Raw genomic sequence first — 230,686 nt, forward strand, 5'->3', positions numbered from 1 at the left:
GAGTAGACTCTCCATCTGATTCCCCGATGTTTCAGCTTGCTGAAACGAGTTCACTTATTAGATTATCCCCAAGTATAAATAGAAAAGAACCGCCCATCAAGAAGTATTTCTCCTCAATCGGCGGTCAAATTCGTTTTATTTTTCTATATCAATTTCTACACCAGATTTAAATTCAATAGTTAGTTTGTCATCATAAACCGTTATTTTCTCTATAAGTCTCCTTACTAGTTGCTCATCATACTCCTCAAGGAGGGTGGATTGTTCATTTAGGAACTTTTCCATATCTTCTAGTCTTTGCTTGGAGCCTTTTTTGCCAGCTTCTTCTGCTAAAGCCTTATGTCTTTCCTCTCTGAGCCTGTAAATCTCATCGGCTATATCGTTATAATCCTCTTTGGAATTGGCCAGTCTCAAAAGGTCTTTTTGTAATTCCTCTAGCTTTTTATCTATCTCGGAAACAACATTATTGCCCGTTTCACTTATCACTGTTTCTATATTTTCCTTTAAGATAGTTAAAAAGCCATCCTTTTGCCCTATTAGTTTATTAATTGCCTCTACCGTAGCAATACCTATCATATCCTCCAGCACGGTTCGGGAATGACAAGTTAACCCTGTATTCTCAAGTCTACTGACGCATCTCCAAACAATCGATTTTTTACCTCGATTATTCCAATGAACTCTACGGTATATTTCGCCACACTCACCACAGAAGATAATTTGCGAAAATACATGATTTGAACTAAAGTTTCTTTTCTTTCCACTAGTACTTATATGTCCTCTACTTCTACGAACTAACTCTTCTTGTACCTGCATGAAAATTTCACGCGGGATAATGGCTTCATGGTTATTCTCTACATAATACTGAGGTACGATTCCGTTATTCACAACCCTCTTTTTTGTAAGAAAATCTACCGTATAAGTTTTTTGGAGCAATGCATCACCAATGTATTTTTCATTGCTTAATATTTTCCTTATAGTACTGGTATGCCACCTTTTTTTCCCCGCTCCCGTAAGTATGCCATCAGTTTCAAGTCCTTTTTTGATTTTATCCATACTGGAGCCTTCAAGATACTCTCGGTAAATCCTTTTAACAATTTCAGCTTCCTCCGGCACAATTACTAATCGCTTATTTTCATCTTTGGTATATCCTAAAAACCTAGAACAATTGACCATTACCTCTCCCTGTTGGTATCGGTATTGGTAACCAAGCTTTACATTCTGGCTTAGTGACTGGCTCTCTTGTTGCGCTAAGGATGCCATAATGGTAAGCATAATTTCACCTTTGGCATCCAGTGTATTGATATTTTCTTTCTCAAAATATACCGCAACATTTTTATCTTTAAGTTTTCTGATGTATTGTAGACAGTCCAAGGTATTTCTAGCAAATCGGCTTATTGATTTGGTAATAACCATATCAATTTTCCCAGCCATACACTCATCAATCATTCGATTAAATTCATCACGATTTTTTGTATTTGTACCGCTGATACCATCATCAGCAAAGATCCCTGCAAATTCCCACTCTGAATTTTTCTTAATAAATTCAGTATAATGTTCAATCTGCACTTCGTAACTACTAGCTTGTTCATCGCTGTCGGTAGAAACTCGACAATAAGCAGCAACCCGAAGTTTTGGTGTTTCATCTTCTTTTCGATTGTTGCCCATGCGTTTTATTGCAGGTATAATCATTACATTTTTACTAACTGCCATCTTACTGTCCCTCACTTTCTATTAAGCTATAAACATACTCCGCTTGTGTAAAAGGATTTGTATACTTCTGAATTACTTGTCCTATGGTAAACTTCTTAGAAATAGTAGGTTTGTCTTCTTTCTTGGGTTCAAAGATTCTACCTAGCTTTTTCGCTCTCTTTACCCTCTCTGCTTCTGCTTTTTCGTAGGTCTCTTTATCAATGATGGCAGGGTAATAACCATCACCAAGATAACGTTCGTTTCTTAGCATCCTTCCAGCAGTTCCATGATAAGCATCTATTCCAGCAGTCTTTGCTGCGACCGATAAAGAAAGGCCTGATAAGTATCCCCTATACAAACTCCTAACCTTTTCAGCTTTTTCTTCATCGATAACTGCTCTACCATTCTCTATCCTATAGCCGTAAGGCGTATGTGCCACTTTTCTCACATCCTTTCCCTTAGTGTGATTCCGCATTTTAAAATGAAACCTATCTCTACTCTTGAGAAGACAATTATTTTTTCAACATAATCATTAAAAAGTTGGTCGTTAAAGTCACTTAACATTTCAGCCTTATTTGTAAATTTTATTAAGTTACTGACTTCCTGCACCTTTGATAATTCTCCATTTAAGGCATGAATTAATGCTTCTTTTTGCTCCATATAGTTGTTTGCTTCCATTTGCAGTTCATTGTTTTCTCGATTAAAAAGGGCAGGTTCTAGATATCCCTTCGCCATAAGCTTTACAAGCAGTTCTCTCTGTTCCGCGTTTTTTTCAATTTGCTTCTCTAATTCCTGAATTCTTGAAAGGTTATCAGACTTGTTCATTCCACGTAAAGCCTCTAATAGTGGTTGTAGAATAAGTTTTCTGCCGAAAATCAGCTTATTCATCATCGTAACAAATGCCTTCTTTATATCCTCATCTCGAATAAACTGCATGGAACATTCTGTTATCTGCTTTAAGTGTTTGCTACAACACCAGGCTACGTATTTTCTTGCACCAGATGAATGAATTCGCCTTTTAAAGGTACTACCACATTCCGAGCAAATAATTTTTCCAGAGAAAGAATACCGGTTTTGGTATTTATTGTTACGCTTTTCTATGCCCTTTTCTTTTGCCCTTTGATTTAAGGCAGCTTCTACTGCTTCAAATACTTCATGGCTGATAATTGCCTCATGGTGATTTTCTATTAAATATTTATTTTTCTCACCATAATTGGTGCGCTTATTAAATCGGGAATCTGTATAAGTTTTTTGCAGTATAGCATCCCCAGTATATTTCTCATTTTTTAATATCCCTCGAATTGTAGTAGCAGTCCAACGAGCACCTCTTTTAGTAGGTATACCCATTTGATTAAGATCATCTGCAACTTTCTGTGTACCTTTGCCCGATAATACTTCTGCGAAAATATACTTCACGATTTCTGCCTGCTCAGGGTTTACCACCAAAGGTTGATTGACTTGTTCACACCGATAGGTAAAGGACAAAGGGGAATGATCGTCGCTCCACCGAAGACCGGTAAGACCACGATACTCAAAGAAATTGCCAACGGAATTGCAACTAACCATCCTGATACAATTAGAATCGTATTACTCATCAATGAACGACCTGAAGAAGTTACAGATATCAAAGAATCGGTAGATGCAAAGGTTATAGCAGCCCCGTTTGATATGCCTTCCGATAAGCAGATAAAAATTGCTGAACTTACGCTTGAAATGTGCAAAAGACTTGTTGAATATGGAAATCACGTTGTTGTGCTCCTTGATAGTCTTACACGACTTGGAAGGGTTTATAACATAACCGTTCCACCAAGTGGTAAACTGTTGACTGGTGGTGTTGATCCGGCTGCACTTTACAAACCCAAACATTTCTTCGGTGCTGCAAGAAACACAAGAGAAGGTGGAAGTTTAACCATCATCGCAACCGCACTCATAGAGACTGGATCGAAGATGGATGAAGTGATATTTGAAGAATTCAAAGGTACAGGTAATATGGAACTTGTGCTTTCAAGACAGCTTGCTAACAAAAGGATTTTCCCAGCCATCAATCTTGCACTTTCGGGTACAAGAAAAGAAGAATTATTGATTGGGCAAAACGAATTGAAGAAAGTGTGGATCCTTAGGCGTATGTTGAGCTCTATGTCTGAAGAAGAAGGTCTCAAACTCATACTTTCAAAATTGAAAGAAACGAAATCGAACGAAGAGTTCTTAGCTTTAATAGACGCCCAGAAAACAGTATAACAATACATTTTTTTCTTTGCTCACCTAAGTATAGGAGGAATTATCAATGAACCAAGAAGAGCTTAACAACGTGATATTGCGTAAGCGTAAATTAGCCTACGGAGTTCATGATGTCTGGATTAAAAATGATCTCATTGGTAGACAAGCTAAACCTGGTCAGTTTGTTATAGTGAGGATAAGTGAAAAAGGCGAACGCATACCTCTAACGATAGCCGAGTCCAATGGTGAAGCGTTCAGAATCGTTGTCAAAGCGGTTGGGAAATCCACATACGAACTGTGCTCGCTCAACGAAGGCGATATACTTTACGATGTAGTTGGACCACTCGGTAAGCCAAGTGAAATTAAGTATCATGGAAACGTACTAATAATCGGTGGTGGAGTTGGAATAGCCGCTATATTACCAATTGCAAAAGCGCTAAAAAGTGCAGGCAACAACATAACAGTTATAATTGGAGCAAGAACAATCCAAGATTTGATATTAAGAGATGAATTCACATTTGCCGATAAACTTTTACCAACAACAGACGATGGAAGTTTCGGATACAAAGGTAACGTGATAGATGCCATGAAAATCGAGCTTGAAAAAGAAAATTACAACGTAATTTGGTCGATAGGACCAGCTATCATGATGAAACTTTCAAGTGAAATTGCCACAAAATACAACATTCCCATTTGGGTTTCGTTGAATTCTATCATGATAGATGGTACTGGTATGTGTGGTGGTTGCCGAACGGTGATAAAAACTGATAATTCCGAAAAGATACAGTACGTATGCGTTGATGGACCAGAATTCGATGGTAGATACGTTGATTGGGATAGCTTCATCAAAAGGCTAAACCAATACAAAGAACAAGAAAAATTGGCTCTTGAAAGATATCTGAAAGAAGTTGGTGAACCTACATGGCTGTGAAAGACAGAGTCCACGTGCCAGAACAACCTGCTGAAATAAGAAAAACTAACTTTTTGGAAGTATCGCTCGGTTACACACCAGAATTGGCGCAACAGGAAGCCTCACGATGCTTACAATGTAAAATACCAACGTGTATATCCGGTTGTCCGGTCGGTATCGATATACCGGGCTTTATTAAAGAGATAGCTAAGGGTAATTTCGAAGGTTCGTATAAGATTTTAAAATCTTACAATTATCTGCCAGCAATATGTGGACGTGTATGTCCACAAGAGGTACAATGCGAGGGGTTATGCATTTTAAATAAAATTGGAAGATCAATCAACATAGGTGCACTTGAACGATTCGTCGCAGATTGGGCGGATGAAAACAACATCGAATACGAAAATGAAAATACTAAATTTCAATTCAACATAAGCAAAGCAAAAGATAAGAAAGTGGCTATAATCGGCTCTGGACCAGCCGGATTGACGGTTGCATCTGAACTTGGTAGATATGGTTTCACCGTGGATATATACGAAGCCCTGCACGAATTCGGCGGTGTATTGACGTACGGTATACCAGAATTCAGATTACCAAAATCGATAGTCAAAAAAGAAATTGCCGCACTTGAAAAACTCGATGTGCGATTTTTCAAGAATATACCAGTTGGATACGCTATATCCGTTAAGGAAATCCTCGAATCTTACGATGCCGTTTTCATCGGTGTCGGTGCTGGCACACCTAAATTTATGGGCATACCCGGAAGTGAGTTGAACGGTGTGTATTCTGCCAACGAATTTTTAACAAGGATAAACCTTATGAGAGCGTACAAATTCCCGGAGTACGATACACCTATACGAATCGGCAAAAAAGTGGCTGTAATCGGTGGTGGAAACACCGCAATGGATGCAGCAAGAAGTGCTCTAAGACTTGGTGCAGACGTCACTATAATATACCGTCGAACAGAAGCAGAAATGCCAGCGAGAAAAGCGGAAATCGAACATGCGAAAGAAGAGGGTGTTAAATTTTACACACTCGCAACACCTGTCAAGTACATCGGTGATGAAAATGGTAATTTGGTAGCTATCGAATGTATCAGGATGGAACTTGGCGCGCCTGATGAAAGTGGTAGAAGACGACCTGTTGAGATTCCAAACAGTAACTTTATCTTGGAAATGGATACAGTTATCGAAGCGATAGGTACTGAAGCGAATAAATTTCTGCTCAGTCAATTTCCAGATTTAAAGACAAACAAATACGGTTACATAATAACAGACGAATACGGTCAGACAAGTAATCCGAAAGTCTTCGCTGGAGGAGATATTGTAACAGGTTCAGCAACAGTTATCTTAGCCATGGGAGCTGGTAAAAAAGCTGCGCAAGGTATAATGAAATTCCTATCAGAAAACAGATGAAGGTGAAGATGATGTGATTTACATCGAAATACTATCTGCGATAATTGTTCTTCTAATACTCGTTGCAATAGTCTTATCAACTATCCCCATGCAAAGAAACATGCTTGAAGAAGCACTAAGGCAAGAGAAAGCCCAATTAAAAGCGGAAAATATCTTTTGGGAAACGATCGATGACACGGTTTTGAAAAACCTACCTGATACTTTTTCGATAAATTACCAAGTTGAAGTTGATGGCAACAAATACATCGTCACCATCAGTGCGGAAAAATTTCAAAGGCAAAAGTAATTGAGAAATGAACATCCCCCGGAAACACATTTAACTTCGTCGGGGGATTTTTTATATCTTATAGGTGATTTTATTTCTATTCAACGAATATGGTGTTACAGTATTGACTTTTTTTTTTTTGATATAATTAAAATAACTCTGCGCAGAGTAAATCGTGTTAAAAATTATTGATTCTTACAAGGAGGTATAACAGATGAATATTTTGAAAAGATTAATCAATGGTAATGTTCCACTTGGTGGTTGTATAAATAGAAGTCAAAGATGTGCGAGCATTGAGATTAGTAAAAAATAACCTAATGGTTTAATGTTACTAGACCCGGGTCTAATATTTTATTGGATCGAATTAGAAGACTTGAATTTCAGAATAAATAACTGAAATTCGAAATAGGGAGGAACCGAAATGAGTAGATTTGTTGTAAAAATTGATAAATATGATAAGATAATATATTATGATCTTTTAATGCGTGAAATTAAGATAGTAAATAAGAACTCATTGAACACAAAATTCGAAAGTTATGATTCAGATGAAAGAATTGCATTAATGAATTATATTAATAATAAGATAAAATATTCAAACGATACTTTGTCAATAACAGATGCAATTACCTATGATTGTAATTTAAGTTGTGTATATTGCATGCAAAATGGACCAAAAATAGACAAAACCCAACTGGAAATTGAAACTGTGAAGAAAGTGGAACTTTACAGAAAACTTCTCAGTATCTTCAATCCAAAATCATTTATTAGTTACATTTTTTGGCGGGGAACCTTCGCTAAAAATTGATTATTTGCAGCAGGTTCTTGAACAAATTGAATCTGAAGAAAAGTTTAAACAGTTTAATATAATATCAAATGGAAATTTTGTTTTTGATGATTTGTTTTCAATATTAAACCACAGAAAATTTGGAGTTATTCAGTTGACATTAGATGGTCCAAGAGAGCTCCATAATGCAAGACGTCCACGAAAAGATGGGGCAAGTAGTTGGGACAGAATAATGGATAACATGAGTAAAATATTTTGTTATTCAAATTCAACTGTGGTGATTCATACCGTTTTAGATGAGACAAACTCTAATTTTTATTACAAGAAGATGCTAGACGAGCTCGTTGAGATATTCGGAGTGAAAGTATTATCAGAAAGGGTTATTTTTAATATTGGTTTATTAACGAATCCAGAAAATGGTGGATTATCATTAAAAGGAATCAATATTTGTCAAAAAGAGTACGCCGAAAAATACGTTGAAGCAGTCAAATCTGTGATTAATTTTGGCTTTAGGATCATCGATTTTCTAAATGTTTGGCCTTGCACATACAAAAAAGAATCCGACCTTGTCTTAGCTCCGAATGGTGATGTATACAATTGTATTTCTGGAATTGGAGTAAGTAATTTCAAAATCGCAAATTACGAAGAGATAATGTCTAACGAAGAGATATTCATTAAAAAATATGCTAATTTCTTAGAATCCATTTCTCATGATAAAACTTGTATGAGTTGTACTTTTCTTCCAATTTGTGATGGTGGCTGTAAATACAACTCATTTTTAAAGCAAACTCCGAAAGATTGTTGGAAAGAATTTTTAGAAACATTGTATAGTTCAGATTTAATTGAATTATATGTATTAAATCAAGAAAGGGTGATCGTTCCTTGAGTCTTGTTTTATTGAAAGGTGTTAGTAAATCCTTTGGAGACCAAAGAGTGCTTGAAAATGTAAGTTTGAACATTTCAGAAGGTGAATTCACCGTATTGGTAGGTCCAAACGGCGCTGGTAAGAGTACGCTTTTGCGAATCATGGTAGGTTTACTTTTACCAGATGAAGGTGAAGTGAACATCTTAGGTTTTGACGTAAAAAAGCACTGGAAAAAACTCGCAAGGTATATCGGTGTTGTGCTTGCTAACGAAAGAAGTTTATATTGGAAGCTAACGGCTTGGGAAAACCTTGACATATTCGGTGGAATTTACAATGTTCCAAAAAAGAAGCGAATAGAACGTGCCGAAGAGTTACTTAACTTTTTTGGTTTATACGATGACAAAGATAAGCTCGTTGAAGATTATTCAACTGGAATGCGTAAGAAATTGTTACTTTGTAAAGCTTTAATTCATCAACCAAAGATTCTCTTCATAGATGAGATTTTGAATGGTCTCGATGTTAACGCCGTCATTCAGGTTAATTCTTTTTTAGAAAAGTCGAGCAAAGATGGTGTGACTGTCGTTATGGTAAGTCACATACTGCACAATTTGAGTGAGGATGCAAAGATAGTACTTCTGAAAAATGGAAAAATTGAGCTTATTTCAAGGTACGGTGATATTTTCGCAAGTAAAGATGTTTACAACCAGCTTTCTGAACTCTTTTTGCAATCTTCCGAATATGCTGAAAACGAATGAAGGTGAAGAACGTGCTGGATACTTTAAAAAGTGTGTTTATCTTAGCGATGAAAGACTTGAAAGTGCGTAGGAAGTACAAATTTGTCTGGATAAATATGGCGCTCACTCCATTTTTTATGATTGCACCGTACGTTTTCAGTGCAAAGATAACAACTCAGCAAGATATAGTAAACAACATACTTATTGGTACACTCCTTTGGTATTGGTTGAATCAATACTTTTTCGGTGTTGGTGATGGCTTTTCGGAAGAACGTATGGAAGGAACACTTGTAACAATTGTTTTATCACCGATTTCCACAGTTGCATTTTTATTTTCAAAAGCAATTGATACATTCATTATGAATTTGTACATAACACTTTTCACACTCTTGTTTTTTTGGTTGCTTGGCATAGATATTTATTTATCGTTCTATTTCTTTTTATTGTTACTTGTGAGTGGGCTTTATATTACTTTCTTTTCGATATTTTTTGCTGGTTTGAATCTTCTGTACAAACGCATCGGAACTTTAAATTATTCGATTCAGTACGGAATAGGTCTTCTATCTGGTATGGTAAATCCTGTTAGCAATTTCCCGTTCTATATTCGTATAGCAAGTTACTTACTGCCATTAACGTATTTAATCGAAGCTGGAAGGGTAATCTTAAACTCCAACGATGTTACGAAGTTTTTCTTTAATTTACTTACAGTGAGTATCATTAGTGTAGTGTATCTTGTTGTCGGTGTTGCGATGTTGAAAAAAGCAGAACACTTGATAAGGCAAAAAGGAGAATGGGAAGAATGGTAAGAGGTTTGTACTTGATTAAAGCACAATTTCTTTCGGCTAAAAGGTACAAGATAGATTTTTACGGTTCGTTCTTCGTGCCATTGCTCACAATAATTCCGTTATTATTCTTGTACTATCTTGGTAGTAAATCGAATATCGTAAAGTTTTTCTATGGGACATCGAATACAACGAATATCTTCGGTTACCTTGCGCTTGGTGCTGCCTACTGGAATTACGTTGAAATTCTGTGGGGAGTAATCTTCACATTGAGACGTTACATGAGAATAGGACAATTTGAAGAAATTTTCTTAACACCAGTGAGCGGACTTGAGTACATTCTATCTTGGAGTGTGTTCGGCATTTCAAGAGTAACCATAGAATCTGTACCTATATTAATACTTGCACTTTTGAGCAATTTATTGACAATAAAACCACTAAACTTGTTACTTTTTATATGTTCATTTGTTATTTCCATTATTGCATCGTTCGGATTTGTCTTCCTTTTCTTTGGGTTAACGTTACTTTTAAAGGACGCCGATGAACTGGTAAGCTTGGTAGGAAACGCTGCACCTTTGATAGGTGGGATGTTCTTTCCAGTGACCGTATTACCGAAGTTCTTACGTTACGTTTCGTACGTCTTTCCTTTTACGTGGGGCTTAGATTTATCAAGACATTTTCTGATGGGTACAAAAACGATTTTTGATTTGAAAAGTGAGTTTATGATTTTCACAGTGATATCTTTTCTCTATATTATCGCTGGTTACTTGAGTTACGTTATACTCCAACACAAAGCACGCCAAAAAGGAGTACATGGGTTTTAAAATGTTTGCAAAAATAAACCATCCCCAGAGACTATCAAACAATCTTTCCGGGGATGGTTTTGTTTTCATATGATCACATTATCTTTTTCACAGATTCTCGTTCGATTATTTTTGTGGGTAATATAACGTTTCTTGGTAATCTGAGATGTTTGTCAAGGATACGTTCTATCAAAAGTTGTGCTGCGGTTGTGCCCATCTCCCAGCGTGGTTGCATCACAGTTGTTAATCTCGGGTTTGTGTATTGTGCAAACGGTGCATCGTCGAAACCTATTATCGATACTTCGTCAGGTACCTTTATACCGTAATCTTTCAGTGCATCTATTGCGCCAAGAGCCGCCCAATCGTTTACGGCAAATATTGCGGTGAAGTTCAATCCGTATTTGTTTAGATGTTGTGTTACACTAACCCATCCATGCTCGGAGTTGTACCCACGGTGTTCACCAAGGTACACCTTTACTTCATCTTTCTTTGATATTTTATCGAGGAACTTGCGAATACCTTTTTCCCTGTCTTGCGCTGCTGGAGATAACTCAGGACCAGGGATAAACAATATATCTCTGTGTCCGTGGTCGTAAAGATATTTCATAGCCAGATAACCACCGGTTACGTTATCCACGTTGACCACATCGAAATCGATCTCATCAACTCGAAAGTCTATAACGACGATAGGTACACCACTTTTTTTGAATCTTTCTATCATCTTTTGACCTGCGAATAATTCACCCAGTATAATACCGTCGACTTTCCTGCGGAAATATTGGTCAAGTACATGCTTTTCTATATCGATTTCCCATTTTGGAAGAGCAAGCATGATGTCGAAATTCTTAGAATAAGCGTACTCTTCTATAGCCATAACTATATCGCTGTAATGGTAACCACGGATATCAGGCATGAGCACACCAATTGTATGCATCAATTTAGTTGTACTATCTTTAAAAGAGAACGAAGGTTTGTAATCTAACTTTTTCATAGCACTGAGTACCTTTTTTCTTGTTTCAGGAGATACCTTATCACTTCCGTTGAGTACTCGTGAGACGGTGGCTATCGAAACGTTGGCAAGTTTAGCCACTTCACGGATATTTGCCACAACTCCCACCTCTTTTGACTCATTTTAACTTGATTTTCCAGAGAGCTTCTCACTCATTTTCAAGCTTGTATACACGGACATAATCTACGTACATCCTTGCTGGGAATGGTGTTTCGAACGTTGGATATCCGGGCCAGTTACCACCAACTGCAAGGTTGAGTATGATGAAAAACGGTTGATCAAAGACCCAGAGTTTCTCTTGTTTCTCTAAAGATTCTCTCGAAACACGGTGATAGATTTTATCGTTAACGTACCACACAACCTCGTCTTCATTCCACATGATACCATAAACATAGAATTCATCAACGAAGGATTTGTCTTTCGTGGCATCAGCTTTAAAACTTTTCGATATGGCTTTACCACCGTTGTAACCAGGTCCGTGGATTGTACCGTACACCGTCCATTTATCATGACCCAAGAATTCAACGATATCTATCTCACCGCACATAGGCCAACCGACGTATCTGATGTTTGTACCAAGCATCCAAAATGCGGGCCACAGTCCTTTTCCATACGGGAATTTTATCCTCGCTTCCACTTTACCATACTGGACTGAAAATAACCCTTCAGTTTTTATTCTCGAAGATGTGTAATTGTAAGTACGATTACCATCTTTGACATCTTCCCTTCGTGCTTCGATTATCAACATCCCGTTTTCTATCTTAACGTTTTTTCCTTCTGTGTAATACTGAAGTTCGTTGTTTCCCCATCCGTTGTTATTTCCTATATCAAATCTCCATTTGTTTTTATCAAGCTCCTTACCATCAAACTCATCCGACCAGACCAATTTCCATTTTGGATCACTTATATTCATCACATTCACGCCGAGCGCCTCCGATATATTGCATGATGAAAAAAGATACAAAACGATAATCGAAGCAATTTTCAAAATATTTGAGAAATATTTAACTTTCATACTCTCTCTCCCTTCAGGATTTACAAATTCAAAGTACCCTTCAAACGTATGTCTCTCGATGATGCACCAACTCTAAACTCATAAATACCTTCTTCAACAACCCATTTTTCACCATCGAAAGAAGCAAGGTCACTGATTTGCACTGTTATCTTCACCTTTTGCATTTCTCCCGGAGCTAGCGTGTCTGTTTTAAAAAAGCCCTTGAGCTCTTGGTACGGTTTATCTATTTTCACCCTTGGTGCTCGAACGTAAAGTTGTGTTATCTCTTTTCCTGGGACGTTTCCAACGTTTTTGACATCGAAACAAACAACTATCGAAGAACCATCTTTGTACAGGTTCAAATTACTGTATTCAAACTTGGTGTACGAAAGTCCGAAACCAAATTCGAAACTTGGCTCGACTCTAAATGTATCGTAATATCTGTATCCAACGTATATTCCTTCGTCGTATGTAACGCTTGTAGGATTTTCCTTTGGCTCTCCAGGGAACGACCTTGACGGTACATCCTTGTAATCCTTCGGGAATGTTGTTGCTAATTTACCTGATGGATTAACCTTTCCTGAAATTACATCGGCAAATATTCTCCCAGCTTCTTGACCAGGTTGCCAAACCAGTAATATTCCGTCAGTTAACTCTTTCCAACTCTCAACTTCTATAGGAGAACCGATGTTGATGTTAATGATAAAATAAAAATGTACTGAAAGTGGAATATAAGGATGTACAAAATTGTACATTGATATGATATCCTTTCTCATAGTGAGGAGGGATATCAAATGCAGAACTTAACAGCACATTTAAACATGATAAGGGCGATGAAAATGAAACCTAACTTTTCAGAACTTGCAAGAATATATGGGATAGACAGAAGAACAGTAAAAAAGTATTATGAGGGTTATGAAGGAAAACCTAAGAATAGAAATAAACCAAGTAAATTGGACAAATACTATGATGAGATAAAATCAAAGCTTGCTATCAAAGGAGTTACAGTCAAGGGTGTTTATGAGTATTTAAAATCAAAAGATGAGACAATAGGAACATACTCAAATTTCAATAAGTATGTTAAGAAAAAAGGATTAAAGCCAGAGAAGAAAGTAAAAGGTCACCCAAGATTTGAGACAGATCCAGGTGAGCAAGCGCAAGTTGATTGGAAAGAGAATATAAAGCTTGTCTCAAGAAATGGAGAGGAGTTTGTTATTAATGTTCTTGATTTTAAATTAGGTTATTCAAGATATTGCTGCTTTGAGATAAACAGGACAAAAACTCAAGAAGAATTAATAGAAAGTCTAATAAGAATATTCAAAGATATAGGCGGAGTACCTAAAGAGATTTTATTTGACAATGCAGCAGCAGTTGTTGATATAACAGGTGAGAAAATTAAAGTAAATTCAAGATTTAAAAGTTTTGCAAAAGACTTTGGGTTTGAAGTGAAACTGTGCAAACCAAGACATTCGTACACAAAAGGAAAAGTTGAAGCAGCAAACAAGTTTATATATTGGATACTGCCATATCAGGGTGAATTTGAAACAGAAGAGGACTTAGCAAGGATAATAAAAGAGATAAACGCAAAGGTCAATATGCAGCCAAATCAAACAACTCAAGTCCCACCTGCTCTTCTGTTTCAAAAAGAAAAAGAGTATTTACAACCCTTGCCAGACAAAAGGTTAATAGAGAGTTACCTAAATTCCTACAAGTCAGTTAAAGTCCAAAAGGACTCTCTGATTTACTACAAGGGAAGTAAATACTCTGTTCCACCCGAATACATAGGAAAAACAGTCCAAGTAAAGGAGGTGGAAAACAAAATTTATATTTATTATAACACAAACCTGTTAAGGATACATGTTATTGATGAAAAAAGTATCAATTATCACGATGAAGATTACAAACAGCTAATGCTAATGAGAGTTGGTCAAAAAGAAGAGCTTAACAAGATATGTGAGGAGAACCTAAAGAAATTTGATAATCTGTTGAAAAACTAAAGAAAGGAGAAAATCTAAAAATGAGCAACTATGTGAAACTACTTAACAACTTAGAAGAGTTAGGTCTTCACAACATAAAGAATAACCTTGACAAATACTTAGATTTAGTGGCAAGCGGAGAAAAGAGTATGACAGATGCATTATATGAACTTAGTAATTTAGAGATAAAAGCCAAAGAAGAAAGGGCGATATTAGGATGTGTGAGGGTGGCAAATTTCCCATTTATAAAAGGTATAGAAGATTTTGATTTTTCATTTCAGCCAAGTATAAACAAGCAACAGATAATGGACTTAATGAGTTTGAGATTTTTAGAGGGTAATGAAAATATACTATTTGTCGGAACACCAGGGGTAGGGAAAACGCATCTAGCCACAGCAATAGGTATAGAGTGTGCAAAACGAAGGTATTCAACATATTTTATACATTTTCAAGAGTTAATAGCTCAGCTAAAAAAAGCACTGTTAGAGAACAGATTAGAGTACAGACTTAAGCATTTTTCGAAATACAAAGTTTTAATAATAGATGAGATAGGTTATTTGCCTATAGACAATGATGGAGCGAATTTATTTTTCCAGCTGATATCAAGCAGATATGAGAAGAGCAGCACAATAATAACAACTAATGTTGTATTCTCTGAATGGGGAGAGATATTTGGTGGAGCGACGATAGCAAATGCAATTTTGGATAGGCTACTCCATCATTCTTACGTGATTTTCATAAAAGGTCCTTCATACAGATTGCAGTCAAAAACAGTATATTTTAGCAACACAAACCAGCAAAACTAAGTTTATTTTTTGTACATTTTTATTTTCGATTTTTTGTTCATTTTGATATTGACATTTACATAGGCTCGCTCTCTTCGGAATGTGGGTTTTGATAATTATGTACATAGCGATGATATTCGCAGATTTCTTAGCTCCGTACAACCCGTTCCAACAAAATCTAAACCATTCGCTCAAAAAACCAACGACGGTTAAGATGAGTTACAAAGCTGGTGATTTCAAAGCTACACTTTCACCTTACGTTTTACCTGAGATAAGCTATATCGATATCGATTATTCCCAAAAGTTCAAACAACTCCTCTTTCCAAGTAGAATAAGGGTAAGACTAAAAGACGGGACAGAATTTGACATAATAGACAAGAATGTAGTAGAGGTAAAAGATGGAAAAATAATACCGAAATATTTGCCGAAAGGAAGGCAGTTATCAGAAAAGTTTGTAATAGCTGAAGGTATAAAGCTTGTGATAAACGACAAGAGAGATGCGCTCGTGAAAGATTTATACAGTGGGGAAGAAGAATGGAAAACGTTTAAGGAAGAAGAAGTAGAGAAAGACTTTTTGGTCTTTACGGTAGACGATGAAGCACTTGCGAAAGGTGAAGTAATTGTAGAGACGAGGTCAAGGACTGCGCGTTCAATAGTAGCTCAAAACGAAGCCTGGAGGATAGGCGTTTGGGCTACAGACGAGCAAGAAGCGATGGAGATAGTACAAGCGGTAAGGTTAGATTGGAAGCTTAAAGGGATAAAGTACATAGGAGAAGATGGAGAAGAGTATTATATAGACATGACTGAAGCAAAGGTAGTGAACTATGACTACAAGTATTACCCGGTGAAATGGTTTGTAAAAAGCTGGGGACCTGACAAAACAGATCCAGGAAGGGTAGGATATTTATTCTGGGTAATACCGCTGCATTATCACTTATTCGGAGTAGACAACTACGACAACAACGAATATGTAACGTTAAACATATTCGGTTCAGACAGATTTGGAAGAGACATGTGGAGTAGGATTATCTTTGCTTCAAGAATTTCTCTTTCGGTAGGATTTATAGGTCTTTCAATAACTATGCTATTAGCACTGTTCTTCGGCGGTATAGCCGGCTACTACGGTGGATGGCTTGACGAAGGTTTGATGAGATTTTCGGAAATATTGATGTCCATGCCGGGATTTTATCTTTTGCTACTTTTGAGATCAGTCTTACCTATCGATCTTCCAAGTTCGACAACGTATCTTTTGATTGTTTTTATACTGTCTTTCATAAGTTGGCCTGGAAGAGCGAGAACTGTCAGGGGCATGTTCTTAGCTGAAAGACAGAGGGAATACGTTGAAGCGGCGATCGCTCTGGGATATCCAGATATGAAAGTTATATGGTCTCATATAATCCCAAACCTTATGACTTACCTAATAGTCTCGGCAACACTTTCCATACCAGGATATATTTTAGGTGAGTCTGGACTTTCGTTCTTAGGACTTGGAATAAGGGAACCATCACCATCTTGGGGTAATATGATTTCCGCAGCTCAAGATGTTTACATTCTTACAAACGCTCCATGGCTGCTTATTCCTGGGGTATTTATCTTCTTTACAGTCCTTTGTTTCAACTTTGTTGGCGATGGTTTAAGAGATGCATTTGATCCAAGAACTTTAGGTTAATCATTTTTGGAGGTACGTATGATAAATATAAAGAATTTAACCATTGAATTTCCAGAAAAAGTACTTTTCAAAAACTTCAGTGCACTCGTTACTAAAGACGATAAGATAGGCTTAATGGGAAAAAATGGCAGTGGAAAAACCACTTTAATCAAAGCTTTGGTTGGAAAGTTTAAAGACTACAGCGGCGAAATAAACGTCTCAGGAAAGATCGTACTTTTAGATCAATTCAGAGAATTTACCGAAAAAACCCCGATCGATTACTATTTAAGTGTTTCAAAAACTCCTGAACAAGAAAGACTTTCAAGAAGTATTTTGAAAGGTTTTGGTTTTGAAGAGAAAGACTGGACGAGAGATATAAACACTTTCAGCGGTGGTGAAAAAACGAAGCTCCAAATCGGGAGACTTTTTTTGGAAGAACCTGATTTTTTGTTGTTAGACGAACCAACGAACTTTTTGGACCTCAAGAGTATAAATTTTCTCAAAAATTTGTTAAAAAATAGCAAAATTGGTTATATAATAATCTCACACGACAGAGACTTTCTAAGAGCTACTTGCAACAAATTTTGGGATATAAACAACGAAACTATATGGGTCTTTAACACCAATTTTGATAACTACCTAATTGAAAGAAAGAGAATAATTGAAACTCAAGAGAGACAGTACAAAAACATGGCAAAAGAGATAGAAAGACTTAAGAAGATCATCGATCAGTACAGAAAGTGGGGACGAGAAAAACTCATCAAACAGGCAAAGAGCAAAGAAAAAGTTCTTGAAAAAATGATGGAAGAACTCGAAAGTATGCCTGTCAAATACCTTGAAGAAGATGAGAAATACATTGAAATTCCGCAACCTGAAAAGACTGGATACATTGTACTGAAAGTTGAAAATCTTTCTTATCCGCCGTTACTTAAAGATGTCACTTTCACAGTCTTTGAAAAAGACAAGATAGGAATCGTTGGACCTAACGGTAGCGGTAAGACAACACTCTTAAAGATAATTTTGGGACTTATAAAAGCCTCTGGAAAATTGGAATTCGGGTACAACGTTAAACCAGCCTTTGTCGACCAATTTATTGAAAAGCTCGATCCCGAAAGCACTGTCTTTGACGAAATATTCGAAGAGATGCCAGATAAACCGGATTATGTAATTAGAGCCTACGCTGGTAGATTTGGATTTATCCACGAAGATGTCTTCAAACCTATCTCAACATTGAGTGGCGGTGAAAGACAAATCTTAGCTCTTTCAAAAGTCCTTTTACAAAAACCAAATGTTCTCATATTAGACGAACCAACAAATCATATGGATCTTCAAACCGTGGAAGCGCTTGAAAAAGCCCTAAAAGAATACCAAGGAAGCGTTATTTTGGTATCGCATGATTTGGAGCTTTTGAAAAACACTTGCAACAGGTTTTTGGTCATAGACAACAAACAACTATTTGAAGTTAGAGATTTTGAAGAACTCACGTTAAGGATTTACGATATACTGAATGAGAAAACTGTTCAAAAACAGCAAAAAGTACAAACTGACTTTGAAGAAAAAAAGAGAATAAAAAATACCTTGAAAAATCTAAGAACAAAACTTGAAGGACTTGAGAATGAAGAAAAATCGTTGTCAATTAAAATAGAAGAGATAAACAAAAACATGCATTCAGTTAGTGACTATCAAAAAGTTATGGATTTATTCAAAGAAAAAGAAGAGCTTGAAGAGAAAGCGCTTGAAATTCTCGAGGAGATTGAAAATACGAAAGAAAAAATTCTAGAACTTGAAAAATCTTTGGAGGAATAATTACAATGAGAATAACTATTTCAAACGAAATTGATAAAGAAATACTCAAAATCATGCTTTCGGAAGAAGAATTTCATAACTTTGCTCAGAGTAGATTTTTGCCTACTCAGAAGGTAGTGTTGAATTTTTACAATGATTCTGAGTACATCGGATTTGTTGAATTTGAAATAAAGAGTGCTAACAGGAACGGATACGTAACTTATCTTGTTCTTCCAGAGAATCGCGGTAAAGGTTACGGAAAAGAAATGCTCCGTAAAGCTGTTGATTTTGCTTTTTCAAATCTGAACCTTTTTAGAATTACTGCCGAAGTATACGAGTATAACAAAAGATCGATAGGGCTTTTAGAATCTTTAGGCTTTGAACTTGAAGGTAGACTTAGGAAAGCCAAGTATTACAACGGAAAGTACTGGGATATCTTGGTTTTCGGAAAACGAAGGGACAGCTGAGGGAAGGTGATAAACTTGGATCTAATAATAGGTGCACATATGCCGATAGGAAGAGGATTTTCAAAAGTTCCAGTTGAAAGCGTTGAGATAGGTGGAAATACATTTCAGATATTTCCTCATAATCCAAGGCAGTGGGTTCCAAAGCTGCCGGAGAAGGAAGATGTCAAAGAATACTTCAAAATGGTTGAAAAATACGAACTAAATCTCGACACTTTTTTGTGTCATGCTGGCTACTTAATAAACATCGCGAGTCCAAAAACGGATGTATGGGAAAAATCTGTTGAGCTTTTACTTATCGAAATGAATATATGTGCCGAGCTTGGCATAAAGTATCTTAACATACACCCAGGCAGTCATCTCGGAAACGGTGAAGACGTCGGGACCGAAAATATAGTTAAAGCATTAAATATAGTTATGGAAAAAGAAAAGACTGTCTACATAGCACTTGAGAACGTCACTAAAAAAGGCGGTAATATAGGTTACAATTATTACCAAATGAAAAAAATCATAGATTCTGTGAAATATCCTGAAAGAATTGCTCTCACGTTTGATACTTGTCACGGTTTCGATGCAGGTTACGATATAACTACAAAAGAAGGTGTTGAAAAACTTCTAAAAGAAATATCAGAAACCGTTGGGATTGAAAGGTTGAAATTCATACATTTGAACGACACGAAAGGTGAATTGGGCTCAAACAAAGACAGGCATGAAAACATTGGAAAAGGTTTCATAGGTAGAGAAGGGCTCAAGAACTTCCTATCTTTCAAAGAATTTTCTTCTCTACCGCTTTTGCTTGAAACACCTGGAGATAATCCAGAACACGCTCAAGATATTGCGATTGTTAAAGAGATATTTGAAAGTATAAAATCTTAGAAAGAGGGTGAAAAGTTTGAAACTTCGAGTTACTCTTGCACAGCTTAATCCAACAATCGGCGACTTCGAAGGCAACGTCCGCAAAGCATTTGAGGCGATAGACTTTGCGGAAGAAAACGAATCAGATATAGTCGTATTTCCGGAACTTTTCATTACCGGTTATCCACCCGAAGACTTGGTACTTAGAACTTCTTTTCTAAAGGCTAACTTAAACGCTTTAGAGAAAGTTGTTGAATATACAACAGGGAAAAATGTGACAGTTATAATCGGTTTTATTGACACCGCTGATGATGCCTACAACTCAGCTGCTGTTATAAAAAACGGACTTGTAATTGCAAAATACTACAAACAACTTCTCCCAAATTACAGTGTCTTTGACGAGCAGAGATATTTCAAAGCCGGGGATAAGGGACTCGTTCTAACATTTGGTTCCGTGAAAGTCGGTGTAAATATCTGTGAAGACATATGGTCGCCTATTGGACCTGTGAGTGAAGAGGTCTTCGGTGGTAAGGCGCAAGTAATCGTAAACCTTTCAGCTTCTCCATACTTCTCTGGAAAACCGCAACTAAGAAGAGAATATCTCACAAAGAAAGCATATGACCACCACTGTGCTATTGTTTACGTCAACACCGTAGGCGGACAGGACGAACTCGTTTTTGACGGTGGTAGTTTAGTGGTAGATCCTGCTGGTAATATCTTTGCTCAAGGGAAGGCTTTTGAAGAGGATATCTTCACAGTTGATATAGATGTTGAAGAATCGCTAAGAAGTGTTCTGCACGATCCAAGAAGAAGAGAGTTTGAACACAGAATAGATAAGTCAAGAATCGTGAATGTCGAAATTGGAAGCTTAAGAAAGAAAACAAAGAAGATTGCTGAGACTAAGTTTGAAAGAGAACTTGAAAACGAAGAAGAACTTTTCGAGGCTTTGAAACTCGCACTCAAAGATTACGTTCATAAAAATGGATTCAAAAAAGTGATATTAGGCTTGAGTGGTGGAATCGATTCGGCTCTGGTTGCAACTATAGCTAAAGAAAGTCTAGGAGCTGAGAATGTAAGAGTCTTACTAATGCCGTCGCAATTTTCAAGTGAATCGAGTGTTACCGATGCAATAAAATTATCGGAAAATCTCGGAATTAGGTACGATATAGTTCCTATTACCAAAGTTTTCGAAAGCTATCTCAATGTTTTAGAACGAGTTTTTGAAGGTAAACCGTTTGATATAACAGAAGAAAACTTGCAAGCGAGAATACGTGGAAACTATTTGATGGCGATGTCAAACAAATTTAATTACTTAGTTCTGACGACTGGAAACAAAAGCGAAATAGCTACCGGCTACAGCACATTGTACGGCGACAGTGCTGGAGGTTTTGCACTTATAAAAGACCTTTACAAAATTGACGTCTACAGAATCTGTAGGTGGTACAACAAAAAACACGGTGAGGTAATACCTGAAAACATACTTACAAAAGCTCCAAGTGCTGAACTTAGACCGAATCAAAAAGACCAAGACACATTACCACCTTACGAGATTTTAGATGAGATTTTAAAACTTTACATAGAAGAAGAATACAGTATAGAAGAGGTTGTCGAAAAAGGTTTCGATAGAAAGACTGTAGAATACGTTGCAAGACTTGTGAAAATAAACGAATACAAACGCAGACAGATGCCTATAGGACCAAAGCTGACAAAGCGCGGTTTTGGAAAAGACAGAAGAATGCCTATAACTAACAAATTCTTCGAGTAAAGGGGCGAAAACTTTTGAAAGACCTTAGCACAAGCGAGATGTATTTTGCCGAGCACTTCAAAACAGATGTTAAAAAGCTCTGGAACGCTTTGTACAACCCAAACGGTTGGGATCCTTGGTTCACTGATGAAATGAAAATAGATGAAAACGGAGATATATTTTTCAGATGGTTCAGATTAACGATAGTGTTAACTTGTAGTGATGAAAGAGTGTAATTGTGAAAGAATGCGATTGATATTGCCATTGTGCGTTTTCCAAAGATTCTTCACTACACAAAATCCTTGAATATATTTCGCTAAGTTCTTCGTATTCTTCAGCCCTCGCTTGAGTCGGAAAAAGTCTTTCAACAATGAAAACTTAGATTCACATTGATTGTTTTTACCGAGCGGTACCACTACGTGATTGATATTTCTGAACAACAGCTTTACTGCACTTTCATATGCACCAAGTCCATCAGTAATAAGTTCAATGTTTCTAGGTTTTGAATTACCAAAGAACTTCTCGAGCAATACTTTGACTTGTCCCATATCACGATACTTTGAGACATGCCAACAAAGAATTAAGTTAGTTTCGTGATCAACTAATAGCCAAACATAGTACTTTTGTTCTTTGAACACAAGAACAGTTTCATCAGCATGAACTGAGAAAACATTTTCGATGGTAAATGTTGGAAAAAGTACAGAGAATAAAGTACACAATTTAATAACCCATTTGTATATGGTGACATGAGATACTTTGATATTAAGAGAATGAGCAAGAGAGCGATAAGACATATTGTGTTTCATATACAAAACAAAAGCCTTTAAGACGAAAAAGATAGGGAAGCGGAAATATTTAAATTTCTCAGGAATAAGGGTGACTGGTTCGGGGAGGTTAAAAGGTACTCTATCTTTGGTACGACAAGCTCTACAACGGAAGACAACGAAAGAGCGACGGACTTTGTAAATTTGCATAGATTTACCACAAGAAGTGCATTTGGGATAAGGGAAAGGGAAGTTTTTGCGTTTTTGAGAATGGGAGAGTTTGAAAGAATGATGGCAGAGTTTGCAAAGGAATTGTTGGTTACCGTATTTGTCATGACCGTTTTTGTATAAGCTGGTGGAACCGCATTTTGGACAAGAGAGCGTTGAGTTGTTCATATCGGGATACCTCCTTTGTCGAGAGTTGGTTGGGGGGTGTCCCCTCTTTATAAGGATAATGCGGTTTTTGGAAAGTTTCAATACTTTTAGTTAACATTATCAGATTAACTGACGGGGAAGAGGTTACAGACAGAGGTAAAGTAATAGCAGTCGTCGAAGAAAGAATCTTTGAGTTTTACTGGTACGAATACGAAGACGGATTCAGAAGCAGAGTTGAATTTAAGCTCACTCCAGTCGACGACGAAATAACGCTTTTAGAAATTCGTGACAAAACTTTTGTCAAAGACGAAAGTGAACTTCACATACGATACGGTTGTGCCTACGGCTGGGGGCAGTTTGTATTACTCTTGAAAACTTATTTGGAAAAAGGTTTAGTATTAATATAAAAAGGAGTTGATGATATGAAAAAAGCGACCATAATAATCAACGGTAATTCGAAAGAGATTTTCTACATAACTGGAGATATTTTGATCGCAGTCGATGGAGGTGCAAACGAACTTAGAAAAAGAAAGATCTATCCTAACGTCGTAATAGGAGACATGGATTCTATCTCCGAAGGGCTTTTAAAAGAATATAAAGAGAAGGAAATTGAATGCATAGTATACCCTACAGAAAAAGATGAAACCGACTTGGAGCTTGCTATTCGATATGCAATTAGAAAAGGATTTGAAGAGGTTGAAATTATCAATTGGCTTGGCGAAAGAGTGGATATGCTTTTTGCGATGGTCGGAATTTTAGCTAAGTATTCTAAAGATATCAAAATAAAAGCGGTTTCGGAAAAAATAGAAGTCGGTGTAGTTTATTCTGAAGAAGTGCTTAAAGCTGTTTCTGGAGAAACTTGGTCTATTTTAGCTTTCCCTGAAGCAGAACTTGAAATAGAAGGTTTCAAATATCCGTTCAAAGGTAAGATGGTTATTGAAGATCCACTGGGAGTTAGCAATGAAGCTTTGGGTGAAAGAGTAAAAATTAACGTAAAAAAAGGTAAGGTGGTGTACTTTAGGTGGAAGAAAAAACCGTTGTAATACTCGGAGCAACAGGCTCAATAGGAACTCAAACTGTTGATGTGATAAAAAAGATCAGTGGCTTCAAAGTTACAGGAATTGCGTTTGGAAAAAATACCGAAATTGCAAAAAAGATAATGACAGAACTAAGCGTTGAAAATTATTATTCACCTACTGAGCTAGGTTTTGGAAGAAGGTTTACTTCATACGGTGATTTAGTTGCATATCTTGAACCTGATATCGTCGTTTCTGCTATTACAGGTTTTGAAGGTGTCAAAGCAACTTTAGCTTCTATACCATTTACAAAAAGACTTGCGCTTGCGACTAAAGAATCTTTAGTTTGCGCCGGCAGATTCGTCAAGAATTTATGTAAAAAATACGGAGTAGAATTGATACCGATAGATAGCGAACATTCGGCTATATTTCAGATTATCGAAAATTCTGTTGAAAAGATAGTCTTAACGGCTTCTGGAGGAGCTGTGAGAGATGTACCACTTGAGAAACTGAACTCTTTGAAGGCCGAGCAAGTTCTAAAGCATCCAACCTGGAATATGGGTGGAAGGATAACTGTTGATTCTGCAACGATGGTGAACAAGCTTTTCGAAGTCATTGAAGCCAACGAATTGTTCGGAGTTCCTTTTGAGAATATAGACGTAAAAATTAACCCATCAAGTTTTGTACACGGTTTAGTACTTCTAAAAGATGGTACAATAAAGATACACGCTGGAAAACCAGATATGAGAGTTCCAATTGCTTACGCACTCACTTACCCAGAAAGAAGGTACGAAAACGAAAAACCGAGAATTGAAGATTTTGATTTGAGGTTGTTAGATGTTGAAAAAGAAAGATATCCACTTTTTTATTTTGGTCTTCAATACGCAGATAGTTTAGAACATAGAATTGCTTTGAACGCGGCGGACGAAGTTGCGGTTGAAAAATTCTTAGCTGGAAAGATAGATTTCAAAGGAATCGAACTTGTTGTGAAAAGAGTGGTTGAAAATGTTGACAAAGATAACTTTAGAATCGATAATATAGAAGACGTATTCTTCTTAGACGAAATTTCAAGAAAGAAAGCGCTTGAGGAGGTTGAAAAAATTGCTAATAGTTAACATTATTTCCTTCTTGTTGGTCTTTATATTTATCGTTGTCGTCCACGAATTTGGACATTATTTGTTTGCAAGGTTTTTCGGGGTTAAAGTCCACGAATTCGCTATAGGTTTTGGACCTGCTATTTACAGAAAGAAAGGAAAAAACACTGACTTTCGTGTTAATGCGATACCACTTGGCGGATACGTAAGGCTGAAAGGTGAAGATCCCGCTGAAGAAGAGGATCCAGATTCTTTGTACGGAATTTCCGCATGGAAAAGGTTATTAGTCGTCTTAGCCGGGCCCGTATTCTCGATCCTTGCGGGGTACCTTCTTTTTGTATTCATAATAGGCACTTGGGGTTATTATCCCGCTGTAATAGATAGTTTTATCGAAGGTTCACCTGCAAAGATGGCTGGACTAAAGGAAGGGGATATGATCTTAAAGATCAATGGAAAGTACGTATTTGATAACTTTGATATAACCGAACAGATAAGAAAAGGTGAACCTGTCACTTTCGAAGTTCTCCGAGATGGAAGAATAGAAAAAATAACTGTTAAGCCTGTAATGAGTCAAGTTGAGTACTCTTTGTTGTTAGATGATTTTACCGGCGAACTCGGGAATGTAGTTATCCAAGCAGGGAACCAACCTTTTGGCGAAGATGCTTTAAAAGCGAATTTGAACAAATTTGTCTACTTCAAAACCGAAGTAGGTGAATTTGGCGGGGTTATAAACAGATATTCTGTGAGTCCGCAAAGGTACATGATAGGTTTTTACTACGGTTCAGTCAGTCCGAGGCTTGCAAAGGGTTATAGTATCTTCTCTAATGGCGATGTCTTAATTAAGGTAGAAGATATGGAAATAAGATCTTCAGTTGATATGATAGATCTTTACACAAGGCTCACTCTTAAAGATACTCAGATATACCTTGAGTTTAAGGAAAATAGGGTCAAAAAAGTTTTGAGACCTCTACCGGAAAGTTTAAGAGTGACTTACTTATCGAAAGGTCAAGAAAAAGTTGCTGTTTTACAGAAATCTGAGCTTATTAAAATGTTCTCAGAACCCGGACTTTTCGAAAATTTAGCTCAAAGATACAAGCCAAAAGGAATCCAGAAAATTTCACTGGCTATCGAGAGAACGAACAGACTGGCTTTCTACATTTGGAGAACGTTACCTAAAGCTTTCTTTGGTGGCAGTAAAGAAGAAGTTGCCGGTCCTATCGGAATGGTGCAGATAATTGGAGATGCCGCAAGAAGTGGACTTGAGACGATCTTAACTGTTGTCGCAATAATAACTATAAATTTAGGAATATTCAACCTCTTCCCACTTCCGGCGTTAGACGGTGGTAGAATAGTATTTGCGGCTATAGAGGTTATATCGAGAAGAAAGTTAAACAGAAACATCGAAAACTTAATACATACAATCGGATTCTTCCTGTTGTTAGCGTTTATAATATACATCTCATTTTTGGACGTAGGCAGGTTTTTGGGAAGATGAAAGACTATAGAAAAAAGCTGAAAAGAGATGTTAGAGTTGGAAAAATCGGTATAGGTGGGAATTTTCCGATAAGTATCCAGTCGATGACGAATACCGATACAAGAGATGTATCCGCAACCGTAAATCAAATAATAAAACTTGAGGAAGCCGGCTGTGAAATAGTAAGGGTTTCAACTCCAGATATCGAGAGTGCAAAAGCGATAAAGGCTATAAAAGAGCATGTGAATATACCAATTGTTGCGGATATACACTTTGACTACAAGATAGCAATCGAAGCTATCAAAAACGGTGCTGACAAAGTTAGGTTAAATCCCGGAAATATCGGTTCAGCTGAGAAAGTTTTGGAGGTCGTAAAAGTTGCAAAAGAGTACTGTGTACCAATAAGGGTTGGAGCTAACAGCGGTTCGATAAACAAAAAGTACGAACATTTGCCAAAAATTGACGCTTTAGTTGAATCGGCCCTAGATGAGGTTAGAATACTCGAAAAAGCAGGATTTTGCGACATAGTCATTTCGCTTAAAAGTTCTGACGTCTTAGAAACAGTGCAGGCAAACAGAAAGATCCACGCTCTAGTAGATTATCCCCTTCATATCGGAGTTACGGAAGCTGGAACACTTTACAATTCGCTGATAAAATCTTCGTCTGCCCTTGGAACGCTGTTACTTGAAGGAATAGGTGATACGATTAGAATATCAATAGCTGGTGACCCAATAAACGAGGTTATAACTGCAAAAAAGCTTTTGACATTTTTAAAGATTAGAAAAGGAGTAGATGTTGTAGCTTGTCCAACTTGCGCACGCACAAATTTTGATGTTGAAGAGGTGGCGCTAGAAGTTGAAAAGTTCCTCTCGAATATTGAAGAAGACATAACTGTTTCGGTTCTAGGATGCGTGGTTAACGGAGTTGGAGAAGCGAAAGATTCTGACGTCGGAATAGCTGGAGTTAAGGATGGTATTGCTGTCTTTTACAAAGGAGAGATAATAGGTACTTACCAAAAAGAGAAAGCTTTTGAGATTTTGAAAGAAAAGATTGAATTGATTATTAAAGAAAGAAGAGGTGATAAATGAGTGAATATTCTGGTTGTAAACGACGATGGAGTCACCGCTCCTGGTATACTATGTGCAGCAAGAACTTTGTCAGAAAAACACAACGTTGTAGTTGTTGCTCCTGAATCAGAACAAAGTGCGGTTGGACACGCTATAACTCTTAGACTTCCATTGTGGGTAAGAAAACTTGACATAAAAGAAAATTTTGAGATGTACGCTGTTTCTGGAACTCCTGCCGACTGCGTTAAAATAGGGCTAGATGTTGTCTACAAAGATAAAGGTATCGTTCCTGACCTTGTCGTTAGCGGTATTAACCGCGGTGAAAATTTGGGGACCGATGTTGTTTACTCAGGAACCGTAAGTGGAGCTCTTGAAGGTGCGATAGCTGGCGTACCATCAATAGCTATCTCAGTTGCAGACTTTGTGAATCCTATTTATGAAACTGCAGCCAAGTTTTTGGTGCAATTTTTAGAAGAATTCGATATACGCTTGATCCCAAGATTCAGTGCACTGAATATAAACGTACCTTCGATACCTTTTGAAGAGCTCAAAGGGTGGAAGTTAACAAGACAAAGTAAGAGAAGATACGAAGATTATTTTGAAAGAAGAGTTGATCCGTACGGAAAAGATTACTTTTGGATGTTAGGTGATATCGTTGAAGATGATCCAGATCCGAAAGCTGATTACAAAGCACTTAAGGAAGGATACGTTTCGGTTTCTCCTATAAACGTTTTCCTAACTGATGAAAATCTACTTGAAAAATTGGAGGGAAGTTACGGTGAAGGTAAGAATTTTAGGTGATCCAGTACTTAGAAAAAAGGCAAAAGAAGTAACAGATTTTAACGAAGTAAAAAAGATTTTAGAAGAATTTAAAACAACAATGTACACCGAAGATGGTGTTGGACTTGCAGCTCCGCAGGTTGGCATTTCGCTGAGATTTTTTGCTATGGATGACGGGAAAGGCTTTAAGGTGGTTGTTAATCCACAAATTCTCGAGCACTCAAACGAAAAGGAAGTAGGCGAAGAAGGTTGTTTAAGCCTTCCAGGAGTTTTTGCAGATGTTGAAAGGTACAAATGGATACGAGTTAAATACCAAACTGAAAACGGAGACTGGAAAGAAGAACTTCTTGAAGATTATTCGGCTCGTATATTCCAACACGAATACGATCATTTGGATGGAGTTTTATTTATAGACCACTTAAGTGCAAATGAGCGAAAAAAGATAGCTTTAGAGCTTAAGAGAGTTATGGAAGAATACAAGAAAACTAAGGAAGGGAAGGAAGTATGAAAAAGATTTTGAAAGAGTTTTCAGATTTTTTGAAACAGTACAACGTTATCGGTCTTGCTGTAGCTATCATCATCGGTGGAAAGCTGAACCAACTTGTAACATCTATTGTTAATGATTTTTTGATGCCAGTGATACTTCAACCTGCTTTGAAAGCGGCACACATAACAAATTTTGAAGAACTCAACTACAAAGGTATATATTACGGTAAAGTTTTAGGTTCGCTTATTGATTTCTTGATAGTAGCATTTTTGGTCTTTCTTCTTGTTAGAAGCTTAAATAAGTTCAAAGAGAACGCGGAGAAGCTAGCAAAGAAAATCAAGAAAGAAGAATAAAAAAGGACCCATTGAGGGTCCTTTTTTGTGATTTTACGGAGAATACTTTCTTATAAAGATATCTTTCATTCCCTGGTTTTCCCCTTCTAAATCTCCCCACGTTGTACCCACAACAATTATATTCTCTTTATCTAAAGCAACGCTTTGAGCTATGTCAGTTTCGGGTGTTCCAAATTGCTTTATCCAAACAGTTTTCCCAAATTGATCAAGTAATATTACGAACGCATCCTCGTATCCTTGATTTTTTCCCGCAAGATTCCCGGTTGTCCCTCCAACAATGAATATTTTTCCATCAGAGCTTAACACTATATCTAATGCACTATCTTGTCCCAGATATGATTCTGAAGAAGCGGAATAATTCGAATCTAACTGAACCCCAAAAACTATTTTTCCATTTTTATCTAATTTTACTATAATAATGTCAATATCGCGTGTACTTTCCTTCTTAGTAAAGAGAGAACCATTTGTGTATCCGGCAATATAAATATTTCCCGCAGTATCTAAAGCTATTCCGTGAGGTTCATCTAACTTATCAGTCCCGAACTGAGAAATCCAGATGAGGTTGCCAAAGGTATCTAACTTAGCGACAATAATATCCTGGGAACCGTTACTCTTTTCCCCCAAGACTCCCCAAGTATAGCCTGCAATGTATATGTTTCCTTGAGAATCAACCGCTATGTTAAAGATTTCATCGTAATACTCAGTACCAATCTGCCTCTTCCACACTATATTTCCATCTGGATCAAATTTACAAACGTAAGCATCCTTTGCCCCTTTATTCACACCTTCTAAGTTTCCCCAAGTGTATCCTGCAACGTATATATTATCAAATTTATCAACTGCAACAGAATTGGCTACCTCAGAAGATTTTGTTCCAAATTGTGTTGTCCAAATAACATTTCCATCTTTATCATATTTTCGGATGTAGGCGTCGACTAAACCATAACTTTCTTTTCCCAGTGTTTTATAGGTGTAGCCTACAACTATTATGTTATCATTGCTGTCAACTGCGACACCGTAGGCTTCGTCGTAATAATCACTACCAAATTGTCTTCCCCAAATAAGATTTCCTTCGAAATCAAACTTTCTCAAAAAAACGTCTTTTACTCCCATTTTGTTACTATCCAGGTTTCCTTTAACCGAACCAGCAATGATTATATTGTTTTGACTGTCTGTAGCTAAACCGCATACTTCATCTTCCGAATTACTTCCGAATTGTTTCGACCAAATGAGAGTACCCGACGGTAGTCTAACAACAACTTCCAAGTTAACTGTTTTTACTATGTTTCCGCCCGTGACTTTTAAAGTAATATTATAAACACCCACGTCTACGCTGTTATCTACTTTTACCGCAACTCTTTGAGTTACACTTTCTTTTCCAACGCTGAACGATGATGGTGTCAGCGTTATTCCAGATGGTGCTTTTTGAAGTTCCAATTTAACTGATCCTGTAAATCCTCCAGAAGGTACCACAGTCAAATTAAAAAACGAACTATTCCCTTGGGAAACAGTGATTTTAGAAGGGGACACAGAGACTGAAATACTCGGTTCAGGTGCTTTTGTCACCGTAAGTGAAATAGCTAATTTTTTTACAATATTACCGCTTGCTACTCTTAAAGTTAGCGAGTATTTTCCAGCAGAAACACTTTTTTCAACAGAAATGGTAATTGTCTGAGTTACGGTGCTTTTTTTTACACTGACAGTAGTTGGTTTCAAAGTTATTCCTTTTGGTGCATTAACAAGACTTAAAGTCACAGTACCGGTGAACTTATTTACAGGCGTTATAGTTAAACTTAAACTACCGCTTCCACCTTGTACAACCGAAAGAGTATTCGATTTTAGAGAAATATTAAAAGTTGGCGACTGTGGAAAAACAGCGACACTTAAACACAATATAAGTAACAACGTAAATATCAGTAATTGTTTCATCTTTTTCATCCTCGCTTTGGCCATCGCTTTCGATAATATTATACACTAAATTCTCCAAATTTTTACATCTTTCTTTGAACATGTCATAAAAAGATCTGTCATTTTTTTAACAATTCTATACTTGACAAAACATTAGACTTAGTGTAAACTAATTATACATTGATAAAAAACTCACAAGGAGGTTCAAGGTATGAAAATAGTTGTAATTGGTTGTACACATGCAGGAACTGCTTTTACAAAAACGGTCAAAGAACTTTATCCGGATGTTGAAGTGAAGATTTTTGAAAGGAATGACACCGTTTCTTTTCTGTCTTGCGGAATAGCTTTGCACATCCACGGAGTAGTTGAAGATGTGAATAAACTATTTTACGCTTCGGCTGATACTTTAAGGCAGTTGGGAGCGGATCCTTACATGAGAACAGAAGTCACTGCTGTTGACCTGGATTCAAAGAAAATAAAGTACAGAAAGCTCGATACTGGGGAAGAAGGAGAAGAGAGTTTTGACAAAATAATGATAACAACTGGTTCATGGCCGGTGATACCAAACGTACCGGGTGTCGACCTTGAAGGTATAAAACTCTCAAAGAATTTCTATCACGCAAAAGAAATAAAAGAGGCTTCAAAAAATGCAAAAAACATTGTTATAGTTGGTGCCGGACTTATAGGTGTAGAGCTGGCGGAGGCTTTCAGAGCAAATGGTAAAGAGGTTACCCTGATTGATCTTGAAAATAGAATACTTGCAAAATATTTGGACAAAGAATTCTCCGATGAAGTTGAAGATTTATTTGTTCAGAACGGTATCAAACTTGCACTTGGTGAAAGAGTTTTAGAGTTCAGCGGAAATGGAAAGGTTGAAAAGGTCGTAACTGACAAAAATGAGTATCCAGCAGATTTAGTGATACTTGCAACTGGATTTAGACCTGTTACGGAAATGTTTAAAGGCCAACTTGAGATGCTTCCTAACGGTGCGATAATTGTTGACAGTTCAATGCGAACAAGCAAAAAAGATGTTTTTGCAGCAGGAGATTGTGCGGCAGTCTATTTCACACCTGCGGGTAGATACGAATACATTCCACTGGCTACAAATGCGGTCAGAATGGGGACAATCGCTGCAATCAATCTTTTCGAAGATAGAATTAAATATCAGGGAACTCAAGGAACTTCAGGTGTTAAACTCTTTGGTTACAATATAGCAGCAACCGGCATTACTGAAAATTGGGCGAAAAGTTTAAAGTTAGAAGTTGATAACGTCACAATTACCGAAAGTACACGCCCTGAATTTATGCCAGTTTATAAACCTGTTACTTTGAAAATTGTGTACGATAAAAAATCTCACATTATTCTGGGTGCACAGCTTATATCCGAAGAAGACGTGACAGAAGCCATCAACACTCTTTCAATAGTTATCTCGAAAAAGATGACTTTAGAAGAACTTGCATTTTCAGACTTCTTCTTCCAACCATATTTCAACAAACCCTGGAACTTTGTAAACACAACAGCACTCGCCGGTTTAAAAAAATATATTTAACACAAATTCAGAAGGGCTTGGATAACCAAGCCCTTCTTTCACGAATTAACTGGATAAAATTTCCTATCTTTATACTCAATTTTTCTGTGTTTGTTAAACGAACTTATTGGGACTAAATATCCTACGATGCGAATAAACTCGTCAACTTTGTTATTGCCGCAAGTTGGACACTTTTCACCGTAGAACGCATGACCGTGTTTGCAAACACTTATCTTCGTGTTGAAAGCGAAATAAACAACTCCCATTTTTGCGATTAAGTTGAGTAAATTCCAAGACTGTTCTTCATCTTTGAAAGGAGAGTCTATATTAACGTGCAATATCGCTCCACCTGAAACCTTTTTGTCAAATCTTCCCGAGTATTTTATCCTATTGATCATATCGGAATCACTTGTCAATGGTAACCATTGATTTGAATAAACTTGATAATCAGTTCCGTAAAGAATCCTGTCTTTTTCAGCGAACGTTGCCGCAGCTTTTTCCGCTGGTATCTGCTCGACGTTAAAAGTAAAACCAAAAGCCTTTCTACCTTGTTTGTTAAGTTGACCTATTAAGTCCAATATCTCTTCTCCGAACATTTCGCCTTCAGGTGAATATTTAACACCGTCAGGACCGTATTCAACCATTCCTAGAATTTCAAGTGCTTCAAAAAATCCGTTTATACCAACCGTTCCGTATTGTCTGTTGAGGTCCATGAGACCCAGGTTGTAAAGTGGTAAAACTCCCTGTGAAATCCTGTCAGTTATTAAACTCCTTATCGCTGCTAAAACCTTTTGAACTAAAAGAACCTTTTCAGCTAATCTTTTCTTGAAATCTTCTTTACTTTTCGTTTCCAAGGCAATCCTTGGAAGGTTTATCGTTACAACTTTAAACGAGCCGATATTCAAATCGCTTCCACCTATCGAATTAACCATACCTTTTAATTCCGGCTCTTCACCAAAAGCTGAAAATTTAATATCTTTTGTTGAACTTGTGAGCCTGCAGCAAGAAGCAACTGCATCGATGCTATCACTTATGTAAAGATTCGTATCCTGCCACCTTAAATTTACTCGGTTTATAAACCTCGCGCTATCTTCATCAATAAACCTTCCATCTTTGTAAAGAAGTGATGCTGTAAGAACTGGGAATGTAAACATCTGTTTTTCACGTTCGCTGACTATCCACTCCCAATACCTCTTTTGAAGTTCTATTATCAACTCAGTATTTTCAACAATACTCTCTCCGTTCGGATAAGTTTCATTTTCGAAGATAGCTCTGATATAGTTTCTATCAAGATAAGTAAAGTTCGTGTACGGTGATTGTGTCCCTCTGATAGGCTGGTTTATTGAGTAGGTGAATATCTGGAAATGTTGCTCCAAATACTCTTTTTCTCTTTCAACAGGAATTACTCCGCTTTCTAAGTCTTTTTTGTAAAAGTACGCAAGCCAAACGAAAAAGTCCGGAAGCCCCACGGCACCAGATTGCTGGTTCGAAGCAAACATTACAAATTGTATAACGTGCTGTATGTACGAAGATAAATGTTTTGCAGGCGTTGATTTTATACTGTCAATAAAGAAAAGACCTTTTTCAACGATTGGTCTCAGAGAATAAGCGTAGCAGTAGGGAGCAAAAGCTGAATGGTGTGCATCGTGAAGATATATATCCCCGTACATCTGATATCTCAAAAAAGTTTTAGCGTCATCGATACCGAAGAGATTTTTCATTTTTTCATATATCGCATAAATTGAATAAAGTTTTGTTATTGGTTTCGAAACTTCGTTGAAATACGTGTAAACGTTCGTGCTTCTAACGTTCGCGTTAACATCTATGCTCGAATCAATAATGCCTTTGCTGAAGAAATGTTCAGTAAAAATAACCGGATCAAGTTGCCAAGTTAAGCCCTCAATTTCTCTGAAGGTCTCTGGAATCTTTTCGAATTCTTCTATAAAATCATCAGAAAATCTCCAAAACACAGCATTTCCCCCTTTCGATTTCTAAAAGTTCTGAAAGTTCTTCTTTTGTTATGTAAAGCTGATTTGACGATGCTGGAAATCCGCCTGTTTTCAAATTTATTTCAAAGCGTCCTAAGACGAATTCATCTACGTTTTCAATGTACTCAACTAATTCAACTAGATCTTTCGGTTCTCTCCAGCTGTAAAGAGTTGTGACAACTTTAGAACAGTACTTTTCTTTAAAGTATTTTGATAGCAGTCTGACGCATTCTCGGTTTCTTACCGAAAGCGGTTCTCCGCCTAAAAAAGTTAAGGATATTTTTTCGTATCCCGCCAGCAAAAATTGAACCTTTTCTTCGACTAAAGAAAGTATTTCATCATAGCGTTTCGAGAAAGATTCATCGAATTCCCAAGTATTCTGATTGTGGCACCCCACACACTTTGGGAAAGCGTCGCAACCTTGGAAGTATACACTGACGGAAGGATAAACCGGATGGTCTTGGAAAAGCACCTTTACAGTATTGACTAAGAAATTCATACACATCCCCCTCTAAAGTGTCTTAAAACCTAAGAAATCACAATATATAGTAATAACTTTAAAAATAGCACTATATATTGTATCACTTTTGTACGGAAAATGTCAAGCAAAAAAAGCCATCTTAAAGATGGCTTTTTTTGAAAAATATATTAGATTCCCTTAGGCACTTACTTCTTCAAACTCTTCAAAACCTCTTTGACAAACCTCATCACCGTCGCTTGCGTTTTTATCTATTGCCTTGGAGTTTAATATTATCTTCGCTGGTATTCCGACAGCGGTTGCGTTGTCTGGAACATCTTTCAAAACGACAGCGTTGGCACCAATTTTAACGTTGTTCCCAATTATTATCGGTCCAAGCAGTTTTGCCCCTGCACCTATTACAACGTTATTACCGACGGTAGGATGCCTTTTACCCTTGTCTTTTCCTGTTCCACCTAAAGTAACACCGTGATAAATAACCACGTTATTGCCAACTTCCGCAGTCTCCCCTATAACCACTCCCATACCGTGATCTATCAGTATTCTTTTTCCCAGCTTTGCACCCGGATGTATCTCTATACCTGTAAAGAAACGAACAACTTGGGAAATCAATCTGGCAAGGAAATAAAATTTCTTGTTGTACAAGAAATACGCTATTCTGTGCCAAAGAACCGCGTGAAAACCTGGATAAAGCAAGAGAACTTCAAGAGCGCTTTTCGCAGCTGGATCGTTTTCCATAATAAAGTTTATCTCTTCTTTGAAATAATTTAAAATCTTCCGCATATTAATCACCTCACACGTCAAAAACATTCATAGATAAATACTTGCTGCCTCCGTCAGGTAAAATAACGACAACTCTTTTACCTTTTCCAAGTTTTTCTGCAACTTTCAGTGCACCGACCATAGCCGCTCCAGAAGAAATACCCACGAACAATCCTTCTTCCTTCGCAAGTCTTCGAGTCATCTCGAAAGCTGATTCATCACTAACAGTTACGACTTCGTCAATAACATCTCTGTTGAGAATCTTTGGAATGAACCCGGGACCTATTCCTTGAATTTTGTGCGGACTGTGTGTTCCACCTGACAGAAGCGCAGACTTTTCAGGCTCTACAGCGACTATCTTCACACCTGGTACCTTTTCTTTGAGAACTTCACCAACACCTGTTATCGTTCCGCCAGTTCCAACCCCTGCTACAAAAGCATCGATCTTTCCGTCCATATCTCTGAGAATTTCTAGCGCTGTAGTTTCCCTATGTGCCAGCGGATTGTATTTATTTTCAAACTGCAGTGGCATAAAATACCCATTTTCTCGAGCAAGTTGCTCTGCTACACGAATAGCTCCGGTCATACCTTCACTTGCTGGAGTAAGTATAATCTCAGCTCCGTACGCCTTAAGAACTTGTCTTCTTTCAACGCTCATAGATTCGGGCATAACTATTATCAGCCTGTAACCTTTCGAAGCGCATACAAGCGCTAGCCCAATACCCGTGTTTCCACTTGTCGGTTCGATAACAGTCCCACCAGGCTGCAACAAACCTTCTTTCTCAGCTCCTTCAATCATATAAAGAGCTATCCTGTCTTTGATACTACCACCTGGGTTAAAGTACTCAAGTTTTGCGTAAACTTCGGCACAGTTTTCACAAGTAAGTTTACTTATTTTCACAATTGGCGTATTTCCTATAGTTTCATAAATTCTCTCGAAAACCATCTTAAATCCCCCTTTTAAGGTGTAACCTGACTTAGTCTATCCTAATTTATTATACAGCACAAATTTATTTTTGACAATAGGATACGTTAAAAATATCTCAAAACAGTGAGTATATGAAAGATAATGGAACTTATTTTCTGAATTTACAAAAAAGCGGTCAAAATACAACTTGTTGTGAACTTTATCACAATAAGTTATTGTGCTAGAATTATAATGTGAGAGTTGATTCAGTTTTTTCTTTGAATCGGGGTGAAAACTATGGACTGGAATTTTACTAAAGAACAAGAGATGGTCAGAAAAATCGTGAGAGATTTCGCAGAAAAAGAGATAAAACGGTATGCGAAGGTTATCGACGAGACTGAAGAGTTTCCTTGGGAAAATGTTAGAAAAATGGCGCAAGCGGAGATGTTTGGGATACCGTATCCGAAAGAATACGGTGGAGCTGGCGGAGATTACATAAGCTACATAATAACAGTTGAAGAGATTTCAAGAGCTTGTGCTTCGACGGGAGTTATCCTCTCAGCGCACACATCACTTGTGGGTTATCCACTCTATCAATACGGGACCGAGGAACAAAAAAGGAAGTATTTAATCCCCGTAAACAGAGGTGAAAAGCTTGGTGCATTTGCACTCACAGAACCGAACGCAGGTACAGATGCTGGAAATCAGCAGACGACTGCTGTTCTGAAAGGAGACCATTACGTTCTCAACGGTTCGAAAATATTTATAACCAACGGTGGAGTTGCGGATATCTATATCGTCTTTGCTATGACTGACAGATCAAAAGGGACGAAAGGAATAAGTGCGTTCATTGTTGAAAAAGGATTCCCAGGATTTTACATTGGTAAATACGAAAAAAAGATGGGAATTCGAGGTTCAAAAACGGCAGAACTTATCTTTGACGACTGTATAGTTCCAAAAGAAAACCTCCTCGGAAAAGAGGGAGACGGATTTAAGATAGCGATGTCGACACTCGATGGTGGAAGAATTGGAATAGCTGCTCAAGCTCTCGGAATAGCTCAAGCTGCTTTGGATGAAATTTTGAAATACGTAAAAGAAAGGCAGCAATTCGGAAGGCCAATAGGAAAATTCCAAGGACTCCAATGGTACATCGCTGAAATTGCAACAAAAGTCCAGGCTGCAAGGCATTTAGTCTACAACGCAGCGTGGCGGAAACAGAACAATTTGCCTTATTCAATGGAAGCTTCTATGGCAAAATTGTTTGCTTCGGAAACAGCTATGGAAGTTACAGTTAAGGCTGTTCAAATATTCGGTGGCTACGGCTATACAAAAGACTCAACGGTCGAAAGACTTATGAGAGATGCCAAGATAACAGAAATCTACGAAGGTACTTCCGAAGTTCAAAAGATGGTTATATCAGCTAACCTTTTAAAGATCTGAGGTGATAAGCTATGAACATAGTAGTTTTGATTAAGCAAGTTCCAAATACTGCAGAAATTAAGATAGATCCCGTTACCAAAAACCTCATAAGAGATGGTGTTCCGAGTATTATCAATCCCGAAGATAAGAACGCTCTTGAAGAAGCTTTAAGAATTAAGGAAAAATTCGGCGGAAAAGTTACGGTTGTTACTATGGGACCTGCTCAAGCTGAAGAAGCTTTAAGAGAAGCTTTAGCAATGGGAGCTGATGAAGCGGTTCTTTTATCAGACAGGTTTTTTGCAGGTGCGGATACCTACGCAACTGCAAAAACGCTTTCGGCTTTTCTAAAGACAGTAAGCTATGACCTTATTCTCTGCGGACGTCAAGCTATAGACGGCGATACCGCTCAAGTTGGTCCTCAAGTTGCGAACAAACTCGGAATTCCGCAAGTTACGTACGTCAAATATATAGAGATCGACGGTGATACAGTAACGGTAAAAAGAACACTGGAGGATGGATACGAATTAATAAAAGTGAAAATGCCCGTACTTTTAACCGTAACAAAAGAGCTAAATACCCCAAGATATCCAACTATTCGTGGTATCTTTGAAGCTTATCAAAAAACTATAAGAGTTGTAACAGCACAAGATCTTGGATTAAATCCTGAAGAGATAGGTTTAAAAGGTTCACCAACAAGGGTTGTAACAATTATAACTCCCGAACATCAAAGGGAAACTGAAATACTCACGGGCGGAACTAAGGAAGTTGTGAACCGACTTGCTGAGAAAGTCCTGTCAGCTCTAAAGTGATTTGAGGTGATAAATATGAGTAAAGATATTTGGATATTTGCCGAGCAAAGAAACGGAATTTTAATGAACTCAAGTCTTGAAATACTCGGAGAAGCGAAAAGACTTGCAGAAAAATCAGGTTCAAAAGCTTGCGCAGTTTTAATAGGTAATAACGTCTCGCAACTTTCGCAAGAGCTTATCAACCACGGTGCCGACATCGTTTATTTGATACAAGATCCTCTTCTAGAAAAATACTCAACGGATGGTTATTCAAAAGTTTTTGTAGACCTTGCTAAAGAATACCAACCGAATGTAATACTATTTTCAGCCACTCACATCGGTAGAGATCTGGCACCAAAGATAGCTTCTCAACTTCACACAGGGCTAACAGCTGACTGTACGAAACTTGATATAGACGAAGAAGGTAATTTACTCCAGACGCGTCCAGCTTTTGGTGGCAATATTTTAGCAACTATTAAATGTCCTGAAAAAAGACCGCAGATGGCAACTGTAAGACCGGGAGTTATGCAAAAATTACCGAAAGAAGAAAGAAAAGGCGAAATAATAGAGATAAAACCAAAGATATCAAAAGAAGACATTAGAATTGAAATTGTTGACGTTGTCAAAGAAATAGCCAACGCTGTTAAACTCGAAGAAGCCGAAGTAATCGTTTCAGGCGGACGAGGTCTTGGAGGTCCTGAAGGTTTCAAACTTCTTGAAAAACTTGCAAAGCTTTTAGGCGGTTGCGTCGGCGCTTCAAGAGCTGCTGTTGAAGCTGGTTGGATTTCTTACGACCACCAGATTGGCCAAACAGGAAAGACTGTGAGACCGAAGGTATATATTGCTTGCGGAATAAGCGGAGCGCTGCAACACGTTGCAGGGGATAGTGTTAACTTGTAGTGATGAAAGAGTGTAATTGTGAAAGAATGCGATTGATATTGCCATTGTGCGTTTTCCAAAGATTCTTCACTACACAAAATCCTTGAATATATTTCGCTAAGTTCTTCGTATTCTTCAGCCCTCGCTTGAGTCGGAAAAAGTCTTTCAACAATGAAAACTTAGATTCACATTGATTGTTTTTACCGAGCGGTACCACTACGTGATTGATATTTCTGAACAACAGCTTTACTGCACTTTCATATGCACCAAGTCCATCAGTAATAAGTTCAATGTTTCTAGGTTTTGAATTACCAAAGAACTTCTCGAGCAATACTTTGACTTGTCCCATATCACGATACTTTGAGACATGCCAACAAAGAATTAAGTTAGTTTCGTGATCAACTAATAGCCAAACATAGTACTTTTGTTCTTTGAACACAAGAACAGTTTCATCAGCATGAACTGAGAAAACATTTTCGATGGTAAATGTTGGAAAAAGTACAGAGAATAAAGTACACAATTTAATAACCCATTTGTATATGGTGACATGAGATACTTTGATATTAAGAGAATGAGCAAGAGAGCGATAAGACATATTGTGTTTCATATACAAAACGAAAGCCTTTAAGACGAAAAAGATAGGGAAGCGGAAGTATTTAAATTTCTCAGGAATAAGGGTGACTGGTTCGGGGAGGTTAAAAGGTACTCTATCTTTGGTACGACAAGCTCTACAACGGAAGACAACGAAAGAGCGACGGACTTTGTAAATTTGCATAGATTTACCACAAGAAGTGCATTTGGGATAAGGGAAAGGGAAGTTTTTGCGTTTTTGAGAATGGGAGAGTTTGAAAGAATGATGGCAGAGTTTGCAAAGGAATTGTTGGTTACCGTATTTGTCATGACCGTTTTTGTATAAGCTGGTGGAACCGCATTTTGGACAAGAGAGCGTTGAGTTGTTCATATCGGGATACCTCCTTTGTCGAGAGTTGGTTGGGGGGTGTCCCCTCTTTATAAGGATAATGCAGTTTTTGGAAAGTTTCAATACTTTTAGTTAACATTATCAGGAAAAGGAAAGGAGGGTTAACATGAAAAAATTGTTTTGGAAGGTATTGGTTTTGTTTTCGCTTTTGATAACATTAAGTTGTACTCAACAAACAACAAGTATTTCTGAATTTACAAGTATTTCTGAATTTAATATATCCATAAGTCCTGCAACCGATTTAACGATTTCTCAAGGAGGAAGCGAAAGCATAACGCTTACAGTAGAAAGAAGAAACTTCGATCAACCAATCATGTTAAGTTTAGAAGGTGCACCAAACGGGATAACTTTAAGTGCAACGAGTGTTGAAGGAAATGAGAAAACAAAACAGCTAACGATATCAGTATCATCAAGTGTGCCAGTTGGAACATATAACATGGAAATAAGGGCGAGTGGTGGTGAAATTACTAGAACAGCGAATATTACGGTTACAGTTGTGACTCCAGGACTTGCAAACAGCCCCTGGCCAATGTTTAGAGGAGATCCACAACACACAGGAAGGAGCAAATATATTGGATCACAAGTTGCAAACGTGAAATGGTATTATCAAACCAATAATAGAATTTTTTATTCTTCTCCAGCAATAGGCCCTGACGGAACAATATATATTGGATCAGATGACGGGAATCTCTACGCTATAAATCCCAATGGAACTTTAAAGTGGAAGTATACTACCATTATTCCTATCACCTCCTCTCCAGCGATAGGCTCAGACGGTACAATATATGTTGGATCATGCGACTATCTCTGCGCTCTAACTCCCAATGGAAGTTTAAAATGGAAGTATACTACCGATAGTTTGATCTTCATCTCCTCACCTGCGATAGGCTCTGACGGTACAATATATGTTGGATCAGAAGACGGAAATCTCTACGCTATAAATCCCAATGGAACTTTAAAATGGAAGTATACTACCGATGGTTTTATCCATTCTTCCCCAGCGATAGGCTCTGACGGTACAATATATGTTGGGTCACATGATGGAAATCTTTACGCTATAAATCCCAATGGAACTTTAAAATGGAAGTATACTACCGGTTATCCGATCTGGTCCTCTCCAGCGATAGGCTCTGACGGTACAATATATGTTGGATCATGGGACAAAAATCTCTACGCTATAAATCCCAATGGAAGTTTAAAATGGAAGTATCCTACCGGTGATGAGATCACCTCCTCCCCAGCGATAGGCTCAGACGGTACAATATATGTTGGATCAGTCGACGGAAATCTCTACGCTCTAAACCCAGATGGAACTTTAAAATGGAAATATAATACCTATGCTGCTATTCAATCCTCTCCAGCAATAGGCTCTGATGGTTCAATTTATTTTGGATCTTATTCACTTGTATTTGAATCAGGATACTTTTATTGCCTAAACCCAAGTGGAACTTTGAAATGGAAGACTTCTATAGGTTCATCTGGAACTTATTATGGAACCTATTCGTCGCCTGCAATAGGTGCAGATGGAACGGTATATATCGGTGCTTTAGATGGAAGACTATACGCAATTGGAGACTGAAACTTGAGGTGCAAAATTATTATTTGTATCACTTGAAAGAATTTGCTGAATCCTTCGGTGGAACACACCGAAGGATTTAATTTACACGTTTTGTTTCCTCCCCAAAATTCTTTTTGTTCTGCTGAAGAGTGTTACTAAACAAACGATCAGCAGTGCAACAACCGTTCCAAAACCAGCTCCTGTCATGTCGATTATAACATCGTTCAACGATGAACCGCGGTTGTAAAAAAGCTGGTTGTATTTGTCAAGATCTGCTTCCAGAAAGAGCTGAGAAAATAACTCTTTTGAGTTTGTGGGTTTCTTTAAGTGCGTAAAACAAGACAAGTGTAGTAAGAAACCCAAGTCCGAAATAGAGTCCAAAATGATTTTCTAAGAAGCATCTCAGTTGGAACGTATTCGGTCTTGAACCGCCAGTGTTTTAATTTTGTTTCTAAAGAGATAAACCATCTTGTGTTTGAAAAATCTACTATGCTGTCAATCTTTTTTAGTGTGCGGTAAACAAACCTTGCCTGGCATTGTAATTCTCGAAGACGAAACCCACGGTGTACCAGCAGTGTAATGTATGAAAAAAATAATTCGTTTGATTATTCACCAAACAAAAAGCGAGGAGAAATCCTCGCATTTTTGTTTTGAAAATCTTTCATGATCGGTTTTTGAATCGAAGATTTTGTGAATTTTTCGTAAACATTTTTGAAGATTTTTGAAATATGTTATAATATATGAAAGGAGTTTTTTCTTTGATTCAACGGTGGAATATCAAAACAACTTTACAAAAAGCAGTGGGATCAAAAAGAAAGTATCAACGCCCGTTAGAATTTTTTAATGATATTCGATTTCCGTCTTGAAAGTGCGTGTCAGACAGTATGGAAGGGAGGGGTAGTGAAAATTTATCAGAGCAAGAATATGGTTAGTCCTTGAGTACTTTCCAGCACAAAAGTTATTGGAATTTTGCTAGGAAAAGGAAAGGAGGGTTAACATGAAAAAATTGTTTTGGAAGGTATTGGTTTTGTTTTCGCTTTTGATAACATTAAGTTGTACTCAACAAACAACAGTTACAGTTGTGACTTCAGGACTTGCAAACAGCCCTTGGCCTATGTTTAGAGGAGATCCACAACACACAGGAAGGAGCAAATATATTGGATCGCAAGTTGCAAACGTGAAATGGTATTATCAAACCAATAATAGAATTTTTTATTCTTCTCCAGCAATAGGCCCTGACGGAACAATATATATTGGATCATCAGATATTGAATCATCAACCGCAAATCTCTACGCTATAAATCCCAATGGAACTTTAAAATGGAAGTATACTACTTTAGGTGATTCTATCTGGTCCTCTCCAGCGATAGGCTCTGACGGTACAATATATTTTGGAGCAGGTGACAACAATCTCTACGCTATAAATCCCAATGGAACTTTAAAATGGAAGTATACTACCGGTAGTGATATCTGGTCCTCTCCAGCGATAGGCTCAGACGGTACAATATATATTGGATCAGATGACAACAATCTCTACGCTATAAATCCCAATGGAACTTTAAAATGGAAGTATACTACCGGTGGTAATATCCACTCCTCTCCAGCGATAGGCTCTGACGGTACAATATATGTTGGGTCACATGATGGAAATCTTTACGCTATAAATCCCAATGGAACTTTAAAATGGAAGTATACTATCGATGATCTTATCGATTCTTCCCCAGCGATAGGCTCTGACGGTACAATATATGTTGGATCATGGGACGGAAATCTCTACGCTATAAATCCAGATGGAACTTTAAAGTGGGAGTATAATACACCCCTTATTCCTATCATCTCCTCCCCAGCGATAGGCTCTGACGGAACAATATATATTGGATCAGTAGACGGAACTCTCCACGCTATAAATCCCAATGGAAGTTTAAAATGGAAGTATACTACCGATGGTTTTATCGAGTCTTCCCCAGCGATAGGCTCAGACGGGGCAATTTATTTTGGATCATGGGATACTGGATCTGAATCAGGATACTTTTATTGCCTAAACCCAAATGGAAAATTGAAATGGAAGACTTCTATAGGTTATGGAACCTATTCGTCGCCTGCAATAGGTGCAGATGGAACGGTATATATCGGTGCTTTAGATGGAAGACTATACGCAATTGGAGACTGAAACTTGAGGTGCAAAATTATTATTTGTATCACTTGAAAGAATTTGCTGAATCCTTCGGTGGAACACACCGAAGGATTTAATTTATACGTTTTGTTTCCTCCCCAAAATTCTTTTTGTTCTGCTGAAGAGTGTTACTAAACAAACGATCAGCAGTGCAACAATCGTTCCAAAACCAGCTCCTGTCATGTCGATGATGACATCGTTCAACGATGAACCGCGGTTGTAAAAAAGCTGGTTGTATTTGTCAAGATCTGCTTCCAGAAAGAGCTGAGAAAATAACTCTTTTGAGTTTGTGGGTTTCTTTAAGTGCGTAAAACAAGACAAGTGTAGTAAGAAACCCAAGTCCGAAATAGAGTCCAAAATGATTTTCTAAGAAGCATCTCAGTTGGAACGTATTCGGTCTTGAACCGCCAGTGTTTTAATTTTGTTTCTAAAGAGATAAACCATCTTGTGTTTGAAAAATCTACTATGCTGTCAATCTTTTTTAGTGCGCGGTAAACAAACTTTGCCTGCCTTTCGGATTCTTGCGGAAGGCTTGATGAAAAGTAAAAAATCATGCCGATCCACAGAAGCACAGCTACAATTAAAACTGCGTACACAACGCTTCTAACCTTGACTTTCAATTTCATTTCCTCCTCGGTTCAGAAGCTCTACAAGTCTTTCGAAACTTGTTTTTAGATTTTTTTCGTCAAACGGAATATCTCTTTCCAAAGCGTATTCATATCTTACAAAAAGATTTGTGAAAAACTCGAAATCATCATTCTTAAATACTTCTAATAGCTCGTAAGGTGTTAGATGATCAAAGCTTTTAAAAAATTCTTTTCGAATGTAAAGATAAGCGTGCTTTACAAATTCAAGTCCTTCAAGCTGGAGTATCTCTTCAAAAGAAAAATCGGTTTTGAAAAACAACGGCGCTGCATCTTCATTTTCTTTTTCAACCAAAACCGTACTTTCACCACTTTCTAAAAGGATTTTAAAAAGCGGAATTAGAGAACATATAATCAAACATGTTCCAACTACGTTCAAAATCGTTATAAGTCTTGAATAGTTCCTTTGGGAAGCTAAATTTTTCTGGTTTTGAGCGTACCAAGTTACCGTTGCTTGTTTGGATATTATTTCTCTTTCAATTTGATCTGTTGAATTTGACTGATAGAGATTTGTTTGGTAATTAATTCTCGAGATCGTGAAAAGTATCGTGGAAAAAATAGTAACTGCAAAAATAATCAAAAGCCCCAACGCAGTTCCTTTTGTGAATTTTAGTTTAGCTTTGACAGCTGAAATCAGTATAAGAGCGAATGTTAGTAAAAGCTGGATGGAGAGAATTATTTCTCTTACCAAAAGATCTTTTCTTTCCTTTTCAGATATCTCAAGGTCGCTTGTTTGAAGTTCCCCAGTTCTTGCTTCATTTTGCGGCTTTTCTTGACGTTTTACCTCAACGTTGAGATTGTACTCTTCAGCAGGTTTTATTTCAGGAACTAGAGCAGGAGCTAATTTAAGAGTCGTTCCTGAAAGTGGGATCAAAAGTATTAAAGGGAGAATGTAGAGAATTTTTGAATCTCTAAAGTTTTTCAAAGCGTAAATTAAGAGAGTACCAGCTTGGAAAATAGGAAGATAAGTAAAATTATTGTTCAGTCCAGAGAGCGGTGTTGAAAGCAGAAGAATTGAAAAGATCAAAAACGGGGTATACTTGTTCTTTGCTCTTTTGTAAGTTAAAACAAAAATCAGACTTGCTGAAGCGAAAAAGTTTGACTGGATAGCTACAAAGACCGCATAACCCAAACTTAGAATAAAGGTTTCTATTTTGCTTTTCGTCTTAAAAATTCTAAAAAGCAAAGCGAAAGAAACTATTGATAGAAGATTGATTTTAGTTGAAAAAGAAAGAAAAGACAGTGCGATTATCAGGCCATCCAGCAGTATATCTACCATATTGCTTCGATCCCTTCTTGCAGAGCTGTATTTTCGTACCATATCTGAACTGAGATATGTTCCTGAGCTAAGATTTTTGCGTACTCGTAAGTTTTTCTGACTTCAAGTGGTAAGTCAAAATAGCTTTTAAACTTTCCTGTAACACTTTTTCTGTAGCCGTAGGGCATAAGCATAACTATCACTTTTCCGGAGTGCGATTTAAGCCTTATCAACTCTTCAACTTCTTCGACAGTTAAGTACATTCCTATCAGTATAACCGTATCCGCTGGTGTTAGAGAATCTTTTACACTTCCAAAAAAGTCTGAAGTAAGGTTTTGATTTTCTATCGTTCCTTGTGCAAGTGCTAAGGGTTCATAGTAAAGTGAAGGGTCTTTGAATCTGTAAGTGCTAACACCGTTTTTGTCTGAAATTGAAAGTTGGATAGGGATATGTTTGGCGCTTAAATAGTTCACAAGACCAGCTACTGCGCTGACAGCATCTTCTTCGTATTTTTTTCTTATACTTTCCCAAGCTTTTTTGGAATAAACCGCGCCGGAAAGATTAAGATCAAGGAGTACGAAAACCTTCGCACTTGAAGTGTATTCGTACTCCTTGACCATCAATTTATCAAATTTTGCAGATGCTTTCCAGTGGATTCTGTTGAGTGGTTCTGAATTGTATTCTCTAAGCTCTCGGATATACGAGATGTCTTCAAGTAACTTAAAATTACTTTTTTTATTGGGTGTCAGTTCAACAAAGCGTTCTTTTTCAAAGATAACCATTTCAGGTTTTGGCAAAACCAAAATGTTTGAGTCTATCTTGTGAACAAGAAAAAACTCGAATAATCCACTTTTTGAAAAGAATTTCAGCACAAAAGGTTCGATATTTTTTAGTCCGCGCGTTCCGAAAGAACTGGTAACCTCGTACGTTAATTTGCTCTTAGGTTCTAAGGAAAGGAGTTGATCTGGTTTTTTTAAAGAGCTTGGGAAATTGATTTTAACATTCAAAGGTTTTTCCGAATCGTTTTTGATCACAAACTTGACTGTGAAAGGTTCATTCGTAAAACACCTTGCATCAGCTTTCACACTTACCGAAACATTTTTGATTGATTTTTTCAGTAACGAATATTCATACCAAAAATACAAAACTACGGCATCAAGGAACCATACGTATTTATTGTAGACTATCAATGATAGAAAAACTGCAAAGATAGTTAGTACAAATATTAGAGGATTTATTTTCTCTCTTATCAAAGTCTTTCAGCTCCTGTTATTTTTCGTTATTCCCATTCGATAGTTGCTGGAGGTTTTGAAGTTATGTCGTACACGACTCTGTTTATACCCTTCACTTCGTTTATTATTCTCTTTGAAACGTGGTTTAAGAACTCATAAGGCAGTTTTGCCCAATCTGCCGTCATTCCATCTTCGCTTGTTACCGCTCTCAAAGCCAAAACGTTTTCGTACGTTCGATAATCCCCCATAACGCCAACACTTTTAACTGGAAGCAGTACAGCAAAAGCTTGCCATACTTTCTCGTAAAGATCCCATTTTTTCAATTCTTCGATGAATATGTAATCAGCTTCTTGGAGTGTTTTTACAGCTTCCTTTGTAACTTCTCCAATGATCCTTACGGCAAGTCCCGGACCGGGGAACGGATGTCGCTTCAGCATTTGCTCAGGAAGCCCAATAGTTCTTCCAAGTTGGCGCACCTCGTCTTTGAAAAGGTATCTGAGCGGTTCGATGATTTCAAAAGGTAAATTCTCAGGAAGACCACCGACGTTGTGGTGGGTTTTAATCTTTGCGGATGCTTTTCTTTCGGGAGCTTTACTTTCAATCACATCTGGATAGAGCGTACCTTGAGCTAAAAATTTTACTTCTTTAGCAAGTTTCCCGGCTTCGCTGTAAAAAACATCGATAAACGTATGCCCGATTCTTTTTCTTTTTTCTTCAGGATCTTCGACACCTTTTAGAACTTCAAAGAATCTCTCACTAGCATCGACGTAATGAACTTTTATTCCGAGTTTTGAGAAATTCTCAACGACTTCTTTACCTTCGTTTTTCCTCAGGAGACCTGTATCAACAAAGATTGGAATGAGGTTATCTCCGATAGCTTTGTGAAGAAGAAGGGCTACAACTGAAGAATCGACGCCGCCAGAGAGTCCTAAGATCACCTTTTCGTTCCCTATTCTTTCTTTTAGTTCTTTAATCATCTCTTCTGCGAATTTTTCCATCTTCCAATTTGGTTTTAGACCGGCAACCTCGATCAGGAAATTAATCAGAAGTTCTTTCCCGTACTTTGTGTGTACAACTTCCGGATGGAACTGAACACCGTAAATCTTCTTTTCTTTATGCCTTATCACCGCATTTTCGGTGTATTCACTCTTTGCTATCGTTTCAAAATCCTTCGGAAGATTTGTTACCCCATCAGAATGACTCATCCAAACGGTGAATTTTTTCGGAAGTCCCTTAAAGAAAGGATCGTCTTTAATAACTTCAAGCTCTGCAGGTCCAAATTCACGATGGTCTGATTTTTCAACGTTACCCCCGAGTTGGTAAGCCAAAGCTTGTAGTCCGTAACATATTCCGAGAATAGGAAGGTTGCTTTCAAGGACGTAGTTCGGTATCTTTGGAGCATCTACATCGTAGACACTGTTAGGACCGCCTGAAAGTATGTAAGCTAAAGGATTGAGTTTTTGGACTTGCTCGTAGCTTGCATCATAATCTACAAGTTCACTGTAAAAACCGATTTCTCGAACCCTTCTTACGATGAGTTGGGTATATTGTGAACCGAAATCTATTACAACAACTGTATTTCGTTCTTCCATATCACTTCGCTCCTACCAGTTTTTAAATTAAAGTTCTATTGATTCGCCCGGTTTCATTATTAGACATTCAACACCGAGCTCTTCGATCTTTTTCCTGAACAATTCAGCGTCCGCTTTGATTATATCCCACGTATTGTAGTGCATCGGAACAACTTTTTTAGGCTTGAACATTCTAACCGCTTCAAAACCATTTTCAATGTCCATAACGAAATTGCCACCGATAGGTATAAACGCAAGATCGATGTGCTTATCGCTCAAAAGTTCCATTTCCATAGTGAGTCCAGTGTCCCCGGCGTGGTAAATTCTTTTTCCCTTGTGTTCCAAAACAAAACCACATGGATTACCACCGTAAATAATTTGTTCTCCTTCAATAATGCTTGAGCCGTGTAGAGCGGGGAAGAGTTTTAGTTTTCCAAACGGAAAAACAAAACTTCCGCCAATGTGCATGGGATGTACTTTTATCCCTTTCTTTGCCAAAAAGTTTGAAAGTTCGTAGTTTGTGATAACTGTTGAACCGTCTTTTTTTGCTATCTTTTCTGTGTCTCCCAGATGGTCTCCGTGACCGTGGCTGACTAATATGTAGTCAATCTTCGGCAGGACGAAGTTTTTCGGAAACTGCGGGTTACCTTCGAGGAACGGATCGATGATTATGTTGTGTTCACCTGTTTCAATCAAAACAGCCGCATGTCCTAAAAATGTTATCTTCATAGTTTTCAACCCCCCACTTCTAAAGATAATGTTAACTAAAAGTATTGAAACTTTCCAAAAACTGCATTATCCTTATAAAGAGGGGACACCCCCCAACCAACTCTCGACAAAGGAGGTATCCCGATATGAACAACTCAACGCTCTCTTGTCCAAAATGCGGTTCCACCAGCTTATACAAAAACGGTCATGACAAATACGGTAACCAACAATTCCTTTGCAAACTCTGCCATCATTCTTTCAAACTCTCCCATTCTCAAAAACGCAAAAACTTCCCTTTCCCTTATCCCAAATGCACTTCTTGTGGTAAATCTATGCAAATTTACAAAGTCCGTCGCTCTTTCGTTGTCTTCCGTTGTAGAGCTTGTCGTACCAAAGATAGAGTACCTTTTAACCTCCCCGAACCAGTCACCCTTATTCCTGAGAAATTTAAATATTTCCGCTTCCCTATCTTTTTCGTCTTAAAGGCTTTTGTTTTGTATATGAAACACAATATGTCTTATCGCTCTCTTGCTCATTCTCTTAATATCAAAGTATCTCATGTCACCATATACAAATGGGTTATTAAATTGTGTACTTTATTCTCTGTACTTTTTCCAACATTTACCATCGAAAATGTTTTCTCAGTTCATGCTGATGAAACTGTTCTTGTGTTCAAAGAACAAAAGTACTATGTTTGGCTATTAGTTGATCACGAAACTAACTTAATTCTTTGTTGGCATGTCTCAAAGTATCGTGATATGGGACAAGTCAAAGTATTGCTCGAGAAGTTCTTTGGTAATTCAAAACCTAGAAACATTGAACTTATTACTGATGGACTTGGTGCATATGAAAGTGCAGTAAAGCTGTTGTTCAGAAATATCAATCACGTAGTGGTACCGCTCGGTAAAAACAATCAATGTGAATCTAAGTTTTCATTGTTGAAAGACTTTTTCCGACTCAAGCGAGGGCTGAAGAATACGAAGAACTTAGCGAAATATATTCAAGGATTTTGTGTAGTGAAGAATCTTTGGAAAACGCACAATGGCAATATCAATCGCATTCTTTCACAATTACACTCTTTCATCACTACAAGTTAACACTATCTTCGAATTTCAGTTATTTATTCTGAAATTCAAGTCTTCTAATTCGATCCAATAAAATATTAGACCCGGGTCTAGTAACATTAAACCATTAGGTTATTTTTTACTAATCTCAATGCTCGCACATCTTTGACTTCTATTTATACAACCACCAAGTGGAACATTACCATTGATTAATCTTTTCAAAATATTCATCTGTTATACCTCCTTGTAAGAATCAATAATTTTTAACACGATTTACTCTGCGCAGAGTTATTTTAATTATATCAAAAAAAAAAAAGTCAATACTGTAACACCATATTCGTTGAATAGAAATAAAATCACCTATAAGATATAAAAAATCCCCCGACGAAGTTAAATGTGTTTCCGGGGGATGTTCATTTCTCAATTACTTTTGCCTTTGAAATTTTTCCGCACTGATGGTGACGATGTATTTGTTGCCATCAACTTCAACTTGGTAATTTATCGAAAAAGTATCAGGTAGGTTTTTCAAAACCGTGTCATCGATCGTTTCCCAAAAGATATTTTCCGCTTTTAATTGGGCTTTCTCTTGCCTTAGTGCTTCTTCAAGCATGTTTCTTTGCATGGGGATAGTTGATAAGACTATTGCAACGAGTATTAGAAGAACAATTATCGCAGATAGTATTTCGATGTAAATCACATCATCTTCACCTTCATCTGTTTTCTGATAGGAATTTCATTATACCTTGCGCAGCTTTTTTACCAGCTCCCATGGCTAAGATAACTGTTGCTGAACCTGTTACAATATCTCCTCCAGCGAAGACTTTCGGATTACTTGTCTGACCGTATTCGTCTGTTATTATGTAACCGTATTTGTTTGTCTTTAAATCTGGAAATTGACTGAGCAGAAATTTATTCGCTTCAGTACCTATCGCTTCGATAACTGTATCCATTTCCAAGATAAAGTTACTGTTTGGAATCTCAACAGGTCGTCTTCTACCACTTTCATCAGGCGCGCCAAGTTCCATCCTGATACATTCGATAGCTACCAAATTACCATTTTCATCACCGATGTACTTGACAGGTGTTGCGAGTGTGTAAAATTTAACACCCTCTTCTTTCGCATGTTCGATTTCCGCTTTTCTCGCTGGCATTTCTGCTTCTGTTCGACGGTATATTATAGTGACGTCTGCACCAAGTCTTAGAGCACTTCTTGCTGCATCCATTGCGGTGTTTCCACCACCGATTACAGCCACTTTTTTGCCGATTCGTATAGGTGTATCGTACTCCGGGAATTTGTACGCTCTCATAAGGTTTATCCTTGTTAAAAATTCGTTGGCAGAATACACACCGTTCAACTCACTTCCGGGTATGCCCATAAATTTAGGTGTGCCAGCACCGACACCGATGAAAACGGCATCGTAAGATTCGAGGATTTCCTTAACGGATATAGCGTATCCAACTGGTATATTCTTGAAAAATCGCACATCGAGTTTTTCAAGTGCGGCAATTTCTTTTTTGACTATCGATTTTGGTAATCTGAATTCTGGTATACCGTACGTCAATACACCGCCGAATTCGTGCAGGGCTTCGTATATATCCACGGTGAAACCATATCTACCAAGTTCAGATGCAACCGTCAATCCGGCTGGTCCAGAGCCGATTATAGCCACTTTCTTATCTTTTGCTTTGCTTATGTTGAATTGAAATTTAGTATTTTCATTTTCGTATTCGATGTTGTTTTCATCCGCCCAATCTGCGACGAATCGTTCAAGTGCACCTATGTTGATTGATCTTCCAATTTTATTTAAAATGCATAACCCCTCGCATTGTACCTCTTGTGGACATACACGTCCACATATTGCTGGCAGATAATTGTAAGATTTTAAAATCTTATACGAACCTTCGAAATTACCCTTAGCTATCTCTTTAATAAAGCCCGGTATATCGATACCGACCGGACAACCGGATATACACGTTGGTATTTTACATTGTAAGCATCGTGAGGCTTCCTGTTGCGCCAATTCTGGTGTGTAACCGAGCGATACTTCCAAAAAGTTAGTTTTTCTTATTTCAGCAGGTTGTTCTGGCACGTGGACTCTGTCTTTCACAGCCATGTAGGTTCACCAACTTCTTTCAGATATCTTTCAAGAGCCAATTTTTCTTGTTCTTTGTATTGGTTTAGCCTTTTGATGAAGCTATCCCAATCAACGTATCTACCATCGAATTCTGGTCCATCAACGCATACGTACTGTATCTTTTCGGAATTATCAGTTTTTATCACCGTTCGGCAACCACCACACATACCAGTACCATCTATCATGATAGAATTCAACGAAACCCAAATGGGAATGTTGTATTTTGTGGCAATTTCACTTGAAAGTTTCATCATGATAGCTGGTCCTATCGACCAAATTACGTTGTAATTTTCTTTTTCAAGCTCGATTTTCATGGCATCTATCACGTTACCTTTGTATCCGAAACTTCCATCGTCTGTTGTTGGTAAAAGTTTATCGGCAAATGTGAATTCATCTCTTAATATCAAATCTTGGATTGTTCTTGCTCCAATTATAACTGTTATGTTGTTGCCTGCACTTTTTAGCGCTTTTGCAATTGGTAATATAGCGGCTATTCCAACTCCACCACCGATTATTAGTACGTTTCCATGATACTTAATTTCACTTGGCTTACCGAGTGGTCCAACTACATCGTAAAGTATATCGCCTTCGTTGAGCGAGCACAGTTCGTATGTGGATTTCCCAACCGCTTTGACAACGATTCTGAACGCTTCACCATTGGACTCGGCTATCGTTAGAGGTATGCGTTCGCCTTTTTCACTTATCCTCACTATAACAAACTGACCAGGTTTAGCTTGTCTACCAATGAGATCATTTTTAATCCAGACATCATGAACTCCGTAGGCTAATTTACGCTTACGCAATATCACGTTGTTAAGCTCTTCTTGGTTCATTGATAATTCCTCCTATACTTAGGTGAGCAAAGAAAAAAATGTATTGTTATACTGTTTTCTGGGCGTCTATTAAAGCTAAGAACTCTTCGTTCGATTTCGTTTCTTTCAATTTTGAAAGTATGAGTTTGAGACCTTCTTCTTCAGACATAGAGCTCAACATACGCCTAAGGATCCACACTTTCTTCAATTCGTTTTGCCCAATCAATAATTCTTCTTTTCTTGTACCCGAAAGTGCAAGATTGATGGCTGGGAAAATCCTTTTGTTAGCAAGCTGTCTTGAAAGCACAAGTTCCATATTACCTGTACCTTTGAATTCTTCAAATATCACTTCATCCATCTTCGATCCAGTCTCTATGAGTGCGGTTGCGATGATGGTTAAACTTCCACCTTCTCTTGTGTTTCTTGCAGCACCGAAGAAATGTTTGGGTTTGTAAAGTGCAGCCGGATCAACACCACCAGTCAACAGTTTACCACTTGGTGGAACGGTTATGTTATAAACCCTTCCAAGTCGTGTAAGACTATCAAGGAGCACAACAACGTGATTTCCATATTCAACAAGTCTTTTGCACATTTCAAGCGTAAGTTCAGCAATTTTTATCTGCTTATCGGAAGGCATATCAAACGGGGCTGCTATAACCTTTGCATCTACCGATTCTTTGATATCTGTAACTTCTTCAGGTCGTTCATCGATGAGTAATACGATTCTAATTGTATCAGGATGGTTAGTTGCAATTCCGTTGGCAATTTCTTTGAGTATCGTGGTCTTACCGGTCTTCGGTGGAGCGACGATCATTCCCCTTTGTCCTTTACCTATCGGTGTGAACAAGTCAATCAACCTTGTTGAGTAAGTATCTTTATGTGTCTCAAGGATATATCTTTCCTTCGGATAATCCGGTGTTAAGTTTTCAAAATTGACTCTTTCGTCTGCAAATTCGGGTGGTTTGTAATTTATCGCTTCGATTTTTATCATTGCATTGAATCGTTCGCCCTCTTTTGGTGGACGGATAACACCTGAGACGATATCACCAGTGTTCAGATTAAACTTCCTTATTTGAGACTGGGATACGTATATATCCTTTGGACCAGATAGCATAGTCTCAAGACTTCTAAGAAATCCATATCCATCAGGAGCAATTTCAAGCACACCTTCGCCGAAAAAGTAACCTTCCGATTTTGCCTTAGCTTCCAAGATTTCAAATATTAAATCTTGCTTTCTCATACTTGTGTAACGAGGAATATCGTATTTTCTTGCCAATTCATAGAGTTCTTTCATTGTCATTTCTTCAAGTTGTTTCATGCTTATACCTTCTGTCAAGTCAAATGCACCTCCAGTAGCTTACAAGCTACAATCGTTATTTTGTTCTAAATAATCTGTCACCGGCATCACCCAAACCAGGAAGGATATATCCATGGTCATTAAGTTCTCTATCGAGGGATGCCGTGTATATATCGACATCTGGATGGACCTTTTCGATAGCCTTCACACCTTCTGGGGAAGAGATGAGGGAGATAAACGTAATTTGCCTACCACCAAGTTCTTTAACTTTGGTTATCGCATCGATAGCCGATACACCTGTTGCAAGCATGGGATCGAGTATAAATATCTCACTTTTATCGTGGAGCTTCGGAGTTTTAAAGTAATAATCCACCGCTTGCAAAGTCTCAGGGTCTCTGTAAATACCGATATGCCCTACTGAAGCGTTCGGTAACAATTCAAGAATGCCATCGACCATACCCAATCCGGCTCTTAGAATAGGTATAATGACTATATCTTTATCGTTTATATAGTATCCTTTCGTCTTTTCAAATGGTGTTTCAACTTCCATTTCGTAAACTTGTATGTGCCTTGTTGCTTCGTAAGCAATGAGTAACGTTATTTCTCTTAGAAGTTCTCTGAATTCCTTTGGACCGGTTTCTTTCTTTCTCATCAATGTGAGCTTATGCTTTATTAAAGGATGATCTACTACGTTTAACACTTTTACCCCTCCACTTCGGTTAGTATTCCGAGCTCTTTCAACTGTTCTTCTATGTCGTATTGCATCAATTTTGGAATTATTAAATCAAGGTCACCGTCGAGTACAGCTTGCAGGTTGTATATCGTTAGGTTTATCCTGTGGTCTGTCACCCTGTTTTGTGGAAAGTTGTACGTTCTTATCTTTTCACTTCTTTCACCACTTCCGATTTGTGTCTTTCTCTGTGAGGAGAGTTTTTCATCTTGCTCTCTTCGTGCAAGTTCGTAAAGCTTTGACCTTAAGACCATCAACGCTTTTTCTTTATTCTGGTGCTGAGACCTTTCCGATTGACAAGTCACAACGATACCCGTTGGAATATGTGTAATCCTAATTGCTGATTCTGTTTTGTTAACGTACTGTCCTCCCGCTCCGGATGCTCTGTACGTATCAATCCTTATATCTTTTGGATCTATAAAGACATCGACATCTTTTGTTTCAGGTAAGACCGCCACAGTTGCAGTTGATGTATGTATCCTCCCACCGGATTCTGTGACAGGTATACGTTGTACTCTGTGAACACCTCTTTCATATTTCATGTAAGTTCCACTGTTTTTACCTTTGATTCTTACAACAACTTCTTTGTATCCGCCAAGGTCTGATTTACTTTCATCTATAATCTCAGTGTCCCAACCTTTTATTTCAGCATACCTTAAGTACATCCTCAGCAAATCACCGGCAAAGAGTGCCGCTTCTTCTCCACCCGTGCCAGCTCTTATCTCAAGGAACACATTTCTATCTCTGAATTCATCATCGGGAAGTAAAAGTGCGATTATCTCATTGGAAACTTTTTCTATTTTTAGATCAAGCTTTGCAATCTCATCTTCACTACCAGGTTCTTCTTTCCAAAGTTCCTTTTCATCGAGTAAATTAAAATACTCATTTATTAATTCATCGATTTCTTTGAACTTTGTAAAATCCGAAGAAACTTTAATCATCTCTTTAACATCCAGATTCTCCATCATCTTTTTTTCGAGTTCTTCGAGTGTTTTCTTTACCCAATCTTTTATGTTCTCCATCAAATTCCTGTCCATCCTATCTTCTTAGACACCTCCTCAGGATTACGAGCAAATGCTACGACACTTTCCTTTGATATTTCACCAGCAAAATAAGCTTTCAACAATGCATCATCAAATAATATATTTCCTTGCTTCTGGGCAGTTTGCATTATACTTTCTATCTGATGTATCTTACCTTCCCTGATAAGGTTCCTAACAGCTGTATTAGCGACCAAAACTTCTACTATAGGGACTAAACCACCGTTCTTTTTTGGAACGAGTCTTTGATATACAACACCAACGAGCGTATTTGCAAGTTGGAGAGATATCTGTTTTTGTTGATGAGCTGGGAAGACATCCACGATACGCTCAGGTGCTGTAGCAGCCGAATTAGTGTGAAGCGTTCCAAAAACTAAGTGCCCTGTTTCCGCGGCAGTTAGAGCCATCGAGATAGTCTCCAAGTCTCTCATTTCACCAACGAGTATGATATCCGGATCTTGCCTTAATGCGTATTTCAATGCATCGGCAAATTCTGTTAATGATAAAATAAAAATGTACTGAAAGTGGAATATAAGGATGTACAAAATTGTACATTGATATGATATCCTTTCTCATAGTGAGGAGGGATATCAAATGCAGAACTTAACAGCACATTTAAACATGATAAGGGCGATGAAAATGAAACCTAACTTTTCAGAACTTGCAAGAATATATGGGATAGACAGAAGAACAGTAAAAAAGTATTATGAGGGTTATGAAGGAAAACCTAAGAATAGAAATAAACCAAGTAAATTGGACAAATACTATGATGAGATAAAATCAAAGCTTGCTATCAAAGGAGTTACAGTCAAGGGTGTTTATGAGTATTTAAAATCAAAAGATGAGACAATAGGAACATACTCAAATTTCAATAAGTATGTTAAGAAAAAAGGATTAAAGCCAGAGAAGAAAGTAAAAGGTCACCCAAGATTTGAGACAGATCCAGGTGAGCAAGCGCAAGTTGATTGGAAAGAGAATATAAAGCTTGTCTCAAGAAATGGAGAGGAGTTTGTTATTAATGTTCTTGATTTTAAATTAGGTTATTCAAGATATTGCTGCTTTGAGATAAACAGGACAAAAACTCAAGAAGAATTAATAGAAAGTCTAATAAGAATATTCAAAGATATAGGCGGAGTACCTAAAGAGATTTTATTTGACAATGCAGCAGCAGTTGTTGATATAACAGGTGAGAAAATTAAAGTAAATTCAAGATTTAAAAGTTTTGCAAAAGACTTTGGGTTTGAAGTGAAACTGTGCAAACCAAGACATTCGTACACAAAAGGAAAAGTTGAAGCAGCAAACAAGTTTATAGATTGGATACTGCCATATCAGGGTGAATTTGAAACAGAAGAGGACTTAGCAAGGATAATAAAAGAGATAAACGCAAAGGTCAATATGCAGCCAAATCAAACAACTCAAGTCCCACCTGCTCTTCTGTTTCAAAAAGAAAAAGAGTATTTACAACCCTTGCCAGACAAAAGGTTAATAGAGAGTTACCTAAATTCCTACAAGTCAGTTAAAGTCCAAAAGGACTCTCTGATTTACTACAAGGGAAGTAAATACTCTGTTCCACCCGAATACATAGGAAAGACAGTCCAAGTAAAGGAGGTGGAAAACAAAATTTATATTTATTATAACACAAACCTGTTAAGGATACATGTTATTGATGAAAAAAGTATCAATTATCACGATGAAGATTACAAACAGCTAATGCTAATGAGAGTTGGTCAAAAAGAAGAGCTTAACAAGATATGTGAGGAGAACCTAAAGAAATTTGATAATCTGTTGAAAAACTAAAGAAAGGAGAAAATCTAAAAATGAGCAACTATGTGAAACTACTTAACAACTTAGAAGAGTTAGGTCTTCACAACATAAAGAATAATCTTGACAAATACTTAGATTTAGTGGCAAGCGGAGAAAAGAGTATGACAGATGCATTGTATGAACTTAGCAACTTAGAGATAAAAGCCAAAGAAGAAAGGGCTATATTAGGATGTGTGAGGGTAGCAAATTTCCCATTTATAAAAGGCATAGAAGATTTTGATTTTTCATTTCAGCCAAGTATAAACAAGCAACAGATAATGGACTTAATGAGTTTAAGATTTTTAGAGGGTAATGAAAATATACTATTTGTCGGAACACCAGGAGTAGGGAAAACGCATCTAGCCACAGCAATAGGTATAGAGTGTGCAAAACGAAGGTATTCAACATATTTTATACATTTTCAAGAGTTAATAGCTCAGCTAAAGAAAGCATTATTGGAGAACAGATTAGAGTACAGACTTAAGCATTTTTCGAAATACAAAGTTTTAATAATAGATGAGATAGGTTATTTGCCTATAGACAATGATGGAGCAAATTTATTTTTCCAGCTGATATCAAGCAGATATGAGAAGAGCAGCACAATAATAACAACTAATGTTGTATTTTCAGAGTGGGGAGAGATATTTGGTGGAGCGACGATAGCAAATGCAATTTTGGATAGGCTACTCCATCATTCTTACGTGATTTTCATAAAAGGTCCTTCATACAGATTGCAGTCAAAAACAGTATATTTTAGCAACACAAACCAGCAAAACTAAGTTTATTTTTTGTACATTTTTATTTTCGATTTTTTGTTCATTTTGATATTGACATTTACAGCACTCAATATGTCAAGAAAGCCTTTAATCTTGTGCAAGCAGGAAGATACTGGGCGAAAGATATAGAGATAGACATTCTTGGAAAAGATAATAACGGGAGGATATATGCTGGAGAAGTTAAATGGAGAAACAAAAAGGTTGGGTTGAAGGAATACATCGGCCTAAAGACAAAAGCCGACAAGCTACGAATACCCGTAGACTATTTCATACTCATTTCCAAGAGTGGATTTGAAGAAGACCTCTTCAAACTAAACGAGAATCTCTATCTAATAGAATTCACAAAAGAAAATGGATGGGTTGTTAGATTTTCTCCTGATTCATCGGCAGAACGATAGCAGAAACTCGGTACTATCAAACAAGCGCAAAAACATATAGACTTTTGTGATTTTCGTACTAATGTGGAAATCCACTTCCATTTTAGTCCGAGAATTTAGGAAGTCGACTTCCAGAATTCTCGGATTATGGTATAATTGTACCTGAGCTGTCGAATCCTCAAGGGAGATGAGAGCGATGAGGTTAATAAAACGAGAAATCGTAAAGGAATTAAGACAGCATTTGCAAAAGCCAGAGATAACGTTTCTCGTTGGACCAAGGCAAGCTGGGAAGACAACTATTCTCAGAATCTTAGAAAACGAGCTGAAAGCTCAGGGAAAGAAAACACTCTTCCTCAACCTCGATATCGAGGAAGATAAGATGCATTTCTCCTCTCAATCCAGCCTTCTAAAGAAGATAGAGCTCGAAATTGGCAAAGAAGGTTTCGTGTTTATCGATGAAATCCAACGAAAAGAAGATGCAGGTGTCTTTTTAAAGGGTATATACGACATGGGTCTACCGTATAAATTCATCGTTTCTGGCTCTGGAAGTGTGGAGCTCAAAGAGAGGCTTCACGAATCGCTCGCAGGTCGAAAGCGCTTGTTTGAGATATCTACGCTATCTTTCGAGGAATTTGTTAACTTCAAGACGGACTATAGATACGAGATGAACTTAGAGACATTCTTTGACTTAGAAAAAGCCAAAACTCTAAGTCTACTAAATGAGTATCTGCACTTTGGTGGATATCCAAGAGTTGTATTAGAAGACCAATTAAAGGAAAAAAGACTAACGATAAGCGAGATATACAGAAGCTATGTTGAAAAGGACATAACGTACCTGCTCCGCGTTGTGCGAATTGAAGAATTCACCACACTTGTAAGAATCTTAGCTTCTCTGTCAGGAAGAATGCTTAATCTAACAAACCTGTCTTCTGAGGCGGGAGTATCGTCGAAAACCGTAAAGCAATACCTATGGTATCTACAACAAACATACATAATAGACCTGATAACACCTTTTTCAACAAACCGAATTAAGGAATTAACAAAAGCACCGACTGCCTATTTCACAGACTTGGGCTTGAGAAACTACGCTGCAGGTGTTTTTGGAAACCTTGCTGATTTTGGTTTCGTCTTTCAAAACTTCGTTTATTTGAAGCTCAAAAGACTTTCTAAAGAGCATGATTTCACCGTGCACTTCTGGAGAACGAAAGATAATGCTGAGGTAGATTTCGTCCTCACGAAAGAAGACAAAATCATCCCAATTGAAGTCAAATACAAGAGCATTGAAGAGCCAGCTGCGACAAGAAGCTTGCAGAGCTTTATCAACAGATACGACCCTGAGAAGGCAATATTGGTAAACATCTTCGGAAGACGAACAGAAAGAATAAAAGATACTACGCTGGAGTTAGTTCCGTTCTACATGCTTGACAAGTTGATATCGGGGTTATTCTCCTAAGAGTTTCTTCACTGTCTCGACACCGTCGACAAGCTCGACAAATTCTGGACAGGCTCGACAATCGCATAAAATCAAATAGATACGCCTAATCTCTCTAAGATATCCACAGGCATGCTGAACCTTGTGGTGACAAGCGGGTCCACAACCTGAGAAATCTCCGTATTCCCAACTATGCTAAACAACATCACCAATTCTTCGGGACTAATATTCGTTCGGCTCATTACGAACTCAAACATATCGCCCACAGCTTCTTTCACAGCTTCATCGAGCGTCTTTGATGAGACCAATGTGAATACTATTCCCTCGGACACAACCATGGGGTTCTTTAAACTCAAGTTCTTTCGTACACGCACTACTGTTCGAACTTCTCCTGCGACTTCTATTCCAGTACCGCAAACCTCCCCATCGCCCATGAGCGCATGCAAATCACCAAGTGCAAGCAAACCACCTTTGACGGAAACTGGTAAAAACACCCTTGCACCTTTCTTTATGTACCTCGTGTCCAAATTCCCACCGTGCGAACCCGGCGTTCCGCAATTTATCGTCCCTTCCTTCGGTGCAACACCGATTACACCTACCATGGGTTCTATATCGAGCTCCAAATCGTTGAAAATAGCCTTCGAATTCTCAACCTTGACTATTTTTGTATAATACCCCTCGAACTTCCCTCCAAGCGGTCCGAGTCCTTTTCCCGTTGCCATCACACCTTGATTATTCACTTTTATATCCACTATCTGTATTTCCAGCACATCTCCCGGCTCTGCACCGTTCACAAAGACTGGACCAGTTGCTGGATTTACCTGGTTCCAGTCGAGGCTCTCAAGCTTATCTTCGCAAGTCTTTATCTGGTTGGAAAAACAATCAAGCGTTTCGAAAACAACCTCATCACCGCTATTTACAGAAACAGCAGGAGCATTATCCGGCGAAAATGCGAAAACCTTCTTTTGCGTATCTACAAAATGCCTCACACCCATCCCCCCTACTAAGATCACTCTACAGGATGCCCCAACACTTTTTCAAGCTCTTCTTTCAAAACCCTGTAGTCGGTCAAGTGTATTACTGAAAATCCCAACCTACTTGCCGTCTCGATATTGTCCTTCCTATCATCTATAAACAGCGAATGCATCGGCACAACACCGTAGCGCTCCATAAGCTCGTAGAAGATATCCTCATTCGGCTTTATCTTTTTCACGTGGCTCGATATGACCATACCGTCGAAATACTTAAAGAATTCAAACGTATTGTACACATGCTCAAACGCTTTGTAGCTGAAATTAGAAAGCACGAGCAGCCTGTATCCCATCTTTTTCAACACCGGCAACAGTTTGGCATTCTCCTCAATCGGTTTCAAAAGGCTGAGCACCGCACTCTTCATGTGGCGAATGTACTCGCCATACTCGGGGTATCTTTCCTCAACCATCTTCCAAAACTGGGCTTCTGAGATCTCTCCCTTATCCATCAAGTTCCACTCTTCAATCGAGAAAACCTTCTCCGTTAGCACCTTCGCAACTTCTTCGTCGAAGTGCTCTACCATGTACCCGTAAGGGTCCCAGTGAATCAAAACTCTCCCAAGGTCGAAAACAATCGTATCTATCTGTTTAGCCCCCATAATATCCAACCTCCCTCTGCTTTCTTGGATTACATTTTATCACATCTTCATGATATAATAAATTCCGTCGAATTTCTAATCATCTTAAAAGGAGAGAAAATAAATATGGCTGTTCTACCACTCGTTTCGGTAATTCTCCCAACTCTCAACGAAGAAAAAACAATCGAAAAGACAATAATTAGCTTTATCGAATCGGATTACCAAAATGTTGAACTCATAGTCGTCGACGGCATGAGCTCAGACAGAACGAGAGAAATAGTCGAAAGGCTCAAAGAAAAATACCCAAACAAAATAAGATTGCTTGAGAATTCCAAAAAATATACGCCATCCGGTATAAACATCGGCATCAAGAATGCAAACGGAAAGTACATTATGCTTGCAAGCGGACATGCGTCTTACTCAAAAAATTACATCTCTGCCTGTGTCCAAGCGCTTGAAAACAACGAATGCGACGTAGCAGGCGGGGTTATGGAAGTCTTGCCAAGAAGTAGCAACGTAAAAGCCGTTGCTATAAGCGAAATATTGAAACACCCATTCGGAATAGGCGGTGCGAAATATAGAACAAACAACCAGAAGAAAGAATACGTCGACACCGTTGCGTACGGCATATACAAAAGGGAAATCTTTGAAAAAGTAGGGCTTTTCAATGAAGAACTAATAAGAAACCAAGACATTGAATTCAACATCCGATTAAAAAACGCTGGCTACAAGATATTGCTCATTCCAGAAGCTCGAGCATATTACTATGCGAGGGACACATACACAAAACTATGGCAAAATAACTACTCAAACGGCTTTTGGGTAACCCACAGCTCCAAATTCGTCAAAAGGGCATATCGACCAAGACATTTAGTGCCGATGCTCTTTGTCTTGTATCTCATTTCTTTGCTCTTATTGCTCTTGCCAGTGAATAGAGTTCTGAAGTTTTTATACGCACTCCCTGCTTCTCTGTACCTGGCTCTGAGCATTTACTTCTCATCACAGGTTGCAATCAAGCACAAAAAGATTGCGCTCGTTCCTTATACATTCTTTTCATTCTTAGTTTTGCACATCTCATATGGCATCGGTTCGATAGTGGGAATCTTTAAGAATAGGAGATGAGAAAGATATGCAAAATTTCTTGAAATTCATTGTCGCATTCTCGTTATCTTTGATAATAACAGCAATCATCGTCGGGGTATACCTCAACACAAGGCTTGAAAAAATTAAATTCACAGACTTGTTCAGTCTCGAAGAAGTTTATGCCGCAAAAGATACGAACAACCCGACAGCTCCAAGCAACGAAAAATTTGCGGCTGTGCTCTTTGGTCTTGACGCAAGGCAAGAAGGAGAACACGCAAGGAGCGATACGATAATGGTATTGCTAATAGACCATGCTAATAAAAAAATAAAGCTTGCTTCGATAATGAGAGATCTGTACGTTAAAATCCCCGGATTTGACAAAAGAAAGATAAACAGTGCATACGAACTCGGCGGTCCGAAACTTGCACTTGCAACGCTTAACAAAACGTTCCAGTTATCTTTAACAAGATACGCTACCGTCGATTTTGAAGGGTTCGAAAAGATAATAGACGCCGTCGGTGGCGTTGAAATAGATGTTAAACCAGAAGAAGTTGAACATATAAACATAAACATGCGAGAGGTAAAAAATTTGCTTGGCGGAAAACTTCCTGAAGTCAAAAAGCCCGGCTTGCAAAAACTGAATGGGCGACAGGCTCTTGCATATGCAAGGATAAGATACGTTGGCAATGCTGACTACGAGCGCGTTCAACGCCAACAGAGAGTCCTCGAGCAGGTATTTGAAAAACTAAAAACCGCATCTGTTTCAACAAAACTAAGGATAATAAATTTGGTGCTTCCATATATAGAAACCAACATTCCAAAGTCAGAGCTCATCTCGCTCGGAAGCAGGAACTACTCAGCATACACTCTCGAAAGGTTCAGGGTGCCAATAAACGGTTCCTTCCAAGAAGGACATGCAGTGATAGATGGCGTGAACCAGTGGGTGTTTATAACCGATATACCGAAGAATACAAAAGCACTGCACGAATTTCTGGGAAAGTGAAAATCTCACCGTGATTTAAAATATTCTGGATACACCGCCCATCGTCCACCGATTTTTGTAGCAATAAGTGTTTTCCTTTCAATCATCTTTCTGATTGCATCAGGCGATTTGCCAATCATATTCGAAAAATCATCTATCTTCATAAGTTTTTCTTCGTTAACTTTGCAGATAATCCTATCGTATGACTCCATCAGCATAAACGCGATTATTTCTGCCAGTTCTTGGATATCTTCTTTGTCAAAGCGTTTTTCAATATCTCCGATTGAAAAATTCCTTGGTGAATCTTTAAGAATTTTTCTAAGCCCTTTTCTGCACTTTCAAGGGATTTGATGTACTTATCTCTATTTTCAGCATGTACAACCATTCCATATGCCCAGTTTCAACCGGTACGAGCCCGCATATACTTTTTCGCCATTCTAAGAGCTCTCGCAATACATTATTCATCTGAGAACAACACTTTCTTGTCCTGTTCTGAGACGCTACAAAATGATACTCTATTAAAATCAAATAAATAACAACATTTTAGAAAGTCAATGTTTGTCCAATTTCCGCCCAAAATCGCCAAACCGGACAACTATTCACACAACAATAATCAAAAGGATACGTCTTAGTTACCTATTCGATTACCGCCCTTATTATCCTCTCCGAAGCTTTTCCGTCTCCAAATGGATTTTTCAGCTCACCTGGTTGGAATTCCAAGGCTTTGTACATCGCGTTTAAGACACCATCCGTCTGCGTGCCTGCAAGAACACCGAAACCACTTTCAATGAGCTCTGGTCTTTCCGTTGTCTCCCTGCACACTACGACAAATTTTCCAAACGTAGGCGCTTCCTCTTGAATTCCCCCACTGTCTGTTGCGATGAACTTTGCACCTTTAAGCAAAGCTGTGAGCTGGACGTAGTCAACCGGTTCAGTCAACTTCGCATATTTACATCCGTCAAGTTCTGAGTATACAATCTCCCGCACTTTCGGATTTTTGTGAACAGGAAAGACAAGGTGTATCTTCTCGTTTTCAGCAAACTTTCTCAACGCTTTCAATATATTCCTCATTCTATCCCCTATGTTCTCCCTTCTGTGCAATGTAACTAAGAAATATTCACCATCATCAAAAATCTTCTTTCTTTCCGCATCCAAATCGAAATGCTCTACAACATACATCTGTGCATCTATAACCGTATTCCCCGTCACCAATATCCTGCTTTCATCAAAACCTTCCCTGAAAAGTGTCGCTCTTGACTTTTCCGTCGGTGCGAACATCTTCTCTGAAACTTGGTCAATCACCCTTCTGTTCATCTCTTCAGGGAACGGGTCGTACAAATCACCACTCCTCAACCCAGCCTCTATATGCCCCACCTTAACGCCTCTATTGAAAGCAGCAAGAGCTGCTGCCATAGCCGTTGTCGTATCACCTTGGACGAATATCCAGTCGTACTTTCGCTCATTCAAAAGCTCTTCAAAACCTTTGACAACTCTGTACATAACCTCGTTGAGCGTCTGATTTGCTGTCATTATGTTCATATCTATATCAGACTCAACACCGAATATCCCCTTCATCATGTCAACCATTTCTCTGTGCTGACCTGTGCAGATAAAATCCGCATCCACGCCAAGCTCCTTCGCTTTCAAATAGACCGTGGCAACCTTTATTATCTCAGGCCTCGTCCCAAACACTATCCCTATTCGCACAACTATCCCACCTTTACTACTAATCTTTCGAAATCTAAAATTATTCTACCATACAAAACTATCCGTTCAATTACTGAACCTCTTTCTTGCGTACTCTTCAAACACTGGGTCAACAATCTCGTACCTTCCCCTTCCGAGTTTTTCGACAATTCCATACTCTGAAAGCTTTCTCAACACCTTGCTCAGTGCAGATGAATTTGGAATATCGTAGCCTTCTAACGTACCGGAGGAAAATAGTTCGCCTGACTGTTCCGCAACTAACTTTAGCGCATTCTTAACATACTTGTACCCTAGTGTTTCGACCAAAATATCGTAATTGTACGACTCTTTCTCAACAATATTATTAAACGCATCTTCCACATCTTCAAAATCCACTTCTGCTTGAGTTCTGCTCCACAATTCGTACCCGAAAAGCTGCAAATAATACGGATGTCCCTTCGTTTTGGTATACACTTCTTTTGCTAAATCAGGAGAAATAACCTTTCCCGTTCTTCCAAACTGCCTCACAAGATACTCAACACAATCGTCTTCTGGCAACAGTGGATTCAAATCAACCTTCAGACAAGAATGGTACAATATGCCAGAGTTTTCAAAAAACAACTGCTCGAGCATGTGTTTGAAAGAACCAGAGAAAACAAAACCTACGTTTTCTGCAGATTGAATATAACTTCTCAAACTCTCCGCCAAATTCTTGTGGACGTTCTTGTACGCTTGGAATTCGTCCAAGACGATAACCAACCTCTCATTGAGCTCCCTCTGGACTCTGTTCAGTAGCTCATATAGTCCGCCGAGCAACATCTCATTATCAACTTCCTTAGAAAAAGAAACGCCGACAAAACCCAAATTGAACTGGATGCTGAAAGGCAGATTCTTCAGATAGTTCACAAAAAATGCCATCAAATCTTTCCGACGCAAAATCTCGAAAATCTGCTCAACTAAGGTATTAACAAGCCCTCTAACCGAATAAACTCCGAACAAATCAACGTAAAGACAACTAAACCCGCTCTCTACAGAAAATTTCTGCAAAAACCACGTCTTTCCAAACCTGCGAGGTGCGATAACCACAACATTATTCCCGCTCTTGACACCTTCGAGAAGATCACAGTATTCATCTACTCTATCAACAAAACTCTCCGGACTGTACGCCCTTCCGATTTTAAAAGGATTCATCAGCATTCCCTCCCGCTTAAACAAATTTCCAATAAGATGTATCCACATGTTAATAAACTTAAGTAGATACATATCTTTGGAATACGAATTCAACCTCCCTTGACACGGGAGAATTTTTTTTGCTATAATTAGTATACATTTGTATACATATTTGAAAACCCAACACCTCAAGAATAAAGAGAAAAAGAAAGCATAAAGCCGTGGGGGGATTAATGTGGAAATTGCCAAAAGTATTGAAGACTTAGAACCACAAGCAGCGGTTGACAACTGTGCAGAAAGCACAAGAAAGTGGCACGAAAAGGTTCTCAGCTATGCGCACCTTGTGCGCAGATGGACGAGCTATTTCTGGAAAATCAACAAAGCGTACCTATACTCATATGAAGATTTAGAACAGACCATATGGTACATACTAATGGTTGGATTGCAAGAATTCGACGGTAGGGGAGATGAGGAACAATTCCTTAACTGGTATATCAGAAACAAAATTGTTTCTGTAATCATGTACGGCAAAAAACCTCCAAAATGTGTACATTCACCATTCACACCTATAAGGTTCGACTACGTCTCGCCGGATGATTTAGCCGAAGTAAACGAACTATTTTACTCGGATTTGGATGGGGAATAAGAAAAGCATACTTAAGGAGAATGCCTCCGCAAAATTTTGCGGAGGCTTTTTTATTTGCCTTTATTTAAGCCGTTTTAGAAATCCGATATTTTGTTACATATTTATCAAGTGCGGAAATTCGCATACATAATATGTTTTTTGCACATCGTTGACAATTTTGTAATTTTAGTATATAATTAGTAACCGGTCCGCCTCTGCTCCTAAGAAAGGGGTGGTATTGATGAAAGTATGTATCATAGGAGGCGGTAATGGCGGTCAGGCGCTTGCTGGAGTACTTGCTTTAAGAGGATTTGATGTCTCATTGTACAACAGAAGTGAGCAAAGAATTGAAAGGATTATAAAAACCAAAAAAATTGAGTTGCAAGGTTCTATATCAGGCATAACTTATATTTCCTTCGCTACAACAGACCTAAGAGAAGCAATATCAGGCAGGCAGTTACTTTTGGTAGTGCTTCCCGCTTTTGCCCACAGAGAGATTGCCTTAAAGTTAGCCCCATATTTAGAAGACGGACAGATAATAATCTTGAACCCAGGCAGGACCGCTGGTGCTTTGGAGTTCTACACTGCTTTGAAGCAATTTGGTGTTGATAAAGACATCACAGTAGCAGAGGCTCAGACGTTCCTCTTCGCTTCACGCATAACCGGTCCGGGAGTTGTAAAGATATTTGGAGTTAAGAATGCCGTGCCAGTTGCCGCACTTCCCGCTCAGAAAAATACTATACTCAAAGATGCAATTGAAAAAGTGCTTCCGGAATTCAGAATTGTTCCAAACACGCTTCACACTTCTTTTGCAAACATAGGGGCTGTTTTCCATCCTGCAAGCGTCTTGCTGAACGCTGGATGGATTGAATCAACATCGGGTGATTTTGAATTTTACACAAACGGGATATCGCCGAGTGTAGCTAAAGTTTTACAGGCGATTGATGATGAAAGATGTGCGGTTGCCAAATCTTTTGGATTAGAAACCATGAGTGCACTCGAGTGGCTCAAATATGCTTACAGTGTGGAGGGGGAAGACCTATACGAAGCGTTGCAACTGAACAAAGCTTACAAGGGTATAAAGGCACCAAGTTCGATTGATAACCGCTACATACTCGAGGACGTGCCAATGAGCTTAGTGCCGATTTCAGAATTCGGCAAAGTTACAGGCGTTCGAACACCAACAATAGACACGATTATTTCATTAGCATCAGTAATGCTGGGACGTGATTTCAGAAAAGAGGGTCGCACGCTTGAAAAACTTGGACTTCTCGGCAAGAGTCCAGAAGAAGTTAAAAGGATCATGGAGGTGGGAATATGAGAATTTTGGGCGCTGCGATAGGAAGTTGCGTTCACAACGCCGGGTTATTCAACTTCCTCCGATTAGCAGAAGACAATGGGTACGAGACTATATATCTCGGTTCTGCAGTACCTCTGGAAGTCTTGGTGAAAGCTATAGAAGAAGAAAATCCGGATATAGTCGCGCTAAGTTACAGACTCGGCGCAGAACCATTGCGAAAACTCTTAAGAAAACTTGAAAAGATGCTCAAGAAAAGAAAATTGTTAGACAAACTATACATTTTCGGTGGGGCGTATGAAACTGGAAAGGTAGCTAAAGAATTCAGATTTATCAAGCACGTATTCGACGGAACTGAAGAGCTTGAAGACGTAGTCATGTTCCTGAGAGGAACCGTTCGTGCAGAGTTTTTGGATGTAACCTATCCACAAACCTTATCTGAACGTGTGAAGTTCAAAGCACCGTTCCCATTGATAAGGCATCACATAGGTTTGCAAACATTAGAAGAGACTGAGGAAGAAATCAGAAAACTTGCTGAATCGGGACAACTTGACATTATCTCAATTGCGCCTGATCAGAATTGTCAACAGTACTTTTTCGAACCTGAGAAGATGGACCCGGCACAAGATGGCGCTGGCGGTGTGCCAATAAGGAAAAGGGAAGATTTCGTGAGGCTGTACGAAGCGTCAAGAAGAGGTAATTATCCACTAGTACGCTGTTATTCAGGCACAACGCACTTGCTTGAATTCTCAAAATTACTGAAAGAGACTATTAACAACGCTTGGGCAGCTATACCATTGATGTGGTATAGTGACCTCGACAGGCGTTCAGACAGACCGCTTAGGGAAGCGATAAAAGAAAATATGAAAGCCATAAGGTGGAATGCAAAGCACGGCGTACCTGTTGAAATCAACGATCCGCACCAATGGGCTTTGAGATATGCTCACGATGCAGTCGAAGTTGCAATGACTTACATAACAGCTTTTGTAGCAAAAAAATTAGGCGTTAGAGACTATGTCCAGCAATTCATGCTCGAAACACCGAACGGTTATTCACCAAAAGGAGACCTTGCGAAAAACCTTGCTAAACGCGAGCTTATAGAACCGCTCCAAGACGAGAACTTCAAAATCTACAGAATGATTCGCACCGGTTTGATGTCGATGCCATCGGACCCGCACGCAGCGATGGCTCAACTCAGTGTTTCAATGTACTACGGTTGGGCATTAGAGCCTCACATAGTTCACGTTGTAGCTTACTCAGAAGCAATCCAGAGAGCCACAGCCAAAGAGATAATCGAAAGCGTGAAAATGGCAAAGCGTGCGATAAGCCTTGCGATGCGTGGCACACCTGACCCACTTGCCGACAGATGGGTCAGAAGAGAAAAGAACAGAATAATGCAAGAAGCGATGGCAATAATCGAAGCTATAAAAGAACTCAAAGGCGGAAGCGAAGATGCATTAGCCGACCCCGATACGCTTTATGAAGCAGTAAGACTTGGCATCTTAGACGCTCCTGCACTTAAGAGCTTCTCAGTCGCAAAAGGCGAAGTAAAAGTAAAGATTATCGACGGCATAGCCCGTTCTGTTGATGAATTCGGCAGGCCATTACCTGAAGAAGTCAGGCTTGAGAATATCCTTTCGGAGGTGGCTGACGTTGAAAATAGCGATAGCATATGACAAATCAAATCTCGACAACGAGCGCTGGAAGATGGTCCAATCAGTCTCTGAAGCGCTTTCAAAAAAATACGATGCAGAACCAGTCGCCTTTGAAGATAACTTCTGCGAAAAGGTAAAAAAATACGATGCCGTTTTCAACCTCTCAACGGCATACAAACAGATGCACGTACCCGCAATACTTGAAGTATTGAAAATCCCATTCACCGGCTCGTCAGCTGCCGCTCATGCACTGTGCATCGACAAGCTTAAAACCAAAATAATTCTCAAACACTTCGGCATTCCAACGCCTGACTTCATTTCAGTTGACTTAGATGAAGAAGTCCCTGAAATAGATTTTTATCCAGCAATCGTCAAACCGGTGAAAGAAGGGAGTGCAAAAGGCATATACGCCGATTCTGTTGTGCATAACCACGAAGAGTTGAAAGAAAAGGTTCTGAGAGTACACAAAGAGTTTGAACAACCAGCTTTGGTTGAACAATTTATCGAAGGAGACAGAGAATACAGCATAGGAATAGTCGGCAGTAAAGTCTTGCCAATACTCGAGATAGACTTCTCATCGCTACCGGAAGGGCTCGAAAGATTCTATTCACATCGTGTCAAACACGAATACGGAGAACAGACAACCTACATCTGCCCAGCGCAACTCACGGAAGAACTGAAAGCACAAATCGAACACTACGCATTGAAATCATTCAAAGTCCTCGGGCTTAGAAACTACGCTCGAATGGATTTAAGAGTAAAAGATGGCAAAATATACTTCTTGGAAGCAAACTCATTGCCAATGCTCACGCCAAACTATTCAGACATAATCAAAATGGCGCAGGCTGCAGGTTATACATACGACGAATTCATACTTACCATCTTCGAAGACGCGTTGAGAAAATAACTAAAGACAATTTTGAAAACACGGGCGCCCCCTCCTCCTTATCCTCCGCCCGTGTTTTTTAGTTAAATAGATTCTGACACGTGTCATCCTATACCAAAAAATCGTCTTTAACAAACCTTCCTTCTTCACTGTCATTGTAAAGAACCTGCCAATTCGAATTGGTAGGAATTTATAAAGTGGACTTTACAAAAACCAACCAAGTGTGATAACAGTCCTACAAAACCCGCCAATTTGTAGCATCAATAAATCCTCGAATCAAAACAATGCCTTTCCTAAGAATAGAAAAACGAGAGTATTCTTACCACAAATCGTGATGCATCATTGACACAAGATGATGCATCAGCCAACATAAATGATGCATCAATTTTGTATGGACAACCCACACTACATTGGTTTTGTCTGTCCTAATGATCAAGCTTTTTATTTCTACTTTTTCTCCCTAACCAAACAAAACACCAAGGATGCACTATGTAAGCACTCGTTGCGCAATTTTCGGCGTATTGACCTGTCCATAGGTCAAAAACTGCAAAACTTGACCTTTGCGCAGGTCATTTTTCACTGCCACTGTGAACCAGAAAAATCATTTCTGGCTTAGAAAATTTATAAATAAATAATCTTCAGCAATCGTTTCACGTTGAAACGATTTTTGCATAAAATCGTTCTATAACAAAACGAAAATCGAGAAAATTTATAAATTCTGTTCTGCAATGAAACGAAATCTTGGCAAATTCGTTCTGACGCAGAACGATTTACAATATGAGGACGAGCAAATTGAGAGGAACTTATAGGGGAAAACTTACTCTCAAATCGGTGGTGATGGAGGCTACAACCCGCTCAGGATGTTTTTAAGCTTTTCCAAAGCATCTTTCGATTCCCTAAGAAATGTCAAAATCACCCAGTCGTGGAACAAGCCGTCGTACTCGAAATAATTGCATAAAACCCGTTGTTCTCTAAGCTTATCTCTCAGCTTTCGTGCATCTGGATTGAGGATATCGTGTGTACCCGTGAATATACTCACCGGACAAAAGCCATGAAAATCTCCATAAATCGGGCTAACGTGCCAGTCTTTCAATTCCAGCCCAGAAGCGTACTGCTGAGCTGCTGCTTTCAAGCCCTTAACTGTTAGAATCACATCTTTGCTCTCTAAATTCGCAATCTCAGGATTCTCCATGCTCACATCAATCCAGGGCGAGAAGAGAACAATGTGTTCAGGCAATCTTCTATTCTCGTCTCTCAACTTTTGTGCAAATCCGAGCGCCAGTCCCCCGCCTGCCGAATCGCCGATGAAAACAAATTTTTTGCCTGAATATTTCTCGAGCAGCATTCCATAAAGCTTATCCACAAACTCGTAAGTTTCTCTCCACGTATTCTCAGGCGCAAGCGGATAATCCGGAACAACGACAAGTGCGTTCAACTTATCAACTAATTTTCCAACCAAATCCCAGTGCATTTTAGTTATATTGCCAACATACGCTCCACCATGCAAAAAAAGAACCACAGTACGTGGTTCTGAAATCTTCGGTGTAACTGCCCATACACAACCGGCCAAGCAGAGTAAATTCTTCTATGCTGAATTTTCTAAATAACTTCTTCATCGGCTTGGCAGGTTCCCTCTTCAACGAACCGTCAGCTATTCTCTTTTCAATGATATACTTAAATCTAAACGACCTTAGGAAAAACTGAATAGTTGATGTTTCAAAACTCGCCATAGTTTCAGTTACTCCTAATCTTTAAACACGAACTCTAAGAACTCTCCTTCCTTCTCTTCATCCCATACAAAAAGGTGCTTGCATTTCTCTACATTCTGCCTGTAATACTCATAGTTTTCAAACGCATCAAGTATCTTTTTCACCGAACCTTCCACATCACTTGGGTCAATCACAACACCAATTCCGTACTTCTCCACCAGTTTCACCATAGAGACGAACGTATTTTTGACTATTACTGGCGTTCCTGCAGCGATTGAATCGTAGAACTTATTTGGCAGCGAGAAGATGTCGTTCTTGTAAGTCTCATTTCCTGTAGTCGAGAAAGATATAAGGCTGAACATCGACTTTGAAAGCTCCATCATCATCTGCTCGTACGGCAGAAAGCTCGTGTATTCGTGCGGGATGTCTTTGAAAATGTCGGAATTAATACCAATGACCTTGAACTTGATTTCTAAATCATTCAGCTTTCTTAATATTTCTTTCTCTTTGGATATGCCTCTTTGAATCTTTCCCACAAAGACAATTTCCTTACGCTTCTCGGTCGGCTCAACTGATAAACTTGCGTAATTTGGAAGAACAAGTGCCGGTTTCCTGAATTCAACTTTTTCGAAGATGTCGCTCATCGTCTCTTCGGAAACGAAAATCAACTTGTCAGATAGCTCTATCTGCTTCTTGAAGAAGTTCCAAGCTATCTTTTCAATTATTCTCTTGGAAAATCCCGAAAGTGTCTTTAGAAAATTCTCTGGATGGTACTCATGGATATCAAATAAAACAAAATAACAGGAGGGCGCAATACATGAAGAAGCTATGTTTTGGCACTTTTGCAACAATTTTAAAGATTTGCATGGCAAAAAGAGTAACACAAAAGCAATTGTGCGGTACCATGCTGCTTTCTATTGCGCCTACTTATGATATTCGCAGCGATGATGGCACCGTTTCAGATTTGATATTAGGTAAAAAAAATCTTTCACCTGTTGTAACCGATGCTGCTCCGGATGTAGATGCTCGTGATATTTCGGTTTTCTTTAAGGAGAAAGTCCTCCCCATGTTGGATAGTAATAAAAATAGCCTAATAGTTCTTGCATTGAAGGACATCATTGCTTCTGATGACACAATCGAACCTGAAACAATTGTTGAGAAAGTAAATAACATGACAAAGGAGGATATTGTTACCTGTAATTCATTTGTTCTGGAAGACTTTCTTGCCGGAATATTTCTTTATACAGTACTTAATGTCGAAAACAGGAATTGTGAAAATAGTGTAAGAGAGATAACCGATGAGTACATACAATCCTTTGAAACTCAAAAGAAAAGCATTAAATTTATTACAACTTACAATAATTTTTCTATGGAAGCCGCTAATGAAGTTGCGATCGATGCTCGAGCTTTGGTGCTACTAGCTGAAACGGGCGGCAGATGCCAAAAGTGCGGTAGAATTCTTGGTATAAAAAAAGAAGGCAACGATATTAACTACGCTAAGATCGTTCGCCTTTCAGAAACTGACGATATTATTCTATGTGTTGACTGTGAACGCGAAATTCGAAATTTATCTGAAGAAGATAAATTGGCTTTATTATCCGACAAGCATGACTTAGAAATACTTGTTAAGGCAAGAGATGCCACATCAAGACATGAAATAGAAAAGCAAACTGAACAAGTACTTCGAGAAGTTGATCTAATGGATGTTACAGCCGATACACAACTCAAAATGGAACCTATTAAGGTTGAAAATAAAATTACTGAAAAACGCCTGAAAGAAAGAGTGCTTTTTGATGTTAGACGGTTTTATGAAGGAGTAAATGATACATTAGATCGGTTAGCCGGAGAAAATAAATTAAATGTGGATAGATTTGCTAAAAGTATTAAACGGATGTATGAAGATGCTAGTGAATCACAGATTTCACAAAGTGCTATTTACAACCTCCTTGTTGAGACATTATTTGAAAAGACCGGTCGTAAATACAGAGAGGCTTGTGAGATAATAATCTCCTACTTCGTGCAAAGGTGTGAGGTGTTCGATGAGATTACCAAATAAAGTAACATCATATTCAAACAGTATTATTGCGCTTTTTCCAGGTATTTTAGAAGCATTGTCACAGCAAGATATGTCCCCAAAAGAATTATTTGAACGAACCATGCCACGCCAAAAAAACATGGCTGATTTTCTAAGTGCTTTAGACTGCTTGTTTGCATTAGGCAGAATTAAACTAATTGAGGAAAAGAGGGTACTGCGCTATGTTAAAAGAGATACGATGCGATAAATTTGCTCCAAATCATCAAGTGATAAAACTTAATGAAGGATTAAACACGGTTTTGGGCAGTTCCAGCGGTACTAATGCAATAGGAAAATCAACATTTCTGTGGGTTATAGATTATGCATTCGGCGGTGACAGATACTACTCCATGTCGGATGATATAAAAAAGGAAATAGGCCCACATACCATCCATTTCACTTACGAGTTTGAAGGACAACCGTACTATTTTTATAGAAGTACTGAAGATACTAAAAATGTATATCGAAGTGATAAGGACGGACATTTTATTACAAAATTGACACTTGATGAATTTCGTAGCTTTCTATTTCAAGAATATAAAGTTGGTACCCCCTCTCTTACATTTTCAGATATAACTGAGCGTTTTTTCCGCATTTATGGGCGCGAAAATACGCTAGAAAAGTATCCATTACTTGTAAAACCTCGTGAACAAGATGAAAAGGCAGTCGATTTTTTATTAAAACTTTTTGGGCACTATGAAATTCTATCTGCGATTAAGAGCATGGAAGAAGAACTTGGGATTAAATTTTCGCAGCTCAAATATCGCCAACATCAGAGAGTGGATATAGAAAAAATCGAAACCAATCAAAAAATGATCGAGTCTTTAAAGAAAAGGCTTCAAAAATTAATGAAAAACAACGAAGAAGCACAATTAGCAGTTTTTGGGTTTGATACACATACATTCGAACAAATAACTGCAATTCAAAAAGAATTGAATAGTTTTATTCGCAAACGTAATCGCTTGCAATCGCAGCTTAATGCTATTACGAGCAATATAGCTGATAGCAAGGCCGAAATCGCAAGTGAATTTGATTCATTGTTACACTTTTTCCCAAATGCTAATATAGCAGCATTTGAAAAGATTGAATATTTTCATGAGAAAATTAGAGAAATTTTAGGCGAAGAGATGAATCAGGAAATTGAGCGTTTGCAGCAAATAATTGATCAATATGATAAAGAAATAAATCGCCTTAATAGAAAAATTAAAGAAACTGGCTTAGCTAAGGAAATGTCAGAGAGAATACTATCACAGTGTGTTAATGTGTCCAAAACAATTGATAGACTTGAAGAAGAAACGGCGGATTTAATTCATCAAAAAGAACTTCAAGAAGCTCGCATTGAAGCAGAGAGGAAATTAAAAGATCTGCTACTGCAACAAACCGAAATAATACAAGAAATACAAGATAACATTAACCTACGAATGAAAATGATTAACGACGTAGTAACTGAACAGCAGGAAATCGCCCCACTTTTGCAAATAACTCCTCAAAAGGAAATTATATTTGAAACACCCGGAAACACAAGTGAGGGAACCGCTTTCAAGAGCCTAGTTATATACGATTTAACTATACTTGAACTACGGCCAATCCCTGCACTTATCCATGACTCCAATATCCTTAAACGTATTGAGGATATACACTTAGAACATATATTGGAACGTTATCAATCCAGTAATCGCCAGGTTTTCATTGCGTTTGATAAAGCTGATTCTACAACTGAGAAAGCGCACAAGATTTTAGAAGAAACAGCAATCTTGCGATTATCAGATGGTAATGAACTATTTGGTCGTTCGTGGAGTAAATACGAATCGAATGATTAAATATTAGGAGGATGAAAAATATGGCTGCAATCAATGATTTACTACGTCAAATTCCTGACACTTCTTTGCGTGATCGATTAGAACAGGAATTTGCCCGCTTATCAAAAAATAAAAAATTTGGTCTTGTATTTGAAGAGCACATTCCTGAATGTACTCCTCTATATGATGTGCCCGTAAAACGTGGCTCGACGGTTGCTCTCAAAACAGGCCATATTAACGATTTGTATACGGTGTTAAAAATAGAAAAGGATATCGCCCTTTGCCGCAACAAAGCAACAGGTGATACTAGAAATATCCCAGTTTCGGAGTTGGTTTCAGTTGCTCAATTTGGAGAACCTATTTTTCCCATGCTTCAGCCAATTGCTGCTGTAGAGAATGCACCTGACAGTAATTTATGGCACACTATTATTGAAGCAGATAATTACCACGCACTCCAGTTATTAGAGTATTTATATCCAAAGAAAGTAGACTGCATTTATATAGATCCACCATACAATACCGGTGCTCGGGATTGGAAATATAATAATGATTATGTTGATTCCACTGATAATTGGCGTCATAGTAAATGGCTATCCATGATGCAGAAACGTTTAAAGATAGCAAAAAGAATACTTGCTGATGATGGTGTTTTGATTACTACAATAGATGACAATGAATATGCTCATCTATGGATTCTCCTTCATGAAATTTTTCCAAACCTAACTCATACCTGCATAACCATTCAGCATAATCCCGGCGGAACTCAGGGCAAAAAATTTTCTGTGACTCATGAATATGCAATATTTTCATATTCATCAGAAAGTACTATTTTTCGCAAGCAACATACTGGTGGAGATGTATATAATTTAAGACGTTGGGGAAGCACTTCAGGTCGCTACGAAGGTGCAACATGTTTTTATCCAGTAATTCTAGACTCTAACTATAACATCATCGGTTTTGGTGATTTACTCGATGAAGAGTTACACCATACAGCTCAAGTAGAATATAATGCAGATGGTACAATTTATGTTTGGCCAATTGATAAGAATGGCATTGAAAAGAAATGGTGATATGGACGTGATACCGTAGAATCAGTAAAAGATAGAATGTTTATTGAAAAAAGAGGAAATCGAATAGAAATTATTTTACGTAGAGAAAGCGAACCTCCAAAAACGGTTTGGACTGATCCTTTATATAATGCAGAAGCCCATGGTACAGATATGCTTAAAACCATAATTGGTGGCGGTTTTTCTTACCCAAAATCACTCTATGCTGTCCATGATGCATTGTTATTCGCTGTATCAGGAAAGAAAAATGCTTTAATTGTCGACTTTTTTGCTGGTAGTGGAACAACGCTCCATGCGGTAAATTTACTAAACGTAGAGGATAATGGTAACCGTCGTTGTATTTTAGTAACAAATAACGAAGTATCAGACGCAGAATCAAAAGCTTTACGCGAACAAGGATATCAACCTGGCGACCCAGAATGGGAAAAACATGGTATATGTCGCTCGGTTACTTGGCCTAGGATAAAATATAGTATCCTTGGAAAACGTGATGATGGCACTATCCTATCAGGAGAGTATTACACAAACCAAACAGTATCAAAAGAGGTAGAGCGTTCATTCTATCAGCTTGGCTTTATTGAGAATCCTACGGAACTAACAACTAATGCAAAAAAGCAGCTTGTTTCTTTGCTACGCGGTAAGGATGGAAAGTCGCAATTACCACAATCATTAGTCAAAGCAGATAGTAAATTCATTGTTTCGGATAAACATTCGGCGACGATCTTGTTTGATGTAAATGCTGTTAATGAATGGCTGGAAGCTTTAGAAGATCAAGACCACATCACAGACTTTTATATAGTGGTAAAATCTGCTGCCACTTTCAAGGAAATTAAAGCACGGGTATCAAACTTGCTCGGTCCAATGAATGTAACATTGCAAGTTAAACGTCCCATGAGCGATGGTTTTCCTGCAAATGTTGAGTATTTTAAACTAGGTTTTTTAGATAAAAACAGCGTATCACTAGGTCAACAATTCCGCGAAATATTACCATTGCTTTGGCTAAAATCCGGTGCTATCGGCCGGAGGCCAGAAATAAACAGCGATGAAGAACCAGATATGTTAATTCTTCCTCAAAACGGCTTTGCAGTTCTGGTTGATGAAACAAAATATGCCGAGTTTGCAAAAAAGATTTCAGAAGTAAATAATATTAAAGTGGTATATTTTGTAACAAACTCGGAGGAAGCTTTCCGCGAAATGACTGATGGCATAAAAATAAAAAATACATACCAACTATACCGCGATTACATTGATAACTTTGTGTTGGGAAGTAGGAGGGATTCATAAATGAGAGTTACTTTATTTCCATTTCAGGAAACGGCTCTTGCAGAATTGCATGAGAAAATTAATAAAGCTCATTTAATGTGGAGCGAAAAAGACCCTCAGGTAATATCGTTTTCCGCACCTACGGGTTCTGGAAAAACTATAATTATGACTGCACTTTTTGAAGAAATCCTATATGGAGGTTCAGATAATATCGGCGATCCGAATTCAGTGTTTGTTTGGCTTTCCGATTCGCCGGAACTTAACGAGCAAACGCGATTAAAAATTGAAAGCAAATCAGACAAAATTCGTGTACGGGACTTAGTAACTGTAGATTCAAACTTTGATGCCGAGTATTTGGAGGGTGGACGTATTTATTTTATTAACACACAAAAACTCGGTTCTGACAAGTTATTAACAACTAAGTCCGATACAAGGCAATATACAATTTGGGAAACACTCACAAATACAGCTAAACGCATTCCCAAACAGTTCTATGTGGTCATTGATGAAGCACATAGAGGGACTTATACCTCTGCTCAAGCAGAAAATAAAGCACAATCCATCATGCAAAAATTCATCAAAGGTAGCGAAGAAGACGGACTTTGTATTATGCCTTTAGTTATCGGCGTGACCGCAACACCCCAGAGATTTGATAACTTAATTGCTGGGACTACTTCGACAGTACAAAAAGTTATTGTTCCACCTGAACAAGTACGTGAATCGGGGCTTTTAAAGGACAGAATCATTATTCATTACCCAGATATCCAACTTGGTGCCGATATGACAATGTTCAAAGGTGCAGTCGAAAATTGGCTTAATAAATGTGCTCACTGGAAAGCTTACTGTGAACGTGAAAATGAGAAAATGGTAAACCCTATCCTTGTCGTCCAAGTTGAGGATGGTAATGAACGAGAAATAACCCGTACCGATTTAGGGATTTGCATCGATTTGTTGGAAGAGGCAATGGGACGCAAGTTATTGCCCGGTGAAGTGGTACATACCTTTAATGATTATGGTACGATCAAAGTGCGTGACGTTGAAATTCATCAAATTGAAGCTTCTAGAATCGAAGACGAAGAAAATGTGAAGGTTGTGTTCTTCAAAATGAACCTTTCCACAGGTTGGGACTGTCCTCGTGCTGAAACAATGATGTCATTTCGTAGCGAGCAGGACTATACCTACATAGCACAGCTTTTGGGGCGTATGATTCGCACTCCTTTGGCAAGAAGAATTGCCTCCGATGCTGAACTTAATAATGTAAGTCTGTTTCTTCCATACTTTGATAAAGATACAGTAAAAAATGTTGTTAATGCTCTACATGATAGTGAATCGGTTATGCCCACTGAAACTGGTACAAATAAAGAGCTTATAACACTCGGGCGCAACCTCGCTTATTCTGATGTGTTTGATTCAATGGATAAGCTCATTACATACCGCCTGGATTCATCCCGCAAGCAAGCACCGCCTTAAGTTATTAATACAGCTTTCTAGAGCATTAACAATGGATGGTATTGATTTGGAAGCACAAAAAGCCGTTAAAAATGCAGTTTTATCAAAAATGGACGAAGAAATTGCTCGCATAAAAGTAAGTGGTGACTTTGATGGTCGAGTTGCTTCAATCACTGGATTTGCTCTTAATACGCTAACATTTGACTATGGAGAAAATGCTTATTCATTTGATGAAGCTACACAAACCATGACTGTTACCGAATTTGACATTTCTCGACATTTTGAACAAGCTGGAAGGATATTGGGAGAAGGCTTACATAAGGAGTATTGGATTCGCCACAGTACCCGAGACCATATTGAAGTAAAGATTGAAGTCATTGTGCTTACAAGTGATACTGCTGCTATGGAGCGAATAAACGCCTTTGCAGAAGAGAAATTTATTAGTCTATATGAGAATAATAAACGCTCTATTGCAAGATTAAATGAGGCTCGAAAAAACATCTATGAAAGATTAATAAATGCTTCCGCTCAACCAATAGCTATTCCTTGGGTATTGCCAGATTCAATCGATTTTTCAGTTTCAGATAACAGTATAAAAATTGATCGACACCTCTATTGTTCTGAGGATGGAACATTCCAAGCATCACTAAACCCATGGGAAAAGGGAGTTATTGAAGAAGAACTAAAAAACGGTGCCGTTTGCTGGTTACGTAATCTTGATCGTAAAAAGTGGTCACTTGAAATCCCATATGAGGTCGGCGGTGTTATCACTTCTATGTTTCCTGATTTAGTGGTAGTGAGAGCTGATGCACAAGGTTACATTTTTGATATTCTAGAACCACACGACCCCAGCCGTAAGGACAATTATCCCAAGGCAGTTGGCCTAGCAAAATTCGCAGAGAAACATTGGGATAAATTTGGAAGAATTCAACTTATCCGGCAAAAGAAAGGATTAGACGGTCGTGAACATTTCTATAGACTTGATATGGCAAAAGTAGCTGTTAGAAATAAAGTTCGTGGCATTACATCAAACGAGGAACTTGATAGAATTTTTGATACGGATGCTGAGCGAGAAGATTAAATTATACATCCATCCTGTATCCTCAACCCCCTGTAAAAAAGGCGGTTATCTAATCTGGTAACTCAACTATTAATTTTCGGGACGGTTGATATGTTCCCTCAAGCAACAAAAATAAGGGTTTCCTGACATTGCCACATCCGGCATCGGCCTCGAGAAAAACTAAATGTCTGGAAACCCTTTATTTACAAGCTTTTCAGTTTTTTATTTCTCAACCTTTGACATCAATGTGACGCACTCAACGTGAAATACTTAGGCTATTTATGGAATAAGTCAATAAATCGTAAGATATCTTTATTTATCAATGTTTACTCGTCGTTTTTCTTTTCTATGTCATCTATGCTTACCTTTAAGAAAGTAGGCTATTTTGTTTTTATGCTTCAAAAGACCCTGTAAGCTAGGTTTTATCATTGAGAATATAATTGGACAATAACCACTTCTGGCCTGTTATTAATTCTTACAGGAATTATGCTGTTTCCAATACCACGACTGACAATCATCGTAGTATTGGCTTCATGATATTCTCCTGCATCATATTTTGGGAAAAACCCCTGATTTGGAGCAATAACGCCCCCTATAAAAGGAATTCTGAACTGCCCGCCATGTGCATGACCACTGAGAACTAAATCAATGTCATTTTTTACATATACTCCAAAGAATTCTGGTCTGTGCGACAATAAAATCTTGAACCCATCTTTTAAATTCATATTGTAAAGTTTAGCCTCTAGCATGCTCTCTTGAAGGTAAGGAGCCTGATCTGAAAAATCAGGATCGTCCAAACCAATCAGTTGAATGCTGTCTTTATCATTCGATATTGTAATCACCTCATCACGTAATACAGTGACACCTGCGTCGAGCAATTGTTCTTCCAGTTCATAGTAGATATCTCCAATCCATGCCTCATGGTTGCCTGTCACATAATAGCACGGAGAAATTTTTACCGCCTGTTGAATAAACTTTATTGCAATGTCTATGTCCATGTGATTTGAATCTACCAGATCACCAGTAATAACAATGATATCAGGATTCTCCTCTTTCAAGATTTTAATTGTTTTCGAATTATCCTCTCCAAATTCTGAATTATGCAAATCTGCAATCTGTGCAATCTTATATCCTTCAAATGCAACTGGCAAACGCTCCAAAGTTATCTTATAACGAGTGGTGCCTACTGTAAGATTACCCCAGACGGTTATAGCTCCAAAAACAGCCAATAAGATTAGAATTGTAATTATGATGATTCTTTTTGATTTATTATTATTTTTCATTTTTTTCAATCCAAATAACCTCCATAAATCCAAATTTGCTATTTTCTCTTAGAACTGTACTTTTTATTTTTTCTCTGGTTGCCATCTTCACCCTTTATAACATTACTTCTATTTGCCTTCTCAATCTGTACTGCCTTAAACTGTTCATCACTTATAATAGAAGGATTATTATCTTCAGAAATATAATGAGCTTCGTACTTCCCTGAATTTAATAGTCGAACTATTCCTATATATTTTTCATTACTTAACATTACATCAATTGTCCTTTTACTCCACTTATCTTTTCCAGTTGGGGATTTAATACCAAGCTTTTCTAACTCTTCAATTATTCCTATAATACTTTTGCCTTGAAGGTAAAAATCAAATATTAGCTGTACATTTTTAGCCTCTTCATCATCTATAATAAGACTGCCATCAACATCATTTTTATAGCCATAACATTTACGGTTATACAGCTTTGAAGTGCCTTGTGCCGCTCTTTGTTTAATACCCCATTTTATATTATCACTTCTAGATTCATTTTCCGCCTGTGCAATAGCTTCGATGATAGATATCATAAGGTCACTATCTGTATTTGCAGTATCTAGATCTTCTTGCTCAAATATTACACGAACTCCTAACGTTTTTAGTTGATTTAATGCTTCAAGTGTATCCACTGTATCTCTACCAAATCGGCTAATACTCTTAGTGAGTATTATATCTAGATTATGGGAGTTGCAATCTTCAAGCATACGAGAGAACTCTTTGCGAGAAGAACCGGTTTTCCCAGAGGCAATATCCATATAAACATCAACAAGTAACCATTGAGGCGTGGCCGCAGTTACCCTTGTAAGGGCAGATACTTGAGCAGTAAGGCTTTTCAATTGTTCAAAACTATTACTACTGACCCGGCAGTAAATACCTACTCTTTTCTCTCGTTTTGGAGGTTTAGGTGGTATAAAATGAACTTTTGGGTTTTTAGACATGTTCTACCTCCAAATTAATATTTTTTATAAACAATCAACATAAAAAGTATTATTAATTTCTTTCATTTTCTTTTTTATTAATAACTTAAGAATAATAGCAATAAATATTATTACAGCAGTACCCCACCCATATACTTGAATACTCATGTGCCAAGGTGTCGATTGAATCTCATATAAACCTGGATTATTTCTAAAATCAAAATATGTATATATACTATGAGCAATAAACACACCGATAAATGAACCAATTAAACAATTCAAGAAATTATTTATTTTTTTAAACATGCTGATCCCCACTTCCAATTCATATAAAATAAAGCCTTAAAATTTTATAAACGTACACACTGACTATTCAACATATAGCAAAACATTATTTATGATATGTAGGCTATTTAAAATATCTTATCACATCTATCCTATCTCCACAACCCTACCAATCCATCTAATCTGTCAACTCAACCCTATGGCAATTTTAGTCTTTGATATGTTTCCTCAACCACTAAAAATAAGGGTTTCCCAGCATTATCAGCTCTAGAAAATAATCTAGAAAAACTAACTACACTTGGAAACCCTTGATTTATCAATGTTTTAAATACACCTTATTTTTATACCCTTGACATCAATACCACCGTCTCAACATGATACGTTTGAGGAAACATGTCAAATGGTTGAACGGCTAGTATGTTGTAGTGTTCTTTCAAAACGGCCAAGTCCCTTGCAAGTGTTGATGGATCGCAAGAAATATATGCGATTTTCTCGGGTTTAACTCTTATTATATGTTCACATACGGACTTTCCTGCGCCTCCTCTTGGAGGGTCGAGCACGATTACATTTGCTTTATCATCGTAAGAACGAATGAATTCCTCAACATCTGTTTCTTCATATTTTACATTTCTCAAGTTGTTTATATTGGCGTTTGCTCTCCCTGCTTTGACCGCTATATGCGAACTTTCAACAGCGACAACATATTTCGAAAGCATCGCCAACCTCATTGTAAACGTTCCTACTCCTGCGTATAAATCTAAGACCTTTTCGTTTCCTTTTAGGTCAAGTTGCTTAATAACGTATTCTATCATCTTAGCTGCTATATGGTAATTATTTTGGAAGAAAGCAGTTGGTGGAATTTGGAATTTTTCATAATCCATCTCCACTTCCAAAACGCCTGAACCATAAAGTGTTTTATACGGTCCTCTTAAAACTACGCTGTCGGAAGAGTTCATAACATGGATAATAGAGTTTACTTGTGGAACTCTTCTAAGTAGTTCAGCACGTATAAATTTTGCCTCATCAAACCTTTCGGTTTTTGTTACGAATATTGCCATAGTTTGATTATTTGAATGGGAATACCTCATAACCAAATGCTTAAGCATACCAGAACCCGTTCTCGGATTGTAAATCTTAGCTTTGCTCAATTCAACAATTTCAGGCGCGACTTCGAGCACCTTGTTAAATGAAGAAGGCGAAATAGGACATTCCTTTATATTTATTACCTTGTTGCTATTTCTCATTTTCAATCCCAGTATAACTCCTTCAGTATTGCTGTAAAAAAACGCAAATTCCATTTTATTCCTGTATCCGAATTCTAAATCACTTGGAATAGTTGGATTTACATCGACATCAATCTTTCCTATCCGTTTCAACTGTTCCTTTACAACCAGGGTCTTTAATTCAAGTTGCTTTTCGTACTTGACGTCCATCATCTGACATCCGCCACAAATACCGTAATATTTACACCTAGGTGTTCTTCGAAACTCTGACTTTTCAAGTAAAGTTTTCAACCTTCCAAAAGCCACATCAGATTTTTCTTGCACGACTTCTATTTCAGCCAAATCACCCGGATATGTCCCCTCAACAAAAACCAATTTACCACCGGGCAGTTTTCCAATACCGTACCCTCCGTAAGCGTACCTTTCTATGTAAACTGTGTAAAGTTGCTCAACTTTTTCACTTTTTTTGTAAAAGTCTTTATCAGTCATAACCATCTTCCTCCTGCTTTATCGTGTCTAAGTCATTCTTACCCAATTTTAACACACAGATTATTTTGTATCAAATTTTTGGACGATCCCGAAATATATCGACGCTACAAAAGCTACGGGTATAGCAAGCCCTAATGATAAAACCACATCGTTGCCGAATACAGAATTATAACCAGTTGCTATGAAATCCCCCAATGACCATGCAAACCCCATAGCAACAGATGATGCTAAGGCTTTCCTATTCGGTAATATTTTCTGTGCTTGAACAACATTTGCTGACATGAGCAAAAATCCAAAAAAGTCAAAAAGGACAAAGGAAATGAAAATTGGTAAAACACTTTTACTGGATATTAACCAGCATATCGCTAACCCCATACCTATAAATGCTGCTAAATCTTGTTTCTTCGCACCTATTTTCTCCATTAAAATAACTCCGAGGTAGTTTGCAAAGACGCCTGCAATCATTCCACTTGTTATTAACAAACCTGAGAGAGAAATCGAATAAGAGCGTATTTTTGTGACGTATATAGGTGTATAAGCGTGGACAACAGACATGAGAAAACTTCGAACCGTGACAACTAATAGTATGGGCAATAGTTTTGCAACCTCTCTTAAGTCGAATTTTGAGTTGTGCACAGTCCTGTTTGGAATATTAAGTCTGAGTAAGAAACTGGCTAAAATAAATGCCGGTAGTGATACAACCCAAAGTGATTCTATCGGAAAATGTGATACATAAAGGGATATAAAAACAGGTCCGAGTGCAGCACCAATTGTTCCTGCAATAGAGAAGAATGCAACACTCCGACCACCAACCTCGCCAGCCATAGAAGCACCTAAAGGATGAAAGGCAGAGTTTGCAATTCTAACAACAAAAACCGCGGATATGAACATCCAAAAGTTTGTGGAAATACCTATCAGTGATACACCTATCGCTTCCAAAACATACATTGTAAAGAGCAAACTCTTGGTGTATTTGACTCTGTCAAAAAAGAATCCAAAGAATATCTGCAAAAGGCTAGCTATCGCTGATGATAATGCCAAAAAAGAGGTAAGTATGCGAATTTCTATTGGAAATTTCTGGATAATGAACGGTCCCAAGGGATTGAAGAAAGAAACGTAAAAGTCTAAAAAGAAGTGTGAAAATATTGAAAGTAGCGACATTAAATTAAACCCCATAAAATTTTTACACTCCTTTCTAGGTTCTTGTTTATCACTTTTAGTCATTTAAAAGTTTGTCATGCGAACAATTTAAATTTCGTTACTTATTCTATCACACATGCCATATTCTCACAATATGACAAATGTGGTAAAATAATTTAAACAGGAAAGTGGGAGGTATTCGGATGAAGGGTATTCACAAGTTATTAACAGGCGAATGGGTTGATCCAATTACGAGACTTCCAAATCAGGAGTTCGTAAAAAACGTATTTGAAGAACTTAGGCAAAGCAATGAAAAATTTTATGTTTTGCACATCACACTGAAATTTCAAGCTAGCACCGAAGATTTAAGAAATTTTGTGCTCTCTAGAGTTTCTTCTGTTATAAAACACAGTGTGAGGATACCCAAGGATTTTGTTTGCAAACTTGAAGGGAACGATTTTTGTATAGTTCTCCACGGGGTAGGAGAAAATGAGGTCATGAAGATTTCTAATAGAATAAAGGATTCTTTGCACTACCTTCTGTTAACCTACGGTTCAGAGAGAATACAGATAGATTGTGACATAGAAATAAGTGCTATCGGAGGTGTCAAGGATGGAGATAGGAACGCGATATGACCCAACAAATATTGAGATGAAGTGGTACAAAAAGTGGCTTGAAAAAGGTTATTTTACGCCAAAGGGGAGTGGTCCAAAGTACTCAATTGTTATTCCACCGCCAAATATCACGGGCAGAATTCACATGGGACATGCCCTTAATATCACTATTCAAGATATTTTAAGTCGTTACAAGCGCATGCAAGGTTTCGACGTACTATGGCTTCCTGGTGAAGACCACGCAGGTATTGCAACGCAAACAGCTGTTGAGAAATACATTGCTACTCAGGGCAAAAGTAGGAGAGACTTTACTCGAGAAGAGTTCTTAAGGATTGTATGGGATTGGGCAAATAAATACAGAGAAGAGATAAAAAAGCAAATAATGTCAATTGGTGCGTCCGTTGACTGGACTCGTGAACGTTTCACGCTAGATGAAGGTTTGTCCAAGGCAGTCAGAAAGGTTTTTGTAGAGTTATATAAGAAGGGTTTAATCTATAAAGGTAAGTACATAGTTAATTGGTGTCACAGATGTGGAACAGTGCTTTCAGATGAGGAAGTGGAATATCACGAGGAAGAGGGAGCTCTTTACTATATCAAATATCCAATCAAAGGCGAAGAGGATTATTTGGTGATAGCTACCACAAGACCTGAAACTATGCTTGGTGATACCGCTGTTGCAGTTCATCCGTCAGATGAGAGATACAAAAATTACGTAGGAAAGACTGCGATATTGCCGTTAGTTGGAAGAGAGTTACCAATCATAGCCGATAATTACGTTGACCCATCGTTTGGGACTGGTGCACTGAAGGTAACACCAGCGCACGATCCAAACGACTATCTCATAGGTCAAAGGCATAACTTGCCGTTTGTTGATATATTCGACGAAAATATTGTTATCAACGAAAATGGTGGTAAATTCAAGGGATTAACCGCATCTGAAGCAAGGAAGGCGGTCATTGCTGAGTTGGAAGCACAGGGATACCTTGTAAAAATTGAAAAGATTAAACACTCAGTCGGACACTGTTACAGATGTGACACTGTTGTAGAACCAAGGTTGATGGACCAATGGTTTGTGAGTATGAAACCACTGGCAAAGAGAGCGATAGAAGCTGTTGAAAATGACGAAGTCAGATTCATTCCTGAAAGATGGAAGAAAGTTTATCTAAATTGGATGTATGAAATCAGAGATTGGTGTATAAGCAGGCAACTTTGGTGGGGACACAGGATTCCTGTCTGGCAATGTCAAGATTGTGGACATTACAACGTTTCAGAAGATGAACCGAAGGTTTGTGAAAAATGTGGTAGCGCAAATCTAAGACAAGACGAAGATGTACTTGACACGTGGTTCAGCTCAGCACTTTGGCCATTTAGTACAATGGGCTGGCCTGAGGAGACAGAAGACTTGAAACGATACTATCCAACCGATGTTTTAGTCACAGGTTTTGACATTATCTTCTTCTGGGTTGCAAGAATGATAATGATGGGCTATGAATTCATGAAGGAAAAACCGTTCAGTGAAGTGTATATACACCAACTTGTAAGAGATAAATACGGTAGAAAGATGAGCAAGTCTCTTGGAAACGGAATCGATCCGCTCGAAGTTATTGATGAATATGGTGCCGATCCTATGAGGTTTACACTTGCTATCCTTGCCGCACAAGGAAGGGACCTAAAACTTGATGTACGATTCTTTGATACATACAAGAAATTTGCTAATAAGATATGGAACGCCTCTCGATTCGTATTCATGAACCTTGATGACTTTGAAAAGATGGAAATTCAGAAAGAGCACCTGAAATTGTCAGATAAATGGATTCTCTCGAGGCTACAGAAAACGATTAAAAAAGTGACAGAGGCACTTGATAACTATGATTTCAATATAGCGGCGGGAGAAATTTATAACTTCTTCTGGGATGAACTCTGCGACTGGTATATCGAGGCTGTAAAGAATAGGCTTAAATCTGAGGACAAGAAAATTGTACAAAACGTGCTTGTTTACGTACTCGATATGAGCTTAAGACTGTTGCATCCATTTATGCCGTTCTTGACGGAGGAATTGTGGACAAAACTTCCAACTGCTGGTGAATCAATAGTTGTTGCTCCCTGGCCAAAGGTAGCAGAGGAATATGTTGACGAAACTGCCGAGAAGAGATTCGAAGAAATAATGGCTCTCATTAGAGGCGTCAGAAATGTTAGAGCCGAAGTAAATGTTCCGCAATCAACAAAAGTAGATCTCTTTATCAAAGGAATGCTAAATGAAGAAGAGCAAGAATATATAAGATTCCTTGGCAATGTTTCAAACATTCAGTTTACAGAATCAAGGCCAAAGCTTTGTGCAACAGCTTACGTGTCATTAAACTTAGAAGCTTACGTTTCTCTTGGAGAACTTATCGATGTGAATGCGGAAGTTCAAAGGCTCAAGAAAAAGGTTGAAAAACTAAAGGCAGATTTAGAAAAATTTGCAAAGAAACTGGAAGATGAAAACTTCCTTAAGAATGCTCCTGAGGATATCGTCGAAGAAACAAAAGAAAAGCAAAGGACATTCTTAGAACAGATAAATAGAATTGAATTGATAATTTCCGACTTGGAGGCTCAGGGATGATTTCCGCAACATTTTTAGACACTCTAAAATATCTATACTTCACACGCCCTTACAACACAATGAAGCTTGGTTTGTTCAGAATAGAAAATCTCCTCTCCAGAATGGGTAACCCCCATTCTGGAGTTAAATATTTCCATGTGACTGGTTCAAATGGAAAAGGGAGTGTTACAACTTTTCTTGAATACTTGACATATCACCATGGGCATAATGTAACGGGATTTTACTCACCACACTTATCAACAATCCTGGAGCGGTTCCATTACAACACACAGAATATAAGTCAAGAAGAATTTGTGGAAGCAGCATTTGAGGTCAAAAAACATGCGGAAGAGATGGATAAACTTGGTGAAGAATTCTCTCCGAGTTTCTTTGAGTATATGACTGCGATGTATTTTTACATAACGAAAAAAAAGAACGCAGAATACGGAAGTGTTGAAGTTGGATTGGGAGGAAGGTTTGATTCAACGAACGTTATAATACCAGAAATTTCCGTAATTTGCACCGTCTCTTTAGAACATACGAACGTTCTCGGTAATACTGTTGAGCAAATTGCCTTTGAAAAAGCCGGAATCATAAAAGAAAAGAAGCCTGTCGTCGTTGGTTTAATGGCAGATTCGGCATTAGAAGTAATAAGGCAAATTGCCAAACAGAAAAATTCTAAAGTATACGAATACGGGAAAGATTTCTATGTGGAACCTGTTCAGTTTTCGTTTAACGAAAATGTCTATGATTACTACGGTGATACAACCATCAAAGGTATAAAAGTTCGGTTGAATGGAAAGCACCAGCTATACAACGTTGGACTGGCATTAAAAGCTTTTGAAGTTACGCACAGAATTAATGAAAAAGCTGTAAAAAAAGCATTTGAAGAAGCATTTATACCCGGCAGATTTGAAATGGTGAACGGAGTAGTATTAGATGGTTCGCATAATCCACAAGCGGCCGAAAAATTCGCCGAAAATCTAGATTTATACTTCCCTGGAAAAAGAAGAGCTTCAGTTTTTGGTATAGTAGATGACAAAGATAAAGAGGGTGTGCTAAAAGTAATTGCTCCGAAATTCGATTTGTTAATAGTGACAAAGCCACCCTCGAAAAGGGCCGAGAAAGTAGCTGAAACTTATGAAATTGCGAAGAGATATAACTCAAATGTTATTCTTGAACCAGATTATATCAAGGCTGTCAACTTGCTAAAAGAAACAGACGCAGATGTTAAATTTGTGACTGGTTCATTTTATCTGGTTGGGTATGTTCGTGATTATCTACTGAATGGAAAGATAAGCGAAGAACTAACGATAGGAGGTGCTTAAGTGTTGGTGAGCCAAGAAAAAAGTGAAATTAGCTTAATCAAAGATCTACTTGTGTTACTCGAAAAGAAAGAAGCAATTGAACCCGTTGTGCTTAACATGAGTAAAACAAGACTCTTAACCGATTATTTTGTTATTTGCACGGCGAACAGTAATATACATATGAAAAGCCTTAGAGATGAGGTTGTTGAGTTCTTCAATGAAAAAGGTAAAGAAATTATCTATTACGACCGAGGAGAAGGTTACGATTGGATTCTTATTGATGCCGGCGATATCGTGGTCCACATATTCACCAAAAGTGCACGAGAGTTCTACGACCTAGAGCATCTATGGATTGATGCAGAAAGGGTTGTTTTTTAATGCTTTTGAAGAATGGTAAAGCTCTTATTGGATTAGAACTTAGAAATTGTGATATCAGAATAGAGAACGGAATGATAAAAGAAATATCTGAAAACTTGGTTCCATTAGATAATGAAGATGTCATTGACCTAACAGGGAAGATAATTACTCCTGGTTTTGTTAACACTCACACCCATGTTGCTATGTCTTTACTCAGAGGATATGCGGAAGACCTTCCGTTCAAAGAGTGGCTCTTTGGTAAAATACTTCCAGCTGAAGAAAGACTCACGCCCGAAGCCGTTTATTACGGTTCGCTAGTCTCTATGATGGAAATGGCGGCGCATGGTGTTGTTGCCTTTTGCGATATGTATTTCCATGAAGATATGGTAGCAAAAGCTGTGGCTGATTTTGGTTTGAAGGCATTGCTGACCAGAGGGCTTGTTGACACTGGTGGGGATGACAACGGTAGACTTGAAGAAAATTTGAAATTATTCAGAAAGTGGAATGAATATGAGGATAGAATCTACATTGGACTTGGTCCACATGCTCCTTACAGCTGTTCTAAAAGTTATCTTTCAAAGATTGTAGATATCGCAAAAACAGAAGATATTCCAGTAACGATGCATTTTTTTGAAAATGCATGGGAATACGAAATGTATACTCCCAGGGAAATCATGGACATAGGATTCCACAAAGTACACTTCATTCCCGTCCATTGCACACAGTTAAAACGTGAAGATATACCTTTGCTTGAAGGCTCATATCCGTCAATAAACACAGTAAGCAATATGAAACTTGGAAACGGAATACCACCTGTCACTGAGATGCTCAAGAATGGAATTAAAATTACAATTGGAACAGACGGACCTGCAAGCAATAACTCACAAAATTTACTTTCCGATTTAAGGATTTCTGTTTTAGCTCAGAAGAGTTATTCACCCGAGAATTTCAAAGTTGAAGAGGCATTCAACGCTATAACAAGGAACGGTTATTTAGCGCTCCGTTTAACTGGTGGGACAATCGAAGTGGGGAACCCTGCCGATTTTGCGATTTTCGAAGCCTCACACATCCAGTTACAACCAATCGATAACTTTTTGAAGAACCTCATTCACGCTTACACCGATAGGGTTTATGCAACAATGGTAAATGGTAGATTCGTCTATATTAATGGCTCATATCCGACGGTTGACGTTGAGGAGGTGTTGGAAAAATTTTCGACTTTCTCGAGGATGGTTACAGGTACAGAAAGCTAAGCGTTGAATTAAAAAAGAAGTTTGGGGAAAAGGTACAAAGATTACCGCTTAACGCAGGTTTCACGTGTCCAAATAGAGAAAATGGAAGACCAGGTTGTTTTTTCTGCGATGAAACGGGTAGTGGTTTTAGCACTTTTGCAGGATTAAGTGTTAAAGAACAGTTAGAGAAAATGAAGCAGAAGTACCGAAAAAAAGGTATTAGAAAATTCATTGCGTATTTTCAAAACTATACAAACACTTACGCCCCCTTAGACGTCTTGAGACAGACCTATACAGAAGCGATAGATGAAGATGTTGTTCAACTTGATATCGCAACAAGACCAGACTGCATAAACGAAGAAATTTTAAAGATGGTTGACGAGATAAGGAAAGGTTACGGTATTCAGGTCTCTTTTGATGTAGGTTTGCAAACTGCAAATTATCATACTTTGGTTAAGATAAACAGAGGACACACGTTGGGAGAATACATTTACGCTGTGAATCTTCTGAAAAAATATGAATTTGAAGTTGTATCGCACGTAATTTTGAATTTGCCAGGAGATAATACATTAGATGTTGTAGAAAGCGCAAAGATAATTTCCGCACTTGGAGTGGATGGTGTGAAACTTCATTCGTTGTATGTTGTCGAAGGCTCCATGTTCGGTGAGATGTTTAAAGCAGGAAAATTACAGTTAGGAACTCTTGAAGAATACGTGGAGCGAGCAGTTGCTTTCCTTGAGAATCTATCGCCACGGATAGTTATTCATAGACTTGTTGCAGACCCACCCTTAACTGGTACACTTTTTGGAAATTGGGGAAGGACAAAAACCGAGATCGTTAACTTGATAGAAAATAGATTGATAGAAAAAGATACTTACCAAGGCAAAAGGGCTAAGATAATGTAAATAATCGAGTAGAAGCTGGGTAATTAGGTAATTTGCCCAACGTCCTCTCTCACACCACCGTACGCACCGTGCGATATATGGTGGTTTCTTAGTTGATTTGCGCTACTGCACACTGGCTTGTGATTCTGGAACTGTCGTTGATGGCATTAAAACTGCTTGGTTATGCCCGGGTTCCACCTCTCTTTCTCCAACGTAGCCCTTTTCGGTTCTCTGCTTTCCATCACCTTTCGGCTACTGAGCTTTGCTGATTTCTGACGGTTCAGCTACTAATTACTGATTAGTTTACCAATAGGTGTATCCGTCCTGGGGTAAGAACGATAGCCTTCATCCCATTTACTTGCCACATTTACGTTCCCACTACCAAGCCCATAGCAAAACTTTTACCGCCAAGCTGTCGCTCATGCCGGGCACACAAAAAGAAAGGGTCGCCTTGCAAGGCGACCCTTTTAAACTAATGAAAACTATTACTTTTCTTTGTAAAGTATGTAGAAATCGTGACCAGGTCTCATTGGGTTGTCATACCAACCTTTTACCCACGTTCTTTGGACTCGAACACCAACTGGTTGGTAAACTGGAACACTAATACAGTTGTCAACAACGAACTTTTGAATCTGCAAGTAAAGTTTTGCCCTAACTGCTGGATCTGTTTCTGCTGCGGCTTGTTCGATGAGCTGGTCAAGGCTCTTACCGCCAAGTTCTTTTCTTGGAGTGCTTACGAATTCCTGGAATTTCTTACCTTGTCTGGTCGAGTAATCGCCTTTGCTGTGGTAGTAGGTAAATATGAAATTGTCTGGGTCTGGGAAGTCAGCAACCCAGCCAAGTATAAACACTGGAAGTTCTCCACGCTTTGTTGCATCAAGGAATGTTGGCCATTGGAGTGGTTGAACATCTATCTTAACTTTTCCAGGTGCTGCCATTTCCATGTACATCTTTATCATTTCTGCAATTCTTTGTCTTGCAACGTTACCCTGGTTGTAAGCAACACTGAACTTGATTCCTTTCTTCAATACTTCTCCATTCCAAGCTTTCTGGAGATTTGCGCGCACTTCGTTCAAATTAAATTTGTAAAGTGGCAGAGTTGGGTCAAATCCAAGTAATCCTTCTGGCAACGCCGTTGGAATTCTCTTACCAAAACCTTTTAGAACATCCCTAATGAGTGCATCGTAGTTAATAGCTGCTGCAACAGCTTTTCTGGCATATACGTCGCTGAAGAAGTCAAGAGGTATTCCGTTACCATCCAGTTTTCCACTTCCAACATACTTACTTGATGGGTTGATAGACCAGTTGAAACCAACAACTGTTACAGAGAGTGTCGGAATGTTTTCGATAATCTGAATATCCTTGTTACCTCTAAGTTGGTCGAGGTATTCAAGAACCACTGCTATAGAATCTGCGTCACCTTTCTCAAGCATTGCTTTTCTTGTTGACCATTCGTCGATGCCCCAGATTATTACTTTCTTTAGTTTTGGAGGTTCTCTCCAGTAGTTTTCATTAGCAACAAGCGTAACTTTTTGTTGTTTTCTGTCCCATTCCACAAATTTGAAAGGTCCAGTACCCATTGCCCATGCATATAGTGGTGATTTTTCTTTTTGCATATCCTTGTATTTCCACCATGTATCTGGTTTTCCATCCCAAAGACCAAGTTTAACACATGTTTCTTTGTCAAGGATTGCTGCCCAGTTTGCACTTTGTGCGATGATATTGAGGAATGGACCGTATGGTCTCTTGAGCTTGATAACAACGTTGTCTCCCTGAACTTCTATCGCTGGGTCGACAACTTGTTTGTAGAAGTCTATCAGTTTTTGTTTATATTCCGGTTTTGGCTCGCCGTTTTTATCGTATATTTCACTAACTGGTTTCCCAACAAACTCTTCGAGAGCTTCATCTCTTGAGTGGACGCCAAAGATTGCATACCAAAGCATCCACATTGGACCGCCTTCTGGGTCATAGAGAAGACCGCGTTCAAATGAGTATTCAACATCTTCTGGTGTCAATGGGTTTCCGTTGTGGAACTTTACCCCTTTCCTTATTGGGAAGATGTAGGTCTTACCACCGTCTTTTATAAGACCGTTCTTAACCGTTGGAACCTCTGTTGCTAACTTTGGTTCGAATTCACTAACACTTCTGCCTTTGTACTGAATAAGGTTTTCGTAGACGTTGTAAATAACCTCGCCACTTGCTGTGTCATAAGCCAGATGTGGATCGAGAGTGTCCGGTTCGCCTATGGTTGCCGACACGTAAACCGTGGGATCAAACGCAAGGAGAACTGCCGCGAGGAGAACACTCAGCAATGCTACCAGTACCTTCTTCACAAAAATCCCCCCTTCAAAAGGATGATAATGTTAACTAAAAGTATTGAAACTTTCCAAAAACCGCATTATCCTTATAAAGAGGGGACACCCCCCAACCAACTCTCGACAAAGGAGGTATCCCGATATGAACAACTCAACGCTCTCTTGTCCAAAATGCGGTTCCACCAGCTTATACAAAAACGGTCATGACAAATACGGTAACCAACAATTCCTTTGCAAACTCTGCCATCATTCTTTCAAACTCTCCCATTCTCACAAACGCAAAAACTTCTCTTTCCCTTATCCCAAATGCACTTCTTGTGGTAAATCTATGCAAATTTACAAAGTCCGTCGCTCTTTCGTTGTCTTCCGTTGTAGAGCTTGTCGTACCAAAGATAGAGTACCTTTTAACCTCCCCGAACCAGTCACCCTTATTCCTGAGAAATTTAAATACTTCCGCTTCCCTATCTTTTTCGTCTTAAAGGCTTTCGTTTTGTATATGAAACACAATATGTCTTATCGCTCTCTTGCTCATTCTCTTAATATCAAAGTATCTCATGTCACCATATACAAATGGGTTATTAAATTGTGTACTTTATTCTCTGTACTTTTTCCAACATTTACCATCGAAAATGTTTTCTCAGTTCATGCTGATGAAACTGTTCTTGTGTTCAAAGAACAAAAGTACTATGTTTGGCTATTAGTTGATCACGAAACTAACTTAATTCTTTGTTGGCATGTCTCAAAGTATCGTGATATGGGACAAGTCAAAGTATTGCTCGAGAAGTTCTTTGGTAATTCAAAACCTAGAAACATTGAACTTATTACTGATGGACTTGGTGCATATGAAAGTGCAGTAAAGCTGTTGTTCAGAAATATCAATCACGTAGTGGTACCGCTCGGTAAAAACAATCAATGTGAATCTAAGTTTTCATTGTTGAAAGACTTTTTCCGACTCAAGCGAGGGCTGAAGAATACGAAGAATTTAGCAAAATACATTCAAGGCTTTTGTGTAGTGAAGAATCTTTGGAAAACACACAATGGCAATATCAATTGCATTCTTTCACACTTACACTCTTTCATCACTACAAGTTAACACTATCAAAAGGATGTGATGAGAGACTATTAACCCTGCATATTGGGTTCAGTTATATTATACCACACATTTCAAAAAAATTGCAATTGTTACTTTGAAGTTTTCAGTGACTTAAAGTGAAGAAAGAAAGATTACTGTAAATTACTGTAATTTTCTTTTTCAAGCTCAATATCTCTGTCGATTGGATTTACGCACCAGTCTTGCCAACGATTTTGTTTTTCAAAATTGGTTGACTTACAAATTTATATTTGGTATAATATCTTAGGCGATACAAATTTTTTTACCACGAGGAGGTTGAGTTTATGCTCCAAAAAGGTTCAATAGCTCCAGATTTTGAATTGTTTGATACAAATCTACAGAGAGTAAAACTCTCGGAGATCCAAGGAAAGGTAGTTTTGGTCTTTTATCCCGGGGCTTTTACAAGTGTCTGTGAAAAAGAACTTTGCACTTTCCGAGACATGCTAGCAAGATTCAACAATTTAAACGCAACTGTGCTTGGAATCAGTGTTGACAGCCCGTTTACTAACAAAGCATTTGCCGAGAAAAACAGACTCAATTTTAGTTTGCTCTCAGATTTTGGAGGCATGATTGCTCGGCAATACGGTGGTGTGCATGAGAACTTTGCCGGTATTCCACACTACACAGTTGCTAAGAGGGCTGTTTTCGTTGTTGAAAACGGACAAGTAATTTACGCGTGGGTTACTGAAGATCCACGGGTAGAGCCATTATATGATGAGATTGAAAAGGTACTTTGAAAACTATAAAAGGAGGGATTTAGCATGAGTGAAAAGGTATTTAAAGCTTTAAATGAGCAAGTAGGTAAAGAGATTTTCTCGGCATATTTATATCTTTCAATGGCAACATACTTCGATGCTATAGATTTGCCAGGTTTTGCAAAATGGATGAAAATGCAAGCCAAGGAAGAATTAGAACACGCAATGAAGATTTATGATTTTCTTTATGAACGCGGGTCAAGGGTTGAACTTCCTGCTTTGGAGAAACCTAAGAGCAATTGGAAAAGCCCGTTAGAAGCATTTGAAGCAGCGTATGAACACGAGAAATCCATAACAAAAAGCATCAACAATATACTGGAAATCGCAAGGAAAGAGAAAGATTACGCTACTGAACAGTTCCTTGCATGGTTTATAAAAGAGCAGGTTGAAGAAGAGGCTCAAACAGATTTGATAGTTAGAAAACTCAAAAAGCTCCAAGACAGTCCAACAGGTCTATACATGCTCGATAGAGAACTTGGAAGTAGAGAATAATTATCCAAGATAAAGGATAAAAATACAAAAAGCCAGCCATTAAGGCTGGCTTTTTCTTTTCTTTAATCATCAGAGTCTATGTCTGAAAAGTCTCGGCATGAATCTTTGGTTAAACAGAATAGTGCGTTGACTAAGATTCGTCAAACGTTCTTTAGCAGGTAACGTGTACGTCTTTCCATCGACAGTTATGCTTTCTTTGATTTCAAATGTTCTGTTGAAACCTGAGATTTTAACTTCATCCCCTTCTTTTAAATTCCTCCAGAATGGAACGAAATTTGCCGGGAACTTGTACTCTTTGTTATTCTCGTCCAGGATTACAATATTCGCATAGTTTCTACCAACTTCGATACTCTTGATTTTGGCTTTAAGTTCTGTTAACTGAACATCTTTCGGGATCCTATTTCTGAAAACAAGTCTATAGCCGTTTGTTTCCAAACTAGTAGGTATGAAAGCCGTAATCTTTGAGCCTTTGACAGTTACTTTTTCATCAGGTTTTACCACTAATGAGAGTTTTCCGGCAACAGGTACTTTGACTTCAGTCTCATCTGTTGTTAATACCAAATATCCAAATCCTCCTGGACGGTACACTACTTCTTTAACTGTTCCTGTAATTTCAAAAGGTACCTTTTCCAAAATGAAGGTGTTTAGAAGACTTTCCACCTGCGGTTGGGCAGCTGAAAAGACTACAAATGACGTGAGCAAAACAAAGAGCAACGGTAATACTTTTCTCATAACCACACTTCCCCTTCTAAGGATGGATAGTAGTTCAATCGCTCATCGAGAGTTATTATATTATTGAAAGCTTAAAACATCCTTAGAAACCTTTGTGGAATGGCTGACATGTGATCATAAGTTAGAGAATCACATTTTCAGTTTTTGTGAATAGTAGTGGGCTAGTCTTACAGGTTCCGGTAGTTTAAAACCATTTAGGAGGGATTTAACAATATGGAGGGAACTTTCTAGATCCGTTTTATATCCTGGGGAAATTACTATTGGTTTTGTATTTTTCTTTGAAAGATAACAAAAGCCTATGACTTCTCCGTTTCTATCCTTTAGTTCGGTGGCCTGTCCAACAAAGGAAGGTTTTTCACACTTCCCATATAATATAGTCTTTGCTACTCCGATTGTAGGAATATTCAGGAGTATACCAACATGTGATGCTATTCCAAGCCTTCGAGGGTGCGCAATTCCTTGACCGTCAAACAAGATTACATCCGGAGTATTTTTGAGTTTTTCAAAACATTTTAAAATTACAGGTGCCTCTCGAAAAGCAAGGAACCCTGGAATATACGGAAAGGTAACCTTAAGCCTTTCATGCACTACTTCAATAATTTCAAAGTTCTTATTTATCACAACAACAATTCCTAATGCCTGGTCGTCAACATAGCTAACATCAACACCAGCAATCAAAGACACCTTAGAAAAATCAAGAGGAACTAAGACAAGTTTTTTCAAAAATTCTTTTTGTATCCTTTCTGCTTCCTCTAGAGTCTTTGGGTACAAAAAATTTGAAATATCAACCATACTTTTCATTCCAATATCCAAAATACCTTTTTAAAGAATTTTGAGAAGTATTAATGAATATACATTCGAAACTGCCAAACTTATGAAAACAACAAAAAAAGAATATTTAATAAAATTGCGAAACGTTATCTCTTTACCTTTGTATTTTTTCGTGAGTGTAAGTCCAACGACGTTTGCCGATGCACCAACAGGCGTCAGGTTACCACCTAAACAAGCGCCCAAAGCCAAAGCGTACCAGAGCGGAGTTATGTTGGAAAATTGGGGACTGATTGCTGGTAAACCTTTTATCACCGGAATCATTGTTGCAGTAAACGGGATGTTGTCTACAAATCCAGAAAGAATGCCAGATGCCCACACTATAACGGAAGACAGGGTAACCATGGAACCAGATGATATCTTAACAAGGAAATTTGCTATGTCTTTCATTATCCCAACTTTCTCCATAGCACCCGTTATAATGAAAAGACCAAGGAAGAAGAAGATAACTTCCCACTCCACCTTTTCCAAAAATGGAGTAATCTCTTGAGGTTCAAATATCAACAAACCAAAAAAACCAGCAATAAGACCTATAATAGAGCTTTCGAGCTTTAGAGGTTTTTGTAGCAGGAATAAAAAGATTACGAAAAACATGAATCCAGAAGCTATTACAAATCGTCTTCTGCTTTTAATAACCTTTGATTCATCAAATCCATCTAGAAACTCCCTTGAAAATTGCCTATTGAATTCCTTTCTGAAAATAACGACCAGTGAAACATCGGTCAAAAACAATATAATTAAATTCACAGGAATCATATATTTTATGAACTCAGTGAATGGAATCTTGGCTGCGGAAGTAATTAATATGTTTGGTGGATCACCTATTGGAGTCATTGTACCACCAATGTTAGATGCGAATATCTCTCCAAGAACAAAAGGAATAGGGTCTATGTTTAGAATATCGCCGATTGCAAATGTAACAGGAACGAATATCAGAATCGTTGTTACGTTATCGATAAAAGCTGAAACAAAAGCAACAACAAATGTCATGGCAAAAAACAATTTTGGTAAGCTCGTGCCAGCGATTTTGACAGTCTTAATAGCTATGTACTCAAATATCCCTGAGGTTTCCATTACGCGTACAAATATCATCATACCAATGAGAAAGAGCAAAGTATTGATGTCTATAGATTCTTTTAAACCTTCATACGGGTCAGGAAAAACTCTTATAGCTAATAATGTTAATCCTCCAACCATAGCGGCAATGGTTTTGTTGAGTTTTCCAGTAACAACAAAGTACAAAACTAACGAAAACGTCAAGGCTACTACTAATTTCAATTGCTTCACCTCCTAAAAATGCTACTTTAAAACCCGGTGAAGGAAAAGACTAACAAAAACACACTTGAGATTATACCACTAAGCAAAACCGGCTTCAACATATTCTTTGTGAACTGAAGAAACGTTAATCGTTCGTTTTTTAAATTCTTGAAAAGGTTGTTACCAACGATATTACACATAGATGCTATCGGGGTCAAGTTCCCCCCGATGCCAACTCCAATGGCAAGGGCCCAGTACAGTGTATTGGGTGCTCCCATAAGGACTAATTTTTTAATGATGACCAAATACATTAGGGTAACTGGTAGGGCGCTTAGAAATCCTGTCAAGAAAATTGAAGACCACAGAACAGACAAAACGAGCAAATACGGACTGTTTATTTTGGAAAGTACGGAGACAAAAGGTCTATAAAAATTAAGGTGCTCTATTGAAAAATTCAAAAGGTACAAACCTGATATGAGTATTAATGTGTCCCAGTCAATTTCATCTACAACCGATTGAAAATTTTTCCCCTCAACAAACAAAACGCTCATCGCTCCTAGCATTATTATTGTTCCAAGCTCAATACCAAGTTCTTCGTGAAAGACCATCAAAGTAACAATAAAAACAAATGCAAGTAGATAATACTGCCATTTACGGTTTTGAGAAGTATCGTTCTCCACACTTGATTGGAATATCGTATTTACAGCTTCTGCACGGAGTTTTCTCCCTAAGAATATAAATTGTACAAGCAGCAGAGCTATACCAACAGGCATTAGATGGGTTATAAAAGATATGAAACTCAAACGGGACACGCTGTAAATAATTATGTTTGGAGGGTCGCCTATGGCTGTTGTCATTCCACCTAGGTTGGAAAAAAGCACAGCATTTATAAGGAGCAATTTAGAATCTATTTGAAGCGCGTCGGAAATATAGAAAAGTATCGGTATGAAAATCAAAATAGTAGTGACATTATCCAAGAAACTCGAGAGGAAGAATATAGCGAAGTATATGAAGAATATAGCTACGTAAACCCTTCCTCTACTGGCTTTTAGGATTATTTTGGAGATTTCAACAAAAACACCGTTTTCCTTTAAAATGGAAACCAATGTCATCATTCCAAGAAGAATAAACAGAGTGTTAAAATCGATGATTAAGGATAACCGTGAAAAGTCAAAGTTACCAATAACTAAGACTGACGTTAAGCCGAACAAAAACGTTGTTACAGAAGAAATTTGAGGCAAAAAAATTATGTAAGCGTAAGCTACTGCATACAAAAGCAAAACTATTCCAATCAATTATTCTCACCCTGCCTAAGTTTAATGAGTTTTTCAACTAATATTTTAGTTTCTTCTTCTGTTATTTTTTCCAAAGTGTCATATTCCGAGAAATCTTTTTGCATCTCCTCGTAGAATTCGGCTGAAGGCTGGCTTTCTTCAACCCAGCTATCTCTTTGAACCCTCAATTTACTTAAAAGTCCTGCTTCAATACTTTCCATCTCTATCTGTTCTACTTGAGACATCTTTTCTTGTGGTTGTGTAACTATTTCTTTCCCCAGGTCCTCGATTAATTCTTTAGTTTCGCCCAGTATTTCCTCAACGATCTTTTCTCTTTCAACCTCTTTCTCAGGAGCCTCAGCTAAATGTTCTTTTTCTAATTCTTCTGCACCTTTAGCTTCTGTTGGTTTTTGCTTTGTTTCCTCTTTTTGAGGTATTTGTTCGAAGATATCTTTGAAAACATCAATTTCACTTTGCAATAGTTGTTCAAAATCAACAATTCTTGCTTCTTTTGGTATAAGTTCGAACTCCTCAGAAAACAATTTTTCAGAAGGCTCTACAAAACTTTCAGAAACATTTTGACCAACGGTCGAGGGTGGCAAGGTGGCTTCGGCAGGTTTTTTAGGAAGCTCAATTACCATCCTTCTAGCTTTGTAAATTCTAAACTCTGCAATCAAAAGAACAGCAAATGTTATCACAAAGATGAGAAAAATAGGTAAAAAGTTACTTTTAGATTTTTTCTCCACTTGAGAAGCTACTTGTGTAGCTTCTTCTACAGTTGTTGGTCTGTAGGTTGAAATCCATTTTTTCCATTCATCCTGAGCTTTTCGCTGGCTTATAGAATCAAGCAGGGCTCTGACAAATTCATTGTTGTAACCGGCAAGATAACTTCTTGCTTTGTCGTAGTCACCCATCATATAGGCAGATATACCCATTTTAAACTTTATCTGAGAATCGTATCCTTCTATTGTAGGATCGGTCGAGAACGCTAACTCGTAATTTTTCAAAGCAGTCGAATAGTCCCCGGATTTATAGGAAAGTTCCGCAGCAGAGTAATATTCTATTGCCTTCTGTGAAACTGCTAACAGTAAGGTCACATGACTTAAAAATATCACAAATGTGATTAGAAAAACCAAAAATCTTCCATTGGGTTGTTCCCACAGTAAGTAGGAGCGTTCAGAAGACATAAATGCACCTCTCACACCGCTCAATAAATCTAAACACTTTTTTGAGCATCTATGAGTGCTAAGAATTCTGCATTTGTTTTCGTATCTTTAAGCTTGTTTAGAAGTAATTTCAGACCTTCTTCTTCGCTCATGGAATCAAGCATACGTCTCAATAACCAGATTTTCTTAAGGTTGGACTGCTCAATGAGCAGTTCCTCTCTTCTAGTTCCAGAAAGTGTAATGTTAATTGCTGGGAATATCCTTTTGTTTGCAAGTTGTCTTGACAAAACCAGCTCCATGTTACCTGTTCCTTTGAATTCTTCGAATATTACTTCGTCCATTTTTGAACCGGTTTCAACAAGTGCGGTTGCTATTATGGTCAAACTTCCACCCTCACGAGTGTTACGGGCAGCTCCGAAGAATTGCTTAGGTTTATGAAGCGCAGCAGGGTCAACACCACCAGTTAATAATTTCCCACTCGGTGGTACCGTTACATTGTAGACTCTTGCAAGCCTTGTCAAACTATCCAAAAGCACAACAACGTGATTGCCGTACTCCACAAGTCGCTTACACATTTCCAATGTTAATTCAGCTATTTTTATTTGCTTTTCAGATGGCATATCAAAGGGGGCGGCAATTACTTTTGCATCAACAGATTCTTTAATATCGGTTACCTCTTCCGGTCTTTCATCAATTAGCAAAACTATTCTGAATGTATCCGGATGATTTTCCGCAATTCCATTCGCAATCTCTTTAAGGATTGTTGTTTTCCCAGCTTTTGGTGGTGCAACAATCATACCTCGTTGCCCTTTTCCTATTGGAGCAAATAAATCTATAAGCCTTGTAGAGAAAACGTCAGGTTTGGTTTCAAGTATATATCGCTCTTTTGGATAATCTGGAGTAAGGTTTTCAAAATTGACACGTTCGTTGGCAAATTCTGGTGGTTTATAATTTATTGCTTCAATCTTAATCATTGCGTTGAAACGTTCACCCTCTTTTGGAGGACGGATAACACCGGAAACTATGTCTCCGGTATTCAGATTAAATTTTCGAATTTGTGATTGTGAAACGTATATGTCTTTTGGTCCTGAAAGCATCGTTTCCAAACTTCTCAAAAAGCCATAGCCATCCGGGGCTATTTCAAGTACACCTTCTCCAAAAAAGTATCCTTCAGCTTTTGCTTTCGCTTCGAGAATTTCGAATATTAAATCCTGTTTCCTCATACTAGTATATCTTGGAATGTCGTATTTTCTCGCTAGCTCATACAATTCTTTCATTGTCATTTCTTCAAGTTGTTTCATGCTGATACCTTCGCTCAACTATTAGCCACCTCCTAAAAATCAAAAAAATCATTAACCCATGATAAAAAACGCTACTTTGTTCTGAAAAGTCTATCTCCTGCATCACCGAGTCCTGGGAGGATGTAACCGTGGTCATTCAATTCTCTGTCTAGGGAAGCTGTGTAAATATCTACATCTGGATGTGCCTCTTCCAATGCTTTGACTCCTTCAGGCGAGGCTATAAGTGATATGAAGGTTATTCTCTTGCCACCAAGTTCTTTGACCTTTCCAATGGCATCAATTGCAGATACTCCTGTTGCAAGCATAGGGTCTAGGATGAAGATTTCACTTTTATCATGTAATTTCGGGGTTTTAAAGTAATAGTCAACGGCTTTCAGTGTTACTGGATCTCTATAGATACCAATATGACCTACCGATGCATTCGGAAGCAGCTCGAGAATTCCATCAACCATTCCAAGCCCTGCCCTTAGTATGGGAATTACAACAATGTCTTTATCGTTTATGTAATAACCCTTCGTCTTTTCCAAAGGTGTTTCTACCTCTATTTCGTAAACCTCAATGTGTCTGGTCGCTTCGTATGTTATAAGAAGTGTAATCTCTCTGAGTAATTCTCTGAATTCTTTGGGTCCGGTTTCCTTTTTACGCATTATGGTCAGCTTGTGTTTGATTAAGGGATGTTCAACCACGTGTAGCATTATTATCCCTCCACTGTTTGTAAAATTCCAAGTTCTTTGAGCTGTTGTTCGATATCATATTGCATAAGTTTTGGTATTATCAAATCGAGGTTCCCGTCAAGAACTGCTTGAAGATTATATATTGTCAAGTTTATCCTGTGGTCCGTCACCCTGTTTTGTGGGAAGTTGTAAGTTCGAATCTTTTCGCTTCTTTCACCAGTACCTATTTGATTTTTTCGTTCTGAAGATATCTTTTCTTCCTGCTCTCGACGTGCAAGCTCATACAGCTTCGAGCGAAGAACCATCATTGCCTTTTCTTTATTTTGATGTTGGGATCTCTCTGATTGACAAGTAACTACAATTCCCGTAGGTAAGTGCGTGATTCTAACTGCTGATTCTGTTTTGTTTACATATTGTCCCCCGGCACCTGATGCCCGATATGTATCAATTCTTATGTCTTTTGGGTCAATGTATATGTCTACATCTTTGATTTCGGGCAAAACAGCTACAGTTGCAGTTGATGTATGTATCCTTCCTCCAGATTCTGTGACCGGGACCCTTTGGACTCGATGAACCCCTCTTTCATACTTCATATAGGTACCACTATTTTTACCTTTTATCCTTACAACCACTTCCTTGTAACCACCCAAGTCGGACTTACTTTCATCAAGAATTTCTGTTTCCCAACCCTTTGATTCGGCATATCGTAAATACATTCTCAACAAATCCCCTGCGAAAAGTGCCGCTTCTTCACCACCAGTGCCTGCACGAATTTCTAAGAATACGTTTCTATCTCTGAATTCGTCTTCAGGAAGAAGTTGGGCGATTATCTCATTGGCTAACTTCTCTAACTGGCGGTCTATTTTCTCAATTTCAACTTCGCTACCAGGCTCTTCTTTCCAAAGTTCCTTTTCGTCTAGTAGATTAAAATACTCAGTTATCTTTTCGTCAATTTCTTTAAAATTACTATAATCAGCTGATATTTTAATCATTTCTTTCAAATCCAAATTTTCTGTCATTTTTCTTTCAAGCTCATCCAACATCTGTTTAACCCAAGTCCTGATACTTTCCATTAAATTCCTGTCCATCCTATCTTTTTAGCCACCTCCTCTGGATTGCGAGCAAAACCGATTACTGTTTCTTTCGTTATTTCTCCAGTGAAATATGCTTTTAGTAAAGCGTCGTCAAAAAGCACGTTACCAAGCTTTTGAGCAGTTTGCATGATACTTTCTATTTGGTGTATCTTTCCCTCTCTTATGAGATTTTTTACAGCAGCGTTAGCTACAAGAATTTCGGCAATTGGCATCATTCCTATCGTTTTCTTTGGGACAAGTCTTTGATAGATAACGCCAACCAGTGTGTTGGCAAGTTGCAGAGAAACTTGTTTTTGCTGATGTGCAGGAAAAACATCAACGATTCTCTCAGGAGCTGTTGCGGCGGAATTTGTGTGAAGAGTTCCAAGCACAAGATGTCCCGTTTCGGCAGCAGTTAAAGCTAATGATATCGTCTCTAAATCCCTCATTTCACCAACGAGAATTATATCAGGGTCCTGTCTGAGAGCGTATTTGAGACCATCTGCAAATGACTCCGTGTCCCTTCCAACTTCGCGTTGATGGATCAATGAGTTCTTGTTTTCGAAAACGTATTCTATGGGGTCTTCTATTGTAATAATGTGGTAAGCGTATTTAGAGTTAATGTAATCAACCATGGCTGCAAGGGTCGTTGATTTACCACTACCCGTAGGACCTGTTATAATAATTAACCCTGTATCCCTGTCACAAAAATCTCGAATTGTTGTTGGCAGCCCGAGTTCTTCGAAAGTTCTTATACGTTTGGTAATAATTCTTAAGGCAAGTGCAGGGTTACCACGTTCGTAGTAGAGATTTGCCCTAATCCTAACATCTTCGAATCCGAAAGAAAAGTCTACTTCTTTATTATGACTCATGATGTCATGTTCTTCCAAAAGTCGAGTTACAATTTCCTTTACCTCACCATAAGAAAGTGGTGAGTAACCCTGCATTTTTGTTAGATAACCGTCCACACGAATTATCGGAGGATTTCCCACAGATATATGAACATCGGTAGCCCTTGCATTTTTTGCTTTACTTATGATTTCATAGATATCAACCATGTGATGCTCACATCCTTTCTTTTAATTTAGTCCGTGAGCAGAATCTTTAACTTCTCCAAAACAGGGTCGTGCTCATCATCCGAAAGCTCTACAACAACTTCTCTGTTCTTGCCTGATTTTTTCTGGTAAAGTAGAGCTATTTGGTCTTTCTTTTCTTTCATTACCTCATAACTGAACTGTTTTGATTTGTCAAAGACAATTCTTACAACATCGTCGAGTTCATAGACTGTAGCAAGAGACAAACCAACAAATATGGATAAATCCCCATTGAGTTTTAAGTCTTCTAATATTTCTTTTGTCACAAATGTTTGATTTAGTTGAGATGTGTTTTCTGAAGCAGAACGTTCTACCTCTTTTCCATCTAGAGCTGAAAGCTTTGTAGCTTCAGGAGATTCTTTTGGATTTTCTTCTTGCTTGAGCTCACCAAATTGCTTAAGTGGCACTTCTGACCCAGGTTGCATGAGTTCAGCTTTTTCAAAACCAACTGCTGATATTTCTTCTTTTTCTTCGTTAGTTACTTCGACTTTTCTAGCGTGCACCACTTGAGTTAATGCTTGCTTCTCATTTGCAACTTGAGTGTGGTTAGTTGCTCTTTCACCTTTTGTCAAAATCGTTGAGGTTATCTCTGAAGTTCCAGTTCCACCCGATTTATTGACTGTTAGCGCCAGACTAATTACCAATACTTTTGCTAATAGTAGTTTTTCTTCGGCAATTTTCAACTCTTTTTGTATTCTATAAATTTCGGAAGCTAACTTAATACCTTGAGCGCTTTTATTTTCCAACAGTTTTTCCATAACTTGTGTCAGAAATGTGTCAAAATCTCCTCTTTCGGTGTAAACTTCATCAATAATACCTTCAATGTCTTCAAAATTTCCGGAGAGTATAGCCTCGATAAATTTATCTATTGTTTCCTCACTTACTAATCCCAAAGCTTCGTTCACAGTTTCTGGAGTAACTTCTCCGCCTGAGTACCTCACTACTTGTTCAAGGATGGAAAGTGCATCTCTAAGTCCACCTGCAGCCTTTTTCACTATTTTCTCTAAAGCATCTTCTGTTACATCGTAACCTTCTTTAATACAAATTTCTCTGAGCCTGTTTTTAATTTCATTGTTTGATATATTCCGGAATTCCAAAACCTGGCATCGAGAAATGATAGTCGGAGGTATCTTTTCGGGGTTTGTCGTGGCTAGGATAAAGACAACATGTTCGGGAGGTTCTTCAAGGGTCTTTAAAAGGGCATTGAATGCCTCTTTCGTAAGCATATGAACTTCGTCAATAATATAAACTTTATGTTTCCCCATAACTGGAGTGAAATTGACACCATCTCTTATTTTCCTTACTTCATCAATACCCCTGTTTGATGCAGCATCAAGTTCTATAACATCTAAATGCGAGCCACTGTCGATAGCTTTACAAGAAACACATTCATTGCATGGCTCCTCATACTGATTCTTCTCACAGTTTAATGATTTTGCTATAATTCTTGCAGTTGTGGTTTTTCCTGTTCCGCGAGGACCAGCAAATATGTATGCATGACTAATCCTTCGTTTTTCAAGAGCGTTTTTTAATAACCTCTTAATATGTTCTTGTCCCACTATTTCTGAGAACCTTGTAGGCCTATATTTTCTATACAGCGCTTCCATATGCTCCACCTCTGCTAAACGCTGAAATACTGATGTAAATTTCACAAGATCGATTGGACTTCTTTTTGTATGATTTTAAGCACTGTTTCCAAAGCCTGTTTACCAGGTTCAAGCCACACGGCATTTGGAAATCTTCTAAGATAGATTATTTGTCTTCTTGCGTAATGACGAGTGTTTCTTTTCATTAAGTGTAAAGCCAACTCTAGACTGTAGATTCCATCCAAGTATTCGATTATCTCCCTGTAACCTATAGTTTTGAAAGCGTCAAGGTTCTTACCGTATTTTTCTACAAGCATTTTTACTTCATCGATAAGTCCCTGTTCAATCATCTTTTCAGCGCGTTGATTTATTCTTTCGTAAAGTTCTTCCCTTTTTGGATTCAAAACAATAAGAATGAAGTCATCATAATTTGCTTTTTGCGTCTGCAATTCAGAAATCCTCTTCCCTGTTTTTAGGTAGACCTCTAATGCCCTTATCGTACGCTTCACATCTTGTGGATGTATTCTGGCTGCAGCTTCCGGGTCAAATTCCTCTAGCATCTTTCTCAGAATCCCTGGTTCTTGCTCATTTAGCTTACTGAGTTCTTTCCTAATGTTTTCATCCCGAGAGACTCCTTCAAAGAAGCCTTTTACTAATGCATCTATGTATAAACCTGTCCCTCCTACGTATATTGGTATTTTGCCAGCTCTTTTAACTTCTTCTTCCTTCTTTTTTGCCATTTTTTGGTACAGAAAAGCATTAAAATACTCGTTTGGTTCGATAATGTCAATCATGTGGTGCTTTACTAAGGATAACTGGTATGGATCCGGTTTTGCTGTTCCAATGTCCATGTACTTATATATCTGCCTAGAATCCATAGAAATAACTTCTATGGGCAAGTATTCCGCAAGCTGGATTGCAAATTCGGTCTTCCCTGAAGCGGTTGGCCCGGAAATTATTATTCTTTTCACTTTAATCCCCCATTTTTTAAAGCTGTTAGAAACATCTCTAGACGCGATTACCAAACAAAGGTTAGTCAACTTTCAGTTCAATACTAACGTTATTAGCTTTCATATCGTTTTTTTCAGTGTATATAACAGCGTCTGATGCAGTCATCTTTATACCTTTTTTCGGATCATTTATTACTACCGCTCCGTAAAGATAAAGTTCTCCCTTCTCTTTGTCATATTCAAATCTGTCAGCCACAGCAGTTATATCACCTTTTGTAATGTTTACTCCTCCTTTTTTAGTTCCACTGTATTTGTTGTTTTCAAGATCGTAATTCAGGGTGTCCGTAATTATAATTATTTTCTCGTTACTCTTTGTATCTATAATAGTGACTGTAGAGTTAGTTAGAGCACCTGTTTTGTTATCTAAGTCATAGGTCATTTTATCGGCAACGGCGCTACCACCGTCAAATGTGAATTCAACTTTCGTTGGAATCTCTACTATTTTCCATTTGTCTCCAACCTTTTTAACGTACATCTCCGTTGTCCTGAGACTTACCTTATCCTCATCGATATTTACAAAAACACTACCTTTGTAGTAAATAACATCACTTTTTGGTTCAACATAATCTGCTGAAACGCGAACGGTTTTAGATTTTTTTTGAGTTGTAGCTGTTGTGGTTTGAGAAGTCAAAACTACTACAACAGCAACCAATAAAATCAAAATGCCAGCTATCCTAAAAAAACTTTTCATAAGTACCCCTCCGAAGTATATTAATTTGTCCCTAAACTTTGATATTGTTGATCAGTGAAACTTTTCTAAGAACTCTTTACCAGCTAAATAGAAACGATTGCTGATAGACCTAAAATCCTTAAAACCGGAACCACTAAGTCTGATAGTCACTGTTACTTTTGCTTTTTCAGTTGCAAGCTTGATAAAAGAAGCTGTCCTGGCAAAGGTGGCCATTAGAAGGAAGTCGGTGGCCCTACGAGGTTCAAAAGGATCATACCAATCAATGTATATTATACCATCACCTTCAGGAATTCCAAAGACCCAACTTGAGGAAATATACCCATCAACAGGTGCAAAATCAATAGGATAAGGAAGTGCGTGTATTAAAACTTCTCGTGCATTGCCGTAAAGGATTTCATCTTGCCTTTTCTCCAAGTTAAAAGCGTGTATTTTTATTCTGGATTGTTCTTCAATCTCCACATTTGGAATCCACTTCTCAACAAATTCACTAAGTTTTTGTTTTGATAACTCTAAATCTATCCTCTTTTGCATCTTATACAAAAGCAAAAAGTTTTTTCCAATCTCTGACAAAGAAGGTTTAAAACTACCTTTGAAAAACTTGGAAGCCTCGTCCCACATACTTGAAAGAATGTTGTATGCATTATTTCTTTGATATGTCCATAAAATCAATGGTATGCACGAAAAACCGCTGCAATGTATCTCCAAATCGTCTCTTTCTGTAACCTTATTTTCTGAAAGAGCGTTTAAGAGCCCAACAGCTCCTAAATAGTGTAGAATATCACCGCCTAATGAAATTTTCAAATTCATCTTTCACTCTCCTTGCAACAATTAAAGCATTTCGATAAACTTCTTCATGTTTAGCAAAATCGCTCCAGCTGACATTTACAGGATAAATAAACGTGAAATCTGCCACACTGAGCTCGTTCTGCACAATATATGACTCTTTAACTGCATCTACAGTGAGCATTAGTTCCATATGTGTTGTGTATGGTGGTATGCGCTCTTCAAAAACACTAGCTACTATGGTATCTGCTCCGTACTCTTTCAATTCAAAAGTAGGAACAGGAGATAGAATCCCGCCATCAAGCATTCGAACACCTGCAATGTATGTAGGTTCAAATACTCCAGGAACAGTGCAACTTGCAAGCACTGCATCAACAAGGTAGCCTTCATCTATGACGAAACTCTTCCAGGTTTCTATATCAAAAGCCACAACTAAAAGTTTTGTTTTTAGCTCCGAGAACTTCTTTTTACCAAACAACTCTTTGAAAAATTGATAGAACTCATCCAAACTGTAAAGAGCTTCTTTTATAACCATCTCTAAATTCATTATCGGTTCAGGTTTCGTACTTTGTTTTTTGAGAAATTTACGAACTGTTTCTGAAAAGATCTTGTAAACAATTTCTGAGCTGCCATGTAATGCATATAACGCTCCAACAATAGAACCTGCTGACGAACCCGAAATAATATCAGGTTCGACGTTGCATTCTTCAAAAACTTTCAGTGTTGCGATATGCGAAAATCCTTTTACTCCTCCGGCTTGAAGAGCAAGTCCAACCATAATTACTATCAAATCCTTTCTAGTTATTCTCAATTCACTTGAGAAGTACGAGAATTCCTGCAACTATGGAAACTAACAAACTAATGTAAGTTATTGTTCGCGTAGTCATCAATTGACTATTTAAACTCTCCACTTGCGCTGAAAGCTTTTTTATATCCTCGTTATTAGCGTTATTAGAAGCTTCGAGTTGAGAAACTTTTTGTTCCAAAGAGTCGAACTTTTTCACAGAGTTCTGAGAAACGACAAGTTCGTTGAGTACATATCTTTGTTCCAAGACCACTTGAGAAAGACTGTCCTCAAGCTTTTTGAATCTTGCTTCAAGCTGGTCAAATCGGTTAGAAAGTACTTCCAAGTTAGAGAATGTATTGATTATTGTCAAAGCATCTAAGGCTTCTAAACGTTGTAAAAAGTCTTGACCTTTTCCTATAACTTCCTCAATAGTTCCAAGACGAGACTTTAATTTCTCAATTTCTCCTGATAATTGATTTCTCAAATCATTTATACTCGCCATGGTGGTGTTTTGGAGATTCTTAATATTCTCCGAAGAACTTGCTTCCAATTTGGAAATCTTTTCCGATAGCGAATTAGTCGTAATTATTGTATGTTCAACCTTTTTTTCTAAATCCGTCGCCCTTGTTTTAAGTTTTTCAACTTCATTAATATAATAGTTCATCAGCTGAGTGAATTCATTTAGTCTCTCTTCTAAACTATTTATCTGAGCTGTCAATTGTGCTATGTCTTTAGCGAAATCCTTCGATTGGGAAAGTGTTGAAATTTTGTTTTCAACAGCAGTAACCCTTCTGGCCAATGCTGAAAGCTCATTCTGTACAGAGATAATAGTTTGCTGGTCCTTTGATGGGTTGGTGCTTTTAGTTTCAAGGTTCGCGACCTTGTTTTCAATTGCTAAAAGTCTTTTTTTTAAATCGGTCACTTCACTTTGCAAAGCCGAAAAACTTTGGAGTTGAGCAGAAGGAATATTGGATACTTGTTTTTCTAATGTAGTAATTCTCGATTCAAGCTTTGCTAAATCATCGGACTTGCTACTTTGTAAGTTTGTTAACTTGTATCTATCTATGAGCGCATACAAATAGCGTGCAAGGTCAAGTTTTGTTACAAGTAAAGAAGGTTTAAAATTTCCATTTGAATCTACGTCCATAATCTTTTGTTCTACAAGGAAAAGCACAGCTTTGTATTCAGCTGCGGATGGAGAAAGATCTTTTATTGCGGTAGAAAACCCAAAGACGCTAAAGCAAATCAGGAAAAGAATAATGACACTTCGATATTTTAACAGTCGATAGAAAACGTAAGTCATGCTCTTCACCTCGCATTGAAATCTGGAAGTAGTCTTCAAAATGATTGTCGAAATTCGTTGAGTTGTCCTTGCTTCGCTTCAACAATTTGTTCGTTAACCTTTAAACCATTCCGTACGAAAGTTAACTTGTGCTTCCCTGCTGATGTAACAAAGAAATATATCGGTGTGTTTCCTATGAATTCATCATCCCAGTAAACTTCACAGACATCTTTTGAATATACATTCACCAAAACCCTATCTTCAGTATCAATCACTGTGAGTCCTTCTACTTGTATCTTTTCTTCACTACCTGCTCTTCTGTTGTCATAAAAAAGAATATTAGTACCCAACGTTACCTGTAAAATTGTAGGTCCTTTGAACATTGTACGCCCTATCATACAAATCATATCTTTACTTATCAAAACTGGAACAGTCTTTGGGAGGGCTTTAAGACTTCCATCGCTGAAACCATACCACACTATATTTCCTTCATTATCTTTTATCGTCGTAAACCACGGTTTGACGACAACTCTGTCCCTTACATATCCATCATACTCTATAACAAAGCTGTCGTCGATAGTTCTTTGAGCTACCTCCAGCTTGGGTTTCAAATTGTAGAAAATCTTTGTGTCTTTCCTTAGTTCAACCTTTGTTTTGTAATCTTCATAGTTTTGGGAAAATATTCGAATGTCGTAACTGCTCTCTGGTAATACTATCGTTGTTGGAAGTTTCCAAATCTGACCAGAGATCCAAGCATACGCTCCTGCAGGGCTTCCATCAATAGTCAACTTAAACATCTGTGTAGAGTCGACTTTATATACATATTCATCAACGAACGGTACTTCAAATTCTTGAATGCTATTCAAAAAGGTATTTGGTAGGTAGAGTTTGTATTTACCAGGTTCTACCTCTATCGTTGAAGGTAAATTTATTATCATTCCACCTAAAATAGCGTTGTTAATATTTTTTTCAGAAACCAATTTAAGTGTTACTGTTTTTTTCAGTGTTATTTCCAAATCTTTTTCCTCATACGGATTGATTTCAACTCTGACAGTTTTGGTAACATATCCCGGAGCTTCTGCTTTAATTTCATGAATCCCAGAATTTATTTGTAGCCTTGCGGTACCACTGGAAGTGTCAACCTCAACTAGTTGACCATCGACAGAAACCCGTGCATTTTGCGGGGTTACTTTTACATTCAAGAATGAGGGTAATGAAAGTTCTACAGTCACAGTAGCCTCCTCTGTGAGGATTTTTTCAAACGGCACAAAACCAGGTTTTACAACCTTGAGAGTCCCTGGAAACTCTGCGTTGAAACTTATGGAGTCTTTTTGTACAACCCCCATAAGTTTGTCGTTATAGTAAACCATACTCCCTTTTGGTGCGTAAACTGTTATTGAAAAAGTGATTTCTGAAAATAGCGCTATGATGAAAAAAGCAAGCTTGAACAAACTTCTAAATTCCACGTTTTTCCTCAAAGAGATTCTCTCCTTATTAAAACATAGAATTTCAAAGCTTTAGATTACTTGGAACTTATAACCCCGTAAAGGAGGTCTAAGGCCTCGTGGATTAATCTAGTCTTTTCGCCGGGTATTTGCCTAATAACCTCTTCAATGTATTTGACTCGCATCTCTATAACTGCTTTTATCACTTGTTCACCAAGAGGTGTTATTTCCACCTTAAAAACTCTTCTATCTGTTTCATCCCTTTTTCGATTTAAAAATCCGTCCCTCACAAGTCTCATAACAAGGCCACTAGTCGTACTCTTTGCGATACCTAATGACTGACTCAATTTCGTCATCGTCTGGGGTCCATTGAAATAAACCCTTTGGAGTAAGTCAAATTGTGCTGCCGTAATGCTGTAGTTCTTCAAGGCCTCACGACCATGTACCCGTATTCTAAAACATATGGTCCTGAGCAACTGTTCTAGGTGTGCTGGCAACCCATTTTTTAAGTCGCCTTCTGAGTAAGTTACTTCTCCAAACATCGAACCACCTCAGTTTTCACAATTCTTCCACAAGAACTTTAAATGCAAGATAAGTTTCGTAAAGGTCTGCTTTTGAGACAAGTTCAAAAGGAGCGTGCATACTCATTAGTCCAGGTCCTATATCAATCGTATCAAATCCCTCTTTTGCAAGGAACTTTGCAACGGTTCCACCGCCACCGACGTCAACTTTACCTAAAAGGCTAACCTGCCAAGAGATGCCGTTTCGATTCAGTATAGCTCTTACTTTCCCAACCAGTTCAGCATGTGCTTCGCTTGCCCCGCTTTTTCCACCTCTGCCAGTGTATTTTACTATAGCAACACCGTAACCTGCTTTAGCAACATTAAGTTTATCATGAACATCAGGGTAAGACGGATCAAAAAGGGCGGTTACATCAGCTGAAAGAACTGTTGACTTACTAATAATCTCATCTAAAACTTGCTCGGTGTCATTAAATCCCTTAACAGAAAGCATCCTTCTCAAAAATGCTCTATAAAACCTTGCTTGAGCTCCTGCATCGCCTTCGCTTCCTATTTCCTCTCTGTCAAACAAAATAACTCCAATAGCTTTATTTTTTGGTTGCGCGTTCAATAAGGCCATGATACCCTCGAAAGCGCATATTCTATCATCGTGGCCGTATGCACCAATAAAACTGCTATCCATACCTACATCTCGAGGTTTCAAAGCGGGAACAAGCTCTAAGTCAGCACTTATAAAGTCTTCTTCTTCAATGTTATACTTCTCTTTCAAGAGCTTTAGGATGTATTTCTTAACTGGTTCTTTTTCCTCACCTTCTAAAGGTATAGAACCGAGTATGACGTTCATCTTCTCTGCTTTGAATTGTTCACTTACCTTTTTGTCCTCTTTATCCAGATGAGGAAGCAGGTCAGGAAGAACCAATACTGGGTCCTTTTCTTCACATCCTATGCATACTCTAATTTTTTCGCCGTTTTCTTTTACAACAACGCCTACAAGTGCCAGGGGTAGACTCAACCATTGATATTTCTTAACTCCACCATAATAATGGGTCTTCGCAAGTGCTATCCCTGAATCTTCATACAATGGGTTTGGTTTCAAATCAATTCTTGGAGCATCTACATGCGCCGCAACAAAATTAATACCATTCAATATTTCTCCATTAACCGCAACCAAAGATTTTTCTTTATTTATGTAGAAAACCTTATTCTCCTTTCCAGTATATTTTTCGATCGGAATGTAACCATTTTCCAAAAGTATCTTTTCAAAATATTCAATAGCTAACCGCTCAGTTTTTGCGTAATCAATGAATTCTTTGTACCTATCTGAAAAATGTTCAATCTCTTCCCTTGTTCGTTTTTTCCATACTAATTCATTCAACCCCATTTCCAGCCACCTCCAACTTTTTTATCAGCTATTATAATTTACCAGATTTCGACTTCTGTTTCTAATTCCACGCCGTAATATTCTTTAACTTTGCCTTTGATAAAATCAATCAATTTCAAGACATCTGAAGCTGTTGCGTTTCCCTTATTGATTATAAACCCAGCATGTTTTTCAGAAACTTGTGCGCCGCCTATTTGATAACCTTTCAAACCAAGTGATTCTATAGCCGTTCCAACGTAAAAATCAGGTCTTGGTCTTTTAAAGACGCTACCAGCGCTAGGATACTCTAATGGCTGCTTCTCGTACCGTTTTCGCATAGTGTCAATCATAATTTCACGGATACTTTCCTTGTCACCTATCGTTAATTTTAAAACTGCTGAGAGTATTATTAGAGATTTTTCGTGTTTAAATATACTATCCCTGTAGCTAAATTGTGCCTCAGAAGGACTTATGGTTTCAACATTTTTTCCATCAAACACTTTGATACTAACAACGTTTTGAGCCATTTCCCAACCATAGCAACCGGCATTCATGTAGACTGCCCCACCAACACTACCAGGCAATCCAAAAGCCTTTTCCAAACCTGAAAGTGAATGTTTAAGCGCTAATAAACAGAGGCTTTTAAACGACATTCCAGCTGATACGGTAATAAATTCATCGTGAACTTCTACGAAATCTATTCTTTCCGTAGAGATAACCGCAAACCCTTTTTCGTCATCTGTTGGGATTATATTCGTTCCTTTACCAATTACGCGGAAAGGGACCTCATATTCTTTGAGAAGCCTTATCGTTTCTAAAAAGCCTTCCATCGAACTGGGAATTATGAAAAGTGGAACACTTCCACCTATTCTAAAACTAACATGATGTGAAAGGTTTTCATCAAAAAACAGATCACATCCTAAATCCCAAAGTTTCTCAATCAAGCTTTTCTTAAAGCCTCTAATGTATTCGTTAAGTGTATCATGCGTGTAATCCACCGCTCATTCCCTCCGTATACACAACAATTTTGTCTTTTCCTGTGTTTTTAGCATGGTAAAGTGCAATATCAGCTTTTTGTATCAATTCTTCAGGGTCATTGACCTTGCATGCAGGATAAACGGCTATTCCATAACTAAGGGTAATCTTAAATGGGAATTTGTCCAAATCCCTAGTTAATCTTCTCAATCTTTCAACAACAGTCTTTGCTTCTTCCTCACCGGTTGATGGGAAGAGTAAAACGAATTCTTCGCCACCAAAACGTCCTACAACATCCACTGAACGTACGTTGTCTCTCAATATTCTTGCCACTTCCTTTAAAACTTCGTCACCTGTAAGGTGACCGTACGTATCGTTTATCTTCTTGAAATTGTCAATATCACACATAACAACACTTAATTCCCCCTGCTCGGACTGAGCTTTTTCGAAGTAATGTTGCAAAACTTCGCTGAAATGATACCTTGTGTAGAGTTTTGTAAGAGGGTCTATTAGACTTCTTAACCATGTTAGTGTTCCCTTCATAACAGCCACAAAACTATACTCAAGCAACTGTAGCATTCGTAGAAGTTCTTTCTTATATTCTTCAGGAAATCGAACTTTTTTATTGGAAAGCCAAAGTTCATATACTGCGTTTTTGTCAATTTTGTCGCTAACATAAACTTCCAATGGAGCCACGCTTAAAGTCTCTCCAACAGGTTTTTCTTTGTCTGGTGTTCCAAGACTGGTTTCGAACGTTTTATCTAGGACCTTATCGTAAAGCTTAAACAAAAGGCTTTTAGCTGGTATCAGCAACAGAATCTTTGCGGCAAAGTAATTTAAAAGTTTCTCCGGTTCTGTTTTCGGGTCAATTGCTTTTAAACTGGAGAGCAAATCATATGAAAGCGTGCTCAGTTGTTTTGAATGCTTTTCTTTTTCGTCTTTTTCTAATTCGACTCCGTAGAGTTCACATAACATTCTAGCAGCATTTTCAAGTCCTATGTCTTTATAAATAGTTATCGCCTTAGAATAGTATGACTTTGATTTGTATTCATTACCGAGGGCTTTATAGTAATGACCAAATCCTTCGTACACCATTGCCAAGGATAACAAAGCTCCATCAAGCACGTAGTTCGTTTCGAGATACTCAAGTTCCTCTTTGAATAATTCAGGAACAGTTCTTGCCAATTCGTTTCCCAAAACTGCTACTATTTCTTCCCTAAAATATCTAGAACCAGCATCTCTATACTTTTTCCATTTTATTGCAAACTCCTCTGTCCCAGCTGCAGAAATGACCTCGACAATCTCCTTTGTGCTTTCATCATACTCCTCGCTACTCAAGACACTTTGTTTGTACTCCATTGCTTTAGGAAGGTTTCTTGTTATAAAGTGAACAGCAAAAATGTCGAATGAACTATCCACCCCGTAACGTTCTTTTATACGCTCAATATGTTGAAGAGCTTCTTCAACTTCGAAATTATAACTATGATAATAAGCCTCTAGTGTTTGTGCAAAGATTATCTCATTTCTTAAGTTTAACATTTCAAGTTTTGGTTCTAATTCAGCAATACCAGATATGAATTCTCCTATCTTACCTGCATAAAGTGCGTGGGAAAGTATGTTTAACCTTGCTAAATAGCTTCGAGCAGGCAACCCAATGTTTTCAGCAGCCTTTACTGCTCGTTCAAGGTACTGCATAGAAATAGTGGTGTTTGTAATCTCAACAGCAATGTTGTTATAAATCGATGGGAGTTTATGTGCAACATTGTAATCAAGTGCTAGCTTTTCAGCCTTTCTTAAGTACTCTAAAGCCTTTGATGGGTTCGAACGAGCTATAACCGACATAAATATGTAAATGTCAATAAGAAGCCTCACGTGCAACGGGTTGTTTTCGTCAAGTTGTTCCATTATTCGTTTTGCTCTTTCGTAATAATCTTTTCTTCCAGGAGCTTGTCCCACTTCGGACCGTAATAGTAAAAACTCACGCTTCAAATTACCAAACGGTCCAAGCTCGACGTGCGAATTTTTGAGAAGTTCTACTGCGTTCTTGTAGTCGTAAACTAAGTAGTATTTGAACGATTTCAGATAGACGTATATCTTTTTATCCGGAATGTCCAAGTCTCTTATATAGTTTTCGTCTTCTGTTCGTTCAGCAAGTTCGAGTAGGAATTTATAATAAGCGTAAGACTCTCGATTTTTAAGAATTTTTCTCGCTTTTTGTAGCACAGCGTATATAACTGATGGAGATGCGTAAAAATTTAGAAGCTCCATTGCGTACTTTAGGTAAGCAACAGCAGCTGACACTTCATTTCCTGATGATTCCAAATGCCAAGCCTTCTTCTCATAGTCAGCCAAAGAAGATGCCAATTTTTTATGGAGTTCTAACCTTTCCTCTTCAACAATCGATTCGTACAGTATTTCCCAATACTGTTTGAGTGTGAAACGGATTATATTGTATTCTCTGTAAAGTATCCCATCTTCTAGAAGCTTTGTCAAATCTATATTTTCCCCCAGTAACTTTTCCAAGGTTTCTACTTCTACCAGGTTAAACTTTTGCCCGAGAACTGAAAGATATTTCGCGTTTGAGTTCTTGAATTTTTCTACTCTCTCGACAAAAATAGATTCAACCCTAACTTCTTCAAGTCTTTCCGCATCGAAAACAAATCCTTCGTGCTCTTTTCTTAGTACATCTTGTTCGTAAAGGTATCTAAGGTATTCAACTATAAGCCCTGGTAAGCCTCCACTGGCAGCATAGAGCCAATCAACGAGGATGTCTTGATTTTGTATTTTTAAGAAAGACGAGTCTAAGAGCCTTTTTATTGTATGTTTGTCAAACGCTTTTAATTCAACACGAAGATGGAAGTCTTCCGAGTCCTCAACAGAGAAAGCAAGAATTTTTATTTTCCCAGTACTGTCAAATCTTGCAAGTCTTCTTAAGAATGATTTCAGTCGTTCACCTGCTTCTTGATAGTCATCAACGAATATAACCACGTTATCAAGATGCGTCAAAGCTTGAACCACATCTATGCTCACTGTGTCTATAGTGCAAACATTTTCCAGACAATAAGATAAACTCGAAACCAGCTTCTCTGATACTTTGTCTGAACAAACTTGCAATGTTTGTGCAATTAAATCAGATCCACTGGTAACGTGCAAAAAAGGTATTCCTTTTTGCCTGAAGTTACTCTGCAAATTCTCAATCATGGTAGTTTTACCTATCCGTTGTGGACCTATAACACCTATAAAGCCTTGCCCTGGCAGTGGTCGTAGAACAAGTTCTACTATTTGGTTCTCCTCTTCTCTGTGAATTCTTCTTATAGTCAGAATCTTCTTGGAACCAAACACATTCTGAAAAGGAATCTCCTCAACATAGTCTCTCTGACTTGGCTCCTCAACTATCATACGCTGAACAATTCTTTTGAGCTCTTCATTGCTAGTCAAATCGTGGATTATTTTGCCAAAGACGTAGATTGTTGATTTGTCTGTTATTTCTTTTCTGAAGTATTCGGGAGCAGCAAACACTTTTCCAGTTTTTGCCATACTTTCAACATGTTCAAAAGATTGTATCAACGGCAGAAATATCCTAATTTCATCGTTAACAATAACTAAGTCATCTAACCCCATATAAGGAACAGAGAGACCAGGAATATGTAAGACTGTCTTCATAATAGAAAGCAACTGTGGAAGGAGTTTCTCAACATGTTCACGTCCGTACCTAGTAATAGAATCATACGAAGGAATATCATATACAAGAATATCTCGTTCGCCCTCTTCAAAATAAAAGATTTCAGGAACTATAAGTCCGTGAACGTTGCGAGCTAGTTCTGAACGCAGAATAGCATCTGCCTGACTTTTAATCAAGCTTTTTTCTACGAATTTCGCTACCTTTTTGTAGCCCTGAATTTCAACGATATAATCACTGCTCCAGTAGGTATCACCAATGTATTCGAGTATTTCCAACCTATACCACGCCTCCCACTAAATTTAAACTAAAAACTTTCAAAAGGCTCTTAAGAAAAACAGACTCTGTTTTTCCCGGTCTCTTTAGCAATGTACAATCTATTATCTGCAAGTCCTATCAGTTCAGTTATGTTCTGTTTCTCAAAAGAAGATGCAATTCCAAAACTAATCGTTACTTGAAACCCGAAAATATCATAGGAACTCTTTTCTATTGCCATTCGAACGCCTTCACATATTTCAACACACCTTGCTTTGTCTACTTTCATCGCACCTACGAATTCTTCACCTCCGTATCTTGCAACAATCCCGTTCTCTCCAATATTATCTTTCAAAATAGCAGCAATATTTTTCAGAACCATATCACCAGTCAAATGACCGTAAGTATCGTTAATTTTCTTGAAATTGTCTATATCCGCTATAAAGACAGTTACTTCTTTTTCCTTTCGTGAAACAGCGGGTTCTTCCATGTATTCTTGAAGAATTTCCAAAAATCTCCATCTGTTGTATAGCCCTGTCAAAACATCCCTCGTTGCCCTTTCTCTATATATTATGCCTCTTACTTGACTTGCAAACAACTCATCCAACAGAGTTATCTTATCCCATATATCTTTTTTCTCTTCTTCCGATAACACCAAACGGTTGGTTGAGAAGAATATTAGATAATCGCTATCCTTGTCTATATTATCCTTGATATGCACCTCGAGAGGGTCAAATCTAACAATGCTTTTCTTTTCATCAGAAGTCACAATGCCTATAGATGCTCTTAGATTCGTCTTTTTATCCCTCACTGATACAAAAACATGATGGGGCTCGAAAAGATTAATCAATATATTTGAAAATATCCTTAGAAATTCATCCAAACCTGTCTTTTGGTCGATTGATTTTAATATCTCGAGTGTATCAACTATCTCATTTTCCACCGCATTTCTTCGGAAATCAACAAACAAAATATCCTTCAAAGGCTGCTCAAAGTCTTTTTCAATTTCCAAATCAAAAACAATCCTTGCGATTCTTAGCTTTACTAAATCGCGTTTGATCTCATTTTGAATTAGCTCATAATATTTTTGCTTAGCCAGAAGTATGTAAAGCAAAGAGAGTTTTGTCATTTCCGAAGTATAGAAACTGTCCCATTTGTCAAGCTCATCAGCCAATCTCTCTTTGTCGACCTTGTAGATTTGCTCTACAAATAGGTATAAAATCTCTTCTCTCAGCAAAGTGTAATTCGATGTAATATAATCATTCCACGCTCTAAAGAATTCCTCATCATCCTTAGCCATTATCATTGCGGTGAAATATTCAAAGGCTCTTGTATGAATTGCTGGATCGTCGTGGTGTTTTTGGATCAATTCTTTTGCATTTTCTCTATTCCCGCAAAGCATTTCATGGAGAATCAATCCTCGCAAAGAGTGATGAAGTAACTTTTTCTCAGATTCAATTTCAAAAGCTTTCTTAAAGTATCTTAAACCTTCTTCGTAACGCTGCAGATATGAATAAACCATACCATGGAGTCTGTACAAGAAGGATAAATCAGAATAACTTAAGTAATCTTTGTGAGAGTTTTCTAACAAGGAAAACTCGGTAAATAGTTCTTTGAACTTTCCAAAATAAAGTAACTCACGTGCCAGGTTAAGCCTCTGGGTCAAACTGCGGCGCGTGTACCCAATTTCACCCACTATTTTTATGGCTTCTTTGAAATACACTATGGAGAGTAGGTATCCATCGTACGCTATACCAAATGAGTTATATATGCTTACTAAAAGATGTTTCAAACTGTACTGATTAGCAATCTCCAGTGCTTGGTTTAAAAACACTGTAGCTTTCTTCCTATTCGTGTATACCAAAGCATTGCCAATTAACCATAACCATTCCGCCTTTAACTCGGCCCATTTTTCGTTCCAAATTTTAATCTTTTGAATTTCTTCAACGTCAGGACCAGTATCTGATAGTTTATCGTAATATGACAAGTATGCCCTTTCCTTGATAAAAGATAGTTTTAATGACTTGTATTTTGTTAGTTCGAAGGACCTCAAAATATCGTCAATATAAGAAACACAGTCTAAATACTTTTCTTCAACGAATAGTTCAAGTGCTTTCAGGTAAGTAAAAATTCTTTTTTCTGGAAGCTGTATGCTTTTAAAATTTAAACTAATTCCTTCTCGATTTTCAAGTTCAAGTCTCAACTTGTGGAATGCATATGATTCTTCTTTACAATTTTTCTTTAAGATTTCGTAAGCTTTGTATAAAGCATCCGACAGAAAAGAAGGAGAAAATGTGTATTTTTCCAATCCTATCTTCACAAACCTAAGATAAGTAACTGCTGCAGATAGTTCCCTACCAGCCCGCATGTAGTGAAAAGCAGCTTTAAGCGCGTATTGATTATATGGACTGATGTGTCTACTGTACTCTTTTGCCATCATCTCATGAATTAGTTTTAATTGCGCGTCATCTTCTATTGGAGATGCCAAATCGTAATCAACTATGTACTCACCATCGTCCGACCTTACTAATTGTTCTTCTATGAGTTTTCTTAGCATACTTTCTCCATCTTTGCCTGTTACTGAACTGAATATCATCAGGTCTTGCCTATCAAATTCCTTCCCTAAGGTTTTTATCAACAGCAAGTCTTCCGCCACACGTGAAAGTTTTGCTTCAATATCTTTGTCAGATAACTTCTTCCCTGGTATTTCAATAATGAATTTTTTATCCGGTTGCTTTGATTTGTAAGTCAAAACCACCGTTTTAATTTCAGAATTCTTCAGAATTTCTAAGAATCGTCTTACAAGATAATGGGGGTCGTCAACATCCTTGACTATCAGTATAACCTTCCCGAATCTCTTGAAAATATTAACCAGTTCACCAACCATCGCGTCGAATTTGCAAACTGAATATAAACACTGCACCAAGCCCGAGAATTCTTCTTGCGATAATTCATTCCTTTTTTTCAAAAGTAACTGTCTTATAACGTTTGTAAAATCATCGCCTATGTAAAATATAGCCTCATTTTTTTCTGCAAAGTGGTAATCAATTCTCGCAACGTAATCCTTAAATAAACGATAATACCCTTTTGTATCGATTTGCACCACTTCGTAGTCTTTCTCGACATTGTCGATTTTTGAAATTATTTCGTAAAGTATACCTTCATTCAACCTATCTTTTTCTAAATCAGCGACTGTAACATTATTACCTTTAAGTTTTGAGACTATACTTGCTTTCTCTCCGGTTTCATCTAAAAGTTCAATAATTTCTGCCAAAATCCGCATTGTTGAACTTTTATCGTAGGTGCCATTTTTAAGATACTCTTCGTCAACGAAAACACCGTTAAAACCTTCTGATGATTTTACTATTTGGGAGCTTTCAACTAACTGTTTGTAAAATTCAGGCCCGAAAATTACAGGAGGTCTAAAGAAAAATTCTCCTGCGTATATAAGGATATCGAACAAGCTTATAGCAGGAAACGGGGGAATATTACCAAGCAAGACAAATTTCGCAATTCTTAGAATTGCCTCAATGAGCCTTTTTTGTTCCTCATAAGATAGCGAGATTAATTCACCTGAGGGGGTTATGACGTGTTTTTCACCTGAGTATCTGAAGAATACGTTTATACTTTCATCTGCACGCTCTACCGTGATGGGAAGTATAAATCTTTTAGAATACGTGTAACTATTTAAATGGACTACAAAGTCGTGAAAGTCATTCACAAAATCTTTGCTGGTACTCCATTTTAGGACCATTCCATCCTCTGTTTCTATAACCTCTTCTTTACAAAGTAAATCTCTAATGAGTGCTAAATTAGAATTTAAACGCGTAATAACCCCCCCTGGGATTTAGGAAAAGGTAATACCAACAAAAACTTAAAGCTATCTTATTTTGATAGTAATGTTGGCTATCTAAATATTCTTAATAGCCTCCAATTGTGTGTTAAACATCAACTTAGCTTCCCTAATAACTTGTTCTACGATAACGGATAATTCTCCTTTCAAAGTACATCCTGCAGCTCTTGGGTGTCCACCGCCACCTAGAAGAACTGCCAATTTACTACAATCAAACCAATCTTTGGAGCGGAAACTTATGTGCACCTCGTTCTGTTCATATTCAGAAAAGAAGATGGCAAGTTCTACACCCTGTATTGAACGTAGTTCCCCAACAAAACCACCACTGTCGTCTTCTGTACAGTTGTTTGATTCGTAATCTTTCTTCGAAAGATAAGAGTAGACTATTTGTCCATCGTTTTCTGTGCGGATATGCTCAACCATAGTTGATAGCAATTTAAACTGTTCGATTCTTTTATTTTCAAAAATCCTTGAAACTAGATATGGTTTCCCGCCCATAGAAACAAGTTTTGTCGCATCGGAAAAGACAGTTTCGTCAGCGTTGGAGTATCTGAAAAAGCCCGTGTCCGTAGCTATGCCCATGAGGTTAATTGTGGCAAGTTTTTCATCGTATGAAACACCAAGTTCTGTGTTAATTCTGAAAACCATCTGGGCAGTGGAACCAAACCTTGTATCAACCCAATTTAACGTTCCAAAAAGTGTATTTGTACCATGATGGTCAACTACGGCCGTTGTAACTTTTCCTAGAAATTCTTGAAAACGTCCAATCCTATCAGGACTTGATGCGTCGACAACAAGCATAAAATCTGGTTCAAAACCGCTATTGACTATCTCATCGTAACCTTTAATAAGATTTGTCTCATCAAACTCGTAGAAATACCAAGGAATCCTCCAATCAATGCCTGCCAATACTTCTTTGCCTAATTTTTGGAGCCCCAACGTAGCACTCAGAACTGAGCTTATATCATCGCCATCAGGCATTATATGTCCAACAACTAAAACCTTTTTAGCAAGATTAAGTTCGCCTACTATTGAAAGGAAATCGCGATTCATTCAAGCACCTCCAAAGCTTTTTTAACTACTTGCGTAAATCTTTCCTTAACCTTATTCGCGACTTCAACAACTTCTTCATGCGACAAAGGTTGGTCAAGTATACCAGCTGCCATATTTGTGGCACAAGAGAATACTAAAACTTTTATACCAGCGTGTGCACAAACGATTACTTCTGGAACTGTTGACATCCCTACCAAGTCAGCTCCAAGTTTTCTAAAAGCTCTTATTTCCGCCGGAGTCTCATAAGTAGGACCAGTTACAGCTAAATAGACTCCTTCGTTCATGTCTGGAAAAACGTTCTTTACTTTTTCCATCCATGTTCTGTCAAAAGCTCCGAGCATATCTGGAAACCTTGGACCTATATCTTCATCATTTGGACCTCTCAGTGGATTTCGGAACATAAGGTTTATAACATCCTTAACCAAGACTATGTCACCAGGCTTGTAACTTGTGTTAATTGCACCTGCGGCGTTTGTGATAAGCATCCGCTCTATTCCGAGAAGTTTTAACGTGTGTATAACAACCTTTATATCACCTGGATTCCAACCTTCGTATATATGAAATCTACCATTCAAAACAACGACCTCTTTACCGAAGAGTTCACCAAAGATTAGTTTTCCCTCATGTCCAGGCGCCGTGGAATAAGGAAAATTAGGGATATCTTTGTAACTTATATGTGTAGCGTTCTTTACCTCATTAGCCAAAAAACCCAATCCGGAGCCAAGTATGAGTGCTATCTTGGGTTTTGAAGTAATTTTTGAAGCTATATAATCATATGCTTCTTTAACTCGCTTATCCACGAAAATCCCTCCTAAAGAGCTCTTTGCATTATCTTATTCTTGTTTTAAAATTGAGTTGTAGCTCTCATTTTTCATTTTATTATACCATAACTTCTTTAAAACCAAAGCCAAAAAAACGTGAAAGATTGGATAACGTTAACTTGTAGTGATGAAAGTAGCTAATTGCGAAATGGTGCTATTGATGTGCACATGAGAATGAGAAAGCCTGAAGGAATGATTGCAGACTTTGCAAAGAAATTGTTGATTGCCGTATTTGTCGTGACCGTTTTTGTATAGTTTGGTAGAGCTACACTTTGGGCAAGAAGGCGTTGAATTATTCATATTGGGATACCTCTTTTAGGTAAGAGTTGTTAGGGGTGTCCCCTATTTAAAGAATGATGTGGATTTTGGTGAGTTTCAATACTTTTAGTTAACATTATCAAAGATTGAAAGGGGGAGCTAGTGATGATAAAACCAGAAAGACGATACCCGCGTATGATAATAAATCTTTCTGCCATAAGAGAGAACGCTTCAAAAGTTGCTCAGCTTTGCCATTCAAGGGGCATAGAGCTTGTTGGAGTTACGAAACTTTCACTTGGGAATCCAACAATTGCAAAGGTAATGCGCACTGCTGGCGTCGACAAAATTGGAGAATCTCGGCTGAAGAATATTCTAAACCTTTACCAAAATGGTGTTCCAGGTCCTTTCCAGTTGCTAAGGATCCCTATGCTCTCGGAAATTCCCCAAGCTGTTCGTTTGGTTGATGAATTCTTGGTTTCTATGCCTGAAGCTGCTTTTGAGATTGATAAACAAGCAGGGGAATTAGATAAAAACGTGAGCATTGTTTATATGATAGATGTTGGAGATTTAAGAGAAGGTGTATGGTTTGAAAACGCGGTTGATGAAATTCTTTCAGTTGCAGGAAAACTAAAGCACGCTATTTTAAGAGGAATAGGAACAAACGTTGGATGTTACGGTGGAGTCCTACCGACAAAAGAAAATATGACCGTGCTTATAGAAATTGCGAAAGAACTAGAATCTAAACTTGGATATAAGTTAGTAATTAGTGGTGGAAGTACAGTTACGCTTAGTCTTTTAGAAAATGGTGCTTTACCAGAAGGAATTAATCAATTCAGGGTAGGCGAAGGCATAATACTTGGAACCGATGCTACGGGAGACAGGGATATTCCATATCTAAGACAAGATACAGTAATTCTGGAGGCAGAAGTTATAGAAGTAGATTACAAGCCGTCTGTTCCTGTTGGAGAGTTGGGGAAAGATGCGTTTGGTAGGACACCACGATTTGAAGACAAAGGATACAGAAAAAGAATTATACTTGCCGTGGGCGAGCAGGATGTTAAACCCGATGGATTAATACCTCTTGTAGATGGCTTGCATGTTCTCCACGCATCAAGTGATCATTTGATAGTCGACACAACAGAAAGCACTGAAACATTTAAATTAGGAGACATTGTTCGTTTCAGAATGAGCTATGGTTGTGCATTGAGAGCGTTCACAAGTCCGTATGTAGAAAAAATATTCATCGAAGATTAACAATGTTTTCCTTTAGTGCATTTCTAACCTTGTCTCTTCTTTCGACGTAAATTTCTTCGCCAGTGAATGGGTCAAAACCTGTGTAGTATATCGTTGTGCTGAGTGTGCCGGGAGTAGGTGTAAATATCTGCACTTGCTGGGGGACATATCCAAGGTGCTTTTTTATGAATTCCCTTAGGTAAATGTTTTCCTTTTCCCCCTCCCCGGGGTGGGCAACTATGAAATAGCCAATAACGTACTTCCTTTGTCTTTTTCTTTTTGCTGCTGCTTCGAACCTTTTTTTGAACTCTAAGAATAGTTCGGCGGAAGGTTTTCTCATGATTTTTAGAACATACGGATGAGCATGTTCAGGTGCTAACTTAAGTTGTCCTGATGTAAAATCAACCAAAGATGATATTATGTAGTCTGCGTTTTTTGAAGCAAGAATCAAATCATGTCTTATACCAGAGCCTACGAATACGTGTTTTACCCTTGGGATACTTTTAACTTTTTTCAAAAGCTCAATGAATTCATCAGTTGCGTCATTTTTATTTTCCCCTGACAAGGCTAACTTACAAACGTTAGGTACTAGACAACTTCTAAGACATTGGCCTCTGGTATTTCTAACCGGACAAGATAAGCCAAACATATTTGCGGTTGGTCCACCAACGTCAACAATAGTTCCACGAAACTCAGGCATTTTGGTGAGAATTTTAACTTCTTCAAGTATTGAATCAACGGAGCGTGAAATAACAAGTGTTGTTTGGTGATTTGTAATTGCACAGAATGAACAGTTTCCAAAGCAACCTCTCACAGCTGTAATGGAAAACTTTACAGTTTCTATAGCCTTTACCGGTCCTTTGGCAAGATAGTAAGGATGAACTCTCCTGGTATATGGTAGCAAATAAAGCTCATCTAACTCATCTTGTGTTAAGGGCAAAGCTGGAGGGTACTGGATAACGTATCGATTATCGTGCTTTTGAACCAGAATTACCTTTTTCAAAGGTTCGGTATTTTCGACCATTATCCTATAAGCTTCTGCATACTTCCGTTTATCATTTACAACCTCTTCATAAGATGGGAGATGAATGAGATTCAAATTTTCTTCTAAGTTTAAACTTTCCAAAGAGCTCTTCCATGTAACGGTTCCCGAAATACCATCGAGGCTCTTTCCTGCAGCTATCCTTTCAGCTATCTCCAAGATAGCGCGTTCACCCATTCCGTAAACTAAGATATCAGCCTTTGAATCCAGAAGTATCGACTTTCTAACCTTATCACTCCACCAATCATAATGTGCGAATCTTCTAAGACTTGCCTCGATACCGCCAATAACTATTTTTACATCCTTGAATACTTGCTTAATCCAGTTCACGTACTGTATAACTGCCCTATCTGGACGCTTGTTATTAACACCACCTGGAGTGTAGTCATCACTTTTTCTTTTCTTACGTGACGCTGTGTAGTTTGCGACCATTGAGTCTACGTTTCCTGATGTAACTCCAAAGAACAAATTAGGTCTTCCAAGCCTTTTTATATCTTCTGGACCTTCCGGTTGTGCTATTATTCCTACCTTATAACCCCTTGCTTCCAACAGCCTACCTAATAAAGCAACTCCAAAAGACGGGTGATCCACGTAGGCATCACCCGTCACTAAGATAACGTCTAAACTTTTTAAATTTCGCGCTTTTATTTCTTCCTCTGTCGTTGGTAAAAACATATTTAAGTTAGAATTTTTCATATATTCTCGTATTTCCTCCTCTCCCACTCAGTGACAGTGGTTGAATATTCCCACCACTCTCGTTCTTTCAATTTTAAGAACTTTTCCCAAATATGTTCGCCAAGGACTTCTCTAACAAGCTTGCTATTTTCAGCTTCGTTTAGTGCTTCTTTTAAATTCGAAGGTAGTCTATAAATACCACGTTTTTGCTTTTCACTTTCGGACATCTGATAAATGTTTTCCTCAACAGCCGCTGGAGGTTCTATCTTGTTCTCAATTCCGTCCAATCCAGCTGCAAGAATTACGGCAAATGCCAAATACGGGTTGCATGATGGATCCGGAGACCTGTACTCGATTCTCGTTGATTTTCCTCTAGCTTTTGGTATCCTTATCAACGCTGTTCTGTTTCCCTTACTCCAAGCAATGTTCACAGGAGCCTCATAACCAGGAACGAGCCTTTTGTAACTGTTGATCGTTGGGTTCGTTATAGCCGTTATTTCTCGCGCATGTGCAATCAGACCACCTATAAAGTATCTCATAACTTGAGATATCCCATCAGGAGTGCTTTCATCGTAAAAGGCGTTTTTCCCGTCGAGTGTAAATAAGCTCATATGAACATGCATTCCGCTACCATTTACACCAAAGAACGGTTTTGGCATAAACGTTGCATAGAGATTGTTCTTTATAGCAAGCGTTTTTATTACAAGCTTCACAGTCTGAACGTTATCAGCTGCAATAACAGGTTCTGCGTATCTAAAATCTACCTCATGTTGTGAAGGTGCAACCTCATGATGAGTAGTCTCAACATCCAGTCCCATTTCCTCTAAGTGAACAGATACTTCCGTCCTGATATGCTCTGCAATATCAACTGGTAGAAGGTCAAAATAACTACCGCTGTCTAAGAATTCGAAAACGGGTCTGTTATTTTGCCTTGGAAGGATGAAAAATTCAACTTCTGGACCTGCGTAGGGTATGAACCCCATCTTTCGAGCCTTTTCTTCAACAAGCTTTAACCTATATCTTGGGTCACCATCGAAGGGATGTTCAAAATCGCTGTAAACATCACATATAATTCTCGCACTTCTGTGACCGTCAAACGTCCAAGGAAGCATAGCCACAGTTCTTAGATCTGGTTTGAGGTACATATCAGATTCATAAAGCCTTGCAAACCCCTCAACGGAAGAACCATCAAACATGATACCCGATTCTAAAGCTGTTTCAAGTTCATCAACAGGGATTTCAACATTTTTCATCATCCCGTTTATATCCGTAAACTGTAATCTTACAAACCTGACCTGGTTTTCTTCCACAAACCTAAAAAGCTCCTCACGAGTCATCTCTTTGTTTGACGCCATAACTTCCCCCCCACTTTTTGTAATCTAAAAATAGTGAGTAAAAACGCGCAATAACAACTATGACTGTATTTTATCACTTTCACACTTAACAGTCAATTATAATCACACATTTTTGGAACTCTCGTCCAACGCACAGTTAACACAAAAAAGGAAGATGCACGATGTATCAAAACCTTTTCGTTGACAATTTTAGCTTTACCTCTTATAATCTTATTGAGAATCATTCTCAACTACACTTTAAAATCATCCTTCCTAATTCCAAAAAGTGAGGTGAAACATGTGAAACTGTCAGAGGTACCTGTTGGTGCCAGAGTCGTGGTTAAAAATGTAGAAGAATCGGAAATTTCGCCAAAACTCAGAGCCATTGGTATCTTGCCCGGGGTAACGATAACAGTGGTAAAGAATGCGCCAATGGGCGACCCGAGGATGTACAAAGTTTTCAATAAACTTATAAGTTTGAGGCAGTCAGAAGCAAGTCTTGTTGAAGTTGAAATACTTAAAGATTCAGTTATCCCCCTTTCCATTGCCGTCCCAGGATTGTATAAAGTAAAACAAATTTTGGGAGGATATGGTGTACATCGATGGTTGTCGAAAATCGGAATAACGGAAGGTTCAACTATTAAATTACTTGAGGATAGAAGAGTTGTTACACCGTTGGGAACTTTTGTTATCGGCTTCGGAAAGCTTTCAAAGATACTTGTAATAAGTGCTGAAACTCAATCCGAGCAAGGGAGTTGAAGACTATGGTGATAACTGTAGGCTTATTGGGCAACCCAAATGTTGGAAAAACCAGCCTTTTCAATAAATTAGTAGGTGCCAGGCAGTACGTTGCTAACTGGCCCGGAGTAACAGTTACGAGGATTGAGGGGGCTACAACTTACAAGGATTACACCTTACATTTTGTTGATTTACCAGGTGTTTACAGTCTAACAGCTACGTCTGTGGATGAGAAATTGACAAGAGATTACCTACTTTTTTCTCCACCAAACGTTACCGTTGTTGTTATAGATAGCATGAGCCCTGAACAAGGGATGTTTTTACTCTTAGAAGCTTGCGAGCTTGGATTAAACGTAATCGCAGCCTTTAATGCCATTGACGAAGCGAAAAAATCAGGAATAAAGATTGATAAATCTTCGCTTGAAAAATTTCTCAGAGTTCCAGTAGTGCTTACATCTGCCCACACAGGAGAAGGAATCGAAGAGCTTAAAGAAAAGATTGTGGAATCCTTCAGAAAAGCAACAAGACCTATCGTAATAGATTATGGAAACGAAACTGAAGAAAAGATTAAAGAAGTAGAGCAATGTGTAGAAGAAACTTTCAATAAAAGATTTACCGCAATCAAAATCATTGAAGGGGACAAATATGCAAGGAGGTTTTTGAAAAAAGATTGCCCGAACGATATATTAGACACGATTCCTCAGGAAATCAGAACATCAATACCTTCAACGAAATATGAATACATAACAAACGTTGTCCAGCTTTCGATTCAAAGAACAGACGAAACACTTACAGTTACAGAAGCCCTCGACCACGTTTTGACACATAAGTATATAGGTATTCCCATATTCTTGGCTCTAATGTACTTGGCGTTCAATTTTACTTTCAAGGTATCAGAACCTTTGGTAGGGTTACTTGAGTACCTTTTTGAAAAAATCGCTGATTCTGTAGGAAGTGAAACCATAGTAAGTTCATTAATATCGCAAGGAATCATAAATGGTGTAGGTAGCGTTTTGGCTTTTGTTCCAAGTATCTTTGCACTCTTCTTTGCACTTGGAATCATGGAAGAGAGCGGTTATCTCCCACGAATAGCCTTTTTAGTCGACAAGTTAATGTATTCATTGAGATTAACCGGTAGGTCTTTCATGACATTGTTGTTAGGTTTCGGATGTAATGTAAGCAGTGTCATGGCAGCCCGTGGTTTAGCGGACGAACGCGAAAGAGTTACAACCATCTTGGTTTCACCTTTCATTAGTTGTAGTGCTAGGATTCCTGTGTATCTTCTGATTGTTAACGTGGCATTCCCTAATCACAAAGTAGAAGCCTTTTTTGCAATATACGTCTTGAGCCTTCTTCTTACAGCTTTGTCATCGAGGATAGTAAACAAAGTAATTCTTAAGGGCCAATCAGTGCCTCTTGTTATGGAATTACCTAGGTACCGTTTCCCTAAATTCTCAAACATTCTAACTTACGTGTGGAACAGAGGAAAGCACTTCCTAGAAAAAGCCGGAACGATTATTTTTGCTGCAAGTATCGTAATTTGGGCGCTAACTTATTTTCCAGGTAGAGGAGACGTAGATAACAGCTTCGTTTCTATGCTTGGAAAATTTCTTCAACCGTTATTTGCACCTTTAGGATTTTCATGGCAAATAGTGTCAGCTCTTATATTTGGCGGAGTTGCAAAGGAAGTCATAGTATCTTCACTTTCCCAATTTTACGGCGATGTGTCTAATATTCATTTCGACCCTCTCGTAGGTGCGACACTAATGACCTTTGTACTTGGTTATATGCCATGTTTTGCTACACTTGCAGCAATAAAAAGCGAAACGAATAGTTTAAAATATACTTTATTTACAATATTTTACAGTCTAGGTATTTCCTATCTGCTTTCGTTGGTAGTATATACAGTAGGAAGGTGGATATTATGAAAAGTATCAACAGAATGCTTGCAGTAATGTTAGTTCTTTCCGTGTTAACTTTTGTTTTATACGTTAGCGAAGGACAATATGTATTCTCCTTGGTGATACTGTCGTTTGTGTCCGTTCTAATATCAGGTTTTCAAGAATTTGGAAGTAATGCATACACTTTTAAAATCGCACACTTGTATGTTGGAAGCATACTTTTTTTGATTGCTGCAGGATATGTATTCTTCACGTTCGCATTTTCTATAGTTAATATCCTTATAGGTGAAGAAGTCTATAAACTGTCTCCTGGAGACCTTATGCTTTTGATTACTGGTGCATACTCAATTATATACGTAATCCACTTACGAAAATCGGCGTTAAAATCTGATAGAACAAGTTCAATAAATACAGATGCCAATAAAACCTGTTGTCACTGATTAATGGTGGTAGTATAATAAGAACAGAAGACAAGTCAAAATAAACCTCCCTTCGTATGTCCAAGGGAAGTCCGGTGGAAATCCGGCACGGGGCCGCCACCGTGAGCGGGGACGAAACCTGCAGAGTGCCACTGGCTTTAAAGCTGGGAAGGCGCAGGGAGTAGGATGATCCGCGAGTCGGGAGACCTGACATACGAAGGAAGGTAGCCATCCACCACGTAGCCTGGGGATGGCAACAAATTTTTGCAAAGAGGGAGGTTTTTTTGTATGGTCAAGTCGTTTTCTCTTGGTTCTTTACGAAAGCTTTTCGTGGTATTCATGCTTATCGCAACAGTTCTTTCACTGGCTATTGCGGTTGTTGATGATGCCGGAAGAATTGTGAATATTCCAATGCCACCACGAAGAGTCGTCTCTGCTGCGCCAAGTGCGACAAGGTATTTACAAGCTCTTGGACTTGAAAACCGAATCGTCGGTGTCACAGCTTGGGATAACTACAAAAAGGCAGAGAACATAGGAAACATGGTACCTTTAAACATCGAGAAAATTCATTCTCTAAAGCCTGATCTGGTTATCATGTTTGGTGGCTTCCAATTTCCAGAAGTAGAAAAACTAGAAAAAGCAAATCTTACAGCTTATGTTTTAAACGCAAATACTTTGACAGATATAATTAAAGCTGTAAGTCAATTAGGGGCTGTTTTCAATGTCAAAAGCAAAGCCGACAAGCTTGTCTCCGAGCTTAGAAATAAAATGACAGAAATTGGGCAAAGAACTTCAAAAATTCCATTGGAGAGCAGGCCCACAGTGTTTTTCACAGTAACAACACCTGACGAAAATGCAAAACAACTATGGACAGCAGGAACTGGTTCCTACATGAATGAACTTATTGTCATCGCCGGTGGTAGAAATATAGCAGCTCCATACACAGGAAACAACGGATGGTTACCCGTGAATTGGGAGTGGCTTGTTAAAAACGACCCTGATATCATAGTAATCGGTGCATATGGGGACCCAAAAGAAGTCGAGCAAGCTGTGAAAAACCATCCAATAATGAAGAATTTAAAAGCGGTAAAACAAGGTAAAGTTTTGATAGTCGATGGTGATGAGGTTAGCCAAGCAGCACCACATCTTTTCAAGTATTTGGATATTTTCTATAACTTCTTCTATGGAGGTAAGTAATAATTGAGTAAGAACAGAAACTGGTTTCAAACGTTGGGGAGGTATTCCCTCCCCTTTGTTTTCGTTATAGTGTTTGTTTTCAACTTGTCCTTTGGAACAGTGTATGTAAGTCCTTTGAAAATATTCCAACTTCTCCGGCAAGAAAGTGCTGAGAAGTACATGATATGGAACTTGAGGTTTCCAAGAGTCTTAATGGCAACATTAACAGGGATAGCATTGTCGTTGGTAGGAAACATATTTCAAGCGATAATGAAGAATCCTCTTGTTGACCCTTATCTTATCGGCACATCTGCTGGTGCTAGTTTTGGTGCACTGTTAGCAATATATTTTATTGTAAACTCAATTGCGCATGTGAGTATTCCAACGATGAGTTTTATTTTCGCAGTGATTGCCTCAAGTCTTTCCATATTACTAGCGAAAAAAGGTAACGTGGTACCAACTGTTCATCTTGTTTTAAGCGGTGTACTGGTTAGCACCCTATTTTCTGCAGGTAGTATGTTGCTTTTAAACATTGCAAATAAATCTCTCGTGACCGGACACGTTTGGCTTTACGGTTCTTTCTCCGGGATGACTTTCCGAGATTTGATAGTCCCTGCATCTTCTTTGGGAGTGTTCGTCACTTTGGCTTTCACACTGAGTAAGCAATTGGATGCCATGACCTTGGGTGAAAAAGAAGCAAAAAGTCTAGGAATCAACGTGGAAGCCTTGAAATGGACATTTTACTTGCTTGGTTCATTTGTTACTGCTACGTTTGTCTCCAAAACAGGTATCATAGGGTTTGTTGGATTGGTTGTTCCACACATGGCACGGATAATTGCAGGACCCAAACATAGTAAAAACCTCTTAGCGACGGTTTTAATAGGCGGGATACTAATGTCGGTTTGTGATACACTTGCACGCACGTTGTTAAATCCTGTTGAAATTCCCGTTGGAATTATCACGTCGTTTATAGGTGCCCCATTTATGTTTGTCTTGTTGAAATGGAAAAATGGGGTTGCAAAATGATTTATTATCAAGCTAACAAATATAAGAGTTGACTAATATTTACAGTCAAAGTAAAATAGAAAAAAGTTTAATGGAAATCTTTTTACGTACTCTCGGGGCAGGGTGAAATTCCCGACCGGCGGTGAAAGCCCGCGAGCCCTCTATAAATGTAGAGGGTTGATCCGGTGGAATTCCGGAGCCGACGGTGATAGTCCGGATGGGAGAGAGTACGATAGATAAGTTACCAGCTTGCCATATTTATCTATCCTGTTAATAACAAAAATTTAAGCCCCGAGAGATTTTCTCGGGGCTTTTTGTTTTAAACTAGGAGGGAATTTTATGGGAAAGTCTGGAGTGCCTAATAATGATGAGTTTTATATGAAAATAGCTCTAAGGTTGGCTAAAAAAGGACTTGGTTTTGTTAATCCGAATCCTCCTGTTGGAGCGGTAATTGTAAAGGACGGGAACATAATAGGTAGAGGGTATCACACACGTTTTGGTGCTCTTCATGCTGAAAGAGAAGCTTTGTTAGATGCCAAGAAAAAAGGAGTCGATGTATCTGGTGCGACAATGTATGTAACGCTGGAACCTTGTGACCACTACGGAAAAACGTCGCCATGTACCAATGCGATTATTGAAAGTGGAATAAAAAGGGTAGTTATTGCAGCGCGCGACCCTAATCCGGTCAGTGGAGATGGGATTAAAAAACTGCTGAAAAATGGAATAGAAGTTAAAGTTGGGGTTCTGGAAGATGAAGCAAAGGAAGTTGCAAAGTTCTTCTTCAAATACGTTACGACCGGTCTTCCATACGTCACACTTAAATATGCTTCCACCCTTGATGGAAAGATTGCCGATAAAATTGGAAGTTCAAAGTGGATTACTCAAGAACTACGAAAAGAAGTGCATAAATTGAGAAGTATTCATAAAGCTGTCTTAGTGGGGGCTGAAACCGTGCTAAAAGATAATCCCATACTCAACGTTAGGCTACCAAAAATGAAGTTCAAAAACCCAGATGTCGTTGTTCTTGATGAGAATGGAAGAGTCTTAAAAAAAGTTATTGCCGACATTGATAAGTTTGAGTTGTTTAATCCCAATTACGATAGGAGAGTTATTATTTTTTCTTCAAACCAGTGCCAAAACATCGAATTTCCTGAGTACGTAAAAGTAAAGACTCCAGAAAATCTTTCTGTAGAAAACATTTTAAAAGAGTTGGCAAAAGAAGGTATCGATTCTTTGTTAATTGAAGGTGGTGCTTCTGTATTTTCACAATTTTTGCCCTACGCGGATGAGGTATACGGTTTCTATGCAACCAAGGTATTTGGTAAAGGGAAATCGATTTTTGAACATTTGGAAATTCCAGTCGAGGAAAGTGAAATACCATTCGAAATTCAAAATTTAAAAATCTCCAAGAATATGAAAGAACTAATGGTGGTGATGAGAAGATGTTCACAGGGATTATTCAGCACGTATGTAAAGGATACTTCGATGGTAAGAGGTTGATTATCGAAAACCCTTGGCGATGTCCCAAAGACAGTTCACACTGTGTTGTCATTGGTGAAAGTATATCCGTCAATGGCGCATGTTTAACTGTGGTTAAGGTTGACGAAAACCTACACTTCGATGTCGGAGTGGAAACTTTGAATAAGACAAACCTGCGTTTTGAAAAGTATTTCAACTTAGAACGGGCGTTACGAGTGGGAGATTCGTTGTCTGGTCATTATGTTACAGGACACGTTGATGGGACAACTATTTTCCTTTCAAAACAAACTGCGAAAAATTCCGTGCTTATGACTTTCAAAAAACCAAGAGAATACTGGGGAATTATACAAAAAGGTTCAATAGCCCTTAACGGTATAAGCTTAACAATAGCATCTGTATCCGACGAAACATTCACAGTCCAAGTAATTCCACATACTCTCGAGAAAACCAACTTAAAGTTCTTAGTCCCAGGTTCACCTGTAAATTATGAAATCGATATTTTTGCGCGATATATGAAAGGGGTGTTAGATACATGGATGAGGAATTTGTACAATCTATCAGAGATGACTTTTTAAATGGTAAACCTGTGGTTGTCATTGACGAAGAACGTGAAATTGAAGCAGATTTCGTCTTTCCAGCAGAGTTAATGGACGAACGTATAACCGAATTTTTTGTACGTTACGGAAAAGGTCTTTTCTGTGTTGTCGGTCCAGAAGAAAACCTTCTTAAAAGAGGTTTTTTCAGGCTACCCTCCAATTATGGAGCTAATTATTTCGTTCCCATTGATTGGGGCACTGGGACTGGTATAAGTACAATTGAAAGAGCTACAACTTGCAACAAAATCTCCGACGAGACCACAACCCTACAAGATTTCAAATATCCCGGTCATGTAACGTTAATAGGTGCAAAAGAATTCACCACTCGGCGTGGGCACAGCGAATCCTCTGTCGAACTTGTTAGATTGTTAGGGTTTAAACCTTTCAGCTGCATTGTAGAAATTCTCGATGAAACTGGAAACTCTCACAATTTGGAATACGTGAAAGATTTGGCTAAGCATTTTAAATTAAAAGTTATTACTATAAACCAGATTTGGAAACTATACGTAAAGCATGAAAAACTCATAGAAGTAAAAGCCGTGGCAAGGTTACCAACAGAATACGGCGAATTTGAAATCTATGCTTTTGATAACAAACTTGATGGAAAGGAGCACGTAGCAATTGTAAGAAAATGGCCTGACCAATCAATCCCTCTTGTCCGCATCCATTCCGAGTGCTTTACAGGAGACACGCTTTCTTCACTAAGATGTGACTGTGGTAGTCAGCTTTCAAGCGCATTAAAAAGGATAGCCGAAAATGGAGGAATATTGATTTACCTAAGACAAGAAGGAAGAGGCATAGGTTTGACCAACAAAATTAAAGCCTACAGCTTGCAAGACAAAGGGATAGACACCTACGAAGCGAATGTTAAACTTGGTTTCAAACCAGACGAACGTGACTACGCTGCTGCTTACCAGATACTAAAATCCCTTGGTGTACAGCGGATAGTATTACTTACAAACAATCCAGAAAAAGTTAAACAACTTGAGGATTTCGGCATCAGTGTAGAAAGAACAGAGAGACTGTTCGGTAGACTAACAGAGCATAACAAATTTTACCTGAAAACAAAAATGGTGAGATTCAATCACTTATTGGAGGGTATCGAAGGTTTAATTTAAAAACTCTCACGTACTTTAAACAGAGAAAATGGTGAAAACTGAGAAGGGGGTAAAGAGCACATGGAAGGTAAAACCATGCAAACAAAACTGAAAGTCCACGAAGGAATTTACGACGGAAGCGGTTTGAAATTTGCCATCATTGTTCCAAGGTTCAACAGCACAGTAACAGAACGACTCCTTGAGGGTGCGATAGATTGTTTGACAAGACATAATGTCAGGGAAGAAGACATCTCAATTATACGCGTCCCGGGAAGTATGGAAGTTATATTTGCGCTTAATTATTTGGTTAACTTCCAATCTAATAGCTTCGATGCTATCATTGTACTAGGAGCTGTCATACAAGGTGAAACATACCACTTCAACATCGTTGCAAATGAGATAGGAAAAGCCGTCGCACATTTTAATTCAATATCAAAAATTCCTATAACTTTCGGTGTTCTAACCACAGAGACTGTAGAACAAGCACTGAATAGAGCAGGAATTAAGAGCGGTAACAAAGGATTTGAAGCTGCCATGGCAGCATTGGAAATGGCTAATTTGAAAAGAATGCTAGGCAGTTAAAAAGTCTCTGTGATAAAATTAGACATGATATGTTCGAACTTCATTAAATTTAAAGGTTAATCAATCCCTTGTGTAAATAAGCGAGAGGAGGTGCTCAGGCATGGAGGATATTACTATCAAAGCCTTAGGACTCACAAAAAAATTCGGTGATTTTACTGCTGTGGATAATGTGAACTTAGAGGTTAAACGTGGTGAAATATTTGGATTTCTTGGGCCAAACGGTGCAGGAAAGACGACCACCATAAGGATGCTAACGGGGGTCTTGAAACCAACAAGCGGAAAGGTAGAAATTCTTGGACTTGATATGAAAGACCACGAAACAGAGATAAAAAGAAGAATCGGTGTGGTTCCAGATGAACCTAAAATATATGAACATCTAAAAGGCTACGAATTCTTAGATTTTATCATCGCAATTTACAGATTGAACAAGCAGGAATTAAAACATCGCATTGAAGAATTATGTAATGCCTTTGGAGTGGATTATCTCTCCAAATTCGTGGGTGAGATGTCTCACGGAATGAAACAAAAACTTATGCTCATATCCGTACTCATGAGGAAACCCGAAGTTCTTTTCTTAGATGAACCAACTGTTGGACTTGATGCAAGAAGCGCAAAGATATTGAAGGAATTACTCCGAAAATATGCAGATGAAGGAACAACAATATTCATGACGACTCATATACTTGAGATAGCAGAAAAGATGTGCGACCGCGTTGCTATAATAAATAATGGACAGATTATCGTTGAAAGTTACATTGCTGAATTGAAAGAGAAACACGGAAAGTCACTTGAAGATATATTCCTTTCACTCACAGCAACCGAAGACATTAGAGACATTGTAGAAAGCCTGTAACTACACATTGAAAACGTACAACTCCAAGGAACGGGGGATAAAACTATGCGAGAACTTAGAATTCTATTCAAGTATCTTGGGCTTTCTTTAAATCTGCAGAATACGGCAAAAACTAAACGAAAGAAGATTACAAGTTCAAAGGAACCAAATTACGCCTTGCGATACATCTTGCTTATGTTTAGTTCAATCCTTCCTATGGCTGTATTTTTGACGATTTCCAATTACAATATATACAAGCTTTTAGCACACTATCCAGACGTTGCTAAGTCATTCTTTATCTCCTCAATGTCCATATTCTCACTCTTTTACGTTGTAGGATTTATTGGAACAGGTATGCATGCCTTCTCAAGAAGTGACGAAATGGAACTCCTTCTTACAATGCCAATAAGCCGGAGTGTGCTTACCGTATATAACTTAATCGTAACCCTAGCTAATCAATTTTTTACGCTTGGTTTTTTTGTAGCTTCTGTCCTTGGATTTTTACTGGCGGTTAGGACTAACATCTTTGGTTTCATTCTTCGAACTTTACTCCACATTGCTTTCTTGACATCGCTCTCAGCACTTCTTGCGGTAGTGAGTGGAGGAATCAGTTCAAAACGGTTTGTTAGAAGGTTAAATGCGGTAATTCTTCTTCTACTTGTTGCTGTTTATCTATTCTTCGTTCAGATTCAAGATGTGAATGTTGAACAACTCGGTGAAAACGCGCGGTTTGTAAAATTTGTGGCTTTTACTACGTCAAAATATAACCCATTTAATTGGTCTTATTCAGATGACCGTTTGTTATTAATATCCGTAATCATCTTAACAGGTGCTTTTCTGTATTCATTTTGGTACTTTGCAGAGCGCGTGGTTTATGAAAACACACACGCCAAGAAAGAAAAAAACAAACCGAACGAAGTTATCGTCAACCAAAGAACATACGCCTCAAAGTTTGGAGGTTTCTTGTGGAAAGATTTGAAACTCCTTTCACGTAGCGAACAATTTGTATTCCTCATATTTTACCCTGCCGTCTTTTCCTTTTTCATGCTTTTTGCAGGTGGTTCTTCAATGAATGCTGCTATTCCATTTTTAGCCATTGCTTCTCTTTACTGCGCTATCGAGGCAGGGTTATTGACCAGGAACGATTTCGAGTACAGAGAAATATTACGGACACTTCCAGTAACCACACAAACGATAATAACTCCAAAACTAGCAATACCAATCATCTTAAATGAAAGTTTGTTGATTATAGTGGCTGTTATCTCTTACATTTTCGGAAAGTTTGAAAAAAATAGTCTGTTCCTATTCCCTTTGTCAATTGCAATTTTTGGGTTAAGTGCACTGATAGGTTCATACTACAGTATTGTTGACCCAGGTAAGACCAAAAACAATCCGTTTTCTTTGAAAGCAACATTCATAATAGAGGGTATTGTGTTGGGATTATCTTTCGGTCTGCCTATAACGTTGACCATAATTTTGGCAAAACCTAGTCTAACCACTTGGAAATTCTACGCTGTTTGGCTAACGTTCATCGGTTCTCTAATTGCGTTGATTATTCTAATGATGATTTACTATCGGAAATTAAAACATGTGTTAACACAAAAAGATTAAAGAGAAACAAATCAACCCCGACTCATTGGAGTCGGGGTTGTTTTTGTTTGGCATCTTCGATTCTTTGTTACCTTACTCGCTAGTTGAGTATCTCAAATGAAGTTCTGTATTTGCTGTTGTTTTCCCGTGTTCAAACGTTGTTTCAGTAGCCTTCCGTCCTGTTACGGAATAATTTTCACCATCCCATTCCCATGTGACGTTATCCCATACGACAACTGTGTACGTTCCAGCTGGATGTTTTCCAAGCCAGAAGTAAGCATCATCTCGTGGCCTTCTCATTTTTAGCACCGTTGGTGTAGCTGTTGTGTCTGTTCCTTCAAATAAACCGATAAGCAGCGGAATAGTTGGTGTTGCATCGTCAATCAGTATGTCTCCATAAATCGCCCACAACTTCTTCAATTCTCCACGCCAGCGATACGCGACTCTTGGAACGAGCATGTAGCCTTCCGAATCTGTCTTAATAATACTTCTTGTCCAGTCTATGGCAAGGACTATCTGTGACTCTTCTGTTTTTACTTGCCAGTTGAGATTTGGAATAACTACTCTGGCTTTGTCAGATGGAATTGTTACAGCATAGTTTGAACCGTTTATTGTTACTGTTGCTTGTGTTACCTCAAAAGCCAACGCAACTATAACCGCACCATTTGGAATATCGAATGTCAGCCAAGTTGCTTCATCAATTAAGTTCACAAGGTCCACTTCTTTGTCAACAGCAGTTGGTGTAGCCCACTTCCCAGCGCCAGGCCCTGTTGAGTATTTATACGAAAACTTTGAAATTTTGACATACAAGTGTTCAATATCTTTTATCCAAGGAGCTTCTGTTCTTTGATTTAAACCTTGCAAGTCAGCAGAGGAATATTCTTGTGGTTTCACGGAGTCTCCACTACCGTCAACACCAGCTGCAAGAACAACAGATACGGTTGATTTTGTTGGTCCAAACAAGTTTAGTTGACTGCAGCTGAAAAGTACCAACACCAAAACGCTCAACCCAAATACCAAGAATACCTTTTTCATCTTTCCACCTCCCAGAAAGCATTTGATAATGTTAACTAAAAGTATTGAAACTTTCCAAAAACCGCATTATCCTTATAAAGAGGGGACACCCCCCAACCAACTCTCGACAAAGGAGGTATCCCGATATGAACAACTCAACGCTCTCTTGTCCAAAATGCGGTTCCACCAGCTTATACAAAAACGGTCATGACAAATACGGTAACCAACAATTCCTTTGCAAACTCTGCCATCATTCTTTCAAACTCTCCCATTCTCAAAAACGCAAAAACTTCCCTTTCCCTTATCCCAAATGCACTTCTTGTGGTAAATCTATGCAAATTTACAAAGTCCGTCGCTCTTTCGTTGTCTTCCGTTGTAGAGCTTGTCGTACCAAAGATAGAGTACCTTTTAACCTCCCCGAACCAGTCACCCTTATTCCTGAGAAATTTAAATATTTCCGCTTCCCTATCTTTTTCGTCTTAAAGGCTTTTGTTTTGTATATGAAACACAATATGTCTTATCGCTCTCTTGCTCATTCTCTTAATATCAAAGTATCTCATGTCACCATATACAAATGGGTTATTAAATTGTGTACTTTATTCTCTGTACTTTTTCCAACATTTACCATCGAAAATGTTTTCTCAGTTCATGCTGATGAAACTGTTCTTGTGTTCAAAGAACAAAAGTACTATGTTTGGCTATTAGTTGATCACGAAACTAACTTAATTCTTTGTTGGCATGTCTCAAAGTATCGTGATATGGGACAAGTCAAAGTATTGCTCGAGAAGTTCTTTGGTAATTCAAAACCTAGAAACATTGAACTTATTACTGATGGACTTGGTGCATATGAAAGTGCAGTAAAGCTGTTGTTCAGAAATATCAATCACGTAGTGGTACCGCTCGGTAAAAACAATCAATGTGAATCTAAGTTTTCATTGTTGAAAGACTTTTTCCGACTCAAGCGAGGGCTGAAGAATACGAAGAATTTAGCAAAATACATTCAAGGCTTTTGTGTAGTGAAGAATCTTTGGAAAACACACAATGGCAATATCAATTGCATTCTTTCACACTTACACTCTTTCATCACTACAAGTTAACACTATCAAGCATTTAGTGAGTTTGATAACACTTTTACGTCAATAGTTTGGCTTGGAGAATGTAAGAAATTAATACACCAACTTACATCCAAAGTCTAAAAAGAAACAAGACTATCAGTTTTCCTACCAAATATAATATCATATCTTGTGAGGCTTAAAAAAACCTTAGAAATAAGCTTTGGAATCTCTAAGGATTTCTTAAGCATTGGTGTGTAAAATGTTTTTGTCAAAGTTATATTTTCGAGAGCTACATTTTTGAAAGCTGGAGGTGAATTGTCATGAGATTTCGTTGGCTTGGACCATGGTTAGGAACCGCTTGTATCGGAGGTTACAACGGAGCTTGGTTTGTGGAAACATTTTGGTGGCTAAGACCTGTCTTATCTTTTGCACTCTTTCTCATAGCTGTTTACGTGGTTTATAGACTTTTCTTTGCTAAGTCGAATGTCTTTCGAAAAAAAGATCAAGCAGTAGAAATACTCAATGAACGCTTTGCAAAAGGAGAGATAACAGAGGAAGAATACAAAAGGATGCGAAGTACTCTCGAGGAACACAAATAAACTAAGAAGTCAAATAGTAGTTATACCGAACCGTTTACACCCCAGTACCCCCTTCCCCTCCCGGGAAAGTGAAAAAGCGGAAACATTAAAGAAGATGCCCCCATATACATAATGGGGGCGTTCTTCTTTTATTCTTTATTCGTTTGATGAAAACCTAACTTTTGCAATCCCTTTTTGATATATTTGTTTCTCATTGTGATGTCCCAAAGTAGGCCTGTCTTGTAGTTTTCTATCATGAGCAATTCTATACCTTTGTCTATACCAATGTAAATTTTTGACACCCAATTTCTGTCTAAATTGTAAGCGTCTTTAAAACCGTAGTGACCCCATAGTTGAGGTACATGTTCGAAATAATATTTCACAGTTTCTTCAACTATGTCTGGTGTAAAAACCACTGAGCCAATAGCACCGCAAGGTGGTATTGTGCCATCTGTTCTATGCGTCGTGTTGTTGTTAGCCGATGGTGGTGCTCCAAAATCACCTCGATAACCATCTGGAGAATCGCAGGCGGTGAGTCCCCAAGACTTTTCGTGTAAGGTTTTATAAACAGTATGCATATCTTTGCAAAATTCCCAATTTGCTAAAGTCGCAAGTGTCGAATTTTCAAACCAGTTGACGTTCTCTTTGTCAACAATATTTCGAAAATCGATCCAAGCGTGAGAATACTGATAAGTGAAGAGGGAACCAGTGTATGTGTAAATCAGCTCGTAATCTTTGTATTTTCCTTTCTTTCTTTCAAAAGAATAATACACCGAAGGATCTATAGGATACGTTGGTGAAGCGACGCCTAGAATATATATAATCAGCTGTTCAGCGTAACCATCCCAGTGACCCCAAAATCCTCTTTCAAAATTGTAGCCCATATAAATTTGGTTTACTTGTTTGTCTAAATACCACGGAAACTCCACTCTCGAATAAAGAGATTCAAACAAATCGTTTACTTCTCCACCAAAATATTCACCTACAACAAGCGCTCCCATAAGAAATAGCGCAGTGTCAATAACCGAAACTTCAGACTGCCAAGTTCTCTTCCCATCTTTCATACTTACAAAGTGGACAAAGAAACCATGCGTTTGTTCCACATTATTGAGGAATGTTTCAAGTGTTTTCACTGCTCTTTGATATCCTTCTTCTCTTGATATCCATCCATTCTCAACACCAACTGGTACCGCACTTAGTCCGAAGCCAACAGAAGCTATACTTGCCACGTTTTTATCACCTGTATTATCAACAATCAACCCATAACCTTCTTTGGTTTCGGAAACTTCGTTCCAAAAGAAGTTGAAAGACAATCTTTCCTCTAATTCAAGAATATCTCTTACGTGCATGAAATATCAACCCCTTTGAACATAATGCAAGATCACTTTTTATAGATGAAACCAAGATTTTTCAAACCATTCTGAACATACGGAATGCTCATAAAGATTTTCCAAACCAGTTCGTTTTTATAATTTGCAATCATAAGCAACGTAATCCCTTTATCTATACCAATGTAATCAGAAGCAAACCAATTAAAATCAAGGTTGAAAGAGTCTTTCAAACCGTATTTCCCTATTAGCGCCGGTAAAGTGTAATAGTTATCCAAAGCCCACAAAGCTTCTTTAGGAGTGAAAACGATGGATCCCAAAGCACCAGCCGGTGCTAAAGTCCCATCTACTTGGTGTGCTGTGTTGTTATTCCCAGATGGAGGTGCCCCTAACAATCCGTTGTATCCACTGGGCGTATCGCATGCGGTAATACCCCACCCTATTGTAAAACTCTTGAATTTATGTTTATTATCCGTGCAAAAGTTGTAGTTAGCAAGACTTGCTGCTATCGAGTTGTGAAACCAATTGATTCCAAGCTTATCATACCAATTACGAAAATCAATCCAAGCATGCGAGTATTGATACGTAAAAAGTGAACCGAACCAAGAGTGAATGAACCTTTCTCCCTTGTAACTACCGTAATTTCTTTTAAATGTGTAATACACATCCGATTCTATCCGATATTTTTCCACTGGTGTTCCTGCTCCCAGCACGTATAACATTAGTTGTTCTGCATAGAAATCCCAAAAACCTTCAAATCCTCTTTCCGGGGTATAAGCCATATAAAAGAAATTCTTTGTAGGATGAACCATTTTGTTCCAATTTACTCTCTCGTAGATTTGTTTAGCTTTTTCCCAGGCTTGACCACCAAAGTATTTCCCAGCCGTTAGAACTCCGCATAACAGAATCCCTGTATCAATTGTTGAAACCTCGCTATTCCAAGCTCGCTTTCCAGTGTCCCTATCCAAGAAATGATAAAAGAAACCGTGAAAATTATCAAGTTTTAAGATTGTATCCAATGTTCCTAAAACCCTCTTAAGTCCTTCCTCCTTTGTTATCCAACCCTCTTCCACACCGATTACAACCGCAGTAAGTCCGAAGCCAGTAGAAGCTATGCTTGCTATTCCTGGACTACCAGGATATCTGTCTCGAATTAGTCCATATCCTGGGCTATTTTCGTTCGCATTTGCTTGCTCCCAAAAGTACAGGAAAGAACCTTTATATTCTTTCATAAGGTTCTCAGACAGTTGGTTAGCACCGATACTCAAAGTCAAAGCAAATAACAGAATGGAAAAAATAAAAGCTTTTCTAAACATCTTATCACCCTTCCTGCTAAATTTATTCGCCGGTTATACCTGTTCGATCTATGCTCTCTACAAACCAATCTTGCGCGATGAAATAGATCAAAATTAAAGGCAAGATTGTTAAAAGCGTTCCGGCCATTATTATCGCTTCGTTTAAGGTTCGGCCCGTGGTCGTTCCAGGAACAACCAGGTAAAGTCTTCTGAACATATCTTCAAATCTTTGAAGTTGTAATGGCAGAGTTGTCCATTTTTCACCTAAGTAAAGCGCTGTGATAACTGTATCATTCCAATACCAAACCAACGAGAAAAGGAAAGAAATGAGGTAAGCCGGCATGGCAGATGGTGCAACGATTCTTGCAAATATTCTAATTGTCGAAGCGCCATCTATCTTTGCGGCTTCTTCCAAGGATTTCGGAAACATGTTGAAAAATTGATAAAATATGACAATGAAAATCGCGCTCCTTATTCCCTGAGTAAAGGTTGCTGGTATAATCAATGACCATAGTGTCCCGAGTAGGTTCAGGTCTTTAAACATCAAAAACTGTGGAATCATAGTAACCTGGGGCGGTAAAATGAACGTTGCAACAGCGATGGCGAAAAGTATATTTTTCCCGGGGAACCTAAAACGTGAAAACCCGTATCCGACGACCGATGCAGAGATAGTTTGCAAAAATGCGGGTATTGTTGAGATAATGATAGTTTGTATTAGTGTCTTCGCGTAATCGAGAACCTTTACAGCTTCTTTGTAGTTACCGGTGTATAACTTCGTCGGAATCCACTTCACAAGTGGGTTCACCAAATCGGACGTATCCATGAAACTGTATGATATCATGTATATTATCGGATATACAAAGACAAAACCGATAAGCAGTAGCATAAAGTAGACAGTGGCTATTTCGAAAGCTTTCTTAGTTCTTTTTTCAATAAAGTAGAGATCTAATCGGCTTCTCTCATCTTTTGGCTGAAGCTTCTTAAATACTCGGATTTTCATGATACTCTTACCTTCCTTCTGTAAATCGCTGATATTAGAGAGAAAAGTCCTATAACAACCAATATAGCCAAAAAGTATATCCAAGCGAGAGCAGAAGCATAGCCAAGTCCTCTCTCAGGTCTATACATGTCTACGAGTATCTTTTTAACTATTGGACTCGTTGCAAAAGTTGAAAGTGTTACTATTGTGTAGATGATATTGACAAATGTAAGTGGTGCCAAAACAGGCATTGTGATTTTCCAGAGGATTTGCCATCTTGAAGCGCCATCTATTTTGGCTGCTTCGTACATGTTTTTATCTATCTTTTGCAAACCAGCTAGGTACACGAGGATTTGCACACCGGAATACCAAAGTATCATTATAAATCCCGAGATAAACATCCCAAGAACCCTTGAAAAGACAGTTGGCAAATTTGTCTGCAGCATTTTAACGAACTGAAGATTAGCTAATCCTGAAAATGTCATAGCTCCTTTGCTCAAAAGTTTGTCAAACACAGGTCCGCTGGCAATAACCACTGGCAAGAAGTAAATCGTCCGAAACAGGCTTCTGCCCTTTATTTCAATGTTCAACAGCAAAGACATAATCATTGCAAAAGAAACTATGATTGGTACAAAAACAATCATTTGTAGAAAATAGTCGACAAGCATCTGAGGATAGTCAACATCTGTAAGCAAAGCGTCTTTAAAATTCTTCAATCCAACGAAGAACATTCTCACACCGCTTGCTGTAACTTTAACCTCATTTAGACTATAGAGAAACGTTCTGACGAGAGGAATGATTGTGAAAACAAGAAAACCAATTATCCAAGGAGAAACGAATAGTAAACCCTTTAGTGCTTCTCTTGTGCGTAGCTTTAGTCTCATAGAAGTCACCTCGCTTGTATCACTGCAAAACTTATAGGTTTAACAATTTTGCTATCGAAATTAAATGGCTTTTCACTGTAGTTGAACAAAACCTTTGCCCCGTTATCGTATGTATTTAGGTAGACGTCTTGGCTAACTTGCACACGAGAAACCAACTTCGAATTGATAAAAAATAGAGCTTTTTCATACATTTCTTTTGCGATCAGTATTTTTGGAAGCCAATCCTCAAACCTTGTCGATACCAAATCCTTAGAATTCGTGTTGACAAGCTTCTCCGAACTTTCCCAGGTTAAGTAAAACGAAGGGAAAATACCATATTCTATACATGCCAAAAGGTCTCTGTTGTAATCTGATGAAAGGTTGAGCGGTGACGAAAAGATAGGCAAAAATTGCTTTAGTATGTAAGGTACAATTGGCAAAACCTCATCCTCAATTTCATAGCCGGAGTTTGTTAACGAAATGTCAGATAAAGCACCTGCGAGGCTTATGACGTACCAGTTGAACCCGTAGACGATAGGTTTGCCAAATATTCTAAACGCATTAGTGAAATCAGTAACTACTTCTGCTCTAGTCATATCCCGAGTTGAAAACGCTAAGTCTCCTACAGAACCAAGCGCAAATTTTTTGATTCCCACTTTTTCAAATTCCCTTTTTTCTTTGATTACAAAAGATTTGACAAATTTAGGAGATAGAACGTATTTTCCTTCGTATTCCATAAATTGTTCAAGTCTGTTCAGTGCGATGCCTATTTTATTCAGTGATTTTGATTCTTTTGGTGAAAGGATGTAGTTCACATAGAAATAATCTTCCAAAGGTTGTAAGGGTCTCCCGAAAATCCGTTTTTCTAACGGCAGGTGTTTCGGAGAACTAAGTGATAAACCTCCTTCAGTATAACCAACCAACACAAATAGAGATTCCGGAATAAATTTCCTCAGCACACTTTTTATCTTAAGAAATTGCTCCTGGTTTGTCATTTTAACAAGTGAGTAGTCAAATGTAGATTTCTTTGCTTCAGCGATAAGAACGTCAAACTTGAAGGTATAACCATTCGTTGCGTTAGATTTCTTCGAGTATTCCTCGACAAAACGCTGAACGAGTGAAAATTCGTTGGCATTAGGAACAAAGAAGTATCTGACAGTAAATTTTGTCGTGTTCAACTCTTCTTGTGGAACAGTTATACCTTCCCCCGCTTTATTCAAAAGTTTCTTATGAAGGTCCCTTAAGACAAATCTCGCGGTTATCCAATTATGGTTCGTAACTATACCAGCTTTAAAAGCATTTATCTCGGCATACATATCTCCTTCTTCAATAACGGTAAGTAATCCATTTATATATTCATTAGCCAGGTTTTCAGAGTTTTGCGAATCGGATGCATATAAAATGCCGTAGAGTGGAAGGGAGTAATTTTCAGGTTCTTTTACATTTCTGAAATAGGAATACGGGAATACTTCCCGAAATCCTATATCTAGCCCGTAGAGTCGTGCTTTAAATGGGGCGGTTGCGACTGTTTTCTTTGATAAGTCAATCTTCGCTCCAACTCCATCAGCCAAGATAAAACCTCCATTCACAACTCCATGGGAGCCTCCTAAATAAGGATAAAGGTACAATCCCATCAACCGGTATTTTCCTTCGTTTATATTATTAATTTTCAATCGGAGCGAGTCTTTTATCAGCTCATACGAAACGTCGAAAGACGCACCTATGTTCTCAAAAACAATAGATGCAGTAAACATATTCGAAGACCTTTTTCTAATAGAGATTTTTGCATCTCTCGTTGAGTAGGTTCTTTTAATATTCCCCGTAGAATCACAAAATTCTACAATAAACGGTGTATTGAAAAAAGAACTCCATATTTGATTTAGTTCGGAATCTTCATCTTCCAATACAGATTTCCATTGAGCGTTATTTCGCTTGTCAGTAACCATAAACTGTAAGCTATTGGTATCAAACGAAACTCGTAAGTATTCATTTTCTAATTGTGCGTTATAACTTGGGCGAAAGAAGCGGTAATCGCTTTCAGAAAAGCTTTCTACCTTTGAAACGACAACTTCAGAAGGTCCAGCTTGAACCAACCAAGCAACTCCAAGGACTATTAGCAAAACAAAAAGAAACCTCAGGAGAATCTTTCTTAACCCCTTTCTAATGGACTCATTTAACCTTAACACGGTATATCAACTCCTCAAATATAGACGTAAGGAATGAAAATTCTTCTCTAACAAGCACAGCGATGATTACCAGCAGTATCGTTATAAGTATCATTGCAAAAATCGTTAATAAAAAGTTTCTAACGGTTTCGCCGAAAGAGAAGTTGTGAACCTGCGCGATGACTATAAAGAGTAAGACAAACGACCAACCCCATATTATCTGCATTCCAAAAGTGTAGATGAAAGACTCGTTTAAGGTTAGCAAATTTGTTATTAAAGCAAGAGGAACCGAAAACAATAAGTAAGGAAGAAAAGAAGCAATCGTTCCTATAAAGATGTGTTTGAACTTTCCTTCACCTTCTGAAATCTCACTAACTAAAAAGTTTGAAAGAACAAATAGGAAAAACAGTCTGTAAGTATCAACAAAAAGTCCCAAGAAATTTATTTTCCTTGCATCGAAACCCACAAACAGTGGTGAACCAATAATTCTTATAATTACGTTCTCAGCGTAAAGTAGCAAGTACAAAAAAATCCCTGTGAACCAAGATATCCTATCGTGTCGCTTCATTTCGTAAACAGCGTCGAATGGGTTCTTGATAAAAAGCCAAGTGTAACGCAGCTGTTTAATTAAAAAGTTATCCATTTTTATAGCCTTTTTCTCTCTCTTTTTGATAAAACCTTGCCTTAGGAGTATTGTTCTGATAAGATCAGCAATTGCCAAGAAAACAAGCACAAAAAACACAGGTCCAACTGTTTTCTGCAACCATATGTTTCTTATATACCAAAAAGCATCGGAATAACCCTTCGCGTCTCGTGCTAGTCTGAAATATTCAAAAGCTTTCGTGTAATTTTCCTTTTTGAATTCTACATTTCCCAAAACTTTATATGTCAAAACAAAAGCTGAGTTTGTTTTCTGAATATCTCTCCAAATTTTCTCACTTTCCAGGTACATACCCTGATTGTAGTAATAAACACCCTTTAAGACAAGTTTGCCAAAAAAAGTTATTCTGAAGATTGTTACCGTTCCATCCTCTTTATCTAAAACAAAGATTCTGCCATCATCAGTGACAGCAATAGCACTCGCTGAACGGAAAAGCCCGAGTCGGTTTTCATAGAAGCTCTGCCCACCGAAAACAAAGATTAGATTACCAAGAAGGTCGTAAACATATACCAAACCATCAGCCGTAAGGGCGTATACCGTTCCGAGCGAATCCACGTCTATGTCTACAAACTTGTCGTTTGAAAGTGACAACTTTGGATAGATATTTACCCCAGCAACATTGAATCTTTTTATGGCGTCTTCTTTAAGACCTTGAGTTATGGTCCATACAGCATTGGTATGATCTATAGTCACACTCGTTGGGGATGGGGGTCTAATTTTCAACAATTGAGCCCTTTGTGATTCTGTAAATATCAACCTCTGAAGAACCATCCTCAAGGTAACCTTAGGGGTATTGGCTCCAAAAAAGCTCAAAAATCTGCCATCTTTATTGAAAACTGCAAGTCCGTTAGTGACACCCTGACAAACAACATATATATTTCCTCGCCTATCTGCAGCAACTTTGAGAGGTATGAAATCGTTCAGACGCCCATAAATAGGTGAATCTGGTTTCGAAATTGTAAGAACCAAATTCCCATCCGGTGCAAATTTATAAACACTTTGTGCCCAAGAGTCTGCAACGTATATGTAATCATTCTCATCGACGTAAATGCCATCCGGATTTGTAAGAGTTCCTTCACCAACGTAGGAAACTGTGGTCCTGTCTTCACTTGCGAAGTTGATGATTTCTATTCTTGCGTTTTGCGAGTCACTTATGTAGAGTTTTCCTTTATGCCAGAAGATATCCGAAATCGATGATGTATCGAAAACAAGTTTACGCCATGGAACAAAGGCGTCTTGGGTACGAACTAGATTATCACCTATACCTAGTGTGTATGTGTAATACGGAGCGTATCCCAAAATTGAGGAAACTATCAAAGTGGTTAAGGAAAAAACTATTAGCGATAATTCTTTACTGCAAAGCTTTGTCATCCACTCGCCCCTTTGTATCAATTTTTTATCATTTAATACCAGAGTGTGCCATCGTATTCATAACCTTGCTTTGTGTGAACATAAAGATTATTAGATTCGGCAGAAACATAATTGCAGCTGCGGCTGCCGCTATCCCTGCTCCCGCTACTGTGCCTGCATTTCCACTTAGTGTTGACATATAGTAAGCAAAGTTTTTCAAACTCTCGTTGTTTATATAGATAAGGGAAGCTTCCATTGAGTTCCATGCACTTTGAAATGCAAGAATAGCAACTGTTGCAACCGCTGGTTTTGTAAGCGGAAGGATTATTTTCAAGTATATGAACCAGTCATTAGCACCATCGATTTTTGCAGCTTCGATAAGAGAATCAGGAATCTGATCTATGAACTGTTTAACTAAGAAAAGGCCAACAGGCATTGCAAGCATGGGTAAAATATGAGCTAAGAAGTTATCCACCAACCCAAGTTTTGCGACAATTATGTATCTTGGGATGGAAACTGCTGTTGGTACAAACATGAGCGCCAAAGTATTGATTTCGAAAAGTAGTTTTTTGTACTTGAAATTTTTCTTTGACAGTACATACCCTGCAGCAGTACTTATGAATATGGACAACGTAACCACACTAACAGCAATTATAACGCTGTTAAAAAGATATCTGCTTACAGGAATACCCGACTGTGTCATAGCACTGAAAAGTGCTTTGAAATTCTGCAACGTAGGATGCCTTACAAATATCCGCGGCGGAAAAGCGAATAATTCGTTATATGGTTTGAAAGCATTCGAGAATATAAAGATCAACGGTATAGACATAAACGCCGCAAACGGAACAAGAAAAAAGTAGAATTTCAGTTGACTCTTGTCAAATCTCTCCGGATTGATTTTTGTGCCCTTAAAAGCCATACTATCACCTCTAAGTCCTTTGGAATCAGTCTCTGTCGAGGAACAGCGCCCAAACAAACTTGGAACTTATCCATATCATTATCAAGAGCACAACAGAGATTGCTGCCGCGTACCCCATTTCATACCTCATGAACCCAAAGTCTTCGATATGATTTACTATAAGCTGTCCAGCATATTGTGGAGTTGGATTTGAGCCAGAGAGCATTACTCCAATATATCCAGCCTGAAATGTAGACACAACAGCCATAACAGCACCAAAAAGCATTTGCGGTTTCATCAAAGGGATTGTAATATAAAATATTTCCTGCCATCTTTTTGATATTCCATCTATGTATCCAGCTTCGTAAATTTCTGGGTCGGTATTCAACACACCTGCAAGCATGGCTAAAAAGCCGACTCCCATACTACTCCACAGTGTTACAACCACCATAGCTGGAAAAAGGAACTTCGGTGATTGAAGCCACTGAACAGGTTGGTCAATGAGCCCCAACCTTAACAACAGACTGTTTAGATATCCTGATTTATCGCCACTGAATATTGTCAACCATATAACTTGCATGGCCACACCAACTGTCATTGACGGAGAGTATATAATCAGTGCAAGAATTGTTCTGGGGATTCTCGGAATTTGTGCCAACATCCAAGCCAGTATGAATGCAAGAAAATAACCGGTTGGTCCAACCAAGATTGCAAACTTTATTGTATTCGGTAAAACATATTGCATAAATACACTATCTGTTGTGAAAAGGGATATGTAGTTCTTAAGCCCTACAAATTTTGGAAATTGTATGGTATTGAAGTTAGTAAACGAAAGCAAAATAGCTAAAATTGTTGGAACGACGATGAATATTGTAAAAAGAGCTATATAAGGCGAAAGAAAGGTAATTATCCATCGATGTTCGCTCTTACTTATCTTCACAAAATCACCTCTCTGAGCCTTTATCTTCAGTGTTTTCCATGTACCAACTGAGTATATCTGCAATGGTGTAAATTCTGAATGGCTTGACAGGTTTTCCATCCTTGTAGTAGCCAAACTCTTCTAACTTTCGTGCAAACTCCTTGTTAACAATAATTACGCTGTCATCAACAGCAACCTTCAATGGTTTGCCTTCGAGGACAACCTTGTTCCAGATATTACTGATTTCCCTCTCTAATATGTAACTTGCTGGCATTTTTGGTACCTCTTGCAACCATCTGAATTGCTCTTTGACAACCTTCAAATGTTCTGTCTTAAAGGGAACACCATCTATTGCGAATCGATTCGAAGGGATAACCAAAAATTCAATGCCATAAGTGCTAACAATTCTGTTTACCAAGCTCACTTGCGTTTCTTTAGAAAGCCACCATTTCACAAACTCCCAAGCCTCCATGGGGTATTTTGTATCGTTTAGTATAGCCACTGCTTGAGCAGAACCAGTCTGCCATCTTTCAATGGAGGTTCCGTATCTCACTCCGGGTGAAGGAGCTATGCTCCACATACCACGTAATTCAGGCGCTGCAATCATGAGTTGGATATATGTATTCACGTTCGACACTCCTAAAGGAATTTCTCCTTTTCTGAAACTCTCGAAAAAGTTTGCAACTTGTGCAGGCATGCCATACATGGTGAATAACTCGGTCATCTCTTTCAGCGCTTTCAGTGTGCTTGGGGTATCCAGTGCAGTTTTAAGCCCATCGTCTGTGAAAAGTTTGCCGTGGTATTGCATGATAAAGGGCGCTGTGGTCATCCACGCTTTGAAAGACGAACTTCCAGAAAGTGGTATGTAAAAATTCAAACCGTTTCTTTGTAGCTCTGGAAGTATCAATTTCACATCATCCCAAGTGTTCGGAATGGGTATGTTTAGATACTCCAGAATATCTTTTCGATAAAAGAGCACATAAAAGTCGAGTGTTTCGGGCAGCCCAAAACAGTGATTTTCGTACAGGTAAGGTAACAATGAACCCGGGTAGAAATTCTTTGAAAATTCTACAAAGTCGGAGAAACGTTTCAAGTCAAGTGCTGCACCACGGATTCCCATCTCAAATGGTATCCAGTTACTTATTCCAAGTGCTATATCAGGTGACTTTTTAGCAGCGTTAGCAAGTATGAGCTTCCCTTCGTCACGCATTATTGAAACGTCTACGTAAATGCCTGTCTTCTTAGTAAAGTCATTATCGATAAGTTGTTGCAAAATGTCTACATATTGGCGGGGTCTGTTAACCCACACTCTTAACATGACGGTGTTCTCTTTCTGACTTTTTGAGAACGTTGTATTCTCTTGCCTCTTAAATGAATGAACAAATCTTTTGAAACCTTCGACAAATACTTTAAAAGGAGAGGATTTGACAATCTTATCTATATTATCTCCTTTGTAGATGTAGATTTCGTCAATTGTCAGAGGCATTTCTTGGAGGCCGTTATAGACCACTGAAAGTTCAGAAAGAACTGAACCTGTGCTTCCAGTTAGCATATCTAACTTATTTGGTATCTTATTAACATCCTTTACCAGTCTTTTCAAAAACATCTGAGCCGTGTTTAAAGATATGTACTCCGCATTCCACGCGTTTCCATTTATCTTAGCTATTTTTATCTTGATTATTTCGAGCTCATTAATCAAGGATTTGAGCTTTGGTTCTATATCCGGAAAATAGTCCGTAATCTCCCATTCTACGTTTTTATCTGAGCTACCACCCGATATGTATTTAATTTGTAGTGCTAGCTTGTTTATATAATCAATCATTGACTTCAAGCTGTTAAGTACATCCGAATAAACCGAAGCATTGACTTCGAAAGCAATTGTGTGCTTACCTTTAGTGAGATGGAAAACTATGTCACTAGTTTTGTCTAATGATTTCAGGGTATAAACTCTCCAGTCAGGTGTATATTCAAACGGAATTTCGAGTAAGTCACTATATGTTACGTCACCATCGATGTACACAGTTCTATAGCTTGTGAAGTTCGGTTTTGTGTCCTGACGATACTTGACAGCTATTTTGTAATATCCCTCTTCGGGAACATCGAATTCATAAATTACGAATTGTCCTGGTTGTTTCCAGTTACTACCACCAAATGCGTTCAAAAGAAGATTGTAAGTGTTGTAAGGAACAGTGTCAGGAGAACGAACCGGGATAGCATTAACTGAGGCTTCATTTTTTCTGAAAGGTTTCTCCGCCTGAAGTGTTATAATCCTTCTCTCACCTTCTGAATCCTTGATACCAAGCTTACCAATAACTTCACTAAATTTAGTAAGACTTTTCGGCCTTTCTATTGATAATCTCTTGATAGCTATTTTTCCGCTGTTTACAATTAGCGTTATGGTAACTCTTGGTGAGCGGAGGTTGAACCAAAGAGGGAATTTGTCTATTCCGTTTGGATTTTTCAAAACATAAGATATGGTATCAGAGGCTATTTTTTGACTAGGAATAATCTCGTCTCCATATCTGTTCTTGGCAAAATCAGTAGTTTCGTATTCCCAATACTGGACCAGGGGTATCGAACGAGCTTCTGAAAATGGGAGTTTGCCGTTCAAATAAACAGAGATCTCCGGTGGTAAAATCTGAATTGAAAAAACTTCATAATCAATCCTTATGTTCCATAGCCCTTGTTTTTCTTTGGGTATCTCTATTTCGTAAGTAATGGAACTACCCTCTGATAATACAAGAAAAGACCGGGGAGATTCCCAGAGGGTCTCCCCAGTCAAGAGAGGGGTCGGTGAACGTCTTAAGTAAGCATTATAGTCAACTGTTTGACTATTTTGTGTCATTGCAAAAAGGACTGCATAGGTGCTTAGCACATACGTAACTATAAGAATCAATGTTATTTTTAGAAAAACATCCATGCGTCTTAATTTGAGTATTTTACTCCCTCCCACAGTTTTTTGGAAAAAGAAACTTATTTACTTTGTCATTATAGCTATTTTCTTAATAGCGTTCTGATACTGCTCATTTGCTATCTTGTTCAGTTGTTTCGCGTAATCTGCAATGTTAATATCTCCTCTCATTGCGTTCCAAATAACGTCCCCGATATTAGCATTTGGATTGTCTCCAACTTTGATGCCTGTTGGAGCTGTCCATCTTGATTGGATGTAACCTGGAACGATCTTTACACCCTCTATAATACCAACTCCTATTTTTGCATAAGCTTCGTCAAGTCCTGGGAAGAGTTTCTTAACTGCGAAATATTTATCGAGCACGGCTTTTTCTGTAGTCAATGGTAATGATGCCCATTCGTTTTTCTTATCAAGCTCAAGCCTCTTTAGAATGCCGTCTCTGCCATATGTTACAAATTTTGCGAACATGAATGCTTCCTTTGGATACTTTGTAGTCTTTGATATGACAAAGAAATCACCAACAACAGGTATTCTGCCTCCAGGAACTCCAATGAATCTCGATTTGAATGGGAGTGATGAATAGAAAGGCGTTGCCCATGTTCCATCCCATCTAATAGCAATTTTTCCTTGATTCCAAACATCGCCATACCAACCAGCATTGTACTGTTTCTTCTGCTCTTCTGGAAGTGCATCGTAAACGTATTTTCCCTGGTAGAGCTGCTTGGCTATATTTACTGCTTCAATGAAAGCTCGGTCATCGAGATGATATTCTTTGCCATCCCAAGTAAACCATCCAAATTTCAAATTCTTCATTGCAGGATACCATTCTGGAATTTGAATTTCTTCAGCAAGACCGATAATACCATCTCTCGGTATCGTTAATTTTTTAACTGCTGTTAAGAATTCATTCCAGCTTGGTGCAAATTTGAGAGGCTTGACGTTATACTTCTCAAACAGATCATCGTTCACAAAGTAACCCATGAAGAAAAGTCCTGCAGGTACAGCATAGATTCTGTTGTTATAAATTGTTGCATTTCTGATTGGGGCGGGAATGTTTTTCCATTCCGGGTCTGCTAAAGCCATCTTAGTGAGATCAAGAGCCCAATCGTTTGTCAAAGCCATTGGTATGTTTGGTATCATAATAACATCTGGTAATTTTCCGGCAGCTGCTTGCGCAATAAGCCAGTCCTCGTAATTACCCTCATGTTTAACTATCTTGACTTCAATATCTGGATTTAGTTTCATGAACTCCTGAACCATAGCTTGCTCAATCTCAAGACCACTGTTCCAGTTTACGTACGTAATAGTCACTTTACCAAACGCCAAAACCGCGAAAAGCATCAGTAAACCTGCTAACCAGAACTTTTTCATACAACTTCCCTCCCTTTTAAGAAATGTGGTTTTGCCTAACCTAAGGTAACATCCACCGTATGTATCTTACCATCCGAAAGAATTGGAACTCTTTCAACTTTTTGACCGTCAAGAATTATTTCTTTTACGCCGTAACTTACTTTATTTGGATTTTTTACAGTGATTACATACAACGTGTCTCCGAAAAACCTTTTGTACGTAAAGCCTTCCCAATCCGAAGGTATAACGGGATCTATGTCAATGTATCCGTAGTTAGGTCTGATACCAAGAATCCAGTGGGTTGCTACACGGTGTAGCCACTGTGCCGAACCTGTATACCAGGTCCAACCACCACGACCGTAATGAGGTGACAATGGTCCATCTGAATTACCGCAAGTTACGTAAGGCTCCGCCCAATAATTGTCAATATCAAAACTTCTGTACGGTGGGCAAATTCCTCTGTAAGCTTTATACATAGCTTCAACATCTCTCATAAGCGCAAAAGCCCAAACCGCCCAGGTTGCTGCATGTGTGTAAACTCCTCCATTTTCTCTAAGACCAGGAGCATATCTTGTTATGTAACCAATATCACTTCTTGGTTTTGTGTACGCTGGATAAAGAAGTAGTGCTCCATAATCTTTTAGCAGATATTTTTTTACCGATTCCATAGCTTTTTTCTTTCTTTCGTCATCCGTAATATCACTAATTACAGCCCAAGTCTGTGCATTGAGGAAGATAAAACCTTCTTCGTTTTCCTTAGATCCTAATTTTTCCCCGTCATCTTTTGTCGCTCGTATGAACCATTCCCCATCCCAAGCAAATTTGTTGATAGAAGTTTTGAGTGTGTCAAGAACATCACGGCATTTTTCAGCAAATGCTTCATCTCCTTGCCTTTCGATAATTGGTATGAATTCTTTCAAAAGTAAATACAAGAAATGGGCAAGCCATATACTTTCACCTTTCCAATCTGTGCCAACCGCGTTCAGTCCATCATTCCAGTCATTTTCTCCTATCAATGGTAATCCCCTTGGTGAGAAACGCTTGAAAGACTTTTCTATTGCCCTTTTACAATGCTCGTAAAGTGTTGCACTACCGCCGTCAAGAAATGGAACTATCTCATCAAGAATCGAATAATCAAGAGTCTCCTTTATGTATTCCTGTGTGATAAATGGCAACCACAAAAGGTCATCACTACAATGCGTTCTTGGTCCACCACCACGAATTGTGAACCACCAATGTAAAACGTCACCTTCTTGGAATTGATGAGCAGCATGAAGAAGAATTTGTTTCCTTGCAAGTTCCGGGTTCAAACTAAAGAAAATCTGGGAATCTTGTAACTGGTCTCTGAAACCATACCCTGCCGAAACTTGATAATAACCAGACTTTGCCCAAATTCTGCCAGATATGGCTTGGTATTTAGTCCAGTAATTTGTCATTATGTTAAGCCCTATGTCCGGAGTTTCAACCAATTCCCGTTCAAGCAAGTCCATCCAAAATTTTTTAGTTTTTTCAAATTCCTCTTCCGCAGTCTTCACATCGGTATATTTCGCTGCAAGTAGTTCTGGATCTTCTTCTCCAATTTTCGCTGCACCTATTGTGAAAACTACCTTCCTTTCTTCTCCTGGTTGCAATGCAACCTCAACTTGGAGAGAAGCACAAGCGTCTCCGAATCTGTCACACTTGTTATCGAGTTTTTCAACACTCATAGCGATTGGATTTCTTTCGTCCCTGTACATTCCAATGAAAGATTCTTTGTCACATGTAAATGATTTAACCGGCAAACTCACACTGTGAAACGCTACATGGTCCCAATTCGTATTGTTCCAACGGCCTTTTTCATCTGGAAATTGACCAAGGTATTTCTGCACGAATATAGTATTATTTTTGAATGATGGTTCAAAGAACAACTTATGAAATTCTCTGTGTTCGTCTGGAAAGTTACCTAAAACCCATTCAAAATAGGTAGTCAAGTCTATCTTTCTGACCTTGTCATCTTCATTTCTTATCGTGATGAGCATAAACTCTACCGGCGAATCAATACTCACATAGACTTTCATTTCCGAATAAATATCACTCACTTTGTGTTTATAAACCGTATAACCAATACCGTGGACAACTTCGTATAATTGATACTCTGTCATCACTGGTTTCCATCCTGCAGACCAAAACTTCCCCGATTCTATGTCCCTTATATAAACGTACTTACCCCAGTTGTCCTTGATAAGGTCTTGATACAACCTTGTTATTCTGTTCTGACCCGCATTACCTCTCCAGGAATAGCCACTTCCTGTATGCGAGGCGATTATTGAATAGTCTCCGTTGCTTATTACATTTACCCAAGGTCTTGGAGTTCTCGGATTTGTTATTACGTATTCTCTTCCGTCGGCAGTAAAATAACCATACTTACTTTCAAATAGCTTCATGATAGATTCTCCTCTCCTTTCACAGTAACCGTGGTTGTTACGTTTACAAACGTTTGCTCAGATTTTGGCACAAGAAGGATTATTCCTTTTCGCGCAGGTACCTGAATTTCACCCAGGTGTTTATGACCAAGTCTTACACAAGCGTTCTTTGCAAAATCATCGTAGTTGTTCAAAAACAAGATAAATTCTTCAGGGCTCTCTCTCACATAACCATCCACGAAATCCTCACTTTGAATAGACAAAATCTTTTGAATCTCAAGGAATGAACAAACATTTTCAACTACCTTTACTTTGTATTCTCTCTCGAGTTCCAACCCAAAACCTAAAACCGCTGCAATACCTTTCCCAAGACTTTTTCCAAACCCACAGATATTTCCTTCCAAATCCTTGGCAAATTGGCAATCTATAGAATCAACGTCGTAGGTTTCTACATGAAAAGCATTAACCTCTATGCCAAAAGCATTTACCACGCCCCAACCACGTTTAAAAACAGACTTTATCTGTAAAGCATCTTTTAAAATCGTACACTTCTTTCCATATTCATCTTCCACCGGGATTTCAGGAAATATAACAAGCTTTCCCCCAGATTTAACGTATTCCACTAACTTCTTTTGAATATAACTTGGCATCCACTTATATGAGAAGACCCAAAGCGTTCCAACATTCAAATTCGGAAACGAAGAACTTAGATTTACACCCCCTATGTTGTAATTAAGTAGCTTCAAAGCTCTAATAACACCATCGAAGATGGAAACGTCTCTTTTTAATTCGAGGTCGCCAATATCATTTAATCCATGTTCTCTATAATGCTCTGTAGAATAATACTCCGGTATGAATCCAAAATAAGTATCAAAAACAGGTTTTGAGTTAACAAGTTCTTCCTCAATAGTTTTGATGTTGCTAATAAGTTCCTTAATAACATAGTAGGCTCTTCTGAGTTTACCATCTCGGCTGATAGGTGCTTGCCAATCGTGATAGGTTCCCATTAACGCTGAATCCGGTGGATTATCTCCACCGACAAAAAGATAATAGTTAATGCCATTCATACCATTCGCAATGCATTGTCTTGAAGTCAGGTCAATTGTGGAAGGTAAAAGTTTTGGCCTATCCATTTGAAAACCACTTTGAAATTCAGCAGAGAATAATGGTTGGTCCGAATTTTGCACTGCAAACATAATCGCGTTCGCGATTGCCAAATCACTAAAATTTTCATGAACAACATTACCAATGTAATAATCACCTGACATCAATACGTCCTTTTCAGATGCCACTCTATATAGTTGAGAAACTCCTATCGGATACCTTTTTCCTCTCTTCGCGTATTCCATCATATCGAATCCGTGGATATTTACAATAACGGGCGTGTTTATACCTTTCTCGCTTAGGAAACTTTTCAAAGTCAAAAGATATTCGGCATAATATTCCCTTATAAACTTGTGATAAGCTACTGTCAGCAGTTTTGAGAAACTTTTGCCATAGGACCAGTTGCTGAGTTCTTGCAGTAAGTGTTCTTGTTGAGTTCTTTTCAAGTAAGCGCGGAACTTCTCCATTGTATCCTCATTATAGTCCCCGTGTGTGGTTATCCACTGAAGCATTCCAACTTCGTTGTCGATCTGAACAATTATTATGTTGTCAAAGGCCTTAATGATTTTAGCCACCTGTGAATACCAAATTTGGACATAAGAGAGAAAATCAGGATGAAGGTATGAGAATACTCTTGTTGGATGTGGCTTGCCTTCTAAAGTTTTAGCAATTGCGTGAGGAATTTTAGAATACAACCAACTTGGAAGACCTTCATTCTTCAGCTCAGACATTACATACGGACCTGGTTTGAATATAACTTTCAATCCAAGTTTTGATGTCACATTGAGAAAAGATATAAGATCCCTTCTAGAGTCGGAAAATCCTGAGAAATCAAAGAAACCTTCTGTTGGTTCATGCCAGAACCAGGGGACATAAAAACTGACCGCATCAAAACCCGCCTCTTTGATTTTAATCAAACGCTCTTCCCAAACCTCAGGGTCTAACCTAAAGTAATGTATTTCGGCAGAGAACAGAAACTTGTTTTTTCCATCAATAACAAACCTTCCGTTTTTTATCTCGATTTTTGACAATAGACTCACCCCAGATAGTGGTGAAATGTAATAGAAACGTTTCACTTGATTTTTCGCTATCATATTACCACACCAGGTATAAGAAAACAAAACACAGTTATCTCTTATTTTCGCGAGGTAGAAGTGAATACACACTAATAACTCTTAATTCCATTATTTTTGTCTTGATTATTCTTTTTTTTTTCAATAAGTACCTTTCAGAACACCAGCAAAGTATTTAAAATTCTTTTGGTTCTTTTGTCGAATCTCGAACAACAAGATTCACGTCAAGTACCACGTCTGAAAGGAAAGCATCAGTATTATTGAGGAGGCTTAGTAACATATGTGCGGCGAGCGATCCAAGTTGATACATGGGTCTTCTTACTGTTGTTAGAGACGGGGTAACATAAGATGCCAGTTCGATATCGTCGAATCCAACGACTGATAAATCGTCTGGGACAGACAAACCAGCCTCTTTAATTGCTTTCATTGCACCAATAGCCATTTCGTCGTTAGAACAGAAAATAGCTGTAGGCATATCTTTCTTGGAAGTCTTCTTCAGGTACTCCTTCATTGTCTCGTATCCAGATTCTTCAGTAAAATTGCCCTCCAGTACATAATCATTCCTTATTTCTATTCTCAGGTCGTGCATAGCTCGAATGAATCCTTTATATCTTTCCTTAGCATCCAGTGAATCTTTTGGTCCTTTCATAAAAGCAATCTTTGTGTGGCCTAAGTCGTAAAGATACCTTACGACCTCGTACGCACCTTTCTCGTTGTTTATCCGAACGCTTTTTATCATATGTCCTGCCTTGTCTTTTATATCTCTGTCGAGTGTTATTATTTTATATTCATTTGCCCATCTTAGAATATCTTCATTTTTGACCACAGGAGTCATAACAATCATCCCACCTATAATGCCAACATTTAAGAATTTATCCACATCATGCCTTCTGTTCTCCAACGTACAGTAGATGAGAAGGTTGTAACCGAACGCATGTAAAACGTCTTGTATGCCACGCACAAGTGCATCGTAGAAAGGTCCTTTTATTTCATGAACTATCAACGCAACCAAATCGTATCGCTGCTTTTTCAGCCTTTTTGCGAAGTTATTGGGGACATAATTCAGCTCTTCTATGGCCTTGAGGACCCGTTGCTTTGTTTCTTCACTTACTTTTCCTGTGTTGTTGAGGACATAAGAGACTGTTGATATCGAAACCCCTGCCTTTTTAGCAACATCCTTTATCGTTGCCATTCAAACACCCCCAGTCTGTTTACATCACATATTTTAGTTGAACGTTTCACTTAATTTTACCACTTTCTTTGATAATAGTGCAACTTTTTCAAAAAAAAGCGATGAGTTGTTGAAGAAATATCAGAAAGACAAAGACAATATTGGAACGTTCTTATTTGCAGGGGCGAATATAAAAACTCAAGAAAAATTTTTACTCGCTGTTAATATAGACAAGTTCCCAAAAAAAGTTAGAATAATAATCGATAATGTCGAAATTGGAACTAGAAACGTATCTCCGAAGGAAATTATTTTCGAGAAGATTTCTGACTAGTATGGAGGAGTCAATATATGAAAAGCTTAAAACGAATATCCTACGTAGTTTTAGCTCTTTTGACAGTACTCATAATTGTTTTTATAACTTGGGCTTACAATCCTCTAAAGCCTACTGCAGAAGTGAAAGAATATTTGCAATCATCAAACTATGTAGAAGTAATACAGGAAAAGAACGTATACTTCATACCAAGAAATGTTAAAAAGAACAATTTTGAAAACATTGGCATTATTTTTTATCCTGGAGGGCATGTTGATTACACTGCTTATGCACCTCTTGCTTATCGACTTGCCGAAAAGGGAATAACAACAGTGATACTAAATGTTCCATTGAGTTTTGCAATTTTCGATGTAGATTCGGCGAAAGCAATAATAAATGATGCAAGGTTTTCAGACAAGGAATGGTTCTTGGCAGGGCATTCACTTGGTGGTGTAGCAGCTTCTGAGTTCTTAGTTAAACACCCAGAGCTTGTTGGAACCACGGTTAAAGGCATAATTTTCCTCGCTTCATACCCGGCAAGAGATATTTCACACATGCCTATAAAATCACTGTGCATCTATGGTTCCGAAGATGGAGTTTTACCACCTGAAAAGATTAAGGAAAAGAAAGCTTTTTTCCCAACAGCAACGGAATATGTTGAAATACTTGGAGGTAACCACTCACAATTCGGAAGCTACGGTCTTCAAAAAGGTGATAAGGAAGCCAAAATCAGAGGATACGAACAAATGAGCATTGTGGTTAAAGCTATTGAAGAGTTCTTAAAGAAGAATGTGTCCGAAAAAGAAAATATAAGTAAAGTTAAGTAACTTAAAGTGTGAAAAACCCACTTATATGATATAATTTTCGCAGAAACTCAAAATGCTTTTGGAAAGGAGTGGCGAGATGGCGAACATCTTTCAAAGACTGATACCTTACCGTTCTCCTCTTGAGTTGCTGAGTGAGCATTCAAAACTCTGTGTAAAGGCTGCAAATTTAATGTATACAGCCATTGAGAAGTATTTGAACAACATACAGGTAAATGAGCTGTCCAAAGAAATAGATGGGTTGGAGGATAATGCTGACCAACTTAAGCTTCAACTTAGGGATATATACAGCAAACTCAAATGGACATACTTTAACAAGTCCGATTTCCTTGACATACTCCACAACGTAGATTCTATTATAGATTTGACAGACGATGTGGTTAAGGTTTTAACAATAAACCAGGTAGACCCTGTACCTGAGGATATTAAAGCTCCTATTTTAGAACTTGCAGATGCTGTTAGAAAAAGCGTGGAGCACATGGATATAACAATTCAGGAACTAAAGAACGTTGTGGAATCTGGTTTTGCACCGAAGGAAATCGAGAAAGAAGCCAAAGAGATAGAAACTGTTGAAGCAGATGAGCGCTCATCGGACAAGCTTGGTTTGGAACTTGGTAAAAGGTTGTTCGCAAAGAAAAATGAGATGAACCCGGTTGATATAATGTTCTTAAACAATGTCGTAATTCTTCTTATGAGAATTGAAGATAGGGCAAAAAATGTTGTTGAGCGAATCAGGATGATAACGCACAGTTGAAAAAGCTTGAAAAAGTTTTGAAATGAGAACTGTTGTTTATATATGCGCACACTAAAGAGGAGGGAAAGAGCGTGATTACACTATTTACCATATTGGTTGGAATGTTCATGGCATTCACTATAGGTGCAAACGACGTGGCAAATGGTATGGCAACAGCTGTTGGTGCAAAGGCAATAACGCCAAAACAAGCAGCCTTTCTTGCTTCTTTTCTTGAATTTCTTGGTGCAGTTATGTTTGGTGCCACCGTTACAAAAACTATCGCAAATGGAATAGTTTCGATAGAACATATAACAAATCCAAATCACATCATATATGGCGCATTGTCAGCACTTTTGGCTGCAGCTATTTGGGTCATGGTAGCAACTGTTTTTGCAATGCCTGTTTCTACAACGCACTCAATAATCGGTGGAATGATAGGATTCGGACTGGTAAGTGGTGGAGTTAAGGTAGTTTATTGGTCAAAGCTTGGAAAGATTGTACTTTCTTGGATAATTTCTCCCATAGTTGGTGGGTTGTTAGCATTTATAGCTTTTAAAATTATAGTCTTAACAATCTTGCATCGTCCAAGTCCACTCAAAGCAGCTAAGAAAGTCCCCCCCTTTTTGATAGGTTTCACCTTCTTCCTCATTTCTTTCCTCTTCTCTCTTAAGACCCTCAAAAAACCTTACAATGTTTCTCTCTTGGCTGGTTCTGTATTTTTTGTTGTTGCTTTTATATTATCTTCCTTGCTCCTAAGAAAAATGACTAACAACAAAGACAATGAATACGATGCTGTTGAAGGTATATTTAGGCGCATTCAAGTTATGACATCCGCTTATGTTTGTTTTGCACATGGTGCTAATGATGTTGCGAATGCGGTTGGCCCGATAGCGTTGATAGTTATGATAAGGCAATCGGGAACAACAAATGTGGGTGCTATAGAAATCCCAAAGTATATCCTATTCATTGGAGGACTCGGAATTGCCTTAGGAGTTTTACTCTACGGCTACAAGGTCATGGAAACTATAGGACATAACATCACCGAACTCAACAACACAAGGGGTTTCTCGGTTGATTTTGGAACTGCGACAACGGTCCTGTTATCATCTATCTTTGGTTTTCCTGTCAGTACAACCCACACCGTCGTTGGTGCGGTTACTGGAGTTGGACTCGCACGTGGAATCGAAGTCGTAAACGTAGATATACTTAAGGATATACTTATTTCATGGTTTATAACAATCCCATTCTCAGCGAGCGTTAGCGCTCTACTTTTCTTGATTTTAACAAGGTTATTCTGACATCAGATACGGTTACCATCATTCATAAAATCCACTGTTTGGTCCCTCATTGGGACCTTTTTATTTGTCATACACCACGTGATATAATTAAATGGATAAAGTAGAATAGGTTATCGAAGGGAGGTGTGCACGTGAAAGTTCTCTTTCTTACTAAAATGATAGACTATTTTCTACAGCGCATAGAAGACCTAAAAAAGGAATTCCCAAACGATTTCTTCATCGTCCCAAAAGATAGAGAAGAAGCACATAAACATATTGAAGATGCGGATGTAATAGTGAGTGGGAGTTTGACAAAAGAACAAGTGACAAACGCAAAGAATTTAAAATTTGTTTTAGTTCCTTGGGCCGGTGTTAATGGATTACCTATTGACTTATTAGACGAAAGGAACATTATCGTTGCAAACAACCACGGTAATGGAAAAATTGTCGCCGAGAGAGCGTTGGGATTAGCACTAGCACTTCTGGGCAGGGTTGTAGAGTTCCACAACGACCTTGCAAAAGGTATTTGGCACGGTTACGAAGCAGGAGCAAAACCTGAAGACTTTTGGTATTCGCTCCAAGGAAAGCGAGTAACAATCCTTGGACTTGGTACAATTGGGAAACACTTAGCTAAGTTGCTGAGCGGTTTTGAGTGCGAAATAATGGGGTTTAAAAAGAACATTGAACCTGTGGAAGGGGTGAATTATGTCACCAACAATCTCGAGGAAGCAATAAAATTTGGGAAGGTTATTTTCGTTGCTTTGCCACTCACAAAGGAAACTCATCATCTTATAAACAAAGAAATCATATCACAAATGCAAGGAAAGTTTTTGGTGAACGTTGGTCGAGGACAGATTATTGAAGAAGAGGCGCTGTACTATGCTCTGAAAAATGGAATTCTTGCAGGTGCTGCAATTGATACTTGGTATTTGTACCCTGATTCCGACCACGCAGTTCAACTCCCATCAAGATATCCAATCCATACTTTTAAAAACGTGGTTATTTCACCACACGTTGGAGGTTTTACGATAGAAGGGCAAGTCGGACGAATAGATGAAACTATTGAAAATCTTAGGAGAATTCTTTCTGGTGGAATGCCAAGTAACATTGTTGATTTGAAGAGTGAGTACTGATAAGAAATAAAGCAGTGGAAAGGAGCATTTAAATGCCGTTCGATGGTTTTGTAATGAAAATCGTTGTTGAAGAGATTAAAGAATCTGTTCTTGGACAAAACGTTAGAAACATATACCTTTACGATAAGGTGATATACTTTTCATTCGACAAAGGTGATTTGAAAATATCCTTGAACCCGAATTATTCGCATATCTCATTTACAGACCATTTAGTGAAGGAACCCGACAAACACACGTTTGTTGAATTACTGCGCAGTAGAATCCGTGGCGGTAAAGTTACAGAACTTACAACGAATGGATATGAAAGAACGATGGTTATGAAATTACGCAAATTTGATGAGATTGGTGAAAGACACGAATATGAAATCTACTTCGATATCATGGGAAAGCATTCAAACGCTGTTTTGGTCGAAAATGGATTGATAGTCGATGCCTACAAAAGAATAGAGACGCGCGTGAGAAAGATATTCCCTGGAGAACCGTTCATTTTGTTTCCGTCCGAGAAACTCCGGATAGATGAGGTAACGTTGGAAAGACTATCAGATGCACTTTATAGATTCCAAAACAAGCAGCGGATGATTTCAGAATTTATTTATTCCACCATCCAGGGATTTTCAAAACAAACCGCTGAAGAGCTTCTTTTCCGCTCGGAAGTAGAAGATAAACCACTGTCACTTGTGGATAGAAGCGATTTAGAGAATCTGGTTGAAGGTCTTTCAAGCATATCAGAAGAAATCAGTCAGAAAGTTATATACATATATTACGAAAACGAACAACCCGCTGATATCTCAGCATTTAGGCTTCACAAATACAATGACCTAAAAAGATGCGAGAATGTCGTCAGCTGTATTAATGAGTACTTTGATTTTGTCGAGAAGAAGGATAAATTAATTCAGAAACGCACCCAATTGCTAACCATTGTTAACAATCGTATTTCTTCTTTGGAAGATGTTCTAACACAGATTGAAAAAGAAAGAGAAGAGTGCTTGGAATCTGATAAATATAGGAAATACGGGGAACTGATAAAAGCTTACAGTTACCAAATACCACACGGAGTAGATAGTGTTGAACTTTTTGATTGGGAAACGAATCAGAATGTAATGGTACCATTGGAACCACACCTATCCCCTATAGAGAACAGTGTTAAATATTTCAAGATCTACAATAAATTAAAGAAAAAATTAGAGGGATTAAGCGAACGCGAAATTGTGCTTAAAAGAGAATTAGAATACTTGAAACAGTTACAAGATACAGTAGAAAACGCAGAAACGTTGGAAGAACTAGAAGAGATTGAAGAAGAAATGATCGAAAACGACTTGATAAAGAAAACTCACAAGAGGAAGATTGGTAAATCGAAAAGTGAAAAGTCAAGGTCTGAACCAAGAAAGTACATGTATAAAGGTTTTACAATTCTTGTGGGGCGAAATAACAAGCAAAACGACGAACTAGTTAGAAAATCTAGTGAACACGATATATGGCTCCATGTACAGGGTATGCCTGGTGCGCATGTCGTAATAAAAACGAATGGTAAACCTGTTGATGAAGATGTTCTTTTGTATGCTGCAAAATTAGCTGCACAATTCAGTAAAGGAAAGTATTCCACAAAAGTACCGGTGGATTATACATACATAAAGTACGTAAAAAAACCCAAAGGTTTCAAACCAGGGCTTGTGCTTTACTCAAATTTTAAGACACTTTTTGTAACTCCCGATGAAAAGTATCAATGAAACGAATTATCAAAATAATTACGCTCAAACAGGGTGGATTACACCAAAGTTCGGTAAAATACGAAGGTGATATTATGCTTTACGAGCTTGTCAGTGATTACGAGCCTGCAGGTGACCAACCTCAAGCTATTGAAAAGTTAGTGGAAGGCTTAAAGAAAGGTTACCGATTTCAAACGCTCATAGGTGTTACAGGCAGCGGAAAAACATTCACAATGGCAAATGTTATAAAGGAAATAGAAAGACCCGTCTTAGTAATTTCTCCGAATAAAACACTTGCCGCACAGTTGTACACTGAGTTTAAATCTTTCTTTCCAAGGAATAAAGTGGAATTCTTTATAAGCTACTACGACTACTATCAGCCGGAAGCTTATGTACCTACTAAGGATCTATACATAGAAAAGAGTGCAGACATCAATGAAGTAATAGCAAGAATGCGGATGAGTGCTATAAAATCGATAATGACCAGAAGAGATGTCATAGTTGTAGCAAGTGTTTCGGCAATATACGCTTGCGGTGACCCTCGTGATTTCGATACTCTCAACATAAAACTCGCCGTTGGAGAGCGTGTTAAACTCAACGATTTGCTCAAACACTTAGTACAAATAGGATATGAAAGAAAAGAAGACGTAGGATTAACTGGAAGCTTTCGCTTACGTGGTGACACTCTCGAAATCTTCCCAACTTACCAGGATGAAGGTATCCATATAGAGTTTTTTGGTGATGAAGTTGACAGAATCTACACATTCGATAGATTAAACAGGGATATTATCGAGCGCTTAGACAGGATAACAATATATCCGGCTAAAGAATACGTTACAACCGAAGAAAAGATTACAATGGCTGTAAAAAGCATACGTCAAGAGCTTGAAGAAAGGCTCGCAGAACTTAGAAGGCAAGGCAAGGAGCTTGAAGCTCAAAGGCTGTATCAAAGAACGATGAACGACATCGAACTGTTGAGTACACTGGGTTACTGCACGGGCATTGAGAACTACTCACGGCACTTCGATGGGAGAAAACCAGGAGAACCACCTTATTCACTGCTTGATTACTACGACGAAGATTATATCGTATTCATAGACGAATCACACATCACAATCCCACAACTCAGGGCAATGTATCACGGAGAAATGTCCAGAAAGAAAAGCCTTGTTGAATATGGATTTAGACTGCCTTGCGCTTACGATAACAGACCACTTAAGTTTGAAGAATTCCTATCGAAAGTAAATCAAGTGATATTTGTCTCCGCTACCCCTGGTCCTTTTGAATTGGAAGTTTCTGAACAAGTTGTTGAGCAAATAATAAGACCAACAGGGCTAGTGGACCCCCTTGTAGAAGTTAGACCCACGAGATATCAAATTGACGACTTAGTAAAAGAAATCGTTGAAGTAAAAAAGCGAGGCGAACGCGCTCTTGTCACAGTTCTAACAAAGAAAACTGCAGAGATGTTAGCAGAATATCTGGTTGAATTCAACATTAGGGCTTTGTATCTACACTCCGAACTCGATGCTATCAAACGATTTGAAGTGTTAAAAAAGCTGCGCTCTGGCGAGGTTGATGTTGTCGTTGGTGTGAACTTGTTAAGGGAAGGGTTGGACCTACCGGAAGTTTCGCTTGTCGCTATACTCGACGCCGATACAGAAGGCTTCTTACGTAGCGAGACCACACTGATTCAGATTATAGGGCGAACGGCAAGAAATGAAAATGGAAAAGTGATAATGTATGCAGATAAAATCACTCCGGCAATGCAAAGAGCGATTGAGGAGACAAACAGGAGAAGGAAAATCCAAATAGAGTACAATGAGAAGCATGGAATCAAGCCTCAAACAATCGTTAAACCTATGATGGAGGATATCTTTGCACCGTTCAAAGAGGAAGAAGAAGAGCTATACAAAGTCTATGAGGATAGCATCTTTGCCCTGAAAGAATCTCTTCCCTTGGAAGATTACGCAGCACTTCTTGAAGAGGAGATGTACAAAGCAGCTTCTGAACTTAGATACGAAGACGCAGCAAAAATTAGAGATGAGTTGTTTAGGGTTAAGGAAGAACTGAAAAACAATAAATTGAATAAATGAAAAAAGAAGGGGCAACAGCCCCTTTCTTTTTTCACAATTCTTCAAGTAACGTATCACAGATGTATTGGCAAACCTGTTATCCCTTCCAGAGCACCAAGAACGCTTTCGCTTAGGGTCGGATGTGGATGTATGGATTCCTCAAGTTCGTGTGCCTTTAATTTATTCCTAACAGCAATAACGCCTTCCATGATAAGTTCGGTTGCAACCGGGGAAACAATTGACATACCTAAGACTGTTTCTGTTTCTTTATCGGCAATTATCTTTACGAATCCAATGTTTTCAAGCATAGTTCTTGCCCTTCCATTTGCCGATAGCGGGAATTTTGAAATCTTAACTTTATCCTTATCAACATCTTTCTCTCTAAGTCCTGTTGAAGCAATCTCTGGATTTGTAAATATAATCGATGGAACTGCTGAATAGTCCATTTCAGCTTCTATGCCTGCAATATTTTTCGCTGCAACGACGCCTTCGTACATAGCAACGTGAGCGAGCATGATTTGACCTCTCACATCGCCAATAGCATAAACACCTTCAATATTGGTCCTCATTCTCTTATCAGTCTTAATTCCTCGCTCAATTTCTACGCCAAGATTTTTTACATCGTCAGGAATATTTGGTCTTCTTCCAATTGCAACAAGAACTCTATCGACTACAACGGTCTCAGTTTTTCCTTCTGAATCAATTACTACTACTTCGTATCCATCTGCCACCTTCTTAACATCTTCAACCTTCGTTTTTTCCTTTATTTCAACACCTCTTCTTGCAAATGATTTCTTAATCTCCACAACGACGTCATCATCTTCATATGGAAGGATATGGTCAGCGAGTTCGACGATCTTCACTTTTACACCAAGGGAACTAAAGAAAGTTGCAAACTCAACTCCGATTACTCCTCCACCAACAATCAACAAAGATGAAGGAAGTTCTTTCATAAGGAAAACATCGTTACTTGTCCATATACCTTCCACTTGACTGAAAGGCGGGAATATTGTCGGCACAGACCCATGTGCTAAGACTAGGTTTGAACCTTCGAGCTCTTCGCCCGTCTCCTTTATTCTTACTTTGTTTTTATTAACAACCTCCGCAGTTCCCTTAATAACTGTTACGTTGTTCTTTTTCATCAAATACTCGATACCTTTTCTTGACATCATTATGCTTTTGCTTGCGTGAGCCATGATTTTTGAAAGGTCGAAACCTTCAATCGAAAGCTTGATACCAAGCTTATCAGCCTTTTCCTTTGCCTCGTCGAGCAAGTGTGTTGCGGTTAGAAGTGCCTTTGTTGGGATACAACCCCAGTTTGTACACGTCCCACCAAGGTTTTCTTTTTCAACAAGAGCTACCTTTTTTCCATAATGTGCAAGCTTAATTGCACAAACATATCCACCTGGACCGCCACCGATAATAATTGCATCAAAGTTCATACTCTCACTCCTTTCCGTATTTCAAAACGTTGATTATAACTCATACAAATGATACAATAATTGTAAACCAAAACAATAACAAACTCAATAGTAAAGAGGCGAGAAAGTTGATGAAGAAGAAAAAGAATCTGACAATTGAAAAACTCTTTTCTCTTCTTTCAAATCAAAAACGTTTGGAAATTTTAATGGCCGTTTTTGACAACTACCACAATGCCTCTGAAGTGGCAGAAATTGTTGGTATCGACATTTCAACAGCTTATAGGTATCTGAAATCAATGAAAGAAGCCGGTATTCTTAGTTCCAGGTATGAGAACGGCACGGAATATTTTGACTTCTCCTCCACGGATATTTACAAACTTTTGGAATTAGCATTAGAATTTGTAGACAGGGTAAATGGAAAAAATTCTTTAAATAGTCAAAAGTTAAACGACCTGATCAACTTTGAGCCACTTTCCGAACAAGAATTTACTCCGGATGTTGTTCTTGACATGCGTGGTGAAATCTGTCCCGTTCCAGACTTAGCAACTCAGAAAAAGTTACAAGACATGAAAGATGGACAAGTACTTTTAGTTATCGTTGACTACCCACTCTCGGGTGAAAGGATCCCCTATAGAGCTAAACAACTAGGGCATGAAGTAATCACTAAGAAAAAAGACAGCTTAGGCAACATCTATATATACATTAGGTGTAAAAATGAAAATATGTACAAGTAAAAACGACAAGCGGATTCACCCGCTTGTCGTTTTTTATTGAGCTTTTCACCCTATGAACTTCTCTTCTTGTTCAACTAATTCAACCAATCCATCGTAATCTATGAACTTTACGTTAGCAACGTCATTTTCACAAAATCCACGGGCTTCGAGATCGTTTTTCAAAACATAGACTTCCGCTTTTGTTAATTTACGAACATCAGTAAGAGCAGCAAAGAAAACACCGTTTTGAATCAAGACAACCTTATCATTTTCGTTTGCCACTGCTAACTTAACTTGCTCTGCCGGGTTATCAACCCCATATTTCACCAAGATCAAAGCCATTTAACTCACCTCACATAAAAATCACGTAGTCATACTCATGGAAAAGATTCGACAATTCACTTTTTTCAACAAATTGCGGATTATACTCCGGATCTATCTCTGTTACTTTGAATCTCTCGGCGTCTTCTTTAACAACGTAAACAGGAGTTCCATATCTTGCTAAATACTTCTTTACCATGCTTATTGGTAACAATCCCAAGCATTCAGGTTTACATGTTGGCCTAACAGCTACAACTGCTTCGTTCATCAACAACACCGCTGGTTCAAGGTCTTCACCGTACATACCAAATGCCGTTCTAAACGCTTCATTTACCCATATTGCTCCTACTGGAGATTGGTAGACTACAAACAATAGTTTCTTAGCCACTAAAATCACCCCACATTCAGTACATTGAAATTTCGTACATCAAGCCATCAAACTTATAAACCTGTCGTATTCTGCAAAAAGTTTTGCTAGCTCGGGTAATCCGCTTGGCCGTGAGCCCTCAATAATCATATCTGTAGTTATTCCTCGATAGTCCATACAGATACCGCAAATCTCTATGTGGACACCTTTTTCGGCTAACTCTTTCATCTCTTGTGGGATGTTCCTATCGGTTCTTATTGGTTTCACGTTCTTATTAATCGCCAAGACAGAATCTGCGAACAAAAATATTGTTACTTCATGACCCTTTTTTAGTGCAGCTTCTGCTATATGTATAGCTGTGTCTAAATCTTCATGCGTATATGGAGTCACCATAACTTGAATTGCGATTTTCATTCTTTTCACCTCGCAGCATTATGTTAATTACTTTCTCATTATTTTCTTCCGAACAAGAACCATGCCATTGTCCAGTTTCCAAGCATAAAGAATATGGTTGAAACTATCGAACCTATAGACATTTGTGCAACACCTGTTAAAGCATGACCTATGTTACATCCTGATGCCATTACCGCTCCCACTCCCATTAAAAATCCACCAACTATAACCTGGACATATGTAATTGGATTTTTGGGCATTCTGAGTTTGAATTCTTTAGCCGCAACTGCTGAGATAGCAGCACCTATGATTATACCGATAATTTCAAATCCTTCCCAATTGAGCGGTTTAGCTGATGTGAAAGCAGAGAATAAGTTGATCCAACCCCCGGTAATACCAAGTCCATACATTCTACCAGATTTTTGGCTTGTCCACCATGCAAAAACAGCAAGTATTGCCAAAAGAACAGCAGAGACTTTCCAAGAAAGCTTTGTGCTTCTCTCAGTTGTCTTTGTTGCAAATGTATATATCCAAAGGACAACCGCAAAGATGATTGCCATTACGAGAGGATTGAGCTTAAAAACATCAGAGAGAGTAGGCCCACTGTTAGCGTTGTAAATGTTTGATGCATGTTGAACATTTACATTAAATTTGCCAATCCATGTCGATATAAAGGAAAGTGCACCATTTTTAGTTGCGGTAGCTGTAAGTCCGTACATGATTGCGGCCATCCATGCAGTGGTCATACCTTCTCCTGATCTGTAAGTGACACCAGAAGCACAACCTCCCGCTAAGACCATACCAAGGCCAAATATAAATGCACCGAGAGTGTTACCAACGATGTTGAATGGTTTAGGATTTAACGTAATAACACCGACCTGAGCAAACACTACAAACAATATTGCCTGGAGACCGAGGGTAAACGTATAAAGTTTGAAAAGATAATTGTCTTTGAAAAAGACCAGGTCTCTGAATGCAGAATTAAAACATATCCTGCCTCTTTGCAAAATAAAACCAAATATTATTCCTATGAGTAAACCTGTCCACGACATATATACTCCCCCTTTAAAGATTCAGTTGTTATAAACTTCTTCCAAACTTATCCATTGACTTTGATGTAAATCTTCCACTCACTTGGTCCAACTTCTTCAATTTCGAGAACTTCGTGTCCCATACTTTTTACCGTCTCTGGGATTCGTTCCTTTGACATTGGATAATCAATCCAAACTTCAAGAATTTCACCAGGTTTCATGCTTTTCAAAGCCCTTTTTGTTTCAACATCTGGTACTGGACAAACCTCTCCTCTAACATCCAGACTCTTTGAAACGTTGTACTTACCCATAATCCATACCTCCCTTTTTATTTGTACTGGCACTTGCCAGTTTTGTGAAAGATTTCTTTTGAATATCACCAAAAACTTATCGTTAGTCATTAATACAAGTTTTAATAAAGTGATATTTTTCACTTATATAATACCAGATTCTAGTTACGAATTTCACGATTAACATGTTACAGTTTGGTAAATTTTGCAAATACGAGTCTTCAAGGTCATATTTAAGGCGCTAAAACAAATTTTCAAGTGTCGGATGAGTTCTCTCGTAATGATAAGTTTTAAGATATTAACACCAACAATGCCATTTTTTGATAGAACAATACCCCAGTAAGGTCTTTTCATTTAGTGGATGGATAAGTAACTCGAATTTCAGCAAAGTATTTTTAACAAAGTAGTGTTATAATAACATAGATTGATTCTTTGGTTTGCATCTTTCCGAGAGTATCATTCTTTCTTGTTAACCATCTCCAGACTTTACGCATGTTTCTAATATTTTTAGTTAACATTATCCACCAAAAAGCGGGGGGGCAGGGATGAAAAAGGCGGATTTCTCATTCAAGAAGTTGTTGCTTCTCGGTTTTGGGTTCTTCGGAATAAGTTTGGTTTGGCCACTGTACAACTCCTATGTTCCGATATTTTTGAAAGACTTTGAGCTATCATCGACTCTCATAGGTTTTGTCATGACTATTGATAACATCTTTGCTATTATCATGCTTCCACTTATAGGAGTTCTAAGCGACCAAACGAGAACAAAACTCGGTCGTAGGATGCCTTACATACTTGTTGGGGCACCGCTTGCTGCTATGACGTTTTCGCTCATACCCATAACAAGAGCTTGGCATGTATTATGGTTAATGATGCTAAACATTATCTTCATGAATTTTTTTATGGCTCTCTTCAGGTCTCCTGTGATTGCACTAATGCCTGATATAACTCCATCTGAGTACAGAAGTCAAGCAAATGGCGTAATTAATTTCATGGGCGGAGTAGGTGCACTCCTTGCGTTTTTCGCGGGAAAACCGCTGTACGACAAAAATCCCGGTCTGCCATTCTACGTTGGAGCTATGATAATGCTTATTGCCCAGCTGCTCGTTGTTTTGTTCATAAGAGAAGACGAAAAATACAAAGTAGAGACAGGAGAGAAAGTAAGATTTGAGAATGTCTATAAGAAAACAATAGAAGAATTAAAAGAGAACTTGAAAGATGTCTTTACTTCCAAAGAAAAGAGCCTTTTGATGATGCTTCTTTCAATACTCTTGTGGTTCATCGGCTACAACGCACTCGAAACTTTCTTCACAAGTTATGCGAAATTCCAAATGGGGATTAAAGAAAGCACCGGTGCACTTGTGCTCGGCTTTTTCTCATTAACGTTTATGCTCTTTGCAATTCCCGCGGGGTTTATAGGCTCAAGAATAGGCAGGAAGAAGACAATGACGATAGGGTTGTCAATAGTTATCGCTATACTCATCGGTACGATACTATCAACTAAGATAATCACTGATGTAGGATTATTGACGAAAGTATTCTTTGCTCTATTTGCAATTGGAGGCTTTGGTTGGGCGATGGTTAACGTTAATTCTCTACCCACGATAGTCGATATGACTGTAGAGGAAAAGGTTGGAGGCTACACGGGGTTGTATTACTTCTTTTCTATGGCAGCAAACATTATCGCACCACCACTCGCTGGGTTCTTTATCGATAAAATCGGATACAATACTCTTATAATACTCACGTTGGCCTTTTTCGTATTAGCTGTTCTAACACTTCAGTTTGTCAAAAGAGGAGATGTCAAAGTGAGTTAAGCAAAATAAGTAAAAAGCGTGTTGCCACAAAAGACAATTCCCCGTGGTTTAGAACCCACGGGGGATATTTTGATAATTCTAATCTTCTACTCTTTTTTCTTTAGTTTCACAGCCGTTCCGTAAGCCAGTATCTCAGCAGCGCTCTGCATTACCGATGACGAACCAAATCTCACACCAACGACTGCGTCAGCTCCAAGCTTTTCAGCCTCGCTAACCATTCTCTTCAACGCTATGTTTCTACTCTCTACAAGCAGTTCTGTATAGCTTTTTATCTCTCCGCCTGCGAGTGTTTTGAATGCAGCCGCGATATCTTTTCCCAAGTGCTTTGAGTTAACGATACTTCCTGTTACAATACCGAGTGTCTCGACTATTTCATATCCTGGCACAAAATCTGTAGTTACAACTATCATACTCACACCTCCATTTTAACAGCACTTGTTGGTTAAACTTCCTTCCTTTCAAAAACTAAGTAACCAATCCAGGTAATCACTAAGCACACGACTATTATTCCCAGTGTATAACGAAAATCAACGCTGTTTTTCTCAAAAATACTCACTCCAAGCTGATATGGAAAGGTATTCAAAAATTTCGTAGCCTTTATTAAACCTGCTGTTGTAGTTAAAGCAAGTAAACCCAAACTGGCAAGAAGTGGCTTGACTTGGTCGTTGAAAATCACCGAGAAGAATACCCCAACACAATACCATAAAAGTGCTCCAAAAATTGAGTGTACCATAAACTTAGGTATGACCGAGTAGTTATATTCCTTTCCAGCAACTGCGGAATATATAGCCGGAAGTATCGAGCCTACTAACATAACAATCAATGTTGCGATAGCTCCAGCGAAGACTTTATTAAAGTATATCCACTTTCTTGGTTTTCTAACGAGTAGAAATACTATAGTCTCGTTCTCAAATTCTCTTGCAAAAAGAGGAAATGCCATTATTATACCGATAATACCTATCATTTGCCCAAAGTTTTTACCATACCACTGAGAATTTATGTAAAAATTCCATTCTTTTAACTTGCTTAGCATCGCGCCAGGTAGGAACTTTTCAAGCTGGGGATTCCCCGAATACCCTTCGAGTATAGAGACTGTAAACTTTTGGAATGGAGCCACAATGAAAAACAATGCTATAGTAACTATTAGAACACCAAAAAATCTAACCTTCATATCGTAAAATTCTTTCTTCATATCCTGCACCACCTTTCAAAACTCTCACATGTTTGTTGGATTATTATTCCCCATTACAAGTGCTTCGAATATTACTTCAAAGGGAACAGGAGTGTATTCCAAATTATTCGAAATAGCATATTCTCTTGTCACAATATAGATATCTTCACTTTCGGTGCTCTTGTACTTATAACCCTCAATTTTTGAATCTCTCGGTATACTCACGGCACAGTATTTTTCCTTAATCTCATCAAGATAACCTATATCAAGTATCTTCCCTTTGTTCATAATTGCAATTTTATCAGCAACCTTCTCAACTTCGCTTAAGATGTGACTTGTATATAGCACGCTCTTATCACCTGATGGCAATTCTCTTATCATCTCAAGTACTTCATTTCTTACTATTGGATCAAGTCCCCATGTTGGTTCGTCAAAGATGTAAAGCTCGGCATCTTGAGAGAACGCAATTGATAGGTAAAGCTGTGTTGTTTGACCGCTGGACAAACTGGAAACTTTTTCATTTAATGGTATTTGGAATCTTTTAACATACTCAATGCATTTCTTTTCATCGAACTTGTCGGTTAGTTCTTTTGCAACTTTTACCATTCTTTCCACGGTGTACGAACCATACAATTCCTTTCCATCGGGAACAAACGAAATAGTTCCATTTAAGACAATCTCACCGGCATCCCTTCTTCTTAAACCGAGGATACACTTTATTGTAGTAGTCTTACCTGCGCCGTTTGGACCAAGAAGTGCGAAGATTTCACCTTTTAGGACTTCAAATGAGATACCATCAACAGCATGGATGTTCCCGTAATACTTTTTCAAGTTTTTGACACTGAGAACCAATGTGCTTTCAGTTGCCATTATTTTCACCTTCCTTGTATTGATGACTTGATTGAGTTGATTGTTGATATATTTTCTCAACAAGGCTAAAAACAGTAGATTTGTCTATCTTGAGTTCCTTGCAACGTCGCAATACACTTTCGAGTTCCGTGATTATCTGCTGTTTTATTTTCTCGTGGACAGCGTTTTCAAGTCCAACGACGGTATACCCCTCACCGCGTTCGGCACGTATAACTCCCTCAAGTTCAAGTTCCCTGTAAGCACGTGCCACCGTGTTTACATTTACTCCCAAGTCTTTAGCCAACGTTCTGATAGAGGGCAAGAAATCACCTGGTTTTAACTTGCCACTAAGAATAAGTACCTTCACCTTCTCTTTTATTTGCACATAAATCGGTACCGGAGAATGGTAGTCCACAACAAACCACACACATAACACCTCTATTGATATATTCTTATATCGTATACTGCTGTAATATTGTACTATTACAGTGGTCGTTTTGTCAAGGTAGTTTTCATTTCGCATGTCCGAAGCTCAAAGGGCTTTTCTTAGTGAATTAGTTGCAAGCTTCTTATGGATTTATAGAAAATGTCATTTTCGTACCTTGACACTATTAAGCTCTTTATGGTAAAATTCCTTTCGAAAAGTTTGGAGGTGTAAATATGGTTAATTTGGTCCAGCGAGGCCAAAACCAGAGAAAAGGAAGGGCAACAAACAATGTCAATAACTTCGTAAATTTTGTACCAGCTCTTTTGAAGAGTATAATCTTAGATTTTTGTAGAAACCTTTTCGGAAAGTTATCAATATTTGGTTTTGTTAGAAAAGGGACCTCTTTTGAGGTCCCTTTTTTATTACCCTTTATGCGTTTATCATCAACACCAAAGGAGGCTTCTACATGAGAATATTTGATATGTCAACTGGTAGAATTAAAAGAGGACAAGTTCCAGTTGACCTCCCGGAGAAAATAGACCAAGACCTCGATTCTTTGCTGCTTTCACCACTATTTGTAGACTTACATACACATGTTAGGTTAAATGACCAAGAGGATTACGACACACTTTCCCATGCGGCTTTAGCCGGCGGGTTCGGAGTATGCGTGATTCAACCAAACACAAGGCCACCTATAGAAAACTTAGATGTTCTAAAGAATCATGTTGAACTTTCAAAAGACAAAGATGTTCACTTTCTTCATACCATCAGCTTATTTGGAGAGATAAACGATTTAAATGAGCTTGAGGATTATACAAACAACATTGCTGGTTTCTCAACAGACGGAATTCGGTACACAAGTCCAGACTTAATAAAAGCTTTCTCAGAGAAAAAGAGTGCTTTAGTTTTTGATCATTCACAACTACACGAAGTTCCAGGAGATTTCTACATAGATTCGAAACTACCTAACGCAGTGCGCACATACTCAAACGAGGCAATCGCGATATTCAGAACTGTGTTGACAGGGCTTGAGTTCGGGTTTAATAGATTTCACATTCAGCATGTCTCAACCTCACAATCTTTGGAGACCATAGAGTACCTAAGAAAAAAGGCGAAGGTTACATGTGAAGTAACCCCCCATCACGTTTTCTTCCGCCCAGAGGAGATAAACAATCCAAACCAGAAGATTAACCCTCCCATTTCAAAAGACAGAGATATCCTCGTCAATGCTGTGAGAAAGGGTATCATAACGTGTTTTGCAACAGACCATGCACCGCATCCTGAAAAGCCAGCAGATTTTGAAAGAGCCCCATATGGAAGTTCCCATATAGAGGTAGCGTTTTCTGTGTATCTGAAAGTGTTCGAAGATATCGAACTCGTTTTGAAAAATCTCACTATAAATCCGCTTAGTGTGTTGGGAAAAAGTTATGAGGAACTTGGCTTAAAGTTCCCCAACGACGCTGTGTTGATTGATGAAAAGGCTGAGTATACTGTTGAAAGCAACAAGTTCTTCAGCAAAGGCAAAAACTGTGCATTCAATGGTTATAGATTGAAGGGAAAGGTCCTTGGAATAAGAAGAAACGGAAGGTGGGTGTTCTGGAATGGCGAATTTCTCCGCTGAATTAAAAAAGCAAACAAAGTACAAAGCCTTTCTACTAACTAAGAGGATCGTTGAAGAAATAACGCAAAATACTTACTTAATCACTTTTGAAGAAGATTTCGATTTTCTACCAGGACAGTTCTGCATGGTGAGCGTAGGTGACGCAGGATTAACGCGGAAACCTTACACGCTTGGAAGATTAAACAAAAGGGAACTTGCTATCTCCGTAAAAATTGCAGGAAAGGGAAGCGAGTATATAGTTAAGACCAACGAAAAACTCAATGTCCTTGCACCTCTTGGCAATCCATTTATTCCTGAGAGTAATAATGGTGCAGTTATTGTGGCACCGTCCTGTCTTGCCGAGGGAATCCATCTTTCCGAACGTTTTGATATACCGTTAATCGTGGCCTCAAAGACCGAACTGAACGAGAAATTTGTGAAGAAATTCAAGATGAGAGTATTTGTAGGGAACGATGAGTATTTAAATTTGCTCAGTGAATTAAATCACTCAGCTTTCGACTGGATATTCGTCAGCGGCTCCAGAGTCATGGAAGAGCTTGCTGTAAAAAATATGCCAAATAAGGTTGTTTACGTTTCATTGAATGAGTACATGGCTTGTGGAATAGGTGCTTGTAAAGGATGCGCTGTGGAAACAGTCCATGGCATAAAACACGTTTGCACAGACGGACCGGTGTTTAGAGGTGATAACATATGGCAAGTTCAAAGACACTCAGACTGAGAACACCCATTGTTATAGCCTCCGGACCTGGGGGTTTTGGTGAGTACCTTAACGTAGATTCAATAGATTGGTCTTACGTAGGCGCGTACACATTGAAGACGATAACTCTCCATCCAAAGGTTGGTAACAAACCGCCGAGAATATACGCAACCGATATCTTCATGATAAATCGCATCGGGCTCGAAAATCCTGGTTTTGTTGGTTTAAAAAAGATTCTAGATAGTGGAGAGTTAGATGTTTTGCTTTCAAAAGTTCCAGCTATTTTGAGCCTTGGAGGGGATTCGTTTGAAGAGTACGTTGAGATAACCAGACTTGTGAAACCTTACTTAGATAAGTTTTTGGCTATCGAATACAATTTTAGCTGTCCAAACGTTCATCACGGCGGACTTTCAATTATGTCAGATAGAGAAGAGTGGAGGAAACTTTTGAAGGCGATAAGAAAAGAAACGGATGCGTTTATCATTGCAAAACTTGGAATAGAAAGTGGGTTTGTTGAAGAAATGGCAAAGATTGTCGCGCTGGAAGGTTGGAATGGTGTCACTGTTATCAATACTATCCGTGGACTTATCATAAACTCTGAAGGACAAGTTTTACTTGGAGGGCTTTCAGGTCCTGCACTTTATCCTATCGCACTTAGGGCTGTTTACGAAGTGAGGAAGGTCTTACCAGATATTTTCATAATCGCATCCGGTGGTATATACACTGCCCAACAAGCAAAAGAGATGCTCCAATTTGGGGCGAACGCAGTGAGCATAGGAAGTGCACTATTCCAAAATGAGTATGTTATCAACAAAATAGGAAAAGAAATTGTGGAGTTCTTAAAAAGTGAAGAAAAACAATAATTTCTAAAGGGGGGATTTTTATGTTGATGGTTACTCCACTTAGTAGTGAAAAGATGGAAAAAGTCGAGAGAAAAAACTGGGTTGTAACAGAGCCGGTGCTTAGCTTAGACATGGAAGACCCTATTGGTTTCATTGAAAAACACGGAAGTTTTGATTATGTTAAGGTTGGACATAACCTTGCAGTGCAAGGAAAGAGGATACTTGATTATTTCTACGAAAGAGGATACAAAGTTATTCTTGATTTGAAATTTTCTGATATACCATCAACGGTGGCAAGGTCGATAAGAGCCTGGGAACATCCTGCAATCGTTGGTTTCACAGTTCATGCAAACGCGGGGTTAGAGAGTGTTAAAGCCGCCCTTGAATCAACTGATAAGATGATTTTCTCTGTGATAAAGTTAACATCGCTACCCGGAAGGCTCGAAGATTTTGAACATATTATTGTAGGACTTGCGAGGTTGGGCTCTTCGTTCGTGCTACCTGGCATGTGGGCAATTAAGATGCGACACAAAATAGGTGGAGCAATACTGGTTCCCGGTATACGTATGGAGCAATCAAAAGATGACCAAAAAGATGTGGTATCGTTATGGGATATTTTTGGGATAGCGAACTTCGCTGTACTTGGAAGAGAAGTGTATAAGGCAAAAGACCCCGGTGAAAAGATACAGGCAATAAAAGAGAAGGTGAGATTATGGAAACAATAAATGAAAGGGTTTTAGAAATCCTCAGAAAGACAGGCGCTTTGCTCGATGGTCACTTCATACTCTCTTCTGGTTTACATTCCCCCAATTACGTCCAATGCGCTAAGGTTTTCGAATATCCGAAATATGGGGAACAGATCGGGGAACTAATAGCAAGGAAAATTTTAGATGCTGGACTGGGTGTTGACGTTGTTGTCGGACCGGCACTTGGTGGTGTTATCGTGGCATATGAAGTAGGGAAGAAGTTGAACACACGCGCGATTTTTACTGAACGTGAAGACAGTGTCATGAAATTGAGAAGGGGCTTTGAAATACACGAAGGCGAAAGAGTGCTTATCGTTGAAGATGTTGTTACAACGGGAAAATCAACACTCGAAGTTGTAGAAGTTGTTGAAAGCTACGGCGGGCAAATCGTAGGGTTTGCAAGCATTATAAACAGGTCAGGAAAAGAAAATCCGTTTGAAGAAATCAATCAAAAACTTAAAGGAAAGCCGTACTTCTACCTTGTGAAGTTCGACTTCCCTACTTACAAACCTGAGGATTGTCCACTTTGTAAATCTGGTATACCTGCTGTGAAACCTGGTAGCAGAAAGATGAATACAAGGTAAAGGTTATTTTTGCCTGTATGATTTGAGATATTTTTCTCTTAACAACTTTGCATGCTCATCTGGAAGAATAGAAACCTTTCCAACTCTGAGTGCTTCTATGTAAATTTGTGCAGTTTTTTCTGCGACGAGTGTTGCAATTAAAGCTTCTTGGAGATTTTCACCCACGGTCACAAGACCGTGGTTTCTTAAAAATACACAATGGTTATTTCCAAGAGCTTTGATGGCGTTCCGTGCGAGTTCTTCGGTCCCTGGAAGTGCGTATTCTGAAACAAAAAGACGTTCTCCAAGAATCATTACAGCATCCTCAACAATCGGGGGAATCTCTTTTAAAGTCACCGAGACTATTGTAGAATAAACAGGATGTGTGTGTATTATTGCATGAACATCTGCTCGCTTTTCGTAAATCTCAATATGCAAAGGTAGTTCTGAAGAGGGTGTTAACTCACCGTAGACTTTCCTCCCCTCGTTGTCTACAACTATTATATGCTTTGGTGTTAACTTATCATATGGAAACCCAGATGGTGTGATGTAAATGTATCCACCATCTCGGACACTAATGTTTCCCCAAGTACCTTTCGTAAGCCCTTCTTCAGAAACCTTACGGGCATAATTGACTATCGATTCGGCGATATCGTAATTGAAGGAAAATTTTTCCACACTTTTCTTTGTTTTCTTCGCCATTCACTTACCCCTTTCGCATCACCCATAGTATTCTCAGAGTGCTCTAAACACACCATTGCTGGTCTCTACGTTAAGAAGTGTTGGCAAAATGCCAAATTTAATTCTGTAAGCTTCTGAAATTTTTTCAAAAATGCTTTCGAAATTTCCTTTAACTAACGCTATGATACTTCCTCCAAAGCCTGCTCCAACTATCCTTGCCCCTAAAACATTTGAGTATTCACGTAATTTCTCAATAAGGAAATCTATCTCTTCGCAAGAAACTTCGTAATTGTCTTTGAGACTGTAATGTGATTCGTACAGATACTTTCCAACCAAAACTAAGTTGTCATCTTCTAGTGCCGATAGTGTCTTTAAAACTCTCTCATTCTCTGTAACAACATGCAGTGCCCGCTTTTTCAAAACAGGGTCTTGAATCTTTTCGATGTCTTCAAGCGTAACTTCCCTAAACGATGGTTTCCTGAGCGCTTGCAGTGCAAGTTCACATTCATGTCGTCTTTTATTGTATTCGGACGAACCAAGCTCATGCTTAACTCCAGAGTTAATGAGATAAAGCTTGGTATCATCGAGTCGAAGAGGGACGTATTTATACTCTCTTGTCATGGTGTCTATAAAAAGTGCGTGGTCTTCTTTCGAAAGTGCAACAGCGTATTGGTCCATTATCCCACAGCGAACACCAACGAAATCAACCTCACATTCGTGGGCAATTTTTGCAAGTTCTTCACGGTCAAGCTCGAATCCCATCATTTGAGAAATAGCATACCCTGCACCAACTTCCAAAGCAGCAGAGCTTGATAATCCTGCTCCCATTGGAAGATCAGAATCAATGTACATTGTGAACGGCTTAACTTCGTATCCATGTTCTCTCAGCTTCTGAATCATCCCTATTACGTAATCAGCCCAGGAATTTGTTTTTGTGGGGGCATCAAACTCTATTCCTTTCTTCAACTGATGTGAGAAAATTTTAAACTTTTTCGATGGTTCTATTTCAATTTTTACATACCTTTTTATAGCAAATGGTAAGACAAAACCGTCGTTATAATCTGTGTGCTCTCCTATAAGATTTGCACGTCCCGGTGAATAAACCACTATTTTTTGGTTTGCCATATCACAACTCAACCTCCACATTCCTGAGTTCTTTTGCCGCTTCTTCTGGAATTTTTGGGTTTATGAACGCCCAAGTTCCAGTTTCAACACTTGCCATCCACTTAATTTTGTCTTTGTCTCGTTTTACAGGGTTAAACTCAATATGGAAATGGAAAGCATGTGAATAGCTTACATCATTGACTGGTGCTTGGAAAAGCATCATCATGTATGGGAATGCTTGTTTGAAAAGTAAGTCATATTTCATTGTAACAACTTTTAGAGCCTTTGCCAAGTGATATCTCTCAGTGTTTGTAAGTTCTACAAGAGTACTTACGTGCCTTTTGGGATACACATGGACTTCGTAGGGCCAGCGTGCATAAAACGGAACAAGTGTGATAAATGATTCATTCTCGTAGATTATTCTTTCTTTTAATTTTATCTCATTATCAACAATATCACAAACCGCACAACTGCCGTTCTCGTCGTAGTATTGAGACAAAGCCTGCAGTTTTGCTTCTATACGCTTTGGAATGAACGGAAAGGCATATAATTGTCCATGTGGGTGCGGAAGGGTTGCACCTACTTCCTTACCCCTGTTTTCGAAAATGAAGACGTATTTGATAAACCGGTTTTGTGATAAGTCAAGGTATCTATCTACCCACATCTGGATTAGTTTTTCGATTTGGTGAATAGGCATCATACTCATAGCACTTTCATGCTCAATTGTATAAACAACAACCTCGCATTTTCCGTTCGAACGTGCCTTTCTATATATACCCGTGCTTTGGACTTCTGGAGCATCTATCTTCATTGAAGGATATCTGTTATCGAACGAAACCAAATCGTACTCTGTTTCGAACTCATCACCACCAGGACAAAGTGGACAGAAATTCGTTGGATTCGTAGGTCTTGCTTGCGTGTATGCTGAAACCATAACCCATTCTCCAGTGAGCAGATTCCATCTTCGTTCCATCATCGCTTATCACCACCTTAGACTCCCTATTTATTGTTTTTCTCTGTAGTAATTGAAGATTCTGCCGTCCGTTCTTTTTTCAACCACTTTTGACAATTCAATCCTTGGTGTATCGTAGTTGACTTTGTATTGCAAAGTTGCAAGGTCATCTATAACAAGTTCATCACAACCATTGGTACCACAACTTGTGATTTTGTATCTTCCATTCATCAACCCACTGACTTTGAACCTTCTGCGACCGTAGGTCTTGTATTTTTTAACCAAGTTCCACAAATTCTTATCAATTTCGTAGGAGAGGTTATCACTCTGTATTATCATATTATCCAACAAGAGTGATGCAATAGTGTAAAGTTCCCTATGCGCATCATTAAGCTGTGTATCTTCCTTTCTCAACATAAGACAGTCAGGGTCGTTCCACCAAAGTATGTTGTTCATAAAGTTGCGTGTAATAACGTTCCTTAGAGCATAATACGCATTTGGATAGCCTATATCTGGTCCATTTGGGTCCCAGAAAGAGGCTGTGTCGGCACTGATTCTCATACCGTCAACCAAACCAACACTTGGTAGAAGGGGAGCACCACATCCAAGAACAAACGAGTCTCCCACAGCTTCTCGAATAACTTTCAAACCCATTCTATACGCTTCTATTGGCGAAACATTATGTTTATACCTTTTTCCTTGAATTGCTCCGGCAAAAAGAAAATCGATTTTAAAATAATCGAATCCATTCGCTTTTAAACCAACAAAGAGGTTTTTTAACCACTCCACAGCTTCAGGATGCGTTGTGTCAAGTGCATATATCTTTTTACTCCAGTTTTCATACGCGACAACGGGTACACCACTTTCGTTTTTAACCAGCCAATCGGGGTGGTTTTTGAATACATTTGATGTTTCCGAAATACTGAATGGGGCAAGCCAAATTCCTGGCTTGTAACCATATGATGCTATCTTATCTGCAACTTCTTTTAGACTTGGGAACTTCTCATTAGGTACCCAGTCACCAATATCAATTTCCCATGCATCATCTATTTGGAAGACTTCGTATCCTAAATCCAACTCTTTAGACTTCTCCAAATCGGAAATCATCTTTTCATAATTGAAGTCAAGGTAGTATTGATACCAGCTCGACCAACTAACCGGGTTGTGTGATGAAAATGTAATGTTGTTTTCTTTTGCAATAAGTTCGGCATAGTATGTGAGTCCATCATCAGGGTTCAAATTGATTACCGCAATAGGTTCTATAGGTGTCCATTCATCGAACATCTTGCCAAAATACCTTAAATGGACAGATATAGTATCGTCAGACAACTTGAAATAAACATGACCAATCTCGGATTTAAGCGCTCCTACTACGAAGGTATCCGCAGCTAAGAAATAATCGCTGATAAGGTTATCAAAATAAACTTCTGGCATAATGGATGCACTGAAACCAAATTTTTCAATTAGGTCCTTTGGGAAATTCAATTTAAAATCCTTTGTTATAACCCTTGCAGGCCCCCATGACTGCCAGTTATTGGCAAGTACTTTATCTGGTCTTGGGAACGAGAATAGTTCAACATCGTCTACTATTCCTTTTATTTCTCCTGAAATCTTGTAGCCAGCCGGAATCTTACGAACTTCTAATATCAGTTCGTATCTATCAAACTTACGGTAACCGATTATCTTCCTTATTTCTGACAAGCTTGGGATGTACATACAAAGGCTCACTCCTTTCTCCAAGAAGATTTCAAGTTGTTTCTCTTACAACGAGTTCAACATCCAAGACCAGCCTTTTGTTTACAAATTCTTTTCTTTTTATCATTTCGTAAAGTAGTTCAAACGCATCTTCTCCTTCTTTTTGCTTATCTATGCGAACTGTCGTCAGTCTCGGTTGTATAAAATGCGCAAATGCTATATCATCGTATCCTACAACCGACACATCGTCTGGAATAGAGTAACCTTTTTCGCGAAGTGCTTGCATTGCGCCAATTGCAGAAATGTCGTTAAAACAGAAAACTCCATCAAATTTAAGTCCGGACTCTATGATATCAAGCATCTTTTTATACGAATTCTCAACACCTTCTTCTACTTCAAAGACATAACTTTCGTCAAATGGCAACATATGTTCATGGAGAGCCCTTCTGTATCCTTCAAGCCTCATACGAGCAACGGATTTGTATAAGTACCCGCTAAGGTATACGATTTTCTTCCTACCTTTCTCGATCAAGTGACTCACAGCCAAATAACTTCCCTTGACATCGTTGCTGTAAACCTCTGGAACCTCAATATCCTCAAAGTGAACACCAAGGATAACAAAAGGCACGGCGGATTTTATAAGTAATTGTATGTCCTCGCTTTTTTCTTGCGTAGGGGAAATGATAATCCCATCTACCCTCCGGCTGAGCATAGTTTTTACCGCGTCTTCCTCTAAGTTGTAGTCTTTTTCTGTGTTCATAAAAATGACGTTGAACCCCCGTTTCCTGGCAGCCATTTCTATTGACTTGAGCACCTCTGAGTAAAATGGGTTCGAACTGTCCTCCAAAATCACACCTATGACTTTGGTCAACCCATATCTCAAAGATGTCGCAGTTGCATCCTTTATATACCCAAGCTCTCTCGCTACTTTCAAGACCCTTTCTTTTGTTTCTTTGTTTATATCCGGCTTATTATTAAGTGCTCTTGAAACTGTGTTTATAGATACACCGGCCGCCTTGGCAATGTCACGTATCGTTACAAATTTCTTCAAACTCCTCACCTCCTATGTGAACCTATCTTTCAACGAACCTAAATTCGAATGGTTTCAAAACATGTAAGCTTCCATCAATATACAACTTGTTCTCAGTTGGTAATGTGTTCAGAACACCTGTTAGTTCTCTACTATCTCGTTCTACATTCACCAACTCGTATCCTTTACCTAAGACCCTGGGTCTCAGATTTTCTGACAGTAATAATTTCCAACCATTCTCATCAAGGACAGAAGCTACATAATAGCGGTTGTTTTTAACTGTTACAAGCGGGGCTCCATTCTCGAAACTGCCGATGACTTTCGCATCCAAAACTTCGAGCTCATCTTTCCAGAATAAAGTTGTAACACATTGAGAAAAGAGATACCCTTTTTCTTCCTTGATTCCACCAAAATCAACTACTTCAATCCCGAATTCATCAACAAGATGCCATGGCATTCTCTCAGTTAGCCAATTATACTTGTCCTTTATAGATGACATTGCCGTGAGATACACTGGACCTTCAAATTTTTTGATTTTCTCAATGAATTCCTCAGAAATATAAGAAGCATAAGGAACTATCAATACATTGTACCCTTCAACCTCATCTTCATTAAACACGAACTCTGCATTGTATCCAAGGTTCTTAACAGCTTTGTAAATATCTACAATTGCATCCCAATACTTAAAGTTTCGATTCAGATGGTTTATTCTGTGAATCCACTCATTTTCGTAGTCAAAGTAAATAGCAACCTCGGGTTTTGGAGTAATGACCCCCGGTGTTTGATTTTTCACTTTTGAATAAGCTTCCAACCGTTTTGTCGGTCTTCCATAGTAGTCCAATAACCCGGCATGGTATTGTTCAGCCCCGAACCGAATCTGGTCGAAACGAAACGGCATCACACCCATTGCCCCATTTAAATACGCCTGTTTAGTCCACATTGCAAGATACTCGGGTTCGTAATTCTCGTTAACTTGCCTCCAATTCACCCTTGCCGGTTGTTGTTCGATAACCAAAAATGGTTGGTGTTTCAAAGACCTCATTAAAGAATGATTTGCTGACTGTCTTAGTGGGTCGTATTCTTCTGTTGCTATATAATTATCCCAAGAAACGAAATCAACGTATCTTGCCATTCTTCGATAGTCCAAATCCATGAAATCTACCATAAAGTTGTGAGTTATAGGCTTCGAGGAATACTTTCTGATTATTTCAACCTGACTTTTTAAGAAACGGATGAAGCTGTCAGACATAAATCTATAGATGTCGAGCATCTGGTGGGGATTCTCAAATGTTGGGGTGTTTATTGGAAAGACAATCTCATCCCAGCTGTTGTATGTTTGACTCCAGAACACCGTTCCCCAGTGTTTATTCAAATTCTCTATAGTCCCATACTTTTCTTTTAGCCATTCGCGAAACGCAACAAGGTCTTCGTTGGTGAAGCTGTACGTCGTGCCATGACATCCGAATTCGTTATCAATTTGCCATACATCAATTGCATCACCATATCTGGATGCATATTGCTCAACAATTCGTAAGGCGTATTCAAGATATGCTTTCGAGTTCGGGGAGTAATGCCTTCGACTTCCGAAACCCCTAACTCTACCATTCCAGTCAACTGGGAGGATTTCTGGATATTTACTCACAAGCCAAGCGGGAGGAGTCGCAGTCGGCGTTCCCAAGATTATCTTGATACCATTTTCAGAGAGTAGTTCTATCGCTTCGTCAAGTAAAGAAAAATCGAACTCGCCATTCCTTGGTTCTACAACACTCCACATAAATTCACCTATCCTAACCCACTCAATGCCGTAAACCTTCATCAAATCCACGTGCTTTTTCCAAAACGACCTGTCCCAATGTTCTGGGTAGTAGTCCGCACCATAAATGTCCATGTGTAAAACCTCCTTGAAATTTATGTTATTTGCACATTCGCTAATGCTTTTCCAAAAAAATCTATACCCCTTTCCAATTTCAACGTTTTATTACTTATTCGGTAACGTTACCGACATCCCCAATGCTATTTAATCAAATATTTTTGAGATTTCAAAGCATCAATATCGACAAATTTTGTTGATTAACAGAATCTATTTGCCGTATACATACTAAATCTTCACTAATTAACGAAATACTTGTTTGAAATCTTTAAAAACCAATGCTACAATAGTTCGTGAAACGAATTAATTCATCTTTAGGTGGGGTTATACTCATGGCAAGGGTCATGAATCCGTATCGAGCTCTTAAAAACAAACACTATCGGAATTTTTGGTCTGCCCAAAGCATTTCTTTAATTGGCACATGGATAGATACAACGCTAAGAGGCTGGGTGGCTGTTAACTTGTTTTCAGAGGACAAGGCCGCAGGTTTCATAGGGCTTATAGCTTTCCTTAAAGGTTTCCCGTCGGTTTTCTTTTCACCGATCGCTGGTGTTTTGATAGACTGGTTCGGACCCAAAACGATACTGCTTTACACCCAGCTTTTGGATGCTGCTAACGCGTTTTTCATGGCTTACCTTGTTTGGAAGGGTCTGTTAAATCCTTTCTTTCTACTTTTCCTCAGTCTTATGATGGGTATTACGAGCGGTTTTTACCTTCCTTCTAGGAACACATTTATATCAAACATCGTTCCGAAAGACATGCTTCCAAATGCACTTGCGTTACACTCAATGATTTTTAACGTTGCAAGGATGGTAGGACCAACAATTGCGGGTTTTGTTGTAGAGTTGTATGGTTTGGAGTTTGGGTTCATAGTCAACGCTATTTCATTTCTACCATTGATAGTTGTACTGTTATTGATTCCAGACAATCACGCTAAAATTTACGGTAATGTGAGTTTTAAAAAGTTCTTTGAAGACCTTATGGAAGGTGTCCGTTATGTATCAACAAATTCTGTATTGATTAATACATTCGTAGGGCTAACGATGTATTCTCTTTTCGGCATGCCATTTGGCATGTTGATGCAGGCTTTTGTCAAAAGTGTTGTGAAATCAGATATACTTGGTTACGGACTGATTATGGGAATGATGGGTGTAGGTGCTTTTATCGGTGCTAACATAGTAGCGTCTATTAATCCCGAACGTTTGATAAAGCTAAGAGAAGATTTTTTGTTGGTTGTAATCGGAACAAGCATTCTGATTGCTTCCATCAAACCTGCTTTGACACCTTACGCAGCATTCTTGATAGGTGCTTGCCAGTCTTCGTTCTTTAACATCACAAATAGTAGAACGCAGTTGTTATCTCCTTCAAATATGAAAGGTAGAACAATATCTCTGTATTCGTTTGTCAACAATGGCGGTTCACCAACTGGAACCTTTATCTTGGGAATGTTGGGCAATTTCGTAGGGATTAAAAACGTCTACATCCTCTCAGGTCTAATATTGCTCTTCTTTGCGATTTCAAGACTCTTTCTGTTAGTCAACCTTTCGAAACAGCCAAAAAATTTCCAATAAAGCCTGCTAAGGAGGATTAACCCACCATCTCTCCTTGGTACTCACCGAAACGAAAATTCTACAATTCATTGTATACTATTGCAGTTGAACCACAAGATGTGGTATAATATACCTCGCTAAACTAAGAAGAAATACTATGTAAATTTGGGGAGGGAAAACAGTATGTCCATTGTTTATAGTACATTGAATAAGTTTATCGACTATTGGAAAGATGTTGAACCATCAAAAAATGCCTACAAAATACTTTCTGAGCGGTATTTTTTAAAAACTCCTTCTGGTGAGTATCTTGAGACCAAGTGGGCTGATATTTGTCGTAGGGTTGCACGCGTAATTGCAACGGCGGAATTGGTGAACAATCCCGCCATGGAAAGTAAAAGTGACAGCGAGAAACTGGATGAAGTTAAATCCTGGGAAGAAACATTCTATAACTTTTTACTCTCAAGGATATTCATTCCAAACAGTCCTACTTTGTTTAACGCCGGTATGGGAGTCAGGCACGAACTACTGTGGAAACCTATTGAACAAATGACGCTTGAAGATTACTGGGAAATATATAATTCAAGAAACCATCTCCATATGCTTTCCGCATGTTTTGTTGTTCCAGTTGAAGATAGTATAGAGGGTATATTCGATGCGGTTAAAGAATACGCACTAATTACCAAAGCTGGTGGTGGTATCGGCAGTAACTTCTCGAGGTTGAGACCCAAAGGAAGTTTTGTTGCGGGAACACATGGGCAAGCAAGTGGTCCTGTTTCATTCATGCATGTTTTCAACTCAGCAGTTGGTGTTGTCGAACAAGGCTATAGAAGACGTGGTGCTCTGATGGGAATTTTGAATATCGACCATCCAGACATCGAGGAATTTATCACTGCAAAAGAAGGTAACGATGGAGAGAAAGTATTAAAATTCTTCAACATATCGGTTGGAATAACGATGCCCAGGGAAGAGCTGTTGAGGCTCTACATGGAAGACGGAGAAATTGAACTGAAGCACCCAAAATGTAATACTACAAAAAAAGTAAAGGTCCGAGAGCTACTTAAGAAAATGGCTAAAAATGCTTGGAAAACAGGAGACCCAGGGTTAGCATTCCTAAGCGAGATGAACAAATACTACGCTATGTATCCAGAAATGGTTATTGAGAGTACCAATCCATGTGGTGAAATTGGACTTGCACCATACGAAGCTTGTAACTTGGGTTCAATCGACGTTGCGAAGTTCTATCTGGATGGTCAATTTAATTGGGAGGCATTTGGTGAGGCAACGAGACTGGCAGTTAGGTTCCTTGACAACGTTATAGATGTCAACGTCTTTCCACTGGAAAAAATAACAAGGGCAGTAAAAGATAGCAGAAGAATAGGTCTTGGTATCATGGGATTTGCAGACTTACTCTACTTATTAGACATCCCGTATGATTCTCCAGAAGGAAGGCAATTTGCAGCGGATATGACTGCATACATGGCGATACAAGGTCATAGTGAATCTAACAGGTTGGCACAAGAAAAGGGCAACTTCCCGTTGTTTGAGAAAAGTAGATACTATCGCGAAGAAGGTTTCGCACCATTTGCAATGGGAATGAGCAAATTTGACGATGAGTTAAGACAAGTTCTTTCTGAATCAAAGTACGGTAAGCGTAACGTTGCAGTCTTAACTATAGCCCCAACTGGTTCAATTTCAAACATCGCAGACACAAGTAGCGGATTGGAACCAAACTTCCTCCTTGCGTATGTCAGGTACATGAACAAACACGATGGTGGAAAAGAAGCGTTGTTCTACGTCAACAGAGTCCTTGAACAAAAGCTTGATAAGGAGATATTAGAAAAAATTAAAGAAAGGTTAGTAGAAAAAGGTTCTCTCAAAGATTTACCCGAAGTGCCAGAACACATTAAAAGAGTTTTCGTCACCGCAATGGATATATCACCTATGGACCATTTGTTAATGCAGGATGCGTTCCAAAGGTATGTTGATAACAACATTTCAAAGACGATAAATATGCCAAATAGTGCTACTGAAGAAGATGTTTTGAACATATACCTCGAAGCACTGAAACTGAACATCCGTGGATTGACCATATACCGCGATGGTTCATTGCAAACGCAAGTACTTACCTCAGCAAAGAACTTGAAAACAAAAGATGCACCAAAGGTTCAATTCTTTGTGCTTGATGAAAAGCACAAACTGAGACCTAAACCGAGGAAGGATACGCTGAGAAGTGTCACAAGGAAGTTCAAAACCGATTCAGGCACCACATACATCACAGTTAGCTTCGATGATAACGGGGAAGCTGTTGAAATATTCTTGTCCAATGGAACTGAACTTGCGGAAGCGATTGGAAGACTTAGTTCAATTGCCTTGAGAGCGGGAGTATCAGCCGAGGAAATTCTTGAGCAATTAAGAAAGGTCAAAGGCACATATACTCCTGCTCTGGCAAAAGAAATTAAGAGCGCCATCGATGACTTTGTTGAACTTTGGGGTGAAACTCCAGCAGAAACTATCGATACATTCGTGATAGATGGAACCGCAAAAACAGCTGAAGAAATTGAGAAATTCGTTACTGCAAACGGGTTACAATGGGCTGAAGGATATTACATCGATGCGGATGGTAACACGTATTGTCCATCGTGTCTCTCGAAAAATAGTATTATCAAACAAGAAGGATGCACAAGTTGTAGAAAATGTGGCTGGAGCAAGTGTAGCTGATAACTGAACATTGGCAGCAATAAAAACACCCCCGTGTGCTTATCAAAAGCATCACGGGGGTGTTTTTCATTTTTCAGACTTGCTCTTCTTGTTGAATATTCACAGGTGAGTTCTTTAATATCATGTATGCCAATGTTTCAAACGAGAGCGTTATATCAACATCTTCAACCGGTATATTGGTCCTTAGCTTTATTGGCGAAAAGTTCACAATTCCTTTTATACCAGACTCTTCAACCAGTTCTGCAACGTATTGAGCGGCACTTTCAGGAACAGCGATAACAGCCATTTCGATGTTAAGCTCTTTGACTTTCTGATTCAGTTCGCTGATATGGAAAACAGGTATTCCAGCTATCTTTTTACCAACTTTCTGCCTGTCGTTATCAAACATAGCAACTACATTAAATTTATGCTTCGCAAGTCCAGGATAATTTGCAAGCGCACTACCCAGATTTCCAGCACCTATAATCGCGACGTTCCATTCTTTATTCACACCAATGATGCGCGCTATTTCCGAAATCAACTTGCTCACATTGTAACCAAGTCCACGCTTACCAAATTCACCAAAGTATGACAAATCCTTTCTAACCTGACTTGGTTTAATGTTCAACCTGTCCGCTATATCTTGCGAAGATACAAAGTTCACACCTTCTTCTTTATACCTTGCTAAACAACGATAATAGAGTCCTAACCTTCTGACCGTTGGTTTTGGTATTTTCATACATCGCTCCCCCTACTTTAGTTTGGATAATGTTAACTAAAAGTATTGAAACTTTCCAAAAACCGCATTATCCTTATAAAGAGGGGACACCCCCCAACCAACTCTCGACAAAGGAGGTATCCCGATATGAACAACTCAACGCTCTCTTGTCCAAAATGCGGTTCCACCAGCTTATACAAAAACGGTCATGACAAATACGGTAACCAACAATTCCTTTGCAAACTCTGCCATCATTCTTTCAAACTCTCCCATTCTCACAAACGCAAAAACTTCTCTTTCCCTTATCCCAAATGCACTTCTTGTGGTAAATCTATGCAAATTTACAAAGTCCGTCGCTCTTTCGTTGTCTTCCGTTGTAGAGCTTGTCGTACCAAAGATAGAGTACCTTTTAACCTCCCCGAACCAGTCACCCTTATTCCTGAGAAATTTAAATATTTCCGCTTCCCTATCTTTTTCGTCTTAAAGGCTTTTGTTTTGTATATGAAACACAATATGTCTTATCGCTCTCTTGCTCATTCTCTTAATATCAAAGTATCTCATGTCACCATATACAAATGGGTTATTAAATTGTGTACTTTATTCTCTGTACTTTTTCCAACATTTACCATCGAAAATGTTTTCTCAGTTCATGCTGATGAAACTGTTCTTGTGTTCAAAGAACAAAAGTACTATGTTTGGCTATTAGTTGATCACGAAACTAACTTAATTCTTTGTTGGCATGTCTCAAAGTATCGTGATATGGGACAAGTCAAAGTATTGCTCGAGAAGTTCTTTGGTAATTCAAAACCTAGAAACATTGAACTTATTACTGATGGACTTGGTGCATATGAAAGTGCAGTAAAGCTGTTGTTCAGAAATATCAATCACGTAGTGGTACCGCTCGGTAAAAACAATCAATGTGAATCTAAGTTTTCATTGTTGAAAGACTTTTTCCGACTCAAGCGAGGGCTGAAGAATACGAAGAATTTAGCAAAATACATTCAAGGCTTTTGTGTAGTGAAGAATCTTTGGAAAACACACAATGGCAATATCAATTGCATTCTTTCACACTTACACTCTTTCATCACTACAAGTTAACACTATCTTAGTTTGATAATGTTAACTAAAAGTATTGAAACTTTCCAAAAACCGCATTATCCTTATAAAGAGGGGACACCCCCCAACCAACTCTCGACAAAGGAGGTATCCCGATATGAACAACTCAACGCTCTCTTGTCCAAAAATGCGGTTCCACCAGCTTATACAAAAACGGTCATGACAAATACGGTAACCAACAATTCCTTTGCAAACTCTGCCATCATTCTTTCAAACTCTCCCATTCTCAAAAACGCAAAAACTTCCCTTTCCCTTATCCCAAATGCACTTCTTGTGGTAAATCTATGCAAATTTACAAAGTCCGTCGCTCTTTCGTTGTCTTCCGTTGTAGAGCTTGTCGTACCAAAGATAGAGTACCTTTTAACCTCCCCGAACCAGTCACCCTTATTCCTGAGAAATTTAAATACTTCCGCTTCCCTATCTTTTTCGTCTTAAAGGCTTTTGTTTTGTATATGAAACACAATATGTCTTATCGCTCTCTTGCTCATTCTCTTAATATCAAAGTATCTCATGTCACCATATACAAATGGGTTATTAAATTGTGTACTTTATTCTCTGTACTTTTCCAACATTTACCATCGAAAATGTTTTCTCAGTTCATGCTGATGAAACTGTTCTTGTGTTCAAAGAACAAAAGTACTATGTTTGGCTATTAGTTGATCACGAAACTAACTTAATTCTTTGTTGGCATGTCTCAAAGTATCGTGATATGGGACAAGTCAAAGTATTGCTCGAGAAGTTCTTTGGTAATTCAAAACCTAGAAACATTGAACTTATTACTGATGGACTTGGTGCATATGAAAGTGCAGTAAAGCTGTTGTTCAGAAATATCAATCACGTAGTGGTACCGCTCGGTAAAAACAATCAATGTGAATCTAAGTTTTCATTGTTGAAAGACTTTTTCCGACTCAAGCGAGGGCTGAAGAATACGAAGAACTTAGCGAAATATATTCAAGGATTTTGTGTAGTGAAGAATCTTTGGAAAACGCACAATGGCAATATCAATCGCATTCTTTCACAATTACACTCTTTCATCACTACAAGTTAACACTATCTTTAGTTTTTACTTTTTGAGTCAACTTGTTCATGTTATCCTTTTCACAATTGAATTTTACCACTTTTATTTGTGAAGTGCAATATTATTTAAGAAATAATAGATTAGAATTTTAACCTGTAGGGGGAAAATTTCACAAACACATTCAAAAATCAAAGACCCGTTTCAAAAGTTGTTAATATTACTTTAATTCTACCGGGGATTCTCGCGGAAGATTCAACAACGACAAGGTAGTTGCAAATTCTATCTGAACTGGTGCAGTCATAGCAAAATCCTTTCTGAACACATGGAGTTGACAAGTTAAGTCGCTTACTGTTCATTGGTGAGATAAACCTTAGTCTCTCACGTGCATCTTCTATATCCTTTACTACCTTGTTCACACTGGAAATAATTATTACATTTTTCGGTCCAAAAACAATCGCTGCTACTCTATTTCCATTACCATCCAGGAATACAAGTCTTCCATCTTCCGTGATAGCGTTAGCGCCTGAGAGATAGTAATCAACTGTAAAAGCTTTTAATTCAAGCTCTTTACGCTCTTCGGGTATTTTCGCTGCGTACCTGTCGTAGTATACGTATTTACCGTTTCTGAAGATATCCAAAACACCATTTTCAATCAACGTCAACGACCCACCATTTGCAACTGTCGAACCTTCAGGCACAAGTTCGCGAACTTTTTTTAGTAGTTCTTCTTTGGAATTAACAATGTGAACTTCAAAATGCCTCCTTTTCATTTCTTTGGCTAGTCTTTCGGCAAGTGCTTTATACTTCCAAAGGTAAAGTTCTTCACGCATACGAACACCTCCAAGGAAGTTTTAGAACTTGTAGAACTAAGAAAACAAAAAACGGGACCTTTAAAAGGTCCCGTCTTCACTTGGCGGGGACGACGAGATTTGAACTCGCGGCCACCGGTGTGACAGACCGGCGTGCTAACCAGGCTGCACCACGTCCCCGTCTGCTTGCTTGAGCCAGCTTTCCACTGACCGTGGATAATTTTGCCATAACTTCCCGTTGTTGTCAATAGGGATTTTTATAACCTTTATGTTTACTCTGAAAATTAATTGTGAATTTTTATGATAGTGTTTTAAATAATTATTTCCGGAATTCAGTCAAAAATGCGCTTCTTTATACTTCTTTTAGGTATTTTAAGCTACTTGACTATATGAAAGAAATGTTTTAAACTATATCGTGAAAGTAATCACGAATACACAAAAAATACTAAACGTACTTCCCATTTCAAAGTGAGGGGACAAGAAATGAACAATTCAAAAAGTGATGAAACTAAACTTGTAGTTTACGTATGCTTAGGAAGTTCATGCCATCTAAAAGGTGCGTACAAGATAGTTGAGAAGCTCAAAGAATCTCTTATAGACTCACGTATTGAACTACGTGGGAGTCTTTGCATGGGCAATTGTTCGGAAGGGGTTAATGTAAGGTTTGGTAATGAACGTGTTGGAAATGTAAGCTTATTAAACGTGGAAAACTTGATTGAGAAAATCAAGGAAAGTCTCAAGGTGATAAATGAAAGCGAAGAAAGTAGGTGAAAAAGCAATGATAACAATCACAAGAAGCAGGTATATATTATCTGATAAGGCTAACTGTACGTATTGTTACAAATGCCTCAGGAATTGTCCAGTCAAAGCTATTAGCTTCAAACAAGGTGAATCGTTTGTTATTGAAGAGGAATGTGTGCTTTGCGGCACTTGTGTCAATATATGTCCGCAAAATGCGAAGCAATACAGAAATGATGTCGAGAACTTCTTAAGTCTTGTGAGGAAACCTTTTATTTTGTCAATAGCTCCTTCTTTCTACGCTTATTTCAAAGAACCTTTTAAAGTCTTGTCCTTGCTTAAACAGTTAGGCTGCGTGTATATCTCTGAAACCTCTATTGGAGCAGAATACGTGTCAGCAGAGTATGCTAAGATATTTTCACATAGCAATAAACCTCTAATCACAACGGCGTGTCCTGTTGTTGTTGAACTCGTTGAAAAGTATTTTCCAGAATATGCTGATTATCTGTTTAAAGTTAAGTCCCCTGCAAGCGTTCATGCAGAGTTCCTGAAACATATGTTCGGAAATTTGCCAAAAGTTTTTGTTAGTCCGTGCATTGCGAAAAAGAAGGAACTTGAGGATGTGTTTGATGTAGTCTTGACTTTCGAAGAATTCGAAAATGGATTAGAAAAAATCTTTCACGAGAGTAACAATACTACCAAAGGGATAGCCACTTTGTTAGAAAATATGCCGCAAACTTATCCAGACCCGCCACATCCAATCAGAGCGAGGTTTTATCCATCCTCCAAAGGAGTTGTTGATTCAGCTGCTGCATATGTTGGAGAAAATTTCCCATATTACGTGCTTGAAGGTGTTGAAAACATAATAGATTTCTTTAAGACGTTCAATGGTTTCAATGAAAAGATACTTATAGAAGCATCTGCATGTGTCGGGGGCTGTATTAACGGTCCCACTATGAAAAAGGAAGACAACATATTATTAAGACATTCAAGGCTTCAAAAAGCTATTCGAATTTTAGAAAGTCTAAATGTAAAAAAGGTGGATAGGTTTTCGGTTCCCTTTGATCTGAAACGTTCTTTGAAAATACGAAAGGTCGAATACAATATACCTGAGTCAGAAGTTGAACGTATTTTTGCAGAGATGGGAAAGACGGATCCTGAAAAGATATTAGACTGTACCGGCTGTGGATATGAAACGTGTCGTGACAAAGCAGTTGCTATTGCCGTTGGTAAGGCAGAAAAAGAAATGTGTTTTGCATATTTAGTTGAAAAGGTTTCCTCTGTGAGTAACCTTGTTGTTGAGGAAACACCAAATGCAATTGTGATATTCAAAGATTCAAAAATTCTGTATATAAACAATGCAGCAGGGATTCTGTTTGCGAATTATCCGGAAGATATGATTATCAGTATTTGCCAAAGGGCAAAAGAAAGCTCAAACAAAATACATGAGCTTTATATTAATTCAAGAAAGGTCTATCTGTATCCGAAGGTTTTTGACTTACCAGACGATGGAGGCATAGTTGTTCTATTTGTAGACCTTACGGAGATGGTCCAACAAAGAGAACACATGAACGAGCTGAGAAGACGAACTATTGAAAAAATAGATGAAGTTTTGAACGAGCAAATGAAATTGGCTCAAGACATAGCAAGTTTGCTTGGCGAATCGATAGCGGAAACAAAATCTAGGTTCGCAGAATTCAAGAAATTCCTGGGGGAAGAAAATGTTGACAACTGAGATATATTACGCACAAAAGAACAAAGCCGGCGAAGAGGTTTGCGGTGATACGGTAAAGTTTAAAAAGACCGAAGAAAAAACTGTTGTAAGTGTTTCAGATGGGCTTGGTAGTGGAATAAAGGCAAGCATCCTTTCAACCTTGACCGCTTCTATGGCTACAACGATGTTGCTCAGCGATGTGCCTATTTCTGAGGTCTTTTCGTCTATCATTTCAACGCTTCCAACGTGTAAAGTTCGGGGAATAAGTTATGCGACACTTGCCACTTGTTATGTTAACCATGTGAGTGGAGATTGCCATATCTTTGAGTACGATTTTCCTGTAGTCCTCTTCTACAGAGAAGGTGAGTTCGTTGAGCTTGAAAAGAAAGTACACGAAATACAGGGTAGAAAAGTTCTCGAAAGCGGTATTCAAATTAAGCCCGGAGATATCGTCTTTTTGATGACAGATGGTATTTCGCAAGCGGGTATGGGAACTGTGAAGTATCCATTTGGTTTCGGAGTAGATAACGTTAAAAAAGAATTGAAGAATTTACTCGATAACAAGGTTGATTTGCAGAGTATCACAAAACATCTTGTTAGACTTGCCGAAGCACTTGACAGAGGCACAAAAGGTGATGACGCAACTGTTTGTGCGATAAAAATCAGAGAGAGAAGAAATCTAACAATCATGGTTGGACCACCTGAAAAGAAAGAGAATGACAAGATAGTTGTTGAGAAACTGATGAATGCAGAAGGTAAAAAAGTCATTTGTGGTGGGACGACGAGCCAAATTGTTGAGAAAATACTTGGTAAAAAGGTGGAGATAGATTTCTCAAGTATATCGGAATATTCCCCACCTATAGGATATATGGAGGGTGTAGACCTGGTTACTGAGGGAATTATCACATTGTCGCAGGTTTTCAGATACTATGAAAACCAAGACACAACTTTGGGTATTGGTGCTCAAAAACTTATCGATATGCTCGAAGAAGCTGATGTTATAACTTTTTTGGTTGGTAGGGCTATAAATCCCGCCCACCAAAACCCACTTTTTTCACATGATATCTCTTTGAAATTTAGGCTTATTCATGATATCTCTCAAACACTTAAAAAGCGTGGCAAGGTTGTAAAGATAGAGTATTACTGATTCAACATGAGGCTTTTCAGAACAACAATGGAGAGAGGCTAGGAATATAGCCTCTTTTTATTTACTATCTAAGTTCTTCTGTTACTATCTAAAAATGCATTTTTCACCAGGATTTGATTCTCGAAAGAAAGGTTAATGAGAACAACACAAACGTTAGCAACCTCGAAGATGGAACTCTCGAAGGTTATCTTACCACTTTCACAAGTTACATCTCACTTGCGGCAAATCTTGCCATTGCTGTTAAAGTAACAGACTTTATGCAACTTAAGGTTGGAACAATTGCAATTGTTGGATATTCGCTAGACGGATGGCTTGTTAATGGTAAACCTCTTCAAGGACTAGCACAATACAGCAATTTTTTGCTGACGTATGGATTCTACGGAGGAGTTGGCTTCGGGTTATAACGAAATTACAAAACAAATAACGTAGCTGTGCTTCTACATACTTTTAATGTTGTTATCTGTCTTTGCCAATTACCACACGCTTTATCTTTATCATTCCAACAATTCTCAAGTGTTATTTCAGAAGAGGCTAATTTGCAAGGAAAATGGCAAACAAACATTTAACCTTTCTTATCTAATAATAATTTCCTTTTCTCGTCATAACGGGAGAAAAGATGTATGACTTTTCGATGCTTTTTATACCTTTCACTTGCTAAAACCTGCCCACAGACCAATCCTTAAGGTCTGCAACGATTGTGTTGTATCTACAAAAGTAGTTTCAAGATACTTATTCAGAATTCCCTGCAAAAGGTCACCCATCCTTTCTTAAGCTTCTCATCCAAACTAAACCCATCGATTTGAAAAAGACAGAGTGAGTAAAAGCCTATTTATTAGGTATTTATTAGGTAATCACACTCATTGCGAATTTATGTCGTGAAAAATTTCTAAATTACCCCTTGACAGAGACAGCATTTTGTTTTATGCTATTCGTGAAAAGTATCACGATAGGTTGTACGCAAAGAATGTAGCAAAGATAGATGATTATTAATTACTGTGGAGGTGTGGCGATGCTTACTCAAACGTACAGTAAGGTTGAAGAGATACTTAAGAAGTACGAATACAAGAAAGAGATGCTTATCAAAATCTTGCTCGAAGTCCAAAAAGAGTACAGGCACATCCCAAAGGATGTTGTATACTACATCGGCACCGCACTTGGTATCCCTCCTGCCAAAATTTATGGTGTTGCAACATTTTACGCCCAGTTTTCTCTAAAACCGAAAGGTGAGTACACAATTCTTATCTGTGATGGAACTGCATGTCATATGGAAGGTTCAATGAGTCTTGTAAAAGCTATAGAAGAAGAAATAGGTATCAAACCAGGTGAAGTTACAGCAGATTTGAAATTCAGTCTCGATAAAGTCGGTTGTCTCGGTGCATGTGCACTTGCTCCAGCTATGGTAATAAACGATGAAGTTTACGGAAAACTCACTCCAGAACAGGTTAAAGAGATTCTGAGGAAACTCAGAGAGAGGAAGGAGGAAGAACAATGAGCACAGTTGTTGTAAATGAACCAATATTGAAAAGCCCTCAAGAATTGCTTGATTACATAGAAAAACTCAAAGAGAAAAGAGAAAGAAAGCTCCAAAAACCTTCAGTATATGTTTGTGTTGGAACTGGTTGTACAGCAAGTGGCTCAAGAAAAGTTTATGCGAGGTTTGTTGAAGTAATCAAAGAAAAAGGGCTTGATATAAAAATCGAGAAGCTCGATGAGAATGACGAACCAGTGAAGAAAACGGGATGTTGCGGGCTTTGTTCGCTTGGTCCACTGGTAAAGATAATGCCATATGGCATCACATATAGTCATGTTAAAGTGGATGACGTAGAGGAAATTGTTGAGAGAACACTTATAAAAGGAGAAGCCATTGAGCGTTTGCTTCTCACAGACCCAATTACTGACAAAAAAGTAGAAAGGTTAGAAGATGCTACATTTTTCAAGAATCAGACATTCTACATAATGGAAGCTGTCGGAACAAGTGAATGTGAAAGCATAGAAGATTATATGGCACGAGGCGGTTATTCTTCTCTTGCAAAAGTGCTCTCTGGAATGGATAGGCTTGAGATAATAAATATGGTGAAAGCTTCTGGATTACGTGGGCGTGGTGGCGGAGGCTTTCCAACAGGTTTGAAATGGGAAGCTGCGTATAAAAGCCAAGGTGACATCAAATACGTTGTTTGTAACGCCGATGAAGGTGACCCCGGAGCGTTTATGAATAGAACACTTCTTGAAAGAGACCCACATTCTGTTCTCGAAGGAATGATTATCGCAGCTTATGCAATAGGTGCAAGAAAAGGTTACGCTTACATAAGAGCCGAGTATCCAATCGCGGTCGAGATGTTCAATAAGGCAATAGAAGATGCAAAGAGATACGGTCTTCTTGGTGAAAATATACTCGGAACAGATTTCTCTTTCGAGCTTTACGTCAAAGAAGGTGCAGGAGCTTTTGTGTGTGGTGAGGAAACAGCACTCCTTGCGTCGATTGAAGGTAAAAGGGGTGTTCCAAGACCAAGACCACCATATCCAGCACAAGCGGGTCTCTGGGGTAAGCCAACACTTATAAACAACGTCGAAACATATGCAAATGTTCCAAAGATAATCAGAGATGGTGTTGAGAATTACAGAAAACGCGGTGTTGAGAATTCACCTGGTACAAAGATGTTCTCTGTTACAGGACCACTGAAGCTAACAGGTATCATTGAAATTCAATTTGGGACTACGATTAGATACATTCTCGAAAATATCTGCGGCGGAACCTCGAACGGTAGAAAGATAAAGGCTATCCAGATTGGTGGACCATCGGGAGCTTGTCTGCCAGAGGAACTTTTCGACCTCCCACTTGATTACGATTCACTAAAATCTGTTGGTGCAATGGTTGGTTCGGGAGGTATCGTGGCAATAACAGATGACAGATGTATGGTCGAAGTAGCAAGGTTTTTCCTAGATTTCACGAAACGCGAATCTTGCGGAAAGTGTGTCCCATGCAGAGAAGGAACAATGCAAGCTTACAATATACTTGAAAAATTCACACAAGGTAAAGCAACATATGAAGACTTGGAAAACCTCGAATATTTATCAGAGATTATCAAGACAGCTTCACTCTGCGGTCTTGGAAAGACGGCTCCAAACCCAATTATCAGTACCCTTAAATATTTTAGGTCCGAATACATCGAACATATTGAAGGAAGATGTCCAAGCGGAATGTGTACCGCGTTCAAGAAATACGTGATTATACCAGAAAAATGTAAGAGCTGCAGCCTGTGTGCAAGAAGTTGTCCAAACGGCGCTATCACCGGCGAGAGAGGTAAACCGTATGTAATTGACCAAGAAAAGTGTATCAAATGTGGACTGTGTGTAACAAAGTGTAAGTTCGGTGCTATAGAACTTGTTGGTTGATCCTCAAGACCTGATTGTTAGTTTGGGAGGGTGATGGAGAATGAAGATAATAGTTAATGGAAGGGAAATAGAAATACGGGACGATGCAAGAAATGTGCTTGAAGCTCTTAGAGAAGTCGGTATCGAGATTCCAAACCTTTGTTATCTCTCAGAGACATCGATATACGGAGCTTGTAGGATGTGTCTTGTTGAAGTTGACGGAAAGGATATAGTGACATCTTGTACACTGCAACCAAGGGAAGGAATGGTAATAAAGACACATACACCGAAGATTTACGAGCTGAGAAAAGGTATACTCCAACTTTTACTTGCATCTCACGACGGTGACTGTACAACATGTGAGATGAACGGAAAGTGTAAGCTGCAAAAATATGCACAAGAGTTCGGATTGACAAATAACAGGTTTGAAAAGATTTCAAAGAAAACAATTACCGACACATCATCAGTCATTGTTAGGGACAATTCCAAGTGTATCCTTTGCGGAGATTGTGTAAGGGCATGTGATGAAATTCAATCGATTGCCGCAATAGATTTCGCTTACAGGGGTTTCGAAGCTCAGGTTGTTCCATCGTTTGAAGAGAAGCTAGAAAACACAGAATGTGTTCTCTGCGGTCAATGTGTTGCATATTGTCCAACAGGTGCATTAGCAATTAGAAATGATGTTGATAAAGTGTACAAGGCTATCGAAGAGGGAAAATACGTAATTGGTATGGTAGCACCTGCAGTGAGGGCATCTCTACAAGAAGAATTTGGCTTGGAAGACGATATGGCTGCAGCAGGTAGGATGGTCTCCCTTTTGAAGATGATAGGATTTAAGAAAGTTTTTGACGTTGCGTTTGCCGCAGACCTTGTTACTTACGAAGAAGCACATGAATTCATCGAAAGATTGGAAAAAGGAGAGAAATTACCGCAATTCACGTCATGTTGTCCCGGATGGGTTAAATTCGCTGAACAATACTATCCAGAATATCTGGCTAATCTATCAAGTGTGAAATCACCTCAAATGGCACTTGGAGCAATAATTAAGAAGTTCTATGCAAAGGAAATAGGTGTTGATCCAAAAGATATCGTGCTCGTTTCAATAATGCCATGTACAGCTAAAAAATTCGAAGCGGAAAGGGAAGAATTTAATGGAGATGTTGACATTGTCCTCACAACAAGAGAAGTTGTAAAGATAATTAAGTCAACGGGAATTGATATAAGAATGGTAGAGCCCGAACCATTTGATAGACCGTTTGGACTTTCATCTCAATCTGGTTTGAGCTTTGGTAAAAGCGGAGGCGTTCTTGGAAGTGTTGTGAATGTCATTAACGAGATAATTGGAATAAAGAACATAGAAACAAAACAAATTTCCGAAGGTGTGAGACTAATAACGATTGAACTTAGCAACGGTAAGGTCGTAAAAGGCATTGCAGTCTTCGGACTTGGAAACACCAGAAAGATTGTTGATTCAATAAAAGCTGGAGAACTGGATGTAGATATTGTCGAAGTTATGGCGTGCAATTACGGTTGTATTGGCGGTGGTGGACAACCATATCCAAACGATGTAAGAACAAGAGAAAAGAGAGCAAAGATTCTCAGAGAAGTTCAAAGTATCGACGTACTGATTTCACCAACTGAAAACTTCCATATGCTTCAATTGTATGAAAGATATCTCAATAAACCCCTTAGTCACGAGGCACACGAGGTAATTCACACACATTACAAACACAGAAGGAGAGTTCAAGAAGAAGAAATCGACATACTACCTCTTCCAGAAGAATCCGAAGACAAAGTTAAGGTAAGCGTGTGCTTGGGTACATCTTGCTACTCGAAAGGTTCATATGAAATCCTTGAAAAACTCATTTCAGTCGCAAACAAAGAAGAATGGGCAAGGAACTTAGAAATTAAAGGAACGTTCTGCGTAGAAAACTGTGGAAAAGCACCAAACGTCGTAGTAAATGATATAATAGTATCTGAAGCAACAATCGAGAAAGTAAAAGAGGTGGCTTTGAATGAACTTAGAAGAACGAAAGGGGATTCTTCGGTTTCCAAAAGCAACGTTTGAACGTCTGAAACTGTACCACGCACTTTTGAGCCAGCTTCTTATCGAGGGTAAGCAATACGTTTTGTCTGAAGAAATTGCAGAGATGCTTCGTATCACTCCGGAGCAAGTAAGGAAAGACTTCTCTTTCCTTGAGACAAAGGGAAAACCAAAAGTAGGTTACGTGATTAAGGAATTGCTCAACGAACTTGATGAGCTTTTTGGAACCGGAGTAGATGAGAACATTATAATCATTGGAGCAGGACATCTTGGAAGTGCGCTTGCGAATTACAAGGGATTCAAAAATATAGGCATAAGGGTCGCAGCAATATTCGATAACGATCCAAACAAGATAGGAACGATGGTTGGCGAACTTATGGTGCTTCCGTTAAAAGACTTGTCGAGGGTCATTCGAAGATTTAGAGTGAAGATAGCAGCTATCTGTGTTCCAGAAAATGCTGCACAACAAGTTGCCGATTTGCTGGTAAGCCATGGAATAAAGGCTCTCTGGAACTTTTCTACAAGAATATTAGACGTACCAGAAGATATAATCGTGCAAAATGAAGATATAACAAGGGGATTACTCGGATTGAAACACATGCTGGCAGAAAAAGAAAGGATAGAGGCTGAAAGTGTAAACAAAAAACAAAATCTCACATCTAAATGATATTACGATATCCAAGCAATGTTTGGACAGTTAGTCGGCCTTCGAACAATAGTGCGCCACGCGCATATACATAGTGAGGAACGACCTCACAACGGCCACCACACCTTCCCACCCCGGTTAGCAACCGGGGACTTTTTTTTACAAACGAAAAATGCCGGGTTATCCCGGCATTTTCCATTGTTTTTCGTTAGTTTAATGCTCAGAAGTTCAGAGTTCTATCCCATACACCTTCGAGTATTTTTCTTTCACGTATCTAACAAATGGTTCGTAAGATAGTGGCTTACCGGTTACCATCTTGATTAATTCAGCAGGTTCATACATTTTCCCTTTCGAGTGAATCTTTTCTCGCAGAAAGTCTTTGATGACATAGAACTCTCCCTTTGAAACTATATCTTCAAAGTCAATTTCTTCTTCTAACTTCTCAAATATTTGAGCAGCGTAAAGATTACCAAGTGCATACGTTGGGAAGTAACCAAAGTTTCCACCATACCAGTGCGGGTCTTGCATGCAACCGAGCGTGTTATTCGGGACTTCCAAGCCTATATACTTTTTGAATAATTCATTCCACTTTTCGGGGATATCTTTCACACTCAATTCACCGTTGATTAATGCGCGTTCAATTTCGAATCGTATGATTATATGTAAGTTATACGTTACCTCATCAGCTTCTGTTCTGATGTAGGACCTTTGGACTCTGTTCACTGCTCTCCAAATATCTTCAACCGTGTAGTTTTTCATTTCTGGAACAATTTCCACAAACTTTTGGTATATTCCTTTCCAGAATGCCAGGCTCCTACCCACTATATTCTCCCAAAAACGGGATTGACTTTCATCAAAACCATACGAAGCACTGCTACCAATTGGTAAACCATAGAATTCTGCCGGAATGGAGAGCGCATACAACGCATGCCCAAATTCATGAATCGTTGAATAGATAGAGTTCCTCATATCGTTCGCAATATACCTTGTTGTTATACGCACATCGTTTAGACCTATCGGATTAGTAAATGGATGTGCTGATACATCTAACCTGCCCTTGTTGAAATCGTACTTAAGGTAATGCAATAACCAAGTACTAAATTCCTTTTGTTTTTCAACACTGATTTCTCTATCAAATGGGTCTTCTGTTTTTGGTAGGCTCTCTATTTTCTTAAGCACTTCGAGAGTAAAAGTCTTAACATTGTTAAATATCTGCTCCACACTCATTGCTCTCATACCAGGTTCGTAAAGGTCAAGTAAAGCGTCGTATGGTTCTTCATCGTAACCTAAAATCTCTGCATACTTTCTGGATAGTTCTACAAGTTTTTCAAGCAAGGGTCTTACTTCTTCAAAATCTCCTCTTGGTTTTGCAATTTCCCATTTCTGTTCAAGCATCGTTGAAGTCATCATTATCTCCTGAAAGAGTTCTGGAGGAACTTTTTTATACTTGTAATACTCCTTCTTTCCAACAGAAACTATCTTTTCTTCGATTTCATTTTGTGGTTGTGCAGTTTCCAAAAGTGTGCCAAGAGCATCATCGATCATGGATTTGAAAGCATAGGTGCCTATTTCGGATAAAACCTCTGCCCTGTAAGGACCTGCATCTTTTGGCATATAAGTCTGCATATCCCAGTAAAGTAAAGAAGCTGCGCTGTAATACTTTGCCACCCGTTTGTAGTAATTCTTTAGCTCTTCCATATATACTCCTCCTAACTTCTCTAATAACATATCATCAGAGTACAAACTCTAAATCTACGCTGCTCAACCTGTAATGCAATGCTTCACTAACAGCTCTTGCATCAACAATATCATCACCATTGAGGTCTGCGATGGTTCTTGAAACTTTCAAGATTTTATCTATAGCCCTTCCTGAAAGCTTGTGCTTTGTGACAAAAAGTTTCAAAATCTCCTCTGCTTTGTCGTCCAGTCTAATATACTTCTCAACCATTTTGTGCGTCAACTTTGCATTTAGCTTTATATTCTCTTCTTTGTATCTATGCATCTGTTTTTCTCGCGCTTTCATTACCCTTTCACGAATTTGCTCACTCGATTCCCCGTCTGTTTGTAAAATTTTTCCACGCATCTCTTCGTACGAGACCCTGGGAACCTGAATTTGAATGTCTATCCTATCAAGTATCGGACCTGAGATATTTTTCCAGTATCTTCTAATTTCATAAGAAGAACATTTGCAGGCTATTTCTTTGTCTCCATAGTAACCACATGGACAGGGATTCATCGCCGCAATTAACTGAAAGTTGGCCGGAAAGATATGCGTGGCTTTTGAACGAGAAACAGTAACCACTCCATCTTCAAGAGGTTCACGGAGCGCTTCCAAAACATCCCTTCGAAATTCAGGAAGCTCATCCAAGAACAACACACCATTGTGAGCAAGGGTCACCTCTCCAGGCTTGACGTTGGTACCTCCGCCAATTATAGCCACCGCACTTGAAGTATGGTGCGGACTTCTGAACGGTCTTTTAGTGATAAGTTTTGAATCCAACAGACCAATAGCACTATATATTTTCGAAGTTTCGATGATTTCCTGTTCACTCATAGGTGGCAGTATAGTTGGAAACCTTCGAGCAAACATTGTTTTTCCCGTGCCTGGTGGTCCAACCATCAGTACATTATGTCCACCGCTTGCTGCAACTTCTAAAGCTCGTTTTGGAACTAAATGCCCACGGATATCCGAAAAGTCCACTTCGTGGTTTTCAATATCAAAGCTCGGTGTTTCATACTCAATTTGAGGAAAGTTCCCTGTCTTAATTGCTTGGACCGCTTCGTAGAGATTTTTAAAAGGTAGGAATTTTGCTTTAGTAGCTACAGCTTCAGGGATATTATCCGCAGGGATGATAAAGGTAGTCGAAGGATTCTGAAATTCCAACAATATAGGAAGGACACCTTTGACTTTTTTGACGCTTCCATCTAAACCTAACTCTCCAATAACAACAGCGTTGAAGGAAGGTATGTGTTTTGCTGCTCCTAAAATAGCTAATGCAATTGCAAAATCTAAAAAGGTACCTTCTTTTTTAACATCTCCAGGTGCTAAGTTAACAGTGATAAGCCCATCGGGCATAGAAACATTTGAATTCTTGAAAGCACTGAGAATTCTTTGCTTGCTCTCTTTAACTGCGGTATCTGGTAGTCCGACAATGTTGATGTCTCTTTTTACGCTCCGCGAGTTTATATCTACCTCCACATTTACCAGAAGCGGAGTTATACCAACAATAACTGCCGACTTCGTGCTGAAAAACATCCTCCTATCCCCCTTGTTCTTTCATTAACTCGTAGACCCTTTGAGCAATTCGTGCAGTTAACCCCCAGATTATATAGTTTTCATATTTGTAAAAAATGACCTTATAAACCCCTCGCTTCCAATTGTATTCTTTTCCAAAAGGTATGAGATGATATGGAAAGTCTTCACGCGGTTTGAGTTCTACATCGACGTAACCAATGGAATAGGGTTTTTCAAAGTGTTCAAGTGGGACTAAAAAGGTTTCCTTCACCTCACTTTTGTTTATACAAAGTTCGTAGAGGTCTACAGAAACAGCAAATGGGTATACAACTGAATTGAAAGGTGTGATAAGTGGTTCCACTTCGAAAAGTAATTTAACAGTTTGAAGTCCTGTCTCTTCTTTAAGCTCCCTTAAGGCTGCTTCATATGGTTGCTCATTTTCTTCAATGCGCCCACCTGGAAACGATACTTCCAACGGTTGTGGGATGTTTTCCGACCTCACTTCAAAAAGAATTTTACGCTCATAAACAGGAACACATACTGCGTAGTAATTAAATTCACCAAGGAAGCGTTTCAAAAGCTCACCTCTGTCTTTCAAAAATAGTTCTTAAAACTTGTGATGGATTATTTAACAGCAGAGTTCCAGTTCATCGGGTTTCCATAGAGACTGTTCCAATATCCAGAAGGCGTATCGTTAACATAATAGCATCTCACTTCTTTACCAAAGACAAATAAGTAACCATTACTTAAACTTATGTATTTTCCATTTGGAACGGTATCTGTAAACAAAACCTTCTTAGTATTTTTATCAATAACCTGGAATTTGCCATTTGAATCGATAACATAGAGCTTTTCTTTTCCTAGAACAGCATCAGTGATTTCGGCCGAAATAGTCAAGAAATTGTTCTTTTCTTTGAAAACGACTGTGCCTTCTTTCATAGGTATGAATTCATAAACGTTTCCATATTCGTCTATAAGTGAAAAACCTACTTGTTTACTGACGTAAGGTGTTTCTAAGTATATCGGTAGGTTTTTAGGTTTCCCTGCAAAACTATCTATGCTTTTATCCCTCCAAAGATTCCCAGCACCATCGACAACATAAACCTTCCCTGAAAGAGACACCGATGGCGGTATTGAAGGATAGGTCCCTACTTTGTACGAGCTTTTTATGGTTCCCGTTTTTCCTTCATCTTTGATAATATAAAGCGTTCCTTTATCCGTAACCACGTATAACAAATATCCATCCCAAGCAGGACCATATGCGATATCACTGTCAAGTGAGAGTTTCCATGCAAGTGTTCCGTCTTCTCTTAACGCATAGATGGTGTCATCCCAAGACCCGACGTAGATATGATTACCAACTGTAGTATGCGCAGTTATGACAAAGTTTGTTCGGTATGACCATATTATCTTTCCACCATCAATTGCAATGACTGTACCTTTCGTTGTAGGCACATATGAAACAGTCCCTTTTACAGCAGGCTTGCCAGAGATGGAATCGTTTAAGACTACTTTCCACAGAAGTTCGTATAACTTTGGAGTTTTTGGTTGCTGTTGAGATTCTGAAGGCTTTACAATGGTTATTTCTTCTTTTTGTTGTTGTTCTTCACCAGATTGCTTTTGTGAAGTCGAAGGGGTAGTTGATTGTTGGACTGGAGACTGAACCGTTACTGGTTCTTGAACAACAGTAGTCTCTTCCTCTTCTTCACTAGTGGCAACAGGAACAAGAGATTTTACGGTAAATTTCAACTCTTTTTGTACAAGGTCAGCGGTAATCAAAAAATTTCCAGAATACAGGTACTTTCCATCTGTGAAAAGTGTTCCTTTGTATGGAAAAGTAGTGCTTAACCTTGCCGAACCTCGGTAGAAGTAAATCTTACTTCCGTCACTAAAGACATGATACCCAGCAAAGTAGACGTAATCTGAAAATTTTGGGTAGACTCTTTCAAGCTTCACGAACCTAACGTTTGAAATGTTAAAAAGTTGTGTTTGAGAGCCAAAAACCGCCATGTATTGTTCGGAAATCTTAAAGAAAGTCGCGTCTGTTGGGATAGACCACACAACGTTACCAGCGTAGTAACATACTATTTGGTTGCTCTCGATTCCAATTATGTAGTCTGATACAACATAAACGCTTTTCATCTTTGATGATACTGTTCCTATACTTGTTGCTGCTCCCTTTTCTATCTTGTACACTTTTGAGTTTGATAATACGTAGTTGATCCCGACACGTTGTGAATTTCTAATGTCTATTTTAGTAGTCCCGTCAAGAGAGTAAATACCATCGGTCGCCACATAGTAATACTGCGTACCATCGAAAAGCACATCTAATGCTGATACGCTCTTGAGAACATTACCAGCTTCATCAACAATACCTGAAGTTGTAACAATAAGAGCCCCGGAAAATAGCAGTGTAGCGAGCAAGAAAGATAGTGAAGTAACAGCCAGTAATCTTCTTTTCACAGCACATTACCCCCTGATAATCTACTTGATACTGCTTATGGATTAATCAACCAAACGTTCTTAATTATACGTTCAGTTATTTATTGGCGAGACCTGTAGAATCAAAAATTTTAGATACATCGTTTCAAGGATATTGTAGACTTGTGGATGGTCAACAGGCTGGCCACCTCTGTAAATTAACCTCAAAAGAACTTTAGCATCAATAGCGGCATCAACCAAAATAGATTCAAATTCACTCTGGGACACAACCTGCGTACAGGATGCTGTGGCAAGTAACCCGTCACTTTTCAGTAGTTTCATACTTCTATAGTTAATTTCTTTATAGCCTTTAAACGCTGCATCACGACTTGAAGCACTCTTAGCAAAAGACGGAGGGTCAAGAACTACTATATCGTATTTTTTCGATTTTTCATAACTGGATTTCAAGTAATCAAAAGCATTTGCAACGACAAAGTCCATTCTATCTTTATCAAAACCATTTAATTTTGCAATTTCCTTAGCTACTTCAATTGCACGCTCTGAATAGTCTACAAAAGTTACGTGCTTTGCTCCACCGCTAAGTAAGTGCATTCCAAAATTTCCGGTATACGAAAAACAATCGAGACAAATCTTGTCATGGGCAAACTCTCTGAGTTTTCTCGCATTCTCACGTTGGTCTAAGAACGCTCCCGTCTTTTGTCCCTTCGTATCAGCCAAGAACTTTATCCCGTTTATCTCAAAAGGTATGAGTTCTGGACCAGAGCCGTAAATCCAACCTGAGAATTCTTCAAGGCCTTCTTTCTTAACAGCATTTCCCTCAGTTCTTTCAAATATACCTGCCGGTGAGAAAATTTCAACGAGCACTTCCAAAATGAGGTTTTTAAGCTTGTTTATTCCAAGTGTATTAAATTGAATTGTAAGATATTCATCGAACTTATCCACAATGAGTCCAGGTAATCCGTCAGCTTCACCAAAGATAACCCTGTATGCATTCTCTCTTGTAATACTGTATCTATTTCTTATTGCTTGCAAAATTCTATTCTTTATAAATTCCCGGTTAATTTCTACCGGTTTTCTTGAAAGCAATCTGACCGTTATCTTAGATTTTGTATTGATGTATCCAATCCCCAAAAACTGATTTGCGAAAGTGTATACAAGGACTATATCTCCATCCTCAAAGCTGCCTTCTATCTTTTCAATTTCGTTATCGTAGACCCAAGGATGTCCATTAAATACACGACGTTTGATGTCTTTCTTTAAAATAACTTTCGCATTTCTGTTAACCACCGCCTATTTCACCTCTTAGCATGTCTTATAATCATCGCTTACGGTTAAATTATAGCATAGATTTCGCTTTTCTCAATCGTGTTGGTATTTTGAAAAAAATTGAGTAAACTCTCGGTATTAAATGGTCTAAACAATAAAACGTTATAAGATTCTCATAGCGAACGATTTCGGGATTTTCTACAGCGAGGTCTTAAGGATTATAATTTTGTTGAAAAACGTTCGAGAATTAAACTTTTCGTGAAAAAACTCAACACTCTGGGGAAGGGGAGTGGCTGCAACATGCGGATAAAGGAACATCCTATTCTTAGTGTTCCGAGTGAGAAAACTTACTTAACGTTCTACTTTGAAGGGCAAACTGTTTACGCAACTTCGGAAGATACGATTGCAAGTGCTCTTATTGCAAACGGCTTTGATGTTTTCGGTTTCACAGAGCACAACCATCCTAGAGGTTTTTTCTGTGCTATAGGTAAGTGTTCTGCCTGCCTTGTGGAAGTTGATGGGATTCCTAACGTTAGAGCTTGTATAACCCCCGTAAGAGAAGGGATGCATGTCAGAATGCAAGTTGGAAGGGGGAAACCAAAATGGTAAGGCGCGTCAAAGCACTCGTTGTTGGTTCAGGACCAGCTGGATTAACCGGAGCGATAGCTATAGCAGAATCTCTTGGAGATGGTAAAGATGTGGTAATTATAGACGAAGGAATCGAACCTGGTGGTCAACTTCCAAAGCAAACACACAAATTCTTTGGTCACGAAGGATTCTACGCCTCGGTAAGGGGATTTGAAATTGGGAACTTACTTGTCAAAAAAGTTAAAAGTCTTGGAGTTGAAATAATACAGCAAGCAACGGTAACAGGTATATATGAAGACGTAATAACTGTTTACGATAGGGTAAATAACATTGTGAATGAGTATTTAGCTGATTATCTGCTAATTGCAACTGGGGCAACAGAAAAATTTTTAGCCTTCAAAAATAACACTCTCCCTGGTGTTTATGGAGCTGGTGCTGTTCAGACGCTAATGAACCAATACAGAGTTCTCCCAGGTCAATCGTTCCTTATCGTTGGTGCAGGTAATATAGGGCTTATCGTTGCATATCAGTTAGTTCAAGCGGGTGCAAAAGTAAAAGCTATTGTTGAAGCTTCATCACGCGTTGGTGGATACGCTGTTCACGCGAATAAAGTCAAAAGGCTTGGAATACCCATATTGTTAAAACATACGATTCTTGAAGCAATTGGAAATGACAAGGTTCAAGGCGCAGTTGTAGCTGAAGTTGATGAAAGATTTAAACCAGTTCCTGGAACGGAAAAAGAATTTGTTGTTGATGCCATATGTCTGGCTGTTGGTTTGCAACCAAATGTTGAGCTTGTTGCTCAAACTGGCGCAAAACTTGTTTACATACCCGAATTAGGAGGGTATGTGCCTTTGCGTAACGAGAACATGAGAACAACCGTGCACAACGTATTTGTCGCTGGAGACCTGTCGGGAATAGAAGAGGCAACAACTGCTATGATTGAAGGATACATTGCTGGTTACAATATCGCACAGGAACTAACGGGAAAATCATTTGAAGAAAAGATTGAAAAAATGAAAAAAGAGCTCGAAGAGTTTAGAAGAGGACCTTTCTCCAAAAAGGTTAGGGACGGACTAAAAAAGATGGGCATTGTGTTTCCTGAAGGAGGATACAGAGAAGAGCAACAAGTTGACAAAGGACCGATAGGAAAATTAAGAGCGGTTATAGAATGCCCACAAGCTATACCTTGCAATCCATGTGAAACATCGTGCCCGACTGGAGCAATAAACGTCGGTTGGAATATTAATAGCATACCTCAAATAGATTATACCAAATGCATTGGTTGTGGGGTTTGCGTTATGAAATGTCCAGGTCTTGCAATATTTATGGTTCAGGAGAAGGATGAGTACTCACTGGTTGGTATCCCGTATGAACTACTTCCAATACCAGACAATGGCATGAAGGTAAAACTTTTGGACAGAGAAGGTAAAGACGTTGCCGATGGAGAAGTGGACCATGTGGTTCTAAACAACAAGGGAAAAACACACGTAGTATTTCTCAGAGTGCCAAAAGGATACGAAGATGTAGTTAGAAGTTTCCGAATACCAGCTAAGTCAGATGAATTTATCTGCAGATGCGAGGAAATAACAAAAGAAGATATCGAAAGAGTTATAGACATGGGTATTACAGATTACGAAGAACTCAGAAGAGTGTTAAGAATAGGTATGGGACCGTGTGGTGGAAAGACCTGCAGGACTTTAACTTTACAAATCCTTTCAGAGAAGACAGGTAGACCTATTTCTGAAATAGAACTTGGAGCCTACCGCCCCCCAACAATGCCAACTCCATTTGAAGCTGTGATCAAGTCCGAATTGACTGAGAAAAGTGAGATTTCTGGCAGCATACAAGGGGGTGTCAAAGATGAGTGAAGTTAAAAAGTATGATGTATGCATAATAGGTGGGGGTATAACAGGAACTGCTTTGGGGTATTTTTTATGCAAACTTGGAAAAACTTCCATTGCGATATTCGAAAAATCGTACCTTTCATCAGGGTCAACAGGTAGATGCGCTGGCGGAATTAGACAACAATGGTCAACTAGACCAAATGTGCGTTTAGCAATGAGAAGTGTTAAATTATTCGAAAGATTCAAAGAAGATGTCGGTATGGATATAGAATACAAACAGGGTGGATATTTGGTACTCTCATACAGCGAAGAGGAAGCTGAACAATTTGAAAAGAACGTCAAAATGCAACGTGAAGAAGGGCTAAACGTAGAAATCCTGACTCCTAAACAGGTTTCTGAAAGATACCCGTACATAAACACCGAAGGGTTGGTTATGGCTACGTTTTGCCAAACGGATGGTCATGCCAATCCGCATAAAGCCGTTATCGGTTATGCGCAAGCAATTAGAAGAATGGATGGGCACATATATACCCACACAGAAGTAAAGAATATTGACGTTGCAAACGGGAAAGTTATAGGCATCGATACGACAGCTGGGTACTTTGCATGTGACGTAGTTGTCAACGCCTCAGGACCATGGTCAAATGAGGTCTCAAAACTTGTCGGTGTTGACCTTCTGACCGAGAGTTACAGACATCAAATTTTGGTGACCGAGCCGTTAGAGAACTTCTTCCCAATGATGGCAATAAGCTTTTCCGGTAATTTTTACATGCGTCAAACCCTCCATGGACAATTCATAATGGGACAAGGTGATAAAGATGAAAAACCAGGACTCAACTTCAACGTCACGTACAAATTTGAAAAAGAGCTAGCAAATAAAATGGTTAGAATTTTCCCATTCCTAAAAAATGTCAGGATAATACGACACTGGAGTGGAATGTACAACATGTCACCTGATGCCCAACCAATAATTGGTGCAAGCGAAAAGGTAAAAGGATATTATTACGCAGTAGGCTATTCAGGCCATGGTTTCATGGTAGCACCTGCCGTTGGTGAAGCGCTTGCAGAATTAATAGTATTTGGAAAGACGCTACACACCGATCTCTCCTACCTTGATATAAAAAGATTCGAAGGTCAGGTTTCGGAAAGAGAGAAAAACGTGGTATAATTTAAGTAGTGTTAGAAAACATTTTTGTTTTCAAGGGGAGTGCTGATAGTAATATGGACAAGAAAGTCCTTATAGTTGACGACAGCAAATTTTGGAGGATGGTTCTTCAAAGCATCCTAGAGAAATTGGGAGTAAATCAGATAATAGTTGCTGAAGATGGAACAAAAGGTATAGAAATTGCCTTAAAAGAATTACCAGATGTAATCATTACCGATTACAATATGCCTGGAATATCTGGTCTTCAAATGTGTCTTTATCTTAGGTCGATACCCGCGTTTAAAAACGCGGGTATCGCTGTTTTAACTGGTTCTGATGATGTCATAAATGAGTTCTGGGCTGAGCATAGCGGTGCTAACAAATTTATCTCGAAACTGCTTTCAAAAGACGTGCTTGAAAAGGAACTTGAAAGATTTCTTTCTGGTGATTACGCTTCTTCTAAATCAAAAGAGATGTTTTACGTAACAAGTATCTATGATGTTCTTGAGCAAAAGATGAGAACTGAAATACTGAACAGAGAGATACTTTCTCTCATTCAGTTTGCAAGAGACGAACTTTACGTCATCCAGCAACTCAAGAATTTTTTAGAATTCTTCTCCCGTTTTACTGGGCTCGCTTTCCTTCTTTTATCACCAGTTGAAGGACGAATTTACAACTTTGGCTTGCCACTAAGTAAGATGATCAGTAAAGAAAAACTACTAGGTTCGTTTGAAAGACCCTTAGAACCTTCCAATTGGTCTTACTTTGGTAATTTTGGTTCAGAATTCAAAGTAGATGGTTTGGAAACCGTTGTTATCAAATATCAAGAGAGTGAAATAGGACTAATCGCATATACAAATCCAACAGATAGGTGGAGCTTGAACAAGGTTTTAAACGAAGCAAACGAAAGCATATCACTTCTGTTCAATACATTGAACATTTTCAGAGAACTCAAAGTTGCATCCACCGTTGATGGTTTAACAGGGCTATTCAACAAAAAGGAGTTATTGAGATTCCTTGAGGAGACGCATAACCTGGCCAAAATAAACAAAACGATATATTACGTTGCAATGTTCGATATTGACAATTTTAAAAAGGTGAACGATACATACGGACATTTAGTTGGAGACGAGGTATTAAAGGGTCTCGCTGCGATTTTGAAAGAGGAGATAGCAGGAAAAGGTATAGCAGGAAGGTACGGTGGAGAAGAATTCTGTCTTATCATAACAAAGGTGTCAAACACCGACGAAGTTGTTGACCTAATTGAGAAAATCTTAGCTAGAGTTAGAAACACTCAATTCCCGCACGGTAAATGCACCATTTCTTGTGGTGTTGTGAGTTCGGAAGGTTATGAATCCCCGACAGAGGTGTTGAAAGCAGCAGATGACTTATTGTATATATCGAAGAAAACTGGAAAAGACAAAGCTAGTTACATGTTCCTTCCAAAAAATAACGTGCTGCTCAGCCAAGCACAACATCAAGAGCAGACATGATTAAAAAACCAAGTATAAGAAAGTAAGTAGATAACCGTTCATTTCCACGTAAATGTGTCTCAGGTATAACCTCATCGCTGACAACAAACACCATAGCACCTGCTGCAAATGCCAACATATACGACAAAAGTTTTTTGCTAATTAATATCAATCCAGCGCCGAATACTCCACCGATAACTTCAACCACGCCTGTAAGGAAAGTAACCAATAACGAAAATGGAGTTGAATATCCCGCATTCATTAACGCAACCATTGTAGCAGCACCTTCTGGAATATTCTGCGTCCCGATAGCTATAGCAACATTTAAAGCTTCTGGTGTGTAACCACTTATCCCAACCGCCATACCTTCCGGGAAGTTGTGAATTGTTATAGCTATCACAAAGAGCCATATCTTTGATAGTTTCTTAACATCTGCTCCTTCATGACCTTTTAAAAAATGTTCATGTGGCGAATACTTATCCATCAAATCTACGAGAACAGCACCAAGCAAGAAACCTATGGTAAAGCGGAAAACTCCACCTATTTCAAGTGAAGGACCTGCTAAGCTAAAAGCACTTGCTGCAAGCATTATGCCTGCAGCCATACCCATCAACGAATCGATAACCTTTTCTCCAAGGTGTTTGTGAAATAATAGCAATGGTATTGCACCAAGTACAGTTGAAAGTCCAGCCACTGTACTAAGAATCGTCCCCTTTAAGAATTCTTGAGCCAGGATAATACTGACACCCCCAACTTTAGTAGTGCCCTAACCTATAAGTATTCTAACACAAAGTATAAAATTAAACAATATATTTATGACTGTTCAAGCATTTTGCTGCACTGCAAGATTTGGATCATAAGCCTCGTCTGGAGCCTTAATAAGAAAGACAACAATTACAATCGTAGAAATGATGTTCACCGTCAAGAAGAACCAAAATGCATCAATTCTGTCAAGAAGATACCCATACAATGCAGATGATATTGGAATGCTTCCCATCGCCAAAAGCGATAAAACGGAAAAGACTCTTGAGCGCAACTCAGATGGAACTAGCATTTGAAGATTAGCGTTAATAGGAATGTTGACCAATACATTGAAGAAACCAAAGGCAGCTGCGCCCGTGACAAAAAGAATATACAATGTTCCCTTACCAAATCCAAAATAGGGCATAATAAGTACGGAGAGAAGTACCACAAATGCTTGTTCAAGTAATAATCCCCAAGATATTAGAGCCTTAGAGCTGAATTTGTGAAGAAAGAACATAATCGCTATATTTCCTAATAACGCTCCTATTGTTCCAAAGACTTGTAATGTACCGAACTGTGTTGCTGAAAATTTTAGCACTGTTCGAAGAATATACGGAAATACAACACTAAAAAGAGGTGACGTAAGAAAATTTATTACTATAGCGAAAGTAAATAAAAACTTTAAACCTCGGTTCTTGATAACAAATTTGATTCCCTCAGAAAGCTCACCAACAAAATTAACTCTTCTTTCTTTTGGGCGATGATTATAGATAATGAACATTTCACTGACTCCTGATAATATGTACAATACCGCTGTCATAAGAAGGACATTAGTCAACCCATAGTAACCATATAACATAGATCCAACGATAGGTCCAAAAATGTTAGCACCACTATTTGCCATGGCATTTAACGATGTTGCTCTTTTGAGATTTTCTTTCTTCACAACATCTCCAAACATTGCTGCGGTGGGCCCGTCGAAAAGCCCGTCACAGAATGAAAGAACTGCTCTAAACGCAAGAAGCACACCTACACTCATCTTGTCATTAATTGCAATAAGCCACAGAATAAATAACAACAATCCTCTCAGTTCATCAAGAAGAACCATAATAGTCTTTCTATTTAACCTGTCTCCGATAACTCCTCCGATTGGTGTTGCAAACAATCGCGGCAATATTCCAAGAACCGTGAATATTCCCATTATTGTTCCCGAACCGGTCTTATCTAAAATATACAATGGCATAGCTACAAGTAAGGCCGCCGCGCCTAAAACAGATTCGAATCGCCCACTAATTATCAACGCCAAATTTCTTTTCTCATACTTGTACTGCTCTTCGGACATAAATCTGGTACCTCCCTCTTTTACAGATTTTGTCGTAATGCAAATATATTTTACACTTATAAAAAATTTTTGTCAAGCACTCAAATAATTTTGTATACAAAAACAATTAGGAAAGCGAATGAATTTGTGGTATAATTTTAAATGCGTGCAGAGAAATGATAGGGGGGATTAGGGTGAAACGTAGATTGTTTGACCATAGCGAACTAATCGAGTTGTGTGAAGTACCTGGTGTATCTGGTAGGGAAGAACGTGTAAGAGAGAAAATCTCTGTTATGTTAGGTGTAGAAAAGTCTAAGCTGCAGACTGACAAGATTGGAAATTTAATCTTCGAAAAAGAGGGTTTAGCGAACGAAAAAGAGGTACTATTAATGGCACACATGGACGAGATAGGTTTTTATGTTTCTTCACTTAGGTCGGATGGAAAGTTGGAAGTAAAGAACGTTGGAGGAATCATCGAAGAAACTTTACCTGGTTCTTTCGTCCAGGTATTTACGAAAACCGGTGTAGTTGACGGAGTAATTGGTGCGGTTCCACCACATCTTAAAGCAGACGGAGTTGCTTTTGAAAAGGTTGTAGACGTTGGTGCTAAAAATAGAGATGAACTCGTAGAGCTGGGAATTGACGTCATGGATTTTGTAGTTTTTAGGAAAACTTTTGCTTTATTGAACAATGATTACTTGGCAATGAGGAGCTTAGATGACAGGTTTGGTTGTTTCACACTCATTGAAGTCTCACGCGGCGTAAACCCGCGTTCAAAAGTTGTCTTTGCCTGGACAGTGCAGGAAGAAGTTGGACTTCGTGGTGCAAAAGCTCTCGCAAGTATATATAATCCCGATTTAGCTATTGCAATTGATTCTTTTGCATGCTGTAGCAAGCAGAATGCCCACATTGAACTTGGAAAAGGACCGGTGATAAGGGCTTTCGATAATAGTTCAATATCCAATTACGAGGTTGCCAAATTCATTGTAAGTTTAGCGAATAAGGAAGGAATACCAATACAGATTGGAACAACTGGGGGGGCAACGACGCGAGCGTTTTCGTTGAGAAAGGTGTACCTATGATTGCTCTGAGTGTGCCTGTAAGATACTTACACTCGCAAGTCGAAATGATTAATTTGAACGATTTAGAAAACCTTATCAAATTACTTACGAAATTCCTGGAGGTGTTCTGAGTGGTTGAATTGTTGTTGTTTTTGGGAGGGCTCTTCTCAGGAGTAGTCAATGTTCTTGCTGGCGGTGGCTCTTTTCTAACGCTTCCAATACTTGGTTTGTATGGTCTGAGTCCAACCGTAGCTAATGGAACCAACAGGATAGGTATACTTTTACAAAACATCTCGGCAACATGGCGCTTTTTAGCTAAAAAAGAATTGGACTTGAAAAATGCTCTTTTTATAACCATTCCAACGATAATCGGAGCAATATTGGGTACATCAATAGTCCTAAGCCTTCCTGAAAAGTTAGTTAAGCTGAGTGTTGGAATTATATTTCTTGTAATGTCTTATTTTGTATTATTTACACCTAAGGTGTGGGAAGAGGGAAGGAGAAAAAAATCAAATAGAACCCTCAGTTTTGTGGTCTTTTTCCTTATAGGAATCTACGGTGGGTATATTCAGGCAGGAGTTGGTTTCTTCTTAATCTATGCCTTAACACTTTTAGAAGGTTACGATGTAAGAAAAGCAAATGCAATGAAGATATTCCTAACGCTCATTTTTACTGTTTTCTCACTAACTTTGTTTTCATTTAAGAACAAAGTCGAATTTGTCCCAGGGTTAATTCTTGGCGCTGGTTCCTTTGTTGGGGGATACGTCGGCTCATATTTGAACACACGAGTGAATAAGAAGGTTATAAGGTATGTTGTAGCTGGAATGATGATATTTTCAGCAATGAACTATATTTTCTCTTAACGTATTAAAAAACAGCCCTGGTTCTAGCTATGAACTGTTTGATTCTCACCAGGGCTGTTGTTTTAATCTTCTGTCGATTTCATCTATTATCTTTTTGAGTTTCTT

205 protein-coding genes, 1 tRNA gene, 4 pseudogenes and 2 riboswitches (1 of these 212 only partly in view) are annotated in these 230,686 nt (G+C 38.4%); of the genes and pseudogenes, 105 read left to right on the plus strand and 105 right to left on the minus strand.

What is annotated here, in order from left to right; genetic code table 11:
• Positions 1 to 135: 135 nt before the first annotated feature.
• The 3 genes from FERPE_RS03290 to FERPE_RS03300 are packed head-to-tail and all read right to left on the minus strand — an operon-like array spanning position 136 to position 3,102.
• Entirely contained in the window at positions 136 to 1,707 is a 1,572-nt protein-coding gene (locus FERPE_RS03290) for a recombinase family protein (RefSeq protein WP_011994748.1), read from the minus strand.
• 1 nt (position 1,708) lies between these two features.
• Complete coding sequence (locus FERPE_RS03295; protein WP_245530429.1) at positions 1,709 to 2,134, minus strand: recombinase family protein; 426 nt, start codon at positions 2,132 to 2,134, stop codon at positions 1,709 to 1,711.
• Positions 2,131 to 3,102, minus strand: coding sequence for a recombinase family protein (locus FERPE_RS03300; RefSeq protein ID WP_236938446.1), 972 nt, complete (start codon positions 3,100 to 3,102; stop codon positions 2,131 to 2,133). Before FERPE_RS03300 ends, FERPE_RS03295 begins: the two co-directional genes overlap by 4 nt.
• A 15-nt stretch (positions 3,103 to 3,117) precedes the next feature.
• Between FERPE_RS03300 and rho (FERPE_RS03305) the strand changes: the two are divergent.
• From rho (FERPE_RS03305) to FERPE_RS03340, 9 genes and pseudogenes are all read left to right on the plus strand, one after another.
• Positions 3,118 to 3,924: pseudogene (gene rho / locus FERPE_RS03305) on the plus strand (transcription termination factor Rho); the annotation flags it as partial.
• Positions 3,925 to 3,970: 46 nt separating this feature from the next.
• Complete coding sequence (locus FERPE_RS03310) at positions 3,971 to 4,834, plus strand: sulfide/dihydroorotate dehydrogenase-like FAD/NAD-binding protein (protein WP_004103198.1); 864 nt, start codon at positions 3,971 to 3,973, stop codon at positions 4,832 to 4,834.
• Positions 4,825 to 6,228, plus strand: a complete 1,404-nt coding sequence (gene gltA / locus FERPE_RS03315; protein ID WP_004103199.1) for an NADPH-dependent glutamate synthase — start codon at positions 4,825 to 4,827, stop codon at positions 6,226 to 6,228. The genes FERPE_RS03310 and gltA (FERPE_RS03315) overlap by 10 nt, the downstream gene beginning before the upstream one ends.
• 13 nt (positions 6,229 to 6,241) lie before the next feature.
• The gene (locus FERPE_RS03320; protein WP_004103200.1) at positions 6,242 to 6,514 is read left to right on the plus strand and encodes a hypothetical protein; all 273 of its coding nucleotides are present in this window, start codon (positions 6,242 to 6,244) and stop codon (positions 6,512 to 6,514) included.
• A 400-nt stretch (positions 6,515 to 6,914) separates the two neighbouring features.
• On the plus strand, positions 6,915 to 7,298 hold the full coding sequence (locus FERPE_RS10680; protein WP_245530430.1) for a hypothetical protein: 384 nt from the start codon (positions 6,915 to 6,917) through the stop codon (positions 7,296 to 7,298).
• Between the two features lie 133 nt (positions 7,299 to 7,431).
• Complete coding sequence (locus FERPE_RS10685) at positions 7,432 to 8,163, plus strand: SPASM domain-containing protein (RefSeq protein ID WP_245530431.1); 732 nt, start codon at positions 7,432 to 7,434, stop codon at positions 8,161 to 8,163.
• The gene (locus FERPE_RS03330; protein ID WP_004103201.1) at positions 8,160 to 8,897 is read left to right on the plus strand and encodes an ABC transporter ATP-binding protein; all 738 of its coding nucleotides are present in this window, start codon (positions 8,160 to 8,162) and stop codon (positions 8,895 to 8,897) included. Before FERPE_RS10685 ends, FERPE_RS03330 begins: the two co-directional genes overlap by 4 nt.
• Before the next feature lie 11 nt (positions 8,898 to 8,908).
• Positions 8,909 to 9,682, plus strand: a complete 774-nt coding sequence (locus tag FERPE_RS03335; RefSeq protein ID WP_011994745.1) for an ABC transporter permease — start codon at positions 8,909 to 8,911, stop codon at positions 9,680 to 9,682.
• Entirely contained in the window at positions 9,676 to 10,482 is an 807-nt protein-coding gene (locus FERPE_RS03340) for an ABC transporter permease (protein WP_004103205.1), read from the plus strand. Before FERPE_RS03335 ends, FERPE_RS03340 begins: the two co-directional genes overlap by 7 nt.
• Before the next feature lie 73 nt (positions 10,483 to 10,555).
• On the opposite strand, the gene FERPE_RS03345 is transcribed toward FERPE_RS03340, so the two are convergent.
• The 3 genes and pseudogenes from FERPE_RS03345 to FERPE_RS03355 form a co-directional block, all read right to left on the minus strand.
• Positions 10,556 to 11,569, minus strand: a complete 1,014-nt coding sequence (locus tag FERPE_RS03345) for a LacI family DNA-binding transcriptional regulator (protein WP_004103207.1) — start codon at positions 11,567 to 11,569, stop codon at positions 10,556 to 10,558.
• A 49-nt stretch (positions 11,570 to 11,618) separates the two neighbouring features.
• Complete coding sequence (locus tag FERPE_RS03350) at positions 11,619 to 12,485, minus strand: glycoside hydrolase family 16 protein (protein ID WP_011994743.1); 867 nt, start codon at positions 12,483 to 12,485, stop codon at positions 11,619 to 11,621.
• A gap of 20 nt (positions 12,486 to 12,505) precedes the next feature.
• Positions 12,506 to 13,168 (minus strand): annotated as a pseudogene (locus tag FERPE_RS03355) (glycoside hydrolase family 3 C-terminal domain-containing protein); the annotation flags it as partial.
• 90 nt (positions 13,169 to 13,258) lie between these two features.
• On the opposite strand from FERPE_RS03355, the gene istA (FERPE_RS03360) reads away from it, so the two are divergent.
• The 8 genes from istA (FERPE_RS03360) to FERPE_RS10445 all read left to right on the plus strand — a co-directional run bounded on the left by istA (FERPE_RS03360) (position 13,259) and on the right by FERPE_RS10445 (position 21,957).
• The gene (gene istA, locus FERPE_RS03360) at positions 13,259 to 14,461 is read left to right on the plus strand and encodes an IS21 family transposase (RefSeq protein ID WP_014451262.1); all 1,203 of its coding nucleotides are present in this window, start codon (positions 13,259 to 13,261) and stop codon (positions 14,459 to 14,461) included.
• 20 nt (positions 14,462 to 14,481) lie between these two features.
• Positions 14,482 to 15,246, plus strand: a complete 765-nt coding sequence (gene istB, locus FERPE_RS03365; protein ID WP_014451263.1) for an IS21-like element ISCbe3 family helper ATPase IstB — start codon at positions 14,482 to 14,484, stop codon at positions 15,244 to 15,246.
• Positions 15,247 to 15,325: 79 nt separating this feature from the next.
• Positions 15,326 to 16,894 carry an ABC transporter permease gene (locus FERPE_RS10805; protein WP_014451264.1) on the plus strand — a complete coding sequence of 523 codons (1,569 nt, stop codon included), beginning with the start codon at positions 15,326 to 15,328 and terminating at the stop codon, positions 16,892 to 16,894.
• Positions 16,895 to 16,912: 18 nt separating this feature from the next.
• The gene (locus tag FERPE_RS03375) at positions 16,913 to 18,679 is read left to right on the plus strand and encodes an ABC-F family ATP-binding cassette domain-containing protein (protein WP_014451265.1); all 1,767 of its coding nucleotides are present in this window, start codon (positions 16,913 to 16,915) and stop codon (positions 18,677 to 18,679) included.
• 5 nt (positions 18,680 to 18,684) lie between these two features.
• Positions 18,685 to 19,125 carry a GNAT family N-acetyltransferase gene (locus FERPE_RS03380; RefSeq protein ID WP_014451266.1) on the plus strand — a complete coding sequence of 147 codons (441 nt, stop codon included), beginning with the start codon at positions 18,685 to 18,687 and terminating at the stop codon, positions 19,123 to 19,125.
• A gap of 6 nt (positions 19,126 to 19,131) precedes the next feature.
• A complete protein-coding gene (locus FERPE_RS03385; protein ID WP_014451267.1) occupies positions 19,132 to 19,998 on the plus strand; it encodes a deoxyribonuclease IV in 867 nt (288 codons plus the stop codon).
• A gap of 7 nt (positions 19,999 to 20,005) precedes the next feature.
• Positions 20,006 to 21,742, plus strand: a complete 1,737-nt coding sequence (locus FERPE_RS03390; RefSeq protein ID WP_425357278.1) for an NAD+ synthase — start codon at positions 20,006 to 20,008, stop codon at positions 21,740 to 21,742.
• Positions 21,743 to 21,756: 14 nt separating this feature from the next.
• Positions 21,757 to 21,957 (plus strand): hypothetical protein, encoded by a 201-nt coding sequence (locus FERPE_RS10445; RefSeq protein WP_014451269.1) that lies wholly within the window; start codon positions 21,757 to 21,759, stop codon positions 21,955 to 21,957.
• Here FERPE_RS10445 and FERPE_RS10570 read toward each other — a convergent pair.
• Positions 21,931 to 22,881 carry a DDE-type integrase/transposase/recombinase gene (locus tag FERPE_RS10570; protein WP_011993230.1) on the minus strand — a complete coding sequence of 317 codons (951 nt, stop codon included), beginning with the start codon at positions 22,879 to 22,881 and terminating at the stop codon, positions 21,931 to 21,933. The two genes, FERPE_RS10445 and FERPE_RS10570, sit on opposite strands and share 27 nt — an antisense overlap.
• Before the next feature lie 98 nt (positions 22,882 to 22,979).
• On the opposite strand from FERPE_RS10570, the gene FERPE_RS10335 reads away from it, so the two are divergent.
• From FERPE_RS10335 to mscL, 8 genes are read left to right on the plus strand one after another with little or no spacing between them, the layout of a single operon-like run.
• Entirely contained in the window at positions 22,980 to 23,267 is a 288-nt protein-coding gene (locus tag FERPE_RS10335) for an SRPBCC family protein (protein WP_280985156.1), read from the plus strand.
• A gap of 15 nt (positions 23,268 to 23,282) precedes the next feature.
• Positions 23,283 to 23,903: a thiamine diphosphokinase gene (locus FERPE_RS03405; RefSeq protein ID WP_014451270.1), complete on the plus strand. Its 621-nt coding sequence runs from the start codon at positions 23,283 to 23,285 to the stop codon at positions 23,901 to 23,903.
• Positions 23,882 to 24,991 (plus strand): 1-deoxy-D-xylulose-5-phosphate reductoisomerase, encoded by a 1,110-nt coding sequence (dxr, locus tag FERPE_RS03410; RefSeq protein WP_014451271.1) that lies wholly within the window; start codon positions 23,882 to 23,884, stop codon positions 24,989 to 24,991. Before FERPE_RS03405 ends, dxr begins: the two co-directional genes overlap by 22 nt.
• Positions 24,978 to 26,465: a site-2 protease family protein gene (locus tag FERPE_RS03415; RefSeq protein WP_014451272.1), complete on the plus strand. Its 1,488-nt coding sequence runs from the start codon at positions 24,978 to 24,980 to the stop codon at positions 26,463 to 26,465. Before dxr ends, FERPE_RS03415 begins: the two co-directional genes overlap by 14 nt.
• Complete coding sequence (gene ispG / locus FERPE_RS03420; protein ID WP_014451273.1) at positions 26,462 to 27,532, plus strand: flavodoxin-dependent (E)-4-hydroxy-3-methylbut-2-enyl-diphosphate synthase; 1,071 nt, start codon at positions 26,462 to 26,464, stop codon at positions 27,530 to 27,532. The genes FERPE_RS03415 and ispG overlap by 4 nt, the downstream gene beginning before the upstream one ends.
• A complete protein-coding gene (gene surE / locus FERPE_RS03425; protein WP_014451274.1) occupies positions 27,533 to 28,312 on the plus strand; it encodes a 5'/3'-nucleotidase SurE in 780 nt (259 codons plus the stop codon).
• Positions 28,254 to 28,799, plus strand: a complete 546-nt coding sequence (gene def / locus FERPE_RS03430) for a peptide deformylase (RefSeq protein WP_052312837.1) — start codon at positions 28,254 to 28,256, stop codon at positions 28,797 to 28,799. The genes surE and def overlap by 59 nt, the downstream gene beginning before the upstream one ends.
• A complete protein-coding gene (mscL, locus tag FERPE_RS03435; protein ID WP_014451276.1) occupies positions 28,796 to 29,131 on the plus strand; it encodes a large conductance mechanosensitive channel protein MscL in 336 nt (111 codons plus the stop codon). The genes def and mscL overlap by 4 nt, the downstream gene beginning before the upstream one ends.
• A 33-nt stretch (positions 29,132 to 29,164) precedes the next feature.
• On the opposite strand, the gene FERPE_RS03440 is transcribed toward mscL, so the two are convergent.
• A complete protein-coding gene (locus tag FERPE_RS03440; RefSeq protein ID WP_014451277.1) occupies positions 29,165 to 31,060 on the minus strand; it encodes an SBBP repeat-containing protein in 1,896 nt (631 codons plus the stop codon).
• 190 nt (positions 31,061 to 31,250) lie between these two features.
• Between FERPE_RS03440 and FERPE_RS03445 the strand changes: the two genes are divergently transcribed.
• Positions 31,251 to 32,588 (plus strand): FAD-dependent oxidoreductase, encoded by a 1,338-nt coding sequence (locus FERPE_RS03445; protein ID WP_014451278.1) that lies wholly within the window; start codon positions 31,251 to 31,253, stop codon positions 32,586 to 32,588.
• Between the two features lie 38 nt (positions 32,589 to 32,626).
• Here the strand turns inward: FERPE_RS03445 and FERPE_RS03450 are convergent, their stop codons facing one another.
• From FERPE_RS03450 to cysK, 4 genes are all read right to left on the minus strand, one after another.
• Positions 32,627 to 34,537, minus strand: a complete 1,911-nt coding sequence (locus FERPE_RS03450) for an anaerobic ribonucleoside-triphosphate reductase (protein ID WP_014451279.1) — start codon at positions 34,535 to 34,537, stop codon at positions 32,627 to 32,629.
• Positions 34,518 to 35,054, minus strand: a complete 537-nt coding sequence (locus FERPE_RS03455) for a 4Fe-4S cluster-binding domain-containing protein (protein WP_014451280.1) — start codon at positions 35,052 to 35,054, stop codon at positions 34,518 to 34,520. The genes FERPE_RS03450 and FERPE_RS03455 overlap by 20 nt, the downstream gene beginning before the upstream one ends.
• Positions 35,055 to 35,213: 159 nt before the next feature.
• A complete protein-coding gene (epsC, locus tag FERPE_RS03460; protein WP_014451281.1) occupies positions 35,214 to 35,816 on the minus strand; it encodes a serine O-acetyltransferase EpsC in 603 nt (200 codons plus the stop codon).
• A gap of 10 nt (positions 35,817 to 35,826) precedes the next feature.
• Positions 35,827 to 36,741 carry a cysteine synthase A gene (gene cysK, locus FERPE_RS03465; protein WP_014451282.1) on the minus strand — a complete coding sequence of 305 codons (915 nt, stop codon included), beginning with the start codon at positions 36,739 to 36,741 and terminating at the stop codon, positions 35,827 to 35,829.
• Positions 36,742 to 36,999: 258 nt separating this feature from the next.
• Between cysK and FERPE_RS03470 the strand changes: the two genes are divergently transcribed.
• From FERPE_RS03470 to FERPE_RS03480, 3 genes are read left to right on the plus strand one after another with little or no spacing between them, the layout of a single operon-like run.
• Complete coding sequence (locus FERPE_RS03470; protein WP_014451283.1) at positions 37,000 to 38,142, plus strand: acyl-CoA dehydrogenase; 1,143 nt, start codon at positions 37,000 to 37,002, stop codon at positions 38,140 to 38,142.
• A gap of 11 nt (positions 38,143 to 38,153) precedes the next feature.
• A complete protein-coding gene (locus FERPE_RS03475) occupies positions 38,154 to 38,930 on the plus strand; it encodes an electron transfer flavoprotein subunit beta/FixA family protein (RefSeq protein WP_014451284.1) in 777 nt (258 codons plus the stop codon).
• 15 nt (positions 38,931 to 38,945) lie between these two features.
• Positions 38,946 to 39,809, plus strand: coding sequence for an electron transfer flavoprotein subunit alpha/FixB family protein (locus FERPE_RS03480; RefSeq protein ID WP_014451285.1), 864 nt, complete (start codon positions 38,946 to 38,948; stop codon positions 39,807 to 39,809).
• Here FERPE_RS03480 and FERPE_RS10575 read toward each other — a convergent pair.
• A complete protein-coding gene (locus FERPE_RS10575) occupies positions 39,799 to 40,749 on the minus strand; it encodes a DDE-type integrase/transposase/recombinase (protein WP_011993230.1) in 951 nt (316 codons plus the stop codon). The genes FERPE_RS03480 and FERPE_RS10575 overlap by 11 nt on opposite strands.
• Before the next feature lie 124 nt (positions 40,750 to 40,873).
• On the opposite strand from FERPE_RS10575, the gene FERPE_RS10340 reads away from it, so the two are divergent.
• Both FERPE_RS10340 and FERPE_RS10345 read left to right on the plus strand, forming a co-directional pair.
• Positions 40,874 to 42,346: an outer membrane protein assembly factor BamB gene (locus FERPE_RS10340; protein WP_014451286.1), complete on the plus strand. Its 1,473-nt coding sequence runs from the start codon at positions 40,874 to 40,876 to the stop codon at positions 42,344 to 42,346.
• Between the two features lie 976 nt (positions 42,347 to 43,322).
• Complete coding sequence (locus FERPE_RS10345) at positions 43,323 to 44,495, plus strand: beta-alanine-activating enzyme beta-propeller domain-containing protein (RefSeq protein ID WP_014451287.1); 1,173 nt, start codon at positions 43,323 to 43,325, stop codon at positions 44,493 to 44,495.
• A 302-nt stretch (positions 44,496 to 44,797) separates the two neighbouring features.
• Here FERPE_RS10345 and FERPE_RS10215 read toward each other — a convergent pair whose 3' ends face one another.
• From FERPE_RS10215 to FERPE_RS03525, 5 genes are read right to left on the minus strand one after another with little or no spacing between them, the layout of a single operon-like run.
• The gene (locus FERPE_RS10215; protein ID WP_052312840.1) at positions 44,798 to 45,118 is read right to left on the minus strand and encodes a hypothetical protein; all 321 of its coding nucleotides are present in this window, start codon (positions 45,116 to 45,118) and stop codon (positions 44,798 to 44,800) included.
• Entirely contained in the window at positions 45,102 to 46,421 is a 1,320-nt protein-coding gene (locus tag FERPE_RS03510; protein WP_014451289.1) for a hypothetical protein, read from the minus strand. The genes FERPE_RS10215 and FERPE_RS03510 overlap by 17 nt, the downstream gene beginning before the upstream one ends.
• Positions 46,415 to 47,653: a DUF58 domain-containing protein gene (locus FERPE_RS03515; RefSeq protein ID WP_014451290.1), complete on the minus strand. Its 1,239-nt coding sequence runs from the start codon at positions 47,651 to 47,653 to the stop codon at positions 46,415 to 46,417. The genes FERPE_RS03510 and FERPE_RS03515 overlap by 7 nt, the downstream gene beginning before the upstream one ends.
• A 26-nt stretch (positions 47,654 to 47,679) precedes the next feature.
• Positions 47,680 to 49,224: a glutamine-hydrolyzing GMP synthase gene (guaA, locus tag FERPE_RS03520; RefSeq protein WP_014451291.1), complete on the minus strand. Its 1,545-nt coding sequence runs from the start codon at positions 49,222 to 49,224 to the stop codon at positions 47,680 to 47,682.
• Positions 49,225 to 49,251: 27 nt separating this feature from the next.
• On the minus strand, positions 49,252 to 49,932 hold the full coding sequence (locus FERPE_RS03525) for a metal-dependent hydrolase (protein ID WP_014451292.1): 681 nt from the start codon (positions 49,930 to 49,932) through the stop codon (positions 49,252 to 49,254).
• A 125-nt stretch (positions 49,933 to 50,057) separates the two neighbouring features.
• Between FERPE_RS03525 and FERPE_RS10580 the strand changes: the two genes are divergently transcribed.
• The gene (locus FERPE_RS10580) at positions 50,058 to 51,008 is read left to right on the plus strand and encodes a DDE-type integrase/transposase/recombinase (RefSeq protein WP_011993230.1); all 951 of its coding nucleotides are present in this window, start codon (positions 50,058 to 50,060) and stop codon (positions 51,006 to 51,008) included.
• A gap of 391 nt (positions 51,009 to 51,399) precedes the next feature.
• Here FERPE_RS10580 and FERPE_RS03535 read toward each other — a convergent pair whose 3' ends face one another.
• The 7 genes and pseudogenes from FERPE_RS03535 to FERPE_RS03565 all read right to left on the minus strand — a co-directional run.
• Positions 51,400 to 51,672, minus strand: coding sequence for a hypothetical protein (locus FERPE_RS03535; protein ID WP_004103200.1), 273 nt, complete (start codon positions 51,670 to 51,672; stop codon positions 51,400 to 51,402).
• 13 nt (positions 51,673 to 51,685) lie between these two features.
• Positions 51,686 to 53,089 (minus strand): NADPH-dependent glutamate synthase, encoded by a 1,404-nt coding sequence (gene gltA / locus FERPE_RS03540; protein WP_004103199.1) that lies wholly within the window; start codon positions 53,087 to 53,089, stop codon positions 51,686 to 51,688.
• Entirely contained in the window at positions 53,080 to 53,943 is an 864-nt protein-coding gene (locus FERPE_RS03545; protein ID WP_004103198.1) for a sulfide/dihydroorotate dehydrogenase-like FAD/NAD-binding protein, read from the minus strand. Before FERPE_RS03545 ends, gltA (FERPE_RS03540) begins: the two co-directional genes overlap by 10 nt.
• 46 nt (positions 53,944 to 53,989) lie before the next feature.
• Positions 53,990 to 55,240 carry a transcription termination factor Rho gene (gene rho / locus FERPE_RS03550; protein WP_198429594.1) on the minus strand — a complete coding sequence of 417 codons (1,251 nt, stop codon included), beginning with the start codon at positions 55,238 to 55,240 and terminating at the stop codon, positions 53,990 to 53,992.
• 55 nt (positions 55,241 to 55,295) lie between these two features.
• Positions 55,296 to 55,919 (minus strand): uracil phosphoribosyltransferase, encoded by a 624-nt coding sequence (gene upp / locus FERPE_RS03555; RefSeq protein ID WP_014451293.1) that lies wholly within the window; start codon positions 55,917 to 55,919, stop codon positions 55,296 to 55,298.
• Between the two features lie 2 nt (positions 55,920 to 55,921).
• Positions 55,922 to 56,971 carry a peptide chain release factor 1 gene (prfA, locus tag FERPE_RS03560; RefSeq protein WP_014451294.1) on the minus strand — a complete coding sequence of 350 codons (1,050 nt, stop codon included), beginning with the start codon at positions 56,969 to 56,971 and terminating at the stop codon, positions 55,922 to 55,924.
• Positions 56,971 to 57,480 (minus strand): annotated as a pseudogene (locus FERPE_RS03565) (type IV pilus twitching motility protein PilT); the annotation flags it as partial. The pseudogene FERPE_RS03565 and the gene prfA (FERPE_RS03560), both read right to left, overlap by 1 nt.
• Positions 57,481 to 57,583: 103 nt before the next feature.
• On the opposite strand from FERPE_RS03565, the gene istA (FERPE_RS03570) reads away from it, so the two are divergent.
• The 4 genes from istA (FERPE_RS03570) to FERPE_RS03585 all read left to right on the plus strand — a co-directional run bounded on the left by istA (FERPE_RS03570) (position 57,584) and on the right by FERPE_RS03585 (position 61,398).
• Entirely contained in the window at positions 57,584 to 58,786 is a 1,203-nt protein-coding gene (istA, locus tag FERPE_RS03570) for an IS21 family transposase (RefSeq protein WP_014451295.1), read from the plus strand.
• 20 nt (positions 58,787 to 58,806) lie between these two features.
• Positions 58,807 to 59,571 (plus strand): IS21-like element ISCbe3 family helper ATPase IstB, encoded by a 765-nt coding sequence (gene istB / locus FERPE_RS03575; RefSeq protein ID WP_014451263.1) that lies wholly within the window; start codon positions 58,807 to 58,809, stop codon positions 59,569 to 59,571.
• Between the two features lie 92 nt (positions 59,572 to 59,663).
• Positions 59,664 to 59,966: a DUF234 domain-containing protein gene (locus tag FERPE_RS03580; RefSeq protein ID WP_052312841.1), complete on the plus strand. Its 303-nt coding sequence runs from the start codon at positions 59,664 to 59,666 to the stop codon at positions 59,964 to 59,966.
• A gap of 175 nt (positions 59,967 to 60,141) precedes the next feature.
• Positions 60,142 to 61,398, plus strand: coding sequence for an ATP-binding protein (locus FERPE_RS03585; RefSeq protein WP_014451296.1), 1,257 nt, complete (start codon positions 60,142 to 60,144; stop codon positions 61,396 to 61,398).
• 71 nt (positions 61,399 to 61,469) lie between these two features.
• On the opposite strand, the gene FERPE_RS03590 is transcribed toward FERPE_RS03585, so the two are convergent.
• Together FERPE_RS03590 and FERPE_RS03595 are read right to left on the minus strand one after the other, a co-directional pair.
• On the minus strand, positions 61,470 to 62,372 hold the full coding sequence (locus FERPE_RS03590) for an acetamidase/formamidase family protein (protein ID WP_014451297.1): 903 nt from the start codon (positions 62,370 to 62,372) through the stop codon (positions 61,470 to 61,472).
• Positions 62,373 to 62,386: 14 nt separating this feature from the next.
• Positions 62,387 to 63,007 (minus strand): HAD family hydrolase, encoded by a 621-nt coding sequence (locus FERPE_RS03595; RefSeq protein ID WP_014451298.1) that lies wholly within the window; start codon positions 63,005 to 63,007, stop codon positions 62,387 to 62,389.
• 105 nt (positions 63,008 to 63,112) lie between these two features.
• On the opposite strand from FERPE_RS03595, the gene FERPE_RS03600 reads away from it, so the two are divergent.
• Together FERPE_RS03600 and FERPE_RS03605 are read left to right on the plus strand one after the other, a co-directional pair.
• Entirely contained in the window at positions 63,113 to 64,108 is a 996-nt protein-coding gene (locus FERPE_RS03600; RefSeq protein ID WP_014451299.1) for a glycosyltransferase family 2 protein, read from the plus strand.
• A 7-nt stretch (positions 64,109 to 64,115) separates the two neighbouring features.
• On the plus strand, positions 64,116 to 65,072 hold the full coding sequence (locus FERPE_RS03605; RefSeq protein WP_014451300.1) for an LCP family protein: 957 nt from the start codon (positions 64,116 to 64,118) through the stop codon (positions 65,070 to 65,072).
• 5 nt (positions 65,073 to 65,077) lie between these two features.
• Here the strand turns inward: FERPE_RS03605 and FERPE_RS03610 are convergent, their stop codons facing one another.
• The 3 genes from FERPE_RS03610 to FERPE_RS03620 form a co-directional block, all read right to left on the minus strand.
• Positions 65,078 to 65,263 carry a MerR family transcriptional regulator gene (locus FERPE_RS03610; protein ID WP_155804093.1) on the minus strand — a complete coding sequence of 62 codons (186 nt, stop codon included), beginning with the start codon at positions 65,261 to 65,263 and terminating at the stop codon, positions 65,078 to 65,080.
• A 424-nt stretch (positions 65,264 to 65,687) separates the two neighbouring features.
• The gene (gene wecB, locus FERPE_RS03615) at positions 65,688 to 66,758 is read right to left on the minus strand and encodes a non-hydrolyzing UDP-N-acetylglucosamine 2-epimerase (protein ID WP_014451301.1); all 1,071 of its coding nucleotides are present in this window, start codon (positions 66,756 to 66,758) and stop codon (positions 65,688 to 65,690) included.
• A 66-nt stretch (positions 66,759 to 66,824) separates the two neighbouring features.
• Positions 66,825 to 67,928: an AAA family ATPase gene (locus FERPE_RS03620; RefSeq protein WP_014451302.1), complete on the minus strand. Its 1,104-nt coding sequence runs from the start codon at positions 67,926 to 67,928 to the stop codon at positions 66,825 to 66,827.
• A 214-nt stretch (positions 67,929 to 68,142) separates the two neighbouring features.
• Here FERPE_RS03620 and FERPE_RS03625 point away from each other — a divergent pair, with 214 nt between their 5' ends.
• From FERPE_RS03625 to FERPE_RS03640, 4 genes are all read left to right on the plus strand, one after another.
• Positions 68,143 to 68,553, plus strand: coding sequence for a hypothetical protein (locus FERPE_RS03625; protein ID WP_014451303.1), 411 nt, complete (start codon positions 68,143 to 68,145; stop codon positions 68,551 to 68,553).
• 220 nt (positions 68,554 to 68,773) lie between these two features.
• Positions 68,774 to 69,853: an NAD/NADP-dependent octopine/nopaline dehydrogenase family protein gene (locus FERPE_RS03630; protein ID WP_014451304.1), complete on the plus strand. Its 1,080-nt coding sequence runs from the start codon at positions 68,774 to 68,776 to the stop codon at positions 69,851 to 69,853.
• Complete coding sequence (locus tag FERPE_RS03635) at positions 69,850 to 71,505, plus strand: cobalamin B12-binding domain-containing protein (protein ID WP_014451305.1); 1,656 nt, start codon at positions 69,850 to 69,852, stop codon at positions 71,503 to 71,505. The genes FERPE_RS03630 and FERPE_RS03635 overlap by 4 nt, the downstream gene beginning before the upstream one ends.
• Positions 71,483 to 72,391, plus strand: a complete 909-nt coding sequence (locus tag FERPE_RS03640; protein WP_014451306.1) for a D-alanine--D-alanine ligase family protein — start codon at positions 71,483 to 71,485, stop codon at positions 72,389 to 72,391. The genes FERPE_RS03635 and FERPE_RS03640 overlap by 23 nt, the downstream gene beginning before the upstream one ends.
• Before the next feature lie 823 nt (positions 72,392 to 73,214).
• Here the strand turns inward: FERPE_RS03640 and FERPE_RS10220 are convergent.
• From FERPE_RS10220 to FERPE_RS03650, 3 genes are read right to left on the minus strand one after another with little or no spacing between them, the layout of a single operon-like run.
• The gene (locus FERPE_RS10220) at positions 73,215 to 73,877 is read right to left on the minus strand and encodes an alpha/beta hydrolase fold domain-containing protein (protein WP_167843744.1); all 663 of its coding nucleotides are present in this window, start codon (positions 73,875 to 73,877) and stop codon (positions 73,215 to 73,217) included.
• A complete protein-coding gene (locus tag FERPE_RS10490; RefSeq protein ID WP_167843743.1) occupies positions 73,843 to 74,100 on the minus strand; it encodes a hypothetical protein in 258 nt (85 codons plus the stop codon). Before FERPE_RS10490 ends, FERPE_RS10220 begins: the two co-directional genes overlap by 35 nt.
• A gap of 14 nt (positions 74,101 to 74,114) precedes the next feature.
• A complete protein-coding gene (locus FERPE_RS03650) occupies positions 74,115 to 74,747 on the minus strand; it encodes a glycosyltransferase (protein WP_052312842.1) in 633 nt (210 codons plus the stop codon).
• Positions 74,748 to 74,896: 149 nt separating this feature from the next.
• On the opposite strand from FERPE_RS03650, the gene FERPE_RS03655 reads away from it, so the two are divergent.
• Genes FERPE_RS03655 through FERPE_RS10695 form a run of 7 tightly spaced genes read left to right on the plus strand, consistent with a single transcriptional unit; the run spans position 74,897 to position 82,812 of the window.
• Positions 74,897 to 76,135 carry an ABC-three component system protein gene (locus FERPE_RS03655; RefSeq protein WP_014451308.1) on the plus strand — a complete coding sequence of 413 codons (1,239 nt, stop codon included), beginning with the start codon at positions 74,897 to 74,899 and terminating at the stop codon, positions 76,133 to 76,135.
• On the plus strand, positions 76,119 to 76,361 hold the full coding sequence (locus tag FERPE_RS03660) for an ABC-three component system middle component 7 (protein ID WP_014451309.1): 243 nt from the start codon (positions 76,119 to 76,121) through the stop codon (positions 76,359 to 76,361). Before FERPE_RS03655 ends, FERPE_RS03660 begins: the two co-directional genes overlap by 17 nt.
• Positions 76,336 to 77,973 (plus strand): DUF2326 domain-containing protein, encoded by a 1,638-nt coding sequence (locus FERPE_RS03665; protein ID WP_014451310.1) that lies wholly within the window; start codon positions 76,336 to 76,338, stop codon positions 77,971 to 77,973. Before FERPE_RS03660 ends, FERPE_RS03665 begins: the two co-directional genes overlap by 26 nt.
• A gap of 20 nt (positions 77,974 to 77,993) precedes the next feature.
• Positions 77,994 to 79,022 carry a DNA methyltransferase gene (locus FERPE_RS10585; RefSeq protein WP_211204753.1) on the plus strand — a complete coding sequence of 343 codons (1,029 nt, stop codon included), beginning with the start codon at positions 77,994 to 77,996 and terminating at the stop codon, positions 79,020 to 79,022.
• 36 nt (positions 79,023 to 79,058) lie between these two features.
• Positions 79,059 to 80,303, plus strand: coding sequence for a DNA methyltransferase (locus tag FERPE_RS03670; RefSeq protein WP_211204754.1), 1,245 nt, complete (start codon positions 79,059 to 79,061; stop codon positions 80,301 to 80,303).
• Complete coding sequence (locus FERPE_RS10690; protein WP_245530432.1) at positions 80,304 to 81,752, plus strand: DEAD/DEAH box helicase; 1,449 nt, start codon at positions 80,304 to 80,306, stop codon at positions 81,750 to 81,752.
• Between the two features lie 31 nt (positions 81,753 to 81,783).
• Positions 81,784 to 82,812, plus strand: coding sequence for a hypothetical protein (locus FERPE_RS10695; protein ID WP_245530433.1), 1,029 nt, complete (start codon positions 81,784 to 81,786; stop codon positions 82,810 to 82,812).
• 404 nt (positions 82,813 to 83,216) lie between these two features.
• Here FERPE_RS10695 and FERPE_RS03680 read toward each other — a convergent pair whose 3' ends face one another.
• From FERPE_RS03680 to FERPE_RS03700, 4 genes are all read right to left on the minus strand, one after another.
• Entirely contained in the window at positions 83,217 to 84,074 is an 858-nt protein-coding gene (locus tag FERPE_RS03680; protein ID WP_041263219.1) for a metallophosphoesterase, read from the minus strand.
• A gap of 38 nt (positions 84,075 to 84,112) precedes the next feature.
• The gene (locus FERPE_RS03685) at positions 84,113 to 85,039 is read right to left on the minus strand and encodes a recombinase family protein (protein ID WP_014451313.1); all 927 of its coding nucleotides are present in this window, start codon (positions 85,037 to 85,039) and stop codon (positions 84,113 to 84,115) included.
• Positions 85,040 to 85,644: 605 nt separating this feature from the next.
• Complete coding sequence (gene rlmD / locus FERPE_RS03695) at positions 85,645 to 87,015, minus strand: 23S rRNA (uracil(1939)-C(5))-methyltransferase RlmD (protein ID WP_014451315.1); 1,371 nt, start codon at positions 87,013 to 87,015, stop codon at positions 85,645 to 85,647.
• Between the two features lie 60 nt (positions 87,016 to 87,075).
• The gene (locus FERPE_RS03700; protein WP_041262810.1) at positions 87,076 to 88,176 is read right to left on the minus strand and encodes an MFS transporter; all 1,101 of its coding nucleotides are present in this window, start codon (positions 88,174 to 88,176) and stop codon (positions 87,076 to 87,078) included.
• Between the two features lie 182 nt (positions 88,177 to 88,358).
• Between FERPE_RS03700 and FERPE_RS03705 the strand changes: the two genes are divergently transcribed.
• The 6 genes from FERPE_RS03705 to mnmL are packed head-to-tail and all read left to right on the plus strand — an operon-like array spanning position 88,359 to position 95,151.
• The gene (locus tag FERPE_RS03705) at positions 88,359 to 88,790 is read left to right on the plus strand and encodes a diguanylate cyclase domain-containing protein (RefSeq protein ID WP_014451317.1); all 432 of its coding nucleotides are present in this window, start codon (positions 88,359 to 88,361) and stop codon (positions 88,788 to 88,790) included.
• The gene (locus FERPE_RS03710; protein ID WP_014451318.1) at positions 88,768 to 91,371 is read left to right on the plus strand and encodes a valine--tRNA ligase; all 2,604 of its coding nucleotides are present in this window, start codon (positions 88,768 to 88,770) and stop codon (positions 91,369 to 91,371) included. Before FERPE_RS03705 ends, FERPE_RS03710 begins: the two co-directional genes overlap by 23 nt.
• The gene (locus FERPE_RS03715; protein ID WP_014451319.1) at positions 91,368 to 92,678 is read left to right on the plus strand and encodes a bifunctional folylpolyglutamate synthase/dihydrofolate synthase; all 1,311 of its coding nucleotides are present in this window, start codon (positions 91,368 to 91,370) and stop codon (positions 92,676 to 92,678) included. The genes FERPE_RS03710 and FERPE_RS03715 overlap by 4 nt, the downstream gene beginning before the upstream one ends.
• Positions 92,679 to 93,035 carry a ribosome silencing factor gene (gene rsfS / locus FERPE_RS03720; RefSeq protein WP_014451320.1) on the plus strand — a complete coding sequence of 119 codons (357 nt, stop codon included), beginning with the start codon at positions 92,679 to 92,681 and terminating at the stop codon, positions 93,033 to 93,035.
• The gene (locus FERPE_RS03725) at positions 93,035 to 94,267 is read left to right on the plus strand and encodes an amidohydrolase (protein WP_014451321.1); all 1,233 of its coding nucleotides are present in this window, start codon (positions 93,035 to 93,037) and stop codon (positions 94,265 to 94,267) included. Before rsfS ends, FERPE_RS03725 begins: the two co-directional genes overlap by 1 nt.
• Positions 94,225 to 95,151 carry a tRNA modification radical SAM protein MnmL/YtqA gene (mnmL, locus tag FERPE_RS03730; RefSeq protein WP_041262812.1) on the plus strand — a complete coding sequence of 309 codons (927 nt, stop codon included), beginning with the start codon at positions 94,225 to 94,227 and terminating at the stop codon, positions 95,149 to 95,151. The genes FERPE_RS03725 and mnmL overlap by 43 nt, the downstream gene beginning before the upstream one ends.
• A gap of 464 nt (positions 95,152 to 95,615) precedes the next feature.
• Here the strand turns inward: mnmL and FERPE_RS03735 are convergent, their stop codons facing one another.
• Positions 95,616 to 97,463: an ABC transporter substrate-binding protein gene (locus tag FERPE_RS03735; protein ID WP_014451322.1), complete on the minus strand. Its 1,848-nt coding sequence runs from the start codon at positions 97,461 to 97,463 to the stop codon at positions 95,616 to 95,618.
• A gap of 124 nt (positions 97,464 to 97,587) precedes the next feature.
• Here FERPE_RS03735 and FERPE_RS10590 point away from each other — a divergent pair, with 124 nt between their 5' ends.
• The 3 genes from FERPE_RS10590 (at position 97,588) to FERPE_RS03750 (ending at position 99,803) form a co-directional block, all read left to right on the plus strand.
• Positions 97,588 to 98,538 (plus strand): DDE-type integrase/transposase/recombinase, encoded by a 951-nt coding sequence (locus FERPE_RS10590; protein WP_014451107.1) that lies wholly within the window; start codon positions 97,588 to 97,590, stop codon positions 98,536 to 98,538.
• A 302-nt stretch (positions 98,539 to 98,840) separates the two neighbouring features.
• Complete coding sequence (locus FERPE_RS03745) at positions 98,841 to 99,293, plus strand: peroxiredoxin (protein WP_014451323.1); 453 nt, start codon at positions 98,841 to 98,843, stop codon at positions 99,291 to 99,293.
• A 24-nt stretch (positions 99,294 to 99,317) separates the two neighbouring features.
• Positions 99,318 to 99,803 (plus strand): ferritin, encoded by a 486-nt coding sequence (locus FERPE_RS03750; RefSeq protein WP_014451324.1) that lies wholly within the window; start codon positions 99,318 to 99,320, stop codon positions 99,801 to 99,803.
• 69 nt (positions 99,804 to 99,872) lie between these two features.
• Here FERPE_RS03750 and FERPE_RS03755 read toward each other — a convergent pair whose 3' ends face one another.
• The 24 genes from FERPE_RS03755 to FERPE_RS10830 all read right to left on the minus strand — a co-directional run bounded on the left by FERPE_RS03755 (position 99,873) and on the right by FERPE_RS10830 (position 129,603).
• Positions 99,873 to 100,535, minus strand: coding sequence for a hypothetical protein (locus tag FERPE_RS03755; RefSeq protein ID WP_041262813.1), 663 nt, complete (start codon positions 100,533 to 100,535; stop codon positions 99,873 to 99,875).
• Positions 100,536 to 100,664: 129 nt separating this feature from the next.
• Positions 100,665 to 101,336: an endonuclease V gene (locus FERPE_RS03760; protein ID WP_014451326.1), complete on the minus strand. Its 672-nt coding sequence runs from the start codon at positions 101,334 to 101,336 to the stop codon at positions 100,665 to 100,667.
• Between the two features lie 21 nt (positions 101,337 to 101,357).
• Complete coding sequence (locus FERPE_RS03765; RefSeq protein ID WP_014451327.1) at positions 101,358 to 102,641, minus strand: ArsB/NhaD family transporter; 1,284 nt, start codon at positions 102,639 to 102,641, stop codon at positions 101,358 to 101,360.
• A gap of 26 nt (positions 102,642 to 102,667) precedes the next feature.
• Positions 102,668 to 103,915, minus strand: coding sequence for an ArsB/NhaD family transporter (locus tag FERPE_RS03770; protein ID WP_014451328.1), 1,248 nt, complete (start codon positions 103,913 to 103,915; stop codon positions 102,668 to 102,670).
• On the minus strand, positions 103,912 to 105,081 hold the full coding sequence (locus tag FERPE_RS03775; protein WP_014451329.1) for a tetratricopeptide repeat protein: 1,170 nt from the start codon (positions 105,079 to 105,081) through the stop codon (positions 103,912 to 103,914). Before FERPE_RS03775 ends, FERPE_RS03770 begins: the two co-directional genes overlap by 4 nt.
• A gap of 29 nt (positions 105,082 to 105,110) precedes the next feature.
• The gene (gene rho, locus FERPE_RS03780; RefSeq protein ID WP_211204761.1) at positions 105,111 to 106,361 is read right to left on the minus strand and encodes a transcription termination factor Rho; all 1,251 of its coding nucleotides are present in this window, start codon (positions 106,359 to 106,361) and stop codon (positions 105,111 to 105,113) included.
• A 71-nt stretch (positions 106,362 to 106,432) separates the two neighbouring features.
• Entirely contained in the window at positions 106,433 to 107,056 is a 624-nt protein-coding gene (gene upp / locus FERPE_RS03785; protein ID WP_014451331.1) for a uracil phosphoribosyltransferase, read from the minus strand.
• A 2-nt stretch (positions 107,057 to 107,058) separates the two neighbouring features.
• Positions 107,059 to 108,108 carry a peptide chain release factor 1 gene (prfA, locus tag FERPE_RS03790; protein ID WP_014451332.1) on the minus strand — a complete coding sequence of 350 codons (1,050 nt, stop codon included), beginning with the start codon at positions 108,106 to 108,108 and terminating at the stop codon, positions 107,059 to 107,061.
• The gene (locus FERPE_RS03795; protein WP_014451333.1) at positions 108,108 to 109,166 is read right to left on the minus strand and encodes a type IV pilus twitching motility protein PilT; all 1,059 of its coding nucleotides are present in this window, start codon (positions 109,164 to 109,166) and stop codon (positions 108,108 to 108,110) included. Before FERPE_RS03795 ends, prfA (FERPE_RS03790) begins: the two co-directional genes overlap by 1 nt.
• A gap of 26 nt (positions 109,167 to 109,192) precedes the next feature.
• The gene (dnaX, locus tag FERPE_RS03800; RefSeq protein ID WP_014451334.1) at positions 109,193 to 110,809 is read right to left on the minus strand and encodes a DNA polymerase III subunit gamma/tau; all 1,617 of its coding nucleotides are present in this window, start codon (positions 110,807 to 110,809) and stop codon (positions 109,193 to 109,195) included.
• A 41-nt stretch (positions 110,810 to 110,850) separates the two neighbouring features.
• Entirely contained in the window at positions 110,851 to 111,759 is a 909-nt protein-coding gene (miaA, locus tag FERPE_RS03805; protein WP_014451335.1) for a tRNA (adenosine(37)-N6)-dimethylallyltransferase MiaA, read from the minus strand.
• 61 nt (positions 111,760 to 111,820) lie between these two features.
• Positions 111,821 to 112,489: a hypothetical protein gene (locus tag FERPE_RS03810; RefSeq protein ID WP_014451336.1), complete on the minus strand. Its 669-nt coding sequence runs from the start codon at positions 112,487 to 112,489 to the stop codon at positions 111,821 to 111,823.
• Positions 112,490 to 112,540: 51 nt separating this feature from the next.
• On the minus strand, positions 112,541 to 113,296 hold the full coding sequence (locus tag FERPE_RS03815) for a hypothetical protein (protein ID WP_014451337.1): 756 nt from the start codon (positions 113,294 to 113,296) through the stop codon (positions 112,541 to 112,543).
• On the minus strand, positions 113,268 to 114,113 hold the full coding sequence (locus FERPE_RS03820; protein ID WP_245530435.1) for a patatin-like phospholipase family protein: 846 nt from the start codon (positions 114,111 to 114,113) through the stop codon (positions 113,268 to 113,270). Before FERPE_RS03820 ends, FERPE_RS03815 begins: the two co-directional genes overlap by 29 nt.
• A complete protein-coding gene (locus tag FERPE_RS03825; protein WP_014451339.1) occupies positions 114,085 to 115,362 on the minus strand; it encodes an S-layer homology domain-containing protein in 1,278 nt (425 codons plus the stop codon). Before FERPE_RS03825 ends, FERPE_RS03820 begins: the two co-directional genes overlap by 29 nt.
• A 35-nt stretch (positions 115,363 to 115,397) precedes the next feature.
• Positions 115,398 to 116,819: a PEGA domain-containing protein gene (locus FERPE_RS03830; RefSeq protein WP_014451340.1), complete on the minus strand. Its 1,422-nt coding sequence runs from the start codon at positions 116,817 to 116,819 to the stop codon at positions 115,398 to 115,400.
• 44 nt (positions 116,820 to 116,863) lie between these two features.
• A complete protein-coding gene (locus FERPE_RS03835) occupies positions 116,864 to 117,328 on the minus strand; it encodes a MarR family winged helix-turn-helix transcriptional regulator (protein ID WP_014451341.1) in 465 nt (154 codons plus the stop codon).
• A gap of 16 nt (positions 117,329 to 117,344) precedes the next feature.
• The gene (locus FERPE_RS03840) at positions 117,345 to 118,688 is read right to left on the minus strand and encodes an aminopeptidase (RefSeq protein WP_014451342.1); all 1,344 of its coding nucleotides are present in this window, start codon (positions 118,686 to 118,688) and stop codon (positions 117,345 to 117,347) included.
• 38 nt (positions 118,689 to 118,726) lie between these two features.
• Entirely contained in the window at positions 118,727 to 119,665 is a 939-nt protein-coding gene (gene murB / locus FERPE_RS03845; protein WP_014451343.1) for a UDP-N-acetylmuramate dehydrogenase, read from the minus strand.
• Positions 119,649 to 123,599, minus strand: a complete 3,951-nt coding sequence (locus FERPE_RS03850) for a diguanylate cyclase (protein WP_014451344.1) — start codon at positions 123,597 to 123,599, stop codon at positions 119,649 to 119,651. The genes murB and FERPE_RS03850 overlap by 17 nt, the downstream gene beginning before the upstream one ends.
• Positions 123,600 to 123,649: 50 nt before the next feature.
• The gene (locus FERPE_RS03855) at positions 123,650 to 127,330 is read right to left on the minus strand and encodes a tetratricopeptide repeat-containing diguanylate cyclase (RefSeq protein ID WP_014451345.1); all 3,681 of its coding nucleotides are present in this window, start codon (positions 127,328 to 127,330) and stop codon (positions 123,650 to 123,652) included.
• A gap of 156 nt (positions 127,331 to 127,486) precedes the next feature.
• A complete protein-coding gene (locus tag FERPE_RS03860; protein ID WP_014451346.1) occupies positions 127,487 to 128,482 on the minus strand; it encodes a DHH family phosphoesterase in 996 nt (331 codons plus the stop codon).
• Positions 128,479 to 129,282, minus strand: a complete 804-nt coding sequence (locus tag FERPE_RS03865; RefSeq protein WP_014451347.1) for a purine-nucleoside phosphorylase — start codon at positions 129,280 to 129,282, stop codon at positions 128,479 to 128,481. The genes FERPE_RS03860 and FERPE_RS03865 overlap by 4 nt, the downstream gene beginning before the upstream one ends.
• A 135-nt stretch (positions 129,283 to 129,417) precedes the next feature.
• Positions 129,418 to 129,603 (minus strand): IS1/IS1595 family N-terminal zinc-binding domain-containing protein, encoded by a 186-nt coding sequence (locus tag FERPE_RS10830; RefSeq protein ID WP_249741823.1) that lies wholly within the window; start codon positions 129,601 to 129,603, stop codon positions 129,418 to 129,420.
• Positions 129,604 to 129,726: 123 nt separating this feature from the next.
• On the opposite strand from FERPE_RS10830, the gene FERPE_RS03870 reads away from it, so the two are divergent.
• The gene (locus FERPE_RS03870) at positions 129,727 to 130,815 is read left to right on the plus strand and encodes an alanine/ornithine racemase family PLP-dependent enzyme (RefSeq protein WP_014451348.1); all 1,089 of its coding nucleotides are present in this window, start codon (positions 129,727 to 129,729) and stop codon (positions 130,813 to 130,815) included.
• Here the strand turns inward: FERPE_RS03870 and FERPE_RS03875 are convergent.
• Together FERPE_RS03875 and FERPE_RS03880 are read right to left on the minus strand one after the other, a co-directional pair.
• Positions 130,802 to 132,511 carry a YgiQ family radical SAM protein gene (locus tag FERPE_RS03875; protein ID WP_041263232.1) on the minus strand — a complete coding sequence of 570 codons (1,710 nt, stop codon included), beginning with the start codon at positions 132,509 to 132,511 and terminating at the stop codon, positions 130,802 to 130,804. The two genes, FERPE_RS03870 and FERPE_RS03875, sit on opposite strands and share 14 nt — an antisense overlap.
• Before the next feature lie 17 nt (positions 132,512 to 132,528).
• Complete coding sequence (locus FERPE_RS03880) at positions 132,529 to 133,848, minus strand: glutamine synthetase family protein (RefSeq protein WP_041263233.1); 1,320 nt, start codon at positions 133,846 to 133,848, stop codon at positions 132,529 to 132,531.
• 297 nt (positions 133,849 to 134,145) lie between these two features.
• On the opposite strand from FERPE_RS03880, the gene FERPE_RS03885 reads away from it, so the two are divergent.
• The 11 genes from FERPE_RS03885 (at position 134,146) to FERPE_RS03935 (ending at position 145,281) form a co-directional block, all read left to right on the plus strand.
• Positions 134,146 to 134,604 carry a FeoA family protein gene (locus FERPE_RS03885; RefSeq protein WP_014451351.1) on the plus strand — a complete coding sequence of 153 codons (459 nt, stop codon included), beginning with the start codon at positions 134,146 to 134,148 and terminating at the stop codon, positions 134,602 to 134,604.
• 5 nt (positions 134,605 to 134,609) lie between these two features.
• A complete protein-coding gene (gene feoB / locus FERPE_RS03890; protein ID WP_014451352.1) occupies positions 134,610 to 136,511 on the plus strand; it encodes a ferrous iron transport protein B in 1,902 nt (633 codons plus the stop codon).
• Entirely contained in the window at positions 136,508 to 136,924 is a 417-nt protein-coding gene (locus FERPE_RS03895; protein ID WP_014451353.1) for a hypothetical protein, read from the plus strand. Before feoB ends, FERPE_RS03895 begins: the two co-directional genes overlap by 4 nt.
• A gap of 40 nt (positions 136,925 to 136,964) precedes the next feature.
• Positions 136,965 to 137,132, plus strand: a riboswitch (cobalamin riboswitch).
• Positions 137,133 to 137,191: 59 nt separating this feature from the next.
• Complete coding sequence (locus tag FERPE_RS03900) at positions 137,192 to 138,100, plus strand: ABC transporter substrate-binding protein (RefSeq protein ID WP_014451354.1); 909 nt, start codon at positions 137,192 to 137,194, stop codon at positions 138,098 to 138,100.
• 3 nt (positions 138,101 to 138,103) lie between these two features.
• A complete protein-coding gene (locus FERPE_RS03905) occupies positions 138,104 to 139,105 on the plus strand; it encodes a FecCD family ABC transporter permease (RefSeq protein ID WP_014451355.1) in 1,002 nt (333 codons plus the stop codon).
• 84 nt (positions 139,106 to 139,189) lie between these two features.
• A riboswitch (FMN riboswitch) is annotated at positions 139,190 to 139,317 on the plus strand.
• 106 nt (positions 139,318 to 139,423) lie between these two features.
• Complete coding sequence (ribD, locus tag FERPE_RS03910) at positions 139,424 to 140,584, plus strand: bifunctional diaminohydroxyphosphoribosylaminopyrimidine deaminase/5-amino-6-(5-phosphoribosylamino)uracil reductase RibD (RefSeq protein ID WP_014451356.1); 1,161 nt, start codon at positions 139,424 to 139,426, stop codon at positions 140,582 to 140,584.
• Positions 140,527 to 141,138, plus strand: a complete 612-nt coding sequence (locus tag FERPE_RS03915) for a riboflavin synthase (RefSeq protein WP_014451357.1) — start codon at positions 140,527 to 140,529, stop codon at positions 141,136 to 141,138. The genes ribD and FERPE_RS03915 overlap by 58 nt, the downstream gene beginning before the upstream one ends.
• Positions 141,096 to 142,277, plus strand: a complete 1,182-nt coding sequence (locus FERPE_RS03920; protein WP_014451358.1) for a bifunctional 3,4-dihydroxy-2-butanone-4-phosphate synthase/GTP cyclohydrolase II — start codon at positions 141,096 to 141,098, stop codon at positions 142,275 to 142,277. Before FERPE_RS03915 ends, FERPE_RS03920 begins: the two co-directional genes overlap by 43 nt.
• A gap of 87 nt (positions 142,278 to 142,364) precedes the next feature.
• Complete coding sequence (ribH, locus tag FERPE_RS03925) at positions 142,365 to 142,838, plus strand: 6,7-dimethyl-8-ribityllumazine synthase (protein WP_041263243.1); 474 nt, start codon at positions 142,365 to 142,367, stop codon at positions 142,836 to 142,838.
• 100 nt (positions 142,839 to 142,938) lie between these two features.
• Positions 142,939 to 143,691, plus strand: coding sequence for an ABC transporter ATP-binding protein (locus FERPE_RS03930; RefSeq protein ID WP_014451360.1), 753 nt, complete (start codon positions 142,939 to 142,941; stop codon positions 143,689 to 143,691).
• 45 nt (positions 143,692 to 143,736) lie between these two features.
• Entirely contained in the window at positions 143,737 to 145,281 is a 1,545-nt protein-coding gene (locus FERPE_RS03935; RefSeq protein WP_014451361.1) for a permease, read from the plus strand.
• 72 nt (positions 145,282 to 145,353) lie between these two features.
• On the opposite strand, the gene FERPE_RS03940 is transcribed toward FERPE_RS03935, so the two are convergent.
• A complete protein-coding gene (locus tag FERPE_RS03940; protein ID WP_014451362.1) occupies positions 145,354 to 146,295 on the minus strand; it encodes a DUF4382 domain-containing protein in 942 nt (313 codons plus the stop codon).
• A 125-nt stretch (positions 146,296 to 146,420) separates the two neighbouring features.
• Here FERPE_RS03940 and FERPE_RS10600 point away from each other — a divergent pair, with 125 nt between their 5' ends.
• Together FERPE_RS10600 and FERPE_RS03950 are read left to right on the plus strand one after the other, a co-directional pair.
• Entirely contained in the window at positions 146,421 to 147,371 is a 951-nt protein-coding gene (locus FERPE_RS10600) for a DDE-type integrase/transposase/recombinase (RefSeq protein WP_014451363.1), read from the plus strand.
• A 278-nt stretch (positions 147,372 to 147,649) separates the two neighbouring features.
• A complete protein-coding gene (locus FERPE_RS03950; RefSeq protein ID WP_014451364.1) occupies positions 147,650 to 147,928 on the plus strand; it encodes an SHOCT domain-containing protein in 279 nt (92 codons plus the stop codon).
• Between the two features lie 128 nt (positions 147,929 to 148,056).
• On the opposite strand, the gene FERPE_RS03955 is transcribed toward FERPE_RS03950, so the two are convergent.
• From FERPE_RS03955 to FERPE_RS04015, 13 genes are all read right to left on the minus strand, one after another.
• Positions 148,057 to 149,256, minus strand: coding sequence for a glucoamylase family protein (locus tag FERPE_RS03955; RefSeq protein WP_014451365.1), 1,200 nt, complete (start codon positions 149,254 to 149,256; stop codon positions 148,057 to 148,059).
• Positions 149,257 to 149,288: 32 nt separating this feature from the next.
• Complete coding sequence (locus FERPE_RS03960) at positions 149,289 to 150,551, minus strand: glucoamylase family protein (RefSeq protein WP_014451366.1); 1,263 nt, start codon at positions 150,549 to 150,551, stop codon at positions 149,289 to 149,291.
• A 22-nt stretch (positions 150,552 to 150,573) separates the two neighbouring features.
• A complete protein-coding gene (locus FERPE_RS03965; protein WP_014451367.1) occupies positions 150,574 to 151,530 on the minus strand; it encodes a carbohydrate ABC transporter permease in 957 nt (318 codons plus the stop codon).
• Complete coding sequence (locus FERPE_RS03970) at positions 151,527 to 152,393, minus strand: carbohydrate ABC transporter permease (RefSeq protein ID WP_014451368.1); 867 nt, start codon at positions 152,391 to 152,393, stop codon at positions 151,527 to 151,529. Before FERPE_RS03970 ends, FERPE_RS03965 begins: the two co-directional genes overlap by 4 nt.
• 5 nt (positions 152,394 to 152,398) lie before the next feature.
• Positions 152,399 to 154,558: a DUF5696 domain-containing protein gene (locus tag FERPE_RS03975; RefSeq protein WP_014451369.1), complete on the minus strand. Its 2,160-nt coding sequence runs from the start codon at positions 154,556 to 154,558 to the stop codon at positions 152,399 to 152,401.
• Positions 154,542 to 156,569, minus strand: a complete 2,028-nt coding sequence (locus FERPE_RS03980) for an SMP-30/gluconolactonase/LRE family protein (protein WP_014451370.1) — start codon at positions 156,567 to 156,569, stop codon at positions 154,542 to 154,544. Before FERPE_RS03980 ends, FERPE_RS03975 begins: the two co-directional genes overlap by 17 nt.
• Before the next feature lie 28 nt (positions 156,570 to 156,597).
• Positions 156,598 to 157,467: a carbohydrate ABC transporter permease gene (locus tag FERPE_RS03985; RefSeq protein WP_014451371.1), complete on the minus strand. Its 870-nt coding sequence runs from the start codon at positions 157,465 to 157,467 to the stop codon at positions 156,598 to 156,600.
• 25 nt (positions 157,468 to 157,492) lie between these two features.
• Positions 157,493 to 158,386: a carbohydrate ABC transporter permease gene (locus FERPE_RS03990; protein WP_014451372.1), complete on the minus strand. Its 894-nt coding sequence runs from the start codon at positions 158,384 to 158,386 to the stop codon at positions 157,493 to 157,495.
• Between the two features lie 4 nt (positions 158,387 to 158,390).
• Positions 158,391 to 160,976 carry an extracellular solute-binding protein gene (locus FERPE_RS03995; protein WP_169312191.1) on the minus strand — a complete coding sequence of 862 codons (2,586 nt, stop codon included), beginning with the start codon at positions 160,974 to 160,976 and terminating at the stop codon, positions 158,391 to 158,393.
• A gap of 366 nt (positions 160,977 to 161,342) precedes the next feature.
• The gene (locus FERPE_RS04000; RefSeq protein ID WP_014451374.1) at positions 161,343 to 162,647 is read right to left on the minus strand and encodes an ABC transporter substrate-binding protein; all 1,305 of its coding nucleotides are present in this window, start codon (positions 162,645 to 162,647) and stop codon (positions 161,343 to 161,345) included.
• Positions 162,648 to 162,682: 35 nt separating this feature from the next.
• Entirely contained in the window at positions 162,683 to 165,049 is a 2,367-nt protein-coding gene (locus FERPE_RS04005; RefSeq protein WP_014451375.1) for a glycoside hydrolase family 94 protein, read from the minus strand.
• Positions 165,046 to 167,172, minus strand: a complete 2,127-nt coding sequence (locus FERPE_RS04010; protein ID WP_372590700.1) for a beta-galactosidase — start codon at positions 167,170 to 167,172, stop codon at positions 165,046 to 165,048. The genes FERPE_RS04005 and FERPE_RS04010 overlap by 4 nt, the downstream gene beginning before the upstream one ends.
• 208 nt (positions 167,173 to 167,380) lie before the next feature.
• Positions 167,381 to 168,397 (minus strand): LacI family DNA-binding transcriptional regulator, encoded by a 1,017-nt coding sequence (locus FERPE_RS04015; protein WP_014451377.1) that lies wholly within the window; start codon positions 168,395 to 168,397, stop codon positions 167,381 to 167,383.
• Between the two features lie 109 nt (positions 168,398 to 168,506).
• Between FERPE_RS04015 and FERPE_RS04020 the strand changes: the two genes are divergently transcribed.
• From FERPE_RS04020 to uvrB, 7 genes are all read left to right on the plus strand, one after another.
• On the plus strand, positions 168,507 to 168,707 hold the full coding sequence (locus tag FERPE_RS04020) for a hypothetical protein (RefSeq protein ID WP_041262822.1): 201 nt from the start codon (positions 168,507 to 168,509) through the stop codon (positions 168,705 to 168,707).
• Between the two features lie 17 nt (positions 168,708 to 168,724).
• Positions 168,725 to 169,513: an alpha/beta hydrolase gene (locus FERPE_RS04025; RefSeq protein WP_014451378.1), complete on the plus strand. Its 789-nt coding sequence runs from the start codon at positions 168,725 to 168,727 to the stop codon at positions 169,511 to 169,513.
• 76 nt (positions 169,514 to 169,589) lie between these two features.
• Positions 169,590 to 170,264 (plus strand): DUF47 domain-containing protein, encoded by a 675-nt coding sequence (locus FERPE_RS04030; RefSeq protein WP_014451379.1) that lies wholly within the window; start codon positions 169,590 to 169,592, stop codon positions 170,262 to 170,264.
• 71 nt (positions 170,265 to 170,335) lie between these two features.
• Positions 170,336 to 171,541: an inorganic phosphate transporter gene (locus tag FERPE_RS04035; protein ID WP_014451380.1), complete on the plus strand. Its 1,206-nt coding sequence runs from the start codon at positions 170,336 to 170,338 to the stop codon at positions 171,539 to 171,541.
• 131 nt (positions 171,542 to 171,672) lie between these two features.
• The gene (locus FERPE_RS04040) at positions 171,673 to 172,653 is read left to right on the plus strand and encodes a 2-hydroxyacid dehydrogenase (RefSeq protein WP_014451381.1); all 981 of its coding nucleotides are present in this window, start codon (positions 171,673 to 171,675) and stop codon (positions 172,651 to 172,653) included.
• A 32-nt stretch (positions 172,654 to 172,685) separates the two neighbouring features.
• The gene (locus FERPE_RS04045) at positions 172,686 to 174,380 is read left to right on the plus strand and encodes an Rqc2 family fibronectin-binding protein (protein WP_014451382.1); all 1,695 of its coding nucleotides are present in this window, start codon (positions 172,686 to 172,688) and stop codon (positions 174,378 to 174,380) included.
• Between the two features lie 74 nt (positions 174,381 to 174,454).
• A complete protein-coding gene (gene uvrB, locus FERPE_RS04050; RefSeq protein ID WP_041262823.1) occupies positions 174,455 to 176,452 on the plus strand; it encodes an excinuclease ABC subunit UvrB in 1,998 nt (665 codons plus the stop codon).
• Between the two features lie 53 nt (positions 176,453 to 176,505).
• Here the strand turns inward: uvrB and lpdA are convergent, their stop codons facing one another.
• Positions 176,506 to 177,873 (minus strand): dihydrolipoyl dehydrogenase, encoded by a 1,368-nt coding sequence (lpdA, locus tag FERPE_RS04055; protein WP_014451384.1) that lies wholly within the window; start codon positions 177,871 to 177,873, stop codon positions 176,506 to 176,508.
• 110 nt (positions 177,874 to 177,983) lie between these two features.
• On the opposite strand from lpdA, the gene FERPE_RS10350 reads away from it, so the two are divergent.
• Complete coding sequence (locus FERPE_RS10350) at positions 177,984 to 178,586, plus strand: sulfurtransferase TusA family protein (RefSeq protein ID WP_041263250.1); 603 nt, start codon at positions 177,984 to 177,986, stop codon at positions 178,584 to 178,586.
• Positions 178,587 to 178,631: 45 nt separating this feature from the next.
• On the opposite strand, the gene tusB is transcribed toward FERPE_RS10350, so the two are convergent.
• Genes tusB through FERPE_RS04085 form a run of 5 tightly spaced genes read right to left on the minus strand, consistent with a single transcriptional unit; the run spans position 178,632 to position 180,988 of the window.
• Positions 178,632 to 178,907 carry a sulfurtransferase complex subunit TusB gene (gene tusB / locus FERPE_RS04065; protein ID WP_014451386.1) on the minus strand — a complete coding sequence of 92 codons (276 nt, stop codon included), beginning with the start codon at positions 178,905 to 178,907 and terminating at the stop codon, positions 178,632 to 178,634.
• A 10-nt stretch (positions 178,908 to 178,917) separates the two neighbouring features.
• A complete protein-coding gene (locus tag FERPE_RS04070; protein ID WP_041262824.1) occupies positions 178,918 to 179,274 on the minus strand; it encodes a DsrE family protein in 357 nt (118 codons plus the stop codon).
• A gap of 39 nt (positions 179,275 to 179,313) precedes the next feature.
• The gene (locus FERPE_RS04075; RefSeq protein WP_014451388.1) at positions 179,314 to 179,667 is read right to left on the minus strand and encodes a DsrE/DsrF/TusD sulfur relay family protein; all 354 of its coding nucleotides are present in this window, start codon (positions 179,665 to 179,667) and stop codon (positions 179,314 to 179,316) included.
• 38 nt (positions 179,668 to 179,705) lie between these two features.
• Positions 179,706 to 180,698, minus strand: a complete 993-nt coding sequence (gene tsuA, locus FERPE_RS04080) for a thiosulfate transporter TsuA (protein ID WP_014451389.1) — start codon at positions 180,696 to 180,698, stop codon at positions 179,706 to 179,708.
• A gap of 47 nt (positions 180,699 to 180,745) precedes the next feature.
• Positions 180,746 to 180,988, minus strand: coding sequence for a sulfurtransferase TusA family protein (locus FERPE_RS04085; protein WP_014451390.1), 243 nt, complete (start codon positions 180,986 to 180,988; stop codon positions 180,746 to 180,748).
• 524 nt (positions 180,989 to 181,512) lie between these two features.
• Between FERPE_RS04085 and FERPE_RS04090 the strand changes: the two genes are divergently transcribed.
• Complete coding sequence (locus FERPE_RS04090) at positions 181,513 to 182,781, plus strand: SLC45 family MFS transporter (RefSeq protein WP_014451391.1); 1,269 nt, start codon at positions 181,513 to 181,515, stop codon at positions 182,779 to 182,781.
• A gap of 86 nt (positions 182,782 to 182,867) precedes the next feature.
• Here the strand turns inward: FERPE_RS04090 and FERPE_RS04095 are convergent, their stop codons facing one another.
• From FERPE_RS04095 to FERPE_RS04110, 4 genes are read right to left on the minus strand one after another with little or no spacing between them, the layout of a single operon-like run.
• Positions 182,868 to 183,191 (minus strand): YbjQ family protein, encoded by a 324-nt coding sequence (locus tag FERPE_RS04095; RefSeq protein ID WP_014451392.1) that lies wholly within the window; start codon positions 183,189 to 183,191, stop codon positions 182,868 to 182,870.
• Positions 183,192 to 183,223: 32 nt separating this feature from the next.
• Positions 183,224 to 183,973: an ABC transporter permease subunit gene (locus FERPE_RS04100; RefSeq protein ID WP_014451393.1), complete on the minus strand. Its 750-nt coding sequence runs from the start codon at positions 183,971 to 183,973 to the stop codon at positions 183,224 to 183,226.
• Between the two features lie 24 nt (positions 183,974 to 183,997).
• Positions 183,998 to 184,822, minus strand: a complete 825-nt coding sequence (locus FERPE_RS04105; RefSeq protein WP_014451394.1) for an ABC transporter ATP-binding protein — start codon at positions 184,820 to 184,822, stop codon at positions 183,998 to 184,000.
• Positions 184,812 to 185,228 (minus strand): GntR family transcriptional regulator, encoded by a 417-nt coding sequence (locus tag FERPE_RS04110; RefSeq protein WP_014451395.1) that lies wholly within the window; start codon positions 185,226 to 185,228, stop codon positions 184,812 to 184,814. Before FERPE_RS04110 ends, FERPE_RS04105 begins: the two co-directional genes overlap by 11 nt.
• Before the next feature lie 466 nt (positions 185,229 to 185,694).
• Between FERPE_RS04110 and FERPE_RS04120 the strand changes: the two genes are divergently transcribed.
• Genes FERPE_RS04120 through pyrE form a run of 5 tightly spaced genes read left to right on the plus strand, consistent with a single transcriptional unit; the run spans position 185,695 to position 189,718 of the window.
• Positions 185,695 to 186,849, plus strand: a complete 1,155-nt coding sequence (locus FERPE_RS04120; protein WP_014451397.1) for a dihydroorotase — start codon at positions 185,695 to 185,697, stop codon at positions 186,847 to 186,849.
• The gene (locus tag FERPE_RS04125) at positions 186,830 to 187,567 is read left to right on the plus strand and encodes an iron-sulfur cluster-binding protein (RefSeq protein ID WP_014451398.1); all 738 of its coding nucleotides are present in this window, start codon (positions 186,830 to 186,832) and stop codon (positions 187,565 to 187,567) included. The genes FERPE_RS04120 and FERPE_RS04125 overlap by 20 nt, the downstream gene beginning before the upstream one ends.
• Positions 187,540 to 188,409, plus strand: a complete 870-nt coding sequence (locus FERPE_RS04130; RefSeq protein ID WP_014451399.1) for a dihydroorotate dehydrogenase — start codon at positions 187,540 to 187,542, stop codon at positions 188,407 to 188,409. Before FERPE_RS04125 ends, FERPE_RS04130 begins: the two co-directional genes overlap by 28 nt.
• A 53-nt stretch (positions 188,410 to 188,462) precedes the next feature.
• Entirely contained in the window at positions 188,463 to 189,113 is a 651-nt protein-coding gene (pyrF, locus tag FERPE_RS04135; protein WP_052312873.1) for an orotidine-5'-phosphate decarboxylase, read from the plus strand.
• Positions 189,101 to 189,718 carry an orotate phosphoribosyltransferase gene (pyrE, locus tag FERPE_RS04140; RefSeq protein ID WP_014451401.1) on the plus strand — a complete coding sequence of 206 codons (618 nt, stop codon included), beginning with the start codon at positions 189,101 to 189,103 and terminating at the stop codon, positions 189,716 to 189,718. Before pyrF ends, pyrE begins: the two co-directional genes overlap by 13 nt.
• A 3-nt stretch (positions 189,719 to 189,721) precedes the next feature.
• On the opposite strand, the gene FERPE_RS04145 is transcribed toward pyrE, so the two are convergent.
• From FERPE_RS04145 to FERPE_RS04170, 6 genes are read right to left on the minus strand one after another with little or no spacing between them, the layout of a single operon-like run.
• Complete coding sequence (locus FERPE_RS04145) at positions 189,722 to 190,399, minus strand: class II aldolase/adducin family protein (RefSeq protein WP_014451402.1); 678 nt, start codon at positions 190,397 to 190,399, stop codon at positions 189,722 to 189,724.
• Positions 190,400 to 190,432: 33 nt separating this feature from the next.
• Positions 190,433 to 191,488 carry a galactokinase gene (locus FERPE_RS04150; RefSeq protein ID WP_041263259.1) on the minus strand — a complete coding sequence of 352 codons (1,056 nt, stop codon included), beginning with the start codon at positions 191,486 to 191,488 and terminating at the stop codon, positions 190,433 to 190,435.
• Between the two features lie 16 nt (positions 191,489 to 191,504).
• Entirely contained in the window at positions 191,505 to 192,458 is a 954-nt protein-coding gene (gene galT, locus FERPE_RS04155) for a galactose-1-phosphate uridylyltransferase (protein ID WP_014451404.1), read from the minus strand.
• A gap of 27 nt (positions 192,459 to 192,485) precedes the next feature.
• A complete protein-coding gene (locus FERPE_RS04160) occupies positions 192,486 to 194,150 on the minus strand; it encodes a glycoside hydrolase family 36 protein (RefSeq protein ID WP_014451405.1) in 1,665 nt (554 codons plus the stop codon).
• 31 nt (positions 194,151 to 194,181) lie between these two features.
• Complete coding sequence (locus FERPE_RS04165; protein ID WP_014451406.1) at positions 194,182 to 195,180, minus strand: LacI family DNA-binding transcriptional regulator; 999 nt, start codon at positions 195,178 to 195,180, stop codon at positions 194,182 to 194,184.
• A gap of 22 nt (positions 195,181 to 195,202) precedes the next feature.
• Complete coding sequence (locus FERPE_RS04170; protein ID WP_014451407.1) at positions 195,203 to 197,047, minus strand: beta-galactosidase; 1,845 nt, start codon at positions 197,045 to 197,047, stop codon at positions 195,203 to 195,205.
• A gap of 314 nt (positions 197,048 to 197,361) precedes the next feature.
• Between FERPE_RS04170 and FERPE_RS04175 the strand changes: the two genes are divergently transcribed.
• Both FERPE_RS04175 and FERPE_RS04180 read left to right on the plus strand, forming a co-directional pair.
• Positions 197,362 to 198,600, plus strand: a complete 1,239-nt coding sequence (locus tag FERPE_RS04175; RefSeq protein ID WP_014451408.1) for an MFS transporter — start codon at positions 197,362 to 197,364, stop codon at positions 198,598 to 198,600.
• Between the two features lie 162 nt (positions 198,601 to 198,762).
• A complete protein-coding gene (locus tag FERPE_RS04180) occupies positions 198,763 to 201,297 on the plus strand; it encodes an adenosylcobalamin-dependent ribonucleoside-diphosphate reductase (protein WP_014451409.1) in 2,535 nt (844 codons plus the stop codon).
• 73 nt (positions 201,298 to 201,370) lie between these two features.
• Here the strand turns inward: FERPE_RS04180 and FERPE_RS04185 are convergent, their stop codons facing one another.
• A complete protein-coding gene (locus FERPE_RS04185) occupies positions 201,371 to 202,015 on the minus strand; it encodes a redox-sensing transcriptional repressor Rex (protein ID WP_014451410.1) in 645 nt (214 codons plus the stop codon).
• A gap of 126 nt (positions 202,016 to 202,141) precedes the next feature.
• On the opposite strand from FERPE_RS04185, the gene FERPE_RS10605 reads away from it, so the two are divergent.
• The 3 genes from FERPE_RS10605 (at position 202,142) to FERPE_RS10710 (ending at position 204,158) form a co-directional block, all read left to right on the plus strand.
• Positions 202,142 to 203,092 carry a DDE-type integrase/transposase/recombinase gene (locus FERPE_RS10605; RefSeq protein ID WP_014451107.1) on the plus strand — a complete coding sequence of 317 codons (951 nt, stop codon included), beginning with the start codon at positions 202,142 to 202,144 and terminating at the stop codon, positions 203,090 to 203,092.
• 302 nt (positions 203,093 to 203,394) lie between these two features.
• The gene (locus FERPE_RS10705) at positions 203,395 to 203,766 is read left to right on the plus strand and encodes a hypothetical protein (protein ID WP_245530436.1); all 372 of its coding nucleotides are present in this window, start codon (positions 203,395 to 203,397) and stop codon (positions 203,764 to 203,766) included.
• On the plus strand, positions 203,652 to 204,158 hold the full coding sequence (locus FERPE_RS10710) for a transposase (RefSeq protein ID WP_245530437.1): 507 nt from the start codon (positions 203,652 to 203,654) through the stop codon (positions 204,156 to 204,158). The genes FERPE_RS10705 and FERPE_RS10710 overlap by 115 nt, the downstream gene beginning before the upstream one ends.
• 158 nt (positions 204,159 to 204,316) lie before the next feature.
• On the opposite strand, the gene FERPE_RS04200 is transcribed toward FERPE_RS10710, so the two are convergent.
• Together FERPE_RS04200 and FERPE_RS04205 are read right to left on the minus strand one after the other, a co-directional pair.
• Positions 204,317 to 204,958 (minus strand): lactate utilization protein, encoded by a 642-nt coding sequence (locus FERPE_RS04200; RefSeq protein WP_014451411.1) that lies wholly within the window; start codon positions 204,956 to 204,958, stop codon positions 204,317 to 204,319.
• Positions 204,959 to 205,039: 81 nt separating this feature from the next.
• Positions 205,040 to 205,117 (minus strand) — tRNA-Asp (locus FERPE_RS04205).
• Positions 205,118 to 205,420: 303 nt separating this feature from the next.
• Between FERPE_RS04205 and FERPE_RS04210 the strand changes: the two genes are divergently transcribed.
• The 8 genes from FERPE_RS04210 to FERPE_RS04245 all read left to right on the plus strand — a co-directional run bounded on the left by FERPE_RS04210 (position 205,421) and on the right by FERPE_RS04245 (position 214,619).
• Positions 205,421 to 205,708, plus strand: coding sequence for an NAD(P)H-dependent oxidoreductase subunit E (locus FERPE_RS04210; RefSeq protein WP_014451412.1), 288 nt, complete (start codon positions 205,421 to 205,423; stop codon positions 205,706 to 205,708).
• Entirely contained in the window at positions 205,686 to 207,410 is a 1,725-nt protein-coding gene (locus tag FERPE_RS04215) for a [Fe-Fe] hydrogenase large subunit C-terminal domain-containing protein (RefSeq protein WP_014451413.1), read from the plus strand. Before FERPE_RS04210 ends, FERPE_RS04215 begins: the two co-directional genes overlap by 23 nt.
• Positions 207,397 to 208,536 (plus strand): SpoIIE family protein phosphatase, encoded by a 1,140-nt coding sequence (locus FERPE_RS04220; RefSeq protein ID WP_014451414.1) that lies wholly within the window; start codon positions 207,397 to 207,399, stop codon positions 208,534 to 208,536. The genes FERPE_RS04215 and FERPE_RS04220 overlap by 14 nt, the downstream gene beginning before the upstream one ends.
• Positions 208,537 to 208,649: 113 nt before the next feature.
• Complete coding sequence (locus FERPE_RS04225) at positions 208,650 to 208,940, plus strand: hypothetical protein (protein ID WP_014451415.1); 291 nt, start codon at positions 208,650 to 208,652, stop codon at positions 208,938 to 208,940.
• Between the two features lie 605 nt (positions 208,941 to 209,545).
• Entirely contained in the window at positions 209,546 to 210,028 is a 483-nt protein-coding gene (nuoE, locus tag FERPE_RS04230; protein ID WP_014451416.1) for an NADH-quinone oxidoreductase subunit NuoE, read from the plus strand.
• Positions 210,025 to 211,929 carry an NADH-quinone oxidoreductase subunit NuoF gene (locus FERPE_RS04235; RefSeq protein WP_014451417.1) on the plus strand — a complete coding sequence of 635 codons (1,905 nt, stop codon included), beginning with the start codon at positions 210,025 to 210,027 and terminating at the stop codon, positions 211,927 to 211,929. The genes nuoE and FERPE_RS04235 overlap by 4 nt, the downstream gene beginning before the upstream one ends.
• 40 nt (positions 211,930 to 211,969) lie before the next feature.
• A complete protein-coding gene (locus FERPE_RS04240; protein ID WP_014451418.1) occupies positions 211,970 to 213,976 on the plus strand; it encodes a [FeFe] hydrogenase, group A in 2,007 nt (668 codons plus the stop codon).
• The gene (locus FERPE_RS04245; protein ID WP_014451419.1) at positions 213,924 to 214,619 is read left to right on the plus strand and encodes a redox-sensing transcriptional repressor Rex; all 696 of its coding nucleotides are present in this window, start codon (positions 213,924 to 213,926) and stop codon (positions 214,617 to 214,619) included. Before FERPE_RS04240 ends, FERPE_RS04245 begins: the two co-directional genes overlap by 53 nt.
• Positions 214,620 to 214,826: 207 nt before the next feature.
• Here the strand turns inward: FERPE_RS04245 and FERPE_RS04250 are convergent, their stop codons facing one another.
• The 5 genes from FERPE_RS04250 to FERPE_RS04270 all read right to left on the minus strand — a co-directional run bounded on the left by FERPE_RS04250 (position 214,827) and on the right by FERPE_RS04270 (position 221,562).
• Positions 214,827 to 216,296: a carboxypeptidase M32 gene (locus FERPE_RS04250; protein WP_014451420.1), complete on the minus strand. Its 1,470-nt coding sequence runs from the start codon at positions 216,294 to 216,296 to the stop codon at positions 214,827 to 214,829.
• Positions 216,297 to 216,330: 34 nt separating this feature from the next.
• A complete protein-coding gene (locus tag FERPE_RS04255) occupies positions 216,331 to 217,854 on the minus strand; it encodes a YifB family Mg chelatase-like AAA ATPase (protein ID WP_014451421.1) in 1,524 nt (507 codons plus the stop codon).
• 4 nt (positions 217,855 to 217,858) lie between these two features.
• Positions 217,859 to 218,410: an NUDIX hydrolase gene (locus FERPE_RS04260; protein ID WP_014451422.1), complete on the minus strand. Its 552-nt coding sequence runs from the start codon at positions 218,408 to 218,410 to the stop codon at positions 217,859 to 217,861.
• 47 nt (positions 218,411 to 218,457) lie between these two features.
• Positions 218,458 to 220,296: an outer membrane protein assembly factor BamB family protein gene (locus tag FERPE_RS04265; RefSeq protein WP_014451423.1), complete on the minus strand. Its 1,839-nt coding sequence runs from the start codon at positions 220,294 to 220,296 to the stop codon at positions 218,458 to 218,460.
• 72 nt (positions 220,297 to 220,368) lie between these two features.
• Positions 220,369 to 221,562, minus strand: coding sequence for a class I SAM-dependent rRNA methyltransferase (locus tag FERPE_RS04270; protein WP_014451424.1), 1,194 nt, complete (start codon positions 221,560 to 221,562; stop codon positions 220,369 to 220,371).
• 279 nt (positions 221,563 to 221,841) lie between these two features.
• Between FERPE_RS04270 and FERPE_RS04275 the strand changes: the two genes are divergently transcribed.
• The 4 genes from FERPE_RS04275 to FERPE_RS04290 are packed head-to-tail and all read left to right on the plus strand — an operon-like array spanning position 221,842 to position 226,613.
• On the plus strand, positions 221,842 to 222,150 hold the full coding sequence (locus tag FERPE_RS04275) for a (2Fe-2S)-binding protein (protein WP_014451425.1): 309 nt from the start codon (positions 221,842 to 221,844) through the stop codon (positions 222,148 to 222,150).
• Positions 222,144 to 224,000, plus strand: coding sequence for an FAD-dependent oxidoreductase (locus FERPE_RS04280; protein WP_014451426.1), 1,857 nt, complete (start codon positions 222,144 to 222,146; stop codon positions 223,998 to 224,000). Before FERPE_RS04275 ends, FERPE_RS04280 begins: the two co-directional genes overlap by 7 nt.
• Positions 223,993 to 225,144, plus strand: coding sequence for an NAD(P)/FAD-dependent oxidoreductase (locus FERPE_RS04285; protein WP_014451427.1), 1,152 nt, complete (start codon positions 223,993 to 223,995; stop codon positions 225,142 to 225,144). Before FERPE_RS04280 ends, FERPE_RS04285 begins: the two co-directional genes overlap by 8 nt.
• 53 nt (positions 225,145 to 225,197) lie before the next feature.
• Positions 225,198 to 226,613: a GGDEF domain-containing response regulator gene (locus FERPE_RS04290; RefSeq protein WP_014451428.1), complete on the plus strand. Its 1,416-nt coding sequence runs from the start codon at positions 225,198 to 225,200 to the stop codon at positions 226,611 to 226,613.
• Here the strand turns inward: FERPE_RS04290 and FERPE_RS04295 are convergent.
• Positions 226,582 to 227,325: a ZIP family metal transporter gene (locus FERPE_RS04295; RefSeq protein ID WP_014451429.1), complete on the minus strand. Its 744-nt coding sequence runs from the start codon at positions 227,323 to 227,325 to the stop codon at positions 226,582 to 226,584. The two genes, FERPE_RS04290 and FERPE_RS04295, sit on opposite strands and share 32 nt — an antisense overlap.
• 90 nt (positions 227,326 to 227,415) lie before the next feature.
• Positions 227,416 to 228,678, minus strand: coding sequence for an MFS transporter (locus tag FERPE_RS04300; protein ID WP_014451430.1), 1,263 nt, complete (start codon positions 228,676 to 228,678; stop codon positions 227,416 to 227,418).
• Positions 228,679 to 229,046: 368 nt separating this feature from the next.
• Here FERPE_RS04300 and FERPE_RS04305 point away from each other — a divergent pair.
• Together FERPE_RS04305 and FERPE_RS04310 are read left to right on the plus strand one after the other, a co-directional pair.
• Positions 229,047 to 229,849: pseudogene (locus FERPE_RS04305) on the plus strand (M42 family metallopeptidase).
• Complete coding sequence (locus FERPE_RS04310) at positions 229,850 to 230,581, plus strand: sulfite exporter TauE/SafE family protein (RefSeq protein WP_014451432.1); 732 nt, start codon at positions 229,850 to 229,852, stop codon at positions 230,579 to 230,581. It abuts the pseudogene before it with no gap.
• A 45-nt stretch (positions 230,582 to 230,626) separates the two neighbouring features.
• Here FERPE_RS04310 and FERPE_RS04315 read toward each other — a convergent pair whose 3' ends face one another.
• Positions 230,627 to 230,686, minus strand: the final stretch of a protein-coding gene (locus tag FERPE_RS04315) for a hypothetical protein (protein ID WP_014451433.1). It continues 387 nt past the right edge of the window; the window shows 60 of its 447 coding nt (coding positions 388-447); its start codon lies off the right edge, out of view; it ends in the stop codon at positions 230,627 to 230,629.

The organism is Fervidobacterium pennivorans DSM 9078 (assembly GCF_000235405.2).
GTDB lineage: Bacteria > Thermotogota > Thermotogae > Thermotogales > Fervidobacteriaceae > Fervidobacterium > Fervidobacterium pennivorans.

Bases quoted from the DNA above. Each gene is read 5' to 3' on its own strand.
- FERPE_RS03290 (WP_011994748.1), bottom strand. From the start codon at position 1,707: ATGGCAGTTAGTAAAAATGTAATGATTATACCTGCAATAAAACGCATG.
- FERPE_RS03310 (WP_004103198.1), top strand. From the start codon at position 3,971: ATGAACCAAGAAGAGCTTAACAACGTGATATTGCGTAAGCGTAAATTA.
- gltA (WP_004103199.1), top strand. From the start codon at position 4,825: ATGGCTGTGAAAGACAGAGTCCACGTGCCAGAACAACCTGCTGAAATA.
- FERPE_RS10680 (WP_245530430.1), top strand. From the start codon at position 6,915: ATGAGTAGATTTGTTGTAAAAATTGATAAATATGATAAGATAATATAT.
- FERPE_RS03340 (WP_004103205.1), top strand. From the start codon at position 9,676: ATGGTAAGAGGTTTGTACTTGATTAAAGCACAATTTCTTTCGGCTAAA.
- FERPE_RS03350 (WP_011994743.1), bottom strand. From the start codon at position 12,485: ATGAAAGTTAAATATTTCTCAAATATTTTGAAAATTGCTTCGATTATC.
- istA (WP_014451262.1), top strand. From the start codon at position 13,259: ATGCAGAACTTAACAGCACATTTAAACATGATAAGGGCGATGAAAATG.
- istB (WP_014451263.1), top strand. From the start codon at position 14,482: ATGAGCAACTATGTGAAACTACTTAACAACTTAGAAGAGTTAGGTCTT.
- FERPE_RS10805 (WP_014451264.1), top strand. From the start codon at position 15,326: ATGTGGGTTTTGATAATTATGTACATAGCGATGATATTCGCAGATTTC.
- FERPE_RS03375 (WP_014451265.1), top strand. From the start codon at position 16,913: ATGATAAATATAAAGAATTTAACCATTGAATTTCCAGAAAAAGTACTT.
- FERPE_RS03380 (WP_014451266.1), top strand. From the start codon at position 18,685: ATGAGAATAACTATTTCAAACGAAATTGATAAAGAAATACTCAAAATC.
- FERPE_RS10570 (WP_011993230.1), bottom strand. From the start codon at position 22,881: ATGAACAACTCAACGCTCTCTTGTCCAAAATGCGGTTCCACCAGCTTA.
- FERPE_RS03405 (WP_014451270.1), top strand. From the start codon at position 23,283: ATGAAAAAAGCGACCATAATAATCAACGGTAATTCGAAAGAGATTTTC.
- ispG (WP_014451273.1), top strand. From the start codon at position 26,462: ATGAAAGACTATAGAAAAAAGCTGAAAAGAGATGTTAGAGTTGGAAAA.
- def (WP_052312837.1), top strand. From the start codon at position 28,254: ATGAAAATCTACTTGAAAAATTGGAGGGAAGTTACGGTGAAGGTAAGA.
- mscL (WP_014451276.1), top strand. From the start codon at position 28,796: ATGAAAAAGATTTTGAAAGAGTTTTCAGATTTTTTGAAACAGTACAAC.
- FERPE_RS03440 (WP_014451277.1), bottom strand. From the start codon at position 31,060: ATGAAACAATTACTGATATTTACGTTGTTACTTATATTGTGTTTAAGT.
- FERPE_RS03445 (WP_014451278.1), top strand. From the start codon at position 31,251: ATGAAAATAGTTGTAATTGGTTGTACACATGCAGGAACTGCTTTTACA.
- FERPE_RS03455 (WP_014451280.1), bottom strand. From the start codon at position 35,054: ATGAATTTCTTAGTCAATACTGTAAAGGTGCTTTTCCAAGACCATCCG.
- epsC (WP_014451281.1), bottom strand. From the start codon at position 35,816: ATGCGGAAGATTTTAAATTATTTCAAAGAAGAGATAAACTTTATTATG.
- cysK (WP_014451282.1), bottom strand. From the start codon at position 36,741: ATGGTTTTCGAGAGAATTTATGAAACTATAGGAAATACGCCAATTGTG.
- FERPE_RS03470 (WP_014451283.1), top strand. From the start codon at position 37,000: ATGGACTGGAATTTTACTAAAGAACAAGAGATGGTCAGAAAAATCGTG.
- FERPE_RS03475 (WP_014451284.1), top strand. From the start codon at position 38,154: ATGAACATAGTAGTTTTGATTAAGCAAGTTCCAAATACTGCAGAAATT.
- FERPE_RS03480 (WP_014451285.1), top strand. From the start codon at position 38,946: ATGAGTAAAGATATTTGGATATTTGCCGAGCAAAGAAACGGAATTTTA.
- FERPE_RS10575 (WP_011993230.1), bottom strand. From the start codon at position 40,749: ATGAACAACTCAACGCTCTCTTGTCCAAAATGCGGTTCCACCAGCTTA.
- FERPE_RS10340 (WP_014451286.1), top strand. From the start codon at position 40,874: ATGAAAAAATTGTTTTGGAAGGTATTGGTTTTGTTTTCGCTTTTGATA.
- FERPE_RS10345 (WP_014451287.1), top strand. From the start codon at position 43,323: ATGAAAAAATTGTTTTGGAAGGTATTGGTTTTGTTTTCGCTTTTGATA.
- FERPE_RS03510 (WP_014451289.1), bottom strand. From the start codon at position 46,421: ATGGTAGATATACTGCTGGATGGCCTGATAATCGCACTGTCTTTTCTT.
- guaA (WP_014451291.1), bottom strand. From the start codon at position 49,224: ATGGAAGAACGAAATACAGTTGTTGTAATAGATTTCGGTTCACAATAT.
- FERPE_RS03525 (WP_014451292.1), bottom strand. From the start codon at position 49,932: ATGAAGATAACATTTTTAGGACATGCGGCTGTTTTGATTGAAACAGGT.
- FERPE_RS10580 (WP_011993230.1), top strand. From the start codon at position 50,058: ATGAACAACTCAACGCTCTCTTGTCCAAAATGCGGTTCCACCAGCTTA.
- gltA (WP_004103199.1), bottom strand. From the start codon at position 53,089: ATGGCTGTGAAAGACAGAGTCCACGTGCCAGAACAACCTGCTGAAATA.
- FERPE_RS03545 (WP_004103198.1), bottom strand. From the start codon at position 53,943: ATGAACCAAGAAGAGCTTAACAACGTGATATTGCGTAAGCGTAAATTA.
- rho (WP_198429594.1), bottom strand. From the start codon at position 55,240: ATGAAACAACTTGAAGAAATGACAATGAAAGAACTCTATGAATTGGCA.
- prfA (WP_014451294.1), bottom strand. From the start codon at position 56,971: ATGGAGAACATAAAAGATTGGGTAAAGAAAACACTCGAAGAACTCGAA.
- istA (WP_014451295.1), top strand. From the start codon at position 57,584: ATGCAGAACTTAACAGCACATTTAAACATGATAAGGGCGATGAAAATG.
- istB (WP_014451263.1), top strand. From the start codon at position 58,807: ATGAGCAACTATGTGAAACTACTTAACAACTTAGAAGAGTTAGGTCTT.
- FERPE_RS03585 (WP_014451296.1), top strand. From the start codon at position 60,142: ATGAGGTTAATAAAACGAGAAATCGTAAAGGAATTAAGACAGCATTTG.
- FERPE_RS03590 (WP_014451297.1), bottom strand. From the start codon at position 62,372: ATGGGTGTGAGGCATTTTGTAGATACGCAAAAGAAGGTTTTCGCATTT.
- FERPE_RS03595 (WP_014451298.1), bottom strand. From the start codon at position 63,007: ATGGGGGCTAAACAGATAGATACGATTGTTTTCGACCTTGGGAGAGTT.
- FERPE_RS03600 (WP_014451299.1), top strand. From the start codon at position 63,113: ATGGCTGTTCTACCACTCGTTTCGGTAATTCTCCCAACTCTCAACGAA.
- FERPE_RS03605 (WP_014451300.1), top strand. From the start codon at position 64,116: ATGCAAAATTTCTTGAAATTCATTGTCGCATTCTCGTTATCTTTGATA.
- FERPE_RS03610 (WP_155804093.1), bottom strand. From the start codon at position 65,263: ATGGAGTCATACGATAGGATTATCTGCAAAGTTAACGAAGAAAAACTT.
- FERPE_RS03620 (WP_014451302.1), bottom strand. From the start codon at position 67,928: ATGAATCCTTTTAAAATCGGAAGGGCGTACAGTCCGGAGAGTTTTGTT.
- FERPE_RS03630 (WP_014451304.1), top strand. From the start codon at position 68,774: ATGAAAGTATGTATCATAGGAGGCGGTAATGGCGGTCAGGCGCTTGCT.
- FERPE_RS03635 (WP_014451305.1), top strand. From the start codon at position 69,850: ATGAGAATTTTGGGCGCTGCGATAGGAAGTTGCGTTCACAACGCCGGG.
- FERPE_RS10490 (WP_167843743.1), bottom strand. From the start codon at position 74,100: ATGGCGAGTTTTGAAACATCAACTATTCAGTTTTTCCTAAGGTCGTTT.
- FERPE_RS03655 (WP_014451308.1), top strand. From the start codon at position 74,897: ATGAAGAAGCTATGTTTTGGCACTTTTGCAACAATTTTAAAGATTTGC.
- FERPE_RS03660 (WP_014451309.1), top strand. From the start codon at position 76,119: ATGAGATTACCAAATAAAGTAACATCATATTCAAACAGTATTATTGCG.
- FERPE_RS03665 (WP_014451310.1), top strand. From the start codon at position 76,336: ATGTTAAAAGAGATACGATGCGATAAATTTGCTCCAAATCATCAAGTG.
- FERPE_RS10585 (WP_211204753.1), top strand. From the start codon at position 77,994: ATGGCTGCAATCAATGATTTACTACGTCAAATTCCTGACACTTCTTTG.
- FERPE_RS03670 (WP_211204754.1), top strand. From the start codon at position 79,059: ATGTTTATTGAAAAAAGAGGAAATCGAATAGAAATTATTTTACGTAGA.
- FERPE_RS10690 (WP_245530432.1), top strand. From the start codon at position 80,304: ATGAGAGTTACTTTATTTCCATTTCAGGAAACGGCTCTTGCAGAATTG.
- FERPE_RS10695 (WP_245530433.1), top strand. From the start codon at position 81,784: ATGGATGGTATTGATTTGGAAGCACAAAAAGCCGTTAAAAATGCAGTT.
- FERPE_RS03680 (WP_041263219.1), bottom strand. From the start codon at position 84,074: ATGAAAAATAATAATAAATCAAAAAGAATCATCATAATTACAATTCTA.
- FERPE_RS03685 (WP_014451313.1), bottom strand. From the start codon at position 85,039: ATGTCTAAAAACCCAAAAGTTCATTTTATACCACCTAAACCTCCAAAA.
- rlmD (WP_014451315.1), bottom strand. From the start codon at position 87,015: ATGACTGATAAAGACTTTTACAAAAAAAGTGAAAAAGTTGAGCAACTT.
- FERPE_RS03700 (WP_041262810.1), bottom strand. From the start codon at position 88,176: ATGTCGCTACTTTCAATATTTTCACACTTCTTTTTAGACTTTTACGTT.
- FERPE_RS03705 (WP_014451317.1), top strand. From the start codon at position 88,359: ATGAAGGGTATTCACAAGTTATTAACAGGCGAATGGGTTGATCCAATT.
- FERPE_RS03710 (WP_014451318.1), top strand. From the start codon at position 88,768: ATGGAGATAGGAACGCGATATGACCCAACAAATATTGAGATGAAGTGG.
- FERPE_RS03715 (WP_014451319.1), top strand. From the start codon at position 91,368: ATGATTTCCGCAACATTTTTAGACACTCTAAAATATCTATACTTCACA.
- FERPE_RS03725 (WP_014451321.1), top strand. From the start codon at position 93,035: ATGCTTTTGAAGAATGGTAAAGCTCTTATTGGATTAGAACTTAGAAAT.
- FERPE_RS10590 (WP_014451107.1), top strand. From the start codon at position 97,588: ATGAACAACTCAACGCTCTCTTGTCCAAAATGCGGTTCCACCAGCTTA.
- FERPE_RS03745 (WP_014451323.1), top strand. From the start codon at position 98,841: ATGCTCCAAAAAGGTTCAATAGCTCCAGATTTTGAATTGTTTGATACA.
- FERPE_RS03750 (WP_014451324.1), top strand. From the start codon at position 99,318: ATGAGTGAAAAGGTATTTAAAGCTTTAAATGAGCAAGTAGGTAAAGAG.
- FERPE_RS03755 (WP_041262813.1), bottom strand. From the start codon at position 100,535: ATGAGAAAAGTATTACCGTTGCTCTTTGTTTTGCTCACGTCATTTGTA.
- FERPE_RS03760 (WP_014451326.1), bottom strand. From the start codon at position 101,336: ATGAAAAGTATGGTTGATATTTCAAATTTTTTGTACCCAAAGACTCTA.
- FERPE_RS03775 (WP_014451329.1), bottom strand. From the start codon at position 105,081: ATGTCTTCTGAACGCTCCTACTTACTGTGGGAACAACCCAATGGAAGA.
- rho (WP_211204761.1), bottom strand. From the start codon at position 106,361: ATGAAACAACTTGAAGAAATGACAATGAAAGAATTGTATGAGCTAGCG.
- upp (WP_014451331.1), bottom strand. From the start codon at position 107,056: ATGCTACACGTGGTTGAACATCCCTTAATCAAACACAAGCTGACCATA.
- prfA (WP_014451332.1), bottom strand. From the start codon at position 108,108: ATGGAAAGTATCAGGACTTGGGTTAAACAGATGTTGGATGAGCTTGAA.
- FERPE_RS03795 (WP_014451333.1), bottom strand. From the start codon at position 109,166: ATGGTTGATATCTATGAAATCATAAGTAAAGCAAAAAATGCAAGGGCT.
- dnaX (WP_014451334.1), bottom strand. From the start codon at position 110,809: ATGGAAGCGCTGTATAGAAAATATAGGCCTACAAGGTTCTCAGAAATA.
- FERPE_RS03810 (WP_014451336.1), bottom strand. From the start codon at position 112,489: ATGAAAAGTTTTTTTAGGATAGCTGGCATTTTGATTTTATTGGTTGCT.
- FERPE_RS03815 (WP_014451337.1), bottom strand. From the start codon at position 113,296: ATGAATTTGAAAATTTCATTAGGCGGTGATATTCTACACTATTTAGGA.
- FERPE_RS03825 (WP_014451339.1), bottom strand. From the start codon at position 115,362: ATGACTTACGTTTTCTATCGACTGTTAAAATATCGAAGTGTCATTATT.
- FERPE_RS03835 (WP_014451341.1), bottom strand. From the start codon at position 117,328: ATGTTTGGAGAAGTAACTTACTCAGAAGGCGACTTAAAAAATGGGTTG.
- FERPE_RS03840 (WP_014451342.1), bottom strand. From the start codon at position 118,688: ATGGGGTTGAATGAATTAGTATGGAAAAAACGAACAAGGGAAGAGATT.
- FERPE_RS03855 (WP_014451345.1), bottom strand. From the start codon at position 127,330: ATGGTCCTAAAATGGAGTACCAGCAAAGATTTTGTGAATGACTTTCAC.
- FERPE_RS03860 (WP_014451346.1), bottom strand. From the start codon at position 128,482: ATGAATCGCGATTTCCTTTCAATAGTAGGCGAACTTAATCTTGCTAAA.
- FERPE_RS10830 (WP_249741823.1), bottom strand. From the start codon at position 129,603: ATGAATAATTCAACGCCTTCTTGCCCAAAGTGTAGCTCTACCAAACTA.
- FERPE_RS03870 (WP_014451348.1), top strand. From the start codon at position 129,727: ATGATAAAACCAGAAAGACGATACCCGCGTATGATAATAAATCTTTCT.
- FERPE_RS03875 (WP_041263232.1), bottom strand. From the start codon at position 132,511: ATGTTTTTACCAACGACAGAGGAAGAAATAAAAGCGCGAAATTTAAAA.
- FERPE_RS03880 (WP_041263233.1), bottom strand. From the start codon at position 133,848: ATGACTCGTGAGGAGCTTTTTAGGTTTGTGGAAGAAAACCAGGTCAGG.
- feoB (WP_014451352.1), top strand. From the start codon at position 134,610: ATGGTGATAACTGTAGGCTTATTGGGCAACCCAAATGTTGGAAAAACC.
- FERPE_RS03895 (WP_014451353.1), top strand. From the start codon at position 136,508: ATGAAAAGTATCAACAGAATGCTTGCAGTAATGTTAGTTCTTTCCGTG.
- FERPE_RS03900 (WP_014451354.1), top strand. From the start codon at position 137,192: ATGGTCAAGTCGTTTTCTCTTGGTTCTTTACGAAAGCTTTTCGTGGTA.
- ribD (WP_014451356.1), top strand. From the start codon at position 139,424: ATGGGAAAGTCTGGAGTGCCTAATAATGATGAGTTTTATATGAAAATA.
- FERPE_RS03915 (WP_014451357.1), top strand. From the start codon at position 140,527: ATGTTCACAGGGATTATTCAGCACGTATGTAAAGGATACTTCGATGGT.
- FERPE_RS03920 (WP_014451358.1), top strand. From the start codon at position 141,096: ATGGATGAGGAATTTGTACAATCTATCAGAGATGACTTTTTAAATGGT.
- FERPE_RS03930 (WP_014451360.1), top strand. From the start codon at position 142,939: ATGGAGGATATTACTATCAAAGCCTTAGGACTCACAAAAAAATTCGGT.
- FERPE_RS03935 (WP_014451361.1), top strand. From the start codon at position 143,737: ATGCGAGAACTTAGAATTCTATTCAAGTATCTTGGGCTTTCTTTAAAT.
- FERPE_RS03940 (WP_014451362.1), bottom strand. From the start codon at position 146,295: ATGAAAAAGGTATTCTTGGTATTTGGGTTGAGCGTTTTGGTGTTGGTA.
- FERPE_RS10600 (WP_014451363.1), top strand. From the start codon at position 146,421: ATGAACAACTCAACGCTCTCTTGTCCAAAATGCGGTTCCACCAGCTTA.
- FERPE_RS03950 (WP_014451364.1), top strand. From the start codon at position 147,650: ATGAGATTTCGTTGGCTTGGACCATGGTTAGGAACCGCTTGTATCGGA.
- FERPE_RS03955 (WP_014451365.1), bottom strand. From the start codon at position 149,256: ATGCACGTAAGAGATATTCTTGAATTAGAGGAAAGATTGTCTTTCAAC.
- FERPE_RS03960 (WP_014451366.1), bottom strand. From the start codon at position 150,551: ATGTTTAGAAAAGCTTTTATTTTTTCCATTCTGTTATTTGCTTTGACT.
- FERPE_RS03965 (WP_014451367.1), bottom strand. From the start codon at position 151,530: ATGAAAATCCGAGTATTTAAGAAGCTTCAGCCAAAAGATGAGAGAAGC.
- FERPE_RS03970 (WP_014451368.1), bottom strand. From the start codon at position 152,393: ATGAGACTAAAGCTACGCACAAGAGAAGCACTAAAGGGTTTACTATTC.
- FERPE_RS03980 (WP_014451370.1), bottom strand. From the start codon at position 156,569: ATGACAAAGCTTTGCAGTAAAGAATTATCGCTAATAGTTTTTTCCTTA.
- FERPE_RS03985 (WP_014451371.1), bottom strand. From the start codon at position 157,467: ATGGCTTTTAAGGGCACAAAAATCAATCCGGAGAGATTTGACAAGAGT.
- FERPE_RS04000 (WP_014451374.1), bottom strand. From the start codon at position 162,647: ATGAAAAAGTTCTGGTTAGCAGGTTTACTGATGCTTTTCGCGGTTTTG.
- FERPE_RS04005 (WP_014451375.1), bottom strand. From the start codon at position 165,049: ATGAAGCTATTTGAAAGTAAGTATGGTTATTTTACTGCCGACGGAAGA.
- FERPE_RS04015 (WP_014451377.1), bottom strand. From the start codon at position 168,397: ATGGCAACGATAAAGGATGTTGCTAAAAAGGCAGGGGTTTCGATATCA.
- FERPE_RS04025 (WP_014451378.1), top strand. From the start codon at position 168,725: ATGAAAAGCTTAAAACGAATATCCTACGTAGTTTTAGCTCTTTTGACA.
- FERPE_RS04030 (WP_014451379.1), top strand. From the start codon at position 169,590: ATGGCGAACATCTTTCAAAGACTGATACCTTACCGTTCTCCTCTTGAG.
- FERPE_RS04045 (WP_014451382.1), top strand. From the start codon at position 172,686: ATGCCGTTCGATGGTTTTGTAATGAAAATCGTTGTTGAAGAGATTAAA.
- uvrB (WP_041262823.1), top strand. From the start codon at position 174,455: ATGCTTTACGAGCTTGTCAGTGATTACGAGCCTGCAGGTGACCAACCT.
- lpdA (WP_014451384.1), bottom strand. From the start codon at position 177,873: ATGAACTTTGATGCAATTATTATCGGTGGCGGTCCAGGTGGATATGTT.
- FERPE_RS10350 (WP_041263250.1), top strand. From the start codon at position 177,984: ATGAAGAAGAAAAAGAATCTGACAATTGAAAAACTCTTTTCTCTTCTT.
- tusB (WP_014451386.1), bottom strand. From the start codon at position 178,907: ATGGCTTTGATCTTGGTGAAATATGGGGTTGATAACCCGGCAGAGCAA.
- FERPE_RS04075 (WP_014451388.1), bottom strand. From the start codon at position 179,667: ATGAAAATCGCAATTCAAGTTATGGTGACTCCATATACGCATGAAGAT.
- tsuA (WP_014451389.1), bottom strand. From the start codon at position 180,698: ATGTCGTGGACAGGTTTACTCATAGGAATAATATTTGGTTTTATTTTG.
- FERPE_RS04085 (WP_014451390.1), bottom strand. From the start codon at position 180,988: ATGGGTAAGTACAACGTTTCAAAGAGTCTGGATGTTAGAGGAGAGGTT.
- FERPE_RS04090 (WP_014451391.1), top strand. From the start codon at position 181,513: ATGAAAAAGGCGGATTTCTCATTCAAGAAGTTGTTGCTTCTCGGTTTT.
- FERPE_RS04095 (WP_014451392.1), bottom strand. From the start codon at position 183,191: ATGATAGTTGTAACTACAGATTTTGTGCCAGGATATGAAATAGTCGAG.
- FERPE_RS04100 (WP_014451393.1), bottom strand. From the start codon at position 183,973: ATGAAGAAAGAATTTTACGATATGAAGGTTAGATTTTTTGGTGTTCTA.
- FERPE_RS04105 (WP_014451394.1), bottom strand. From the start codon at position 184,822: ATGGCAACTGAAAGCACATTGGTTCTCAGTGTCAAAAACTTGAAAAAG.
- FERPE_RS04120 (WP_014451397.1), top strand. From the start codon at position 185,695: ATGAGAATATTTGATATGTCAACTGGTAGAATTAAAAGAGGACAAGTT.
- FERPE_RS04125 (WP_014451398.1), top strand. From the start codon at position 186,830: ATGGCGAATTTCTCCGCTGAATTAAAAAAGCAAACAAAGTACAAAGCC.
- FERPE_RS04130 (WP_014451399.1), top strand. From the start codon at position 187,540: ATGGCAAGTTCAAAGACACTCAGACTGAGAACACCCATTGTTATAGCC.
- pyrF (WP_052312873.1), top strand. From the start codon at position 188,463: ATGGAAAAAGTCGAGAGAAAAAACTGGGTTGTAACAGAGCCGGTGCTT.
- pyrE (WP_014451401.1), top strand. From the start codon at position 189,101: ATGGAAACAATAAATGAAAGGGTTTTAGAAATCCTCAGAAAGACAGGC.
- FERPE_RS04145 (WP_014451402.1), bottom strand. From the start codon at position 190,399: ATGGCGAAGAAAACAAAGAAAAGTGTGGAAAAATTTTCCTTCAATTAC.
- galT (WP_014451404.1), bottom strand. From the start codon at position 192,458: ATGATGGAACGAAGATGGAATCTGCTCACTGGAGAATGGGTTATGGTT.
- FERPE_RS04160 (WP_014451405.1), bottom strand. From the start codon at position 194,150: ATGTACATCCCAAGCTTGTCAGAAATAAGGAAGATAATCGGTTACCGT.
- FERPE_RS04170 (WP_014451407.1), bottom strand. From the start codon at position 197,047: ATGGACATTTATGGTGCGGACTACTACCCAGAACATTGGGACAGGTCG.
- FERPE_RS04175 (WP_014451408.1), top strand. From the start codon at position 197,362: ATGGCAAGGGTCATGAATCCGTATCGAGCTCTTAAAAACAAACACTAT.
- FERPE_RS04180 (WP_014451409.1), top strand. From the start codon at position 198,763: ATGTCCATTGTTTATAGTACATTGAATAAGTTTATCGACTATTGGAAA.
- FERPE_RS04185 (WP_014451410.1), bottom strand. From the start codon at position 202,015: ATGAAAATACCAAAACCAACGGTCAGAAGGTTAGGACTCTATTATCGT.
- FERPE_RS10605 (WP_014451107.1), top strand. From the start codon at position 202,142: ATGAACAACTCAACGCTCTCTTGTCCAAAATGCGGTTCCACCAGCTTA.
- FERPE_RS10705 (WP_245530436.1), top strand. From the start codon at position 203,395: ATGCAAATTTACAAAGTCCGTCGCTCTTTCGTTGTCTTCCGTTGTAGA.
- FERPE_RS04200 (WP_014451411.1), bottom strand. From the start codon at position 204,958: ATGCGTGAAGAACTTTACCTTTGGAAGTATAAAGCACTTGCCGAAAGA.
- FERPE_RS04210 (WP_014451412.1), top strand. From the start codon at position 205,421: ATGAACAATTCAAAAAGTGATGAAACTAAACTTGTAGTTTACGTATGC.
- FERPE_RS04215 (WP_014451413.1), top strand. From the start codon at position 205,686: ATGAAAGCGAAGAAAGTAGGTGAAAAAGCAATGATAACAATCACAAGA.
- FERPE_RS04220 (WP_014451414.1), top strand. From the start codon at position 207,397: ATGTTGACAACTGAGATATATTACGCACAAAAGAACAAAGCCGGCGAA.
- nuoE (WP_014451416.1), top strand. From the start codon at position 209,546: ATGCTTACTCAAACGTACAGTAAGGTTGAAGAGATACTTAAGAAGTAC.
- FERPE_RS04235 (WP_014451417.1), top strand. From the start codon at position 210,025: ATGAGCACAGTTGTTGTAAATGAACCAATATTGAAAAGCCCTCAAGAA.
- FERPE_RS04240 (WP_014451418.1), top strand. From the start codon at position 211,970: ATGAAGATAATAGTTAATGGAAGGGAAATAGAAATACGGGACGATGCA.
- FERPE_RS04245 (WP_014451419.1), top strand. From the start codon at position 213,924: ATGAACTTAGAAGAACGAAAGGGGATTCTTCGGTTTCCAAAAGCAACG.
- FERPE_RS04250 (WP_014451420.1), bottom strand. From the start codon at position 216,296: ATGGAAGAGCTAAAGAATTACTACAAACGGGTGGCAAAGTATTACAGC.
- FERPE_RS04255 (WP_014451421.1), bottom strand. From the start codon at position 217,854: ATGTTTTTCAGCACGAAGTCGGCAGTTATTGTTGGTATAACTCCGCTT.
- FERPE_RS04275 (WP_014451425.1), top strand. From the start codon at position 221,842: ATGCGGATAAAGGAACATCCTATTCTTAGTGTTCCGAGTGAGAAAACT.
- FERPE_RS04280 (WP_014451426.1), top strand. From the start codon at position 222,144: ATGGTAAGGCGCGTCAAAGCACTCGTTGTTGGTTCAGGACCAGCTGGA.
- FERPE_RS04285 (WP_014451427.1), top strand. From the start codon at position 223,993: ATGAGTGAAGTTAAAAAGTATGATGTATGCATAATAGGTGGGGGTATA.
- FERPE_RS04290 (WP_014451428.1), top strand. From the start codon at position 225,198: ATGGACAAGAAAGTCCTTATAGTTGACGACAGCAAATTTTGGAGGATG.
- FERPE_RS04300 (WP_014451430.1), bottom strand. From the start codon at position 228,678: ATGTCCGAAGAGCAGTACAAGTATGAGAAAAGAAATTTGGCGTTGATA.